The sequence below is a fragment of the Xanthomonas citri pv. mangiferaeindicae genome (genome assembly GCA_002240395.1).
Taxonomy (GTDB): Bacteria; Pseudomonadota; Gammaproteobacteria; order Xanthomonadales; family Xanthomonadaceae; genus Luteimonas; species Luteimonas citri_A.
The window spans coordinates 576716-807401 of sequence record CP016836.1 but is presented as its reverse complement, the minus strand read 5'-3'; the positions used below and the strand labels follow the sequence as shown (position 1 = coordinate 807401).

Sequence of the window (230686 nt, the reverse complement as noted above, 5' to 3'; positions counted from 1 at the left end):
GCGCGGGAACATCGCCGGCGGTGTGGTCACCGTGGTCAAGGACGGGGAGATCATCGCCAAGCGTGGTTACGGCTACGCCGATGTCGCCAAGCGCCAGCCGGTGGATCCGGACGCGACGCTGTTCCGACCAGGCTCGGTCTCCAAGCTGTTGACCTGGACGGCGGTGATGCAGCAGGTCGAGGCCGGGCGCCTGGATCTGGATACCGACATCAACGAGTACCTCGATTTCCGGGTGCCGACGCGCGGGACACCGATCACGCTGCGTCACCTGATGACCCACACCTCCGGGTTGGAGGAGCGGGTCAAGAATCTGATGACCACCGAGGCGCAGGCGCGCGCCGGCAACACGGAGCTTGGCGCCTACCTCAAGGCCTGGGTGCCCGGCCAGATCTTCGAGCCGGGCACGGTCCCGGCGTACTCGAACTACGCGACCAGCCTGGCGGGCTACATCGTCGCGCGGGTCAGTGGCGAGTCGTTCGACGACTACATCGAGCGGCATGTCCTGCAGCCGTTGCGGATGACCCGCTCAAGCTTCCGCCAGCCGCTGCCGGACGACCTGGCCGGGCTGATGGCGCGCGGCTACAAGTTGGCTTCGGACGACCCCGGCGGTTACGAAGTCGTGCCGTCTGCACCGGCCGGCGCCCTGGCGGCCACCGGCAGCGACATGGCGCGCTTCATGATCGCGCACCTGGAGACCGCGGCCGGCCGCGACTCTCCGCTGCTCAAGGCCGCAACCGCGGCGCAGATGTACACGCCGCAGACCCGCTTCGTCCCGCCGCTGCGGACCATGGCGCTGGGCTTCTACGAGATCGACCTCAACGGACAGCGGGTGCTTGGCCACGGCGGCGACACGATCTTCTTCCACTCGTATCTGTATCTGTTCCGCGATCAGGGCGTGGGTGTCTTCGTGTCGGTCAACAGCACCGGTGCCGATGGCGCGACCGGCGCGATCCGCAGCGAACTGCTCGAAGGCTTCGCCGACCGTTACTTCCCCGCGCAGCCGCCGCAGCCGGCCCAGGTCGACATCGAGACGGCGAAGGCGCAGGCCCGGCTGCTCGCCGCGGGCCATTACTTGAACTCGCGCCGCAGTGAGTCGGGCTTCATGCGTCTGATGCAGCTCCAGCAGGTGCAGCTTGTGGACTACGGCGACGGTTCGGTCGGGTTCCCGGTGTTCCCCGGCACCGACGGCCAGCCGAACCGCTTCTATCCGGTGGCGCCGTTCCTCTGGCGCACGCTCGATGGCAAGCAGCGGCTGGCTGCGGTGGTCGAAGAGGGCGAGGTCACCGCCTTCTCGGTCGATGCGATCTCGCCGTTCATGCTGTTCCAGCGCGTCGAGGGCTATCGCTCGGCCGCCTGGCTGGTGCCGCTGCTTGGCGTGTCGTTCGCGGTGCTGGTGCTCAGCGCGTTGGCCTGGCCGGTGAGTGCACTGGTGCGGCGCCGCTATCGCCTTGCGCTGCCGTGGCCGCCGCGCACTGTGCGCGCCTACCGGGCCAGCCGCGCCGCGACCTGGTTGGTGCTGCTGAGCTGGGCGGGCTGGATCGGCTTGATCGCCTGGTTCATGGCCGACTACTTCCGGATCAACGACGGTCTCAACGGTTGGGTGTTGGCGCTGAGTGCCCTGTCTGTCATCGCGATCGCCGCCGGGCTCGCGACGTCGGCCTGGAACCTGCGTGAGACCTGGCGGGGCGGACGCGGCTGGCCCGCGCGGCTGTGGGCAGCCTTGCTGCTGGTGGCGATGCTCGCGACCAGCTATGCCGCCGTGATCAGTGGCCTGGTGGCCTTCGTCACCGACTTCTGATCCCACGATGGGGCAGACGCGCGCGTCTGCCCCATCGGATTGGTCGAGTCGCGGCGATCGAGTCGCGTCGACCGGGTTGGCGTGGCTATGTGCATTGGCCCACGCGGTAGGCCGCGCGCGGCCCCCTGATCGCGTTCCTCATCGGGCACCGCGCCGGTGGCGTTGCTCGCGCCGATCCGCCTCAGTCGACGGCGATGCCCGCCAGCCGTTGCAGGGCCTCGGCGTAGCGCGCGCGGGTGCGCGCGATGACTTCGGTCGGCAGGCGCGGACCCGGCGCGGTCTTGTTCCAGTCCAGCGTTTCCAGATAGTCGCGCACGATCTGCTTGTCGTAGCTCGGCGGGCTGGTGCCGACCTGGTATTCGTCGGCCGGCCAGTAGCGCGACGAGTCCGGGGTCAGCATCTCGTCCATCACGTACAGGCGGCCGTCGGCATCGGTGCCGAACTCGAACTTGGTATCGGCCAAGATGATGCCGCGCTCGGCGGCATGCGCGGCGGCATGCGCGTACAGGCGCAGCGTGGCGTCGCGAACCTGTTCGGCGAGATCGGCGCCGATGTGGCGCACCATCGTGTCGAAGTCGATGTTCTCGTCATGGTCGCCGACTGCGGCCTTCGTCGACGGCGTGAAGATCGGCTGCGGCAACTGTTCGGCCTGGCGCAGGTCGCCTGGCAGCGCGATGCCGCTGACGCGGCCGGTGCGCTGGTAATCCTTCCAGCCGCTGCCGATCAGGTAGCCGCGGGCGATCGCCTCGACCGGCACCGGCTTGAGCTTCTTCGTCACGACCGCGCGCTGGGCGTAGAGCGCCGGATCGACCCCGGCGGGCAGCACGCTGGCCACGTCCACACCAGTCAAGTGATTGGGCATCAGCGCCGCGGTCTGCTCGAACCAGAAGTTGCTGATCTGGCAGAGCATCTCGCCTTTGCCGGGAATCGGGTCGGGCAACACGACGTCGAATGCGCTCAGGCGGTCGGTGGCGACGATCAGCAGCCGCTCCTCGCCGAGCTCGAACACGTCGCGGACCTTGCCGCGGTGGCGCAGGTGGAGGCCGGGCAGGTTCGCTTCGAGCAGGGTCGTCGACACAGGGGTGGTCCGGGTTGCGTCGCAAAACGGTCGGCAAGTGTAGTGCGAACGCGGTCGCGGTGCAGGGGGGGCTCCCGACCGCCGACGCGGGGGCGAACCGCTACACTGCCCGCCATGCAACGCTGGTACGGAAAACTGCTGGGCTTCATCGCCGGATGGCTGCTGCTGCGCCACCCGGCGGGCGGCGTGATCGGGCTGGTGATCGGACATGCGTTCGATGCCGGCTGGCTGGCGCCGCGCCAGCAGAAGGACTACGCGGTGTTCGGCCTGGCCCCGGACGCCACCCAGGTCCAGATCGACCAGGCTTATCGCCGGCTGATCTCGCAATACCATCCCGACCGCGTGGCCGGTGCGGCGCCGGAACTGCGGGCCCAGGCCGAGGCGCGCGCCGCCGAGCTCAATGCCGCCTACGACCGGCTGCGCCGCGGCCGCGACGGCCGCAAGCGTCCCCGGCGCTGAGGCGCGGCAGGCGCATCGTCGGCGCATAAGTCTCGCGGTCCCGGTGGCGCCTTCCGAGCCCGTTCGCGGCGCCCGGCGAGCACTGGGCCGCGTGCGCCGCCGCGTAGAATGACGGCCTGCGGCCCTCGCCGCGTCCTTCCGTCGCTCCCGGAGCCATTCATGCAGCCCGCCGTCATCGCGCCCTCGATCCTGTCCGCCAACTTCGCCCGACTCGGCGAGGAGGTCGACGCCGTGCTCGCCGCCGGTGCCGACTGGGTGCATTTCGACGTGATGGACAACCATTACGTGCCGAACCTGACGATCGGCCCGCTGGTGTGCGAGGCACTGCGCAAGCATGGCGTGACCGCGCCGATCGACGTGCACCTGATGGTCGAGCCGGTCGACCGCATCGTGCCGGACTTCGCCCGCGCGGGCGCGACGTTGATCAGTTTCCATCCCGAGGCCAGCCGCCACGTGCACCGCACGATCCAGTTGATCCGCGCCGAAGGCTGCCAGGCGGGCCTGGTGTTGAATCCGGCGACGCCGGTCGAGGTGCTCGACTACGTGCTCGAAGACCTGGACATGGTGCTGCTGATGTCGGTCAATCCGGGCTTCGGCGGCCAGGCCTTCATTCCCTCGACGCTCGACAAGCTGCGCCGCGTGCGCGAACGCATCGATGCCACGGGCAAGCCGATCCGGCTGGAGATCGACGGCGGCGTCAAGCCCGACAACATCGGCGCGATCGCCGCCGCGGGCGCCGACACCTTCGTCGCCGGCTCGGCGATCTTCGGCCAGCCCGACTACCGCGCGGTCGTGGAGGCGATGCGCGCGCAGATCGCCCGCGCTGGCGACCTGTCGGCCTGAAGCCAGGCGCGGCTTCACTGTACCTCCCGCTTCGGATGGGCAGCCGCCTGGCGGCCGGTCGGCCCTTTTCCCTCGGTCAGGCCATCCTGTCCTGACTCGGGCGCGAAGTGACGACTTTCGCGAACGGTCGTTCTAGGGGCAGCGCGGCTAACGGCCGCCAGGCAACTGCCCATCCAAAGAAGAATCCCCGCATGGAAGATGCCCCAAGAAGAAAAGCCGCATCCTGCGATGCGGCCTTCCGGAAGATTGGAGGCTGATCCTGCCTCCGCCCGTCGTCCCTGCTATGGCCTCCCATGGTCCGGGCGCTTGATGACAGCGTCATGACGGCGCGGGCGAGAGCGTGAGGGGCGCTTAACAGCGTAGGCCGCGCACTCCGTTACGCTGCGCCACCTTTCCCTTGTCCCGTGCCCCATGCCTGCTCCGTCCTGGTGTCTGATCCTCAACGGCAAATCGGCGGGGGTGGAGGCGGTGCGCGAGGCGGTCGCGGCGATGCGTGGCCGCGGCATCGCGCTGGCGGTCCGGGTGACCTGGGAAGCGGGCGATGCCGCGCGCTTCGTCGATGAAGCACTGGCCAGCGGCGTGGAAACGCTGATCGTGGGCGGCGGCGATGGCACGGTCAATGCGGTGGTCTCCGCACTTGCCGCACGTCCGGAAGCGGCCGACGCGCTGCCGTCACTGGGCGTATTGCCGTTGGGCACCGCCAACGACTTCGCGACCGCAGCGCAGATACCCGATGCGCCGCAGGACGCACTTGCCCTGGTGGCCGAACTGCCGCCTCGCCCGGTCGATGTACTGCGCGTGGCGGCCGACGACAGCGTGTTGTGGTGCGCGAATCTGGCCTCGGGGGCTTTGGCACCCAGGTGACGGTCGAGACGCGCGACGCGCTCAAGCGCGTGCTTGGCGGGCTGGCCTACTTCGTGACCGGCCTGTCGCGGGTGGGCCGGATCGAGCCGATCCAGGTGCGTGTGCGCGGCCCCGATTTCGCCTGGGACGGCGGCCTGGTCGCGCTGGGTATCGGCAATGGCCGGCAGGCCGGCGGCGGTCAGGCGCTGTGTCCCGATGCCTGGATCGATGACGGCATGATCGATCTGACGATCGTGCCCGAATTCGAGGGCGAGGTCGTCGCGGCGCTGCGCACCGCATTGGTCGAGGGCAAGGTCGCCGCGCTCGACCAGGTCGCGGTGCGTCGCCGGCTGCCGCGGCTCGTCGTCGAGTCGGACGCGCCGCTCACGCTCAACCTCGATGGCGAACCGCACGCCTCGCGGCGCTTCGCGGTCGAATGCGTCGCCGGCCGGATCCGCATGCACCTGCCGGTGGACTGCCCATTGCGCGGCGCCGGGACAGTCGCATCACCAGAGGCGACTCGCTAGAGTAGCGGGATGCGCGTTCCCGCTGCCCTGCACCTGTGGATCCTCGGCATCGACCGGCGATGGCGGCGTTCTGCCGCCGTGTCCGCCCGCCCGTTGCCCGAGGAAATGCCGCGTGATCTCGCAGTCCCAGTTCCAGCAGTACGCCACTGACGGCCACACCCGCATCCCCGTGGTGCGCGAGGTGCTGTCCGACCTCGACACGCCGCTGTCGGTCTATCTCAAGCTGGCTGATGGGCCACACACCTACCTGTTCGAATCGGTCGAGGGCGGCGAGCGCTTTGGTCGGCACTCGATCATCGGGCTGCCGGCCGAGCGGGTGTACACCTTCCACGGCCACATGCTGACCGTTCGCGAGCACGGCGAGACGATCGAGACGCGCGAGGTCGCCGATCCGTTCGCCGAGGTCGAGCGCCTGCGCGCCGAGCACTCGGTGCCGCGGGTCGAGGGTCTGCCGGGCTTCGCCGGCGGCCTGGTCGGCTGGTTCGGCTTCGAGTGCATCGAGTACATCGAGCCGCGGCTGCGCGACGCCGCGCGCGCCGACGTGCGCGATGAGCTGGGCACACCGGACATCCTGCTGATGCTCAGCACCGAGGTCGCGGTGTTCGACAACCTCAAGGGTCGGCTGTACTTGATTGTCCATGCCGACCCGCGCGAGCCGCAGGCCTGGGCACGCGCCAACCGCCGGCTGGACGCGCTCAGCCACCGGCTGCGCCAGGGCGGGGCGGGCTACCCCGAAACCCTGCAGCCGGCGGCACTGGACGAGTCGGACTTCGTGTCCGGCTTCACCCGCGAGGGCTTCATCGACGCCGTGGCGCAGGTGAAGGACTACATCGCCGCCGGCGACGCCTTCCAGGTCGTGCTGTCGCAGCGCATGTCGGTGCCGTTCCAGGCCCGCCCGGTCGACGTCTACCGGGCGCTGCGCGCACTCAACCCCTCGCCGTACATGTACTTCCTCGATGTCGGCGGCACTCAGGTCGTGGGTTCCTCGCCGGAAATCCTCGTGCGTCTGAAGGACGGCGAAGTCACCGTGCGGCCGATCGCCGGCACGCGCCCGCGTGGCGCAACGCCGGCGCAGGACCAGGCGCTGGAGGCGGAGCTGCTCGCCGATCCCAAGGAGCGCGCCGAGCACCTGATGCTGATCGACCTGGGCCGCAACGATGTCGGCCATGTCTCGGCGCCGGGCACGGTCGAGGTCGGCGAGCGCTTTGTGATCGAGCGTTACAGCCACGTCATGCATATCGTCAGCGAGGTCACCGGCCGGCTGAAGGCCGGCCTGAGCTACGCCGACGTGCTGCGCGCGACGTTCCCGGCCGGCACGGTCAGCGGCGCGCCGAAGGTGCGCGCGCTGGAGATCGTCCGCAGCCTCGAGCCGGTCAAGCGCAACGTGTACTCGGGCGCAGTCGGTTACATCGGTTGGCACGGCGACGCCGATACCGCGATCGCGATCCGCACCGCGGTGATCCAGGATGGCCGCCTGTATGTGCAGGCGGGCGCGGGCATCGTGTACGACTCCGACCCCGACATGGAATGGGCCGAGACGATGAACAAGGGCCGCGCGTTGTTCCGCGCGGTGGCGCAGGCGGCGAAGGGGCTGTGAGCCGCCCCGCTGGGTTCCGACACGGATCGAAGGAGACGACGATGACAAGGTCTTTGGGACGCGGATGTGCGGCCCTGCTGCTGGCACTGTGCGCGCCGTGGGCGATGGCGCAGGTCAATGCACTGCCATCGCTGCCGCACCTGCTGGTCAAGGGCGATGCGACACGCGACGTGGTGCCAGACCGCTTCACGGTCTCGATCACGCTCAGTGCGCTGGACATGCAGCCAGAACGCGCGCGCGAGCGCGTGCAGGCGAATCTGGGCGCCTTGCTGACCGCGCTGAAGTCGGGCGGGGCGATCGCCGAATCGATCGACGCCAGCACGTTCTCGGTGCAGCCCGAACACAGTTACGAATCCCAGAAGCGCGTGTACCAGGGCATCCGCGCGACACGCCGGCTGCAGGTCACCTTCCCCGATGCCGAGGCCACCCGTTCGTTTCTGGCGGGCCTCCCGGCCGGTGAGGATGTGCAACTGGCCGGCATCGAGCCGACGTTCTCCGGCGAGGCGGCCCTGCGCGGCGAACTGAAGGCCGAGGCCATGCGCCAGACCCGGGAGACTGCGGCGTTGCTGGCCCGGAGTTATGGCGCGCGTCTGGGGTCGCTCTACAGCGTGTCCGACGTGGCGCCGAGTTTCGCCTACGGCGTCCAGGCGGGCCATTGGCCGCCGTCCCGCGGGCGCGGTGTCCCGCCGCCGCCCGAGGCGCCGCCAGTGATGTTCGATGCGCCGCAATCGCTCGACAGTATCCAGGTCACCGGCAACCGCATCACGCCCGAAAGCCTCGCGGTCGGCACCGTCACGATCGCCGAACACCTCTACGCCATCTTCCTGCTCGCGGACTGACCCATGCTGTTGATGCTCGACAACTACGACAGCTTCACCTGGAATCTCGTGCAGTACCTGCAGGCGCTCGGCGCCGAGGTCCGGGTGGAGCGCAACGACGCATTGACGGTCGAGCAGATCGAGCGGCTCGCGCCGGAGCGGATCGTGATCTCGCCCGGTCCTTGCACGCCGAACGAGGCGGGCGTGTCGCTGGCGGTGATCGAGCGCCTTGGGGCGACGGTGCCGATTCTGGGCGTGTGCCTGGGCCACCAGGCGCTGGGCCAGGCCTACGGCGGCCGCGTGGTCCGCGCCGGCCGGATCATGCACGGCAAGACCTCGCCGATCCGACACGAAGGCCGCGGCGTGTTCGCCGGACTGCCCGATGGCTTCGATGCCACGCGCTACCACTCGCTGGTCGTCGAGCGCGCATCGCTGCCCGATTGCCTGGAGGTCACCGCCTGGACCGAGCACGACGACGGCACCGTGGAGGAGATCATGGGCCTGCGCCATCGCACGCATCCGGTCGAGGGCGTGCAGTTTCATCCCGAGTCGATCCTCACCGAACACGGCCATGCCCTGCTGAAGAACTTTCTGGCGCGCTGAGCGGGCGCCGGAACACACTGGATTCCAAAGGAGAAGGACACGATGGACATGCAGGTCCCAGCGCACCCGGGTGCCGTCCGGCTGTACGTTTTCGACGAGGTCTACTCGTTCCGCGCTGCGCAGGAGCAGGCCGAGAAGAAGAAGCTCGGCGCCTTCGGGGCGCTCGCCAAGTGGAATCCGCTCAACCGCCCCAAGCCCGAGACCGTGCTGCTGTCGCGGCAGGAGATGCGCCTGGAGCCGTTCTGGCACGTGGTCGCGCAGCGGACCGTCGAGTACGCCTGCCGGGTCGATTACCCGGTTCCGGTGCACAACCCGCATGCCAAGTCGGTCCAGATCGGGGCGCAGTCCTACGAGGTCGCGCGTCACGGTGGCAAGGGCCGGATCGACGTCCCGGTCGTCGAGCAGTGCTATCGCCGGGTCGACTACGCCGACTATGTCGATGGCCTGGGGCGTGAGATCAAGGCGGCGACGCTGGCGGCCTATGTGGACCGCTACAAGCACGCCGAGCTCGAAGCGCTCGACCGGCCCGAGGCGGTGCAGCCGCGGGTGCCGATGGCCTCGGCGATCCAGATCGCCAAGGCCAAGCTGGCAGCCGAGGCGATCAACGCCCACGAGATCCACGAGGACCAGGACCGGTTCGAGAAGCTGCACCTGTTCTTCCGTCCGGTGTTTGCGTTCGAGTACGTCTGGTCCAATGCCGACCGGCGCGGCGTGATCGAGGTCGATGGACTGACCGGCGAGGTTGTCGAGGCCGGGCAGTGGTTCAAGGACAAGGTGAACCGGCTGGTGACCCGCGAGACGATGTTCGAACTCGGTGCCGAGGTCGCGGGTGCGTTGGTGCCCGGCGGCGGCGTCGTGGTCAAGGTCTTCGACCGGATGACGGTGTCCAACGGCAAGCCCTGAGCGGCAGGTGCGGCGGCGTGCGCGCCATGTGATTGCGGGCACGGCGCCGGGATCGGCGACAATCGGCGGCGTCAGCCTGTGCCAGGAGTCCGCGTCGCGATGCCCATCACCCCCCACGAAGCCCTGCAACGGACCATCGAGCATCGCGAGATCTTCCGCGACGAGATGGTCGAGCTGATGCGTCAGATCATGCGCGGCGAGGTCTCGCCGCTGATGACGGCGGCGATCCTCTCGGGCCTGCGGGTCAAGAAGGAGACCGTCGACGAGATTGCGGGCGCGGCGCAGGTCATGCGCGAGTTCGCGTTGCCGGTGCCGCTGGCCGAGGACGACCGCATGCAATTGGTCGACATCGTCGGCACCGGCGGCGACGGCGCGCACACCTTCAACATCTCCACGGCGAGCATGTTCGTGGTCGCCGCGGCCGGCGCCAAGGTCGCCAAGCACGGCAACCGCAGCGTGTCGTCGAAATCGGGCAGCGCCGACGTGCTCGAGGCGCTGGGCGCGCGCATCGACCTGCAGCCCGAGGCGGTCGCCGATTGCATCGCGCGCACCGGGATCGGCTTCATGTTCGCACCGGTGCACCACCCGGCGATGCAGGTCGTCTCCCCGGTGCGACGCGAGATGGGCGTGCGCACGATCTTCAACATCCTCGGCCCGCTGACCAATCCGGCCGGCGCACCGAACATCCTGATGGGGGTGTTCCATCCCGATCTGGTCGGCATCCAGGTCCGCGTGCTGCGGGAGTTGGGTGCCGAGCGCGCGCTGGTGGTCTGGGGGCGCGATGGCATGGACGAGATCTCGCTGGGCGCCGGCACCCTGGTCGGCGAACTGCGCGACGGGCAGGTGCACGAGTACGAAATTCATCCCGAGGACTTCGGCATCGCGATGGCGGCCAGCCGCAACCTGCGGGTCGCCGACGCGGCCGAATCGAAGGCGCTGCTGCTGGCCGCACTCGACGACACGCCGGGGCTGGCACGCGACATCGTCTGCCTCAACGCCGGCGCGGCGCTGTATGTCGCCGGCGTGGCCGACTCGATCGCCGATGGCGTTACGCGCGCGCACAAGGCAATCGCCGACGGCGGCGCGCGTGCGCGGCTCGACGCGTTCGTGGCGGCGACCAACGGTCGGGCCCATTGATCGGGCCCGGCGCCCGGCGGCGGCATCACCTGCGGTATCTTGGGCGGCCCTGTCCGTCCGCCGCGGTTCTACGATCTTGAACGACGTCCTGCAGCGCATCGTCGCGCGCAAACACGAAGAAGTCGCCGCTCGTCGCGCGGCCTGCCCGCTGGCCGAGATCGCGGCGCGCGCGGCCGATGCCGGCCCGGTCCGCGGATTCGCCGCGGCGATCGAGGCCAGGATCGCGGCAGGCGATGCGGCGGTGATCGCCGAGATCAAGAAGGCCAGCCCGTCGAAGGGCGTGATCCGCCCGGACTTTCGCCCCGCCGACATTGCCCGCAGCTACGCGGCCGGCGGTGCGGCTTGCCTGTCGGTGCTGACCGACATCGACTTCTTTCAGGGCGCCGATGACTATCTGGTGCAGGCGCGCGCCGCTTGCTCATTGCCGGTGCTGCGCAAGGATTTCATTGTCGACTCCTGGCAGGTCCACGAGTCGCGTGCGCTCGGTGCCGACTGCATCCTGCTGATCGTTGCTGCGCTCGATGACCACGCGCTGGTCGAGCTGGCCGGGCTGGCGATGTCGCTGGATCTCGACGTGCTGGTCGAGGTGCATGACATCGACGAGCTCGAACGCGCGCTGCAGGTGCCGTCGCCGCTACTGGGCATCAATAACCGCAGCCTGCGCAGCTTCGAGGTCTCGCTCGACACCACGCTGTCGCTGCAGGGCGCGGTGCCGCGCGATCGGCGCCTGGTTACCGAGAGCGGCATCCATACGGCCGACGACGTTGCGCGGATGCGCGAGGCGGGCATCGACGCTTTCCTGGTCGGCGAAGCCTTCATGCGCGCGCCCGATCCCGGCGCCGCGCTCGGTGCCTTGTTCTCGCCGGCCCTGCCGCCGCCCGAGGTCATCGCGCCGCCGCCGCGGGCACCGGATGAAGCGGACGCCCCGCGTGCGCCGCTGACCGCGGTGATCGTCGAGGCCAGCGATCCGGCCCAGGCCTCGCCCGGCGAAGCGCCTGCCAACGATGCCGCGCCGACGCTGGCCGGGCTGCTGACGTCGGCTGCCGCCGCGGCCGGCGAGCCGGCCATCGATGCACGGACAGCCGCTGCGCCACGCACTGTCGTCTTCGACTTCGACCACACCCTCTACGACGGCGATTCGGGCACGCATCTGTTCGGCTGGCTGATCCGCCGCAGCCCCTGGCGCACGGCGCTGGCGCTGCTGGCTACGCCGCTGCTCGGGCCGATGATCGCCTGCCTGCCGACCCGTCGTTACGGCATCTCCGGCTATGCGTGGATCGGGACCGTGGGTCTGAACAGCCGCGGGTCCCTGGATCGCCTGATCGATCTCTACGTTGCCCGGCACGCCGACCAGATCCGCCCGCGGCTGCTGCCGGTGGCGCTCGAGGCGCTGCACGGCCACCGCGAGGCCGGCGACCGCGTGGTCGTGGCGACCGGCGCGCCACCCGAACTGGCGCGCGCGATCCTGGCCTTCGTGGCCCACGAGACCGTGCCGGTGATCGGCACTGCGGTGGGCCCCAAGCTTGGCGCGGTCGTGGCCACGCGTCACTGCCATGCCGAGGAGAAGATGCGCATGCTGCGCGAGCGCGGCTATGGCGACATCGACATCGCCTATTCCGATTCGAGCGCCGACCTGCCGCTGCTCAAGGCGGCGGCGAGCCCGGTGGTGGTCAACCCGAAGGCGGGCGCGGTGGCGATGTTCCGGCGCGTGCTGCCCTCAGGCACACCGATCCTCAACTGGGGCTGCCGCGATCGTGCCGGCACCCCGGCAGGCTCATCCGGGCAGTAGCGACCGGCCGATCTGGTAGAGGCTGATCGCCATCACCAGCACGCCCACCGCCAGCAGTACCCAGCGCTCGCGCACATGGCGCACGAACAGCGCCGCCAGCGGCGCGGCGATCATGCCGCCGACCAGCAGGCCAAGCACCACGTCCAGGTGCTGCAGGCCGATGGTCAGGAAGAACGTGACCGAGATCGACAACGTGACCAGGAATTCGGCGGCGTTGACGGTGCCGATCGTCGTGCGCGCCGCGCCGCCGCGCGCGAGCAGGGTCGAGGTCGCGACCGGGCCCCAGCCGCCACCGCCGCTGGCATCGAGCAGGCCGGCCACGAAGCCGAGCAGTGGCACTCGCTGCACCTCGCGCCGGGGCAGCATCCGGCCCGCCGCGCGCAGCAGGATCAGTACCGAGAGCACCAGCAGGTAGGCATAGATGAACGGGCGGACCACGTCGCCGGGCAATCGGGTCAGGACATAGGCGCCGAGCACACCGCCGACCATGCCGGGGATCGCCAGGCGGAAGAACAGCCGCCGGTCGACATTGCGCATCGCCAGGTGCGACACGCCCGAAGCGCCGGTGGTGAACACCTCGGCGGTGTGCACGCTGGCGCTCACCGCCGCCGGCGGCACGCCCATGCTCAGCAGCACCGAGGAGGACACCAGCCCGAACGCCATGCCCAGCGCACCATCGATCAGCTGCGCGGCCAGGCCGACCAGCACGAAGAACAGGAATTGGTCGCCGAGCGTCATGTGCGGTCCATTGCGAGGGGCGACCACAGCATACGGTGCCCAAGGGGCGCGCTGTCAGGGATCAGGCGTCGCCGAGCCGCTTGATGAAGCGTAGGGTGCCGTCGGAGAAGCCGCAGGCCCGGTAGAACGCATGCGCATCGGTGCGCTGCGAGCCGCTGGTCAGTTCCAGCCGCGCCGCGCCGGCAAAGCGCGCGCGGCGCTCGGCCTCCTTCAGCAACTGGCGGCCCAGGCCTTGGCCCTTCGCGGTATCGGTGACCACCAGCGCGGTGATCCTGCAGGTGGTGGTGCCCAGCGGCAGGTAGTACATGAAGTCCAGCGCGACCAGTCCGCAGACCCGGCCACCGCTGCGTGCGACCACCAGTGCCTGGCGGTCGTTGGCGGTGACCGCCAGGATGCGCTCGCGCGCCTCGTCCACGCCGCAGGGATAGCCCAGTTCCGAGAGCAGGGCGGCGACGTCGTCGGCGTCGATGGCCGACGCGCTGCGCAGATCGGCGTCGGGCAGATCGCCGCGCGGTGCGAAATGTCCGGTGCTCATGGCGTCTACCGCGTCCCGAACAGCACGATGGTCTTGCCTCGGGCGGTCAGCTTGCCGTCGGCCTGCAGCTTCTTGAGCACCCGGCCGGCCATCTCGCGCGAGCAGCCGACCAGCCGGGCCAGCTCTTGCCGCGAGATCCGCAACTGGGTGCCCTGCGGGTGGCTCATCGCATCCGGCTCCCGGGTCAGGTCGTGCAGCGTGCGCACGATGCGGTCGGTGACATCCAGGAACGCCAGCCGACCGGCCTTGCGGCTGGTGTCGAGCAACCGGCGCGAGAGCTGGGCGCCGATCGCATACATGATCGAGGTGGCATCGCCCGCCAGCGTGGTCTCGAACAGCTGATAGAGCCGCTCGTAGCTGATCTCGGCCAGTTCGCACTGGGTCCGGGTGCGCAGGATGACCTCGCGCACGTCCGATTCGATGAACAGGCCCATCTCGCCGACCATCTCGCCCGGGCCGAAGTACCCCAGCACCAGTTCGCGGCCGTCCTCCTCCTCGGTGATGATGCTGACCGAGCCGCTGACCACGTAGTACAGCGTGCCCGCCGGATCGCCGGGGCGGAACACTTCGCTGCGCGGCGGATAGCGTCGGCGGTGGCAGTGGGCGAGGAAGCGTTCGATGGCCGCCGCCGACGGCGACATCGGGTGCGGCGTGCGAACATGGGAATTGATCAGGGCCACGGGATCGGAGGGCATGAGGCATCGCAGCGGGGAATGCCGAAGAGTAGGCGGTCGGCCGGTCGGGGGCAAACCGCTATGCGCCGAGGTCGCGAGCGGGCCCCGGTTTGCCGCATAATCCCCGTTTCGCCCAACCCCCGAGGGTCGACCGCTGTGGTCAAACCGCTCCCGCGCCTGAAGCTCCAGGGTTTCAACAACCTGACCAAGGCCCTGTCGTTCAACATCTACGACGTGTGCTACGCCTCGTCCGAGGACGAGCGCCAGCGCTATATCGCCTACATCGACGAGGTCTACAACGCCGACCGGCTGACGCAGATCCTGACCGATGTCGCGGAGATCATCGGCGCGAACATCCTGCACGTCGCCCGTCAGGACTACGAGCCCCAGGGCGCGTCGGTGACGATCCTGATCTCCGAGGAACCGGTGATCGACCGCAAGGACGCCAAGGGCGTGATCTCCGACGCGGTGGTCGCGCATCTGGACAAGTCGCACATCACCGTCCACACCTATCCCGAGACCCACCCCGACAACGGCATCGCGACCTTCCGCGCCGACATCGATGTGGCGACGTGCGGCGTGATCTCGCCGCTCAAGGCGCTCAACTACCTGATCGAGAGCCTCGAGTCGGACATCGTGGTCATGGACTACCGTGTGCGCGGCTTCACCCGCGACGTGAAGGGCAAGAAGCACTACATCGACCACAAGATCAATTCGATCCAGGACTACCTGGCCAAGAACATCAAGTCGCGCTACGACGCGCTCGATGTGAATGTCTACCAGGAGAACATCTTCCACACGAAGATGCATCTCAAGGATTTCGACCTCGACCAGTACCTGTTCGAGGAGAAGGCGCGCAACCTGTCATTCAAGGACCGGATGAAGATCGAGGCGCGCCTCAAGCGCGAGATCGAAGAGCTCTATCACGGGCGCAACCTCGTCGACTGACGCGGGCGCCGTGATCGGCGATGCATGATTTCGAGAACGGCCTCGCGTGATGCGAGGCCGTTTTCGTTTGGAGCGCGCGGCGATCCGATGGTGGCTTGGTCGACGCCGGGCGCCTGCCGCGTCCATCGCCCGCGACCGATCGCCCGTCACGGCCCTGGCGCTACAGCCGGTACGCCACCGTCTTCATCACCGATGAGGCGGCCGACATCAGCGAGGGGATCGGCCAGGGCAGCGCGCGGGCGCCGGCCAATTCCGCGTGGTCGGCATGCCGGGCCTCGTCCTCCTTCATCTGCCGCAGGATGTCGCGGCTGCGCGCGTCGGCCGGCGGCAACGTCTCCAGGTGCTCGTCCAGATGCGCTTCGACCTGGCGCTCGGTCTCGACCACGAAGCCGAGGTTCCAGCCGTCGCCGCGCAGCCCGGCGAGCACGCCGAGCGCGTAGCTGCCGCCGTACCACAGCGGGTTGAACATGCTGGGCCGGCTGTCGAGTTCGCGCAGGCGCTGCGCACACCAGGCCAGGTGGTCGGTTTCTTCCTGCGCGGCCTCGAGCAGGTGGTGGCGGGTGTCGGGCTCGCGAGCGACCGCGGCCTGCCCGAAGTACAGCCCCTGGGCGCAGACTTCGCCGACATGGTTGATGCGCATCAGGCCGGCCGCATGGCGGCGCTCCTGCGGCTCGAGCACGACGTCGGGGGTGTCGGCTGCCGGGTTGGGCCGGGCGGCGGACGGATTGCCGAAGACCGTCTCCAGCGCGCGCTGGGTCTCGACCAGGACCTGGTCGAACGGACCGAACCTCGATCGGGGCGATGACATCGCGGTGGCTCCAAGTGTCCGGGGAGGGGTATTGTCGGCGCTGTAGGCAGCCCAGGCCAGCGCGGCCTGGGCGCTTGGTTGCGCGCGATGACCGGCCGCGCTATCATCCCGCCTCTTTGCTGCACCGTACACAACGCGAGGCGAAGTTCCGCCGGCCACCGGCGCAATCAGCCCGACCAGTCACCGACCGAGTACCAACCCGTCATGAAGACTTTCACCGCCAAGTCCGAGACCGTCCAGCGCGACTGGTATCTCGTCGACGCCACCGGCAAGACGCTGGGCCGCCTGAGCGCGGAAATCGCCCACCGCCTGCGCGGCAAGCACAAGCCCGTCTACACCCCGCACGTCGATACCGGCGACTACATCGTCGTGATCAACGCCGAGAAGATCGCGGTGACCGGCAAGAAGATGACCGACAAGCTCTACCACCGTTTCACGGGCTACATCGGCAACCTCAAGACCGAATCGCTGGGCCAGGCGCTCGAGCGCCACCCCGAACGCGTGATCGAGATCGCCGTCAAGGGCATGCTGCCGAAGAACACGCTCGGCCGTGCCATGTACCGCAAGCTCAAGGTGTACAAGGGTGCCGAGCATCCGCACGCCGCCCAGCAGCCGCAGCCCCTGGAACTCTAAGTCATGGCTATCACCCAGAATTACGGCACCGGCCGTCGCAAGTCCTCTGTCGCCCGCGTGTTCCTGCGCAAGGGCAGCGGCAAGATCACTGTCAACGACCGTCCGCTCGACGAGTTCTTCGGCCGCGAGACTGCGCGCATGATCGTGCGCCAGCCGCTCGAGCTGACCCAGAACACCGAGACCTTCGACGTCGTCGTCACCGCCACCGGCGGCGGCACCACCGGCCAGGCCGGTGCGATCCGCCTGGGCATCGCGCGCGCGCTGGTCGAATACGACGAAACGCTGAAGACCGAGCTGCGCAAGGCCGGGTTCATGACCCGCGACGCGCGCGAAGTCGAGCGCAAGAAGGTCGGTCTGCACAAGGCACGCCGCGCCACGCAGTTCTCCAAGCGCTGATCGCGCGGGTTCGGATCCACGCGCGATGCGTGGATCCGGCATCGCCGGGACTTGCGATTTTTTGCGGTTTCGGCGGTACAATAGCGTCATAGCCCCGTCGCCAAGCGGTAAGGCACCTGACTCTGACTCAGGCATTCGGTGGTTCGAATCCATCCGGGGCTGCCATCTACGAAAAAGCCCGCCGAAAGGCGGGCTTTTTTTTGCGCGGACATTCGCGCTCGTCTCAGCAAATGCGCTCGTCCGCAGGCCGGTTCCACGCCCTAGAATCCGCCGATGCACAGCCCTCTTCCTCCGTTATCCGAGGCCGCGCGTGCGGTCGCCGATCTCAAGGCCCACGGTTTCGCAGTGCTGGCCCCCGACGCGCTGTCGACGCTGTGCGATGTCGCGGTCGCCGATCTGCAGGCGCTGCGGTCCGACTGGGACACGTTACCGCCCGACGGCTACCTGCGCGATGGCGGGCGCTATCGCCGGCGCCGCCATGCCTGTTATGTCCAGCACGGCGACCAACTCGTCCCGGCGGCGCGGCGCGCGCACTGGCAGTCGGAGGACTACAACGCGCTGCACGGCGGCATGCACCGCTGGTTCGAGCCTGTCTGCGCGACGACCGCTGCCGCGCCTGCGTGGACCTCGCTGATCGCCAGGCTCGGCGCGGTGTTCGGGCAGGTGCGCGCGCATCTGCCCTGGTACGTGGAGGCGCACCAGTTCCGCATCGACACCACCGATGGCATCGGGCGACCGACGCCTGAAGGTGCGCATCGCGACGGCGTGGATTTCGTCGCCGTGCTGCTCGTCGCCCGCGAAGGCATCAAGGGCGGCGAAACCCGCGTCTTCGACGCCGACGGCCCCAGCGGCCAGCGCTTCACGCTGATCCGGCCGTGGTCGGCATTGCTGCTCGACGACCACCGCGTCATCCACGAATCGACGCCGATCCAGCCGATCGACGCCGCCGGCCATCGCGATACCCTGGTGCTGACCTACCGCAGCGGCGCGTTCCAGGGCGAGGACTGATCGCGGGCCGGCACTTGGTTACAATCGCAACGAATAGCCGACGCCAACCGGAGTTGCCATGAAGCTGGGTTCACTGAAGGAGGGCGGCCGCGATGGCACCCTGATCGTCGTCTCACGCGACCTGGCCACGGCCGTGCGTGCCACGGGCGTTGCGGCGACACTGCAGCAGGCGCTCGACGACTGGTCGAACGCCGCGCCCCGGCTCAACGCCCTCTACGAATCGCTCAACGCCGGCGACGCCGACGGTGTCTTCGACCTCGATGTCGTCCGACTCGCCGCGCCGCTGCCGCGTGCCTACGAGTTCGTCGACGGCAGCGCTTACCTGCCGCACGTCGAGCGGGTGCGTCGCGCGCGTGGCGCCGAGGTGCCCGAGAGTTTCTATACCGATCCGCTGATGTACCAGGCGACCAGCGCCGGGTTCTACGGCCCGCGTGACACGGTCAAGGTGGCCAGCGAAGACTACGGGATCGATCTGGAAGCGGAGATCGTCGTGGTCACCGACGATGTGCCGATGGCCGCGACGCCGGCCCAGGCGGCCGGCCATATCCAACTCGTCGGCCTGGTCAACGACGTCAGCCTGCGCAACCTGATCCCGGGCGAACTCGCCAAGGGCTTCGGCTTCCTGCAGGCCAAGCCGAGGTCGGCGCTGAGCCCGGTGTTCGTGACGCCGGACGAACTGGGCGAGGCCTGGCGCGAGCACAAGCTGCACCTGCCGCTGGTGACCCACGTCAACGGCGAATGGTTCGGCGCGCCGGAGGCGGGCGTGGACATGCAGTTCGACTTCGCGCAATTGGTGGCCCACGCCGCCAAGACCCGCCCGCTGGCCGCGGGCACGATCGTCGGCTCGGGCACCATCGCCAATGCCGACACCAGCAAGGGCGCCTCGTGCTTCGCCGAGCGCCGCGTCGTGGAAACCCTCGAGCAAGGCGCGCCGAAGACGCCATTCCTGTCATTCGGCGACACCGTGCGGATCGAAATGCTCACGGCGTCGGGCGCGAGCATCTTCGGTGCGATCGAGCAGGTGGTCGAGCGCTACGTGCCCGACACGGACACGGACGCGTGACCGACGCTGCGCTGACGCTGTACGGCTACTGGCGTTCGAGCGCCGCGTACCGCGTGCGCATCGCACTGCATCTCAAAGCCCTGGCGTTCGCGTCGGTGCCGGTGCATCTGCTGCGCAATGGCGGCGAGCAGCGCGCGCCCGCGCACGCGGCGCGCAATCCCCAGCGGCTGGTGCCGGTGCTGCGGCATGGCGAGCACATGCTGACCCAGTCGCTGGCGATCATCGAATACCTCGACGAAGTCTTCCCGGCGTCGCCGTTGCTGCCGTCCGATCCCTCGCGCGTCATCGCGCACGGGCGCTCGCGCAACTGGTGGCCTGCGACATCCATCCGCTCGGCAACCTGCGTGTGCTGCAGTTCCTGGAACGCGAATGGGACATCGATGCGGCGGGACGCACGCGTTGGATCGGGCGCTGGGTCAGCGATGGGCTCGCAGCGTTCGAGCGCCTGCTGGGCGAGGCGCCCGAAGCGGGCCGGTTCTGCGTCGGCGATGCGCCCGGGCTCGCCGATTGCGCTCTGGTCCCGCAGCTCTACAACGCCCGCCGTTTCGGCATCGAGCTCGCGCCGTACCCGCGCATTCTCGCGATCGAATCGGCCTGCCTGGCGCTGCCGGCCTTTGCCGCCGCGCGGCCCGAAGCCCAGCCCGACGCCGTCTGAAGGCCGCGGGTGACAGCGACTATGGGGCGAACACGTCCGCGTACGGGTCGTGGGCGTCGGTCGCACCTTCGGAGAGCCGGAATTTCAGGTCCAGGCCGTCGCGCGAGTCGGCGGCGCGCAGTGCGGTTTCGCGCTCGATGCGCCCGCTCTTGTAGAGGCGGTACAGGCACTGGTCGAAGGTCTCCATGCCTTCCTCGAGCGATTCCTCCATCGCCTGCTTGACCTCGTGGACATGGCCGCGGCGCAGCAGGTCGCGGATCGTCGGCGTGTTGAGCAGCACTTCGGTCGCCGGTAGCCGGCGGCCGTCCACGCCCTCGACCAGGCGTTGAGAGATCACCGCGCGCAGGTTCAGCGACAGATTCATCAGCACGTTCTTGTGTGCGGCCTCAGGGAAGAAGTTGAGGATGCGCTCGATCGTCTGGTCGGCGTTGTTGGAGTGCAGGGTCGCCAGGCACAGATGCCCGGTCTCGGCGAACGCGATCGCCGCCTCCATCGTGGTCGCGTCGAGGATCTCGCCGATCAGGATCACGTCGGGCGCTTCGCGCATCGCGTTCTTCAGCGCGTTGTGGAAGGTCTGGGTGTCGATCCCGACCTCGCGCTGGTTGACCAGTGAGCGCTTGTGCCGATGCAGGTACTCGATCGGGTCCTCGATCGTGAGGATGTGGCCGGCCGAACAGGTATTGCGGTGATCGATCATCGACGCCAGCGTCGTCGACTTGCCCGAGCCGGTGGAGCCGACGATCAGCACCAGCCCGCGCGGGGCGGTGATCACGTCCTTGAGCACCTGCGGCAGTTGCAACTGCGCGATGTCGGGAATCTTGCTGCTGATCGCACGCACGACCATGCCGGCCTCGCCGCGCTGCCGGAAGACGTTGACCCGGAAGCGGCCGACCTCGGGCAGCGAGTAGGCCATGTTCATCTCGAGGTCGCGCTCGAAACGCCGGATCTGCTGCTCGTCCATCATCGAGTAGGCGATCTGGCGGACGACCCCCGGCGCCAGATGTGTGCCCTCGAGTGGCTGCAGCCGGCCTTCGATCTTGATGTGGATCGGCGCGCCGGTGCTCAGGAACATGTCCGACGCGCTTTTTTCCGTCATCAGCTTCAGAAACGGGCCGATGTCCATGTATGAATTCCCCACGGGCGGCCGGGGCACATTGCGCGCCCCCGGCTTGCTGACGACAATGCCCGCAATGACGCTTTTCGGGCACGATGCTTCGATGAAGACAAGCTTCGCATACATCCGGCCACTGCTGGGCGCAGCCGTGCTCGCCTGTGCCCTGTCGCTTGCAGGCTGCGCCAGCGCACCGCCACCGACCGAGGATCTCGCAGCTGCTCGGCTGTCGGTCGCCCGGGCTGGCGATGCCGACGCCGACCAGTACGCACCGATGCAGATCGACCAAGCACGCCGCGCACTCGAGCAGGCACAGGCGGCGGCCGCCAATGGCCGCGACGCCGAAGCGCGCACGCTCGCGCTGTCGGCCTCCGCGCTCGCCGATCTGGCCCACGCCCGCGCGCGTCAGGCGGTCACCGAGGCCGAATTGGCGCAGCGACGCGCCGAGATCACCAATCTGCGCCAACGGCTGCAGGGGGAGAACTGAGCATGCGCCTGTCGATTCTGACGCTCGCCCTGACCATGGCCGTGTCCACCGCCTGGGCCCAATCGGGCAACGACACCGATGCTGCCGCGCTTCAGCAGCGGCTGCAGGCCATCGATGCCGATGCCGGCACCGCCGGCGCGGCCGCCTATGAGCGCCTGCAGGCACGCCAGGCCCTGGCCACGCTCGCCACGGTGCGGAGCAGCCAGCGCGCATCCGCGCTGCAGATCGCGCAGTGGCGGGTGGAAACGGCTGAAGTCGCCGCGCAGACCGAGGTCGCGCGCCGGGAACTGGGCGAGCTCGAGCGCGAGCGCGCCCAACTGCTGGTCGAGGCCAGTCAGCAGGACGCTGTGCGGGCACGCCAGGAGGCCGAGCGCCTGCGTATCCAGGCGCAGATCCAGGCCGAGGAGGCCGCGCGCCTGCGCCTGGCGGCCGAGGAAGAGCTAGCCGCGCGCCAGCAGGCCGAGACCGTGCTGCAGGGCGTTGCGAGCGGCGAGGCCGCCAAGCTGCGCGCTGCGCGCCAGCGTGAAGCCGAACTCAAGCGGCGCGAGGCCGAACTGCTCAAGAGCCTCGAGCCCTGAGCCATTGGCAGGCTGTCTGAGGCGGCCGGGTGACATGCTGACCCTTGTCACGGCCCGTGGGTGTGCCGAAGATGCGCCGTTCCGGTGATCGCCTCACATCCATGAATCCAAGTGAAATCAATCGCTTGGCGTTGTCTTAACCCGCCGAGCGCGCCATGACGCGATACGCGTGGGTCCCCGAGCGCCGCGCTTAACGCCTTTGACCGCGCAGCCGCGTCGTCGCATGCCGTCGGGGCCTTGCCGCCGCTGCGACCCCGGAGTAGGGTCGATTGCGCCGGGTGGTCTCCTCTTTCGCCATCCGGTCAACGAACCAGGCCGATGACCGAGACGATTCCTCATGAGGTGTTCGATGCCCGCCCCAAGCGCGGCGCCGCATGCCCGAGCGGATCGTTCGAGGCCCGTCCCCTGGAGGCCGTCCCCGCAGCGCCCCTGCCGTCGCCGGCCGGGGCGTTCGCATTCGTGTCAGGAGGATTTCATGTTCGAAGCGCACTCGCAGGTGGAACTCGAAGAAATCATGAAGGGCAATGTCGAGTTCCGACAGCTCTACTACCGGCACAAGGAATTGGACAAGAAAGTGCTCAATGCCGAGCTAGGCGTGTTGCCGGTGGATGAAGCCACGCTGTCGCAGATGAAGCGCGAGAAACTTGCCGCGAAGGACCGCCTGGCGTCGATGTACGACGCGATGCAGAAACACTAGGTTTACGTCAGTCGCGGGCGGTGGCGGTCATCCTCGTCGGCCGCCATCGCCCGCGAATGCCGGGTGCCGCGACCGGCGCGGTGGCGATGGGCGATAATCGACGGCCCGCCTGCTGTGGACCGGACTCCATGCCGATCGCCTCTTCCGTCCTCGACCTGATCGCCGAGACCCCGATCGTCAAAGCGCGCCGCCTCGACGCCGGCGTCTGCGAACTCTACTTCAAGCTCGAGAACCAGAATCCTGGCGGCTCGATCAAGGACCGGATCGGCCTGAGCATGATCGAGGCGGCCGAACAGCGCGGCGACATCGCGCCCGGCGCCACGCTGGTCGAGGGCACGGCTGGCAATACCGGCATCGGCCTGGCGCTGGTGGCCCAACAGAAGGGCTACAAGCTGATCCTGGTCGTCCCCGACAAGATGAGCCGGGAGAAGATCTTCAACCTCAAGGCGATGGGTGCCGAGGTCGTGCTGACGCGCTCGGACGTGGCCAAGGGCCATCCGGAGTACTACCAGGACCTCGCCGCGCGCATCGCCGCCGAGACCCCCGGCGCCTACTTCATCAATCAGTTCGGCAACCCCGACAATCCCGCTGCGCACGAGCACGGCACCGGCCCGGAGATCCTGCGCCAAATGGCCGAGGTCGGCGGTCTGGACGCGATCGTCTTCGGCTGCGGCAGCTCGGGCACGATGACCGGCCTGTCGCGCTGCTTCGCCGAACACGCCCCCGACGTCGAGCTGGTGCTGGCCGACCCGGTCGGCTCGATCCTGGCCGAATACATCAATGACGGCACGCTCAGCGACAAGTCCGGCAGTTGGATGGTCGAAGGCATCGGCGAGGACTTTCTGCCGAGCATCTCCGACTTCTCGCGCGTGCGGCAGGCCTACGCGATCAGCGACCGCGAGAGCTTCCTGGCGGCGCGCGAACTGCTGCAGGCCGAAGGCATCCTCGGAGGGTCTTCCACCGGCACGCTGCTGGCGGCCGCGCTCAAGTACTGTCGCGCCCAGACGCGCCCCAAGAAGGTGCTGGTGTTCGTCTGCGACACCGGCAACAAGTACCTGAGCAAGCTCTACAACGACTACTGGATGCTCGACAATGGCTTCATCGAGCGCGAGCAACACGGCGACCTGCGCGACCTGATCCTGCGCCCGTACTCGCGTCGCGATACCGTCGTGCTGGCCCCGGGCGATCTGCTGGTCACCGCCTACCAGCGCATGAAGCTCTACGAGATCTCGCAGTTGCCGGTCATGGACGGTGACCGGATCGTCGGCATCCTCGACGAGAGCGACGTCCTGCTGCACGTCTACGGCGACGAAGGCCGCTTCCGCGATCCGGTCTCGACCGCGATGGTCAGCAAGCTCGACTTCCTGGACGTCAAATCGCCGGTCGAGGCGTTGTTGCCGGTGTTCGACCGGGGTCAGGTCGCGATCGTCACCGAGGGCGAGCGCTTCCTCGGCCTGATCACCCGGATCGACCTGCTGAACTACCTGCGGCGGCGGGTGCAGTGACTGGTCGTTCGATGTAGGAGTCTTGCCGGGCGCTCAAAGCCCCGAAAGCGCACCTGGTCGGAAGCAGGTTCTCAGTTTTTTGCAGCCGCAGGCTCCAAGTGTAGCCCGCCATCATCCCCAAGGATATCCATGACTGGCCAGATTGCCGTTGTAATTCCCTGTTACAAGGTGATAGCTCACATACTTGGCGTGATCTCCAAAATCGGCCCGGAAGTGACTCGCATCTATGTTGTGGACGACTGCTGTCCGGTTGGTAGTGGCGATTATGTCGAGTCTCGCTGCAGCGACCCAAGGGTCGTAGTTCTGCGTCACGAGCAGAACCAAGGCGTAGGTGGTGCTGTTATGACTGGCTACCGAGAAGCGATTTCGGACAATATGGAAGTTATCGTGAAAATTGATGGTGACGGGCAGATGGAACCAGCGCTGATACCTGGATTCGTGCAGCCCATATTGTCAGGGGAGGCGGATTATACGAAGGGTAACCGGTTCTTCGATTTGGAGCAGATCCATCAGATGCCGTTTCCACGCTTGTTTGGAAATGCAGGGCTATCTTTTCTGACTAAACTTTCATCCGGCTATTGGGATCTATTTGACCCTACAAATGGATTCACCGCGATCCATCGAGATGTGGCAAGAAATCTGCCTTTTAATAAGATCAGCCGTCGATATTTTTTCGAGACCGACGTTCTATTTCGGCTCGGTACCCTGCGCGCTGTGGTTGTGGATATTCCCATGCATGCACGCTACGCCGATGAGGTCAGTAATCTCAGCATCGGTAAGGTGATGGGTGAGTTCCTTTACAAGAATGTGCGAAATACCGTGAAGAGGGTTTTCTATAATTACTATCTTCGGGATCTATCGCTTGCGTCGTTTGAGCTTCCTGTGGGTGTTGTGCTTTTGCTCTTCGGGGGGGGTTTGGCTTGATAAAGTGGTATGAGGTTGCAGCCGCGGGTACAACTGCATCCAGCGGGACCGTGATGCTAGCCGCAATGCCAATACTCGTCGGAGTGCAACTCGTATTAGCATTCATAGGTCACGACGTGCGGGCGACACCCGTCAAAGCAATCCATCGCAGGTATGCGTTCACCAAAACAGCAGGGAACCTTCAATGAGTCGAGTAGGAGCTTCAATTGTTAGCTCGGCGCATTCAGGAAAGCCCCTGGTTTCCTACGCAGGGACGACTTGCTTCTTACTCCTCCTGATCGGAGTCATCTGGCAAGGTCTGACGCCTTCGTTTCAGGCGCCTGACGAATTCGATCACGTCAAGCGGGCTTACATGCTGGGCAACGGGCAGGTACTACTGGACTCCTCCGGCGGTAAGCCATCCGGAGGGCTGGTAGACACGGGGCTGGTCAAGTATATGGACCACTTTAGTGCGATGGCTGGAAAGGCTGACGTCAAGCTCGATGCTGATGATCTTGCTTCAGCGCGCACCGTTCAGTGGAGTGGTGAGAATCAACGTGTGACGCAGCCGGGCACGGCTTACTATTTTCCCGCGCTCTATATTCCACAAGCGATCGGTTTGTGGGTGGGTAAGGCGACCGGCATGACCGTCGACCGCTCTTATCGGTTGGCCCGCTTGTTGGCGTTGTTTGTCAGTGTTGGGGTTCTTTACTGGGCGTTTCGTCTCTTTCCACCTCCGGCGCTAGTGCTGGCACTGCTGCTGCTGCCGATGTCGACATTCCTCCTTTCCTTTGCCGTTCTGGATGGCATGTCGGCAAGCGCTGCTGTGCTCGCATTTTCTGCGTTTTGGCGCTATGTCTCTCTCGGTGACAGACGTCTGTCGATCATGATGATCATGCTGGCCGCGCTCGGGCTTCTCACGGCTTGTAGGGCAAATTCGCTGCCGTTCCTATTGATCCCATTCGTCGCCGCTTTTTATCAGCGCGACAAACGCCTCTTGATTAGTGCCGGCGTTCTGTCGGCGGCCGTGATAGCGTGGACCTTGGTCACGATCAAGACAACCGTTTATCCTGCGGGAGCGCGAGACATCGACCATATGGCTCGATTGACCGGGTATCTGCTTAATCCATTTGATTTTCTTGGTCTCATCCACGCGACCGTGATCAGTCCGGGTGTAGCGCAGTATTATGCCCAGTCGTTCCTCGGGGTGCTCGGCTGGCTGGACGCGCCGCTTGGATCGCTACATTACGCGGTGTTCGTAATTCTTCTGTTAGGAAGTCTTATCTGCTCAATCAGCTGGAATCATTTCACCGGTACCGGGCTGGCGCGCTGGTCGCTCGTTATCGCGCTCTTCAGCACAATTCTTCTGACATTTCTCGCAATGCTTGTTCAGTGGACTATCGGCGATTCGCCGATCATCCAAGGTGTGCAGGGGCGCTACTTCTTCATTCCGGCAATCGCATTTGCTTATGCGATAGGTGCAGACCCTCGGCAGCTTGCCTCTCCAATGGGTACGGGGGGTCAGATACTCGTCTTCTTAGTGGCTCTTGCAACGGCGTTTTCGGTCACACCGGTCCTTGTAGCCCGCTATTACCTGACGCCAGAAGTTGCGTCAGCGGCGTCGTTGAAGCTGACGCCCAGCCCTGTTCTAACGCAGGGACGTGCAGTGCCTCTGCGTTTTCCCAAAGAGCAATTAAGCCAGCCAAGAGCGCTGGCGGAGATCAGGCTCTTAGTGGGCACTTACATGAGGCAGAACGCTGGGCAAGCAGAGTTAAGGCTCTGGAGTCCGGATGGCGACATATTCAGTGCGATTTTCGAGCTCGATGAGCTGGTCGATAACGGCTACAAGTCGTTTTCGCTCGATGGCAAGGCATATACAAATGGAGAGATCCGCTCGAAATCGAAGGGCGAGGGAATCAGTATCTGGGAGGTCAGGCAAAGCGATGGAGACCTTGACGAGACATGCGTAGTACTCGTTCCAACTGCCGGCGAAGCTATTAGGCCCCTTGACGCGTGCCCACTTCCCTAAGCGCAGACACCGAGTTCATCAGTACATTATGGTAGAACGGGCAGAAAAAGGCCGACACATGCTTGAGCATTTGACCCATCTTAATCAAGGATTGGCGATGACTGTGCAGCCGAAATGGTGATGCACAGACGAGTGCGGAGGGTTTTAGGGCGCGGTAGCGCCCACTGTCGTCGCCGAGCCGCGCTGTCGCCGGCTGCGCGACACGAGCTCGGAGCTTGAACTTACTCAGGACAATTCTTGCCTTGGTCGATGCTGTCGGATGACTGTTTCGAGATACTGCAGCAACTCGTCGGCCTGATCATCGAAAACGCGAATCAGAGCCGCATGGGGATTGCGATATCCGTCCAATCGACTGGGCTCATCCAGAAGTCGTTTGATGGCCGCTTTAAATAGCGGTCCTCGATCAAGTAATGGCACAACATCTCCGTTCTCGCCGGGGACAATGTCTTCAACTGCACCTCCTGCATCGGTAGCGATCACCCATGTGTCGCGCAACATGGCCTCTCGCACCGTCAACCCGAAGCTCTCTTTGCACTGGGTTGGAAAAAGCAGTACATCGACACTCGCGAAGAATTCATCAATACTTGCTTGCGTGTAGGCCGGCACGATTTTCAACGTGCCGGGAATCTGCCAAGTTTCTTCGAAGATGTGACGTTGCCCAAGATTCAGAGCGGCGTCTACAACGTGCAGCTCATAGTTGGTATGCGGTAGCTCTCGCAACACCTGTTTGATGAGTTCGCTGCCCTTAGCCGGACCTTCGCCTCCGACAAATCCGAAACGCAGCTTGCGCCCACTCGGCGCGCTGCGTTGGATCGGTGTTGTCGGGGGCACCACGCCATTCTTGTTCACCAAGATGCGCGACGTGTCGAAGCCGTTATCGGCGTACACGCCGCGAAAGAAAGCACTGGGAGCAAGCATTAGTGCAGCTCCAGCAAGAATTTCGTGGAGTCGGTGCTGCCGGTAGGGATTAAGAGCGGGATTGCTGACGCAACGGGAGCAGATCTTGAGATCGACCTTGCTTTGATGGCAGTAATTCCCCTCGGATGTGATCATGAACTGTCTTGCACAGATCCACCATGCATCGTGCATCGTTACTACGTAGGGAATTCCGGCCTCTTGGCAGGCTTCAGCGAGTTGGACACCGAATCCCTGGATCGAGTGCAGATGAACGACATCCGGTCGCCAAGAACGTAGAATTTCCCTGAACGCGATAGGTGAAAAAGGATTGTCGAAGTCGAAGGCAGGATCCGCTTCGAACGGGAGCCCCATCGCGAACACTTCAGCCGCCGAGGACCGATAACGCGTTACCTTGTAAGGAGGGACGTCTGTGCAGGGAAGCGAGGTGAGCATTGCATAATGAGCTTTACCGCTCGCATTGATGCGGCGGGCAACTTCTTCGGCGACGATTGTCGCACCACCAAAGCTGCGTGGTTCGAAGAATATATTTACCCCAAGAATACGCGGACGATCCCGCTTGAACTGATCAAGCGGTGCTAGAATTGGCATCACCTGCTCGCGCGCGATTACGTTGGGCGTGTAATGAAGTAGCACATGTTCGTAAGCCCTCTTGGCGATGCGGGCGCGGAGTGAAGCGTTCTCAATCAGCGCAGTGAGGCAGTCCTTCCATTCGGCGCTACTCTTCGCCAAAAGCCCCGTCTCGCCGTGGATAACAGTATTGCGGAACTCGGCTGTCGGCGAGCAGATCGAGGGCACCTTGACGATAGCTGCCTCTAAATACTTGATGTTGGACTTCGCGTCGTTGAAGACGCTATTTTCAAGAGGCGCAATGTTGATGTCGCATTTGGCCAGGCGCGTCAGGTAAGTCGCGTAGTCAGACGGTGGGAGGCGCTCGACCTGACTTTCAACCATCTTGAAGGTGGCTGGTAGATTGAGTGTCCCTACAATGGTAAGCCGCGCATGATAGTTTTCCTTCAACACCTGAAGGAGCGCGTCTGCGCACTCTTTGAAATCTGAGTCGTGCGAAGCGGATCCAGATCCATACACGATTCTGATCAACCCGTCATGGCGCCTGCGTCGGGTATTGATCTCTTCGGCAATGAACAGGGTTTGGTCGTCCAGCGCATTGTTGATGACGTGGACGCTGGAGACGCCGCATGCGCGCATCGCATCGGCAAGCGCCTGCGTCGAAGCGATGCAGTAGTCGCAGGCGAGCATAGCAGCGCGATAGAGAGGAACGCCGTTGAGGATCGACGTCCGGACACGATGATCCAGATCCCGGAGATTGCTATTGGTCTCGTAGAGCTCTGCGTCAAAGATGAGGTCGTCCACTTCCCAGATGGTGCGCATCCCAAGCGCCTTGGCGCGTGCGATAGATTCAAGCTGAACTTCAAAGCCCGGCACACGATAGAAGATGGCGACGGTGTGCGTGTTGAGTAGATCTCGAGCGCTGTCGAGGTCTTCCCAACGTACGATGTTGCAGTCCAGTCCCAGGTCCTGGATCATCTGTTGCTTCTGAAGGACGCGATACTTCGTGCACTGCGCCAGATTCATATCAGCGATGATCAGGACGCGCAAAGTCAGCTCTGTGAGGGCCGAGCTTGCTCTCGGTAGAACGTACTGGGGCAGATGGAGCGATGCCGACTCATGGCGGAGCAGTCGCAACAGGCGCCGAGGATTGCTTGCGACCTTGAGAATCTCCCGGAGCAGCCCGGGGATTCCTCGGTCAGCTAGTATGCGTTTCGCGGTTCCAGCGTGTCTACGTACCCTGGAAAGCAAATTCTTACCGCGACGCGCGAGAACACTGATGGCGCGCAAAGGCTCGGTAAGGCGCCAGGACCTGGATCTGAGCAACTCTTCGATACGTGCATTGGCGTGGTGCAGTGCGCCAACCGAAGACTGGGCCGTCAGGCTGGCATTGTTGAGCGAGCGGGTCAGGATGTCCTGCCGTTGCAGCAGTTGTTCGCATTCTTGCTCACTAACAGCAGCTCGCAAGCGCGTGATCATGAGCTCGTGCCAAAGAGCCCGACTGATCTGAGCGTCTGCGGTCGATGTAGGGGTGGCCTTCTGCAGCATCACGGTGAGATCAGATGGCAGATCAAGTTCGTTTGCTTCGAAGCGGGCGAGGCACTCTTCCAGGCCGATAGCCATCTCGACCGTATGGCTGCTCCTTAGTCGGAAGGTCGGCATAACCTCGCGCCACAATGGTCTTTTGATCAGATGATCGCCAGGCAGAGATTGGGGCAGAAGGATGACAAATCCCGTTAGGGGGTGTGATTCGAGGTGTCCGATGATCTCCTGCGCGGCCTGTTTGTGACTACCCTGCTGCACATGTACAAGAATCTCGCTCCGTTCCGAATCAAGCGCCTTGAGCTGCATCGTGCTGGATAGCGTGACGTCATCCTTGAAGCTGGGGTATGCAACGTGAGTCGACGCGAGCTCATGAGCGATGCGCGCAAACGCTTGTCCGTCCACGCCCTGCAGATACACGGTGCCGGGCAAAGCATCCCCCCCGCTACGAGTACAGATTCTAGAATCTCTTGCTCGATAATCTCCATGTCGGCTACGAGTGAGTCCGTCGGACGCTTTGAACCCCGATCATCCGGATACGCTCGCTTCATAGGCGCTCACCACTTCCTCGGTCGATCCAAACATCTTCACTCGCCCGTTATCCATCCAAAGAGTCTTATTGCAGACCCGGCGGATCTCCGCGTTTGAGTGCATCGCAAGTACCACAATCTCCGAGCGGCTATGAAGCTCCTGAAGGCGTCTCTGAGCCTTGTGCATGAAAGAAGCGTCGCCCACGCCCATGACTTCGTCGAGCAGCAAAATCTCAGCTTCGACAGCTGTCGAGACGGCAAAAGCTAGGCGGACACGCATTCCGCTGGAGTAAGTGCGGATCGGCAAATCGAGATAGTCACCCAGCTCGCAGAACTCGGAGATCTCAGCAGTCTTTCTGCTGATCTCTGCATCGTCCATGCCGAGCAGAAGTCCCCGTAACCGGATATTCTGCATGCCGGTCGAGTTGTCATCCATACCGAGGCTGATGTCTAGCAGGGGCACTACCCGGCCCTCATGTGAGATTGTTCCCTGGGTCGGTGCATAGATCCCGGCTAACGTGCGAAGTAGCGTCGACTTGCCAGCTCCGTTGTGACCGATCAAACCGATACGATCTCCACTGTCGAAGCGCAAGCTTACGTCGTCCAACGCCCGTACGATGATAACGCCGTCGTTGTCCTCAGCAATAGCGTTCTTGCGTCCGAGCCGCATTACCTGGCGCTTGAGTGAGCGTCCGTGGACTTCGAAGATGGGCAAGTCCAAGAAGACGTTGTCGAGTTGGATAAAAGCCATGATATCTGATTCAGATCCAGTAGGGGATACGCTTGCTGTAGCGGCCTGTCAACCAGAGCGCGAACGTCCAGCCCGCCAATGCAAGGATGATGGTGACGACGTACGTGCGCGTTGACGGTACCTGGCCGAGCAGTGGCATGCGGGCCACGTCGAGCAGATAAAGCATTGGATTGTAAGTTGTAATGAATGAGTACTTGGTCAGCAACTCGGCCTTGTACATGATCGGCGTCAGGTAGAAGGCCATTTGCACGATTGAAGCAACGATTTGGGGAAAGTCACGGAATCGTGCAGAAACAAGCGCTGTCACTATGCCGACCCACGTTGCATTCACCACAAGCAGCAGGAGGCCCGGTAGAAAGAGCGGCAGCGTATCCCAGCGCTGAACACCAAAAATTGCGAGCAACAAAACGATGATGGCGGCGTTATGGGTGAAGATCACGACGTTGCGCCAAGTGACTTGCAGAATATAGATCAACCGCGATGTCGCCACTTGCCGGATGTAAGCACTGTTCGAGATGTAAGCAGTGCTGCCTTCCGTAACGATCCCCGAAAACAGCCCCCACAGAACCAGACTTGCCGCGAGATACGGGAGGTAGTCGCTCATCGTCTGTCCAAACAGCGTTCCGTACACGATACCGATCGTGCCGATAATGACGCTCATGCTGATGGTCAACCAGAAAGGTCCCACCCGAGACCGCGCATAGCGCTGGCGGATCTCCAGCCAGCCAAGAAGGGTCCAAAGTCGCCAGGATACTAGGCTTCGCCGCAGGTCGGATAATGCTTCAAGCATTGAAGGTTCTCGTTTGAATCAGTGAGTTTCGATATCGATGGTAGCGGCTATATGCTGTTTTGAAAGGCATGCTGGCATGTTAAAATCACGTCCTTCCTAGAGCGAAATCCAGCTCATCTCTCAGGTCGGAGACATCTTCAATACCTACCGAAAGTCGGACCAAGTTATCCGTGATGCCAAGTTGCTTGCGCTGCTCAAGGGGGATCGACGCATGTGTCATCACGGATGGCAACTCGATCAGACTCTCAACTCCACCCAGTGACTCGGCGAGCGCGAACAGGCGGCATTTTTCGAGCATACGCCGCGCCTTGAGCTTGCCTCCCTTCACGCGCACAGAAATGATGCCGCCGAAACCGTCCATCTGGCGCTTTGCCAATGCGTGCTGGGGATGACTTTTGAGGCCAGGATAAATCACGCTCTCGATACGGCTGTCGCGTTCAAGCCACGTCGCTAGCTCCAATGCGCTTTCGCAGTGGGTCCGCATGCGCAAGTGAAGGGTTTTCAGGCCACGTAATGCGAGGAAAGAGTCGAAGGGCCCGGCGACAGCGCCGACCGAGTTTTGCAGGAAACCCATGCGTTCTGCCATTGCTTCGTCGCCTGCGACGACAATTCCGCCCACAATATCGGAGTGTCCGTTTAGATATTTGGTTGCAGAATGCAGAACAAGATGCGCTCCGGTTTCCAGGGGGCGCTGCACTATTGGCGAGCAGAACGTGTTGTCCACAACGAGCATGACGCCGAGCTTGCGAGCGAACGCACCAATCTTCTCGAGGTTTACCACTTGGAGCATCGGATTAGTGGGTGTTTCCGCCCAGATCATCTTAGTGTTCGGCCTAACGGCAGCACGCAATGCCGCAGTGTCATTCAGATCGACATAGCTGAAATCAAGGCCGGCTGAGCGTCGCCTAACCTGTTCGAACAGGCGATAAGTGCCGCCATACAGGTCGTTCATCGCGATGACATGGTCGCCGTGGTCGAGTACATCCAACACAGTGGAAGCTGCGGCGAGCCCGGAGGCGAAGGCGAATCCCGCCTTCCCGCCTTCTAGGTCTGCAATGCATGCTTCGTACGCATTACGAGTTGGATTTTGTGTGCGGGAGTACTCGTATCCCTTATGCTTCCCTGGGCTTTCCTGCACATATGTAGAGGTCGCGTAGATGGGCGTCATGATGGCGCCGGTGCTGGGATCCGGCTCTTGTCCGGCATGAATCGCGCGTGTACCGAGGCCACGCGCATGCGATTTCTTGGTCATTCTGGTTCGCCTGGAAATTGAGGATGACGAGAGTGGCGAGATTTCTTACTGGGGTGCTCTTAGCAGTCTCGGACTGCAGCACTCTTTGCGGGCCTCACCCCTCCATTTCGGGGCGGAACACCAGCTTCGAGAAGATCAGGTAGTTCCACGCTGCGATCATTGCCATTACAACGAATTTGGCTATCAGAGGTAGCATGCCCGCGGGCCCTACCAGCGCGCTGATTGCGACGATGCCGATCATCAGGTTCAGCACGGCCAGCACACCGTAGCGCAATAGCTCGACTCCCCAGATCCCGCTGCTGCGAAATACCCAGTGACGATTCAGCAGGAAACTCAAGATGAAGCCGCATGCAAAGCTGACGGACTGGCTGAGCAGCAACCACTCGCGACCCAGAAACAGATGCGATGCGAAGAACACCGAGTACTCGACTGCTGCGGCAGAGCCGCCGGATATCAAGAAACGCAGCAGACGACTGGTCATGTTCTGATGGGGGCGGCGTCAGAGTGATCGTTCGAGTTCGGGAAGAACTTTGAACAGATCCCCGACCAGGCCGATGTCCGCAATCTCGAAGATCGGCGAGTCGGCATCCTTGTTGATCGCGACAATGGTGCCCGCGTCCTTGATGCCGGTCAGGTGCTGGATCGCGCCGCTGATGCCGATCGCGACGTAGAGCTCGGGCGCGATGATCTTGCCGGTCTGGCCGACCTGCAGCTCGTTGGGGACGTAGCCGGCATCGACAGCCGCACGCGAAGCGCCGACGGCCGCGCCGAGCTTGTCGGCGAAGTCGAAGATGACCTTGAAGTTCTCCTCCGAGCCGACCCCGCGCCCTCCGGACACGACGCGCTTGGCGCTCTGCAGGTCGGGACGATCGGTACTGCCTGCCGCCAGGGCCACAAAACGCGTGTGGGTGGGCAGGTCGGCATCGACGGTGGTCGGCTCGATCGCCGCGCTCCCGCCGCGTGCGGCTTCCTGCCACGACGCGGTGCGCACAGTGGCGACCACCGGCTGGCCCGCAGGCGCCTCGACGGTAACGATGGCGTTGCCCGCGTAGATCGGGCGCTTGAAGGTGTGGCTGCCTTCGACCGTCATCAGATCGGAGATCTGGTTGACGCCGAGCAGGGCGGCGACCACCGGCATCAGGTCCTTGCCGAACGTCGTCGACGGTGCGAAGACATGGCTGTAGCCGACGGCGAGTTTGGCGATCTGCGGGCCGAGCACCTGGGCCAGCGGCTGCGCATTGGCCGGATTGGCGACCGTGCGCACCTTGGCGACTCCCGCGATGGTCGCCGCCTCGGCTGCGGCGCTGGCAGGGTCGGCGGCGAGCACGACGATATCGATGGTGACCGGCGACAGGGCCTGCGCCGCGGCGACGGTCTTGGCGGTCGCGCTGGCGTTGAGCTTGCCGTCGATGTGTTCGGCGATGACGAGGACGTTGGACATGGAAGTTCTCCTGGGAATCGTCGCGTCCGTGCGGGCTCGCGTCGATGCACTCCGGCTTCGGCCGGCAGTCACTGGGCTCCCGCCGTGCGGGAGCGACGGTTCAGAGCAGGCCCTTGGCCTTCAGCGCGGCAACGAGCTCGGCCGCGTCCTTGACCATGACGCCCTTGCTGCGCTTGGCCGGCGCCTCGTAGCGCGAGGTCGTGAGGGTGTCGGCGGTCTCGACGCCCAGATCGGCGAGCGGGATCGACTCGAGCGGCTTGGCCTTGGCCTTCATGATGTCCGGCAGTTTGATGAAGCGCGGCTCGTTCAGCCGCAGGTCGGTCGTCACCACCGCAGGCAGGTCCACTTCGAGGGTTTCCAGGCCGGCGTCGACCTCGCGGGTCACCGTGGCCTTGCCGTCGGCGATATCGAGCTTGCTGGCAAAGGTCGCCTGCGGGCGGCCCCACAGCGTGGCCAGCATCTGGCCGGTCTGGTTGGCGTCGTCGTCGATCGCCTGCTTGCCGAGGATGACGAGGTCGGGCTGTTCCTTCTCGACCAGCTTGAGCAGCGTACGGGCCGCAGTCAGCGGCTGGATCGGCTGGTCGCAGACCACGTGCAGCGCCCGGTTGGCGCCCATCGCCAGGCCGTTGCGCAGGTGCGCCTGGGCGTCGGCCGGCGCGATCGTGGCGACCACGACCTCGGTCGCGATGCCCTTGTCGCGCAGTCGCAGGGCCTCTTCGAGCGCGATCTCGTCGAAGGGGTTGGCCGACAGCTTGACGCCATCGGTGACGACGCCGGAGCCGTCGGGCTTGACCTGGATGCGGACGTTGTAGTCCACCACGCGCTTGTAGGCGACGAGGATCTTCATCGGGCGGGTATTCCTTACTGTCTGCGGGTCACCCGGCCGCGGCGGCAGGCACGGGACGAATCGTCCGATTCTAGCGGGCCGAGGGTTGGGCCGCGAGCCCACAGCGGCGGCCGGGGCGCATTTCCACCAAAAACGCCCGGCCGAGTCGGTATCCTGTCGTCTCCGCCATCGCAGGGCGGTCCAGCGTATTCACACAGGAGCGTGTTTCCGTGCCCACATGGCTCGTCACCGGCGGTGCCGGTTTCATCGGCGGTAACTTCGTGCTCGAGGCGGTCCGCCTGGGCGTGCGCGTGGTCAACCTTGATGCGTTGACCTACGCGGGCAACCTGCAGACCCTGGCCTCGCTGGAAGGCAACCCCGACCACGTCTTCGTGCGTGGCGACATTGGCGATCGGGCCCTGGTCTCCCGGCTGTTGGCCGAGCACCGGCCCGATGCGGTGCTCAACTTCGCGGCCGAGAGCCACGTCGACCGCTCGATCGACGGCCCGGCCGCGTTCATCGACACCAATGTCGTCGGGACCCTGGGGCTGCTCGAGGCCGTGCGCGATTACTGGAAAGGTCTCGACGGCGACGCCAAGGCAGCCTTCCGTTTCCTGCATGTGTCGACCGACGAGGTCTACGGCACACTCGGCGAGACCGGCAAGTTCACCGAGACCACGCCGTATGCGCCGAACTCGCCGTACTCGGCCTCCAAGGCGGCGTCCGACCATCTGGTGCGCGCGTTTCACCACACCTACGGCCTGCCGACGCTGACCACCAACTGCTCCAACAACTACGGGCCCTACCATTTCCCCGAGAAGCTCATCCCGCTGGTGATCGCCAAGGCACTGGCCGGCGAGCCGCTGCCGGTCTACGGCGACGGCCAGCAGGTGCGCGACTGGCTGTTTGTGACCGATCACTGCGAGGCGATCCGCACGGTGCTCGAGAAGGGCCGGGTTGGCGAGACCTACAACGTCGGTGGCGACTCGGAGCGCCGGAATCTCGAGGTCGTCGAGACCATCTGCCGACTGCTCGACGCGCGCCGTCCCCGCGAGGATGGCCAGCCGCGCAGCAGCCAGATCACGTTCGTCGCCGACCGGCCGGGCCATGACCGGCGCTACGCGATCGATGCCTCCAAATTGCAGAACGAGCTGGGCTGGACGCCGCGCCACACCTTCGAGACCGGTATCGCCGAGACCGTCGACTGGTACCTGGACAACCAGGACTGGGTGCGCGGCATCCTCGATGGCAGCTACCGGTTGGAGCGGATGGGAGCAGGGGCATGACCCAGCGCAAGGGCATCATCCTGGCCGGCGGATCGGGCACCCGCCTCTATCCGATCACCAAGGGCGTCAGCAAGCAGCTGCTGCCGGTCTACGACAAGCCGATGATCTACTACCCGCTCAGCGTGCTGATGCTGACGGGCATCCGCGAGGTGCTGATCATCAACACCCCGCACGAGCAGGCGCTGTTCCAGGCGCTGCTCGGCGACGGGTCGCAGTGGGGCATGGACATCCAGTATGCGGTGCAGCCGAGCCCCGATGGTCTGGCGCAGGCGTACCTGATCGGGCGCGAGTTCGTCGGTGGCAAGCCGAGCTGCCTGGTGCTGGGCGACAACATCTTCCATGGCCATGGCCTGACTGACACACTTCGGCGGGCGGACGCGCGCGGCGACGGCGCCACGGTCTTCGGCTACTGGGTCAACGATCCCGAGCGCTACGGCGTGGCCGCGTTCGATGCCGAGGGCAAGGTCGTCGACATCGCCGAGAAACCCGAGCAGCCGCGTTCCAACTACGCCGTGACCGGCCTGTACTTCTACGACGGCCGGGCCAGCGACTATGCCGCCGAGCTCGAGCCTTCGCCGCGCGGCGAACTGGAGATCACCGACCTCAACCGTCGCTATCTCGACGACGGCGCGCTGTATCTCGAACAGCTCGGCCGTGGATACGCCTGGCTCGACACCGGCACGCACCAGTCGCTGCACGAGGCCTCGAACTTCATCCAGACCATTCAGGACCGGCAGGGCCTGCAGGTGTGCTGTCCGGAGGAGATCGCCTTCGGCCAGGGTTGGATCGACGCCGAACAACTGCTGGCGCTGGCCAAGCCGCTGTCGAAGAACGGGTATGGCCAGTACCTGCAGACGCTGGTGACCCGAGGAGTGGTGCGTTGAAGATCATCGAAACCAAGTTGCCCGGTGCCGTCGTGCTCGAGCCTGCCGTGTTCGGCGATGCCCGTGGTTTCTTCTTCGAGGCCTGGAACGCGGCGCGCTTCGGCCAGCATGGCCTGCCGACGAGCTTCGTGCAGAGCAACGTGTCCTCGTCCGCGAAAGGCGTGCTGCGCGGCCTGCATTACCAGTGGCCGCGGCCGCAGGGCAAGCTGGTCAGCGTGCTCCAAGGCGAAGTCTTCGACGTGGCGGTCGACATTCGGCGTGGGTCGCCGACCTTCGGACAATGGGAAGGGGTGCTGCTGAGCGCGGAGAACAAGCGTCAGTTCTGGATCCCAGAAGGCTTCGCACATGGCTTCGCGGTGCTGTCGGAGACGGCGTTGTTCAGCTACCTGTGCACTGACGTCTACGTCAAGGAAGCCGACGCCGGCGTGCGCTGGGACGATCCGCAGATCGGCGTCGAATGGCCGATCGACGCACCACTGCTGTCGGACAAGGATGCGCAGGCGCCCCTGTTGGCCGACATTGCCGAGGATCGGCTGCCGGACCTGCGCGCATGACCACGCTGGTCTTCGGCGCCAACGGCCAGGTCGGCCGCGAGCTGCTGCGCTCACTCGTACCGCTTGGTGCAGTCCAGGCCACGACGCGCAGCGGCACGCTCGCCGACGGCGCGCCGTGCCTGCAGGCGGACTTTGCCGACGCGGAAGCCGTCGTAGCGCTGCTCGATATTGTCAGGCCGGATCGGGTCATTAATGCCGCGGCGTACACCGCCGTCGACAAGGCCGAAAGCGAGCAGGAGGTCGCATTCGCCGCCAACGCGAAGACGCCGGGTGCGATCGCCCGCTGGTGCGCGACACACGACGTGCCACTGGTGCACTACTCGACCGACTACGTATTCGATGGCCAAGGCACGCGCCCGTACCGGCCGGACGACACCACCGCACCGCTGGGCGTCTACGGGGCCAGTAAGTTGGCCGGCGAGGACGCAATCCGAGCAGCCGGCGGGCAGCACCTGATCCTGCGCACGGCCTGGGTCTATGCAGCGCACGGCCACAACTTCCTGCGCACGATGCTGCGCGTGGGCGCCGAGCGCGACGTGCTGCGTGTGGTCGCCGACCAGATCGGCACGCCGACGCCGGCGGCGCTGATCGCCGACGTCACCGCGCAGTTGCTGCAGGACGGCGGCAGGCGGCGCGGTACTTGGCATCTGACCGCGAACGGCGAGACGAGCTGGCATGGGTTTGCCGAGGCGATTTTCGAAGGCGCGCTCGAACGTGGCCTGATCGCACGCGCGCCGAAGGTCGAGCCGATCGCGACCGCCGACTATCCGACTCCCGCCAAGCGCCCGGCCTACTCGCGCCTGGATACCGGCACGCTGGAGCGCGACTTCGGTGTCCTGCTGCCCGAGTGGAAGCATGCGCTGGGCGGCGTCCTCGATACGCTCGCCGCGGATCGCTGACAGGGCTTCGAATACAGGACGGCGCCCGAAGGCGCCGTCCTCGAAGTTGAGCGATCAGGTGCCGACTCAAGCGCGGCCGTAGGTGTCCTCGAAGCGCACGATGTCGTCCTCGCCCAGATAGCTGCCCGACTGCACCTCGATCAGCTCCAGTGGCAGCTTGCCCGGGTTGCGCAGGCGATGGGTCACGCCGAGCGGGATGTAGGTGCTCTGGTTTTCGCTCAACAGCAGCACGTCGCCGCCGCGTGTGACCTCGGCAGTGCCGCTGACGACGATCCAGTGCTCGGCGCGGTGGTGGTGCATCTGCAGGCTCAGTGTCGCGCCGGGCTTGACGGTGATGCGCTTGACCTGGAAGCGCGCGCCGTTGTCGATCGAGTCGTAGGCGCCCCAGGGCCGGTAGACCTTGCGATGCCAGCTGGCCTGCGGCAGTTGGCGCGCCTTGAGCTCGGCGACGACGTCCTTGACCTGTTGGATCCGGTCGCTGCGCCCGACGAGGATCGCGTCGTCGGTCTCGACGACGATCGTGTCCTCCAGGCCGATCATCGCGATCAGGCGGTTGCCGTGCGCATAGGTATTGCGACAATCGATCGCGACGACATCGCCGTGGTGCGCATTGCCGTCCGCGTCCTGGGGGCTGACCTCGCGCAGGGATGCCCATGAGCCGACATCGCTCCATCCGGCGTCGAGCGGCATGACCACTGCGGCATCGGTTTTTTCCATGACCGCGTAATCGATCGAATCGGATGGGCTGGCGGCGAACGCATCGGGATCGAGCCGGGTGAAGTCCGCGTCCTTGCGTGCGCCTTCCCATGCAGCGCGTACCGCCGACAGGATGGCCGGCGCGTGTCGTCCGAGTTCTTCCAGATAGCGGTCCGCTCGGAACAGAAACATACCGCTGTTCCAGTAGTACTGGCCCGAGGCCACGTACTGCTGGGCCGTTGCCAGGTCCGGCTTTTCGACGAAGCGCTCGACCGGAAGGACTGCACCGCCGTCCGTTCCGGACTTGATGTAACCGTAGCCGGTCTCGGGGCTATGGGGCACCACGCCGAAGGTGACGAGCTTGCCGTCCGCTGCAGTCGGCAGCGCGGTGCGGACCGCCGCGAGGAATGCGTCCGGACGTTGGACCACGTGATCCGATGGCAGCACCAGCAACACAGCGTCAGGCGTGGAGTGCGCCGCCTCGAGCGCCGCTGCTGCGATGGCGGGCGCCGTATTACGGCCCGCAGGTTCGAGCAGAATCGTCTCCGGGCGGGCTCCGACCTGCTGGAGCTGTTCGGCCACGATGAAACGGTGCTCTTCGTTGGCGACGATCAGCGGCCCCTGTTCTCCCACGAGCGGGGCGACCCGTTGCCATGTCGCCTGCAGCATCGTGTGCTCGCCCACCAGCGGCAGGAACTGCTTGGGATACATCTCGCGCGACAGCGGCCACAGTCGTGTGCCGGCTCCGCCGGATAGGAGTACCGGAATGATCGCGGTCATCGTGCGTCTCAGGCTTCGGGTGCTAGCAGTTGCGAGAGTTCCCGCGTCCGCGCCTCGAGCAGCGCGCGATCGCCGCGGGTCTCGACGTTGAGCCGCAGCAGGGGTTCGGTATTGGAGCTACGCAGGTTGAAGCGCCAGTCGCCGAAGTCGGCACTGATGCCGTCGGTGTGGTCGAGCGTGGGCGATTGCGCGGCGTAGTGCGCCATCACGCGCTCGACGGCGACCTTGGCATCGGCGACGCGGAAGTTGATCTCGCCGCTGCAGGGGAACTTCGCCACGCGCGCGGCGACGAGATCGCCGAGCGTGCGCCCGCTCTTGGAGACCAGTTCGGCGATCAGCAGCCATGGGATCATGCCCGAGTCGGCATAGGCGAACTCGCGGAAGTAATGGTGAGCACTCATCTCGCCACCGTAGACCGCATCCTCGGCGCGCATCTTTTCCTTGATGAAGGCGTGCCCGCTCTTGCACAGCACCGGGACGCCGCCGGCGGCCTCGACCTGTTCGACGGTGTTCCAGACCAGGCGCGGGTCGTGCACGACCTTGCCGCCCGGCTGCTTGGCCAGGATCGCCTGCGCCAGCAATCCGACCAGGTAGTAGCCCTCGATGAACGTGCCGCTCTCGTCGAAGAAGAAGCAGCGGTCGAAGTCACCGTCCCAGGCGATGCCGAAGTCCGCGCCGTGCGCGCGCACGGCATCGGCGGTCGCCTGGCGGTTCTCGGGCAGCAGCGGATTGGGAATGCCATTGGGAAAGCGGCCGTCGGCGTCGTGGAAGACGCGTACGAACTCGAACGGCAGGTGCGGGGCGAGCAGGTCCACGATCGCGCCGGCGCCGCCATTGCCCGCATTGACCACGAGCTTGAGCGGCCGCAGCACGGCCGCATCGACGTAGCCGAGCAGATGCGCGATGTATTCGGATTTGTCCGCGTGACTCCGTTCGCTGCCCGGCTTGGTCACCGGCGGCGGCAGGTTGCCGGCCTCGACCGCGTCACTGATCGCGAACAAGCCGGTATCGGAACTGATCGGCCGCGCCTGCTGCCGGACCAATTTCATACCGTTGTAGTCCATTGGGTTATGGCTGGCGGTCACCATGACGCCACCGGCCGCGCCCAATCGATCGACCTGGAAGTAGACCTCTTCGGTCCCGCCCACGCCGATATCCACGACTTCGCGGCCCTGACTGCGCAGCCCTTCCGACAGCGCGGTCTGTAGCTCTGGGCTGGTCAGGCGCACGTCGCGGCCCAGTACCACTGCCCCCGGCTCGAGTTGGGCGGCCAGCGCAACGCCGATGTCGCGGGCCAGCGCCGGGTTGAGTTCGTCGGGCACGCGACCGCGCAGGTCGTAGGCCTTGAAGGCGGGCAGGGGCATGGCGCATCCATGTGAGAAGGGGAGCGCCGATTCTATCCCGCGCGCCGACCTGCCGGCGGCAAGGCGCGCTGCCGGCTAGAATGCGTCGAGTTGCGCCACGAGGATCGAGATGAGCGAGCAGAGTTCCGCCGCGGCCCGCCGCGGCAAGCTGTACCCCGATGCGGCGTCGGCGCTGGCCGGTGTCGTTGCTGATGGCCAGACCCTCGCGGTCGGCGGCTTCGGCCTGTGCGGCATTCCCGAGGCGCTGATCGCCGCGCTGCGTGACTCGGGCGTGACCGGGCTGACGGCGATTTCCAACAACGCCGGCGTCGATGGCTTTGGCTTGGGGCAACTGTTGGAAACCCGGCAGATCCGCAAGATGATTTCCTCCTACGTCGGCGAGAACAAGGAGTTCGAGCGCCAGTACCTGGGCGGCGAACTGGAGCTGGAGTTCAACCCACAGGGCACATTGGCCGAGCGCCTGCGTGCCGGCGGCGCCGGTATTCCGGCGTTCTTCACCGCCACCGGTTACGGCACGGTCGTTGCCGAGGGCAAGGAAACGCGCGAGTTCGAAGGCCGCCATTACGTGCTCGAGACCGCATTGGTCGCCGACGTGGCGCTGGTCAAGGCGTGGAAGGCCGACAAGGCCGGCAACCTCGTGTTCCGCAAGACCGCGCGCAACTTCAATCCGGCCTGTGCGATGGCCGGCAAGGTTTGCGTGGCCGAGGTCGAGGAGCTGGTCGAGATCGGCGACATCGATCCCGACCAGGTGCATCTGCCGGGGATCTACGTCGACCGCATCGTCGTCAACGCGACCCCGGAAAAGCGCATCGAGCAACGCACCGTACGGCAGGAGGGGAACTGAGATGGCCTGGACCCGTGACCAGATGGCGGCGCGCGCCGCCCGTGAACTCACCGACGGCGCCTACGTCAATCTCGGTATCGGCCTGCCGACGCTGGTGGCCAACCACATTCCAGACGGCGTCGATGTCTGGCTGCAGTCCGAGAACGGGCTGCTGGGCATCGGCCCGTTCCCGACCGAGGATGAGTTAGACGCCGACCTGATCAACGCCGGCAAGCAGACCGTGACCGCGCGGCCGGGTGCCAGCTACTTCGGCAGTCACGACTCGTTCGCGATGATCCGTGGCGGTCATATCGACCTGGCGATCCTCGGCGCGATGCAGGTCACCGATCGCGGCGACCTCGCCAACTGGATGGTGCCCGGCAAGATGGTCAAGGGCATGGGCGGGGCGATGGACCTTGTCGCCGGCGTCAAGCGCGTGGTCGTGCTGATGGAGCACGTCGCCAAGGACGGTGGCCACAAGATCCTGCCCGAATGCACGCTCCCGCTGACCGGTGTCGGCGTGGTCGATCGCATCATCACCGACTTGGCGGTGTTCGACGTTACGCCCGATGGCTTGGTGCTGGTCGAGATGGCCGACGGCGTGGACGCGCAGTCGCTCGAGGACAAGACCGGTGTCGCGTTCCGCGTTAACGCAGAGTAGTCCAACTCGCTGCTAGGTGGATTGATAAGGCAGCGTAATCGAGTTGGCTGGCGCCAGGCCAGCCAACTCTGAGCGCTCCATGACCTGGTATCCGGAATCGAGAACTACGTGGGCAAAAACCCGCTCGACGGCATGGGCAAGGGTGCCATCGATCTGACTGGCCTCGGTTTCAAAATCTTCGATTGCCAAGCCGGCATCTAGCAGCGGACGAAGTGCGGGCAAGCGGAGCCAGAACATGCTTCCGGCGACAAACAACATGCTTTCTGGATCGAGTCGGCTGGCCAACGACCGTCCTAAGTAGCGCAGCCCATCTGCATTGCCGCCTAGATGATCTTGAACCCGACACAGATGGCCATCAGGTGCTACGAGTCCTAGACGGGCGTCTTCACGAAATCGGCGCGCGATCTCCGGCGCAGCGTTTAGGAGGTTGGCGACGAGATCGCGGCCCCAGTCTTGGCCGCTTGGGAGGTGTGTGGATTGCTTTGTGTGGAGTTTCAGTACGGCGTCCACGCCGTCGTCGAGCAGACGATCAGCGACCTGAAGGAAAGGCAGAATGTCCCGTCCTCTGTTTTCGAGTACGTGTATATCAGCATCGAATGGGGCTGATCTGAGTCGTGTGCGTACCTGTGATTCAAGCTGGGGCGATGTGGTGACGATCAGCTTCCAGTCAACGCCACTGGCGTGAAGTGAGGCGAGGATCTCGTCGAAGGTATCCAGGTGCCATGCATGTACGATGGCATGGAAGCGTGACGATCTGCTTACGGGGGGGCGAAGTGCCCGTCTTGTGGCGTCGAGCCAGGCATGGCCCAAACGCTGATCAGGCTCAAGTACTGCGCCTTCAGCCCATTCGTTCCACGCGTTGATAAAGACCAGGTGCTGATCCGGTGCGATGTTGGATGAACGTCCTTCTATGATCGCGCGTAGCCAATCGCGATAGCCGCGCGGCGATGCATGCGTATAAACGCGACCGCGGCCTGGCCGTCGCGGCTCATTGTCCCAGCCGGGGTTGACACATCGATAGAGTGGATAGCTGGGCAATGGGCGCGAGGCCATGCTTTTTGCCATCTCCCGCCAATCAAGCACGTCGCCCGCATAATTGGGGTTGATCAGCATCTGCTGCTGGGCAATCGATGGCGGCGCGCTCATGTTCGGCGGGAATTCCACCGCGACATCGAAGCCGATGTCTTGCGGTATGGGCCGCTCGAATCCTTGAACGTAGCCGAGCCGAATTTCGCCGATGCCATGATCGAGACACCAGGCCCGCCAGCGCCGCGCAGTTTCTCGTGCATCTGGAAGCAAGCTCGGCCGATACACCAAAAGCAGTGGTCGGCCGGAAACGCGGAGATAGCGCGGATCGCGAAGATACTTCGCGACATAAGCGATGAAGGCTAGGTCGTCTTCCGGGCCGTGCTTCTGCTCGATCAAGACATCCTGATCTCGCCCATCCCAGCGGCGCGACCAGGTCTCATTCGCCCAGCACAAGCACAGCGGCATGTCGATCGAAGGGTCTTCCAGCCAATTGTGGAGAGGGGCCTCGAGCAAGGTCTTGCCGCCGAACCAATAGAAGTAGCTACAGAACGCACCAATTCCATATTGTCGCGCCAGAGCGGCCTGCGCGCGCATCACATCTGGGTTGCGTAGATCGTAGAACCCCAGGTCGGCCGGTAGGCGCGGCTGCGCATGCCCTTCGAACTGCGGCAGTGCACGTGTCACGTTTCGCCATTCGGTGAAGCCAGGGCCCCACCATCGATCGTTCTCAGGGATGGGGTGGAATTGGGGAAGGTAAAAGGCGACCAAAGTCGCTGGCATTGGCGAGGGGAGCGTGGCCGATGCGAACTCCCGAAAGCCGATCGCCCGTCCGTCAGCACGGATGCGTGGGCGACGCTCGCTTCCGAAGGCGGTTTGGCGGCCGCGCGGTGGCAACGGCACCAAATCTGCATGCCGCGCCATGAATCGTGCGCGGAGTCGGTCACGTGCCGCCTGGGTCATCGGAACAGCGCGAAACCCGAATCGTAGACAGCGGAAGACAAGCATTTGGAAGTAGGACGGCATAGCAACATGATCCCAGATTCAACGGGAGGCGGTAGCAGACGTGTTAGCGTGGCGCATGTCGATCTCGTCACCCGTGCCATTGCTCCCCGGCGCCGACCTCGCTTTCGACCCAGGCTGGCTGCCTGCCGCCGAGGCCGATGCGCTGTTCGCGGCGCTGCAGGCCGGACTGTCGTGGACGACGCATCGCCTGCGGATCTTCGGACGCCAGGTCGATGCGCCGCGGCTGAGCTGCTGGATCGGCGATCCCGGCGCGAGCTACCGCTACTCCGGAGTGCGGTTCGAGCCGTTGCCTTGGCCGGCCGCGCTTGGCGCGGTGCGCGAGCGCGTGGCGAAGGCCGCCGGGGTGCCGTTCGACAGCGTGCTGGCCAATCTCTATCGCAACGGCCGCGATGCGATGGGTTGGCACAGCGACGACGAGCCCGAACTCGGGCCACAGCCGGTGATTGCGTCGCTGAGTCTGGGGGCGACCCGGCGCTTCGTGCTCAAGGGGCGCGATGTGCCGCCCGGGCAACAACCGGCGCGACTTGCGCTGGATCTGGCACACGGCAGTCTGCTGGTAATGCGGGGCGAGACGCAGGCCCACTATCGGCATGCGTTGCCCAGAACCGCGCGGCCGGTCGGGCCACGCATCAACCTCACGTTCCGGCGGGTGCTGCGCTGATCGACCGTCGTCGGCCCGGGCGGTCGGCGACGATCAACGCGGTGGGGTGACAGTGCCGTGGTGGTGGCTGGTCTCGTGGGCATTGCCCGAGGTCAGGATCCAGCCGACCATCTCGCCGCCGATGCTCTGCAACGCGGTGCCGAATGCGTCGACGACCTGTGCGACCTCGGTGCCGCTGGCGGGGATCGCGGCCAGGAACGTGCGCGAGCCGACCACGGTCTGGTCGATGTTGTGGATCAATTTGGCGTTGGCTTCGATCGTCGCCGACGGCATCACGTTGCCCGCGTAGTCGGCCTCGAAGCGCCGCAGGTCGATGACCAGTTTGTAGTCGGCGGTGATCCCTGCGCCCTGGCGTGCGACCGCGGGAATCCGGCCCGAGTCCTCGAGCGTGCGCAGCACCACGTCCTGCAGCATGTCGGTCGGGGTCTTGGCCCAGCTCGCGCTGCGGTAGACCTGCAGTTCGCTGGGCGTCGGCCGGACCGCGATGCGGAAGCTGTCGATCATGCGTGCGGCCGTCGGCGGGCTCAGGGTCAGCTGCCAGTCGGCATGCGGCCACTGCGCCGCGGTCTGCACGCGCGGGTCCGGGGCGTAGATCGTCGAGCGCTCGCGGTCGCCGGCCCCGCCGCCGAGCAGTGACGAACAGGCGCCGAGCAGGGCGACCAGCACCAGGCCGGCCGATGCGCGTGCGACATCCCGGGTCGCGATGGAGGAGAGGTTCATTCCGGGTCGAACTCCTTCGGGGCGTCGCGGCCGAGCAGGTAGCGCGCGGGGTTGGCGTCGAGACGGTCGCTGATGCGGCGCAGGTCGCGGACCAGCGAGCGCAGTTCGCCCAGCGTCGGCCCCAGCTGGGACAGGCCGTCGTTGGCGAAGCTGCTGATCGCGGCGCGATTCTCGTTGAGGATCGTGTCGGCGCCGCCGGCCGCAGAGTCGAGCCGGGTCAGGGTGCTGTCGAGGCGGGCGACGAGGTCGGGCAGCTTCTGTACCAGTTCTCGGTCGAAGCTGGTCATCGCGCGGTTGGTCGTGGTCAGGGTCTGCTCGAGCTGCTCGCTGGCACGGCGGGCGTTGACGATCATCGCGCCCAGGTCCTCGCGCTGGCCGGCGACGGCGCCGGTCATGCCTTCGATGTTCGCCAGCGTCTGCGAGATGCGTGCGACGTTCTCTTCGCTGAGCACCTGGTCGAGCCGTTCGACCAACCGGTTGGCGGTGTCGGAAATGTTCTGCAGCGCCGAGGCCTCGGTCTGGATCACCGGTACGTCGTCGCCCTCGGACACCGTGAGCAGCGCCGCCTCGGGCGAGCCGCCGGTGAGCTGGATGATCGGCGAGCCGGTCAGGCTGGTCATCGACATCCGGGCGCGGGTGTCGGTCTTGACCGGGGCGTTGGCCTGGATCCGCAGGCGCGCGATGACCTGCCTCGGGTCCTCCGGCGCCAGCTGCAGGTTGTCGACCGTGCCCACCGCGATGCCGTTGTACTGCACGCTGCTGCCTTCGGTCAGGCCGGTCACCGGCTCGCGGAAGACGACGTCGAATTCGTTCCAGCTGCGGTCGGACGAGTACTTGGCGGCCCACAGCGCGAAGCCGAGCAAGGCGATCGTCGCCACGAGCGTGAACGCACCGATCAGGACGTAGTTGGCTCTGGTTTCCATGGTCGTCTACTGGGCTCCCGGCCCGTTGGCCCTGGCATCGCGTGCGGCGCGGCCGCGGGGGCCGTGGAAGTAATCCTGAATCCACGGGTGGTCGACCCGTTCGATCTCCTCGACCGGCGCGACCGCGATGACCCGCTTGTCTGCCAGGACGGCGATCCGGTCACAGATAGCGTAGAGGGTGTCGAGGTCGTGTGTGATGAGAAAGACGGTCAGCCCGAGGGCTTCTTGCAGCGTGCGGATCAGGCGGTCGAATGCGGCCGCGCCGATCGGGTCCAGGCCCGCGGTGGGTTCATCGAGGAACAGCAGCGGTGGGTCGAGTGCCAGTGCGCGCGCCAGACCGGCCCGCTTGCGCATGCCGCCGGAGAGCTGCGAGGGCAGCTTGCCGACGGCGTCTGCCGGCAGGCCGGCGAGCTTGACCTTCAGCAGCGCCAGCTCATAACGCAGCTTGTCGGGCAGGCTGCCGTGGTGCTCCTTCAGCGGCACCTCCACGTTCTCGCCGACGGTCAACGACGAGAACAGGGCGCCGTCCTGGAACAGCACGCCGGTATGGCGCTCGATATGGCTGCGGCTATCGGGGTCGCGCGACAGCGCGTCGGCGCCCAGGACCTCGATGCTGCCCGCCTGCGGCGCGCGCAGGCCCAGGATCGCGCGCATCAGCACCGACTTGCCGGTGCCCGAACCGCCGACCACGCCGAGGATCTCGCCGCGACGCACATCCAGGTCCAGGTTCTCGTGCACGACCTGCTCGCCGAAGCGGTTGACCAGCCCGCGTACGCGGATCGCAATGTCACCATCGTCGTTGCCGTGATCGGCGGCCTGCGCCGGGCGATCGGGCGCGACGCCGTCGTTCCGCGCGTCGGGCGGGCTCGTTTGCGCCTGCTCTGGCGAATCACCGATCACGTCGTCACCACCCCATGTGCATGAACCAGATCGCGGCGAATGCATCGAGCACGATGACCAGCGAAATGGACTGGACGACGCTGGAGGTCGTGCGCTCGCCCACCGACTGGGCGGTCCCTTCGACCTGCAGCCCTTCCAGGCAGCCGATCAGGCCGATGACGATGGCAAACAGCGGGGCCTTGGACATGCCGACCAGGAAATGCCGCAGTTCCATCTGTTCGTGCATGCGCGACAGGTAGGCCTGCGGCGGAATGTCGAGACTGAAGGCGCCGACCGACAGGCCGCCGATCAGGCCCGCGACCATCGCAATGAAAGTCAGCAGCGGCAGCATCGCCATCAACGCGAGCACCCGCGGAATGACCAGCAGGTCGACCGGGTCCAGCCCCAGGGTCCGGATCGCATCGACCTCCTCACGGCCGACCATCGCACCGATCTGCGCGGTGAACGCGCTCGCAGTCCGGCCGGCGAGCAGGATCGCGGTCAACAGCACGCCGAACTCGCGCAAGAAGGCGATCGACACCAGCTCGACGACGAAGATCGTCATGCCGAAATCGGCCAGCACCGATGCGCCCAGGAACGCGATCACCGCGCCGACCATGAACGACAGCAAGGCCACCAGCGGGACCGCATCCAGCCCGACCTGCTCCATGTGGTGGACGGTGGAGGTGATCCGCAGCCTGCGCGGCGAGGCGACCAGACGGACGAGCTTGACCAGCAGCTCGCCCAGGAAGCTCACCAGCGACACGATCCCGCGCCAGTTGCCGTGCATCGTGTAACCGAGCCGGCCGAGCGCTGCGGCAAAGCCGTACTCGCGCTTGCGCGGCGGGCGATCGTCGGCGACTTCGTCGATCGCCTCGACCAACGCGCGATGATCCTGGCGAAAGTCGAATGCAGCAAAATCGAGCTGTCGTTTGTTGGCGTAATGCCGCAGTTGCAGCACCCCGACCGAGTCGAGTCGGTCCACGCCGGTTGCATCGATGTCCGCGGCGTCCTTGGCCTCTCGCAGCACCCGCTCGATCGCGCCCGCATGGTCGAGCGTCCAATCGCCGCGCAGCCGCAGCCGACCGGCATCGTCGGCGTCTGCGCTGGGCGTGGCGTGTCGGGAAGCGGTCATTTGGAGCGTGCGGCCGGGCAGGGGCAAACAGTGACGAGAATACCGAAAAACCATGTGACGCCGAGCATCACGCATCGCCGTGTCAGCGCGCCCATGCCATGCTGTGTCGATGTCCACGACGACCGCCTCGCTGACCTCCGCTAGCTACGCCGCCCGCATCGCCTTCGTGGTCGAGCTTGCCGAGCATTTGCATGCCTACGGCACGACCGCTCAGCGCCTGGAAGGGGCCGTGATCGCGGTGACCCAGCGGCTGGGCATCGAATGCGAGCCTTGGGTCAACCCCACCGGCATGATCCTGACGTTCAGCGATCCGCTGCGTCCGCCCGGCGATAGTGACACCACCCGGGTGATCCGGATGCCGCCCGGCGAGGTGGATCTGTACAAGCTGTGCGAGACCGACCGGATCGCCGAGCAGGTGATGGCCGGCGGTATGGACCTGGCCGAGGGGCATGCCGCGCTGCGTGCGCTCGACCAGCGTCAGCCGGGCCGGGCTGGCAAAGCACTGCACGTGCTCGGCTTCGCGCTGGTGGCCACCGGCGTGGCCGGGCTGTGGCGGCTGCCCTGGCCCGACATCGCCACCGCCGGCACGATCGGTCTACTGATCGGCCTGCTCGATCTGGTGACCCGCAACGGAACCCGGCTCAAGGAGGCCGGGGAGGCGTTGGCGGGCATGCTCGCCGGCTTCGTCGCCATTGTCGTGTCGGCATTCCTTACCCCGCTCAATCTCAACACGGTCATTATTGCTTCGCTGATCGTGATGCTGCCGGGCATGGCGCTGACCAATGCGATCAATGAGCTCACCAGCCAGCATCTTGTCTCGGGCACAGCGCGGTTCGCGGGCGCCATTACCACGGTGCTCAAGCTGACCATCGGCACGGTCATCGCGTTGGCGCTGGCGCAGTTACTCGGTGTCTCGCCGAATGTGCGCGCGCTGCGGCCGCAGCCCGACTGGGTGGAATGGGGAGCGCTGGTGGTGGCCGCATGTGCATTCGCCATTCTGTTCCGCGCAGGCAAGCGCGACGTGCTGGTGGTCATGGCCGCGGCGGCCTCGGGTTACCTGATCTCGCGCTGGGTCGGGGCGGCGCTGGGGCCGGAGATCGGTCTGTTCGTCGCCGCACTGGTGATCACGGCGGCCGGCAACGGTTATGCACGCTGGGCCGACCGCCCGGGTGCGGTGATCCGGGTGCCCGGCATCATCATGCTGGTGCCCGGCAGCAACAGCCTGCGCGGCCTGATGAACCTGATACAGCAGCAGAACGTCGCCGCTGGCCAAGAGGCCGCGCTGCTGGTGATGAATATCGTGATGGCGCTGATCGCCGGTCTGATCTTCGGCAACGTGCTGCTGCCCGCGCGCAAGAACCTGTGAGCTCAGGCGAAGAGCGCCGGTCCACGCGTCCTGTGATATTCGCGGCGGGGCCGTCGGCCGTCGCCGCTTGGCGTGTCGAGGGCCCTGGTATTGGGAGGTGCGTAAGGTGAATGGGCACAGTTGCAGGACCTGCGCCAGGTGAAACACAAGGAAAAGGCGCCGACGGCGCCTTTTCTTCCTGCGAGCGCCTGATTACTTGATCAGGAACTCTTCGAGCTTCTTGCCCTTCTTGATCTGGGCGGCCAGCCACAAGGGCTGCTTGCCACGACCGGTCCAGGTTTCGGCCTTGTTGGCGGGGTTGCGATACTTCGGCGGCACCTTGCCGAGCTTGCGGCCCTTGGCAGGCCCGGTACGGCCAGCCCTGGCAGGTGCTCCGGCACCGCCGGCCCCGAACAGCTCGGCGACGCTGTAGCCCTCTGCGGCGGCCAGGTCGGTGAGCTTCTTGCGGACGGTGGCCAGCGGCTTGCGCTTCTTGAGCGTGGTCTTGCGCTCCTTGGCCTGGGCAATCAGCGCATCGAGTTGCTGCGGGGAAAATGCATTGAGATCAAACGCCATGTGTACGGCTCCGGCTGGTTAATGGGGGTGACCAGTCCTTTGGCATGGCGGGCATCATAATCGGGATTATCCCAGGAAACAAATCACCGCCGCGCCTGGCATGGTTGCCGGGCGCGGTGCGGGTGGATCGAGGGATTAACCGGCCCCGTGAAGGCGCGAGGAAACTTCAGTCGCGAAGCCTGGAGAACAGCGATTCGCGATCGAGATTCTCTGCATCCGCTGCCGTACGTTTACGATATTCGTAGGTGCCCGACGCCAGTCCACGGCCCGAGACCACAACGCGATGGGGCACGCCGATCAATTCGATATCGGCGAACATCGCGCCGGGCCGCAGGCCGCGGTCGTCGAGCACGGTCTCGATGCCGGCCGCCAACAACTCCCGGTACAGCGCCTCGGCCGCCTCGGCGACATGGGTTTCGTTCTTGGGATTGATCACGCAGACCGCGACCTGCCATGGTGCCATCGCCGCCGGCCAGATGATGCCGTTGTCGTCGTGATTCTGTTCGATCGCCGCGGCCACCACGCGCGACACGCCGATGCCGTAGCAGCCCATGCACGGCACCACGGCCTTGCCGGCGGCATCGAGCACCTTGAAATTCATCGCTTCGGCGTATTTGCGGCCCAACTGGAAGACGTGGCCCACCTCGATGCCACGCGCCATCCGCAACTCGCCCCCATCCTCGGCGCGGTCGCCGGCGACCACGTCGCGAATGTCGGCGACGACGTCCGGCTCGGGCAGGTCGCGACCCCAGTTGACGCCCGCCAGATGCCAGCCTGCCTCATTGGCGCCGAACACGATGTCGGCCATGGCGGCGACCTCCAGGTCGGCCACGACCCGGATCGGTCGACGCGGCGCGACCGGTCCCAGGAAGCCCGGTTCGCTGCCCAGGTAATCGGCGATCTCCGCCTCGCTCGCCAACCGGTAATCGGCCAGGCCCTCGACCTTGGCGAGCTTGATCTCGTTGACGGCGTGGTCGCCGCGCACTAGCGCGAGCACGAACTGCTCGCCGGCCATCAGGGCGATCGATTTGGCGGTGCGGGCCAACGCGATGCCGAGCAGCGCGGCGACGTCCTCGCAGGTTTTCTGGGTGGGCGTCTCCACTCGGCGCAGGGCCTCGCTGGGCGCCGGCCGCTCGCCCGGCGCGGCAGCGCGGGCGGCCTCGACGTTGGCGGCATAATCGGAAGATGTGGAAAACACCAGCGCGTCTTCGCCCGATTCGGCCAGCACGTGGAATTCCTGCGAGGCGTCGCCGCCGATCGCACCCGAGTCGGCCTGCACCGCGCGAAAGTCCAGGCCCAGCCGGGTGAATATCCGGGTATAGGCGGCGTGCATCTTCTGGTAGGAGACGGCCATGCCCGCCTCGTCGATGTCGAACGAATAGGCGTCCTTCATGAGGAATTCGCGCGAGCGCATCACGCCGAAACGCGGGCGAATCTCGTCGCGGAATTTCGTCTGGATCTGGTAGAAGTTCAGCGGCAGTTGCTTGTAGCTGGCCAACTCGCCGCGGGCAAAATCGGTGATCACTTCCTCGGCAGTCGGCGCATAGCAGAACTCCTGCTCCTTGCGGTCTTTCACCTTCAGCAATTGCGGGCCGAATTTCTGCCAGCGGTCGCTTTCCTCCCACAACTCGCGTGGCTGGATCGTCGGCATCAGCAGCTCGATCGCGCCGGCGGCGTCCATCTCCTCGCGCACGATCGCTTCGACCTTGCGCAGCACGCGCAGGCCCAGCGGCGACCAGAGATAGATTCCCGCGCCCAGCTTGCGCAGCATGCCGGCCTTGAGCATCAGCTTGTGGCTGACGAGCTCGGCGTCGGCGGGCGTTTCCTTTTCGGTACGGAGGTGGAACTGCGACAGGCGCATTGGCGGCATCTGGGTCAGGATCGGACCCGATATTGTGCCACGCAGGCCTGCGGCCCCGCGGCGATCAGCGGCAGTATGCGCGCACTGCGGCGCGGGCCAGTTCCAACTGGTCGACGCGCTGGGCAGGCGAGAGCTCGCGCAATTGGCCGTCGTCGCCGGCCTGTCGGACCGGCGCATCGGTTTCAAGCGCGGCGACGCTGTCCTTCGCCAGGGCACACTGCGTCTGAAGGCCGCCGGCATCGCCGGGCGTGGTGGTCGGGGTTGGCACCACGGGGGCCTCGCCGGACCGGTCGCGCGTCCCGGCCTCGGCCTCCTGGCGGACGGTCCGCAACTGGTAGCGCACGCCCGACGGGGCGGGGTCTGGGAATAGTGGGTGACGCCCGCCGCGTCCTTCCAGGTGTAGACGTCCCCGGCCGTGGCAGCACAGGCCAGCAGCACAAGGCAGAGCAGGGCAAGGGCACGGCGCATGGCGGGCTCCAGGAGCCGGGTGGGGGACGGGCGCGATTCCAGCACCCGGGGGCCTGGCATGCAACCGTTGGGCCGACGGCCGCGGCCGTCCAGGCGCTACACTCGTGCGATGAGCGAGACCGACCCCACACCGCGCCGCGGCCGCGGCATCTACCTGCTGCCGAACCTGTTCACCACCGGCGGACTGTTCGCCGGCTTCTTCGCGATCATCGCCGCGTCCCAGGGCCGGTTCACGGCCGCGTGCCTGGCGATCTTCGTGGCCGCGATCCTCGACGGCATCGATGGGCGCGTCGCGCGGCTCACCAACACCCAGAGCGAGTTCGGCGTCCAGTACGACTCGCTGGCCGATCTGATCAGTTTCGGTATGGCGCCGGCGATGGTGATGTACCACTGGGCGCTGTTGTCGCTGCGGCTCGATGGGCCAACGCTGGGCAAGATCGGCTGGCTGGGCGCGTTCCTCTATGCCGCCTGCGCCGCGCTGCGGCTGGCGCGATTCAACAGCCAGGTTGCAACGGTCGACAAGCGCTACTTCGTCGGACTGGCGAGCCCGGCCGCGGCCGGTTTGATGGCCAGTTTCGTCTGGACTTGCCACGAGTTGGAGTTCAGCGGCGACGACCTGCGCTTCGTCGCGCTCGGGGTGACCGTCGTGGCGGCGCTGCTGATGGTCAGCCGGATCCGCTACACCAGCTTCAAGGGCAGCGGCCGTGGTCCGCGCTCGGACCGGGTGCCGTTCGTGGCGCTGGTGGTCGCGGTCGGCATCCTGATCGCGCTGTGGGTGGATCCGCCCAAGACCTTGCTCGCCGCGTCGCTGCTGTACGCGTTGTCGGGTCCGGTGCTGTGGTGCCTGCGGCGGCGGGGCGGCGCAGGCGTGACGCCATGATCTGGGATGCGCTGCAGTGCGCCGCGCTCGATGCGCTCGGGCATGTGCGCTATCGGGCGCAACTGCCCGGGCAGACGCTGCCCGACGATGCGCTGCTCGACGCCTTGCTGCGTGCGGCTGGCCGCAGCCGCGACGCCGAGGACGCGTTCGCGATCTATCGCAGTCTGGGCGAACTGCGGGCGCTGCGCGATGCGCAGGCCAAGCGCGCGCTGTGGCCGACCCTGCGGCGGTTGCGCGCACGCGCGGGCTGACGATGGACGCGCCGATCGACATGCCCAACTCGCGCGCCGCCGCAGCGACGCTGCGGCCGATGCGGGACGACGATCTGGATGCGGTGATGGCGGTCGAACTGCGCGCCTACCCGTTTCCGTGGACCCGCGGCATTTTCGAAGATTGTCTGCGCGCGGGCTATCCGGCCTGGGTGCTGCACACCGACGGGGACATCCTGGGCTATGGCGTGCTCAGCATCGCGGCCGGCGAGGCGCACGTGCTCAATGTCTGCGTCGATCTCCATGCCCAGGGCCGCGGGCTGGGGCGGCGGCTGTTCCGTGCGCTGGTGGACACCGCGCGCCGGCACGGCGCCCAGCGGGTGTTCCTGGAAGTGCGCCCGTCCAATCCGCATGCGATCGCGCTCTATCACGACGAGGGCTTCAACGAGATCGGCCGCCGCCCGCGCTACTACCCGGCGCATTACGGGCGCGAAGACGCAATTGTGATGGCACGCGAGCTGCTCGACCCCTGACGGCGCGGCGTCGGCCGGATCGGGCAGACTGGTCGCCCGCGCACCGCACCACAGGAGCCAGGCCATGCACGGCCCCCGGATCGACGATGAAAAACGCATCGCGCTGCTGATCGATGCCGACAACGCCCCCGCCTCCAAGATCGATGTGATCCTGGCCGAGATCGCCCGGCACGGCGTGGCCAATGTCCGCCGCGCCTACGGCAACTGGAAGAGCCAGCATCTGTCGGGATGGGAAAAGGTGCTGCACGAGTACGCGATCCGTCCGATCCAGCAGTTCGCTTACAGCACCGGCAAGAACGCCTCGGACATGGCGATGGTCATCGATGCGATGGACCTGATGTACGCGCGCAACCTCGACGGTTTTGCGATCGTGTCGAGCGATGCCGACTTCACGCCGCTGGTGATGCGTCTGCGCAATGACGGCTACGGGGTCTACGGCTTCGGCCAGGAAAAGACGCCGGCGCCGTTCGTCAAAGCCTGTTCGACGTTCCTGTACCTGGAGCAGTTGCGCGCCCTCGACGAGCCCGACCATGCCGGCACCGGCAAGCCGCGGACGTCGGCCGAGCTGCAGGCCGATCGCGAACTCGTGCAGTTGCTGCGCAATGCGGTCGCTGCCGCCGCTGACGATGCTGGCTGGTCGCATCTGGGCGCGGTCGGCAGCCATGTGCGCAACCAGGGCTCGTTCGACGCGCGCAACTACGGCTACCGCAACCTCAGCGCATTGATCGACGCCGTCGGCCTGTTCGAGGTCCGTCGCGACGGCCAGGCCGTGGAGATTCGCGAGGCGCCGAAGCCGACGCCGAAAAACCGCAGCCCTCGAGGCGCCTCAAAGAACTGAGCGAGGGCATCGGCGCGTCGCGCAGCCGATGCCGAGCTCAGTACAGATCCACCGGGTCGATATCCAGCGACCAACGCGTCCGCCGCGCCTCGGGGAGCGCGTGGATCGCCGGCAACGTTGCCTCGAGTACGCCGTGCAGGCGCGCCCGGTGGTCGGCGGCCAGCAGCAATTGCGCGCGATAGGTGCCTGCGCGTCTGGGCATGGGGCGGCGACTGGGCCGTCGAGCGACAGCGTCGGTGCGCCGTTCGCGTCGCGCCCGCTGTGGGCGGCGAGCAACGCGCGGGCCGCGTGCAGGAACGCCATCGGCGGTTGGGCATGCGGCGATTCGGCACGCAGCAGCGCCAACGGCACGAACGGCGGAAAGCCAGCCGCCTGGCGCTGGTCGAGCTCTTGGGCGGCGAAGGCGTGATAGCCGCCGTGCACCAGCGTCTGCAGCAGTGCATGGTCTGGGTGGTGAGTCTGCAGCAGCACCTGCCCGGCCTTGTCGGCGCGGCCGGCGCGGCCGGCGACCTGGATCAACAGTTGCGCCAGTTTTTCGCCGGCACGGAAATCGGCCGAGAACAGGCCTTCGTCGACCCCAACTACGCAGACCAGGGTCAGGTTCGGCAGGTCGTGCCCCTTGGCGAGCATCTGCGTGCCGATCAGGATGCCCGGACGCGCGCCCAGTTCTGCAAACAGGCGTTCGAGCGCATCGCGTCGCCGCGTGCTGCCGCGGTCGATGCGCAGTACCGGCACGTCCGCGAAACGCGCGGCCAGCAGTTCCTCCAGCCGTTCGGTGCCGATGCCCTGCGGCTGCAGGCCCAGGCTGGCGCAGTCGGGACAGGCCGGCGGTGCGCTCTGCCGGTGGCCGCAATGGTGGCACTGCAGCCGGCGGCCGCCGGCGTGCACGGTCATCGGATGGCCGCGTTCGGGCGTGCTGCAGCGCGGGCAGTGTGCGCTCCAGCCGCAGTCGTGGCACAGCAGCACCGGGGCGTAGCCGCGACGGTTCTTGAACACCAGGACCTGGCCACCGGCATCGAGCGCGCCGCGGATCGCGACGAGCAGCTCGGGCGACAGCCCGGCGTCGAGCGGGCGCTTGCGAACATCCAGCACGCGGACCGTCGGGGACGCGCGCCACCCGCGCGTTGTGCCAGCCGCAGGTGCCGGTAGCGCCCGGCCACAGCGTTCTGCAGCGATTCGAGCGACGGCGTGGCGCTGCCCAGCAGCACTGGCACGCCGAGCGCCTTGCCGCGCACCAGGGCGAAATCGCGGGCGTGATAGCGGATGCCGTCCTGCTGCTTGTAGCTGCCGTCGTGTTCTTCGTCGACGACAATCAGGCCGGCATCGGGCAGGGGCACGAACACCGCCGAGCGGGTGCCTACGATCACGCGTGCTTCGCCGCGCCAGGCGGCGGCCCAGACCCGGGCGCGCTCGCCGTCGCCCAGCCCCGAATGCAGCGCATGCACCGGCACGCCCAGACGGGCGCGGAAGCGGGCCAGCGTCTGCGGGGTCAGGCCGATCTCCGGCACCAGCACCAGGGCCTGGCGTCCGCGTGCCAGGCAATGCGCGATGGCCTGCAGGTAGACCTCGGTCTTGCCGCTGCCGGTTACGCCATCGAGCAGCAGCGCGGCGAAACCGTCGGTGGCGGTCACCGCGTCGATCGCGGCGCATTGCTCGGGGTTCGGGCTGGGCCCGGCCTGCGGGGCCGGTGCAAGACAGGACGCGGCAATCGCGATGCGTTCGACCAGGCCCCGCTGCGCGAGTGTGCGGGCCGCGCTGCGCCAGTCGGGCAGCAACAGGTCCAGCGCGTCCTCGTCGCGCGGCGCGGCCTGCAGCAGTTCGGCCAATCGACGCGGGCGGGCGCCTGGCTTCAGGCTTGGGGCCGCCGTCTGGCCGGCTTCGGTCAATTGCCAGGCCCAGGCGTGGGTCTCAGGCAGCGGGTCGCCGCGCCGCAGCGACGCCGGCAGCGCGGTGGTCAGCACCTCGCCCAGTGGGGCGTGGGTGTAGCGCGAGAGCCAGCGCAGCGATGCGTCGAGCTCGCCCGCGAGCAGCGGCGCGTCATCGAGCAGCGCGAGCGCCTCGCGCAGTTGCGGGGCATCGCCGGCCGGTGGCCCCACCTCGGCCACCACGCCGACGAGCTCGCGCGGCCCGAACGGCACCCGCACGCGTCGGCCGACGTGCGCGGGCGTGGCGGGATCGTCCCCGGCCGGCGGCCGATAGTCGAACAAGCGCGGCAGCGGCACCGGCAGCGCGACGCGCAATACCGTGGGCAGGGAGGCAGAGGTGGACACCGGCGCAGTCTAGGCGCTGCGCGATGCCCAGGGCAGGTCCGGCGAGCGGCGTGACGTTGGGTCGGTGCGGATTTGCCGATGTCATCCCCAGCAGTGCCGCCGTGCAGAGGCGTCGCACCGTTTGCAGGCTGAAGTTGCGGACAGATTCACGTTTCCACTGCAAGTGACGGATTGGTAAAGAAATCCGGCTTATCCACACATCCTGTGGATAAGGCTGTGCATGAACGGATTGAACCTCCCTCGTAGTCGGCATTCAGTGCGGTCGAAGTTCGGTTGGACAAAAAAGTGCCAAATCTTACTTCTTATTTATAATCAAAGACTTGGCCGTGAAACATTCCGGTCATGAGGCGCGCGATGCGGCTTGACTTCAGCCAAATGACAGCTTCGTGAGTCCTGTGCACAACATCGACATGCATCCGACGCCTGTGGAAAGCGCAATCGCGCTTGTCAAGACTCGCCTGCATCGACGCGGCCGCTATGATGCCCGGCCCGAACCGTCCTTCCCGATGCGTCCGTCTCCGTCGTCCGTCCCCGGCAACCCGCCTGCCGCTGCCGCATTCCTGCGTGGCGTGGAGCGACGCGCGGCGATGTTCGCGCAGTGGCAATGCGGTGACCTCGACAGCGGAGACGCCGCCGTCGCCGCAGCGATGGCCGAGTTCGTCCGAGGGGCGACCACGGTGCCGTTCGCCGACTGGCCGCGCCGCTTCTGGTCGTTATTGCTCGCGGCCCCGGCGTTGCGCGCCCCCCGGGCCGGCAGCGCGGCCGATGGATTGCCGGCGCTGGACCGCCTGCCCGGCGGGCCGCGCGTCGTTGTCCTGTTGCGGCTGGCGGCTGGCTTGCCCGAGCACGAGGCGGCCGCGGTGCTCGGTGTGTCGCGTGCGACCTATCGGCTCGGCCTGCAGCGCGCCTTGCCGCGGGGCGAAGACGGCAGTCCCGATGTCGCGGCCTGGCGCGCGCTGGCCGGGGCCGTCCAGTCCGGCATCCGAACCTTGCCACCCGACCGCCTCGCACGCTTGGCCGCCCTGCGCGAGGCGGCGCTGCGTGGCCGCGCACCGACGCTGCGGCGCTATCCGGTGGCGCGTGGTGAGGTCGAGGCGGCACCGCCCGAAACGCGAGCGGTGGGGCGGCGCCCGGGTTGGCTGTGGCCAGCGATGGGCGCAGTCGCGCTGGCGACGGTGCTGGCGCTGGCCGCCACCTGGAGCGGGTCGTGGCGTGGCGGGCTGGCCGAGGAGGAGATCCGGATCGAGGCGCTGGCCGACAGCGCCCCGGCGGCACGCTACGACGCGCAGGCCGCCCTGGTGACCGAGCGCGACTTCGAACTGCTGCTGGCGCAGGACGAGGGCACTGGCTGGCAAGCAGACCCGGCGTTCTTTGCCTGGTTGGCGGCGCAGCGCGAGCTTCCGCAGGACAGCACGGCGGACACCCATCTGCAGCCCGCCCAGACCGACGACGATGGCGAACCGGAGACCAGCGATGTGGAGCTGTGAACGCACGTTGCGCCTGCTCGGTGCGTCATTGCTGTTGCTGGCCGGCAGCGTGCGGGCGTTGCCGCCGGCCTTGCCGCTCGAGCGGCTACCCGACCTGGACCGGGCACGCCTGACCGAGCGGGCGGCGCGGCTGGCCACGATGTCGGCCGCCGAGCGCGAGGCGCTGGCGGCACGGCAGGCGGCCTGGGCTGCGTTGCCGGCGGCCGAGCGCGCACGTCGGCGCCTGGCATTCGAGGCGGCGTCCGATCTGCCCGAGGCCGAGCGTGCGCGGCTGCAGCAGGCCGCCGCCTATTTCGACAGCCTGCCCGAGGACGAGCGGCAGGCGCTGCGCCTGCGCTTCGAGCAGTTGGACCTTGGGATGCGCCGCGGCTGGCTGCTCGGCCCGACGCTGGGAGCGATGTGGCCGCAGTTGCATCCGCTGTTTGCGGCGATGCCCGATGCCCAGCGTGCGCCTGCGATCGCGGCGTTGCGGGCGGCGTCGCCCCAAGGGCTGGCGGACCTGGCGTTGCTGGCCCAGCGCACGCCGCCACAGGATCGCGATGCGCTGCGCCGCCAGTGGCTCGCGGTGCCGGCGCCCGAACGCGACGCGTGGCTGCGTGCACGCGTCGCGCCATAACCCTTCCGGGCTCAGGCCGCGTACAGCGCGTAGCCGGCCATCGGGATCGCGACGCTCAGAAACAGCACGACGTACAACGGGCCGATCGCCGCGAACTTGACCAGCGTCCAGGGCCAGGACTGGCCGTAGACGCGCTTCTGCATCGCCAGCAGGTACAGCGGCAGCGCGCACAGCAGCAGCGTCTGTCCCCAGCTCAGCGCACGTGCCGCCCAGCCGGCATGGGGAGCGAGCCAGCCGCCGGCGAGCGCGCAGCAAAACACCAGCAGCAGGCCGAGCATCAGCGCCGCGTGGCTGTAGAGCGCGATGACGACGTGCTCGAGGTAGAGCCGGCGCTGGAACAGATAGGCCAGCTTGAGCAGCAGCGCGAACAACGGGACCAGGATGAACAGCGCCGTCGGTGCGGCCCCCAGCAGCGCACGGCTGAAGGCGCCGGGGTCGTCGCGCATGCGCATGAGGTTACGTTCGATGCGTTCGGCCAGCGGTCCACCGATCGTCGGCGGTGTCGGACTGTCGGCGGTGGCCGTGGCGTCACGGGCCGCGGCTTCGCCCTGCGCCGCACCGTCTTCGTGTGCGCCTGCGCCCGCGTTCCCGCCCAGCGCGTGGATCCGTGCCTGCGCCTGCTGTCGGAGCAGCGCCTCGGCGCTGTCGAGCTGTGTCCGCACGCCGGGGAGCGCGCCGGTGACGTGGCGGGTCTCCTCCAGATCGCGGAGCACGTCGTCGCGGACCTGCACCACTTCGGCGACCGTCGTGGCCGCAGCGATGCGTCCGTGCGTCTCGCGGTCGAGACTGTCGGCCGCGATGGCGAACGTCGCGCCATCGACGAGAAACTTGGCAACGAAGAACGTCAGCAGCGTGAGGATCACGAACAGCCGCATCGGCGCGACGTAGCGCACGCGTTGTCCGGCCAGGTAGCGCGCCGCGACGCGACCGGGCACCACCAGATCACGCAGGGTCCGGAAAATGCGTCCATCGAGATGCCAGAAGGACTCGAACACCTCCTCGATCGCATGGCTGGCGTGGCGGACCGGGCTGTGGGTGGACTGGCCGCAGCGATGGCAGAACGCGCCCTGCAGCGGGGTCTCGCAGTTCTCGCAGGCGGCGGGCGCCGGATCGTGGGCATGAGGCATGGGCAAGTATCGGTTCGTGTCGCGGTAGACGATGCGCGCGACTGGGAGGCCCGCGGTTGCGATTGCGCCTTCGCCCGCCGGCCGATGGCCGTTCCCCCGGGATCCGCGCGATGCCCGTAAAATAACGGGCTTGCGCGCCCCGGCGCCAGCGCACGCATCGGTTTCGTACGCGCGGCCGCAGTCGCCAGAGTGGTCCCCATGTCTTCCCCGCCCGCCATCCCGCGCTTCGGCCATGAAGTGCGCAGCACCGCCTTCCTTGCCGCCCCACTGGTCGCCGGCCATGTCGCCACCGGCCTGATCGGCTTCGTCGATTCGGTCATTGCCGGCCACCACGGCACCAACACGCTGGCTGCGGTCGCGGTCGGCACGGCGATCTTCTGGCTGCCGCTGATGGTCCCCATGGGCACCTTGATGGCGGTGCCACCATCGGTGTCGCAGCTCGACGGTGAAGGCCGCCATGCCGAGGTTGGGCCGCTGTTCCGGCAGGCCCTGTGGCTGGCCGCCGGGTTGGGTGCACTGCTGCTGGTACTGCTGACGCTGCTGGCCAACGCGCTGGGGCCGCTCGGCATCGCGCCGGACATCGTGCCGGGGGCCACGGCATTCCTGCACGGCATCCGCTGGGGCGTGCCGGCGCTGACGTTGTACTTCTGCATGCGCTATCTGAGCGACGGCATCCACTGGACGCTGCCGACGATGCTGTTCGGCTTCGGTGGGCTGCTGGTGCTGGTGCCCACGGGCTACGCGCTTGCGTTCGGCTGGGGGCCGTTCCCCGAACGCGGCGCCGGTGGCCTGGGCCTGGCCTCGGCGATCATGATGTGGCTGCAGGCACTGGGCTTTGCGACCTATCTTGCGATGTCCAAGCGCTTCGCCCGCTACGCGCTGTTCTCGCGATTCGATCCGCCGCGTTGGTCGACGATCGGTCCGTTGCTGCGGACCGGATTGCCGATCGGCGTCACGGTGACGATGGAAGGCAGCCTGTTCGTGGTGACCGCGCTGCTGATCGGCCGGCTCGGCGAGATCGAGGCAGCTGCGCACCAGATCGCCATCAATGTCGCCGCTCTGTGCTTCATGGTGCCGTTCGGGCTGGCCGAGGCAACCACGGTGCGCGTGGGCAATGCCGTCGGCCGTGGGCTCGGCAGCGCCGGCGTGCGACGCGCCGGGTTCGCAGGGCTGGCCCTGGTGCTGGCGACCCAGACCCTGTCCGGCATTGCGCTGCTGCTGGGCCACGACCACGTGGTCCGCGCCTATACCCAGGATGCCGCGGTCGCGTCGCTGGCCGGCGCGCTATTGCTCTACGCCGCGGCGTTCCAGTTTCCCGACGGCATCCAGGCGCTGTCGGCGGGTGCGCTGCGCGGGCTCAAGGACACCCGGGTGCCGATGTTCCTGGCCGCCGCGGCCTATTGGGGCGTGGGCATGGCGCTGGGCGCGGGCCTGGGCTTGGGCCTGGGCTGGGGGCCGAAGGGCATGTGGATCGGCCTGATCGCTGGCCTGTCGGTGGCCGCGGTGCTGCTGGGCGGCCGGTTTCTGCGCACCAGCCGGCGCGTGACGACGCCGTTGCCGGATCAGCTGTCACAGTGACCACCGGCGCATGCATTCGGCCGGTCGCCCGGGTAGTCTGCCGCGGTGGACCGGACCGTCGGTGGCAGCGCCGATACTGGCAGCCGACCCGGGCCCTTTTCTAATGGAGTCGTATCGAGCATGAGTACCGTTGTGCAGCCCCCGCGCGCGCCGTTGACGCGCTTCATCGTCGGTCTATGGGACGGCATGAACTTCATCCGCAGGCTGATCCTGAACCTGCTGTTCTTCGGTCTGTTGTTCCTGTTCGCGCTGCTGGTGTTGCTGGCGATCGTCGGCGGCGGCTCGCGGCAGGCGCCGCTGCTCGACCGCACGACGCTGGTGATCGCACCCGAAGGCGCGCTCGTGGAGCAGTACCGCAGCGATCCGCTGACGCGCGCGCTGGCCGAAAGTGGCGGCGGTGGCACCGGCGAAGTGCAGCTACGTGATGTGCTGCGCGCGCTCGAGGCCGCCAAGCAGGACGACCGGATCGAGCGCGTGCTGCTGCGGACCGACCGACTGACGTTCTCGGGGTATGCGTCGATGCGCGAAATCGCCGACGCACTGGCCGAGTTGCGCGCGGCCGGCAAGCAGGTGGTCGCCTTCGGCGAGTACTTCGGCCAGCAGCAGTACCTGCTCGCCGCGCAGGCGGACGAGGTCTACCTCGACCCCGAGGGCGGCATGATCCTCGAAGGTCTGAGCGGCTATCGCCAGTACTACCGCGAGGCGCTGGCCGACAAGCTGTCGGTGGACATGCATTTGTTCAAGGTGGGCGAGTACAAGTCCGCGGCCGAGCCGTTCATCCTCGACAGCGCCTCGCCCGAGTCGAAGGAAGCCGACCTGTACTGGATGAACGACATCTGGCAGCGGCACGTGGCCGACATCGCCAAGGCACGTGGACTGACGCCCGAGGCGATCAACGCCGAGATCGATTCGCTGCCCGCCGGCATCGAGGCGGCGCAGGGCGATCTGGCGCAGTACGCGCTCGATCACGGCTACGTGGATGGACTCAAATCCTTCGAGGAAGTCGAGCAGTTGCTGGTCGAGCGCGGCGTCGCCGACGACGATGCTGACGGCGGCTTCCGCCAGATCGCGATGCGCGACTTTCTGGCCCACGTCGAGCCGCGGCCCACCGACCGCCGCGCCCAGGTCGCGGTGGTCGTCGCCGAGGGCGGCATCACCGGCGGCGACCAGCCGCCGGGCACGATCGGTGGCGAGTCGACTTCGGCGCTGCTGCGCGAGGCGCGCGAAGACGAGCACGTCAAGGCTGTGGTGCTGCGCGTGGACTCGGGCGGCGGCGAGGTGTTCGCCTCTGAGCAGATCCGCCGCGAAGTCGATGCGCTCAAGGCCGAGGGCAAGCCGGTGGTCGTGTCGATGGGCGACGTCGCCGCATCGGGCGGCTACTGGATCAGCATGAACGCCGACCGCATCTATGCCGATGCTTCGACGATCACCGGCTCGATCGGCATCTTCGCGCTGGTGCCGACGTTCCCGCGGACGCTCGAGAAGATCGGCGTGCGTACCGACGGCGTGGGCACGACCCGTTTCGCCGGCGCCTTCGATCTGTCGCGCGAGCTGCAGCCCGAGGCCGGGCAGGCGATCCAGGCGATCATCGATCGCGGCTACCGCAACTTCATCGGCAAGGTCGGCGATGCGCGTGGTCGCAGCAGCGAGGAGATCGACACGGTCGCGCGTGGCCGCGTTTGGAGTGGCACCCAGGCGCTCGACCGTGGCCTGGTCGACGAACTTGGCGGTCTGCGCACCGCGATCGCCAAGGCGGCCGAACTCGCCGAACTCGGCACCGACCGCTGGCGCGTGCGCTACATCGAGAAGACCGCGACGCCGTTCGGGCGCTTCCTGACCGGCCTGGTCAGCGGCCGCGCCGGTAGCCTGCTGCTGGGCCACAGCGACTTGGCACGCGGGCTGCTGTCGCGCGCCGCGCCGCGGGCAGAACAGGACCTGCGCCTGCTCGAGAGCGTGATGACGCCCGTGCCCGGCAAGCCGGTCAAGGCCGTCGCCTACTGCTTCTGCGAGCTCTAGTCCCTCCCGCGCAAAGCCAAACCGGGGTCAGAGCGCAATTCTTTTTGAATTTGCACTCTGACCCCGTTTCTTTCTGACCCCGATTCCTTTTAGCGACGGACGTCCAGGCGGCCGCTGTCGACGAGGGCGGCGACGTCGTCCGCGCCGACGAGGTTGAAGTCGCCGGGGACGCTGTGCTTGAGCCGGGCCGCGCCCAGGCCGAATGCCAGGGCCTGCGCGTCGGTCATGCCCGACAGCACGCCGTGCAGCACGCCGGCGGCGAAGGCATCGCCGCCGCCGATGCGATCGACGATGCCGTCGACCGGTAATGGATCGAGCCGATGGACCGCGCCGTCGCGATGCACGAGCAGGGCGCCGAGCAAGTGGCTGTCCACACTGCGCACGTCGCGCTGGGTGCAGGCGATTCGTTGCAGATGCGGGAAACGCGCGAATGCGCGTGCAGCGGCGGCGATCGTGCGCTCGGCGGGCGGCAGGTCCGCCTCGCCGGGCTCGGGCCCCAGAATCAGATCGACGTCGCGATAGTCGATGAACGCGAGGTCCGCCTCGGCCAGCAAGGCCTGCAGCAGCGGTGCGGGCCGGTCGTTCCACGTTGCCCACAGCTTCGGCCGGAAGTTGCCGTCGAACGACACCAGCGCGCCATGTGCGTGCGCGGCACGGACCGCGTCGGCGGCGGCCTGCGCACTGGCCGGGCCGACCGCAGCGGTCACTCCGGACACGTGCAGGCAATCGATGCCGTCCAGCAGCGACGGCCAAGCGTAGGTCTCGGCCGCGGCGCGTGCGAACGCCGAGTCGGCGCGGTCGTAGACGACATCGCTGGGGCGCAGCCCGGCGCCGGTCGCCAGGAAGTACAGGCCCATGCGCCCGGGAACGCGGTGGACCCGCGACACGTCGACGCCGTGGCGGCGCAGTTCGCCGAGCGCGGCCTCGCCAAGCGCGTTGTCGGCGACGGTACCCGCGAAGGTGCTGTCGTGGCCGAACCGGGCGAGCGAGACCGCGACATTGGCTTCCGCGCCGCCGACGTGGACCTGCAATTGCCGGCTCTGCAACAGGAGCTCGCGCCCTGGCGCGCCCAAGCGCAGCAGCAGTTCGCCGAAACAGAGGATGCGCTTGCTCATGAACGATGACCTGTGGGGTGGGCCGGCGACGCGCGCAGGCCGGGATGTGAGTCTGTCGCGCCGCAGCATGCGTCGCCGGCGGCGTTCTGATAGCGTTTGGCCCGCGGTGTCATTTCGGGCGCCGTCACCACATTAGCAAGCGCGACGATGCAGTCAAGCCGCGCCACACCATGCACCGGCCACCCTGGGAGGGGACGTATGAGGCAGTGGGTCGATTCAAAAAAGACACCGGTTACCTTGTTGGCAACTGGCATCGCGCTGGCGCTGCAGGCGGCCGCTTTCCCGGTGCTCGCGCAGCAGCCCGCCGGTGCTGACGACCAGGCCGCCGAGCTCGATACAGTGCGGGTGGTCGGCTACCGCGCGAGCGTGGAAAAGGCGCTCGACATCAAGCGCGGCGAGGCCGGCGTGGTCGATGCGATCGTGGCCGAGGACATCGGCAAATTCCCCGATCTCAATCTCGCCGAATCGCTGCAGCGCATTCCCGGCGTGGTGATTGCGCGGGACGCGGGCGAAGGCAGGCAGATCACCGTGCGCGGGCTGGGCCCTGATTTCACACGCGTGCGCATCAATGGCATGGAAGCGCTGACGACCGTCGGTGGATCCGACCAGAGTGGCGGCTCCAACCGCGGGCGTGGCTTCGACTTCAACGTGTTCGCCTCCGACTTGTTCTCGCAGTTGATCGTGCGCAAGACCGCGTCAGCGGACGTGGAAGAAGGCTCGCTCGGCGCCACGGTCGACCTGCGGACCGCGCGGCCGTTCGATTATGACGGCCTCACCGTCGTCGCCAGCGGTCAGGCGAGCTACAGCGACATGGCGGCGAAGGCCGACCCGCGGGTCGCCGGTTTGATCGCCAATACCTGGGCTGATGGTCGCTTCGGCGCACTGCTGTCGGCCGCCTACAGCGAACGGCAGACGCTGGAGGAGGGCAGTGGCACCGGACGCTGGGCCAACGGGCTGAGCAATGGCGGCTTCAACGGATGTCCCACGTCGACGAGTCCGACCAACACCTCGCCGTTCCCGGACGCGTGCCGCAGCGACGTCTATCATCCGCGCTTCCCGCGTTACACCTTGATGGAGCACGACCAGAAGCGCACCGGGGTGACGGCCTCGCTGCAGTTCAAGCCCAACGACCGTATGGAGTTCGCACTCGACGGCCTGTACTCGAAGATCGACGCGGTTCGCGATGAGAAGTACATCGAGGCGATCTCGTTCAGTCGCGGCAATGCGAACCCGAACCCTGCGACGAACCCGTTGACCGGTAAGCCGCACACCATCGTCCGCGACGGTGTGATCGACGGCAACGGCGCATTGGTCTACGGCCTGTTCGACGATGTCGACATCCGCTCGGAGAACCGCCACGACGAGTGGAACACAGTCTTCAAGCAGTTGACGCTGGACGGCAAGTTCGACGTCACCGACGACTTCACCCTGTCCGGAAAGATCGGTACCTCAAGCTCCGTGCACGAGAACCCGATCCAGACCACGATCATCATGGACAAGTACAACGTCGACGGCTACAGCTATGACTACCGGGGCGATCCCTATAAGCCGGTGTTGAACTACGGCATCGATCCGCTCGATCCGACCGGCTGGACACTGGCAGAAATTCGCTTGCGGCCCCAGTACGTGGAAAACGAGTTCGACACCGCACAACTCGATTTCAACTGGAACATCAGCCCGGGCTTTCGACTCAAAGGCGGTATCCAGGCCAAGGATTACACGTTCTCGACGCGTGAGCTACGCCGGAGCTCGGAACTCGCTGTACCCGTATTCGCCGACGGCAGCCTCGTTGTCCCACCCGACTTGACCAGTCAGGGCAACTTGAGCGGAATCGACGGCAGCCCGGGCAGCTGGGTGATCCCGAGCTATGAGCGCATCGCCGACTATTTCGACATCTATAGTGGCGAAGGCACATTTACCTTACTCGATCGTCCGGTGAACAGCCGCAGCGTCGAGGAGCAGGATCGCGGCATCTACCTGCAGGGCGAGTTCTCGACCGATCTGGGCAGTATTCCGTTCTCGGGCAATTTCGGCGTGCGCTATGTGCGCACCAAACAGTCCTCGACCGGTATCGCGACTGCCAGCGGCACGCCGGTCGTCTCGACCGTGTCGCGCGAGTACAGCGACACGCTGCCGTCGATGAATCTTGTCGCGGAGATCGCGCCGGACTTCCTGATCCGCTTCGGTGCCGCGCGTGTGATGTCGAGGCCGGGACTGGGCTCGTTGACGCCGGGTGTCACCGTCAACGTCAGTGGCGGTGCGCGCACTGTCAGCGGTGGCAACCCGACACTCGATCCGATCCGCGCCGACACCGCCGATCTGGGCTTCGAATGGTATTTCGACGAAGGCGCGATGCTCGGGCTGGGGCTGTTCTACAAGGACCTCAAGACGACCATTCAACCGTTCCGAGAAGTGCGCAGTTACGCGTCGAGCGGACTGCCGGCCAGCCTGCTCGAAGGGACGGGGGCGACTGTCAACGACGACTTCGTCTTCAGCGTGCCGCTCAACACACCTGGTGGTCCGCTCAAGGGATTCGAGGCGAACTATATTCAGCCCTTCACTTTCCTGCCCGGTGCATGGCGCAACTTCGGCGTGCAGCTCAACTACACCTACGTCGACACCGACATCCAGTACGTGACGTCGAGCGGCGCGACCTCGCTGCGCGAGCGCCTGCTCGGCTCGTCGAAGACGTCTTGGAACGCGACGCTGTTCTACGAGGGCGAGAGCTTCTCCGGACGCGTGTCGGCCACCAATCGCGATGATTACCTGATCCTGGTACCCGGCCAGGAGGCGGGCTTCACCGATGACGTGCATGGACAGAATGGGACCACGATGATCGATGCGTCACTACGCTACCGGATCAGCGATCAGATTGAACTTAGCCTGGAAGGGATCAATCTCACCAACGAGCCCTCGGAAACCTGGATCGGTGCGGCCTCTCGCCTGCCGCTCGACTACAGCGAGACCGGCCGCCAGTATCTGCTGGGCCTGCGCTACAAGTTCTGAGCGATCTGTGTGTGGCAAAACGGGGCGGCCTGCGGGCCGCCCCGTTTTCGTATGTGCGGATCAGCGACGCGCAGACGTGTGGCGGCATCGTGCTCGGTGCCCATCGCATGTGCAATCCACGCATCCGATGTCGCGCTTGTTGCGCTGCAAGATGCACCGCGCGTGTCGCCGCTGTTACCGTTTCGGCCCGAATGACCATCGGTGTCATTTCGGGGCGCGGTGCTGATGCCACCGCTCGATGCGCGACACAGGGGAGGAGCCCGACCATGCAAGACACGACCGATCGCCGGAAGACACCGGTTTCCCTGCTCGCGGCCGGCATCGCTGTCGTGCTGGCGTCGCCGGCTTTTGCCCAGCAGGCCGCCGAGGGCCCTGCTCACGTTTCCGACATGGCCGCGGTCACGGTCACCGGCTATCGCGAAAGCCTGCAGAAGTCGCTCGACGAGAAGCGCTACAGTGTCGAGCAGGTCGATGCGATCTTCGCCGAGGACATCGGCAAGTTCCCCGACCAGAACCTCGCCGAGTCGCTGCAACGCGTGGCCGGTATCTCGATCGACCGCGAGGGGGGCGAGGGCCAGCGGATCTCCGTGCGCGGCCTGGGCTCGGACTTCACCCGCGTTCGCCTCAACGGCCTGGAGGCGCTGGCGACGGCCGGCAGCGGCAGCGCCGGCGTCAACCGCTCGCGCGGCTTCGACTTCAACACCTTCGCCTCCGAGCTCTTCAGTCAGGTCAAGGTCAACAAGACCCAGTCGGCGCAGATGGACGAAGGTTCGCTGGGCTCGACGGTCGACCTGCGCGGCTCGCGCCCGTTCGATTTCGACGGGTTCCGCGCCTCGGCCAGCGGCCAGTTGGGCTACAACCAGCTGTCGGAGGAAAGCGACCCGCGCGTGTCGGGCCTGATCAGCAACACCTGGGCCGATGGCCGGGTCGGCGCGTTGCTGTCGGCGTCCTATAGCGAGCGTTCGATCTACGAGGAAGGCTACAACCCGGTGCGCTGGGAGCATGGCAACCACCGCAACTCCAACCAGTCCAATGCCAACAACAACGGCACCTATGGCTTCTGCTCGCCTGCGGGCTATGACCCGCAGACCCCGCGCAATCCCACGTCGGGCGAATTGGGCAACCCGAGCAGCAACAACGGCTACGGCACCTGGGGCGTCGACGCGGCCCACTGCGGCACCGGGCTGCCGCGGCCGGAAGGGTCGCAAGCGAACATCGACGCCTACGAGACCGCGACCAATGCCTGGATCCCGCGCTACCCGCGCTACATCCGCACCAAACACGAGATCGAACGCCTGGGTGTGACCGGCGCGTTGCAGTTTCGGATCAGCGACGACACCCTGCTGAGCTTCGATGCGATGTACTCCAAGCTCGACAAGGATCAGCGCGAGGATTCGCTCGGGGCCAATCTGCACCGCGCGGCCAATCTCGGCGGCAAGACCCAGATCATCGTGCGCGAGGCCGAGGTCGACGAGCGCAATCGCCTGGTCTATGGCGTGTTCGACAATGTTGACTTCCGCACCGAGTCGAGCCAGATCGAGGAGTCGACCGAGTTCAAGCAGTTCAGCCTGCACCTCGAGCACCGGTTCAACGACGCCGTCCGCCTGGACGCCACGCTCGGCCATTCGGTGTCCGACTATGCGCGGCCGGTGTTCTCGATGGTCAGCTTCGACAATGCCAACCTCGATGGTTTCGTGCTGGACATGCGCGGCGATCCACAGATGCCGAGCATGACGTTCCCGTTCGACACCAGCAGCGCCGATGCCTGGTCTTGGCTGGGTTACGGTGCGGTGCCGGTCAACAGCAACGGCACTGCGCGCGGCGCCAACATCAGCGAGGTGCGGCTCAATCCGAGCTACGTGAAGAACGCCTTCGATACCGCCAAGGTGGACCTGGCCGTCGACTTCACCCCGAGCCTGACCTTCCGCACCGGCCTGGCGTGGAAAGACTACGAGATGCGCAGCCAGGAATATCGCCACATCAGCTACGGACGTCTGCCGCAGGCGCTGCCGGCCGGAGTGACCCTGGGCGATCTGAGCACCACGCTCGACGGCTTCGGCAAGAATCTTTCCGGCAGCATGCCGGCCTCGTGGCTGATCCCAGACTTCGATCGCATCGCCGATCTGCTCGATATCTACAGCAACGCCGACAACGGGATGCCCGGTGGCGACTATCGGCTTGCCGGCATCGGCCACTTCGGGTCCTCGAACAACAACTTCGAGGTGACCGAGCGCAGCATGGCGGTCTACGGCCAGCTCGACTTCAACACCGACCTGCTCGAGCGCGCTTTGCGCGGCAACGTCGGCGTGCGCGTGGTCAAGACTCAGATCGACGCGTCGGGCTGGGCGCCGTGCCCGACCGGCGGCGAAGCCAACTGCGAACGCTTCTTCGGCGTTGCCAGCGCGACCGCCGATGCCGGCGAGCGTCTGCTGGTGGGGACGACGGTCGGTCACAGCTACACCGACGTGCTGCCATCGCTGAACCTGTCGTGGGACGTGGCCGAGAACGTCGTGCTGCGCTTCGGCGCCGCCAAGACCATGGCCCGGCCGACCTTGACCTACATGTCGCCCAGCGTCAGCGGCGGGCCGACGAACTTCTTCGACGACGGGCGGGTGTTCTCGATCAACCTCGGCAATCCCAAGCTCGACCCGTTCCGCTCGACCAACTACGACCTCAGCGCCGAGTGGTACTTCGCCGAGGGCGGACTGCTGTCGGCGGCAGTGTTCTACAAGGACATCGACAGCTACGTGCAGCGCACCCGTCTGCTGAGCACGTGGTCGGATCTGGGCTACGCCCTCGAGCTGCTGCCGCCGGGTTTCACGCCCGAGACGATCTTCAACGTGCAGAGCTACTACAACACCCCGGGTGGTCCGCTGAAAGGCTGGGAACTGACCTACCAGCAACCGTTCTCGTTCCTGCCCGGGTTCTGGCGCAACTTCGGCGTGCAGATGAACTACACCCACGTCGATTCGGACATCGAGTACATGTTCAGCACCGCGGCCAACAGCAATGCCTCGGTGGTGACCCAGGTGACCGAGAACCAGTTGGTCAACCTCTCACCCAACTCGTACAACGCCACGCTGTACTACGACGACGGCCGCTTCAGTGCGCGCGCGTCCACCAGCTACCGCGACGGCTACATCGGTGAGGTGCTCAGCCGCGAGAACGTCTGGGACCTGGACGGCAACCAGCTCGCCACGGCCGATGTGACCGGCAAGCACAGCGTGCGCAACGTCGACTTCAACATGTCCTATCGCGTCAACGACAAGCTCAGCCTGACGTTCGAGGCGATCAATCTGCTCGACACCGCCGACCGGCGTTATGTCGACTCGGACCTGATGTTGCCCGACCGTTACACGGTGACCGGGCGGCAGTACTACGTTGGTGCCCGTTATCGCTTCTGAGCCGCCCCTGCGCCGGGCGCGAGGTCGCGTTCGCCGCTGGCCCCGCGCACCGCTGCGGCGCGAGGCACTGCCTGCCTGGTGCGGGCGTGCGGCCGGGTCGGCATCGTCCGACAATCCGTACCCGTGCCGGCTGCGGCCGGTGCATCCGTCGAGGGAGGCAACCGTTTGAATCCGATGTCGATCCGAGTCCTGGCCGCCGCCTGCGCGTTGAGCCTGTCCGCCGCCGGCCATGCGCAGGCCCCCCGGCTGCTGTTCCATGTCTCGGCCGACACGGGGCTGGTGGCCGACGTCGCCGCTGGCGATCCGGTCCCCAACTTCCAGGACAAGGTGCGCCTGGTCGAGGACGGCGTGCGCGGCAGTGCGATCACCTGGGACGACGATGGCGTGCTGTCGTGGGACGCGCCGGGCAACATCGACGCGCAGCGCGGCACGTTGAGCTTCTTCTGGCGCGCGCGCGATCCGGTCGGTGAGGCGCCGTTCGTGATCTTCCGCGTCGGCTATGCCGACCATTCGAGCTGGGACATGGCGTGGCTGCGGATCGACTGGAACGGGCACGGCTTCGATGCGTTCGTGACCGATGCCAATCTTGCGCGCTCTCGGGTGTCGTTCCGCATGGACACGCCGCCTGCGGCCGACGCCTGGACCCACATCGCCTTCGGCTGGGACGAGACGCTCGGCGTGCGCCTGTATGTGGACGGCCGTGAGGTCGCACGCGAGGACCGGCCGGCGAACGCCCAGGCCAGCTTCGATTACGACGCCGGCCTCGACCAGTTCGGGCTGGCCGCGCGCGTGCTTGCGCCGCACCAGGTGCAGAGCCGCTACAACTTTCTGCGCGGCAGCGATTTCGACGACATCCGCATCCACGACCGCATGCTCGATGCGGCCGCGGTCCAGGCCGTGCGCGCGTTCGCCACGCCGACCTCGTCGGTCGCGCCCGCCCAGCGCCAGGCCGCCTGGCTGTTCCGCCACGGCTGGCAGAATGGCGCGGCGCCGCCGCTGCTCGATGCGCCGACCACGTCGATCCGCAAGGTCGAGTTCGCTGATACGCGCGACCTCAAGCAATGGATGTGGAAGGCCACCGACGGCATTGCCGAGACCACCTGGCCCGGTGTCTACAACCGCTCGCGGCTGCGCGGGCGCGACGACTACTTCCAACTGCCGGACTGGAACACCTATGTCGAGGGTGGCCGGGCGCTCGACTTGACCTTGCCCGACGAGCCGGTCAACCGGGTCGAGATCCGCGGCGCCGCCTACGGCCGTGTGCTGGCCGGCGACGACGTGGGCAGCCTGCAGCCGCTGTTCGAACGGCCGCAGGGCATCGTGCGCAGCGTCGACGACTTTCCGCTGCGCCGCGGCGGGCACCTGCGGTTCGCGAACGTCGCCCAGGAAACCCCGATCCAGGAAATCTGGGCGTATCGCGTCGAGGACGCCGACGAGCCGGCAGGCTCGGTCCGGCAGGTCTACACGGTGCGTAGCGACGCCGAGGTCGACTACACCAATCTTGCCGAACTGCGCGGCTACATCGAGGGCCGGTTCGCGCCGGAGGAACGCAGCACCGTCATCGCGCTGCCCGGCCGGGCGGCGTACCGCAAGCGCGCGCCGGCTTCGGCCGATGCGCCGCGGCAACCGGTGGTGCATGTGCTGATTCCCTCGGGCATCGGCGATGCGCCGGCCGCGCAGCCCTTGATCCGCAGCTGGGCACACAGCTGGGAGAACATGTACGACGGGCTCGACGGCATCGCGATCGACCTGCCCGCGCTCGACCTGCCGGCCACGCATACCGTCGACGGCACGGCGGCGATTCCGCTCAACATCCGCATCAAGGACCCGATCTGGCCGGCGCGCGACATGATCGATGTCTCGGTCTCGGTGCGCCCGGGCCAGGCGCGCACGCTGTTTCTGGACATGCGCGACCGCATCCTCACCGACGACAGTCTGTGGATCAGCATCGCCTCGGCGGCGCCGGGCTTCGATGGGGCCGCGCTGGACGGGGCGCAGATCCGGATGGTCTACAAACCGCGCGCCGAGGCGCTGGTCGAACACGTCGCCGACCGCTTCAACCAAGTGCGCGACAACTGGGGCTTCCTGGTCGAGGAGCACACCACGTCCAAGCGCCAGCGGCTCTACGCGCGCGCCTACGCCGACATCAGCGACCTGCTGCGGGTCGATCCCGACCACGCGCTGGGCCGGTTGTACTGGAACTACATGAGCTACAACAGCCAGGGCCGGCCGCCGTTCGTGCAGCCCGAGCCGCCGACCGGTGTGCCGCTGTGGGCGTTCCGCCAGCTTGAGGATCTCAAGGCGGTCCGTCGCTTCGTCGAATGGTGGATCGACGAGCGTCAGGTCCCGTTCGGCGACTTCGGGGGCGGGATCTCCGATGACAGCGACCTGCTGCAACAGTGGCCGGGGCTGGCACTGATGGGTGTGTTGCCTGACAAGCTCAACGCCTCGCTGACCGCGCTGGCCGACGCGGCCTATGCCAATGGCATGTTCACCGGCGGTTTGTCGACGATCGAGACCGACGAACTGCATGCCTACGAGGAAGGCATCAACACCAACAGTGCGATGGCGCTGCTCAACTGGGGCGATCCGCTGACGATGACCCGGTTGATGGACACGGTGCACGACCTCGACGAGAAGATCGTGTTGCGCAATCCGCAGGGGCATCGGCTGTTCTCGAGCAACTGGTTCGGCGGGCGCAAGGTCTACCGGGAACCGCGCTGGCAGTGGCAGAAGCCGTACTCGTTCCCGGTACTGCATCCGGCGTTCGTGCTCGGCGTGTTCAATGCCGACCCGACCAGCCGATCGATGATCACCGAGCTGGCCGACGGCTATCTGGCGCACGCCTACACCGACGAGGCGGGCGCTTGGCAGCTGCCCAACGAGATCCACTGGGCGACCGGCGAGCGGCGCGGCGGCGACCTGTTCGACGGCTCGGGCGGCGCCGACACGATGCACCTGTACTGGGCGGCGTGGCGGTGGACCGGCGATGCGAAGTACCTGCGCCCGCTGCAGTACCGGGTGGACCGCAGCGGCCCGGCCGGTCTGTCGAACCTGGCGGAGAACTATGTCGACGCGCTCGACCGGCGCGAGGACTGGGGGAAGCGCCTGCAGCAATCGGCCGACAGCGGCGAGACCGGCGTGCAGAGCGTGTTCGCCTGGCAGCAGACCGGCGACAAGCGCTATCTCGAGGCGCTGCATGCCGACGGTATCCAGGCCAAGGCGCAGCGCGAATACATGAACACCGAGGGCCACTGGTGGTCGGATCGGGTCGAGGCGCCGAGCGAGTTCCTGCAACGCGCGCGGCTGGGCGGACTCGCGCTCAAGCGCAATACGACCTACCCCGGGCACACGGTGAGCTGGCGCTTCGCCGACGACGCCCAGGCGGAAACTGTCGCGTTGCTGGTGTCGGCACCCTCGCGCGAACGCTTCAAGGTCATCGCGTACAACGCCGGCACGCGCACCGCGCACGCGACGATGACCGGCTGGAACGTCGCCCCTGGGCGCTGGCGGATGGTCAGCGGCGTAGACCGCACCGGTGACGAGACCATCGACGGCCGCGCACAGACGCGCGAGGTGCGGCTCGAATCGAGTGCGTCGGTCGACCTGGCGTTCGCGGCCGGGCAGACCCAGGTGTTCGAGTTCGAGCGCATCGAGGCCGGCACCCCGGTGGAAACGCGTCCGGACATCGGCATCGGCCGCGGCGATGTGCGCGTGGTCGACGGTGCAGTCGAGGCGACTGTGCACAGTCTCGGCCACGCCGATGCGCCGGGCGGCGTGGCGATCCTCGAGACTGCGGACGGGCGCGAACTTGCGCGTGCAGACCTGCCGCCGCTTGCGGCGCCGCGAGACCTGCGTCCGCGCACCGTGACCGTGCGCCTGCAGCCGGCGGGCCACCTGCCCGAAGGCACACGCGTGCGGATCGCGCTGCCGGGCGAGGCCGAAGAAGTCACGCGCCTGAACAACACCGTGCCGGTGCGCTGAGGCGTGCGGGCGTCCGGCCAGCGGCCGGACGCCCGGCCCGGCTACTGCGTGCCGCGCTGCACGAAAGGCGCCTGCCGGTAGAGCCGGCGTTCGCCGCCGCGCGGGTCGTCTTCGAGCCGTGAGGGGGTGTCGAAGACCATCGTCTCCCGGCGCGCCAGGCCGTAGGGCGCCCAGTGCGTCAGGCCGGCGTGATTCGGGTCCCCGAGCGTGCGAACGCCAGCAGGGCGCCCTGCATCGCCGCGGCCATGTCGCGCGCGCGCGCATCGTCGCCGGTGCGACTGCCGGCACGGTCGATGGTGCCGAACACCAACGGAATGTCGAGCGTGTGGAAGGCGCGCATCCGTTCGCCGCCGTGCGGATACCAGTCGAGCTGATAGGCCCAGGTGTTTCGGCCCTGAGCGGCGCGCACCTCCAGTTCCTCGACCGCGCCGCGCCACGAGCGGCCGGCGGTGGTGGCGGCGAAGAACACCTCCGACGGTGTGTAGTCGGGATACATGCGGCGGTACTCGGCGATCACGACCGCCGGGTCGAGGTCGACGAACTGCTGCGTGCGCAACCGCGCCGGCAGCGCGTCCCAGTCCAGGCTGAAGTTGTCCGGATCATGCCCGAGGAAGGCGCGGGTTTCGTCGCGCGTGTTGCCGATCACCATCGGGATCTGCGCCGATTGCTGGGGCGCGTCCGGCCAGAATGGATGACGCGGCAACGTCACGGTGTCCACGACCGGGCCGAAGTACAGGCTGCTGTCCTCGACCCGCGAGGGATCGCGGATGCGCTGCGCGTCGAGCAGGGCCTGCATCGGCATTGTGCGCAGCCGTTCGACGTCCGTTGGCGCCACGCCCAGGGCATCCAGATACAGTCGCGCGCGCTGGTCGGCGGCGCGCGGACCGGCCGCGGTGACCTGCTGCCCGCTCATCGTCCAGGCGCGGTGGAACAGACCGCGCGCGGCCGGCATCGCCATCAGCGTGGCGATCTTCGCGCCGCCGCCGGACTGGCCGAACAGCGTCACGTTGCCCGCGTCGCCGCCGAACTCTTCGGCATGTACCGCGATCCAGTGCAGTGCCTGTACCAGATCGAGCTGGCCGACATTGCCCGACTGCGCCAGCGCCGGGCCGCCGAGGTCGCGCAGCGCCAGGTAGCCGAACGCGTTCAAGCGATGGTTCACGGTGACGACCACGACATCGCCGCGGCGGCACAAGGGGCCGCCGTCGTAGAGCGGATCGCTGCCCGATCCGGTCGAGAACGCGCCGCCGTGGATGTAGACCAGGATCGGCCGGCGCGCACCGTCGCGCAGGCCGGGTGTCCAGACGTTGAGGAACAGGCAGTCCTCGCTGCCCGGGCCTTCGCCGCCGCGCTGCGGTGCGGACGCGCCATAGGCCAACGCGTCGTGCACGCCGCGCCAGGCCGGCGTGGGCGCGGCGGGCATGAACCGCCGCGGCGCGGTGTCGGCGCCGTAGCGCACGCCGCGGAAGACGTGTACGCCGTCCTCGATCGCGCCGCCGATGCGGCCGCCGGCCACGCGCGCGACGGTGGTGCGGGGCGCGGCTGCAAAAGCAGCGGGCAGGGCGGCGAAGGCGCCGGCGAAGGCGCCGGCCTGGAGCAGGCGGCGGCGGTGGGGGTTGGTGGGCGTGTCGGTCATGGGCGAGGAGGCAGGCTGTCGATCCAGTCGAGGGCGAGGTGCGGCCAATGTGCCAACGGGCCGTGCGCGTCGCGCACGCCGAAGCCGTGGCCGCCGGTGGGGAAGACATGCAGCGATGTGGGCACGCCGGCGGCGAGGGCGGCGGCGTGCATCGCCAGCGCGTTGCCGACCGGCACCGCGGGATCGTCCTGTGCGTGCAGCAGGAACAGCGGCGGCGTGCGCGCGTCGACATGGCGCTCGGGCGACAGGCGCGCCAATGCGAGCTCGGCCGGCACGTCACTTGCGGCCAGCAGGCGGTCGCGCGACCCGGCGTGCGCGAGGCCGTCGCGCATCGAAATCACCGGGTAGATCAGCAGTGCGAAGTCCGGGCGCGGGTCCACGAGGTCGATCGCGTCGACCGGCGCGTAGGCCGGCGCCGGATGGGTCGCCAGCCGGGCGGCGACATGGCCCCGGCCGAGAATCCCATCACCCCGATGCGTGCCGGGTCGATGCCGTCATCTCGGGCGCGTGCGCGAATGATTCGCAGCGCGCGCTGGGCATCGGCAAGCGGCGCGTCGGCCCCTTCGGCATGTCGTCGGTCGGGCAGGCGATAGCGCAGCACGAACAGCGTGATGCCGGCCGCGTCGACGAAGGTGGGAATCAATGCAGTGCCCTCCTTGTCGAGCACCACACGCGCATAGCCGCCGCCGGGCACGACCAGCAGCGCCTTGCCATTGGGACGTGCCGGCGCGTACATCGCGAGGTAGGGCGTGCGGACATCCTCGATGATCCGGTCCGGACGTGCCGGGTTTTGGCTGCGCTCGGTGACCCGGTCGCCGCCGTTCGATGCCTCAGCCGCTGGCCACAGCTCGATGCGCGCCTTCTCTGCGATCGGGGCGGCCTGCACTGCGCCGAGGCCGGCGGCGACGAGTAGCAACAGCACACAACACAGCGGGCGGATGGATCTGCGCAGCATGGCGAGCATTCCGACGAGACGTGGTGGCGTGCGACGACTTTTGCCGCACTGCACATTGAAGATGACACCGGTTTACCATACAAGACATTTCCAGCGCCCGCGATCTGCGGCGCAGCAACGACCAGGTCAGGAGATCGAGTTTGAATAACGGCACCGCGCATCCGAACGCGCAGGACGATCCTGCGGACCCGACCCGGGGCATCGTCGACGCCTTCGGGCACGCGCGCCGCAATGGCGCCGCGCTTGCCGACTTCCCAGGGGTCATTCCCGACACGCTGGTCGACGCCTATGCCGTGCAGGACGCCGCGATCGCGGCATGGCCCGACACCGTCGTCGGCTGGAAAGTCGGCTACATCGCCGCCGAGCGGCGCGACGCCTCGGGCGACGACCGTCTGCTCGGCCCGATCTTCCGGCGCAACCTGCAGCAGGCAGGGGCGGCCACGCGCATCGCGGTGTTCGCCGGTGGCTTCGGTGCCATCGAGGCCGAGTACGTGCTGCGCCTGGACGCCGACGCGCCTGCCGACAAGCTCGATTGGAGCCCGGACGAGGCGGCTGCGCACCCGGCCACGCTGTTCATCGGGCTGGAGGTGGCCAGCAGCCCACTGGCGACCATCAATGTGCTCGGCCCGCGCGTGGTGATCTCCGATTTCGGCAACAACAACGGCCTGGTCGTTGGCGGCGAAATCGCCGACTGGACGGGTCTGGACGAAGCGCGCCTGCGGGTGGAGAGTCGGATCGACGGCGAGGTCGTGGGCAGTGGCGGGGCGACTACGCTGCCCGGCGGTCTGCGTGCGGCTTTCGCGTTCGCGCTGGCGCGTTCGGCGCGGCGCGGCCGCCCGCTGCGCCGCGGTGAGCTGATCGCGACCGGCAATGCCACCGGTATCCACGACATCGCGCCTGGCCAGCGCGCCGACGTGATCTTCGACGGTCATGGCACGATCACCGTGGAGGTGGAGGCCGCTGCGCCCCAGACGCCGGGGACGGTCGCATGACCTCGCGTCGGCGCTTTCTGGCCGGGCTCGGCGCGGTGTGCGCCGCGCCGTTGCTGCCCGCCGCCTTGCGTGCCGACGACGGCGCGACCGTGCTGACCGCCACCGACGTGCACGTCGCTGGCTATCCGACGGTCGAGGCGGTGAAGTGGATCGGCGAGACGCTCGAACGCGAGACCGGGGGCCGCGTACGCCTGCGCCAGTACCACTCCGGGCAACTGGGGCGTGAGGCCGAGGCGATCGACATGGCGCGCTTCGGCGCGATCGACATGACTCGCGTTTACGCCGGTGCGCTCAACAACGCTTTTCCGCTGACCACTGCGCTGTGCCTGCCGTATGCATTCGACTCCGTCGCGCATCTGCGTCATGCGCTCGATGCAGGTGTCGCGCAAACCGTGCTCGACGGCTTCGGCAGCCGCGATCTGGTCGGGCTGGCGGTCTACGACAGCGGCGCACGCTGTTTCTACAACACCCGCCACGCGATCCGCACGCCGGGCGATCTGCATGGCCTGAAGCTGCGCGTGGCCTCGTCGGACATGTTCATCGACCTAATGCGGCTGCTCGGTGCCAACCCCACGCCGATGTCGCTCGGCGACACGTTCTCGGGCATGGAGACGCACATGATCGACGGCGCCGAGAACAACATGCGCAGCTTCCATTCCAGCCGCCATTTCGAAGCAGCGCGGTTCTGGTCGCAGAGCGAGCACTCCTATGCGCCGGACATCCTGCTGATCTCGCGCCGCTCGCTCGATGCACTGGCGCCAGCCGACCGCGATCTGCTGATCGACACCGCGCGCGCCTCGGTGCCGGTGATGCGCCGGCTGTGGGACGCGTCGGAGGAAGCGGCGCGCCAGGCCGTGCGCGATTACGGGATCGCGTTCAACGAGGTCGACATGGACGCGTTCCGTGCGGCAGCTGCACCGTTGCGCGAGCGCTACCTGCGCCAGCCCGAACTCCAGACCCTCTACCGTCGCATCCGCGACTTCGCCTGACACACGGGGACCCCGCGATGTCCGAAGCCTCGACTCTCCCGCCGCTGGGCGCCGCCGGGCGCCTGCTCGAGCGGATCGCCCATCTCGCCATCGCCATCGCCGCCACGGCCCTGTTCGGGCTGGTCGTCGTGCAGGGCTGGCAGGTGTTCGCCCGCTATGTGATCAACGATTCGCCCAGTTGGACCGAGCCGGTCACGCTGCTGCTGCTGAGCACGGCGATGAGCCTGGGCGCGGCCGCCGGCGTGCACACCAACCGGCACTTCGGCTTCTACCTGCTGCACGACCACGTACGCCCGGCGGTCCGGCGCGGGATCGATCTGCTGGTGCCGCTGGTGATCGCCGCGATCGGCGCGGTCATCGCCTGGTGGGGCGCGCTGCTGCTGCTCGACGGGCTGCATATCAAGGCCGCGGGCGCGGCGATGCCGCAGAGCATCAACTACCTGCCGCTGTCGATCGGCGGCGCACTGATGGTGGTCTTCGCACTCAACCGTTTCGCATTGGCGCTGCGTCCGCGCGTCGAAGAGGAGGTCTGCTGACATGGCGATCGCGATCCTGTTCATCGTCTTCGCCGCGCTGCTGGTGCTCGGCGTCCCGGTCGCGTTCGCGCTGGCGGCCGCTGCGCTGGCGACACTGCTGTATCTGGACCTGCCGTCGATCGTGCTCGTGCAGCAGATTTCGGCGGGCACCGGCTCGGCCTCGCTGATCGCCATTCCGTTGTTCATCTTCGCCGGCGAAATCATGATGCGTGGCGGCATCTCCGAGCGCTTGATCGCCCTGGCCTCGTCGCTGGTGGGACGCATGCGCGGCGGCCTGGGCCAGGTGTCGATCCTGTCGTCGCTGTTCTTCGGCGGCGTCTCGGGCTCGGCGATCGCCGACGTCTCGGCAGTGGGCGGCACAATGATCCCGCAGATGGTCAAGCGCGGCTACGATCGCGATTTCGCGGTCAACGTCAGCATCACCGCCGCGCTGGTCGCGTTGCTGGTGCCGCCCTCGCACAACCTGATCCTGTTCTCGGCCGCTGCCGGTGGCGGGCTGTCGATCGCCGATCTGTTCGCCGCCGGCATCGTGCCGGCGCTGCTGATGACGCTGGCCTTGATGATCACCGGCTACCTGGTCGCGCGCCGCCGCGGTTACGGCGTGGAGATCTTCCCCGGCTGGCGCGCGGTGCTGCTGCGCACGGTCTCGGCGCTGCCGGGCCTGGGCCTGGTCGCGCTGATCTTCGTCGGCATCCGCGCCGGCATCTTCACCGCGGTCGAGAGTGCGGCGATCGCGGTGGTCTACGCGTTGCTGGTGACGATCGTGCTGTATCGCCAGTTGCGCGTGCGCGAGTTCATCGACACGATCACCCATGCTGCGCGCAGCACCGGCGTGATCCTGTTCGTGATCGCGACCGCATCGGTGTTCGGCTGGCTGCTGGCCTATCTCCAGGTGCCCAGCGCCGCCGTGGAGTTCCTGCAATCGTTCGCGCACAGCAAGCTCGCGGTGCTGCTGATGATCGTGCTGATGCTGCTGCTGCTCGGCACGTTCATGGACCTGGCCCCGTTGATCCTGATCTGCACGCCGATCTTCCTGCCGGTGGCGCGTGCCTACGGCATCGACCCGATCCACTTCGGCCTGGTGCTGGTGCTCACCGGCGGCCTGGGCCTGGTCACGCCGCCGGTCGGCTCGGTGCTGTTCATCGGCACCGCGATCGGCAAGATCACCGTCGGCGAGAGCATGCGTACGATCTGGCCGTTCTGGTTCGCGGGCCTGGGCGTGCTGTTGATCGTGACCCTGTTCCCGAGCCTGTCGCTGTGGCTGCCGGCGGTGCTGCGCGCCGGCTGAAGGCGCGTCGCGGCGTCCGCCATCGCACACGGGCGTTGGCGGACGGGAAAAATTCGACGCTGACCCCGGTTTAACGGGGGGCGCGTTTTTCGGCGGCCTGGGCCCAACGCTCGGCGACCTGGGGCGAGGTCAGGCAGGCGACGTCGTCGGTAACGGTGGTCACCGCGCGTTCGAGCAACTGGATGTCGGCCTCGTGCTGGCGTGCGACGTGCGGGTCCTCGAAGAAGATCGCGCGCCGGCACTGCCGGTCGAGCACCAGGTCGGCGATCTGCGCGTCGCCGCCGAGCGGGCCGCTGTTGAAGCGCTGCGCCCAGGCCTCGCCGACCGGCCAGCCGCGGCGCCAGGCCAGTTCGTTGAGGCGCTGGCCGGTGGTGCCGGTGGCCACGCGGGTGCGAAAGCGCGACAGCAGTTCGAAATGGCGGTCGGCGAAGTCGAGCATCTGCGGCTTCATCGCGTCGTGGGCAATCAGTGCGACGGTCTGGGTCTCGAAGGCATGCAGGTCGTCAGCGCCGGGATCGGGCGGCAGGCCGGCGTGCAGGCGTTCGCACTCGATCCAGTCGCGTGCCGAGGCCACCGTCGACAGGAAGGGCTTGCCCTGGATCACGCACTGGCGCTTGAGCGCGACCGCCTCGGGGAAGATCGACGAGGGGTCCACCGGGTCGATCAGGTAGACCACACCGTCGAGCGTGCGGCCGTCGCCCAGCCCGACGACTTCGGCGACCAGCTTCATCAGACCGCCCTCGCGGCCGTAGGGATAACGCTGCATGCGGCTATGGCCATCGAGCGCGCCGTGACGGGCGATCGCATCGAAGGTGCGGCCGACGACGTGCAGTGCGATGTCCAGTTCGCGGATGCCCGCGCCACTGGCCTGGAGCCAGCGGAACAGGGCGGCGTCGCGGTCGGCATGGTGGCGTCGATTGGCGGCGAGTCCGAGTCGCATGGCAGGTGTGGGGCAGTGGCAGGAGGTGTGCACGCTAGCACGCGCTGCGCGCTGTGCCGCATTGCGGAATGCGTGCGCGCGCCTGCTCTGCTACGGTCGGATGACCATCGGTGTCATCGTGTCGGCGCGTTGGTGCCTCGCCCCTTCTGTTCAAGGAGATGCGCATGCGTTCGCGCTGTTCCCCGCTGCTGGTCTTCGCCTGCGCTGGACTTCTGCTGGCCGTCGCCGCTGCCGCCGCACCGCCTGTTCCGTCCGCTGCACCCGCCAGCCAGGCCTGGGCGCGCGGTATCGAACACCAGCGCAAGGCCGACCTCGGCGACGGAACATTTCTCAATCCGGTGTTCGCGGGCGACCGGCCCGATCCGTCGGTGCTCAAGGATGGCGAGGACTACTACCTCACGCTGTCCTCGTTCGACGCCTATCCCGGCCTGCCGCTCTGGCATTCGCGCGATCTGGTGAACTGGCAGCCGCTGGGCCACGCGATCACGCGCAATGTCGGCTCGATCTGGGCGCCGGACATCGTCAAGCATGACGGGCGCTATTACATCTACTTCCCCGCCCGCACGGGCGGCACCGAGGGCGCGGAACGCAGCAACTATGTGGTCTGGGCCGACGACATCCGCGGGCCGTGGAGCGAGCCGGTCGAGATCGGCCTGGGCCGCTACATCGATCCCGGGCACGCGGTCGGCGAGGACGGCAAGCGCTACCTGTTCCTGAGCGGCGGCGACTACGTGCAGCTGGCCGACGACGGCCTGTCGGTCGTCGGTGCGCCGCGGCACGTCTACGACGGTTGGCAGTATCCGCAGGACTGGGATGTCGAGGCCTACGCGCAGGAAGGCCCGAAGATCCACAAGCGCGGCGACTGGTACTACATGACCACCGCGGTCGGCGGCACCGCCGGCCCGCCGACCGGGCATATGGTGATCACTGCGCGCGCGCGCTCGATCCACGGACCGTGGGAGAACTCGCCGTACAACCCGATCGTGCGCACGGTCGATCGCAGCGAGCCGTGGTGGTCGCGCGGCCATGCGACGGTGATCGAGGGCACCGATGACCGCTGGTGGATGATCTACCACGGCTACGAGAACGGGTACTGGACCCTCGGCCGGCAGGCGCTGCTCGAGCCGATCGAATGGACCGACGATGGCTGGTTTGTGGCCCGCGGCGGCGACCTGGGCCAACCCTTGGCCAAGCCGGCCGGCAGCGCGGTCGGCGCGCACGGCATGGCGCTGTCGGACGACTTCAGCAGCGGCCGCCTGGGCCACCAGTGGGCGTTCTTCGATCCGGCGCCCGACGAGTACGCGCGGCTGGCCTTCGGCGACGGCACGCTGACCGTGCAGGGCAAGGGCCGCACCCCACGCGATGCGTCGCCGCTGACGCTGATCGCCGGCGACAAGGCCTACCAATTCGAGGTCGAGATGGAGATCGAGCCCGGCGCGATCGGCGGCGCGCTGCTGTTCTACAGCGACCGACTGTATGTGGGAGTGGGCAGCAACGGCGAGCGCATGGTCATGCATCGCTACGGGCTGGAGCGTCCCAGCGGCGGGCTGCCGGCGGGCCAGGGCGGCCGGTTGTGGCTGCGGGTGACCAACGACCGCCACATCGTCACCATCCATACCAGCGCCGATGGCCGGACCTGGGAGAAATACCCGGTGCAGATGGAGGTCTCGGGCTATCACCACAATGTCGCTGGCGGCTTTCTGGCACTCAAGCCTGCGCTCTATGCCGCCGGGGAGGGCAAGGTCCATTTCCGCGACTTCCGCTTCCGGGCCCTGGACTGAACATGGCCGGGGCGTGGAGGGCGGGGGCGCACAACTGTCGCTAGAATGGAAACCGCACGACAACCGGCCCCTGGGGGACCACGGATGCCCACAGAGAACAAGACGATCCGGGGCGGCGGTACGATGCCGCGCGCGGCCACGATCAACGACATCGCCCGCCTGGCGGGGGTCTCGAAGAAGACCGTCTCGCGCATCATCAACCACTCGCCGCTGGTGCGGCAGGACACGCGCGAGAAAGTCGAGGCGCTGATGCGCGAGGTCGGCTATGTGCCCGACCCACTGGCGCGCGGTCTGGCGTTCCGTCGCTCGTTCCTGATCGGCATGGTCTACGACAATCCGACCGCGCAGTTCATCGTCAACATGCAGTACGGCGCGCTCGACACGCTGCGCGACTCGGGCTACGAACTGGTCGTCCATCCCTGCGACAGCCGCAGTCCGAACTACATCGACGGCGTGCGCCGGTTCGTGCAGCAGCAGAAGCTGCACGGGGTGATGTTGGTGCCGCGCGTGTCCGAGGACCAGGCGCTGGCCGATATGCTGGCCGAGATCGGCTGCCGCTACGTGCGCATCGCCGCGGTGTCGATGGACACGCCCGAGCGCATGGTCGTGACCCACGACCATGACGGCGCGGCCGAGGTCGCCGACTACCTGCAGTCGCTGGGGCATCGCGACATCGCGATGATCACAGGGCCCCGCGACTACCGCTCCTCGATCGAGCGTTCGACCGGCTTTGTGTCCGCGCTTGAGCGGCGCGGCGTGGCGATGCCCAAATCGCGGATCGTCGAGGCCGGCTATACCTTCGAATCGGGCGTGGCCGCAGCCGAGAAGCTGCTCGGCGCGAAGAAGCGGCCGACGGCGATCTTCTGCGGCAACGACGAGATGGCCGCCGGCGTCTACCGCGTGGCGATGCGCGCAGGCATCAGCATTCCCCGGCAACTGTCGGTGGTCGGCTACGACGACAGCCCGCTGGCCTCCCGGCTGTGGCCACCGCTGACCTCGGTCCGCCGCGACACCCGCGACACCGGCCGGATCTCGGCCGCGATGCTGCTCCAGCCCGAGGGCGCACCACGCCCGTTGGCGAGCGTCCGGCCGCATCTGGTGGTCCGCGACTCCTGCCAGCCGCCGGACTGAAGGCGCCGGCCGATCCCGCCAGGGCCGCGACGCCGCGCGCGCGGCCACCCACCGCGCGTGGCGCGATCGCGCGCCTGCCGCACACTGCACGCTGAGGTCGTCCAGCCGCGTCGACCACGCCGCAACACAGACCGGCCCGTTTGCCGCGCCGCGGTATGACACCGGTTACCGAAAGACCTAGAATGCTCGTTCCCGACGTTCCGCCGCTCGGAGCCGCCATGTACCAGAAGACCTACCACGCGACCCATCCGGGTGCGATGCAGGGCATCGACAACGACGCGCTGCGCGATCTGTACCTGCTCGACGGTCTGTTCGCCGACGATGCGATCCGCCTGAGCTACACGCACTACGAGCGCTTCGTCATCGGCGGGGCGTCGCCGGTCGCAGGCCCGCTGTCGCTGCCCGTGCAGACCGAACCCGCTTCCGCGGCGGGTCGGCCGTTCCTGGAGCGGCGCGAACTCGGCGTGGTCAATGTCGGCGGTGGGCCGGGCACCGTGACCGTCGACGGCACCGCATACGCGCTCGCGCCCAAGGACGGGCTGTACGTACCGATGGGCAGCGCCGAGGTGGTGTTCGCGTCCGACGATGCGGCCGCGCCGGCGAAGTTCTATCTGGCGTCCACGCCGGCACACGCGCGTTTCGAGACCAAGAAGATCTCGATCGCCGAGGCGGTGCCGCTCGAGCGCGGATCGCTTGCGACCAGCAACGAGCGCACGATCTACCAGTACATCGTGCCGGCCACATGCGCGTCCTCGCAGTTGCTGCTGGGGTTGACGATCCTCAAGCCGGGCAGCGTCTGGAACACGATGCCGCCGCACCTGCACGACCGGCGCAGCGAGGTCTACTTCTACTTCGATCTGGGCGCCGACGACCGCGTCTACCACTTCATGGGAGAGCCGCACGCGCAGCGCCACATCGTGGTCGCCGACGGCGAGGCCGTGGTGTCGCCGCCGTGGTCGATCCACATGGGCGCCGGGACCTCGAACTATTGCTTCATCTGGGCCATGGGCGGCGAGAACCTCGACTACACCGATATGCACGTGCTCGACATCTGCCAGCTCAAGTGACGTTTCCCGCCGCGCCGCGCGCGGCATTTTCGCCATCGCTCCATAGGAGAGTTCCACCATGACGAATCCGTTCAGCCTCGAAGGCAAGGTCGCGCTGGTCACCGGCGCCAATACCGGTCTGGGGCAGGGCATCGCACTGGCGCTCGCGCAGGCCGGTGCCGACATCGCCGCCGCCGGCATCCAGCCGCCGAGCGAGACGCAGGCCAAAGTCGAGGCGCTGGGCCGGCGCTTCGTCGCCATCGAGGCGAACCTGATCAGCATCGAGCCGATCGATCGCATCGTGCGCGAAACGCTCGACGGCCTGGGCCGCCTCGATGTGCTGGTCAACAACGCCGGGCTCATCCGCCGCGCCGATGCGGTCGATTTCAGCGAGCAAGACTGGGACGACGTGATGAACGTCAATATCAAGTCCGCGTTCTTCCTGTCGCAGGCCGTCGGCCGCCACTTCATCGCCAATGGCGGTGGCAAGATCATCAACATCGCTTCGATGCTGTCGTTCCAAGGCGGCATCCGGGTGCCGTCCTACACCGCCAGCAAGTCCGGCATCGCCGGCATCACGCGCCTGTTGGCCAACGAGTGGGCCGGCAAGCACATCAACATCAACGCCATCGCGCCCGGCTACATGGCGACCGACAACACCGCGCAGCTGCGCGCCGACCAGGCCCGCAACCAGGCCATTCTTGAGCGCATTCCCGCCGGACGCTGGGGCGAGCCCTCGGACCTGGGCGGGGCCGCGGTGTTCCTGGCCAGCCGCGCCTCGGACTACGTCAACGGCGCGGTGATCCCGGTCGACGGCGGCTGGCTGGCGCGCTGATCCGCTTCGCTTTCTTTTCGCGGGTCGCCGCCCGGGCGGCCCGCGTTCCCCTTCGAACACGCAAGAGAGACACGCAATGAAGATCGCATTGATGCAGGAATTCAGCCAGGCCGCGAAGAACCCGGTTGTGCTGGAACAACTGACGACGGTGGCCGGCGAGCAAGGCCACACCGTCTTCAACGTCGGCATGGACGGCGACAACGACCACCGCCTGACCTACATTCACTTGGGCATCTGCGCCGCGCTGCTGCTCAACGCCAAGGCGGTCGATTTCGTCGTCGCCGGCTGCGGCACCGGTCAGGGCGCGATGATGTCGCTCAATGCCTGGCCGGGCGTCTACTGCGGCTACTGCATCGAGCCGACCGACGCCTTCCTGTTCGCGCAGGTCAACAACGGCAACGCGCTGGCGCTGCCGTTCGCCAAGGGCTACGGCTGGGGCGCGGAGATCAACATCCGCTACATCTTCGAGAAGGCCTTCGCCGGCGAGCGCGGCCAGGGCTACCCGGCCGAGCGCAAGGAATCGCAGATGACCAACGCCGGCATCCTGGCGCAGGTCAAGCAGGGCGCGTCGAAGGACTTCGTCGAGGGCCTGAAGGCGATCGACCAGGACCTGGTCAAGCAGGCCGTGGGCGGCGCGCGCTTCCAGAAGGCGTTCTTCGACAACGCGCAGGACGCGACCATCGTCGCCTACGTTAAGGGCGTGCTGGGCCAGTAAGCCCCGTCGCTGTACGACGCAGGCCGCCGCCCATGTGCGGCGGCCTGCGGGTCGATCCGGAATGCCACGCGGAGCATCGCCACGATGAAACGTCTGCTGTCGCTGCTGTGCCTGGGAGTCGTCGGTACCGCGTTCGCCGCTTCGCCCGCCCCGCATCGCATCTTCATCGCCGGCGATTCGACCGCGGCGAGCTACGGCCCGGAGCGGCGGCCGCAGGCCGGCTGGGGGCAGGCGCTGCCGCGCTGGACCACCGGCGGCTGGGAGGTGCGCAATCACGCGATGGGCGGGCGTAGCACCCGCAGCTTCATCGACGAAGGCCGGTTGGATGCGATCGCCAGCGAGATCGGCGCGGGCGATGTGTTGCTGATCCAGTTCGGCCACAACGATGCCAAGCGCGAGGACCCGACGCGCTACACCGATCCGGCGACCGACTACCCGCGCTTGCTCCAGCGCTATATCGACGTGGCGCGCGAGCAGGGCGCCACGCCCATCCTGATCACCCCGGTCGCGCGGTTGCTCTACGACTTCCGTTCGCTGATCGACACGCATGGCCGCTACACGCTGGCGATGCAGGCTCTGGCGACCCGCGAGAACGTGGCGCTGATCGATCTCAATGCCGCGTCCAGCGACTGGATCCGTGCGCATGGCGAAGACGGCGCCAAGCCCTACTTCATGCACGTGCCGGCGCAGGGCAAGGCCGACGGCACCCATTTCAGCGAGGCCGGTGCCGATGCGGTCGCCTGTCTGGTCGCAGCGGGCTGGCGCGGCCTCGATGCCGACGCGCCGGTCAAGCACGTCACCGCGGCCGACTGCAACGCATTGCCGGCACTGCCGTCCGCTTCGGTGTCGCCGTCGGTCGTCGTGCAGGAGCGCGACATCGCGATCGAACAGCCCGGGCCGCACGAAGGTGCCGGCACGACCACGGCCTATCCGTTCTTCAGTGATGCCACCGGCCTGGACCTCGTGTTTCGCAAGCGCGCCCTGCATCCGGGCGCGACCATCGGCGACCATGTCAACGACAAGGACGAGATCTACTACGTGCTGTCCGGGCGGGGGCGATTGCTGCTCGGCGACACGGTGCGCGAGGTCGGCCCGGGCGATGCGATCCTGACCCGTGACGGCGACCGCCACGCGCTCGACCAGGTCGGCGACGAGGACCTGGTGATCTTCATCGTCTACCGGCCGGTGCGACGCTGAGGGAATACTGCGGCGGGCTCGTGCCCCCGGACACGCGTGACGTGTCGACCTCCCCCGCAGGCGGGGAGGTGAGCCGATGCGCACGGTGGGGCGCACGTGCTTGCCGACCTCCGCCGCGCGTGGGGGAGGTGAGATCGCGGCGCACCCAATCGCCGCGCTGCACCGCGCCTTCCCCGCAAAACGGGGGAAGGCTGGGATGGGGGCGCCCTTCGCGTCAGCGCGTTGGCGCTGCGCGTGGCTCGGTGGGTTTCTCGGTGGGTTCGTCGGGCGGCGGTGTGCAGGCGGCGAGGCCGAGCAGCAGCGCTGCCGTCCAGAGTGTCCAACGCAGACGGCGTACGCCGTGGCGCGCACACGCGGTAGAACGACGAAGCGTGGGCATCGTGGCAGGCTCCCCGATGGCAGGCTCGACGGTATCCTACGCGCAGTCGAATCGAGGACATGTCGATGGATCCGCAGCGCTGGCGCCTGGACGGCCAACTTGCCCTGGTGACTGGCGGCAGCGCCGGCATCGGACGGGCGATCACCCGCGAGCTCGCCGGATTTGGTGCCACGGTGCTGATCGTGGGCCGCAACGGCGACACGCTCGAGGCTGCGCGCGAGGAATTGCTGGAGGAACTCCCGCAGGCCGATATCCGCGCGCTGATCGCCGATGTCGTCGACGAGGAGCAGCGCGGCGAAATCCTTGACTGGGTCGAGGACCAGGGCGAAGGCCTGAACATCCTGGTCAACAACGCCGGCGGCAACCTGCCGCGCGCGGCGACCGAGTACGGCGAGGACGAGTGGCGCGAGATCTTCGAGATCAACGTGTTCAGTGCATTCGAGCTCACCCGCCTGGCGCATCCGCTGCTCACCCGCCATGCCAGTTCCAGCGTCGTCAACGTCGGCAGCGTGTCGGGCATCACCCACGTGCGCACCGGCGCGGTCTACGGCATGAGCAAGGCCGCGCTGCACCAGATGACACGCAACCTCGCGGCCGAATGGGCCGAGGACGGGGTACGCGTCAATGCGGTGGCGCCCTGGTACATCCGCACCCGGCGGACCTCCGGACCGCTGGCCGATCCCGACTATCTCGACGAAGTGCTGCTGCGTACGCCGATGGGGCGCATCGGCGAGCCGGAGGAAGTGGCGGCGGCGGTCGCCTTTCTGTGCCTGCCGGCGGCGGGCTACATCACCGGCGAATGCATCGCCGTCGACGGTGGGTTCCTGCGCTACGGGTTCTGAGGGCGGAGGCGACCCGCTCGCATCAGGGCGCGTCCGCCACGCACGCGCTCCCATCCCAGGTCGCACGCATCCGCTCATAGGCCTGCCGCAGCACCGGGCTGTTCGCGCTGTCGGCGTAGCGCCAGCGGAACTCCGCTTCGTGCAGTCGGGCCTCCCAGGCAGCGCACAGCGCATCGGCGGCGACTGCCTCGCAGCTGTCCTCGACCCGCTCGCAGGCCTGGCCGGCACCGAGGCCCGGCAGCCCGCCGATGCCGACGGTCTGCATCGGCCGGCAGCGCGTGGGTGGTGTGCCGTCCTCGCGCCAGTCGATGGTGCCGTCGTAGCTGCGACAGGCGTACAGCGCTGGTGGCGGGGCGCGCAGGGCCGGCGGATCGGCGGCGGCGTCCGGGGGCGTGCGCGGCGTCGATGCGGGTGTCGCTGCCGGTGCCGGGCGTGCGGGCGGGACATAGGCGGGCAGGGGCGCCGCGATCTCGACCACGCGCCGCTGTTGCTGTTGCCCAGGCGCGCAGGGGCGGCCGTTCTGGAATGTCACCGCGCCATCGGCATCGGTGCAGCGGTAGATGACGGTGTCGGCGGCGGCCGTGCCGGCGGCCACGGCCCACAGCAGGAGCGCCACGGCCGCGCGCAGGCCGCGCGTCATCGGCCGCAGTCCTGGCCGAGGCGGGCGTTGATCGCAGTCTCCTCGCCGCGCAGGCGCGCGCGTTCACTGGGCTGGGCGTTGAAGAACCGGCGCCGAATCTCTTCGCGGCGCTCGGCCAGCAGGCTGCAAACCTCGGCCTGCGGCAGCGGGCTGCAGTCGTCGCGCACCCAGGTGCCGGCCCCGCCGGTGCCACCGCGCCATCCGCGCCGTGTGCCCGCGTCGATGTCCACGTCCACTCGGCCGCCGCCTTGGCCGGCCTCGACACCGATCCGGGTCGAGGGACCGCGCCGCGGCGGCCCGTATCCCAGTGTCCACAGCGGCACCCACCGCGGATTGCCTGCCGACGAATCGCTGGTGTACGTGCTGCCGTCTGGACGTACACAGCGGTACATCGGTTGCGCTGGGCGGACGACGACGATCTGCGGCGCCGCCGGGGCGGTGGCCGGCTCGACCGAAGGCGCCGGCCGCGGCGGTCGCGGCGCGGGTGCGGCATCGACCGGGCGGATCATCGTGCGGACCTCCTGGCGATGGCCGCCGGCGCACGGCGAGTCGCGCAGCGCGACCTGTCCGCGCGCATCCGTGCACCGGTACACGACGACGTCGTCGCGGGCCGCTGCCGGGGGGCAGGTGGCGGTCAGGCATGCGGTCAGGACGAGGAGGCTCGGGACGCGGCGCATGCCGCCATGATGCGACGACACAGGCCCGGGCGAAACCGTCGGGCGGGCGACCCGACGGCATCGAGGGGCCGCCCGATGCTGCCCTTGGCGACCTGCGGCGTCGGGAAGCGGACAGGCCGACGTCACGGCCGCCGCGACAGCGGGTCGCAGGCCGGGGCCGGGGCGTGATTCGCGGCGCTGCCGGCCCATGGACGCGGTTCGACGGCAGGATTACGATGCGCGCCGGATCGTGACCTCCATTCGCTCTGCGCAAAGCCGGGGCGGGCGATGCACGGTCCCCGGCGTTCGTCGCGACGCGCCCCAGCGCGCCACGGCCTGTGCGATCGGTGGAGACCGGTCCGGCCTGGAGCGACTGCAGCGATGCATCGCGCTCTGTCCCGCGATGTTCTTGGCGTCTGGCACGCCGGCAGGTACAGGTCCGCCACGCGCGCTGGCAGGCGCAGCACGCGTGGCGCGCTGGCCGCCGGCCCGCCGATGGTCCGGCTGTTCGTGTTCCGACATGTGCCGTTCTTGGATCGGCGCATGCCCGCGTATGGATGCGCTGTTGTGCGGTGCCGTTCCACGTTGTCCCGAGCTTTTTCCACTCATCAAAAAGCCCCCTGGAGGGGATGTCATGAACGCAACCCGTTCGCCCCGTGTGCCCCAACCCGCTCTGCTGGCCTGTGCGCTGGCGGCCTGTCTGGCGTTCGCCGCGCCCGCCTTCGCGCAATCCACCAGCGCCACGCTGCGTGGCCAGGTGCGTTCGGCCGAAGCCGGCACCACGGTGACCGCGACCAACGTCGCCACCGGTGCGGTGCGCCGTGTACAGACCAACGCCGGCGGCGCCTATACGCTGGTCGGCCTGCCGCCGGGTACCTATCGCGTCGACGCCGGTGGCCAGCCGCAGACGGTGACGCTGTCGGTGGCCTCGACCGCAACGCTCGATATCCAGGGGGCGGCCGCCGAAGGCGCGCCGGCCGACGGCCCGGTCACCGACATCAACGGCGTCACCGTGACCGCCCCGCTGCTGCGCGACGTGCGCACGTCCGAGGTCGGCAACACGATCTCGCTGCGCCAGATCCAGCAGCTGCCGCAGGCCACGCGCAACTTCCTCGAGTTCGCCGACACCGTGCCGGGCATGCAGTTCAAGATCGACGCCCAGGGCCGCGCCACGCTGCGCGCCGGCGCGACCAACACCAGCTCGTCCAACCTCTACATCGATGGTGTGAGCCAGAAGAGCTACGTCCAGCAGGGCGGTGTGGCCGGCCAGAACGAGAGCCCGGGCAACCCGTTCCCGCAGTTGGCGATCGGCGAGTACAAGGTCATCACCTCCAACTACAAGGCCGAGTACGGTCAGGTCAGTGGTGCGGCGATCACCGCCGCTACGCGCTCGGGTACCAACGAGTTCGAAGGCGAGATGTTCTATCGCTACACCAACGAGCGCATGCGCGCCAAGCGGCCCGACGAGACCGACAAGGACGACTCGCAGGTCAAGGAATACGGCTTCGCATTCGGCGGTCCGATCATCGAGGACCGCATGCACTTCTTCGTCGCCTACGAGGGCAAGGAGAACATCTACGCGCGTTCGGTGCAGCCCGACGCGGCCTCCGGCGACGCTTACCTGCGCCTGCCCGAGAACCTGCGCAGCTACTACGGCGCGACCACGCTGCCGTTCGAGGAAGACCTGTACTTCGCCAAGCTCAGCTGGGACATCGGCGACAACGACCGCCTGGAACTGAGCGGCCAGTACCGCGACGAGGACGTGGTCGGCGGCGTCGGCGGCGTCAGCACGCCCGAGCACGGCGAAGCGCGCATCAACGAAGACAAGCGCGTCAACCTCAAGTGGATGCACTACGGCCAGCGCTTCTACAACGAGTTGATCGTCAGCACCCAGGACTCGCAGAACTCCAAGACCCCGGTCTCGTTCGGCAACGGCGCCATCTACACCGTGATCGACCGCCGCGAGCCGCTGACCGAGGCCACGCTGCTGCAGGTCGGTCCGGCCAGCGGCTTCAGCCTGCAGTCGCAGCGGCAGAAGGGCTGGTCGTTGCAGAACGACCTGACCTTCAACAGCTTCGAGTTCAAGGGCGACCACACCGTCAAGGTTGGCGTGAACTACCGTGACATCGAGCTGGCGTCGAGCGACGGCGAGCCGCTGAACCCGCAGTTCTCGTGGGAGTTCGACCCGGCCACCGGCCAGGTCGCCGCGCAGCCTTACCGCGTGGAGTTCATCGCGCCGTTCGCGACCCCGGGCCTGACCCCGCGCGTGGAGACCGCCGCCAAGCAGTACGGCTTCTACATCCAGGACGACTGGCAGGTGAACCCGCACCTGATGCTGAACTTCGGCGTGCGCTGGGATTACGAGGACGTGCCGGCCTACACCGACCACGTCACCCCGAAGGCCTTCGTCGACGCGCTCTACGCGGCCGATCCGCAGAACCCGGGCCAGCGCTGGGTCGACCGCTGGCTCAACGGCGGCATCGATGCGATCAACCCGCTCGATTACATCAGCACCGGCAGCAACCGCAAGAACTTCAAGGACGCCTGGGCACCGCGCTTCGGCTTCTCTTACGACCTGGGCGCTGACGAGCGCCACGTGATCCACGGCGGTGCCGGCCGGTCCTACGACCGCAACCTGTTCCGCGACCTCGCGTTCGAGCGCCACAAGGGCTCGATCTCGCTGGTGCGCCTGGAGTTCGCCGATCCCACGACCGGCGAGTGCGTGGCGATCACCGGGTCGCGCTGTGTTGCCTGGGACCCGGCCTACCTGGGCGGCGCGGACGTGCTCGCCGGCATCACCGGCTCGCGCGATGCCGCCGAGGCGTTCATGCTCAACAACCGGCTCAAGACACCCTACAGCGACCAGTTCAGCCTGGGCATGAGCAACCAGGTCGGCCAGTGGCTGACCGACGTCACCGTGCAGCGCATCCTCGCCCGTGACGGCTTCGGCTACACGCTCGGCAACCGCTATCCCGATGGGGCGTTCTTCAGCCCCGGTGGCAGCCCGCCGTGGGGCGCGTCCGACCGCGTGCCGCCGGGCTTCGGCGGTGTGATCCTGGGCGACAACGGCGTCGAGCAGCGCAGCACGCAGATCCTGCTGGCGGCCGACAAGCCCTACACCCGGGAATCGGGCTGGGGCGCCAACATCGCCTACACCCACACCCAGGCGCGCCAGAACAGCCGCAACAACGACAGCCAGTTCGACTACTTCGACAAGGCGCGATTGCAGTACTTCCCGTTCGTGAAATCCAGCAATCAGCCCAAGCATCGCTTCACCGCCTCGGCCTCGGTCGATGGGCCGTGGGGCGTGACCTACGGCGCCAAGCTGGTGCTCGAAACCGCCAACCCGATCAACACTGTGGCCTGCTACGGCGTCGACGGCTGGGACGGCTCGACCTGCCAGCTCGTCGGCTTCGTGCCGCCGGGCAACGGCAAGTTCCTGGTCGGCGGTGACATCTGGAGCTACCGCACCGTGGATCTGCAGGCGACCAAGGAGTTCGTGCTGGGTGGCGATACGCGGTTGACCGCGCGCGTGAACCTGCTCAACGCGTTCAACTTCAAGAACTACGACAGCTACGTCTACGGCGGCCCCGACGGCGGCCGCGACTACTTCGGCCAGGACGGCCAGCTCGATACCGGCTACGTGTCGGTGAACCGCAATGGCGGGATCTTCTACTTCCCGCGCACGCTGACGGTGGAAGTGGGCCTGAAGTTCTGAGCCCACCCTGCATCGATGAGGAAACAGAACGGGGCCTTCGGGCCCCGTTCTGCCTTGCAGCGTGTCCCGGGGCCACCTGCGCGGCAGCGCCCCGGCTTGCTCAGATCGCGTCGAGCGCGGCGCGGGTCGTGTCGCCGGCCTGCCGGCGCAGCATGCGGGCGATGCTCGCGGCTGCGTCGCGGCCTTCCTGGACCGCGGTCACCACCAGGTCGGCGCCGCGCACCGCGTCGCCACCGGCGAACACCCGGTCGTGCGCGGTCTGGTAGGGCAGCCGCCGCTCGCCGCCGACGCGGATGCGGCCGCTGCCCGGCGCCTGGGCCCCGACGCCATGCGGGTCGAGCCAGGCCGGCACGGCCGGCGAAAAACCGAAGGCGATGATCACCACGTCCGCCGCCAGCGTCGATTCGCTGCCCACGACCGGGACGGCGGCGCGGCGGCCATTCGCGTCCGGCTCGCCGAGCCTGGTCTCGACCATGCGGACGCCGGCCGCGTTGCCGGCAGCGTCGGCTTCGATCGCCAGCGGCTGGCGGTTGAACAGGAAACGCACGCCTTCCTCGCGGGCGTTGGCGACTTCGCGCGCCGAGCCCGGCATGTTGGCCTCGTCGCGGCGGTAGGCGCAGGTGACGCTGGAAGCCCCCAGCCGGACCGCCGATCGTACGCAGTCCATGCCGGTGTCGCCGCCGCCGAGCACAACCACGCGCTTGCCGGTCAGCTTCGGCAGCGTGAGCGTGTCCTCCCAACCGGCGATCGGCCGGCCCCAGGTGTCGCCGCCAGTGACCAGGCGGCCGTTGTGCACCAGGAACGGCAGCGCCGGCAGCACGCCCGGCAGATCCTGGCCGGCCAGACCGCCGTCGGTGTAACGATAGGCGCCGGTGCCCAGGAACACCGCATCGAAGTCTTCCAGCAGCGTGTCGAGTGCGACGTCGCGCCCGATCTCGACGCCGAGCCGGAACGTCACGCCCATGCCTTCAAGCACCGCGCGCCGGGTGGCGATGACGGTTTTGTCGAGCTTGAAGCTGGGGATGCCGAACTGCAGCAGGCCGCCGATCTGCTCGTAGCGGTCGAACACCACCGCCTCGATGCCCGCGCACACCAATCTGTCCGCGCAGGCCAGTCCCGCGGGGCCGGCCCCGATCACCGCGACCCGCCGGCCCGTGGCCACGACCTTCGACAGATCCGGTCGCCAGCCTTGGGCGAATGCGGTGTCGACGATGTACTTCTCGACCGCACCGATGGTCACCGCGCCGAAGCCGTCGTTGAGCGTACACGCGCCCTCGCACAGCCGGTCCTGCGGGCAGACGCGGCCGCACATCTCCGGCAGCGGATTGGTCTCGTGGCACAGCGCCGCGGCCTCGTGCACACGGCCTTCCTGCACTAGCTTCAGCCAGTTGGGGATGTAGTTGTGCACCGGGCACTTGGCTTCGCAGTACGGATTGCCGCAATCGAGACAGCGATCGGCCTGGTGCGCAGCCTCGCTCGGCCCGAAGCCGCCGTAGAGCTCGTTCCAGTCGCCGGCCGTGCGCAGCGCCAGCGGCACCTTGCCCGGCATCTCGCGCGGCTCCTTGAGAAACCGGAACACATCGCGCTTGGTCATGGGGTGGACTCCGTTGCGCGAGGGGCGAAGCAGAGCGTGGAGACGAAGGTGCGCAGCACAGGCCTCATGCCGCCCGCCTCAGGTCTTCGGCCAGCGCCGCCAGGCTCGCGGCCTTGGGCTTGACCAGCCAGAACTTGCCGACGAAGTCGCGGAACTCGTCGAGGATCCGCGCGCTCCAGGCGCTGCCGGTCAGGCGGGCATGGGTCTCGATCAGATCGCGCAGGTGCGAGCGGTAATTGTCGAAAGCTTCCGGGGTGACGCGCAGGATGTCGATCAGTTCGTGGTTGTAGCGGTCGACGAAGTCGCGATCGAGATCGAGCACGTAGGCGATGCCGCCAGTGAAGCCGGCGCCGAAGTTCAGGCCGGTGCGGCCCAGCACCGCGACTGCGCCGCCGGTCATGTACTCGCAGCAGTGGTCGCCGGCGCCTTCGATCACCGCGACCGCGCCGGAGTTGCGCACACCAAAGCGCTCGCCTGCACGGCCCGCGGCATACAGCTCACCCCCGGTCGCGCCATACAGGCAGGTGTTGCCGAGGATCGGCGTGAGCCGCGACTCGAACGCGCTGCCGGCCGGTGGGCGCAACACGATCCGGCCGCCCGCCATGCCCTTGCCGACATAGTCGTTGGCTTCGCCCTCGAGCTCGAGGTGCAGGCCGCCCGCATTGAACGCGCCCAGGCTCTGGCCGGCGGTGCCGCGCAGGCGCAGCGTCAGCGGCCGGTCGGCCATGCCGGTGTTGCCGTGCACGCGCGCGATCGCGCCCGACAGGCGCGTGCCGATGCTCCGGTCGGTGTTGCGGATCTCGAAGTCGTAGCTGCCGCCGTCGCCGCGCGCGATCGCCTTGGACACGCGCGCGTCCAGCGCGGCCGCCAGGCCGTCGGGCGGCGCCTGCAGCGCCGGCGCGCCGCAGTAGCCCAGCGGCTTGTCGGGATCGCGGCGCAGCAGCATCGACAGGTCGATGTCGACGTGGTCGCGGGTGCGGCGCAGGTGCTGCTCAAGCAGGTCGGTGCGGCCGACGATCTCGTCGAGCGAGCGCGCACCCAGCGCTGCCAGATGCTCGCGCACGTCCTCGGCGACATTGCGGAAGAACGCTTCCACGCGCTCGGGCAGGCCCTTGTAGTGGTGCTCGCGCAGCCGTGGATCCTGGGTCGCCACGCCGGTGGCGCAGTTGTTGAGGTGGCAGATGCGTAGGTACTTGCAGCCCAGCGCGATCATCGGCGCGGTGCCGAAGCCGAAAGTGTCGGCGCCGAGCAACGCGGCCTTGATCACGTCCAGGCCGGTCTTGAGGCCGCCGTCGGTCTGCAGCAGCACGCGGTCGCGCATGTCATTGAACTGCAGCGCCTGGCGCGCCTCCGACAGGCCCAGTTCCCATGGCGCGCCGGCGTAGCGGATCGAGCCCAGCGGGCTGGCGCCGGTGCCGCCGTCGTGGCCGGAGATCGTGATCAGATCGGCGCCGGCCTTGACCACGCCGGCGGCGATCGTGCCAACCCCGGCATGGCTGACCAGCTTGACCGAGATCAGCGCCTGCGGGTTGACCTGGCGCAGATCGAAGATCAGCTGCGCCAGGTCCTCGATCGAGTAGATGTCGTGATGCGGCGGCGGCGAGATCAGGCCGATGCCCGGTTTGGCGTAGCGCAGGCGCGCGATCAGCGCGTCGACCTTGCTGCCCGGCAACTGGCCGCCTTCGCCGGGCTTGGCGCCCTGCGCGACCTTGATCTGCAGCACCTCGGCGTTGATCAGGTACTCGGGGGTCACGCCGAAGCGGCCCGAGGCGATCTGCTTGATCTTGCTGCGCCGCTCAGTGCCGTAGCGCGCCGGGTCCTCGCCGCCCTCGCCGGAGTTGCTGCGCCCGCCCAGCCGGTTCATCGCGATCGCCAGCGCTTCGTGCGCCTCGGGCGACAGCGCGCCCAGACTCATCGCGGCCGAGTCGAACCGGCGCACGATCGACGACACCGGCTCGACCTCTTCGAGCGGCACCGGCGTGGCGGCCGCGCGCGGGCGCAGCAGGTCGCGCAGCGCGGCCGGTGGCCGGGTGTCGACGAAGCCCGAGTAGCGGCGCCAGTCCTCGCGCGCGCCGGTGGCGACCGCGCGCTGCAGGGCCTGCACCACGTCGGGATTGAACTGGTGGTACTCGCCGCCGTGCACGTAGTGCAGCAGGCCGCCGGGTTCGGGCAATGCGGTGTCGTCCCAACCCTGGGCGGCGAGCGCCCACGCATCGGCTTCCAGGCGCGCGAAGCCGGCGCCACCGATGCGCGACGGCGTGCCCTCGAAGCACAGTGCGACGACCTCGGCATCGAGCCCGACGATCTCGAACAGCTGTGCACCGCGATAGCTGGCGATGCTGCCGATGCCCATCTTCGACAGGATCTTCAGCAAGCCCTTGCGCACGCCGCGGCGGTAGCTGCGACCCAGTTGCAACATTTCGTCGCCGCTCTGGGTCGGGAGCACACCGCGTCGCGCCAGCCCGTGCAGGGTCTGGTAGGCGAGATAGGGATAGACCGCGGTCGCGCCGAAGCCGATCAGGCAGGCAAAATGGTGGGGGTCACGCGCAGTGCCGGTTTCCACCAGCAGGTTGGCATCGCAGCGCAGTCCCGCCCGCACCAGATGCAGGTGGATTGCGCCGGTCGCCAACAGCGCATGCACCGGTGCGGTGCCGCGCTTGGGATAACGATCGCTCAGCAGCAGGATCTCCACGCCTTCGCGGACCGCGGCTTCGGCCTCGGCACACAGCCGGTGCAAGGCGGCCTCGAGCGTCTCGTCCTGCCCGAAGTACAGATGCAGCAGCCGGTTGGCATGCTCGAAGCGCGGCAATGCAAGCAACTGGCGCAACTTGCGCTGCGAGAGCACCGGCGAATTCAGCAGCACGTGGTGCACGTTCTCGGCGCGGTCGAGAAACAGGTTGCCCTCGCGTCCGATCTGCGTGGCCAGGGTCATGACCCCGCCCTCGCGCAGCGGATCGATCGGCGGGTTGGTGACCTGCGCGAACGCCTGGCGGAAGCCGTCGTAGAGCGGACGTACGCGCTGGCTGATCGCGGCCATCGGCACGTCGTCGCCCATCGACCCGATGCCTTCCTGTTCGGTCTGAGCCAGCGGCCGCAGCACCGATTCCTGTTCCTCGCGGGTGAGCTGGAACAGCTTCTGGAACGCCAGCAAGGTGTCGGCCGGGAAGGGCTCTGCGGCCAGCGCGGGATCGATCAGTTCGGTGTGCAGATAGCTCATGCCGCGCTTGAGCCATTGCTTGTACGGCGCGCGCGCGCGGTTGACCGCATCGATCGCGTCGTTGTCGAGCAGCGTGCCGGCTTCCAGATCGATCGCGATCATCTCGCCGGGCCCGAGCTTGCCCTTGGCCTTGACCCGTTCGGGCGCGACGTCCCACACGCCGGTCTCGGAGGCGATCACGAAGATGCCGTCGTGCGACAGCGTCCAGCGCGCCGGGCGCAGGCCGTTGCGGTCGAGTGTGCAGGCTGCGTACCGGCCGTCGCACATCACCACGCCGGCCGGGCCGTCCCATGGTTCGGAGTTGATCGCGTAGTACTCGTAGAACGCGGCGAGGTCGGCGTCCTTGTATTCCAGCGACTGGGTCGCCGGCGGCATCAGGATGCGCATCGCCTGCAGCAGGTCCATGCCGCCGAGCAGCAGCCACTCGAGCATGTTGTCGAGGGTCTGGGAATCGGAGCCGTGCATCGTGACCGGCGCGTCGAACTCGCCGATGTCGAGCAGCGGCGAGGCCCAGACTCCGCGGCGCGCCTGGGCCCAGCGCCGGTTGCCTTCGATGCTGTTGATCTCGCCGTTGTGCGCCAGCCGCCGGAACGGATGCGCCAGCGGCCAGCGCGGCAGCGTGTTGGTCGAAAAGCGCTGGTGGAACACCACCGTGACCGCGGCCAGGTCGGGCCGCGCCAGGTCCGGGAACAACTGGGTCAGATGGCGCGGCAGCACCATGCCCTTGTAGCCGAGCAGCCCCGGCGTCAGGCCGACGACGTAGAAATCGGCGACCTCGCGCAGCGCCTGCTCGGCGCGACGCCGCGCCAGGTACAGCACGCGCTCGAATGCCGGCGCATCGTCGCCATCGGCCTCGACGAACACCTGCGCCACGCGCGGCAGCGACGACAACGCCAGTCGGCCGAGCGCGGCGGTGTCGAGTGGCACGTCGCGCCAGCCGAGCGTGCGCACGTCCAGCGCCGCCAACTGCGCGGACAGCGTCTCGCGGCACTGCGCCGCGGCCGTCGCGTCGTGCGGCAGGAACACCATGCCGGCAGCGATTCGAGGACCGGTGATGACGAAGCCGCTTTCGGCGGCGAGCGTGCGCACAAAGGCCTCGACGCCGACCAGCAGTACGCCGCAGCCGTCGCCCGAGAGTCCATCGGCGGCGATGCCGCCGCGATGCGCCATCCGCGACAGCGCCTGCAGCGCGCCGTCGACGATCTCGCGCGAGGCCTCGCCGCCAATCGTGGAGATCAGGCCGAAGCCACAGGCGTCGCGTTCGTCAGCGGGGTCGTACAGCCCGCGCACCGGGGATTCCCGCATCGTCGTCATTGCCATCCGGTCAGGGGAGCAGAGCCGGCGTGGGGATCGGAGCGTGTGGCGGTCTCGCAACGCGTCCACGTCGGGCCATCGACTAGAGCACAGTTTGTGCAGTGCGGCAATACGCGATTTGCGGCGCTTCGGACGTTTCTGATGCAACCATTGCGACGCAGCACCGGCACTGGTGCAAGCGCGTCCTGGACGCAGCGGTCAGCCGCGGAGCACGCGTCCGGTGGCCGCGTCTCGGATCGTCGACGGCTCGCGTCGACCGCCGGTCTCGCCGGCCGCCACGCCGTCGATCTGCGCCAGCAGTCGCGGGTCGAGCGCGGACGCTTCGTGCACGGCCGGTTCGCCCGAGAGATTGGCGCTGGTCGATACCAGCGGCCCGCCGAAGGCAGCGCACAGCGCGACGACGCCGGGATGGGCGCTGACGCGCACCGCGATGCCGGCATGCGCCCCGGTCAGCCAGGCTGGAACGCCGGACAGCGCCGGCACGATCCAGGTGTTGGGGCCCGGCCAGGTGGCGTGCACCGCGTCCTGGCGCTCGACCTCAAGCGCGGACCAGTCGACGATGCCCGCCAGCTGCGCGGTGGTGCCGGCGATCAGGATGACGCCTTTGTCGACGGGCCGGCGCTTGATCTCGAGCAGACGATGCACGGCGGCCGCGTCGAACGGGTCGCAGCCCAGCCCCCACACGCCTTCGGTGGGGTAGGCGATCACACCGCCGCGCGCGAGCACGGCGGCCGCGGCGGCGATGTCCAGGCGCGCGAGGGCGGACATGCGCGAGACCGGTCGCGGGTCAGAACGGCGCGGCGTCGTCGGGCGCGGCCTTGACCACGCGCTTCTTACCCAGCGCGACCTTGGCCGGCGTCAGCAACGACTTCGCCGGCTCGGGCGCTGCGACCGCCTGCTTGGCGACCTTTTTCGCAGTCTTCTTCGCTGTCTTCTTGGCGGCTTTCTTGGCAGGTGCCTTCTTGGTCGCTGTCTTCTTCGCAGCTGGACTCTTGTCGGGCGCGGCCTTCTTCGCCGCGACCTTCTTGGCGGCGACCTTCTTCGCGCCGAAGCCCTTGCGCACCGGCTTGCCGGTTTCCTCGAGCAGGCGGGTGACCTCCTCGAACGTCAGCGACGCAGGCTCGCGGTCCTTGGGGATCTTGCCGTTGAGCTTGCCGTCGCTGATGTACGGCCCGAAACGGCCGTTGAGCACCTGGATGTCGCTGCCGTCGAAGGACTTGATGATCCGGTTGCGCGCGATCTCCTCTTTCTCTTCGATCAGGAACACCGCGCGCGCCAGGTCGATCTTGTACGGATCGTCCTCCTTCTTGAGCGAGGCGTAGGTGCTGCCGCGCTTGGCGAAGGGGCCGAAGCGGCCGATGCCCACACTGACCTGCTCGCCCTTGTCCTCGCCGAGGATGCGCGGCATCAGGAACAGCTCAAGCGCCTGCTCGAGCGTGATCGTGTGCATGCTCTGGCCAGGGCGCAGCGAGGCGAACTTGGGCTTGTCCTCGGCGTCCTCGGCAGTGCTGCCGATCGCCGCATAGGGCCCGAAGCGGCCCAGCCGCACGCTGACCGGCTTGCCGGTCTTCGGATCGGTGCCCAGTTCGCGCGCGCCGGTGGCCTCGGTGCGGTCGACCGATTCGGTCTTCTCGGCGACCAGCTCCTTGAACGGGCCCCAGAACTTCTCCATCAGCGGGATCCAGTCCTCCTCGCCGCGGCTGACCGCATCGAGCTCGTCCTCGAGCTTGGCGGTGAAGTCGTAGTCCACGTAGCGGGTGAAGTGGCTGGACAGGAACTTCGACACTGCGCGGCCGACATCGCTGGGACGGAAGCTGCGGCCCTCCATCTCGACGTACTTGCGGAACAGCAGGGTTTGGATGATCGAGGCGTAGGTCGATGGCCGGCCGATGCCGTACTCCTCGAGCGCCTTGACCAGCGCCGCTTCGGTGAAGCGCGGCGGCGGCTGGGTGAAATGCTGCTCGGCGATGATGCGGTCGAGCGGCACACGGTCGCCCGGCTTCATCTGCGGCAGTTTGCGGCCCTCGTCCTCGTCGTCCTTGCCCTTGGTGTCCTTGCCTTCCTCGTAGACAGCCAGAAAGCCCGGCACGACGACGGTCGTGCCGCTGGCGCGGAAGCTGTGCTCGCTGCCGGCGGCCAGGTCCACCGACACAGTGTTGAGCGTGGCCGGGATCATCTGCGAGGCGACTGCGCGCTTCCAGATCAGCTCATACAGGCGGCGCTCGTCGTCGGAAAGGAAGCGCGCGACCTGTGCGGGCGTGCGCAGCGCCGACGTCGGACGCACCGCTTCGTGCGCTTCCTGCGCATTCTTGGACTTGGTGGTGTAGATGTTGGGCTTGTCCGGCAGCGAGGACGTGCCGTAGTCCCGCGCGATGACGTCGCGGATCTCGCCCAGCGCATCCTGCGACAGGCTCACCGAGTCGGTACGCATGTAGGTGATCAGGCCGACCGTGCCTTCGTCGCCGATCGCCACACCCTCGTAGAGCTTCTGCGCGACCTGCATGGTCTTGCGCGTGGTGAAGCCGAGCTTGCGCGCGCCTTCCTGCTGGAGCGTGGATGTGGTGAACGGCGCGGCGGGGCGGCGCTTGCGCTCCTTGGCGCCGACGTCGGTGACATGCAGTGCGCCCTGGGCTGCAGCCTGGATGCGCGCGCGCGCGGCCTCGGCGGTGTCGCCATCGGTCACGGTGAACTGTTCGAACTTCTGGCCGTCGAGCTTGGTCAGACGCGCATTGAACGGCTGCGAGGGGTGGGCGAGGGCGGCCTCGATGGACCAGTACTCGCGGGCGATGAAGGCTTCGATCTCCTCCTCGCGCTCGACGATCATGCGCAGCGCCGGTGATTGCACGCGGCCGGCCGACAGTCCGCGCTGCACCTTGCGCCACAGTACCGGCGAGAGGTTGAAGCCGACCAGGTAGTCGAGCGCGCGACGTGCCTGCTGTGCATCGACCAGATCGCCGGCGATCGAACGCGGCTTCTGCATGGCCTCCTTGATCGCTCGCGGCGTGATCTCGGTGAACACCACGCGCTGCAGCGACCGGTCCTCGAGCAGCCCGCGCTCTTTCAGGATCTCGGCGATGTGCCAGCTGATCGCCTCACCCTCGCGGTCCGGGTCGGTCGCCAGAAAGATGTCCTGCGCGCCCCGCGCGGCCTTGGCGATCGCCTCGACGTGCTTTTCGTTTTTCTCGATCAGGTCGTAGCGCATCGCGAAGCCGTGGTCGGGGTCGACCGCACCTTCCTTTGGAATCAGATCGCGCACATGACCATAGGACGCCAAGACCTGGAAGTCGTTGCCGAGGTACTTGTTGATCGTCTTGGCCTTGGCGGGCGACTCGACGATGAGGAGGTGTTTGGCCATGGTGGGCGACATCCGTGGGTGCGCCGTTGGCCCGGCGCCCCGAAAGGTGTGAAGACGCCGCCGCCCGAGGAGGCCCCGGGCGGTCGGTTGCTTTTATAGTGGAATCACGGGCGGGCAGGGCTGTCAAGCGCAGGCCCTGCCGGGGTTCACATCGCAGCGAACCCGATGGCGATGATCATGCCCACCAGCACCAGTCCGAACAGCGCGCCGAAGATCGCCAGCACGACGACCGTCACCGTGCCGAGCTCGCGCCGCTGCAGCTCGGGACGCTCGGTGAAGGCCCACTTGTCGACCACCAACGTGTCGCACACGATGTCGTGCAGCGCCTGTTTGCGCTGGGTGAAAGCGGCCATCAGGAAGCCGATCATCAGGATCAGCGCGCTGAGGATGGTCGAAAAATAACGGCCGATGCCGCGCAGCAGCGAGATGCGCTCGCCGGTGGTGCGGACCACCTTGATGCCCACCGCCATCTTGCCCGGCGTGGCCATCGAGGCGGACGCGTGGAACCAGGCGTAGTAGAGCGCGCCGGCGGCGATCGACAGCAGGTTGGACAGGAGCTGGACCAGCACGATCGCGATGCCCGTAGCCGAATCCGAGCCGACCGCGATGATGCCGCCGAGCACGGCGATAGCGAGCCCGCCGATCACCATGCCGATGACGCCGACGATCAGGCCGTCGATCAGATAGGCCGCCACTCGCTTCCAGAAGCCGGCGTAGACCACCTCACCACCGTGTACGACGGTATCGACGCGGGCGACCGGGGCGGTCGGGGGCGCGTACGGAGAGCCACTGGCTGCCGGGCCGGCCGCCGTGATCGCGGCGGCATGGGCGCTCTCGGTGACCGGCCGCCAGGCATCGCCGGGCGCCGGTGCGCTGTCGACGTCGCTTTGTGTCGGCGCCAGCGCCTCGAGGGTCCATTCCGATGCCGCCGGGGCCGGGGAGCCCGCGCTGGCAAACTCGCCGCGCACTGCATCCAGCGGCACCCACTCGGCCAGGCCGTCGCGCCAGACTAGGGTCCGGTCGTCGATCTGGCGGGCCTGGTACAGGCGCAGCAGTTCGGTGGCCGGGACCGGCCCCGGCGGACATGTGTGGCGTCGGCGTAGAACCAGTCGGTCATCGGGGCGGATCCTGTGCTGGGAGCGGTGCCGCAGCTGCGGCAAAACGAGGGGGCGACGCTGCATCCGCACACGCAGGCAGGCCATCGGCCATATCGCGTTGCGGGCGGTGAGCATCGGCAGCACGCGTGGCATGCATCGCCCAACGTCGGAGGCCATGGATACGATATGGCTGACCCGCCGGACGTCCTGCCCCTGCAACGCGATGGCCGCTGGCCTGGCCGGCCGTGCGGGCGTCGTGGGCGGCATGCTAACCCGTGCGGCGCGATTTTGCCCCGTTCCGCGGCGGCGGGACGGGGGCGGGTCATCGTCGGCAGTCAGGCCCGCAGCTGGCCCGATCAGTGCACCGGCTCGGGCTCGTCGATGAACATCTGGGTTTCCATCCAGGCGTAGGCCGCCTCGCTGCCGGGCTGGTTGAACAGCACCATCAGCACGACCCACTTCAGGTCGTCGAGGTCGAGCTCGTCCTGGTCGAGCGCCATCACGCGGTCGAGCACCAGCTCGCGCTGGTCGGCATCGAGCACGCCGTGCTGCTCAAGAAACATCAGAAAGCCGCGGCCCTCGACATCCAGCCGGTCGATCTCGGGTGCCGAGTACACGCGGGTGGGCCCGTTCGCACGGATTTCCGACACGGCCGGGCGCTGCTCGGCCAGGGCATCGAGCCAGTCGAAGGCCTTGCTGGTCTCCGCCGGGCTGAATCCGGCCTGCAGCAGACCGCTCTGCAGCGAGTCGCGGTCGCGGACCAGGTCCGCGTCCTCGGTGAAGTAGTGCTCGAACAGATAGAGCAGGACATCCAGGATGCTTTCTTTCATGTTCCCCGGCCTGCGCCCGAAGGGGCGCGTCATTCAGGACTTTCGGCAATAGCGACCGTGCGCGACGTCGATGCGTCCATCCAGCTCCATGGCCAGGAGCATGGCCGACGCACGGGCGACCGTCAATCCGGTGCGGGCGATCAGTTCATCCATACCGCTTGGGTCGTGGCCCAGGGCCTGCCACAAGCAGTTGTAGTCAGGATCCAGGATCGGGCCGGTGGGTGTCGGGGCTGCCGCCCTGTCTTCGATGGGGACGGCCAGGCGCCCGCGCAAGGCATCGGCGAGGTCGGCGGCGACCGGGCCGAGCGCGGCGCTCACCTCGTCCGGCGATTCGACCAGCATCGCCCCATCGCGTAGCAGGCGGTGGCAGCCGCGGGCCTTGGGGTTACGGATCGATCCGGGGATCGCGAACACCTCACGGCCCGCTTCGCCGGCCAGACGCGCGGTGATCAAGGCGCCCGAGCGGTATGCCGCCTCGACGACCAGGGTGCCAAGCGCGAGGCCGGCGACGATGCGGTTGCGGCTGGGGAACTGCGCGCGCCGCGCCGGGGTGCCGGGCGGGTACTCGCTGATCACCGCGCCTTCGGCCGCGATTCGCGCGTGCAGACCGGCGTTGCAGCGCGGGTAGGGCACGTCGATGCCGCTGCCGAGCACCGCCACCGTGACGCCGCCGGCCTGGAGCGCGGCCAGGTGGGCCGCGGCGTCGATGCCGCCGGCCAGGCCACTGATCACCGCCAGCCCCTGCGCAGCGAACCGCCGGGCGAACGCGGCGGCGGTGTCCAGCCCGGCCGCGGTCGGCGCGCGGCTGCCCACCACGGCGACACCCGGATGCCAGAGCAGCGCGGGATCGCCGTTGACGAACAGCCCCAGCGGCGGACCGGGCGCGCGCCGTAGTAGGGCCGGATAGTCGGGGTCGTGGCAGCCCACGAGGTAGCGCCCGGGGGCGGCTTGCAGCCAGGCGCGCGAGCGGCGCCATGCTGGCTCGGGCGTGCGCAGCGCACGGCATTGCGCCGGGGTGAGGCCGGCTTCGCGCCAGGCGTCGGCGCCGGCGGCAAGGGCGGCGGCAGGCCCGCCGTGGCGGTCGAGCAAGGCGCGGCGCGGCGCCAGCGGACCGGCGGCGTGGATCAGCTGCAGCAGCGCGTCGGCATCGGTGTGGGCAGTGTCGGGCATGCGCCCAGGCTAGGCGCGCCCGGGCGCGCCGGCAGTCGGCGCAAACCGCGCGTGCGGGTCGGAAATGCCCGCGCGCGACGATGCGGAGCGCGTGGCCCCGCAGCGCGGGTCAGTGGGTCGCGTCGGGGTGCTTGAGGCGGTCGCCGATCTGGACCGGCTTGGTGCCTTCCATGACCAGCGCATAGCTGACGTGGTCGAAGGTCCGGAACACCATCGCGTGCGCGGCGTACTCGTCGGGCAGCCGGTCGCGGCGCGAGCCGCGGTCGGGCGCGGCGTCGATGCGCGAAGTGTTGGGATGGCGCACACGGTCGACGACGTAGTCGCCGCTGTTCCAGATCGAGAACACCGTGCCGTTGTCGATCCCCGACGCGCGACCGGCCGAAATCGCGATCACGTCGCGCGGACCGCCGGTGATCAGCGTGTCGGCGACCGCGAGCACCTGCACATCGGCGGCGATCGCATCGGCGGCCGGCGCATGCGGGAAGAACTGCAGGTCGTAAGGCTGCGGGTCGACCGGCACCACGCGGTCGCCCGGGCGGGCCTCGAAACCGCCGCCATCGAGCGCGATCGTGGTGGTGTCGGTGTCCTCGGTGGGGCCCGAGACCACGGTGCCCACGCCCAGTTGGACCATCTCCACGCCCAGGAACGCGTCCTGGCCGCGCAGGCGCGGCAGCGTCTGTCGCCACAGGTGGCTTTCGCCGGCAACGCGCTTGCCGCGGTAGTTGAGGTCGCGTGCGCGCCGCGCGCCGTAGAACTCGGTCGCCGGTCGTTGCACCGCGTAGCGCTGGCCCGGCAGCGCGTTCTCCAGGCCCTTGACGTAGATGTCGCGGTCGATGCTGCCGCGCAGGCGGGTGCCCTCGCTGCCGAGCACGTAGGGCAGGTGGTCGAACTTGAAGACGATGCTGCGGTTCTTCAGGAACGGCTCGATGTCCGACAGCGAGACCGCATCGATCGGCGCCTGCGCGGTCGTGCGCGGCCCCGGGCGCACGGTCGCGGTGACCCGGTCGAGGTACGCCAGGCTGATGACGTCGCCCGGATAGATCAAATGCGGGTTGGCGATCTGCGGGTTGGCCTGCCAGATCTCCGGCCACAGCCACGGGCGGTCGAGGAAGCGGCCCGCGATGTCCCAGAGCGTGTCGCCACGCACCACGACGTAGGTGTCGGGATGGTCGCCGCGCAGTTGCTGGGCCGCGGCATACGTGGTCACGGTCAGCAGCGCGACGGCACACACCGTGCGGAGCGTTCCGGAAAGGCGTTCAAGCGTGCCGGCCATCTACAGCTCCCCTTGGGTTTCTCCCCTTGCAGCGCCGCAATATAGCCTGAAACCGCGAAACGGAAGCAACTGCGCGCCGCGTTACAATGCCCGGCTCCCGCCTGCGCTTGCCACCTACGCCGTCCAATCCATGGCCCTGCTCCCGATCCTCGAATACCCCGACACCGGCCTGCGCAAGGTCGCAGCGCCCGTGCCCGTCGACCGTTTCGCCGACCCGGCGTTCCAGCGCCTGCTCGACGACATGTTCCAGACCATGTACGAGGCGCCGGGCATCGGGCTGGCCTCGACCCAGGTCGACACCTACGAGCGTTTCATGGTCATCGACGTCACCGAGACGCGCGACCAGCCGCTGGTGTTCGTCAATCCGACGATCCGCGACCGCTCGGCCGACCTGCGCGTGCATACCGAGGGCTGCCTGTCGATCCCCGGCGTGTTTGCCGATGTGACCCGCGCCGACGGCATCGTCGTCGAGGCCTTCGACCGTCATGGCAAGGCGTTCGAGCTGACTGTCGACGGCCTGCTGGCGACCTGCGTGCAGCACGAGATCGACCATCTCGACGGCAAGCTGTTCATCGACTATCTGTCACCGCTCAAGCGCGACCGCGCGCTCAAGAAGCTCGAGAAGCTGCGCAAGGGCCGCGACTAGGCCGGCAGGATCAGGCGCCACGGCGCCGAACCCGTTTCCCGTTCCTACGAGTCCGCCGGTTTCGACTCGCGTTCCCGCCCCTCCGTTCCCGGATCTCCACGCCGTCCCATGAGAATCGTCTTCGCCGGCACCCCGGACTTCGCCGTGCCCTCGCTGCTCGCCGCCGATGCGCGGCGCGAGGTCGTGGCCGTCTACACCCAGCCCGACCGGCCGGCCGGGCGCGGACGCACGCTGACGGCCTCGCCGGTCAAGCAGGCGGCGCTCGACCGCGGACTGATCGTGCGCCAGCCCGAGCGCTTGCGCGGCGCCGAGGTCCTCGATGCGCTGCGCGCGCTCGAACCCGACCTGATGGTCGTTGTCGCCTACGGTCTGTTGTTGCCGCAGGCGGTGCTCGACATCCCGCGCCTGGGCTGCTGGAACGTCCATGCCTCTTTGCTGCCGCGCTGGCGCGGCGCGGCGCCGATCCAGCGTGCGATCCAGGCCGGCGATGCGCAGACGGGCGTCTGCCTGATGCAGATGGAGAAGGGCCTGGACACCGGGCCGGTGCTGCTGCGGCAATCGACGCCGATCGCGCCCGACGACACCGGCGGCCGGCTGCACGACCGCCTGGCCGAGCTCGGTGCGCAGGTGCTTGCCGACGGGCTGGGCCTGCTGCGTGCCGGCATCCGGCCGGTGCCCGAGGTGCAGTCCGAGGCCGGAGCGACCTACGCTCACAAGCTCGACAAGGCCGAGGCCCGGCTCGACTGGACGCGTCCGTCGCGCGCACTGGCCGATACGGTGCGTGCGTTCGACCCCTGGCCGATCGCCGAGGCCGACATCGCCGGTGAGCGCGTGCGCGTGCATGCGGCGCAGGCGTTGCCGCTCGCCCATGACCGCGCGCCGGGCACGTTGCTGGCAGCCGGTCGCGACGGGCTCGATATCGCCTGCGGTGACGGTGCGCTGCGCGTGCTGCGGCTGCAGCGCGCCGGCGGCAAGGTCGTCGCCGCGGCCGACTATCTCAACGCCCGCCAGGATCTCAAGGCACTGGTCGCCGCCCCGGCGGGACAGGACTGACATGAGCGCGCCCGGCGCCACGGTCCGTGTGCAGGCCGCCCAGGTGCTCGATGCAGTCGCGCACCGCGGTACCTCGCTCAAGGCCGCGCTCGCCACGGCGCTGCCCACGCTCACCGATCCGCGCGACCGCGCCTTGCTCGAGGCGATCTGTTTCGGCGCGCTGCGAGGCGCCGCCCGCTATGACCGCGCGCTCGCGGCCTGGATCCCGCGGCCGCTGCCGCGTCGCGACGCCTCGCTGCGTGCGCTGCTGCATGTCGGCTTCGCCCAGCTCGACCCGCTCGGCCTGCCGGCGCACGCCGCGCTGTCGGCGACGGTCGAGGCCGCGCGTGCGATGGGCCGCAGCCACCAGGCCGGGCTCGTCAATGCGCTGCTGCGCCGGGCCCAGCGCGACGGCCTGCCGCCGCCGGCGCCCGGCGACGGCTGGCCGGCCTGGCTGCTGGCGCAGGTGCGCGAGGACTGGCCGGACGCCTGGGAGGCGATCCTGGCGGCCAGCGCATCGCAGGCACCGACCTGGTTGCGGGTCAACCGCCGGCGCAGCACGCCTGCGGCCTGCATCGCCGCGCTCGCCGAGGCGGGCGTCGAGGCGGTCGCGGCTCCGGGGCTGCCGGATGCGCTGCGGGTCGATGCGCCGTTCGCGGTGGCCGCGTTGCCCGGCTTCACCGAGGGTCTGTTTTCGGTGCAGGACGGCTCGGCCCAGCAGGTCGCCGCCGCGCTGGCGCCGGCCCCGGGCGCGCGCGTGCTCGATGCCTGCGCCGCGCCTGGCGGCAAGAGTGCCCACTTGCTGGAGCGCGACCCGGCGCTGCGGCTGACCGCGCTCGATGTCGCCGCATCACGCGTGGCGCGGATCGCCGCGACCTTTGCCCGGCTCGGCGTGGGCGAGCAGGCGTCGCTGCGCACGGTCGACGCGCTCGAGGTCGGACGCTGGTGGGACGGCACGCCGTTCGATGCGGTGCTGCTCGATGCGCCGTGTTCGGCGACCGGCGTCGTGCGTCGCCAGCCCGACGTGCTGTTGCACCGGCGCGCGTCCGATCTTCAGGCGCTGGTCGCGCTGCAGGCGCGCCTGCTCGACGCCCTGGCGCCGACGGTCGCACCCGGCGGCGTGCTGCTGTACGCGACCTGCTCGATCCTGCGGCGCGAGAACGCCGCGCAGGTCGAGGCGTTCCTGGCCCGGCATCCGGACTTCGCAGTGCAGCCGCTGGACGCGGGCTTCGGCCGCGATACCGGTGCCGGCCACCAGCGCCTGCCTGGCGAGAACGGCATGGACGGCTTCTTCTACGCGCGGCTGCGCCGCGGGCGCTGAGCACCGCGGCCGCGCAGGCGCTCGCTTAGAATCACCGGCATGACGACGCCTGCCGCCAGCCTGATCATCAGCACCTACAACAACACCGACTGGCTGCAGCGCTGTCTGTGGGGCTATGCCCAGCAAGATCGTCTGGATTTCGAGTTGGTCGTCGCCGACGACGGCTCCGGCCCGGCGACGCGCGAGATGCTCGAGGCGATGGCGCCGACGCTGCCGTATCCACTGCGGCATGTCTGGCACGAGGACGCGGGCTTCCGGAAGTGCACCATCCTCAACCGCGGGATCGAGGACGCGCGGTCCGACTATCTGATCTTCTCCGACGGCGATTGCGTGCCGCGAGCCGATTTCGTCTCCCAGCACCTGCGCCTGCGTGAGCCGGGCCGTTACCTGGGCGGTGGCTACTGCAAGCTGCCGATGGATCTGAGCCTGAAAATCGACCGCGACGTCATCGCGCGCGGTCTGCATACCGATCCGGGCTGGCTCAAGGCCAATGGTCTGCCGCGCAACAAGCGCTCGCTCAAGCTGTGGGCGCGGCCGGGCTGGCGCGAGCGGTTGCTCAACGCCGTCACCCCGACGCCGCCGCGCTGGGCCGGCAACAACGCCTCGGGCTGGAAGGCCGACCTGGTCCGCGTCAACGGCTTCGACGAGCGCATGACCTACGGCGGTGAGGACCTGGAACTGGGCGAGCGCCTGGCCAACGCCGGCGTGACCGGCAAGCAGATCCGCTTCTCGGCGGTGTGCGTGCACCTCGACCACGCCCGCGGCTACGTCAAGCCGGAGATGAAGGCCGCCAACCAGGCGATCCGCGATGCCGTCAAAGCCGGCCGCCGCACCTGGACCGACTACGGCCTCGTCCCCGGCCCGCCGCCCTGAAACCGGGGTCAGAGTCGTATTTCCTCTTGGGAAGTCTGAGGCTGCCGCGCAACTCTGCCCTGGAAATACGACTCTGACCCCGGTTTTGCTCCGGAAAAGGCACTCTGACCCCGGTTTTTAAGGGGCGAGTGCGCGCAGACGGCGGTACTTCTCGAGCACGTAGCCGGCCTGGGCGCGGTGGAAGCGCCAGCCGGCGGCGCCGTCGAGCCAGGCGCCGCGCAGCAGGTATTGCTTGAGCAGGTAGGCGGCGGCGTGCAGGGGACCGTCGAGTGCGCCGGCACGCTTGCCGGCGTCGAAGCGCTGCCGGGCCCAGAGCTGGGCGTAGCGCGAGAGCTTGGCGACGTGCTCGGCGTGGCTGCGCGAGGTGTCGTGTTCGAAATCGGCAGCGAGCGCCCGCACCGTCTTGCCGGCGAGGTCCGGTCGTTCGTGCACCTGCGAGGGCAGGTAGCGCCAGCCGGCGCGCACCAGACGTTCCATCGGTTCGCCGCCGCGCAGGCGGTGGCCGAGGAACCAGTTGCGGCGGGTCAGCAGCCAGGCATCGGCCTGCTCGACTCGGCCATCGGCGAACAACGCGCGGATCGTGTCGGCAGTGCCGGGCGAGAGCCATTCGTCGGCGTCGAGCAGCAGCAGCCAGTCGTGCGTGGCCAGCGTGTTGGCAAAGGTCTTCTGCGCCGCGTAGCCCAGCCAGTCCTGGTGCACGACGCGTGCGCCGTGTGCCGTGGCAACCGCGACCGTGTCGTCGGTCGAGCCCGAGTCGACGACCAGCAGTTCTGCGCACAGCCCACGCATCGAATCGAGGCAGCGGCCGATGCGGTCGGCTTCGTTGCGGGTGATGACGACGCCAGAGAGGGGAAGGGGGCGGACATAGGGCAGGCACGTCGGGGTAAGCGCGATTGCCTAGAATCGCATTGCCGGGACACATCATGCATCCTGTGTCGCTTCGATTCTCAGTAAACCGGCAGGGCATGGCGAACATCCGCATCATTTCCCGCGACAACGGGGTCGGACTCAGCCGGGATATGGCGCTGGTCGCGGCCCTGTTCCGTGACGCGGGGCATGCGGTGGAGGTCGTTGCCTATGGCGGCAACCGGACCTTGGATCGCTGCATGGAGATCGGACACCGTGCGCGACATGCATTGGGCCGGCGCGTGGACATGCAGATCTTCCTCGAGCGTGTGTATCACCGGCTCCTGTCGTTGGCGGACTGCAACCTGCTGATCCCCAATCCTGAGTGGTTCCAGCCTGCCTGGCAGAAGTTTCTACCGCGATTCGATGCGGTGCTGTGCAAGACCCAGCATGGCGCACACGCCTTCGCGGCCTTGGGCTGCGAGGTGCGCGAGATCGGATTCACCAGCGACGATGTCTTCGACCCCGGCATCGCCCGCATGCGTCAGTTCTTCCACCTGGCCGGCAGAAGCAGCGCGAAAGGTACTCAGGCCGTGCTCGACGCCTGGGAGCGGCACCCCGAATGGCCGCAGCTGGTGGTCGTGCAGAACCCCAAGACCGCAGTCAGGCGGATGACGGGTGCGAATATCTCGCACCGACTCGAGTACTTGGGGGCAGACGAACTGCGCCAGTTGCAGAACGCGAGTCTCTTCCACCTGTGCCCGTCCGAGATGGAAGGCTTCGGGCATTACCTCAACGAGGCGATGTCCGTCGGTGCAATCGTGTTGACGACAGATGGCGCACCGATGAACGAGTTGGTGTCGGCCGATGATGGTGTATTGCTCACGCCGCGCACGTGCATTCCCGAAGGGCTGGTCGAACGGTTCGTCGTCGACGTGGCTGCGATCGAAGCAGGGGTTGCCCGCGCCCTGGCATTCGATGAGGCTGAACTGACACGCGGGCGGGCGCGCGCGCGCCAGCGTTTCCTGGAACGCGACGCGCGCTTTCGCAGCACCTTGGTACCGCAATGCCTGGCGATTGCCGACGCCGTGCGTCGATGAGGTGAGATCGGCGTCGGCCAGGACGGGTTACCAACCGCGTCGACGAGACTCGATGGGCCGCAGCGACGAGATCTGATCGTTCATGCGCATGCGCTCGAAATTGCGCACATCACGATCGATGATTTCGCAGCGGCCACGGAAATCTGCGTGCTCGCAGACTTCCCATGCGCCGCGCACCTCGACCGAGCTGATCATGTCGTTCATGCCGACACTTCGCATATCGCGAATGCCTTGGCTGAACGACTGCATGCGACCTTTGAAGTCGGCGTGTTCGTACACCGTGATCGACGGGCCGTAGCGGTCGGAACGCCGGTCGCGTCGTTCGCGGCCCCAGCGCTCGTCTCGATCATCACGCTCGCGGCGAGCCCACCGCTCGTCTCGATCGTCGTACGCGTGGCGATGGTCGTATCCGTACCGATCGTCATCATGAAACGCCTGCGCGGTGCCCGTACCGACAAGGGACAGCGCTGCAAGTACAAGTGCGGTGCGAAGACTTGCTGACATGATGGGTCCTTCGAATGTGGTGTCGGGCGAGCACACCGTAGCCACGCCCAGCTGAAGAATGGCTGGCCGAATCCGACACGAGCGCCCGCCTGGTGGGCCGCGGTCGGCGTCTGTTTAGCGGCTACACCGTCCGCAAGGCGTCCGCCAGCAATACGGCCCACAGCGCCAACAGCGCCAGCCACAGCCAGCGCCAGCGTCCGATGCCGCGCCAGGCGGTCCGCCAGGGGCCGGGTGACTTCACGTCGGCCTCCGGCGCTGCGCCGAGCGCAGGGCATCGCCCACGCGCAGGCCGTAGAGGTAGACACCGGTCGCGCACAAGGCGGTCAGCAGCGCGCCGAACGCACACCACAGCCAGCGCACCGGCCAGCCACCGAAGGTGCCGAAGTGCAAGGGGTCGGCCAGTTCGGCGATGCGCTGGTGCAGGCCCATGTCCCGGCCGTCGCGCAGGCCAGCGACGGTGCCATCGCGCAGATCGAACCCAATTGCGTTCGCACGATCGCGCACCAGCCAGGCCTGCGCCTGGCCGTCGACCAGCAGCGATGCGGACGAAATCTCGTGCACGCCGCGAATCTGCAACTGCGGCCAGCGTCGCGCCGCCTCGGCGATCGCGCGGTCGATTGCGGCTGGATCGGCGGGCGTCGCGGTGGGCGCCTCGGGCAGGGCGATCTTCGCTGCCGGCCCGGCATCGCCGCCGAGCGATTCGACCAGGTACCAGCCTCCGGTCAGCCCGATCAGCGCGATGAACCAGAGGCTCCAGACACCGGCCAGCCGATGCACATCGCCCCATAGCCGGCGGGGCCGGTCGCCGCGCGGCCAGGCGCCGAATCCGCGCCACCAGCGTTTGTAGATGACCAGGCTGGTGGCCAGCGACAGCAGCAGCGGCAGCGACAGCGCCGTCACCAGCGGCACGCCGATCTTGAGCGGCAGCATCAGATGGCGATGGGTGTTGCGCAGGATCCGCTGGGCATTGAACCAGGGCGTGTCGCCGGTCACCCGGCCGCTGCCCGGGTCGACCCAGACGAAGCGGCGCTCGCCGTCGGGCAAGCGCATCACCGCGCGCGCGGCGAAGCGCGATGCGTGCGGAGCGGCCAGCGATTCCAGCGTCCACGTCGGATAGGCGCGCTGCACCGCAGCCACCCACGTGCCCCAGCTCGCGTGCTGGCTGGACGGCGCCACCCGCGCCTCTGGGAAGACCAGCCAGTCGATCTCCTGCGACACCGTCGCCAAGGTGCCGGTCAGGCACACGAAGCCCATCAGCAGCGACAGCTTGAGTCCGACCCAACTGTGCAGGTCGAACCACAGCCGGCGGCCGCTGGCCTTCTTCGCGGTGGCGGGCGGGCGCTGGCGGTGGGCGGACGCGTCGGTGGGCATCGGCTCAGAACGTGTACGCGGCCTGCAGGTAAAGCCGCCGCGGCTCGCCGGGGAAATGGCCGGTGCGTTCGGTGAAGCCGCTGGCCGCATAGACCTTGTCGAAGAGATTCTTGACGTTGGCTTGGAACTTCCAGCGCTGCCAGTGCGTCTGCCAGCTCAGGTCGAAGACGGTGTAGGGCTTGACCCGCTGGCCATCCAGGCTCAGGCGCTCGCCGGTGTGATCCAGGCCGAAACCGATCGCCGAGGCCAGCGCCGGCAGGTCGTAGCGCGTCCACACGCCGAGCTTGTTGCGCGGTGCATTGGCGAAGCGGTCGCCGGCGGCATTGACGATGCCGTTGCTGCCGGCATCGATCACCCGGGCGTCGTTGTAGGCATAGGCGATGTTGAGCACCCACTGTGGGGTCAGGTCGGCGAGCAGATCGACCTCCAGGCCTTCGCTGCGCACCAGGCCCAGCGGGGCGAGTTGATTGACGCCGTCGACGATCGCGCCCGTGGCCTGCACGATGTTGCTGCGCTCGATGCGGTAGAGCGCGGTGCCGAGCGTCAGGCGGCCGTCGGCGAGGGCGGCCTTGAGCCCGGCCTCCCACTGCCGGCTGCGCTCGGCGTCGAACGGGCCGCCGGCTGCCGGGTCCTGGTTGGACGTGGCCTGCGGCAGGAAGCCGCTGGCGACGTTGGCATAGGCGTTGATGCCTTCGCGCAGCGTCACCGTGCTGCCCAGACGCCAGCTCAGGTCGCGCCCCTCGATCCGGCTGCCACCGATGCGGTCTTCGTCCTCGAAGCCGTCCCAGCGCAGCCCGGCAAGCACCTGCCAGCGCGGCGTGAGCGCGATCTCGTCCTGGACGTAGCCGCCGTAACGCAAGCCGCGTGTGCGGGTGCTGCGCCAGGGCAGGGCGTCGAGCCCATAGTCGAAGTACCCACTGCGGCCGTAGACCGGTGCGTGCAGATCGAGGCCCGGCACCGGGCCGGCGCCACGGGCGAGGTCGGCGCTGTTGGCGGTCTGCGCACTGAAGTCGGCATCCAGCCGATAGCCATCGGCCCCGAACAGCAGCGTGTGGCCAAGCGCGCCGGTCGAGAAGCGCCAGACCGCGTTGCCGGCGACCGTCAGTCCCTCGTTGTCGCGCAACTGGTTGCGCAATTGCCGGGTCATCCATTCGGCGCGGCCGTCGCCGTCGCGGTCGATCAGCCCCATCGGCTCGTGGTAGATCTGGTGCTCACCGTTCTCGAACCAGCGTGCCGACAGGTCCACGTCCCAGTCTGCCGAGGGCGAGGCGCGGTATTGCACCAGCGCCACCCGTGCGTCCATGTCGAGGAAGTCGGTGGCCTCGTTGTGGTTCCAGCGGCGATCGGTCAGGAAGACGCCGTTGTCGTCGACCGGTACGCCGCGCAGCCGGTTGCCGCCCAGGTTCTGCTCGATGTCGGTCAGCTGCAGCGTCAGCTCGCCGGTGTCGCCGAGGTCGAAGGCCAGCGACGCATCGCCGATCCGGCTCTCGCTGTCGGCGTTCCAGCGTACGCCCTCGTCGCCGTCGGCGTGCACGCCGACCCGGTAGCGCACACGCTCGGACAGCGGGCCGGTCGCTTCGAACGAGCCGGCCGCGAATGCGGCGTTGCCGGCTGCCAGCTCGACCCGGCGCAACGCCCGGCGCTGCGGCTTGCGGGTGACGTAGTTGATGATGCCGCCGGGCTCGCCGCCGCCGTAGAGCGCGCCGGCCGGCCCCTTGAGCACTTCCAGCCGTTCGATATTGAACAACTGCGGCACCGAGAAGCCTGCGTAGGGGTCGCCGCGCAGACCGTCGTAGAGCACGTTCTCCTGGCGGAAGCCGCGCAGGGTGACCCCGGCGTAGCTGAAGAAGCTCACGCCGCTGATGCTGCGGTACAGATCGGTGACCTCGTACGCGGCCTGGTCGTCAATCAGCTCGCGCGGCAGGACCTGGACCGAGACCGGGACCTGCGACAACGGCGTGCCGGTGCGGGTCGCGACCGCGGCATCGTCGCTGCGGTAAAGCGCCTGCGCGCGGCCGACGACGTGCACCGCGTCGAGGTCAGTGGCCTGCGGTGGCTCGGCCGCAGTGGCAAGGGCGGGGACGGCAAGGGCGGCGATCAGCCACTTGGTGAGCGGGCGGAAGCGAGGGATCGAAGGCACGCGGGGCCTGGGGCGTCGGGATGCAGTCGCCCAGTATAAATGACATCCATTCTCATTTTGAATGAGATGCGGCCCCGCCTACCAGCGCAGCGGTCGCCGGGCGATCTCGCGCGACAGCGCCGCATGCAGGCGTTCGGCCTCGGCGAGCGGGACGAAGCGCAAACGCAATGGCGGTGCCAGGGGCTGCGCGCCGGCGGTGTCGAGCCACAGCGCGGCCATGCCGGTCCAACGGTCGAGCGGTGACTGGCGCAGTTCCACCGCTTGCAGTTTGCCGATCTCGGCAAAGCGCCAGTGCCGGCGCCACCAGCCCTCGCGCACCGCGACCATGGTGGCGTCGATCGCATAGCCGGCGCGGGCCGCATGGCGATGCGCGGCGAACGCCGACCACGGCAGCCACAGCAGTCCGAGCAGGCCCCAGCGGCCGAAGAACCAGCCCAGCACCAGGCACAGCACGGTGGTCGGCAACCAGGCGCCAAGCGCCAGCCGCAGCCAGGCCCGGCGGTGCAGGGGCCGCCATTGCGTCGGCGGCCAACTCGCGACGGCGGCGATATCGCGGACGATCGCATCGCAGGTCGCGACGGTCGCGATCGGCGCCAGCGCATCGAGCCCGCGGCCATCCTGCTGCCCCTGGCCGTCGCTGCCGCGCGCGCTGGCGGTGTCGATCTCCAGCGTGCGCCGCGCGAACAGCCGATGCAGCACGCCTTCGCGCAGCGTCCAGGCCTGGATGCGCCGGCGCGGCACCGAGCTGCGCGACCGACTCAGCAGACCGCGCTCGACGGTCAGTCGCCGCCCCTGCCGCTGCAGCCGGAAGCCGTGGTAGCGCACCAGCGCCAGTGCCACCGAGAACGCGCGGATCGCCAGCAGCGCCAGCGCGACCGCGCCGGCCAGCACCAGCGTCTTCGCCATCCAGGTCGCGGCGAAGGCGTTGGCGTAGCCGAACGCCTCGCGCCCGCCCTCAACCAGCCAGCGTCCCGCGGTGCGGTCGGGCAGCGCCTGGAACGCGAGCGCCAGCGCGCCGGCGACGACGATCATGCCGCGATTGGAGATCAACCCGAGCTTGACGACCTCGGCCGTCGATAGCGCCAGCAGGGTGTCGCCGGGCGCGGTCGCCGACGCCGGCTGCGGCGACCGCGCATCATCGGTCCGACCGCGGTCGCGGATCACTTGCTCCAGCGCCAGCGCCTCGGGCAGACGCAACACCCGCATCTGCGCCTCGGGGCGGGTACCGCCGGCCGACTCGAGCCGGACCTCGGCCACGCCGACCAGGCGATGCAGCAGCGACTGATGGATCGCGACGTTGTGGATGCGCGAGTAGGGGATCTGGCGCACGCTGCGCTCGAGCAGGCCGCTGCGCACCACCAGGCGGTCGTCGGCGATGCGATAGCGGAACGTCAGGTACTGCCACACCGACACCGCGACCAGCGCGCCGATGCCGATCAGCGGCAACCACGCCGGCCCGTCGTCGGCGCGCCGGCCGGCGACCAGCAGCACGATCAGCGGCACGATGAACTGGCGCAGGTTCTGCAGCAGCACGAACAGCCACGAGGCCGGGTGCAGCCGGCGCTCGGCATCGCCGGGCCCAGCGGCAGGGGGCAGGGGCGGCAGCGGCGGCGGCTCAGGCGTCGTCATGGTCATCGTCGCGCGCCGCGCGCGCGGCCAGCGCATCGCGCAGCCGCTCGGCCTGGGCGTGTGCCAGGCCCGACAACGCCACCGCGCTGTTGCGGGTGCCGGCCGTGTGCACGGTCAGCGTCGACAGGCCGAACGCGCGTTCCAGCGGCCCGCGCCGGATGTCCAGATGCTGCACACGGTTGCCCGGCACGCGCACATCGCTGCGCCACAGGTGCCCGCGGCGGATGCCCAGGCCGTCGTCGTCGAGCCGCCAGCGCGTGCGCAGCCAACGCCGCCGTGCGATCCACACGGTCCAGGCCGGCAGCAGCACCAGCGCGCCGGCGTGTGCAGCCAGCGAGAGCGGCGAGCGGCCGAATGTGAGCAACCCGGGTACCAACAGGACCGCCAGCGGCAGCAGCGTGCCGATCAGCGCGGTGATCGTCGACAGCGTACGCGCGGCGACCGGCAGTGGCTGCCAGGCGCCGGTGTCGACCGGGGCCGCGGCATTGGTCACCAACGTTTGTGGTGATGGATCGGCCGGCGTGTCGTCGCGACCCTCGGTCGGCAGGGTCATCGGCGGCGCTCCAGGTCGAGATAGGGGTTGTCGTCGTGCGAACCGGACGGCCGCGCCTTGTAGCGCTTGTAGGTCCACTGGTACTGCGCCGGATCGCGGCGGGCGATGTGCTCGACGCCGGCGTTGAGCGCGGCGGTCGCGCGCGGCACGTCGGCATCGGCGATGCCCTCGGGCGCCGGCTCGATGTGCAGTGCGAACCCGGGGCCGTCGTCGATGCGCTCGCAGTAGGCGTAGAGCACGGTCGCGCCGGTGCGTTCGGCCAGCCGCGGCACCAGGGTCATCGTCAGGGCCGGCAGACCGAAGAACGGCACGAATTCGCCGTCGCCGGCCTTGGGCTGCTGGTCGGGCAGGATGCCGGCCACGCCGCCGTCGCGCAGGGTCTTCCACAACTGGCGCACGGCCGGGCCTTCGGCGCGCACCTGGGTCACGCGGCTGTCGTCGCCGGCGCGTGCGCGCACCAGCCGCAGAAAGGCCTCGCCGACGGCCGATTCCGGGGCGCGGTAGAGGATCGAGATGGGCGTGCGTGCAGCCAGCCACTGGTTGAGCAGTTCCCAGTTGCCGTAGTGCGGTGCGACGACGATCAGGCCACGGCCCGACGCGAGCGCCGCATCGAACAGTCCGACACCGTGCTGCTCGCGGATCGTGCGCAGGTTGTGCGCCGGGCGGTGGGTCCACAGCCGCAGCGTCTCGAGCATCTGCAGCGCAGTGGTGCGCAGCACCGCACGCCGCAAGGCCTCACGCTCGTCGGGCGAAAGCTCGGGATAGGCGAGTTCGAGATTGCGCAGCGCGACGCGGCTTTCGCGGCTGCCAGCAAGGCGACCGAGGGTGGCGACGGCGGTTGCGATCGCGCGTTGCACGACAGGCGGCAACAGGCCGACCAGCGTGGCGAGCAGGTACAGCAGGCGGGCGAGCAAGGCGGACATCCGGGGAGTTTAAGCGCCCGGGCCCCGAACGAAGAACGCCGCCCCGGAGGGCGGCGTTGCGTGTCGTCAGTCGCGGTCGCTGTCGATCGCGGTGCGCTCGGTCGCGAACGGGTTGAGGCGGCGGATACGCCAAGGCTCGTTCGGCCAGGAGCCGGTCAGATACGGGTGATCGGGTTCGTTGCGCTCCAGCACCCGGCGCGCGTCGGCAGACAGCGTGTCGTTGCCGAGGCGGTCGTAGGCGAGTGCGAGCACGGCGACGGCATCGTTCTGATACTCGCTCTGCGGATAGGTCTCCAGCAGATAGGTCGCCCGCTCGGTCGCAGCGACGTATGCACCGCGGCGCAGATAGTAGAGCGCGGTCTCGATTTCGTGGCGCGCGAACATATTGCGCAGCGCGACCATGCGCTGGCGCGCGTCGGCGGCGTAGCGGCTGTTGGGGAAGCGCTCGGTGACGGTGTTGAAGTCGGCGTAGGCCTGATTGGGCGAGGCCAGGTCGCGGCGACTGCTGTCCAGACTCCACACGCGCTGCAGGAACACCGTGTCGCGGTTGGAGTTCACCAGCCCGCGCAGGTAGTACATGTAGGCGATGTTGCGGTGCGTGGGATAGGTCCGGATGAAGCGGTCGATGCTGGAGATCGCTTCCTCGTTGTTGCCCATCTTGTACTGCGCGTAGGCGATCTCGATCAGCGCCTGCTCGGTGTGCGGCCCGTAAGGGTACTGGGCGACCAGGCGGCGGAAGGTCGTCGCCGCGTTGCTCCAGTTGCCCATGCGCATCGACGCGTGGCCCTTGTCGTAGAGCTCGGTGACCGGCACGCCCTCGTTCTCGTCGTCCTTGGTCTTGCCGCGGGAACAGCCGGTGGCAACCAGCACGGCCAGCAGCAGGCACACCAGGGCGCGGGTCGTCGATGCAAGGCGTGGGGTCATGGAGGCGATGGGCGGTCGGGGCACGAACCGCGGATAATACCAGTCCGGGCCCTGTGCCCGTCGCCCACGCCTGAATCCGAGCCGTCCAATGCAGCCAGTCCCCAGCGACCTTCCCGACCAGCGCACCGCCACGGTGCCCGACGCCGCCGCGGGACGCCGATTCGACGCGGTCCTGGCCGAACTGTTCCCGCAGTTCTCGCGCTCCCGTCTCACCGCCTGGATCAAGGCCGGCGACGTCCTGCTCGACGGGGCCGTGCCGCGCCCCGTGACCCGGTGGTCGGGGTGAGACCGTCCGCCTGAACGTGGTCCTCGACACCCAGACCGAGGCGCTGCCGCAGGACATCCCGTTGTCGGTGCTGTACGAGGACGACCAGGTCTTCGTGATCGACAAGCCGGCCGGCCTGGTCGTGCACCCGGGTGCCGGCAACCCCGACGGCACCCTGGTCAACGCGCTGCTGTTTCGCGATCCGTCGCTGACCGCACTGCCGCGCGCAGGCATCGTCCACCGGCTCGACAAGGACACCTCGGGCGTGATGGTCGTCGCGCGCACGCTCGAGGCGCACAACGCGCTGGTCGAGCAGCTCTCGGCGCGCGACGTGCATCGCCAGTACCTCGCGATCGTCGTCGGGGCCCTGGTCTCGGGCGGCACCGCGGACGCGCCGATCGACCGGCACCCGCGCGATCGCCTGCGCATGGCTGTGCGCGAGGACGGCCGCGAGGCGGTCACCCACTACCGCCTGCGCGAGCGGTTCCGCGCGCACACCGCGCTCGAGTGCCGGCTCGAGACCGGCCGCACCCACCAGATCCGCGTGCACATGGCGCATCTGCGCCATCCGATCCTCGGCGACCCGCTATACGGCGGTGCGCTGAAGCTGCCCAAGGGCGCGTCGGAGGAGACCGCGGCGATGCTGCGCGGCTTCCGTCGCCAGGCGCTGCATGCCGAGACGCTGGAATTCCGCCATCCCACGACCGGCGAGGCCGTGCGCTGCAGCGCACCGCTGCCGGCCGACATGCAGGCCCTGCTCAAAGTGTTGCGCGCCGACGCTGCGGAGCACGGCGACCTGGCGCGCCGATGAGCGCCTGGCTGCCCGCCGACTGGCCCGCGCCGCCGGGCGTGCGCGCCGGGACCACGCTGCGTCATGGTGCGGGCGCGTCGGCGCCGCCGTTCGATCACTTCAATCTCGGCAACCGCTATTCGCCCGAGGGCGACGACCCGGTGGTCGTCGACCGCAACCGCGCCGCATTGGCGCAACTGCTTGCGCTGCCATCTCCGCCGCACTGGCTGCGCCAAGTGCATGGCACGACGGTGCTGCGTTTCGACGCGCCGGCCACTGGCGCCGAGTCGATCGATGCCGAGCCCGAAGCCGATGCGGCGGTGACGTCGGTGCCCGGGACCGTGCTGGCGATCCTGACCGCCGACTGCCTGCCGGTGGTGTTCGCCGCCGACGACGGCCGCGAGGTCGCCGCGGCGCATGCGGGCTGGCGCGGCCTGGCCGCCGGTGTGCTCGAACGTACGCTCGGCGCGATGCGCACGCCGCCCGGCGATGTGCGCGCTTGGTTGGGCCCGGCGGCGGGGCCGCGGGCCTATGAAGTGGGCGCCGAGGTGCACGATGCCTTCGTCGGGCCCGACGCGGGCGCGGCGGCGGCCTTCGTCGCTACCCGGCCCGGCCACTGGCGGGTCGACCTGTTCGCGCTGGCACGCCGCCGGCTGGTCGCTGCGGGCCTGTGCCCCGGTGCGCTGCACGGCGGCGGGCGCTGCACGATCTGCGAGCCGACTGCGTTCTTCTCGCACCGACGCGACGGCCGCAGCGGCCGGATCGCCACGCTCGCCTGGATCGGCGACTAGCGCCGCCAAACCGGTTCAGGCGCCCAGCCGGAGATCGCAATACAGTGTGGCGGCGCGCCCCGGCTCCGGGACGCGCCCCGCCTTGCCGACGATCGTCCTGCCGTATCCGTTGTGCGTCTGCTGTCCGAGCCGCCCGGTGCCGGCTGCGCGTGCGTCGCGCCTGGCCGCGCGTCGCCCCATCGTTTCTCGCCGATCTTTCCCTCCTTGCTCGAGATCCCTGCCATGTCGCTCAAGCCCTTCCGCCAGGCGTGCCGTCCGTCCCGTTCGCAGCTCGCCGCGGCGCTTGCCGCTGCACTGCCGCTGGCCGCCTTCGCCCAGGTCACCGACGCGCCGCCGACGACGGCCGCGACGCTCGATGCGGTCGAAGTGACCGCGCAGCGGCGTGTGGAAAACATCCAGGACGTGCCGGTCTCGATCACCACCCTCGATGCCGAGAAGCTCGGCGTGCTGGGCAGCGGTGGCACTGACATCCGGTTCCTGTCGGGCCGCGTGCCCAGCCTCAACATCGAGTCGAGCTACGGCCGCGCATTTCCGCGCTTCTACATCCGCGGCCTGGGCAACACCGACTTCGATCTCAACGCCTCGCAGCCGGTGTCGCTGATCTATGACGATGTGGTGCTGGAGAACCCGCTGCTGAAGGGCTTCCCGGTGTTCGACATCGCCGGCGTGGAGGTGCTGCGCGGCCCGCAGGGCACGCTGTTCGGACGCAACACGCCGGCCGGCGTGGTGAAGTTCGATTCGGTGCGCCCGAGCCAGGACTTCGAGGGCTACGGCAAGCTCGCCTACGGCAGCGACAACATGTGGAACTTCGAGGGCGCGGTCGGCGGCGCGTTGGCCGAGCGCTGGTCGGCGCGCGTGTCGGCGCTCTACCAGCGCCGCGACGACTCGGTGCGCAACACCCTGGCCGGTGCGCCCAACGACGGCTTCGAGGGCTACGACGAATCGGCCGCGCGCGTGCAGTTCCTGTACGAGGGCGACGGCTTCGAGGGGCTGTTCAACCTGCATCGGCGCGATCTCAATGGCACCGCGCGACTGTTCCGCGCCAACCTCGTCTCGCCGGGCGGCAACCGGTTCCGCCCCGGCTTCGACCGCGACCGGGTCGCGCTCGACGGCGTCAACTTTTCCGATCTCAAGACCTGGGGCGCCAGCGCCCGGCTGCGCTGGGACTTCGGCCAGTACAGTCTGTACTCGGTTACCGGCTACGAGACGCTGGAATCGTTGAACCGCGGCGACATCGACGGCGGCTACGGCGCCGTCTTCCTGCCCGACTCGGGGCCCGGGCTGATTCCCTTCTCCTCCGAATCGGCCGACGGTATTCCCGATCACAAGCAGATCAGCCAGGAAGTGCGCCTGGAGTCGAATCTCGACGGCCCCTTCGATTGGCAGGCAGGCGCGTTCTGGTTCCGCGAGGAACTGACCGTCGACAGCCTCAACTACGATTCGCTCAGCCCCGGCAATCCGCAGATCGGCCACGCGGTGCAGCAGCAACGCAATACCGCCTGGGCGCTGTTCGCGTCGGGCGAATACGCCGCGACCGATCGTCTGAAGTTACGCGGCGGCCTGCGTTACACCCAGGACAAGAAGGATTTCAGCGCCAGCGTGTTGCAGGCGGTGCCGTTAGGGACGCCGGTCGGCGGCCCGTACTTCGCCGATACCGATGTCGACGACATCAGCTGGGATGCGAGCGCGGTCTACGAGCTCAATGAGGACGTCAACGTCTACGGCCGCGTCGCCAAGGGCTTCCGCGCGCCCTCGATCCAGGGCCGGCTGGCCTTCGGCGGCATCTCGGTCGCGGATTCGGAAGAAGTGATTTCGTACGAGCTCGGCATCAAGGCGGACCTGTGGGACCGCCGTGGCCGGATCGGCTTCAACCTGTTCCGCTACAACGTCGACGGCCAGCAGCTGATCGCCGTGGGCGGCGCGACCAATCAGGCGATCCTGCTCAACGCCGACAAGTCGATCGGCCAGGGCGTCGAGCTCGACCTGCAGGCCTGGCTCACCGACACCCTGCTGGTGACCTGGGGCACGAGTTACAACGACACCGAGATCCGCGATCCGAACCTTGCGGTCGCGATCTGCGGCGGCGGCTGCACGGTCAACGATCCCACGGTGGTCATCGACGGGCAGACCTCCGCGCGCGTGGACGGCAATGCGCTGCCGCAGGCGCCCAAGTGGATCCACAACCTCACCGCGCGCTGGGGCGTGCCGGTCGGCGACGACGCGGAGTTCTACGTCTATACCGACTGGGCGTATCGCGGACAGGTCAACTTCTTCCTCTACGAGTCGCCGGAGTTCCGCGGCCGCTCGACCTTGGAAGGCGGCCTGCGCGTGGGCACGAACTGGAACCAGGGCCGCTACGATCTCGCCGTGTTCGGTCGCAACATCACCGACAGCACGCGCATCGTCGGTGGCATCGACTTCAACAACCTGACCGGATTCGTCAACGAGCCCCGGACCTGGGGCGTGGAGTTCATGGCGAAGTTCTAAAAGGCCGACCCGGCCCGCCGCCGATGGCGCGGCGGGCGCCGGCGTGGGGCGCACGCTATGGGTTCCGCCCGCCCGTTGCCGTCTCCCGGCAGGCGCCGCAAGATCGCGATGTCGGCGCACGCGCAGCCTGTCGACATGGGTCTGCTGACGACGGATGCGTCGGCATCTGTCGCGGTGACCGTGCGCTCGATCCCCCGTTTTTCCGGAATGCCGATGTCCACCGCTGCCGCTCCCCGCTCTCGTCTTCGCTGGTTCGTCGTCGGCGATATCAACGGCGTTTTCGGCCTCGTCGTCGACAACCTCTCGATCCTCGGCTTCATCGCCGCCGCGCTGGTCGGAATCTTCGGGGTGCCCGCTGACATCGTGTTCGGTCGCATGTTTCCGGGCACCGCGCTCGGCGTGCTGATCGGCAATCTGCTGTACACGGCGATGGCGCGTCGTCTTGCACGGCGCAGCGGCCGCGATGACGTCACCGCGATGCCGCTCGGCCTGGATGCCCCGACCAGCATCGGCATGGCCTTGCTGGTGCTGGGTCCCGCGTTCCTCGCGTTCGGCCGGCAGGGGATGGACGCCGAAGCCGCCGGCATCGCGACCTGGCAGCTGGGCATGGCCTCGCTGATCGTCATGGGCGTGCTGAAGCTCGCGCTGTCTTTCGCCGGCGACTGGATCACGCGCGTTGTGCCGCGCGCAGCACTGCTGGGTTCGATCGGGGCGCGGCGCTGATGCTGCTCGGTTTTCTGCCGCTGATCGAAACGCTGCGCTCACCGGTTGCGGGGATCGCGACGCTGGGCCTGCTGCTCTACGTGCTGGTCGCGCGCGGCCCCGTGCCGTTCCGTCTACCGGGCGTGCCGTTCGCGCTACTGGTCGGTCTCGCGTTGTACTACGGCCTCGGTCTCGCCGGCCTCTCGCCGGGCTTCGCGTTGCCGGACGCGAATTGGCCGGCGCCTGCACTGCCATGGCCGAACCTCGGGTTTCTCGCCGGGCTGCCTGCCACGCTGCCGTATCTGTCGCTGCTGCTGCCGTTCGGCCTGCTGATGGTCGTGGGCGGCATCAACGTCAGCGAAAGCGCACGCGCGGCCGGCGACGACTACCGCACGCGCGATGTGCTGCTGGTCGAGGCGATCGCGACGTTGGTCGCGGGCGTCTGCGGCGGCGTCGCCCAGACCACGCCATACATCGGCCAGCCGGCCTACAAACAGATGGGTGCGCGCAGTGGCTACACGCTGCTGACCGGGCTGTTTGTCGGCCTGGGCGGCATGCTGGGCCTGGTCTCGGGTCTGGTGCAGTGGCTGCCGGTCGCGGTCCTGGCACCGATCATCGTGTTTGTCGGGATCGACATCACCGTGCAGGCCTTTCACAGCACGCGACGCGAGCATGCGATCGCGGTGGCGCTCGCATTCCTGCCGGCCATTGCCTACCTGCTCAACATCAAGTTCGGCAATCCGGCCTGGATCGATCCTGCGCGGATGGCCGCGCTGTATGCACAGGTCGATGCCGGCCATGGCCTGCCCGAGATGGCGACGATCGTCGTGCTCGGCAACGGCTTCATTATCACCGCGATGCTGTGGGCGACGGCGCTGGTCGCGCTGGTCGATCGGCGCCTGGGCACGGCCGTGGCGACGCTGCTGGTGGCGGCGGTCGCGACCCTGTTCGGGGTGATCCATTCGGTGCACCCGGCCGGTGCGCTGGTGCTGCCGTGGCAACTGGAAGGGTTGCGCCAGGCGATCGCGTTCCAGTTCGCGGCCGCGTACGCGGTGCTGGCGGTGGCGATCGGCCTGCTCGGCCTGCAGCGACGACCGCCTGCGGTGATCGATCCGGGCTGAACGCAAGGCGCGCAAGCGCTATCCTGCGCGCCCGATCCGTTCCAGGCCGCGCGATGGCGCCGACGCTGTTCCAGACCCTGCTCGGCGCCGCGTTCTTCCGGATGCCCGATGCGCTGCGCACGCTGCACGGCGTGCGCGGGCAGGCGCGCCATGCCGGCGCGATGACGATCGAGCGCAGTCGGGGCTCTTGGCGCGGCTGTGTGCGCGTCTGGCCGGCGTGCCCGGCGCCACCACGGATGCGGCATTGACCCTGGATTGCACGACCGGGCCACGCGGGGAAATCTGGCTGCGCGATCTCGCCACGACGCCGAGACGGGCCCAGGCGCGCTGGCGGCTGTGGCACCGCAACGGCCAGCTGCGTTTGCGTCGGGGCGCGCTGCAACTACGCTGCGTCCTCCACCATCATAGCGGGACGCTGTACTGGAATGTGGTCGGCGCACGCGCGCTCGGCGTGCTGCCGCTGCCGGCGCGGCTGCTGGCGGACGTGCGTGGCAACGAGCGCGAGGTCGACGGGCGCTGCGTGTTCGAGATCGAGGCGGTGCTGCCGCTGGTCGGTCCAGTATTCCGGGCGCGCGGCTGGCTGCAACCGCAGACCGGCGAGGGCTGACGGGAGGCGCGGGCGGGTGGGCCCGCGACGCAGCGTTGCGCGGGGTCGCCGCAGGCCGTCGGCCGATCGCCGATAATGGCGCATCCCCCGCCTTTTGGATGCCGTGCCATGACCGCACAGACCCGTGCCGCGCTCGCCCAGGTCCCCGGCGTCGCCGCCGAACGCGACACCGCCACGCGCGAATTCGTCTTCAACCACACGATGCTGCGGGTCAAGGATCCGGTCGCATCGCTGGATTTCTACACCCGCGTGCTCGGGTTCACCCTTGCGCGCAAGGTGGATTTCCCCGACGCGAAGTTCTCGCTGTACTTCCTGGTCCTGATCGACGACGCCGGCGTCCTGCCCGACGACGACGAAGCGCGCCGCCAGTGGCTGGCCTCGCAACGCGGCGTGCTCGAGTTGACCCACAACCACGGCACCGAACATCAGGACGGCCCCGTCTACCACGACGGCAACCGCGAACCGCGCGGCTTCGGCCACATCTGCGTCAGCGTGCCCGACATCCGCGCCGCCTGCGCCCGCTTCGAAGCGCTGGAGGTCCCGTTCCAGAAGCGGCTCAGCGACGGCAGCATGCGCTCGATCGCCTTCATCAAGGATCCCGACGGCTATTGGGTCGAAATCATCCAGCCCGCGCCGCTTTGAGCTCAACCGGGGTTGCGTGGGGACGCTGAGGGTATCGACCGACTCGGAAGAAAAGCGACTCTGACCCCGGTGTTAGCCCCGTCAGCGGGTCTGTTGGAGGCGGTCGAGGAAGTCGCGTCGCCAGGCGTGGATGTCGTAGCTGGAGATGCGCTGCATCATCGACTGCCAACGCTCGCGGCGTTCGTCCAGCGGCATCTTCAGGGCCGCGGCGATCGCGTCGGCGACGCCGTCGCTGTCGAAGGGATTGATCAGCAGGGCGCCGTCGAGTTCGCGGGCGGCGCCGGCGAAGATCGACAGCACCAATGCGCCGGGATCTTCGGGATCCTGGGAGGCGACGTACTCCTTGGCGACCAGGTTCATGCCGTCGCGCAGCGGGGTGACCAGGCCGATGCGCGCCAGCCGGTAGAAGCCGGCCAGCGTCGCGTGCGGGTAGGTGCGGTTGACGTAGCGCACCGGCGTCCAGTCCGGGTCGGCGTGGGCGCCGTTGATGTGGCCGGCGTACTGCTCGAGTTCGCGGCGCAATGCGCGATAGCTGGCGACGCCGCCGCGCGAGACCGGGGCGATCTGCAGGTAGGTCAGCTGGCCACGCAGGTCGGTGTGCTTGTCGAGCACGCGCTCGAAGGCGCGGAAGCGCTCGGGCAGGCCCTTGGAGTAGTCCAGGCGGTCGACGCCGATCGCCAGCGCGCGACCGGTGAGGCTGGCCTGCATCCGCCGCACCGCGGGATTGCGTGCGGCATTTGCCGCCAGCTTCGCGATCGCCGAGGCGTCGATGCCGATCGGGAAGGCATCGGCCTGGAAGCTGCGCCCGTCGTGGTCGCGCAGCGTTCCGCGCGTGGCCACGCTGCCGCCGCGGAACAGCCGGATGTAGTCCTGGAACCGCTCCAGGTCGCGTTCGGTCTGGAAACCGACCAGGTCGTAGGCAGCCAGCGCGCCGAAGGTCTTTTCGTGGTGCGGCAGCCCGGCCACGATGTCGGCCGAGGGGAACGGCACGTGCAGAAAGAAACCGATGCGCGCGCGCACGCCGCGTCGGCGCAGCTCCTGTGCGAGCGGCAGCAGGTGATAGTCGTGGACCCAGACGATGTCATCGTCGCGGATCTCCTTGGCCAGTTTCTCGGCGAACAGCGCATTGACGCCGCGGTAGGCGGCCTGGGTCAACGCGTTGTAGTCGACCAGATCCAGCCTGAAATGCAGCAGCGGCCACAGCGTGCGGTTGGAGAAGCCGTTGTAGTAGCCCTCGTAGTCCTCCCGCGACAGGTCGATGGTCAGGTAGTCGATGTTCTCGTGCGTGGCGCGATGCACCTCGCCCGAATGCGCGCGGGCAACCTTGCCGCTCCAGCCGAACCACAGGCCGCCGGCCTCCTTGAGCGCGGCATCGAGCGCGGTCGCCAGGCCGCCGTTCTGGTCCGAGTCCGGCAGCGCCACCCGGTTGGAGACGACGACCAGGCGACTCATGCCGCCTCCTGCCACGACCGCGACAGCCGCATCGCGGCCATGATCAGGCCGACATGCGAGTAGGTCTGCGGGAAGTTGCCCCATGCCTCGCCGTCCTCGAACGACATGTCCTCCGACAGCAGGCCGAGGTGGTTGCGTCGCGCGAGCATGGTCTCGAACAGACTGCGTGCTTCGTGGTGGCGCCCGATCGAGGCCAGCGCGTCGATGTACCAGAACGTGCAGATCGTGAAGCTCGTTTCCGGCGCGCCGAAATCGTCGGGGACGACGTAGCGGAACAGGCCGTCGCCATGGCGCAACGTGCGTCCGATCGCATCGACGGTGGCGATGAAGCGCGGGTCCTCAGGCGTCACGAAGCCGAGATCGGCAAGCAGCAGCAGCGAGGCGTCGAGGCGGTCGCCGCCGAAGGCATCGGCGAAATGACCGAGTTCGGCGTTCCAGGCCTCGGCCAGGATCCGCGTGCGCATCGTATCGGCGCGCTCGCGCCAGTGGGTAGCGCGCGCGTCCAGGCCGAGCTGCACCGCAATCCGCGCCAGCCGGTCGCACGCCGCCCAGCACATCGCGCTTGAATAGGTGTGCACGTGGGCCTTGCCGCGGAATTCCCACAGCCCCGCATCGGGCTGGTCGTAGAGCTTCCAGGCCAGATCGCCGAGTGGTTCGAGCTTGGCGAATGTCGCTGCATCGCCCGGGTGTTCCAGGCGGCGGTCGAAGAACAGCTGGGCCGAGGCCAATACCACGCTGCCGTAGGTGTCGTGCTGACGCTGCACATAGGCCAGGTTGCCACGACGCACGGGACCCATGCCGCGGTAGCCGGCCAGGGCGGGCATCTCCTCCTCGGTCAACTCGTGCGCGTAGTCGATGCCGTAGACCGGCTGCATGTCGCCGTCGTCGCTGACCGCCAGGTTGAAGATGTAGCGAATGTATTCCTCCATCGTCCGGGTCGCCCCCAGGCGATTGAGCGTGCGCACGACGAACGCCGCGTCGCGCAGCCAGCAGTAGCGATAGTCCCAGTTGCGTGCGGTGCCCGGTGCCTCGGGGATCGAGGTGGTCATCGCGGCGATGATGCCGCCGCTGTCCTCGTACTGGCACAGCTTCAGGGTGATCGCGCTGCGGATCACCGCCTCCTGGAAGTCGAGCGGGATCGACAGGTAGCGCACCCACTCGCGCCAGTAGTCGGTCGTGCGGTGCAGGGCGTCGCGCACGAACTCGTCGATCGGCTGGGTCAGCGTTTCGTCCGGGCCGAGCACGAAATGCAGATCGCGATCGAGCACAAATGCCAGGCCTTCGCGCAGCAGCCGGATCGGCATGTCGGTGGTCGCGCGCAGCGCGAAGTCCTGCAGCAGGAAACGGATGTGGTTGCTGCCCCAAGTGCTTTCCGGCGTGCGCGCGCCCCAGTCGGCGAGCGGGCGCAGCAGCACGCGGATGCGCGGGCTGCCCGAGAGCAGGCGGACCCGGCGCGTCAGCATGACAGGGCGGTAGAACCGCCCGTGCTGGCGCCAGCGCGGCGCGAAGTCGAGGATCTCGATCGAGGCGCCGTGGCGGTCGTGCAACACCGTGCGCAGGATCGCGGTGTTCTCGATGTAGGTCTGCTCGCTGCGCGCGAAATCGTCGAGTTCGATCGACCAGTCGCCATGGCCGGCCTTGGGCGAGAGCAGGGCGCAGAATGTCGGATCGCCGTCGAAGGCCGGCAAGCACGACCAGACCAACCGGGCCTTCGCGTCGAACAGCGCGCCGAAGCTGCCGTTGCCGACGAGGCCCAGGTTGAGGGTGGAGGTGTCGGCTGGCGTCATCGGGAGATCTCCGGGGCGGGGCGGAAAGGGGGGCGGGCACGCCGAGCCAGCGGTGCACTTGGGCCGGGTCGGCCAGCGCGAACTGGGCGGCCGAGGCAGCGCGGTCGCCGACCAGCACGCTGATACCGCCACGGGCATTGACCGCGGCAAAGCCGGTCTCGTCGGTCAGATCGTCGCCTGCGAACACCGGACGGCGGCCGGCGAACGGCGACTCCTCCAGGAACGCGAGGATCGCACTGCCCTTGTCGGCATGCTCGGGGCGCAGTTCGACGACATGGTCGCCGGGCTGGAGCTGGTAGCCGGGCAGCCGCGGCAGCATGGCTTGGGCGAACGTGCGCAGTGCGACCTCGGCCTGCGGCGCGCCGCGCCAGTGCAGGCCGAGCGCCGCGCCCTTGTCTTCGACCACGGCCCCGGGATACCGACGTGCGACCACCACGGCCTCGTCGCGGATCGCGGCCAATGCGGCCGGCGACGGCGCGCCGTGGCCGATGCCATCGGCACGGCGCCGCTCGACGCCGTGCAGGCCGGCGGCGGTGAACCGTTCGGGTGCGAACAGCCGGTCGAGCGTCGTCAGGCTGCGTCCGCTGACCAGCGCCAGTGCACCGCCCAGTGAAGCGCGCAGTGCGACCAGCCGCGCGAGCAGCGCGGCGGGCACGGACACCGCATCAGGACGTTCGGCGAATGGCAGCAGGCAGCCGTCGACATCGAGAAACAAGGCCCAGTCGTCGGCTGGAGGCGGGGGCGGCCCGCGGTGCGGGGCGGGGGTGGAGGGCGAGGGCGCGGTGGCTTCCAGTGATTGGCGCATCGCAACATGATTGCCTGCGCGGCGATAAACCGATGTGAATCCGCGCAGCGTGTCACAGGCTCGAGCGTGCAATCGCGCCATCGAGTTCGGGGTAGTGGCGGAAGATGCCCTGCTCGTTGAACGGCAGCCGACGCGTCGAGGCCAAGTAGGCCGCGAGGTTCGGGCGCTCGGCGATCCGCGCCTCGAGCGCGCGCAGCCGCGGCAGTGTCGGCGACAGCGACGCCATCGCCTCGGGGTAGGCGTAGTCGAGGCCGCGCAGCAGTTGGAACAGCGACAGGTCGACGTAGGAGTGGCGCCCGAGGATGTACGCGCCGCCGGCCTGGCCGAGCACGGCTTCGAAGTAGCCGAGGAATTTCGGCAGGCGGTGTTGGCGCAGATCGGCCGCCCGGCGCGCCGCGGCATCCTTCTGGTCCTCGTAGTACGCGGCACTGGCGATCGGATGGTGGCTGTCGTGGACCTCGGTCACCAGGTCGGCGATCGTGAGCTGCAGTTGCAGCGCCTGCAGCCGGCCCGCCGCATCGTCGGGCACCAGGTCCAGCCGCGGGCCGAGGAAGTGCAGGATCGCCGCAACCTGAGCGATGACTTGGCCGCCGGCTTCCAGGAACGGGGCGGCGAAGGGGCGCAGGCCGATCGCCCGGCCAGCGAGAAACGAGTCCATTGCCGTGTCGCCCTGCTCGCGCACCACGTCGATATAGTCGGCGCCTGCGTCCTCGAGCGCCAGGCGAACGAACTCGCCGCGCCCCTGGAGGCCGTTCCAGTAATACAGGCGGTACTGCATGGACATGCCTCCAGGCGGGATCGCCCCGCATCCTGCCGGGCGCGGTGCCTGCGCCGGGTGAGGACACGGCGGCCGTTCGCCGGCCCGGGGCCAACGGAGCACGGGCTGACGCTTGCAACCGGCCGCTTCGGCCGCATGTGGTGGACATCGCCGGCAGGCGCCGGCCTCTTTCTTCGAGGACACCCGTCATGCGGATGGACAAGCTCACGTCGCGTTTCCAGCAGGCGCTGGCCGACGCGCAGTCGCTGGCCGTGGGCCGCGACCACAATTTCATCGAGCCGGTGCACCTGCTGTTGGCGCTGCTCGATCAGCAGGGCGGCGGCACCCGGCCGCTGTTGGGCCAGGCCGGCGTCAACGTGCCGGTGCTGCGCGAGCGGCTGACCGAGGCGCTCGAGCGCATGCCCAAGGTGACTGGGCAGGCCGGGCAGTTGTCGGTCGGCAACGACCTGTCGCGCCTGCTCAATGTCACTGACAAGCTTGCCCAGCAGCGCGGCGATGCCTTCATCGCCTCCGAACTGTTCGTGTTGGCCGCGCTCGACGACGGCGGCGACGCAGGCAAGGCGCTAAAGGCGGCCGGCGCGGACAAGGCCCGGCTCGAGGCCGCGATCGCGAAGATCCGCGGCGGGGAGAGCGTGCAGGACGAAAACGCCGAGGACGCGCGCCAGGCACTGGAGAAGTACACGATCGATCTGACCGCGCGCGCCGAGAGCGGCAAGCTCGACCCGGTCGTCGGGCGCGATGAGGAGATCCGCCGCACGGTACAGGTGCTGCAGCGGCGCACCAAGAACAACCCGGTGCTGATCGGCGAGCCCGGCGTGGGCAAGACCGCGATCGTCGAGGGTCTGGCCCAGCGCATCGTCAACGGCGAGGTGCCCGAAGGCCTGCGCGGCAAGCGGGTGCTCTCGCTGGACATGGGCGCGCTGATCGCCGGCGCCAAGTATCGCGGTGAATTCGAGGAGCGCCTCAAGGGCGTGCTGAACGATCTGGCCAAGAACGAGGGCCAGATCATCCTGTTCATCGACGAACTGCACACGATGGTCGGCGCCGGCAAGGCCGACGGTGCGATGGACGCGGGCAACATGCTCAAGCCCGCGCTCGCCCGTGGCGAGCTGCACTGCATTGGCGCGACCACGCTCGACGAGTACCGCAAGTACGTCGAGAAAGACGCCGCGCTCGAGCGCCGCTTCCAGAAGGTGTTCGTCGGCGAGCCCAGCGTCGAGGACACGATCGCGATCCTGCGCGGTCTGAAAGAGCGCTATGCGGTGCACCACGGCGTGGAGATCACCGATCCGGCGATCGTCGCCGCGGCCACGCTGTCCAACCGCTACATCGCCGACCGCCAGTTGCCCGACAAGGCCATCGACCTGATGGACGAGGCGGCCAGCCGCATCCGCATGGAGATCGACTCCAAGCCCGAGGAGCTCGACCGCAAGGAGCGCCGGCTGATCCAGCTCAAGATCCAGCGCGAGGCGCTGAAGAAGGAAAAGGACGCCGAGTCGAAGCAGCGTCTGTCGGACCTCGAGGCCGAGATCGGCACTCTGGAACGCGAGTACAACGACCTGGAGGAAGTCTGGAAGGCCGAGAAGGCCACGGTGCAGGGCGCGACCAAGATCAAGGAGCAGATCGAAGCGGCCAAGCTCGATCTCGAATCGGCGCAACGTACGCAGGACTATGCGCGCATGAGCGAGATCCAGTACGGGCGCATCCCGGAACTGGAGAAGCAGCTCAAGGCGGCGCAGGAGGCCGAGACCCAGGGCTTCCAACTGCTGCAGGACAAGGTCACCGCCGAGGAGATCGCGCAGGTCGTCGCGCGCTGGACCGGTATTCCGGTCAGCAAGATGCTCGAGGGCGAGCGCGAGAAGCTGCTGGCGATGGAGTCGCAGCTGCATGCGCGCGTGGTCGGCCAGGAGGAGGCGATCAAGGTTGTCTCCGATTCGGTGCGCCGCTCGCGCGCCGGCCTGTCCGATCCCGATCGGCCGACCGGTTCGTTCCTGTTCCTGGGGCCGACCGGCGTCGGCAAGACCGAGCTGTGCAAGGCACTCGCCGAGTTCCTGTTCGACAGCCAGGACGCGATGGTGCGCATCGACATGAGCGAGTTCATGGAGAAGCACTCGGTCGCCCGGCTGATCGGCGCACCTCCGGGCTACGTCGGCTACGAGGAAGGCGGCTACCTGACCGAGGCGGTGCGCCGTCGGCCCTACAGCGTGATCCTGCTCGACGAGGTCGAGAAGGCGCATCCCGACGTGTTCAACATCCTGCTGCAGGTGCTCGACGATGGCCGTCTGACCGATGGCCAGGGGCGCACGGTCGATTTCCGCAATGCGGTGATCGTGATGACCTCCAACCTCGGCTCGCACCAGATCCAGGAGTTGGCCGGCGACGATTCGGCCGAGGCCTACACGCAGATGAAGGCCGCGGTGATGGGCGTGGTGCAGGCGCATTTCCGGCCCGAGTTCATCAACCGGCTCGACGACATCGTCGTGTTCCACCCCCTGCGCAAGGCGCAGATCCGCGAGATCGCGAAGATCCAGATGCGCGGGCTGGAAAAGCGCCTGGCCGAGCGCGGGCTGCGCATCGAGGTCTCGGACGCTGCGTTCGATCTGCTGGGCAACGTCGGCTTCGACCCGGTCTATGGCGCACGCCCACTCAAGCGCGCGATCCAGCAGCAACTCGAGAACCCGCTGGCCTCACGCATCCTCGCCGGCGAGTTCGCCAGCGGAGACACGATCATGGTCGACGCGGCCGGCGGCGAACTGGGCTTCGCAAAGGCCTGACCCCCGCTGGCGAGCCCGCAGCCTGCACCTCTCCACCTGTCGCGTGGTCTCGGCGCGAGCGAGTACGGACACCTCCCCCGCCCGAGGGGGAGGTCGGCGCGCGCAAGCGTGCCGGGTGGGGGCACGGGCCTTCCCGATACACGTCCTTCGACCAGCCAAAGCGCGGTTCGCCATGACCTTGACGCTCGCTTCCCTACCGCCGCGCGAGCATCCCCGCAACGCGACAGGGCCTTCGGCATGCACATCCTGATCACCGGCGGCAGCGGTTTTCTCGGCAGCGCATTGACCCGCGCGCTGCAGCGCGATGGCGCGCGTGTGACCTGGCTGTCGCGCCGGGCCTCGACCCCGGCTCCCGACGGCGTCGAGGTCCGCGACTACGCCGCGTTGTGGTCGGACGACCGTTTCGATGCGGTGGTCAATCTGGCCGGCGCCGGCATTGCCGAACGCCGCTGGAGCGCCGCGCGCAAGCAGGTGCTGCGCGACAGCCGCTTGATCCCGACGCGTGTCCTCGTCGACTGGATTCGCTCGGCGCATGTCCCGCCGAAGGTACTGTTGAGCGGCTCGGCGGTCGGCTGGTATGGCGCCCAGGGCGACCTGCCGCTGGACGAGGAGGGCGCGCCGCATGACGAGTTCCAGCATCGTCTGTGCGAGGAATGGGAGGCCGCCGCCCGCGTTGCCGAGGACCGCGTGCCGGTGGTGCGGCTGCGGACCGGTGTGGTGCTGCATCCCGACGGCGGCATGCTGCAGCGGCTGCTGCCGCCGTTCCGGCTCGGCCTTGGCGCCCGGCTCGGAGACGGCCGCCAGATGCTGAGCTGGATCGCACGTGAGGACTGGGTGGCGGCCGTCCTTGCGTTACTGCATGCGCATCTGCGCGGCGAGCCGCAGGCGCCGGTCGGCGCGTGCAATCTCACGGCGCCCGAGCCGGTGGACAACACCGATTTCACCCGCGCGCTGGCCGATGCCCTGCGGCGTCCGGTGGTGCTGGCGGTGCCGGCGCGCGCGCTGGCGCTGGGCCTGGGCGAGATGGCCACGCTGCTGGTGGACGGGCAGCGCGTGTTGCCGGCGCGCTTGCTGGCCTCGGGCTTTGAATTCGCGTGGTCGCGCCTGGCGCCTTATCTCGACGCCGAACTGCGCTGACCCAGGTCTGCGCTCAGCCCGGCTGCGGCGCCGGCGGTGTGGCCGCGTCGCTGCCCGGACGTACCGGTCGGAACGGCGGCGTCGACATGACCATCTCGGCCAGCGAATAGGCCAGTTCGCGCTCGGCCAGCACCGCGCCGTCTGCGCCGTGCTCGAGCAGATGGCGGACTTCGCCGTCGCTGTGCGCGCGTGCCAGCACCGTGATGCCCGGATTGATGGCTTTCATGCGCTCGATCGCCTCGCCGGCTTCCAGTGCCTGTGGGATGGCAAAGATCGCAAGCGCCGCGCGCTCGGGAGCGGCGTCACGCATCACCGGTTCGGAGGCGACGTTGCCGCGCACCACCAGCAGGCCGCGATCGCGGGCCTTGCGTACCAGGTCCGGATCGTCCTCGACGATCACCAGCGGCACTTCACGCTGTTGCAGCAGTTCGGCCAGCTGCCGGCCGACGCGACCGTAGCCGACGAGGATGGCATGGCCGCGCAGGTCGGCCGGAATCGCCTGGATCGGCTGGGCTGGCTCGGGTGCCGACGCCGCCGTGGCGGCCGCGCGACGCGCCTGCCAGCTGTCGAGCAGGCCGAAGATCAGCGGGTTGGCCATGATCGAGATCAGCGCGCCGGCGAGCACCAGCGAGCGGCCATCGGGCGGCAGGATGTCCAGCGCCACGCCGAGCCCGGCGATGATGAAGGCGAACTCGCCGATCTGCGCCAGGCTGGCGGAGATCGTCAGTGCGGTGCTGGTCGGGTGCTTGAACGCGCGCACGATCAGGAACGCGGCCGCCGACTTGCCGAAGATGATGATCAGCGCCGTCGCCAGCACCTGCCAGGGGTGCAGCAGCAGGATGCGGGGATCGAACAGCATGCCAACCGAGACGAAGAACAGCACCGCGAATGCGTCGCGCAGGGGGAGCGAATCGTTCGCGGCCTTGTGGCTGAGCTCCGACTCGTTGAGCAGCATGCCGGCGAAGAACGCGCCGAGCGCGAACGACACACTGAAGATCGCCGCCGAGCCGAACGCCACGCCCAGCGCGATCGCGAGTACGGACAGCGTGAACAGTTCGCGCGAGCCGGTGCCGGCGATCCGCTCGAGCACCCACGGGATCACGCGCCGCCCGACCAGCAGCATCACCGCGACGAACATCGCGACTTTGAGCAGCGTCCAGCCGACGCTCAGCAGCACCGAGCCGACCGTGGTCTCCTCGCCGCCGGTGCTGTGCATCACATCGGCCAGCACCGGCATCAGCACCAGGGCGATCACGCAGGCCAGGTCCTCGACGATCAGCCAGCCGACCGCGATCTTGCCGCGCGTGGTGTCGAGCAACCGGCGCTCCTCCATCGCCCGCAGCAGCACGACCGTACTGGCGGTCGCCAGTGCGAAGCCGAACACGATGCCCTGGACGGTCGGCCATCCCATCAGCGCCGCCAGTCCCCAGCCCAGAAGGGTGGCCACGGTGATCTGGGTCAACGCGCCCGGGATCGCGATCGACTTCACGTCGAGCAGGTCCTTGAGCGAGAAGTGCAGGCCGACGCCGAACATCAGCAGCATCACGCCGATCTCGGCCAACTGGTCGGCCAGCGCCTGGTCGGCGACGAAGCCGGGCGTGAACGGTCCGACGAGGATGCCTGCGACCAGATAGCCCACCAGCGGCGAGAGCCGGAGTCGGTTGGCGAGCGCGCCGAACACGAAGGCCATGCCCAGGCCGACGGCGACGATGTTGATCAGGTCGGTGTTGTGCGGCATCGGCGAAGTGTGGGGGACAAGTATTGCAGTGTCGCCGACGCGTCCGTATCCAGGCAACCCGCGCCCGCAAGCCGACAGGCGCGGCGATGCGCGCCATCACGGCTGCGAGCGCAGACATTGGCGCGCCGTCGCCTGCACGACGACGGCGCATTGGATGTCCGGCGCCATGCAGGCGCCGGACCGTGGATCACCAGGTGTAGGCGATCTTGGCGTAGCCGAATGCGCCGCCGAAACCGAATGGCGACAGATTGCTGTACGGGAACTGCCCGTTGGTCGAGTTGCCGAAGATGTTTTCGTCCGGGTATTCGTTGAGCACGTTGTCGGCGCCCAGCGTCAATGCCCAGTTCTCGCCCGGCTTGTAGGTCGCCGACACGTCGACCAGCCACTTGGCCCCGTACTTCTGGTCCAGCGCCGGGTTGTTGGGCGTGGTGCGCACGCTGCCGTAGCGGGTGGTCGACAGCGAGAAGCCCCAGTCGGCGGCATTCCAGGTGCCGGCCAGCAGCAGCTTATTGCGCGGGAAACCCTGCTCGATGCGGCCGGCCTCGACGCGATCGATGCGCTCCAGATCCACGCCGATCGCCTCGAGCGCGGCCGGGTTGTCGGCGATGCGGGTGATCTCGGTCTTGGAATGGTTGTAGCCGGCGGTCAGATCGAGGCTGCCGGCGGCCAGGTCCCAACGGTAGGTACCGACGACGTCCACGCCGCGGGTGCGGGTGTCGATGGCGTTGGTGAAGTAGCGGCCACCGTTGACGCCGAAGATCCCCTGCGACTCGAGCAGCGCGCGCACCGCGTCGCCCGTCAGGTTCGACGACAGCGCGATACGGTCGTCGACGTCGATCTGATAGGCATCGACGGTGACGTAGAGGTTGTCGACCGGCTGCAGCACCAGACCCAGGCTGTAGGACAGCGATTCCTCGGGCTTGAGCGGCTCGGCGCCGAAGGCCCGTGCGACCGCGCTGCTGGCCGGGAACGTGCGGATCTCGAACGGTGTGGTGATGCCCGGCAGGAACACCGTGCTCACGGTCTGGAAGTACTGCTGGGCCAGCGACGGCGCGCGGAAGCCGCTCGACACCGTGCCGCGCAGCGCGACCGCATCGGTGAACGCATAGCGCGCCGACAGCTTGCCCGACAGCTGGCTGCCGAAGTCGTCGTAGTCCTCCCAGCGTGCGGCCACGCCGCTGGAGAACTTCTCGGTCAGATCGGCTTCCAGGTTGGCGTAGACCGCGTGGCTGTCGCGGTCGTAGGCGCCGGCGATGCCCGGTGCGAAGCCGCCGAAGCCCTGCGCGCCGGCGGCCGCACCGGGCACGCCCGCGCCCGCGTCGATGTACGAGCCCGGCTCGCCCGGCGACTGGTTCCACTTCTCGTTACGGCCCTCGGCACCGAAGGCCAGCGTCACCGGATAGGCCAGACCCCAGTCGAACTGCCGGCTGACATCGAAGTTGATGATGTTCTGCGTGGTCTCCAACGCGCCGTCATAGAACGAAGTCGGCGAATCCGGCCCCAGGCTCGCGTTGAGCGAATTGCGGGTATAGAACTCCAGCCGGTTGTAGCCGTAGTTGTAGCTCAGGTCCCAGTTCCATTCGCTGGCGGTATGGCCCTTGAGGCCGGCGACGATCGAACGATCCTTGGAGATATTGTTGATTTCGGGCAGGAAACCATCGGGATGGATGCTGCGGATGTTCTGGGTCGGGTTGGCCGGGGCGCGGAAGAACGCGAACGAGGTGACATCGCGGTTGCTGGCGGTACCGAAGCCATAGACGCTGATCGCATCGGTCAGCGCGATGTCGGTGTTGAAGCCGACGGCGCCGAAGTCGACCTCCGGCTCGCCGATCACGAACGCCTTCTGCCCGAGCGCGGGCTGGGTCGGGCCGGGCGTGCCGGCGAACGGCCGCGCGCGGTTGGTCGCCTCCTGCTGGCCGACTTGGGCGGACAGGTGCAGGAAGCCGCGCTCGCCCAGGGCCAGGCCGGTGTCGCCGGCAATCTGGTGCTGGGTGCCGTCGCCGGCCGAGTACTGGCCCAGATTCACCGCCAGGCTGCCGCCCTGCGAGGCGCCCTTGAGCACGATGTTGACCACGCCGGCGATTGCGTCCGAGCCGTACTGCGCCGAAGCGCCGTCGCGCAATACCTCGACGCGCTCGATCGCCGAGACCGGGATCGTGTTGAGATCGACCGGGGCCGAGCCGCGACCGATCGTGCCGTTGAGATTGAGCAGAGAAGAGGCGTGGCGGCGTTTGCCGTTGACCAGCACCAGCACCTGGTCGGGCGACAGACCGCGCAACTGCGCCGGACGGATCGCCGAGGAGCCGTCCACCAGCGCCGGGCGCGGGAAATTCAGCGACGGCAGCGCGCGCGCCAGTGCGGTCGCCAGTTCGGTCGTACCGGTGGCCTGCAGCGATTCGGCGGTGATGATATCGATCGGCGACTGCGATTCGGCCACCGTGCGGTCGCTGACCCGGGTGCCGGTGACGATCAGTGTGTCGAGGGTGGAGGTGCGGGTCTGCGGCTGGGCGTCCTGCGCGAGCGCGGCGGGAGCGACGGGCAGCAGGGCCGCGAGTACGGCGAGGGTGAGGCGATGGCGGGACATGGCAGACCTCGAGCTTTGGGGGAAGGGGAGGCGGTGTTAATGGCGATTTAACAGGCGCGTTTCAAAGGCGTCAATGCAGCCAGCAATAGGTTTCGATTGTTCCGTTTATGAAACGACGGCGCGGGTCGGCGGGTTCCGGGTCGCGCTCCTGTAAAATCAACCGATGATCTCCTTCAAGAATTTCGCCCTGCGGCGCGGCGAACGCCTGCTGCTGTCCGACGTCGACCTCACCCTGCACTCGGGCTGGCGCGCCGGCGTGGTCGGCCGCAACGGCGCCGGCAAGTCGTCGCTGTTCGCGGCCGTGCGCGGCGAAGTCGAAGCCGACCGCGGCGACCTCGACCTGCCCAACCGGCTGCGCGTGGCGAGCATTGCCCAGGAACTGCCGTCGTTGCCTGACCCGGCGATCGAGTTCGTGCTCGGCGGCGATGCTGCGGTCGCCGGCGTGCTCAAGGCCGAGGCCGATGCGATGGCCGCCGAGGACTGGGAGGCCGTGGCCGAGGCCCATGTGCGCATGGCCGAGCTCGGCGCCTACGACGCCTCGGCGCGCGCCGGCAAGCTGTTGCACGGCCTGGGCTTTCCGGCCGAGACTCACCAGCGCGCGGTCGCCACGTTCTCCGGCGGCTGGCGCGTGCGCCTGAATCTGGCGCGCGCGCTGATGACGCCCAGCGACCTGCTGCTGCTCGACGAACCGACCAACCACCTCGACCTCGATGCGGTGCTGTGGCTGGAGCAGTGGCTGCTCAAATACCCCGGCACGTTGCTGCTGATCAGCCACGACCGCGAGTTCCTCGACAACGTCTGCACCCACACCCTGCATCTGCACGGCGGCGGCGCGAAGCTCTACACCGGTAACTTCACCGCGTTCGAGCGTCAGCGCGCCGAGCAGTTGCGCCTGCAGCAGATCACCCACGAAAAGACCCAGGCCGAGCGCGCGCACCTGCAGAAGTTCATCGATCGCTTCAAGGCCAGCGCGGCGAAAGCCAAGCAGGCGCAGTCGCGAGTCAAGCGTCTGGCCAAGCTCGCCGATACCGAAGCGGTGCGCGCCGAGCGCGAGGTGCGGATCGACTTCCCGCAGCCGCTGAAGCTGCCGCACGCGTTGCTGCGCATCAACGACGGCGTCTGCGGGTATCCCTCGGCCGATGGACAGGTGGTGATTCTGGACAAGGTGGGCTTTGGTTTGGAGGCCGGTGACCGCATCGGCCTGCTGGGCCCCAACGGCGCCGGTAAATCCACCTTGGTCAAGTCGCTGGTCGGCGACCTGCCGCTGCTGGCCGGCGAGCGCTACGCGCATCCGGACCTGCGGATCGGCTACTTCGCCCAGCATACGGTCGAGTCGCTGGTTGCCGGCACGTCGCCGATCGACCACCTGCGCGAACTCTCGCCCAACGTCGCCACCCAGGCCTTCCGCGACTTCCTGGGCAAGTGGAGTTTTCCCGGGGATCGTGCGTTCGAGAGCATCGATGGCTTCTCCGGTGGCGAGCGCGCGCGCCTGGCGCTGGCGCTGATCGCCTGGCTGCAGCCCAATGTGCTGCTGCTCGACGAGCCGACCAACCATCTCGACCTGGAGATGCGCGAAGCGCTGGCCGAGGCGCTGAGCGACTTTCCCGGCGCGATCGTGCTGGTCTCGCACGACCGTCACCTCATCGGCCTGGTCAGCGACCTCTATTGGCGCGTCGCCGATGGCAAGGTCGTGCCCTTCGACGGCGACCTCGACGAGTACGCGGCGTGGCTGCGCGCGCGCGGCAATGCCGGCGAGTTGCGCACGCCGGCCGCCACGCCCGTCGCCGAGGCGTCGCCGGCCCCGCCGCCGACGCGCACCAAGGTCAATCCGCATCGGCTGCAGAAGGTCGAGACGCGGGTCTCCGAACTTGCGGCTGAACTGGCCCGAATCGAGGCGATGCTGACCGACCCGGCGACCTATGCCGATGGCCCGCGCGTGGCCGAGCTGGGCCAGCAGCAGGCGGCGCTGCGCGACGAGCTGGAGACGGCCGAGGCCGAACTGCTGGCCCTCTACGACGCCTGATCGGCAACCCGGGCGGACCCGGGTTGCCGTTGCGCGGTATGGGCGGGTAGGGTGGCGCGATGAACCGACTCCTGATCCCGACCGCCCTGGCCGCCGCCCTCGTGCTCGCCGCCTGCGGCAACACCGAACCGGCCGCCGACACCCGTCCGCCACCGGCCAATCCGACCGCTGATGCTGCCGCGGCTGCGGCCGCCGAGGCCGCCGCGCGTGAGCATGTGCCCGCCGACGCATTCCTGGCGGCAATCGCGCGCCACTGCGGCGAGGCCTTTGCCGGCCGCATCGTCGCCAACGAGCCCGCGCCGGCCGCCGATGCCGCGCCCGATCCCTTCGAGGGCAAGGAACTGGTGATGCACGTGCGCGGCTGCAGCGACAAGACGCGCGAACTGCGGATCCCCTTCCATGTCGGCGACGACCATTCGCGCACCTGGATCCTGACCCGTACCGAACACGGCCTGCAGCTCAAGCACGACCACCGCAAGCCCGACGGCAGCGAGAACCCGGTGACGATGTACGGCGGCGAGACCCAGAACGCCGGCACCGATCAGCGCCAGGAATTCCCGGTCGATGCCGAATCGATCGCGCTGTTCGAAAAGGAAGGCCTGAACGACTCGGTGACCAACACCTGGGCGATGGAGATCCATCCCGGCGAGCGTTTTGTCTACGAACTCACCCGTCCCGGCGGGCGCAAGTTCCAGGTCGAGTTCGACCTGACCAAGACCGTCGCGGCCCCGCCGACGCCCTGGGGCTACTGACCGCCGGCAACGGCGGACAGGTCAGGCACACGTTCGGGCGCGAGCGCCCGCTGCGCCTGCAGCCAGGTCCGGAACTGGCGCAGCGGCGCCGGTTCCGGCCGTGAGCGTAACTGGGTCAGCCAGTAGCGGCCCAGCGCGATGCCGGTGTCGAAGGGTTGCACCAGGCGGCCCTCGCGCAGTTCGCGTTCGAACATCGTCAGCGGCAGCAGCGCCACGCCGGCGCCGGCTGCTGCGGCAGTGGCGAGCGCCAGCGACGAATCGAAAACCGGCCCGCGCGCTTCGATCGCGTCGGCGCCGGCTGCCTGCAGCCAGCGCGGCCACTCGTCGCCGCGGTAGGAGCGCAGCAGCGTCGCGCGGTCGAGGTCGCGCGGACTGGCCAGGCGGCGCGCCAGCGCGGGCGCACAGACTGGGGCGAACAGTGTGTCGACGATCGGTGTGCAGGCCTGGCCCTGCCAGTCGCCGTCGCCGAAGCGCACGGCGGCATCCAGCCCTTCGCTGGCGAGGTCGATGCGGTTGTTGTGGGTCTGCAGGCGCAACTCGACATCCGGATGCGCGGCCTCGAACGCCGGCAAGCGCGGCAGCAGCCAGCCGGTGGCGAAGGTGCCGACCACACCCAGACTCAGAACCTGGCGCTCGGCGGTGCCGGCGGCGCGCTGGACTGCAGTGGCGATGCGGTCGAAGGCATCGTGGAGCACCGGATACAGCGCGCTGGCCTCATCGGTCAGTGCGACGCCGCGCGGCAGGCGGTGGAACAGGCGCACGCCCAGCCGGTCCTCCAGGCTGCGGATCTGGTGGCTGAGGGCCGCTTGGCTCACGCACAGTTCGAGCGCGGCGCGGGTGAAGTTCTGGTGGCGCGCAGCGGCCTCGAAGGCGCGCAATGCGTTGAGCGGCAGCGGCGGACGCGACATGGGCAGCAGGGGTGAGCGGGATCGATCGATGATCGCATTTCGGGCATGGGAACGCGCCAATCACTATCCAGCCATCGATACGGCTCATGGCTGCCCCTGATTCTTCGCGCTGGTGACCGCCGTCGTGCGGGCGCCAGAATCGGCACTTCCCCAGCTTCGGAGACCGTTTGATGGCATCGCGACGCGCGCTGTTGAAACTCGCCGGCCTGTCCGCCCTGTCGCTGCCGATGGCCGCATTGCCGGACGCGCGTGCCGCGGCGCCGGAGGCCAGCCCGGACGCGATCGCCGGGGCGCCGGACCTGGCTGCGCTCGAGGCAGCGAGCGGTGGCCGGCTCGGCGTGGCGCTGCTGCGCGATGGAGATCCGGCTGTGCGTGCCGGACACCGGGTCGACGCGCCCTTCCCGATGGCCAGCACCTTCAAGTTCCTGCTGGCCTCGGCAGTGCTCGCCCGCGCCGATCGCGGCGTGCTGTCGCTGGACCGGCGGCTCGCGGTGCGCGAGGCTGACATGCTCGAGCATGCGCCGGTGACCAGCCGGCATGTCGGACGCGACCTCACCGTGCGCGACCTGTGCCAGGCCACGATGGTCTGGAGCGACAACCCGGCGGCGAACCTGCTGCTGCCGCTGGTCGACGGCCCGGCCGGACTCACCGCCTTCCTGCGCGCCGCCGGCGATGCGGTGACGGTCTGCGCCCGCAATGAGCCGGAGGTCAACCTGTTCGCGGACGGCGATCCGCGCGACACCACCACGCCGCTGGCGATGGCCGGCAATCTGCAACGGTTCGTACTTGGCGACGCGCTGCTGCCAGCCTCGCGCCTGCAGTTGACCGACTGGCTGATCGGCAACCGCACCGGCGATGCGCGCATCCGCGCCGGTGCGCCTGCCGGTTGGCGGGTCGGCGACAAGACCGGCGGCGCGAGCGGCATCAGCAACGACATCGCGGTGCTATGGCCTGCCGATGGCGGCCGGCCGTGGTTGCTGGCCTGCTATCTACAGGGCTCGGCGCTCGCTGGCGCGGCGCGCGATGCCGTGCTGTGTCGCGCCAGCGAGCTGGCGCTCGCCCAGGTGCGCAGCGCGTAGCGTCCAAGGCGAGCGGAGGCCCGTGGACGGGAACCGACAAGTGGTCGGGTGGGATCGTGCGAGCGCGCCGTGACGGTGTGCGGCGGGCTTGATCCGGTCGCCGGCGCCCCCATGTCCACGCCCAGTCAAGGTTCCTTCTTTCCCACCATGCCGATCTACGCCTTCCGCTGCGCCGACTGCGGCCACGATTTCGACCGTCTGCAGAAGCTCTCCGATCCCGATCCCGAGACCTGTCCGGCCTGCGGCGCGGCGGCCGTCAAGCGCCAGCTCACCGCGCCTGCGTTCCGTCTGGCCGGCAGCGGCTGGTACGAGACCGACTTCAAGAAGGACGGCGACAAGAAGCGCAACCTGGCCGAAGGCGGCGAATCCGCCAAGCCTGCCGGCGACGCCGCCGCGAGCCCGGCGCCGGCGGCCAAGTCGGACGTGCCCGCACCCAAGGTCGAGACCAAGCCGGCCGCCAAGCCCGCCGCCGCGGCCGACTGAGGCCACGCGGCCGACGCCGCTCCCAACGCAGGCGCGCGCGGACCGCCGCGCACGCCTTACACTATCGGGTTCCGCCCGCCGGGCGGTCGGTATCCCGTGTCTTTTCCGCGTTCGGAGTGTCCATGCGTACCCATTTCTGCGGCCTCGTCGACGAGGCGCTGATCGACCAGACCGTCACCCTGTGCGGCTGGGCCGATGTCGCCCGCAACCTCGGCGGCGTCTGCTTCATCGATCTGCGCGACCACGAGGGCATCGTCCAGGTCGTCGCCGAGCCGTCGGCCGAGCCGGGCAACGCGGAGGTGCTGTCCCTGGCCGAGCAGGTGGGCTACGAGGACTGCCTGCGCATCACCGGCGTCGTCCGTCGCCGGCATTCGGTCAACCCGAAGATCCGGACCGGCCAGGTCGAGGTCGTCGCGCAGACCATCGAGGTCTTGAACAAGGCCGAGCCGCTGCCGTTCCATCACCACGAGAACCCGGGCGAGGAGACGCGCCTCAAGTACCGCTATCTCGACCTGCGCCATCCGCAGATGCAGCGCCGCATGCGCACGCGCACCAAGCTGGTCAGCGCGCTGCGCCACTGGCTCGATGCGCGCGGCTTCCAGGACATCGAGACCCCGATCCTGACCAAGGCGACGCCGGAAGGTGCGCGCGACTTCCTGGTGCCTGCACGCATGCATCCGGGCGAGTTTTACGCGTTGCCGCAGTCGCCGCAGCTGTTCAAGCAGATCCTGATGATGTCCGGCTTCGACCGCTACTACCAGGTGGCGCGTTGCTTCCGCGACGAGGCGCTGCGCGCCGATCGCCAGCTGGAATTCACCCAGCTCGACATGGAATTCGCCTGGGTGTCCGAGCGCGACGTGCAGGACACGGTCGAAGCGATGATCCGTGATGTGTTCCGCGAGGTCGCCGGCGTCGAACTCGACGCGCAGTTCCCGCGCATGACCTATGCCGAAGCCATGCGCCGTTACGGCTCCGACAAGCCGGACCTGCGCATCGCGCTGGAACTGGTCGATGTCGCCGAGCTGGTCAAGGATTGCGGCTTTGCGGTGTTCGCGGGTCCCGCGAACGAGGCGAATGGCCGCGTCTGCGCGCTGCGCATTCCTGGCGGCGCGTCGCTGAGCCGCAAGCAGATCGACGAGTACGCCGCCCACGCGGCCAAGTACGGCGCCAAGGGCCTGGCGTACATCAAGATCGCCGAGTCCGGCGAGGTCAGTTCGCCGATCCAGAAGTTCTTCGACGAGGCGGCCTTCGCCGCGCTGGTGTCGCACGTGGGTGCGGGCAACGGCGACCTGGTGTTCTTCGGCGCGGGCAAGTACGCGACGGTCAGCGACTTCATGGGCGCGATCCGTCTGAAGGCCGGTAAGGACTTCGGCCTGGTGGCCGAGGGGTGGAAGCCGCTGTGGGTGACCGATTTTCCGATGTTCGAATGGGACGACGAGGCGCAGCGCTACGTCGCCTTGCACCATCCCTTCACCGCGCCGGCGGTCGATGACGAGGCCGACCTGCGAGCCAATGCGGCGACTGCGGTCTCGCGCGGCTACGACATGGTGCTCAACGGCAACGAGATCGGCGGCGGCTCGATCCGTATCCACCGGTCCTCGATGCAGTCGGCGGTATTCGATCTGCTCGGCATCGGCGCCGAGGAGGCCCAGGCCAAGTTCGGCTTCCTGCTCGATGCCTTGAAGTACGGCGCGCCGCCGCACGGCGGGATCGCGTTCGGCATCGATCGCCTCGCGGCACTGATGGCCGGCACCGAATCGATCCGCGATGTCATCGCGTTCCCCAAGACCACCGGCGCGCAGTGCCTGATGACCGATGCGCCGTCGCCGATCGCCGACGCGCAGCTGGCCGAAGTCCACATCCAGGTGCGCGCCCGCGCTGAATGACCGCGCGGCCCCATCGCTGCGCGGCCGGTATCGCGCAGTGGCCCATTGTTGATCGCGATCAACACATCTGTCGCGCCGGTTGGGTATCCTCCGAGCGCGACTTCTTCTTCGACAGGACCGCCCATGAAGCCCGAAGCGCAGGAGGCTGCCCTCTTGACCGCCCCCGCCGAACCGGCCGAGCCGGTCGATCCGCGCCGGGCCAAGCGCAAGGAACTGCTGCTGTTCCTGTTCATCACGGTGGTGATGTTCCCGATACTGTCGGTGCTGATCGTCGCCAGCTACGGGTTCTCCGTGTGGTTCTGGCAGATGTTCACTGGCCCACCCACGCACTAGGCCGCCTTCGTCATGGTAGCCGCCGCCACCAGACCGCCCGATCCGCGCCGACGCGCGCTGCTGCGCGGTCGTCTGCACGCCCCGCATCCCTTGCGCCCGCCCTGGGCGCTGGACGAGCGCGCGTTCGTCGATGCCTGCACGGGCTGCGGTGCCTGCGTTGCGGCCTGTCCCGAGCGTGTGCTGGTGATCGGCGAGGGGCGCTTGCCGGTGTTCGATCCGGCGCTGGGCGAATGTACGTTCTGCACCGATTGCGCGTCCGCCTGTGAGGCCCCCGCGTTCCGTTCGGTCACAGACATCGCCTGGGCGCTGCAGGCGCGCGTCGCCGAGACCTGCCTGACGCTGCACGGCATCGTGTGTTCGAGCTGCCGCGATGCCTGCGGCGAATCGGCGATCCATTTTCCGGTGACCTCGCGCGTGCCCACGCCGGTCGTGGCCGCGGACCGCTGCACCGGCTGCGGCGCCTGCGTTGCTGGCTGCCCATCGGCCGCGATCTCGCTGCGGCCCGTCACCTCTGAGGACGCTGCCCATGTCTGACCCCCGTCCCGAATGGCATGTCGCCAGCCTGGTCGTCCGCCACCGTCCCGAGGCGCGCGATGCATTGGCGGCTGCGGTCGCGACCACCGACGGCCTGGAGCTCGCGATGCAGGAGGACACCTGCAGCGTGCTGCTGCAGGAGAGCGACGGCACGCGCGGCCTGATGGCGAGCATCGATGTCCTGCAGGCCGTGGCCGGGGTGATGGCCGTCAACCTCGTCTACCACCATGCCGAGCCGACATCCGCGATCGATCGCGACCTCGCGCCGGCCGACACCCGTACACAAGACACGACAGGAGCAACGGCATGACCAGCCGCCGCGAGTTCATCCGCAACACCGCCATCGCCAGCGCCGCGGCCGCCGCCGGCATGCCGGTGCCCGCCCATTTGGCCGAGGCGATGACCGAGGGCGACGGGCAGCTCAAATGGAGCAAGGCGCCGTGCCGCTACTGCGGCACCGGTTGCGGCATCAACGTCGCGGTGCGCGATGGGCGGGTCGTCGCCACCCACGGCGACGTGCATGCCGAGGTCAATCGCGGCCTGAACTGCGTCAAAGGCTACTTCCTGTCGAAAGTGCTCTACGGCGCCGACCGCCTGACCACGCCGATGCTGCGCAAGCGCAACGGCGTGTTCGCGAAGGACGGCGATTTCACTCCGGTCAGCTGGGACGAGGCCTTCGATGTCATGGCCGAGAAGTTCCGCGCCGTGCTCAAGGCCAAGGGCGGCGACGGCATCGGCATGTTCGGCTCCGGGCAGTGGACCGTGTGGGAAGGCTACGCGGCCAACAAGCTGATGAAGGCCGGCTTCCGCAGCAACCACATCGACCCGAACGCGCGCCATTGCATGGCCTCGGCGGTGACCGGCTTCATGCGTACCTTCGGCATGGACGAGCCGATGGGCTGCTACGACGACATCGAGGCGGCCGATGCGTTCGTGCTGTGGGGCTCGAACATGGCCGAGATGCATCCGATCCTGTGGACGCGCGTGACCGATCGCCGGCTCACCCATCCGCACGTCAAGGTCGCCGTGCTGTCGACCTACGAGCACCGTAGCTTCGAGCTGGCTGACATCCCGATGGTGTTCAAGCCGCAGACCGACCTGGTCATCCTGAACTTCATCGCCAACCACATCATCAAGACCGGCCGGGTCAACCGCGATTTCGTCGACAAGCACACGACCTTCAAGCGCGGCAACGACGACATCGGCTACGGCCTGCGGCCGGAGCACCCGCTGGAGGTCGCGGCCAAGAACGCGCAGGACCCCAACGGCGGCACGCCGATCGACTTCCAGGCGTTCGCCGATTTCGTCGCCCCGTACACGCTCGAGCGCGCCATCGAGATGACCGGCGTGGAGCGCGCGTGGCTCGAGCAACTGGCCGAGCTGTACGCCGATCCGAAGATCAAGGTCATGTCGTTCTGGACCATGGGCTTCAACCAGCACACGCGCGGCACGTGGGCCAACAACATGGTCTACAACATCCACCTGTTGACCGGGAAGATCGCGACCCCGGGCAACAGCCCGTTCTCGCTGACCGGCCAGCCCTCGGCCTGCGGCACCGCGCGCGAGGTCGGCACGTTCAGCCACCGCCTGCCGGCCGACATGGTGGTCACCAACCCTGAGCACCGCCACCATGCCGAGGAGATCTGGAAGATCCCGCACGGGATCATCAAGGACAAGATTGGCTATCACGCGGTCGAACAGAACCGCGCGCTGCGCGACGGCAAGCTCAACGCGTACTGGGTGCAGGTCAACAACAACATGCAGGCCGGCGCGAACATGCTCGAAGAGGGCTACCCCGGCTACCGCAATCCCGACAATTTCATTGTCGTCTCCGACGCCTACCCGACGGTGACCTGCCAGGCCGCCGACCTGATCCTGCCCTCGGCGATGTGGGTGGAGAAGGAGGGCGCCTACGGCAACGCCGAGCGTCGCACCCACTTCTGGCATCAACTGGTGCATGCGCCGGGCGAGGCGCGTTCGGACCTGTGGCAGTTGATGGAGTTCTCCAAGCGTTTCACCACCGACGAATGCTGGCCCGAAGAGATCCTCGCGGCGAACCCGCAGTTCCGCGGCAAGACGCTGTTCGACGTGCTCTATCGCAACGGCAAGGTCGATGCGTTCGGGGTCGAGCAGATCGAGGAAGGCTACGCCAACGCCGAGGCCGATGCGTTCGGCTTCTACGTGCAGAAGGGTCTGTTCGAGGAGTACGCCGAGTTCGGCCGCGGCCACGCGCACGACCTGGCGCCGTTCGACATGTACCACCGCGAGCGCGGCCTGCGCTGGCCGGTGGTCGACGGCAAGGAGACGCGCTGGCGCTACCGCGAGGGCGCCGATCCGTACGTCAAGCCGGGCACGGGCTTCCAGTTCTACGGCAACAAGGACGGCCGCGCGGTGATCTGGGCGCTGCCCTACGAGCCGCCTGCCGAATCGCCCGATGACGAATACGACCTGTGGCTGGTGACCGGCCGGGTGCTCGAGCACTGGCACTCGGGCTCGATGACCATGCGCATTCCCGAGCTGTATCGCGCATTCCCGTCGGCGGTGGTGTTCATGCATCCCGACGACGCCCGCGCGCGTGGCCTCAAGCGCGGCGATGAGGTCTCGGTATCGTCGCGCCGCGGTGCGATGCGCACGCGCGTGGAGACCCGCGGCCGCAACCGGATGCCGCGTGGGGTGATCTTCGTGCCGTGGTTCGACGCCGCCCAGCTGATCAACAAGGTCACGCTCGATGCGACCGACCCGATCTCCAAGCAGACCGATTTCAAGAAATGCGCGGCCAAGGTCGCCGCGGTGGGAGTGGCCTGACATGCGCAAGATCCTCGCCATCGTGTTGACGCTCGTGCTGGCCGCGTGCGGCGACCGCGACCCCAAGCCCGAAATCGTGCCGCCGGCCCCTGAAGTCGGTGCGCGCGGCAATCCCGCCCAGGACATCGACAACCTGCGCCGCAACGTGCCGATCACCGCCGAGATCACGCCGCTGCCGATGGCGCGGGTCGAGAACTTCGACCGTCGCCGCGGCCGTGCCTACCCGATGCAGCCGCCGACCGTGCCGCACAGCATCGAGGGCTACCAGGTCGACAAGAACTCCAACCGCTGCATGCTGTGCCACGCGCGCAGCAACGCTGCGCAGTTCCAGGCGCCGGAGATCAGCGTGACCCATTACATGGATCGCGACGACCAGTTCCTGGCGGAGGTGTCCTCGCGGCGCTACTTCTGCCTGCAGTGCCACGTCGTGCAGACCGACGCGCAGCCGCTGGTCGCCAACGGCTTCCGCGACATCGACAGCGTGCTGCGGTCCGAGCGCGCGGAGCCGTCGGAATGAAGGCGTTCGGGCGGGTCGCAACCACGGTTCGGTCATTCTGGAAGACGCTGCGCTCGCCGGCAGTCCACCTGAGCCTGGGCTTTCTGACGCTGGGCGGGTTCATTGCCGGGGTGATCTTCTGGGGCGGCTTCAACACCGCGCTCGAGGTCACCAACACCGAGGAGTTCTGCACCGGCTGCCACGAGATGCGCGACAACGTCTTCGAGGAGCTCAAGACCACCATCCACTACAACAACCGTTCTGGCGTGCGCGCGACCTGTCCCGACTGCCATGTCCCGCACAATTGGACCAACAAGATCGGCCGCAAGATGCAGGCGTCCAAGGAGGTCTGGGGCAAGATCTTCGGCACGATCAATACGCGCGAGAAGTTCCTGGACATGCGCCTGACGCTGGCCGAGCACGAGTGGGCGCGGCTGAAGGCCAACGATTCGCTCGAGTGCCGCAACTGCCACGACTACGACTCGATGGACCTGACCCGCCAGGCGAGCCGGGCGGCGCAGATCCACCGCACGTACTTGGCGACGGGGCAGGCGACCTGCATCGACTGCCACAAGGGCATCGCGCACCGGCTGCCCGACATGACCGGTGTGCAGCAGGGCGTGCAGGCGGTGCCGGCGGCCCATACCGCGCACTGACGCCTGACGGGGCGACGCGGTGGCCGGGATGGCGCCACCGGTCGTTGCGCTGGAGGCCGGCGGGGCATCGCGCGACAATGACGCGATGACCGTCTCCCCATCTTCCGACGCGGCGCTGCCGCCGGGTTTCGTATTGCGCCGCGGCGTCGAGGCCGACGCCGCGCGGCTGTCCACGCTCGCCGCCCGCACGTTCACCGAGACCTTTGGGCACCTGTATCCGCACGCCGATCTGGACGCGTTCCTCGACGAGGCCTATGCCGTCGAGCGCCAGCGCATCGTGCTGAGCCATCCCGACTATGCGGTCTGGCTGCTCGAGCGCGATGGCGAGGCCGTCGGCCATGCGGCCGCCGGTCCTTGCGGCCTGCCGCATGCCGAGGTGGCGCCGGGCGATGGCGAGCTCAAGCGGCTGTATCTCGTCCGTGGCCTGCAGGGGGCCGCGCTCGGCACCCGGATGATGCAGACCGCGATGGACTGGCTGCTGCGCGACGGGCCGCGCACGCTGTGGGTCGGCGTGTGGTCGGAGAACCACGGCGCGCAGCGGTTCTATGGACGCTACGGTTTCGGCAAGGTCGGCGAGTATCTGTTTCCGGTCGGCGCAACGCAGGATCTGGAGTTCATCCTGCGTCGGCCCGCCCAGCGCTGAGCCGGGCGCCTGCGACGGCGCCCGGCCGCTGCGCTCAGGCCACGACCAGGGTCACATCGATGTTGCCGCGGGTCGCATTCGAGTAAGGGCAGACCGCGTGCGCGGCGTCGACCAGCGGCTGCAACTGCTCGCGCGGCACGCCAGGGGCGCGGATCGTCAACGTGGCCTGGATCCCGAAGCCGGCCGGAATCGGGCCGATGCCGACCTCGCCGGTGATCGTGGTGTCGGCGGGCAGCGTCACCTTCTGCTTGCCGGCGACCAGCTTGAGCGCACCCAGGAAGCACGCCGCATAGCCGGCGGCGAACAACTGCTCGGGGTTGGTGCCAGGGCCACCGGCGCCGCCCAGTTCGCGCGGCGTGGACAGAGCGATATCGAGCGCACCGTCGTTGGAGGCGGCGCGGCCTTCGCGTCCGCCGGTGGCGGTCGCGGTTGCGGTGTAGAGCACGGTGTCGAGGGACATGCGAAAGATCTCCGTGAGTGGCAGGCGGCGGGATGCCGGTGCGGTATCGACACTGTGCGCCGTTCGCTGATACGTTTGGGCATGCCAAGTCCAGGAAACTTGGCCTGGAGTCCTGATATGGTCGATCGTCTCGCCGTGCTGCTGGATCGGTTCCGGATCACCGCCGATGTCGATGCCGGCCCTGGCGAGGTCGGCACGCACGACGACGGCGCGTTGTGGCTGGTCGCCGCCGGATCGCTGCACATGGCCGCGCCGTCGCCGCCGATGGCCGGGCCGGGCCTGTTGCTCGCGCCGCAGCGCGCCCTGGCCGACGGGGTCATCGCCGGGCCGGGGGCGCGCGTGCTCGCGGCCCGGCTGCGCTTCGAGGGTGGCGCCGACAACCCGCTGGTGCGGGCCCTGCCCACGGTGTTGTGGCTGCCCGCCGATGCGGTGCCAGGGTCGGCCGGGCTGTTCGCGCTGTTGTTCGAGGAGGCCTTCGACGGCCGCTGTGGACGCACGGTGCTGCTCGATCGGCTGATCGAGGCCTTGCTGGTCCAGGTGCTGCGCCAGCAGATGGAGTCGGGCGACCTGCGAGGCGGCCTGCTGGCGGGCATGGCCCACCTGCGGCTGCGACGCGCGCTGGTCGCGTTGCACGAAGCGCCGGCACGCGACTGGACGCTGGCGTCGCTGGCGCAGGCTGCGGGGATGTCGCGCAGCGCCTTCGCGCAGAGCTTTCGCGAGGCGCTCGGGCAGACGCCGGGCCAGTACCTGCAGGACTGGCGAATCGCGCTCGCGCAGCGGGCACTGCGGCGCGGCCGGCCACTGAAGGTGATCGCCGACGAAGTTGGCTACGGCAGCGAGGCGGCCCTGTCGCGGGCGTTCAAGGCCCGCAGTGGACTCTCGCCCAGGGCCTGGCGGCAGACGATGGGTCTGCGGGACGCGGCCGCATGAGCGGCGGGCCGCAGCGTGTCGTGCTGCTGCATGGCATCTGGATGGTCGGCCTGACGATGCGGCGCTTCGCGCGGCATTTGGAGGCGGAAGGGTTCGCCCCGGAGATCTTCGGCTATCCCAGCATCACCGGCGGACCGCAGGCGGCGATGGACGGCCTGCTCGCGCAGCTGCGTCGCGGCGGGCCGGCGCATCTGGTCGGACACAGCCTCGGGGGCCTGGTGGCGCTGCAGGCGCTGGCGCAGGCACCGGAGGTGCCGGTCGGGCGCGTGGTCTGCCTGGGCTCGCCGGTGTGCGGCAGTGGCGCGGCCGCCGCGCTGTCGCGGTGGCCGATCTCGCGGCTGTACTTCGGACGCAGCGCCGACATCCTGCTCACCGGCTGCGCGCAGTGGCCGCCGCAGGTGGCGGTCGGGATGGTCGCTGGCCGGGTGCCACGCGGGCTGGGGGCGCTGTTCGCGCGCTTCGACGGTCCCCATGACGGCACCGTGGCGGTGGCCGAGACGCACGCGCCGGGGTTGGCCGACCACGTGGTCGTCGAGGCCAGCCACAGCGGGCTGCTGTTCTCCTCGCAGGCGGTGATCCAGACCGCCGCGTTCCTGCGCGCAGGGCGCTTCGCGCGCTAAAATCGCGCCTTCGACGCCTGAAAAGAACGACCATGGGACGAGGACCTTCGATCGAGGCCCGCAAGAACGCGACCGACGCCAAGCGCGGCAAGATCTTCACCAAGATCATCCGCGAGATCGGCGTCGCCGCCCGTGCCGGCGGCGGCGATCCTGCCAACAATCCGCGCCTGCGCGCCGCCATCGACAAGGGCATGGCGCAGAACATGTCCAAGGACGTGGTCGAGCGCGCGATCAAGAAGGCGACCGGCGAGCTGGAAGGGGTCGAGTACGAGGAGATCCGCTACGAGGGCTACGCGCCGGGCGGGGTGGCGGTCATCGTCGATGCATTGACCGACAACAAGGTCCGCACTGTGGCCGACGTGCGCCATGCGTTCGGCAAGTGCGGCGGCAACCTCGGCACCGATGGCTCGGTGGCCTTCATGTTCAAGCGCCTGGGCGTGCTGAGCTACGACGCCGGCGCCGATGAAGAACGGATCACCGAGGTCGCGATCGAGGCCGGGGCCGACGACGTGATCGTCTATCCCGAGGACGGCGCGATCGACGTGGTCACCGCGCCCGAGGACTTCGCCGCGGTGCGCGAGGCGATGGCCGCCGCGGGCCTGGCGCCCGAGCACGCCGAGCTGACGTTCCGCGCCGACAACGATGTCGCGGTGGATGCCGAGACCGCGCAGCAGGTCCGCAAGCTGCTGGACCTGCTCGAGGATCTCGACGACGTGCAGGACGTGTACTCGAACGTGGACCAGGCCTCGCTGGACGGCGCCTGACGGCGCCGGTGATCCGTCGCCCAATGACCCGCATCCTCGGTATCGATCCCGGCTCGCAGCGCACGGGCGTGGGCATCATCGACGTCGATGCGGCCGGCCGCGTCACGCATGTGCATCACGCGCCGCTGTCGTTGCTGTCGGCCGGCGATTTTCCGGCGCGGCTGCGTCGGTTGCTGGTGGGGCTGGGCGAGCTGGTCGAGCTGCATCGGCCCGACGAGGTCGCGATCGAACGGGTGTTCATGTCGCGCAATCCCGACTCGGCGCTCAAGCTCGGCCAGGCGCGCGGGGCTGCGATCGGTGCGGTGGTGCTGCGCGACCTGCCGGTGCATGAGTACGCGGCCAGCGAGATCAAGCTCGCGGTCGTGGGCCGCGGCAGTGCCGAGAAGGGCCAGGTCCAGCACATGGTCGGCCTGATGCTCGGGCTGACCGGCAAGTTGCAGGCCGACGCCGCCGACGCGCTGGCGGTGGCGATCACCCATGCCCACGTGCGGGCGACGGCTGGCCGGTTGGGGCTCGACGCGCGCCAGGCCTGGAGCAGGAAATGAGTGACATCGCGACCCCGTCCCTCCCCCTCCCCAAGTTCCACGACCGGCCCGCGGCCGGAGGCGCCCGATGATTGGAAGATTGCGCGGCAAGCTCGTGCACAAGGCCCCCCCCTGGCTGGTCGTCGACGTGGGCGGGGTGGGGTATGAGCTCGAAGCCCCGATGAGCACGTTCTACGATCTGCCCGAGGTCGGGCGCGAGGTCGCGCTGTTCACGCACTACGCCCACAAGGAAGACACCGTCTCGCTGTACGGCTTCCTGCACGAGTCCGAGCGTCGGCTGTTCCGCGACGTGCAGAAGGTCAGCGGGATCGGCGCCAAGATCGCGCTCGCTGTGCTGTCGGGGGTCAGTGTCGATGCGTTCGCGCAACTGGTGCAGGCCGGCGACGTCACCGCACTGACCCGGATCCCGGGCATCGGCAAGAAGACCGCCGAGCGGATCGTGGTCGAACTGCGTGATCGTGTCGCCGACCTCGGCGGCGCGGGTGGCGCGGTGGGCGGACGCACCGGGCCCGCCGATCCGCTGTCGGAGGCGACCGTCGCCCTGCAGCAACTGGGCTACAAGCCGGCCGAGGCGGCCAAGATGGCGAAGGCCGCGGCGCGTGATGGCGATGCGGCCGAAATCATCATCCGCAAAGCGCTACAGTCCGCGCTTCGCTGACCCTTCGCCCGTCAGGGGCCCCACGTCATGACCCAGTCCACGCGCCAGGCGGCGCCCGATCCGCGCAGCCCGCCCGGGCACGGCCAGACCCATGGCCAGATCGGCCTGGCGGGGCTGGTCGCCGGCGCGATCGGCGTCGTCTTCGGCGACATCGGCACCAGTCCGCTGTACACCCTGCGCGAGGCGTTCTCGTCGCATTACGGGCTCATCGCTGACCACGACACCGTGCTCGGGGTGCTGTCGATGATCTTCTGGTCGTTGACGATCGTGGTGACCTACAAGTACGTCACCATCATCCTGCGTGCCGACAACGATGGCGAGGGCGGCATCATGGCGTTGATGGCGCTTGCCCAGCGCTGTCTCGCCAAGGGCGGGAAGTCTGCGTATCTGATCGGCATCCTCGGCGTCTTCGGCGCCTCGCTGTTCTTCAGCGACGGCGTCATCACCCCGGCGATCTCGGTGCTGTCGGCAGTCGAGGGCCTCGAAGTGGTGGCGCCGGGCCTGCACGCGTGGATCATTCCGATCACCGTGCTCGTGCTCGGCATCCTGTTCGCGACCCAGCGCTTCGGCACCACCAAGGTGGGGCGGGTGTTCGGCCCGATCATGATGCTGTGGTTCGCTTCGCTGGCGATGCTGGGCGTGCTCAACATCCTGCACGCGCCCGAGGTGCTGCACGCGCTCAATCCGTGGTGGGCGGGGCGCTTCTTCGTCGAGCACAGTTGGGGCGGGGTGTTCATCCTCGGCGCGGTGGTGCTGGCGGTGACCGGTGGCGAGGCGATCTACACCGACATGGGTCACTTCGGTGCGCGGCCGATCCGCTACGCCTGGTACTTCTTCGTGCTGCCGGCGCTGATGCTCAACTATCTGGGGCAGGGCGCGTTGGTGCTTGAGGACCCGGCGGCGATCCGTAACCCGTTCTATGTCGGCGTGCCCGAATGGGCGCGCTGGCCGATGATCGTGATGGCGACCGCGGCGACGGTGATCGCGTCCCAGGCGGTGATCACTGGTGGCTTTTCGGTTGCGCGGCAGGCGATGCAGCTGGGCTACATCCCTCGGATGCACGTGCGCCACACCTCCAGCGACACCATCGGCCAGATCTACATCCCGGGCGTGAACTGGGCGATGGCGGTGGTGGTGATCGCGCTGGTGCTCACGTTCCGAACCTCTTCGGCGCTCGCGGCCGCTTACGGCATCTCGGTATCGCTGACGATGCTCATCGACACGCTGCTGCTGATCGTGGTGGCGCGCGCGCTGTGGCCGCGCTGGCGGCGCTGGGTGTTGCCGTCGTGCGCGGTCTTCATCCTGATCGACATCGCCTTCGTGATCGCCAACGGCGCCAAGGTGCTGCAGGGCGCCTGGTTCCCGCTGGTGCTGGGCATCACGCTGTTCACGCTGCTCAGGACCTGGCGGCGCGGCCGCCAGTTGCTGCGCGACGAGATCCAGAAGGAGGGCATTCGCCTGGATACCTTCCTGCCGGGTCTGATGCTCGCTCCGCCGGTGCGGGTGCCAGGCACCGCGGTGTTCCTGACCGCCGATCGCGGCGTGGTGCCGCAGGCGTTGATGCACAACCTCAAGCACAACAAGGTGCTGCACGAGCGCAACGTGTTCCTGACGGTCGAAACGCTCACCGTGCCCTATGCGGCGCCATCGCGGCGAATGCGGATCGAACACGTCGGCGACGACTTCCATCGCATCACCTTGCGCTTCGGTTTCATGGAGACGCCGGACGTGCCGATGGCGCTGATGCGCTGCGGCGATGTCGAGGGCGGCATCGTGATCGACCCGATGGACACCACCTACTTCACCAGCCGCGAGACCGTGGTCGCCACGCCGCGGCGCGGCATGCCGGTCTGGCGCGACAAGCTGTTCGCGCTGATGCACCGCAACGCGGCGCCGGCCACGGGCTTCTTCCGCATCCCCGGCAATCGCCTGGTCGAGCTCGGATCGCAGGTGCATATCTAGGCGGGGCATGCCCCGTCGGGCGGGTGCGACGCTGCGTCGCAGTCAAGTCGGCCCGCCGGCGGTCGATAACGTCGGCGAGTACCGCCGGACGCCGAACCGCATGCACGCGCTCCTGCCCAGGATCCCGACCTCGCCCCTGCCACAGCGTGTGCTGCTGGTGGAGAACTCGCGTGCCTACACCCAGGCCGTGGCCGGCACCATCGAGAGCCGGCTCGAGTTGCCGGTGACGGTCGCCGGATCGCTGGCCGAGGCCAAGCGGGCGCTCGACGCGCACGACGACTGGTTCCTGGTGTTGACCGGACTGGTGCTGGCCGACGGGGACCGCGATTCGGTCGTCGATTTCTTCCTGGCGCGCGGCCTGGCAACGGTGGTCGTGAGCGGCGTCTACGACCGCGAACTGCGCGACCGCCTGCTGCGTCGGCAGGTGATCGACTTCGTACTCAAGAGCACGCCCGGCAGCCTGGACTACATTGTCTGGCTGGTGCAGCGCCTGGAGCGCAACCGGCGGATCTCCGCACTGGTGGTCGACGATTCGGCCTCCGCGCGCGAGCGCACCGCCTGGTTGCTGGAGATGTTCGGCTACCGGGTGGTGCAGGCCGCCGAAGGCGATGCCGCGCTGCGCGCGCTCGAAGCCGACCCGACGATCCGCCTGGCCTTGATCGACGAGGAAATGCCGGGCATGCAGGGCGTGGAGGTAACACGGCGCCTGCGCGCGCTGCGCGCCCGCGACCGGGTCGCGGTGATCGGCGTGTCGGGCTGCGAGGATGCCGACCTGGTCGCGCGTTTCCTCAAGAACGGCGCCAACGATTTCCTGCGCAAGCCCTACTCGCGCGAGGAGTTCTTCTGCCGCGTCTCTCAGAACGTCGACCAGCTGGAGCTCATCGGCAGCCTGCAGGACCTGGCGACGCGCGATTTCCTCACCGGCCTGCCCAACCGGCGCTGCTTCCTCGAGCGTGCCGAGCAGCAACTGCCGGCACTGCAGGACGGCGGCACGCCGGTGGCGATGGCGATCCTCGATGTCGACCACTTCAAGCACATCAACGACAGCTGGGGGCACGAGACCGGCGACCACGCGCTGCGTGCGCTGGCGACCGCGCTGTCGGCGCACGCGCGCCCACAGGACCTGATCGCGCGCTTCGGTGGCGAGGAGTTCTGCCTGCTGGTGCCCGGGCTCGATGCCGACGCGCTGGCCGCGTACTTCGAGCGCCTGCGCGCCAGCGTCGAGGATCTGCGGGTGCCGGTGCGCGGCGGCGATCTGCGGATGACGGTCAGCATCGGCGTGTGCGCGGCCTCCACCAGCGACGACCTGCACCGGCTGCTGGCCGAGGCCGACCGTCGTCTCTATCTGGCCAAGGCCGGCGGCCGCAACCGAGTGGTGGTGGCCGGCTGATTGCGCGGCGCGCCATGCAGGCGCGCCAATGCTGCATTCGATGCGCTTGACCTGCGTCATCGCAGCCGCTGCGGCCGCTGCCTAGCCTTGCCGGCATCGTCTCCCGGCCGGGAGCGTCCGCGCCGGAGCCCCCGTTTGCACGATCTGCGCCAGTTCCTCGACCGCCTGACCCGGCACGACCAGCTGTGGGAGGTCGGCGCGCCGGTCGATCCTGAGCTCGAGAGCACGGCGTTGTCGCTCCATGCGCTTCGCGAACAGGGGCCGGCGCTGCTGATGCGCCGGTCGGTCGGATCGGCACACCCGATGCTCGGCAACCTGTTCGGGCATCGTCGACGCATCGAACTGGCGCTCGGTGAGCGGCCACTGGCTTCGCTGCGCGAACTGGGCGAACTGCTCGCCGAGCTCAAGGAGCCGCGCTGGCCGTCGTCACTGCGGGGCGCGCTCGAGGCCTGGCCGGGGCTGGCGCAACTGGCGCATGTCGCGCCGCGCCGCGTGGAGGAGGCGGCGTTCTGCGAGGAGGTCGTCCACGGTGGCGACATCGATCTGGCGCGGTTGCCGATCCAGCGCTGCTGGCCCGGCGACGTCGACCGCCTGATCACCTTCGGCCTGGTCGTCACTCGCGGCACCGAACAGGCGCGGCAGAACGTGGCGATCTACCGTCAGCAGCCGATCGGGCACAACCGCGTGATCATGCGCTGGCTGCCGCATCGCGGCGGTGCGCAGGATCATGCAGCCTGGCAGCGCATGCATCCCGACCGTCCGTTTCCGGTCGTGGTCGCGATCGGCGCCGATCCGGCGACGCTGCTTGCCGCGGTCGCGCCGGTGCCCGACACGCTGTCGGAGTACGAGTTCGCCGGTCTGCTGCGTGGTGCGCGTACGCGGGTGTGGCGCAGCGCGATGACCGGACTCGACGCGCCGGCGGGTGCGGAGATCGTGCTCGAAGGCTTCATCCATCCCGGCGACACCGCGCCCGAGGGCCCATTCGGTGACCACACCGGCTACTACAACGCGCGCGATGCGTTCCCGGTGCTTACGATCGAGTGCATGCGTCTGCGTCGCGGTGCGATCTATCACGGCAGCTACATGGGGCGCGCGCCGCATGACGAACCTTCGGTGCTGGCGATGGCACTCAACGAGGTCTTCGTGCCGATCCTGCGCAAGGTGTTCCCGGAGATCGTCGACTTCCACCTGCCGGCGCAGGCGTGCTCGTACCGGGTCGCGGTGGTCTCGATCCGCAAGCAGTACGCCGGCCATGCGCGGCGGGTGATGATGGGCATCTGGTCGTACCTGCGCCAGTTCACCTACACCAAGTTCGTGATCGTGGTCGACGACGACATCGACGCGCGCGATTGGGGCCAGGTGCTGTGGGCGATCTCGACCCGGGTCGATCCTGCGCGCGATGCGATGCTGGTCGACAACACGCCGATCGACTACCTCGACTTCGCATCCCCGGTCGCTGGGCTCGGCTCCAAGCTCGGGCTCGATGCGACCAACAAGTGGCCCGGCGAGACCGCACGCGACTGGGGCCGACCGATCGTGCCCGACCCGCAGGTCGCCGCACGTATGGGGCGGCTGTGGGAGGCATTGCGCGATGCACGCAGCGCCTGACCTGGGTCAATGAGCCGTGCAAGGGCGGCGCCTAGCATGCAAGCCCCTGCGCAATGACGAGGACGAGCGATGCAACTGGTGTGTCCAGCGGGCAACCTGCCCGCGCTGCAGGCGGCGATCGATGCCGGCGCCGACGCGGTCTACGCCGGCCTGCGCGACCAGACCAACGCGCGCGCGTTTCCGGGGCTGAACTTCGACGAGGCCGAATTGCGCCAAGGCATCGCCTATGCGCACGCGCGCGGTCGTCAGGTCTACCTTGCACTCAACACCTATCCAGACAGCGTTCGGCTGCCGCAGTGGCTGCGCGCGGTGGACCGCGCGGCGGCGCTCGGCGCAGACGCCATCATCGCGGCCGAGATGGCGGTGCTCGACTACGCCGCGCGCCGCTATCCGCAGCTTGCCCGGCATCTGTCGGTGCAGGGATCGGCGACCACTGCGGCCGCGTTGCGTTACGCCCACGAGCGCTTCGGCATCGCGCGCGCGGTACTGCCGCGCGTGTTGTCGGTGCAGCAGGTCGAGCGCCTGTGCGCGGCGTCGCCGGTGCCGCTGGAGGTCTTCGCGTTCGGCAGCCTGTGCATCATGGTCGAGGGCCGCTGCCAGCTCTCGAGCTATGTGACCGGGCAATCGCCCAATCGCCACGGTGTGTGCTCGCCCGCGGCCTTCGTGCGCTGGGACGAACACGCGGACCGCAGCCGCAGCGTGCGGGTGAACGGCATGCTGATCGACCGCTTCGCAGACGGCGAACCGGCCGGCTATCCGACCGTGTGCAAGGGCCGCTATAACGTCGGCGGCGAGATCTTCCACGCGCTCGAGGAGCCGACCAGTCTCAACACGTTGGAACTGCTGCCGCGGCTGGCGCAGGCCGGCGTCGCGGCGCTGAAGATCGAGGGGCGCCAGCGTGGTGTGGCGTATGTGCGCGCAGTGGCGCAGACCTGGCGTCGGGCGTTGGACCGTCACCGCGACGATCCGCAGCGCTGGCGTACCGAGCCCGACTGGCAACGTGCGCTGTCAGCGCATGCCGAAGGCCAGCAGACCACGTTGGGGCCTTATCACCGTGCCTGGCATTGATTCGATGAAGCTCAGCCTTGGACCGTTGCAGTACTACTGGCCGCGCGCGACCACACTCGCGTTCTATCGAGATGTCACTGCCTGGCCGGTCGACATCGTCTACCTGGGCGAAACTGTATGCAGCAAGCGCCGCGAGTTGCGCGGCGCCGACTGGCTGGCGCTGGCCGACACGCTGGCCGAGGCGGGCAAGGCGGTCGTGCTGTCGACGCTGGCGTTGCTGGAGGCCGAGTCCGAGCTCGGTGCGATGCAGCGCCTGGTCGAGAACGGCCGTTTCATGATCGAGGCCAACGATCTGTCGGCCGTGCAACTGTGCCGCGAGCGTGGACTGCCGTTCGTCGGTGGCCCGACGCTCAACGTCTACAACCATCGTGCGCTGGCGATGCTGGTCGAGGACGGTCTGCAGCGCTGGGTACCGGGCGTCGAGCAGGGGCGCACGCTGCTGACCGAATTGCGTGCCGCGCTCCAGGCCGACGGCGGCACAATGCCGGAACTCGAGGTGCTGGCCTGGGGCCGGCTGCCGCTGTCGTACTCGGCGCGCTGCTTCACCGCCCGCGCGCTCGACCTGCCCAAGGACCGCTGCGGCCTGCGTTGCATCGAGCATCCCGACGGGCTGCCGTTGCACACGCGCGAGGGCGACCCGTTCCTGACGATCAACGGCGTGCAGATCCAGGGCACCGATGTGATCGACATGGCGCCCGAGCGTGACGCGCTGCACGCCTGTGGTGTCGATGTACTGCGCCTGTCACCGCAGGTCGGCGATATGGCCGCCATCGTCGAGCGTTTCCGCACGATGCTCGACGCACCGGAGCCACCCGCGCCCATGGGCGCCCGTAACGGCTACTGGCACGGCACGCCAGGCCTGGGGACGCTGCCCGCACAGCCGGCCTGATGCCGATTCTTGTCAACGCGCGATCGCGCCGCTGCCGTGCGGCGCATCTCGTTGCGGGGTGCGCATGCGCGCAGCGTCTGCAACATGCCGCAGGACAGCCGTTTGGCCCGTCGCGCGGGGCGGATCGCTCACCCGACTTGTATTTGCGTGGCGGCGCGCTGTCGCCTCAGGCCGAGCGATGCGCCTTGCGGGCGGCGCGTGCGATTCGGGCGCTGCGTTGCAGCGCGATGCGCAGGGCCAGTGGCAGCGTGTCCCAAGGCATGCGGTCGAGCAGATTGCGCACGGTCAGCCCGAGCTCGACATCGCCGATGAGCACCAGTCGGCGCTGGAAGAACAGCGTGTCGGCATCTTCCAGGCGGCTGGCGAGCAACATCAGGTCGGTTGCGCTGCCGCGGACGCTGGCCTCGGCCGGACCGGGTACGGCCCGCAGTCGGCCTTGCGTCCAGCTCAGAACCACGGAGATGCCGAGATCCTCGACCTCGATGCCCAGCCGCCGACCGGCGACCAGGTCGAGCGCAGGCCCGATCTGCGCGGTCTGCAACACCTGAGATAACGCGCGTTCGAGCGGGGCCTCGACAACCGGTTGTGGCAGGCGCCGCAGCACCGGCTTCCAGCGCGCGGGCGGAGGGAGCAGGCGCAGCAGCGCGGCGGCCGGGTAGGGATCGGTTGGATCGAAGGCAGAAGCGGTCGCGGTCATGGCGGGGGCCGGTGGGGAAGGAGGGAAGGCGGAGCGGGACTGCCGGTCGCAGGCGTCGGCGATCAGCAGCGTGGCCAGCCGGTCCACCGTGTCGCCGGGCACGTGCAGGCGCGCGGCCATCCGATGTACGTGCGCCCGGACCTGGGCCTCGCGGCCGGCATCGCGCAATGGGCGGTCCAGCGCGCGCTTCATGCCGCCGACCAGTGCCGCAGCGCCGCGGCGCGCGGCCAGCAATGCGATCAGGACTGCATCGATGCGGTCGATGCCGTGGCGCGCCGCCTCCAATGCGATCGCGGCCAGTGGCGGAGCAGGGCGGCCATGGCTGTTGGGCATGGCGATGTCGCCACTCATGCGCCCGGCACCGGTGGCGGCGCAACCCGCTGCAACGACACGGACATCGCAAGGCTCCTCGATCCGACGGGGCGGTCAGGGGCCGCCAGGCGAGCCACGGTGCCACCGCCACGCGGTCGCCGCCTTGATCCGCGTCAGGTGCGTGTCCGATCCGAGCCCCGTCATGCGGGAACCAGGCGATCTGTGCGGTGCTTGATCCAGGTCAATCCAATATGTGGTGATAAAAATCAGAATGCGCACCACATATTGTGGTCGAGGAAGAAAGCAATGCCGATGGCACGCACCCGGGCGCCCGCCCTGATCGATCCGGTCGCTTCGATCGACGAGTACCTGAGCCGGGCCGATTGGCGGGTCAATGCCAATGCCAACCAGGGCTACTCGCTGGGCGGACTGATCCTCAATGTGGCCGGCAAGGTCACCGCGAACTACTGGCTCGAGCAGGTCTACCCGCCCGAGGTCGGCCGCGCCCATCGCGAGGGCGACCTGCACATCCATGACCTCGACATGCTGTCGGGCTATTGCGCCGGCTGGTCGCTGCGCACGCTGTTGCATGAAGGCCTCAACGGCGTGCCCAATCGGGTCGAAGCCGGCCCGCCCCGGCACCTGTCCTCGGCGGTCGGGCAGATCGTCAATTTCCTGGGTACGTTGCAGAACGAATGGGCCGGCGCGCAGGCGTTCTCATCGTTCGACACCTACATGGCCCCGTTCGTGCGCAAGGACGCGCTGTCCTACGACGACGTGCGCCAGTGCATCCAGGAACTGATCTACAACCTCAACGTGCCCTCACGCTGGGGCACGCAGACGCCCTTCACCAACCTCACCTTCGACTGGGTGTGCCCCGAGGATCTGCGCACGCAGGTGCCGGTGATCGCCGGCGAGCCGATGCCGTTCGCCTACGGCGAGCTGCAGGTCGAGATGGACATGATCAACCGTGCCTACATCGAGGTCATGAGCGCGGGCGATGCCAAGGGCCGGGTGTTCACCTTCCCGATCCCGACCTACAACATCACGGCCGATTTCCCGTGGGAGTCGGAGAACGCGCAGCGGCTGTTCGACATGACCGCCAAGTACGGCCTGCCGTACTTCCAGAACTTCATCAACTCCGAGCTCGATCCGGGAATGATCCGCTCGATGTGCTGCCGCTTGCAGCTCGACCTGCGCGAACTGCTCAAGCGCGGCAACGGCCTGTTCGGCAGCGCCGAGCAGACCGGCAGTCTGGGCGTGGTCACGGTCAACTGTGCGCGACTGGGCTACCTGCATCGCGGCGACGAGACAGCGCTGTTTGAGCGGCTCGACGCCCTGCTCGAGCTGGGCCGGCGCAGCCTGGAGATCAAGCGCGAGGTGATCCAGCGGCTGATCGACGACGGTCTGTTCCCGTACACCAAGCGCTATCTGGGCACGCTGCGCAACCACTTTTCGACGTTGGGCGTGAACGGCATCAACGAGATGATCCGCAACTTCACCGGCGATGCGCACGACCTGACCAGCGACTGGGGCCACGCGTTCGCCGTGCGCCTGCTCGATCATGTGCGCGCACGGATGGTGGAGTTCCAGGAACAGACGGGCCACCTCTACAACCTCGAGGCCACGCCGGCCGAGGGCACGACCTACCGCTTCGCCAAGGAGGACCGCCGCCGCTGGCCGGACATCCTGCAGGCCGGCACCGATGCCCAGCCGTACTACACCAATTCGTCGCAGTTGCCGGTCGGCTTCACCGACGACCCGTTCGAGGCGCTGGAGCGCCAGGAGGCGTTGCAGTCGCGCTACACCGGCGGCACCGTGCTGCACCTGTACATGGGCGAGCGACTGTCGAGCGGCGATGCCTGCCGGGACCTGGTGCGGCGCGCGCTGAGCCGCTTCCGGCTGCCCTACGTCACCGTGACCCCGACCTTCTCGATCTGCCCGACCCACGGCTACCTCGCCGGCGAGCATCCGTTCTGCCCGCGCTGCGACGACGAACGCCTGGCCGAGAAGGGCCGCGCCACCGCCTGACCCCAAAACCGGGTCAGAGTCGAATTTCAAATACCAGAACCGGGTCAGCGGGATGTCCGGGCATCGAAAAATCGACTCTGACCCCGCTTCCTAACCTCGTTGCACCACTGCCTACCCATGACCTCCAAGGAGTGTTTTGTATGTCCCATGTCGCCCCTGCTGCCACCACCTCCCTGCGCGACGACGAGCGCCAGCGCTGCGAGGTCTGGACCCGCGTGATGGGCTATCACCGGCCCGTGTCCAGCTTCAACATCGGCAAGCGCGGCGAGCACGCCGAGCGCCGCTTCTTCGCCGAGCCTGGACGCCCGGCGCGCGCCGCGTGATCCGCATCGGCGGCATGACCGCCATGACCGGGATCGACTTTCCCGGTCGGCTGGCGGCTGTGCTGTTCCTGCAGGGCTGCCCGTGGCGCTGCGGGTACTGCCACAACCCGGATCTGCTGCCGGCGCGTGGCGATGTCGAGATCCCCTGGTCGACGGTCGAGGCCTTCCTCCATCGCCGCCGGGGGTTGCTCGACGGCGTGGTCTTCTCCGGCGGTGAACCGACGCTGCAGCCGGCACTCGGGGACGCGGTCGCCGCGGTCCGCGGTCTGGGGTTCCAGACCGCGTTGCATACCGGTGGCATGTATCCGGCGCGGTTGGCTGCGTTGCTGCCGGCGCTGGACTGGATCGGTCTGGACATCAAGGCCCTGCCAGCGCGCAATGCCGAGGTCACAACGGCTGCCGGCAGCGGCGAGCGCGTCTGGCGGTCGCTGGATCATGTCCTCGACAGCGGCATCGCCTACGAGTGCCGCACGACCTGGCACCCACGGCTGTATCCGGAAGACGAACTGCTGCGGCTGGCAGATGCGCTCGCTGCGCGCGGCGTGCGCCACTGGTCGCTGCAGCAATGCCGTGGTCCGGGCTACCCGGCCGAGGAATGGCAGCTCCATGCCGCCGATGCGCTCGCGGCGCGGTTCGCGCATTTCGTCCTGCGTCGGGCCTGAGAAAAGGGCCCGCGATGCGGCCGGATGCAGCACGCGGTACCCAGCCGACAGCCGTTACGGCAACCGCACGGCAGCGTTCCACCTGCCTTCCATGGAGTTCGCCGACCCTGGCCCCATGTCTCTGGGCATGCCCCCTCCAGGCCCACCGATGATTCCGTATTCCGTTCTCGACCTCGCGCCTGTCACCGAGGGCTCGACGCCCGCCGACTCGTTCGCCCGCTCGCTCGATCTCGCCCGTCACGCCGAGGCGCTGGGCTACCGACGCTACTGGCTGGCCGAGCATCACAACATGCCCGGCATCGCCAGCGCCGCGACCGCCGTGCTGATCGGCCATATTGCCGGGGGGACTTCGACGATCCGGGTCGGCGCTGGCGGCGTGATGCTGCCCAACCACGCGCCGCTGCAGGTCGCCGAGCAGTTCGGCACGCTCGCCTCGCTGTATCCAGGGCGTATCGACCTGGGGCTGGGGCGCGCACCGGGCACCGATCAGGCGACCACCCAGGCGCTGCGGCGCTATTACGCGGGCGCCGACGCGTTCCCGTCCGACGTCATGGAGCTGCTGCGCTACTTCGAGCCCGCCAAGCCGGGTCAACCGGTGCAGGCCGTGCCCGGTGCCGGGCTGGACGTACCGGTCTGGATCCTCGGCTCGAGCCTGTTCGGCGCGCAGTTGGCCGCCTCGCTCGGCCTGCCGTATGCGTTCGCCTCGCACTTCGCACCGGCCGCGATGACCGAGGCGCTCGCGCTCTATCACCGGGACTTCCGCCCGTCCAAGCGGCTGCAGCAGCCGCATGCGATGCTCGCGCTCAACGTCGTTGCCGCCGATACGCGCGCCGAGGCCCAGCGGCTGTTCACCACGCAGCAGCAGAGCTTCGTGCGCCTGCGCCGTGGCATGCCGGGCCTGATCCCGCCGCCGATCGACGACATCGAGGCGTTCTGGAACCCGGCGGAAAAAGCCATGGTGGCCCAGGCTCTGGCCTGCTCGGTGGTCGGCGATCCGGCCGACGTGCGCGAGGGCATCGCCGACTTCGTCGCCCGGCATCGGCCCGACGAACTGATGCTCACCGCCAACATCTTCGACCACGACGCCCGTCGCCACAGCTTCGCCCTGGCCGCCGAGGCCATGCACCGCTGACCTCAAGAACCGGGGTCAGCGTGCATTTTTTTGAAGAAACGCGCTCCAACCCCGGTTTGGGCCTGGGCTGATCGAGGCCCGAGGAAAAATGCACACTGACCCCGGTTCTGGTTCGGGGCGGCGGCGTGCGATCATGCCGGGATGACCCAGGATCGCATCATCGCCGCCGACGCCACCCGCGAGGACGACGCCGTCGAGGCGAGCATCCGGCCGCAGCGGCTCGACGACTATCTCGGCCAGCAACCGGTCCGCGAGCAGTTGGCGATCTACATCGAAGCCGCCCGGCAGCGCCGTGAGGCGTTGGACCATGTGCTGGTGTTCGGGCCGCCCGGTCTGGGCAAGACCACGCTCAGCCATGTGATCGCCAACGAGCTGGGTGTGGCGCTGCGCGTGACCTCGGGCCCGGTGATCGAGAAGGCCGGCGACCTGGCCGCGTTGCTGACCAACCTGCAGCCGCACGATGTGCTCTTCATCGACGAGATCCACCGCCTGTCGCCGGTCGTGGAGGAAGTCCTGTATCCGGCGATGGAGGACTTCCAGCTCGACATCATGATCGGCGAGGGGCCGGCTGCGCGCTCGATCAAGATCGACCTGCCGCCGTTCACGCTGATCGGCGCGACGACCCGCGCCGGCCTGCTGACCGCCCCGCTGCGCGATCGCTTCGGCATCGTCCAGCGCCTGGAGTTCTACAGCACCGAGGAACTGACCCGCATCGTCCGTCGTTCGGCGCAGATCCTGGGCATGGCCTGCGAGCCGGAAGGCGCGGCCGAGATCGCGCGGCGCGCGCGCGGCACCCCGCGCATCGCCAACCGCCTGCTGCGGCGGGTGCGCGACTACGCCCAGGTCCGGGCCGGCGGCCGCATCGATCATGCCGTCGCGCATGCCGCGATGCAGATGCTCAAGGTCGATCCGGAGGGCTTCGACGAGCTCGACCGGCGCCTGCTGCAGTTGATCATCGAGAATTTCGACGGCGGCCCGGTCGGCGTCGAGTCGATGGCCGCCGCGCTCAGCGAAGAACGCGGCACGCTCGAGGACGTGATCGAACCCTATCTGATCCAGCAGGGCTTTCTGGTGCGCACTGCGCGTGGCCGCATGGCCACCCGTAAGGCCTACCTGCATCTGGGGCTCAAGCCCAAGGAACCTGCATTGGGCAGTGGGGAATCCGGGGCCTTGTTCTGAGTGCCCGCGCGCCCTCCGCACGCCACCAACCATCAGCCAACCCAATGAGCGCCCCATCACCAATGCCAGATTCCGGTTCGCCTGCATTCAGTTGGCCGACACGCGTCTACTGGGAAGATACCGACGCCGGCGGTGTCGTCTATCACGCGCAGTACGTCGCCTTCATGGAGCGCGCACGCAGCGAATGGTTACGTGCCCACGGCCATGGCCAGAGCACGTTGCAGGAGGCGCACGGCACGTTGTTCGCGGTGCGCGCGATGCGGATCGATTTCCGCAGCCCCGCACGCCTCGACGATGCGCTGGAGGTCGAGGTGGTGCTGCGTGAGTGCCGACGCGCGAGCGCGGTGTTCGTCCAGCGGATCCGCCGGGACGGCGTGCTGCTGGTCGATGCCGAGGTGCGCGTGGCGGCGCTGGGCACGGCCGATTTCCGTCCGCGCGCGCTGCCCGATGCGCTGTACACCCAACTCAAGTCACTCGAAACGTCAGCGGAGTAATCCTGGATGAGCCCCATGCCCGTGCTGTTGCAGTCCGCCACCCAGGTGCAGGCGCTGCCCGAGGAGGCGGCCGCCAGCGCCGCCGATCTGGCGAACACCGGTGCGGCTGCCGCCGCGACCGCGCCGCTGCCCAACGACCTGAGCATCCTCGACCTGATCGTGCATGCCTCGATCCCGGTCCAGTTGGTGATGCTGCTGCTGTTGCTGGCGTCGATCTCCTCGTGGGTCATCATCTTCCGCAAGAAGCGCATGCTCGACCGCGCCGAGAAGGAGGCCGACCGCTTCGAGGAACGCTTCTGGTCGGGCGCCGAGATCGGCAAGCTCTACAGTTCGGCGACCGAACGCAGCCGTGAGATCGAAGGTCTGGAGGCGATCTTCGAGGCCGGCTACCGCGAGTATTCGCGCCAGCGCCAGCGGCGCGGCATCGACAGCCGCACCCAGCTCGAAGGCGCGCAGCGCGGCATGCGCGTGGCCGGTGCCCGCGAACTCGACGGCCTGGAGCGCAACCTGGAATTCCTCGCCAACGTCGGCTCGATCGCGCCATATGTCGGCCTGCTGGGCACGGTGTGGGGCATCATGATCTCGTTCCACGGCCTGGCCAGCGTCAAAGAAGCCACCATCGCCACCGTCGCGCCGGGTATCTCCGAGGCGCTGATCGCGACCGCGATGGGCCTGTTCGCGGCGATCCCGGCGGTGTGGGCCTACAACCGCTTCGCGACCAAGGTCGAGCGCATCGCCACGCGCTATGAGGCCTTCTCCGACGAGTTCTCCTCGATCCTCGAACGTCAGACCGGCGCCGACTGATCCCAGCCGCGCCGGGCGGTCGCTGGACCGTCCACGAACCCGGACCCCACCATGTCGTCGATCTCCCTTCGCCGTGCCAAGCGGCGCAAGCTCAAGAACGAAATCAACGTCGTGCCCTATATCGACGTGATGCTGGTGCTGCTGATCATCTTCATGGTCACCACGCCGCTGATGAACCTGGGCACCGACATCAACCTGCCCGATTCGCGCGCCAAGTCGCTCGGCACGCCGAAGGACCCGGTGGTCGTCAGCGTCTATCCCGACGGCCAGCTGGCGCTGATGGTCGAGCAGCAGAACACCTCGGTCACGCGCGAGGATCTGGTCGCGCGCCTGCGCGGCATCCACACGCAGAACCCGGAGGCCACGATTCTGGTCAACGGCGACGGCGCCGCCAGCTACCAGCGGATCATGAACGCCATCGACCTCATCAACGAGGCCGGGATCTCCAAGGTCAGCCTGATCAGCCGCCCGCAGGAGGGCGCGAACTGAATGCGTGAATCGCGCTCCGACGACGCGATCGCAGTCGGACTGGCGATCCTGGTCCACGTGCTGCTGTTCGGGCTGATCCTGCTCGGCGCGCTGTGGAGCGCGTCGTCGCGCCCGACCTCGGCCGCTGGCTCGCCGGTCTCTGCGGACGTCATCGACCCCAACGCGCTGAGCGCGGCCGACCGGCGCGCGCTTGCCAGTCGCCCCGAGCCGGTCGCCGAGCCCGTGCCCGAACCGGAGCCGGCGCAAGAGCCCACGCCCGAACCTGTGGTCGAGCCGCTGCCCGAACCGGAGCCCGAACCGGTCGCCGCGCCGCCGCAGCCGCTGCCCGAACCGCGTCCGGAGGATGCGGTCGAGCCCCGCCAGCCGGCCCCGCAGGAAGTCGTGCCCAAGCCCGACACCGTGTCCCAGGATGCCGTGCGTCGCGAAGCGCAGGCTGCCGAGGCGCGTGAACGAGAGCAGGAAGAGAAGCGCCGGCAGGCGCAGATCGAGCTGGCCGAACAGCAGAAGCAGCAGGAAGCCGAAGAGAAGCGCCGGCTTGCCCGTCAGGAACTGGAGAAGCTGCGCGCCGAGCGCGAAAAGGCCCAGCGCGAGGCGCGCCTGGCCGAACAGCGGCTCAAGCAGATCGCCGACCGGGAGGCGCGTCAGGCGGCCGAGCGTGCGGCCGCGTCCGCAGCGTCGTCGGCGGCGAGCCCGCCGCCCGGCCGTCCCGACGGCGACAGCGGCCTGGCCGCCAAGTACGCGGCGGCGATCCAGGAAGCCGTGCGTCGCAACTGGCGCCGGCCCGACAATGTCCAGTTGGGCCAGCGCTGTCGCCTGTACATCACCCAGTTGCCGGGCGGCGAGGTGATCAGCGTCGAGTTCGATCCATCGTGCCCGTACGACGCCCAGGGGCGGCGCTCGGTCGAAGCTGCCGTGCGTGCCGCCGAACCGCTGCCGTACGCCGGCTTCGAATCGGTCTTCAACCGCCGGCTCAACTTCAACTTCACCGCGCAGGACTGACCGATGCCGGCTGCGGTTTCGACGGCCAGGGCGGCCTTCGTAGCGGGCGTGCTGGCGCTGTGCGGCTTGGTGACACCGGGCGCCGGCCGCGCTGACGACGCGCTCGAGACTCGCTATCGGATGGCGCTGCATCAGGCCGTGCAGAGCCAGTGGCGCAAGCCCGACATCGCCGAGGATGTGCGCTGCCGGGTACTGGTCCGGCAGTTGCCCGGCGGTGACGTGGTGTCGGTCGAGCCCGTGCTCGAGTGCGGATTCGATGCAACCGCCCGGCAATCCTTGCTCGAGGCGGTGTACCGGGCCTCCCCATTGCCGTACGCGGGGTTCGAGCGGGTGTTCGAGCGCCAGCTCGTCATCACCTTCACCAGCGGCGCGCCATGATTGCGCCCGGATTCATCCTGTTGCGCCGTGCAGCGGCCAAGCTGCGCGGGTCTCTCTCCATTTCCATGTCCGGTAGGCCGATGAAACCCATCCTGATCCGTTGTCTGATCGCCCTGTTCGCGCTTGCGCTGCCGATGATGGCCAGTGCGCAGCAGCAGGGGCTGGAGATCGATATCACCGGCGGCAGCGCGCAGGCGATGCCGATCGCGGTCGTCCCCATGCCCTACCAGGGCAGTGGCACCGCGCCCGACACCGACGTGGCCGCGGTGATCCGCGCCGACCTCGACCGCTCCGGGCAGTTCCGCACGCTGCCCGACCGCGACATCGTCGAGCGTCCGACCCGCGGCAGTGAAGTCCAGTACCCGACGTGGCGTGCGCTGCGCCAGGACTTCCTGGTCGTGGGCCGGGTCGTCGACGCCGGCGGCGGTGGCTACCGGGTCGAGTACGAGCTGTTCGACGTCGCCAAGCAAGAGCGCATGCTCGGCCTGGCGATGACCGCCCGCGCCAATGCGATGCGCGACGTCGCCCACCAGATGGCCGATGCGATCTACGAGAAGATCACCGGGGTGCGCGGCGCGTTCTGGACCCGGATCGCCTACGTGACCCAGACCGGCTTGGGGCAGAACGCCCGCTATGCGCTGGTCGTTGCCGATTCCGACGGTCACAACCCGCAGACGGTCGTGCGCTCCAACGAGCCGCTGCTCTCGCCGGCCTGGAGCCCGGACGGCCGCCGCATCGCCTATGTGAGCTTCGAGCGCGGCAATTCTGCGATCTATATCCAGGACATTTCGACCGGCGGCCGGGAGCTGGTCTCCAGCTTCCGGGGTATCAACGGCGCCCCGGCGTTCTCGCCCGATGGCCGGCGTCTGGCGCTGTCGCTCTCGCGCAGCGGCAACCCCGAGATCTACGTGATGGACCTGGGCAGCAAGGCGCTGACCCAGGTGACCAACCACTTCGCGATCGACACTTCGCCGGTCTGGGCGCCCGATGGTGCCAGCCTGTACTTCATCTCCGACCGGGGCGGCCGGCCGCAGGTCTATCAGGCGCCGGCGAGCGGCGGCAACGCCACCCGGGTGACCTTCGAGGGCAGCTACAACGCCGACCCGTCGGTTTCTTTCGATGGCAAGAAAATCGTCGTGGCGCAAGGGTCGGGCAACGTGTACCGTATTGCACTGCTGGATCGCAGCCTGGGGTCGCCCCGCTGGTCCACGCTGTCGCCCGGATCGCTCGACGAATCGCCGAGTTTCGCTCCGAACGCCGGCATGGTCCTGTACGCGGCGCGCGAGGGGCGTAGGGGTGTGCTGTACGCGGTCTCTTCGGATGGCCGGGTACGCCAGCGCCTCGTCCTCGCCGATGGTGATGTGCGCGAACCGGCATGGGGTCCGTTCCGGGAACAGCGCTGACGCTGCCTGCACGTCCTTAACAACAATACTCACTGCCCTGATTCGACATAACCAAGGATCGACGAGATGAAGACGACCACCCGTGTGATGCTGGCCGCGCTGCTTTGCACCGCCGCCGTCGCGTGTTCCAAGAAGGTGAAGGAAGAAGCGCCGGTCGACACCGGTCCGTCCACCGGCACGGTCGCGCCGACCCCGTCGACCGCGGGTGCCTACACGCCGGCCGACCTGGACACCGATGCCTGCCTGCGCCAGCGCGTGGTCTACTTCGATCTGGATCAGGACTCGCTGCGTCCGGAGTTCCAGGCCATCGTCAGCTGCCACGCGAAGTACCTGCGCGACCGCAGCTCGGCACGCATCTCGCTCGAAGGTCACGCCGACGAGCGCGGTAGCCGCGAGTACAACCAGGGCCTGGGCGAGCGCCGCGGCAATGGCGTGTCCTCGGCGCTGCAGGCCAACGGTGGTTCGGCCGCCCAGCTGGCCGTCGTGAGCTACGGCGAAGAGCGTCCGGTGTGCACTGAGTCGAACGAGGATTGCTGGGCCCGCAATCGTCGCGTCGAGATCATCTACACCGCCCGCTGATGCCTTCGATGCGTCAATGGCTGGTGCTCCCAGTTGCGTTCGCGGCGACCCTCGTGGTCGCCGCGCCCGCGTCCGCGCAGCGCGCGAGCCTGGCCGACCGTGTCGCCGCGCTCGAGGCCCGCTCGGGAGATACCAGCGCGAACATGGACCTGCTCAACCAGGTCAACCAGCTGCGGCAGGAACTCGTCGCCCTGCGTTCGCAGGTCGAGGAGCTGCAGCAGCAGAACGAACAGCTCAAGAACAGCAACCGTAGCCAGTACCTGGATATCGACGGCCGGCTCAACCGGCTCGAGGGCGCTGGAGGCGGTGCAGCTGGCACCGGTGGTGCCGGCGGCATGGAGCTACCCGAGCTCGGACGCGGGGCCGTCGGGTCCGCACCCGCGCCGGCGCCACAAGGTGCGGTCACGCCGCCGCCCGCCGCCACGCCGACAACGGCGCAGGCGCCGGCCGACGAGCGCGGCGCTTACGAGCAGGCGTTCGCCGCGCTGCGCAATGGCGACTACGCCGAATCGGCGACCTTGTTCCAGGCTTTCCTGGCCCAGCACCCGCAGGGCAGCTATGCGCCCAATGCGCTGTACTGGCTGGGCGAGAGCTATTACGTCACCCAGAACTACGCCTTGGCCGAGGAGCAGTTCCGCGCGCTGCTGCAGCGCTATCCGACCAGCGACAAGGCGCCCGGCGCCCTGCTCAAGGTCGGCCTGTCGCAGTACGGGCTGAAGAATCTGGACGCCGCCGAGGCCACGCTGGCCGAGGTCGGCGCACAGTATCCGGGCACCGATGCGGCCCGCACGGCAGCCGACCGGCTGCGCGCGATCCAGCTCTCGCGCCTGCGTTGACCCGATGACCGCCGTCGCGCACGATGCGGTCGCCGCATCCGCGGCCGACCGGCTCAAGCTCACCGAGATCTTCCTGTCGCTGCAGGGCGAGGCCCGTGACGCGGGCTGGCCCACGGTGTTCGTCCGTCTGACCGGCTGCCCGCTGCGCTGCGGCTACTGCGACACCGCCTACGCCTTCCACGGCGGTGAGTGGTGGACGATCGACGCGATCCTCGCCGAGGTCGCGCGCCAGGGCGTGCGGCATGTCTGCGTGACCGGCGGCGAGCCGCTGGCGCAGAAGCGCTGTATCGGCCTGCTCGAGCGGCTGTGCGATGCCGGCTACCAGGTCTCGCTCGAAACCTCGGGCGCGCTCGATGTCTCCGACGTCGACCCGCGCGTGAGCCGTGTCGTCGACATCAAGACGCCGGGCTCGGGCGAGGCGCACCGCAATCTGTGGGACAACCTCGCGCTGCTGACTGCGCACGATCAGATCAAGTGCGTGATCTGCTCGCGCGCCGACTACGAATGGGCCCGCGATCTTGTCCTCGAGCGGGGCCTGCACCAGCGCTGCGATGTGCTGTTCTCACCGAGCAAGGGCGAAATCTCAGCACGCGATCTCGCCGACTGGATCGTCGCTGATCGCCTGCCGGTCAAGTTCCAGATGCAACTGCACAAGCTGCTGTGGAATGACGAGCCCGGGCGGTAAGCCAAAGCCGCACAGCACAACGGGCATTGACGATTCGCAGCCGCGGCGGTTGCCCGATGCGCTAGCCTTCGATCAACACGAAACACGAAATCCGAACATGAAAAACGCCGTCGTCCTGTTGTCCGGGGGCATGGATTCCGCCGCCGTCGTCGCCATTGCCCGCGAGCAGGGCTTCGCCGTGCATGCGTTGAGCGTGCGCTACGGGCAGCGGCATACCTCCGAGCTCGACGCCGCCGCGCGCGTGGCCGCGGCTCTGGGCGCGGTCGCGCACAAGACGGTCGACGTCGACTTGCGCGCATTCGGTGGCTCGGCACTGACCGACGATATCGAGGTGCCCGAAGCCGGCAGTGCCGGCATCCCGGTGACCTACGTGCCGGCCCGCAACACGATCATGCTGTCGCTGGCCCTGGGCTGGGCAGAGGTGATCGGCGCGGCCGACCTGTTCTGCGGCGTCAATGCGGTCGACTACTCGGGCTATCCGGACTGCCGGCCGGAGTTCGTCGCTGCGTTCGAGCGGCTGGCGAACCTGGCGACCAAGGCTGGCGTCGAGGGCGCTGGCATCCGCGTCCACGCACCGCTGCAGCACATGAGCAAGGCCGACATTGTCCGCGAGGGCCTGCGCCTGGGCGTGGATTTCGGGCTGACCGTGTCGTGCTACCGCGCCGACGCGCAGGGCCGCGCCTGCGGTCATTGCGATGCCTGCCGCCTGCGCGCCGATGGCTTCGCCGCCGCGGGCGCGCCTGATCCGACGCACTACGTGCCGACCGTCGACGGCTGAGCCGACGCTCTCTCACGGCCGCCAGCGGGACTGTCGGCGGCGCCTATCCCGTCCCCGATCGCATGCGGGCATCGCCGATACGCGCGTATCGCGCCCCTCTTAGCGACATCGCGGGCACATCTGCGCGATCGCGCGCTCCAGGCGGCGCCGCGACGTGCCTGTCACGGCGCGTGCGTACCGTGGGCATGAACTCCACACGCGGACACCCCCGATGCCCCTGACTGACGATCAGTTGCGGATCCTGCGCGATATCGACGCCACCACGCCGATCACCGAGGCCGAGACCGACTGGGCCGTGCGTGCCGGCTATGCGGTGCTGGCCGAAGACGGCGACATCGACTTGACCGATCAGGGGCGCGAGCTCGTCGGCGGTCCGCACACCTAGAGTGCGTCTGGTGGCGCACCGCTGCAGACGGCGGCTCCTGTCCGGTACAATGCGCCTCCGGCCTGGTGCCGGTGCCGCCACAGGGCGGCAAGCATCCTCCGCCACCCTGGTGGCCAGGAGGCGCTGACCGGGTGGTACGCCGCCCGTCGATGGGTCGTTAGCTCAGTCGGTAGAGCATCGGACTTTTAATCCGCTGGTCGATGGTTCGAATCCATCACGACCCACCATTCCGTCGATGAGATCTCCGGCGCTCTGGAAACGTTCTGGCCGTCTGTACGCAACGCGATGCGTGCTGTCGACGCCGCATAGATCGGACAACGACCGAGGGCCGAATCAGTTCGAGTCCGATCGTATCCGCTGTCGCCTGCGCTCAGGCTGTTTCCACCTGCCATGGAGATGCCCAAGATGCCCAGCCGACAAGACACCCCCGATTCCCGTCAGCCCGCCGTCGATGCGCTGGCCGCCTACGTGCGTTACCAGGGAGGCGTGGTCGGCGAGGCCGCGTTGGACGATATCGTCCACTACTTTCGCGAGACGCTCTGCGACGACACGCTAACGATCGACGACATCGTCGACGACTATCTGCCCATCGCGCAGGCAGTGGTCGGGTCGCAGCATGTGGTCGACCGATGGCAAGACGACCTGCGTGTGATCTGCTCGGCGATCGACGGGTTGTCGGTATTCGCTGCCGTGTCGCCTGAGGATCGCGCTGCGCTGGGTGACGTGCTGACCACGCTGTCCGAACGCCTGGTGGTGGAAATCGGTGGTAGCACTCGAATCGAGAACGGGCGGATCAACATCGCCCGGGACGTGATCGAGCAAGGGCCGACGACGACGCGGTTCGCGATTCTTCACGAGCTCGGGCACGCGATCGATCACGAGGCGATGGTCCCACCTGCAATCAAGCAAGCGATCCGACGTTCGGACCATGCGGACATGCGCGCTGCGGAACTGTTCGCCGATGCATTCGCCGCCGTGGCGCTGTGCGTACTGGGCCTGTCGCGCGAGACGATCCTGGATGGCGCAATGCAGGCGCTGGCGGGTCACGAGAGCGATGGCGATCACCCTGACTGGGAGACACGCAGTGACAGCATCCAGCGAGCGATCGCCGGCGTGGTGCGTGGGACGCGATGAGCGGACCCACTGCGCAGCAGTCCTTGGGCATCCTGCGGCACTGCTGAACACGCATTGCAGCGCCCGTTGAAGCAGGCGCGCGGTGGGCGCATATCGTGGATCTTGTAGCCGCCGACCCGTTCGCCCGGTCGCCACCGCGATCATGTGCGCCATGCCCCTCGACACCCTCCATCCCGCCGTCGCGCAGTGGTTCGGCGACACCTTCGCGGCGCCGACACCGGCGCAGGTCGCGGCGTGGCCAGCGATCGCGGCCGGGCGGGATGTGCTGGTGTCGGCGCCGACGGGCTCGGGCAAGACACTGACCGCGTTCCTGGTCGCGATCGACGGGTTGGTGCGCGAGGGGCTCGAGGCCGGCGGCACGCTGCCGGACGCGACGCGGGTGGTCTATGTGTCGCCGCTCAAGGCGTTGTCGAACGACGTGCGCATCAACCTCGAAGCACCGTTGGCGGGCATCGGTACGGCGCTGGCAGCGATGGGGCTGCCGCAGGTGGCGATCCGCACGGCGGTGCGGACTGGCGATACGCCGCAGGCCGAGCGCGCGCGGATGCGCCGGCGGCCGCCGCACATCCTGGTGACCACACCCGAGTCGTTGTACGTGCTGCTGGGCTCGGTGTCGGGGCGGGCGATGCTCGGGGACGTGCGGAGTGTGATCGTCGACGAGATCCATGCGGTCGCCGGCGACAAGCGCGGCAGCCATCTGACATTGACGCTGGAACGTCTGCAGGCGCTGTGTGGACGGCGATTGCAGCGGGTCGGGCTGTCGGCGACGCAAAAGCCGATCGACACAGTAGCGCGGTTTCTGGTCGGTGAGCGCGGTGGGGATTGCGCACCGTTTGCGCAGGCCCAGCCCAACTCGGCTCCCCATGCGGGGGCGGGCGGGGGCGGGGGCACTGCCGACGCAGCGAAGACCGACAGTCACGGCTGCACCATCGTCGAGGTCGGACTGGAGCGGTCGCGCGACCTGGCGCTCGAGTTGCCGCCCACGCCGCTGTCGGCGGTGCTGTCCAACGACCAGGCGATGCAGCTCTATCGGCGCATCGGCGACCTGGCGCAGGCGCACCGGACCACGCTGGTGTTCGTCAATACGCGGCGTATGGCCGAGCGGGCGGCGCGTCATCTCGGCGAACTGCTGGGCCGCGAACGCGTCGCGGCGCACCACGGCAGCCTCGCGCGCGAGGCCCGGCTCGACGCCGAGCAACGGCTCAAGCGCGGCGAGCTGACCGTGCTGGTGGCGACTGCGTCACTGGAGCTGGGTATCGACATCGGCGATGTCGACCTGGTGTGCCAGATCGGTTCGCCGCGTTCGATCGCCGCGTTCCTGCAGCGGGCGGGCCGTTCGCGGCATCAGGTCGGGGGTGTGCCGAAGGCCAGGCTGCTGGCGACGACGCGCGACGAACTGGTCGAGTGCGTAGCCTTGCTCGACTGTGTGCGCCGCGGCGAGCTGGACACATTGCGCATCCCGCCGGCGCCGCTCGACGTGCTGGCGCAGCAGATCGTCGCCGAAACCGCGATGCAGGATTGGGGCGAAGACGCGCTGTTTGCACTGGTGCGCCGAGCGTGGCCGTATCGCGAGTTGGCGCGCGCGGACTTCGATGCGGTCGTGCGCATGCTCGCCGAGGGCTTTGTCGGGCGCCACGGACCGCGCGCCGGCCATGTGCATCGCGACGCGGTGCATCGCCGACTGCGTGGGCGCAAGGGCGCGCGCATGGTCGCGACGATGTCCGGCGGCACGATCCCCGACACCGGCGACTACACCGTGCTGCTCGAGCCCGAGTCGCAGTCGATCGGCACCGTCAACGAAGACTTCGCAGTCGAAAGCCTGAGCGGCGATGTCTTCCAACTGGGCAATGCCAGCTACCGGATTCTACGGGTGGAGGCGGGGCGGCTGCGCGTGGAAGATGCCCAGGGTCTGCCACCGAATATCCCGTTCTGGATCGGTGAGGCGCCCGGGCGCACGGACGCGTTGTCGGCGGGCGTGGCGCGGCTGCGTGCGCAGATCGAGGCCTTGCTCGATGCACCGGGCGAGGCGACGGGGCATCCGCGTGCCCACGCCTGGCTGCAGGACGAGGCGGGCGTGTCGGCCGAGGCGGCCACGCAGCTGGTCGATTATCTGGGTCGTGCGCGCGATGCGCTCGGGGCGCTGCCGACGCAGTCGTGCCTGGTGCTCGAGCGTTTCTTCGACGCCACTGGAGGCACCCAACTGGTGCTGCATGCGCCGTTCGGCAGCCGCATCAATCGCGCCTGGGGCCTGGCGCTGCGCAAGCGCTTTTGCCGCAAGTTCAATTTCGAACTGCAGGCGGCAGCGACCGAGGACGCGATCGTGCTGTCGCTCTCGACCAGCCACAGCTTCCCGCTGGCCGAAGTCATGGACTATCTGCGCGCGGCGACTGCGCGTGACGTGCTGGTACAGGCGCTGCTCGATGCGCCGTTGTTCGGCGTGCGCTGGCGCTGGAATGCGACCACTGCGCTCGCGCTGCCGCGCTTTGCCGGGGGCCGCAAGGTCGCGCCGCAGTTGCAGCGGATGAAGAGCGAGGACCTGCTCGCGGCGGTGTTCCCCGACCAGGTCGCGTGCCTGGAGAACATCGTCGGCGAGCGCGAGATTCCCGAACACCCACTGGTCGCGCAGACGCTGTACGACTGCCTGGAGGTCGCGATGGACGCGTCGGGCTGGCTGGCGGTGCTGCGCGGTATCGAGGCCGGCCGGATCGAGGTGCGCGCGCGCGAACTGACTGCGCCGTCGCCGCTGGCCGCCGAAGCGATCAACGCGCGCCCTTATGCCTTTCTCGACGATGCGCCATTGGAGGAACGTCGGACCCAGGCGGTGCAGCAGCGTCGCTGGGACGATCCGGCAACGGCGGACGATTTAGGGCGGCTCGACCCGGCGGCGATCGCGCGGGTACGCGAGGAGGCGTGGCCGGAGGCGGCGACGCCCGACGAGATGCACGATGCGCTGATGATGCTGGGCGCCATCGCCGAGGCCGAGGCGGCGGCCGTCGCGCATTGGCCCACGCTGCTGGCGGCGCTGGCCGACGATGCGCGCGCGACGCGCATGCCCGTGGGCGGCGAGGCCGCGGTCTGGGTAGCGGTCGAGCGGCTGCCGCTGCTGCGCGCGTTGCACCCTGACGCGGCGGTCCAGCCCGAGGTTGCGGTGCCGAACGAGTACGCGGTGGCGTGGACGCGTGAGGCTGCGCTGCTGGAACTGGTCCGTGCGCGCCTGGGCGGGGTCGGACCGGTGACGGCCGAGGCCTTGGCTGCGCCGCTCGGCCTGGCCGCGTATGCGCTGCTGCCGGCGCTTCACACGCTCGAGCACGAGGGCACCGCGATGCGAGGGTGGTTCTGCGGCGACACGGCGGGGCCGGTCGAGTGGTGCGAGCGTGGGCTCTTGGCTCGCATTCATCGCGAGACGCTGGGGCGCTTGCGTCGCGAGATCGAGCCGGTGCCTGTGACCGACTACGTGCGCTTCCTGTGCGACTGGCAACACGTGTCGCAGGGCGCTCGCGTGCACGGTGCCGAGGCCTTGGCCGGCGTGTTGGCGCAGCTTGAAGGCTACGAGGCGCCTGCGGCGGCATGGGAGGCGGATCTGCTGCCGGCGCGGATGGCGGACTTCTCGCCCGGTTGGCTCGATGCGTTGTGTACCACCGGACGCCTGGCCTGGCTGCGGCTGCGGCCGCGCGCCGGCGAAGGGAGCGGCGGCCATTTGCGTCAGATCCCGATCGCACTGCTGCCGAGGCCGGGTGCGCCGCGCTGGATGCGCCTAGCGCCGGCGCCGGCAGATGCGGAGGTGCTGTCCTCGCGCGCGCGTCGGGTCGACGAGGCGCTGGCACGAGACGGCGCGTCGTTCTTCGACGACCTGCAGGCGCACACCCGCCTGCTGCAGACCGAACTGGAAGACGGGCTGTCGGAACTAGTCGCTGCCGGGCGCGCCCACTGCGACAGCTTCGCGGGCCTGCGCGCATTGCTGGTGCCGCCCTCGCGCCGGCCGGCGACCGGTGGGCGCCGGCGCGGGAGGCCGCTGGTCGGCATCGCCGATGCCGGGCGCTGGAGCCAGCCCCGGCGCGGAGAAGGCGGCCCCGATGCCGAGGACATGGAGCATGTCGCGCGCGTGCTGCTGCGGCGTTACGGCGTGGTCTGCTGGCGGATCCTCGATCGCGAACCCGACTGGCTACCGCCGTGGCGAGAGCTGATGCGGGTCTATCGCCGACTCGAGGCCCGCGGCGAGATCCGCGGCGGCCGCTTCGTGGCCGGGCTGTCGGGCGAGCAGTACGCGCTGCCCGAGGCTGTGGGCCTGTTGCGCGCGGTCCGCGCGCGACAGGCGGACGGCGAATTGATCTGCGTGGGCGCGTCCGATCCGTTGAACCTCGCCGGGACGCTGTTACCCGGCGAGCGCGTGCCCCGGCAGCCGGGCGCACGGCTGGTTCTGCGCGATGGTCATGTGGTCGCTAGCCGGGTGGCGGATCGCTGCAGTGTCGACGAAGCGCTCTCGGCCGAAGAGGCAGCCGCGGCACGGGTGCTGCTCCAGCAGCCCGGCGCAATGTCTCGTCCCGGACACGGCCGGCACGGCGCGGCTGCGCCTGGCGATCGCGCCGGGTGACGGCGGCCGGGTCAGCGCTCACCGGGGTTTTGCTATCGTTGTCGAATGACCCGCGGGGAGAGGCGCCCGCTTCGGAATGGGATACATGGCGTGAACGGGGCGGCGGTTGAGCGTGTCAGAGTCGCGGTGGTCGAGGATGACGACGAGCTGCGTGACGAGATCCTGGTGCCCTTGCTGCGTGCGGCTGGGTTCGAGGCGACCGGCATGCCCGGCGCGCTGGCGTTGTATCGCGATCTGGTGGCCAGCCGCTACGACCTGGTGCTGCTCGATGTCGGCCTGCCGGACGAGGACGGCTTCGCGATCGCCCGCCATCTGCGCGAGGCCGCGCCGACGATCGGGCTGGTGATGTTGACTGGGTACGTGTCCAACGGTGACCGGCTGCGTGGACTCGAGGCCGGCGTCGATGCGTATCTGACCAAGCCGGTCGAGGCCAGCGCGTTGGTCGCCACGCTGCGCAACCTCTCGCGCCGGGTCGTCCCCTCGGACGGCAGCGAAGGTGGCGAGCCGGGCGAGGAGGGCAGCGGCGAGACCGGCTGGCGGCTCGACGAGCGCGGCTGGAATATTCTGCTACCCGACGGTCGCGCGGTCGAACTCACGCTCGCCGAGCAGCAAGTCATGCGCCGGCTTGCCGGCTCACCGGGACAGCCGGTCCGACGCGAGGACCTGATCGCCGGCCTTGCCGACGACGTCCACGAGTTCGATCCGCACCGACTCGAAATGCTGGTCTATCGACTGCGGCGCAAGTGCCAAGAAAGCACCGGGATGGCGCTGCCCCTGCGCTCGGTTCGCGGCGTGGGTTATGTGCTGACCTGGTGAGGGGGCCGGCGCTGGCGGTTGACGCGATAGGGCGTCCTCGGACCGAGCGAGGTCGGCACGGGCCGGCCGCGGGATGCTGGATCGTCCGGGGCGTCTGACTCGGGCAGGAGGCCGGGCTTGGCAAGCCCAATGCGATCAAGCATGGGGCAGCCTCGATGCGCAGAAATTGCAGGGGACACACAAACGACAGGCAGCGCCGGGCCAGCCAAATGCTGCCCGTTGCGGCTGTCTTATCTGCGTGCAGCCGGGGCGTGACATCCAGCGCGAGGGCTTGTGCGGGAAGGCGACACCCCCGTAAAGCCGGATAAGGCAACAGCCGAACGCGATTTCAGTGGCCCTCAAGCCATCGTCGTGTTGTGAGCGGCGGGTCTCGAGTCCGATGTGGGCGAGGCCGAAAGTGCGTTTGTAGAGCTCGGAGCGTCGTTTGGCTGAGACCTAAATCGCAGATCGCACGGACGCCGGTGCAGCCGCTGTGGCGGCAAAGCGGACAGATTCGTCGCGCCTTGTGTTGCTTCGGCAGTGCCATCGGGCCGTCAATATGCGTGCTTTCCGCGTCGCGCGGACGTGGCAGGAAAATGCTGAATGGGGGTTATTTATCTCACCAATTCTCTCATTCGCTAACACAAGGCGATGTCGGAAATCTGTGATTGACGTCCAAATATTGCGTGCATAAAATGCCGTCCCGCCCGCCATGGGTGTTTTTTGGCGCGGGCGGCTCACTACGCGGGGAAGGTTCTTTCTGAACGGCGAGCTCAATCGAGCTCGTTGTCGCGCGGCCGGATCGTCATTCAAGGAAATGCGGGTCCGTCGATCTCGGGCCATGGCAGGTTTTTCGGGGGATTGCGGGATGCTGTTGAACAACATCCGGGTGGCCGCAGCGGCCGCCGGCGGTACGGTATTGGCGTGTCTTCTGGGATTGGCGGGAGCGTCTCCGGCGTTCGCCCAGTCGACGTCCGTGACCAATGTCGCGACCGTCTCCGCGCCGCCGGGCACGAACGACATCGAGCTTGCCAACAACACCGCAAGCGCAACTGTCACCGCGGCGCGCCCTGTCGTTGAGGTCCTCAAGAGCGCCGATCCCGCCGCCGGTTCGACCGTGGTCGTGGGGCAGGTCATCACCTACACGCTGAACGTGAGTGTGACCGAAGCCGCCACCCAGTCCGATGTCGTGTTGAACGACACGCTCAGCGCCGGCCTGATCTTCGGCGCGGTGACCAGCGCCGGTAACTTCGTCGAGGGCGGTAGCGGCAACGCCCGTACCTTCACCCTGCCGGCCGGGACGGCGCCGGGCGACTACAGCGTCGTCTACACCGCCACAGTCGGCCCGGATGCGCTGACGTCGGTCGGGAATGCGGTGGTCGCCACGGGCGGTGGCGATCCAGACGATCCGGATGCTCCGTCGCCGACTTGTACGAGTTGCGCCACCGAGCATCCGTTGGCTTCGGTCGTGACGGTGACGAAAGCATCCGACCCGGCATCGGGCAGCGAGGTATCGCCCGGCGACACGTTGACTTACACGGTGACCGCAACGGTCGCCGGTGCCGCGACCATCGAAGTACTGACCCTGAGCGATACGCTCGGCACCGGCCTGACCTTCGGTGCGGTGACGGATGCCGGCGCATTCGCTTGCACCGGTGCACTGACCTGCACGTTGCCTGCCGGCACGCTGCCGGGCACCTACACGCTGACCTACACCGCCACCGTCAATGCGGACGCGACCGGTAGCGTCGGCAACGTCGTCGTGGCCAGTAACCCGGCTGGTGGCAACGATCCCGATCCGGTGTGCACGACCTGCGAGACCGAGCATCCGGTCGTCGCGACGTCGATCACCGTGGCCAAGACCTCGAACCCGGCCTCGGGCAGCGAGGTGTCGCCTGGCGACACGCTGACCTACACGCTGACGGCGACGGTTGCGAACTCGGCGACGACCGAAGTGCTGATGTTGAGCGATACGCTGGGCGCGGGTCTGACCTTCGGTGCCGTCACGGACGCGGGTGCCTTCGCTTGCACCGGTGCACTGACCTGCACGTTGCCTGCCGGCACGCTGCCGGGCACTTACACGCTGACCTACACCGCAACCGTCAATGCGGATGCGACGGGCAGCGTCGGCAACGTCGTCGTGGCCAGTAACCCGGCTGGCGGCAACGATCCCGATCCGGTGTGCACCACCTGCGAGACCGAACATCCGGTCGTCGCCACGTCGGTCACGGTGAGCAAGAGCTCCAACCCGGCGTCGGGTAGCGAGGTGTCGCCCGGCGACACGCTGACCTACACGCTGACGGCGACAGTTGCTAACTCGGCGACGACCGAAGTGCTGACGCTGGCCGATACGCTCGGTGCGGGTTTGACCTTCGGCGCGGTGACCGATGCGGGCGCGTTTGCCTGCACGGGCGCGCTGACCTGCACGCTGCCGGCTGGCACGCTGCCGGGCACTTACACGCTGACCTACACCGCAACCGTCAATGCGGATGCGACGGGCAGCGTCGGCAACGTCGTCGTGGCCAGTAACCCGGCTGGCGGCAACGATCCCGATCCGGTGTGCACCACCTGCGAGACCGAACATCCGGTCGTTGCGACGTCGATCACGGTGACGAAGAGCTCCAACCCGGCCTCGGGCAGCGAGGTTTCGCCTGGCGACACGCTGACCTACACGCTGACGGTGACGGTCGCCAACTCGGCCACCACTGAAGTGCTGACCCTGGCCGATACGCTGGGTGCGGGTCTGACCTTCGGTGCCGTCACGGACGCGGGCGCGTTTGCCTGCACGGGCGCGCTGACCTGCACGCTGCCGGCTGGCACGCTGCCGGGCACTTACACGCTGACCTACACCGCAACCGTCAATGCGGATGCGACGGGCAGCGTCGGCAACGTCGTCGTGGCCAGTAACCCGGCTGGCGGCAACGATCCCGATCCGGTGTGCACCACCTGCGAGACCGAACATCCGGTCGTTGCGACGTCGATCACGGTGACGAAGAGCTCCAACCCGGCCTCGGGCAGCGAGGTTTCGCCTGGCGACACGCTGACCTACACGCTGACGGCGACGGTCGCCAACTCGGCCACCACTGAAGTGCTGACCCTGGCCGATACGCTGGGTGCGGGTCTGACCTTCGGTGCCGTCACGGACGCGGGTGCATTCGCCTGCACCGGCGCGCTGACGTGCACGCTGCCGGCTGGCACGCTGCCGGGCACCTACACGCTGACCTACACCGCGACCGTCAATGCGGATGCGACGGGGACGGTGGGTAACGTCGTGGTGGCGACCACGCCGCCGGGCGGCAACGATCCGGAGCCGGTCTGCACCACCTGCGAGACCGAGCATCCGGTTGTCGCCACGTCGATCACGGTGAGCAAGAGCTCGAACCCGACGTCGGGTAGCGAAGTGTCGCCCGGCGACACGCTGACCTACACGCTGACGGCGACAATTGCGAACTCGGCGACGACTGAAGTGCTGACGCTCGCCGACACGCTGGGGACCGGTCTGACGTTTGGTGCGGTGACCGATGCCGGCGCGTTTGCTTGCACGGGCGCGCTGAGCTGCACGCTGCCGGCTGGCACGCTGCCGGGCACCTACACGCTGACCTATACGGCCACGGTGGACGCCGCGGCAACGGGTAGCGTCGGTAACGTCGTCGTGGCGACCACGCCGCCGGGCGGCAACGATCCGGAGCCGGTCTGCACGAGCTGCGAGACCGAACACCCGGTCGTTGCGACCTCGATCACAGTGAGCAAGGCCTCCAACCCGGCCTCGGGTAGCGAGGTGTCGCCTGGCGACACGCTGACCTACACGCTGACCGCGACGGTCGCCAATTCGGCGACGACCGAAGTGCTGACGCTGAGCGATACGCTCGGCAGCGGTCTGACCTTCGGTGCCGTCACGGACGCGGGTGCGTTTGCTTGCACGGGCGCGCTGACGTGCACGCTGCCGGCTGGCACGCTGCCGGGCACTTACACGCTGACCTACACCGCGACTGTCAATGCGGATGCGACGGGTAGCGTCGGCAACGTCGTCGTGGCCAGTAATCCGGCTGGCGGTAACGATCCCGATCCGGTGTGCACCACCTGCGAGACCGAGCATCCGGTTGTCGCCACGTCGATCACGGTGGCGAAGACCTCGAACCCGGCCTCGGGCAGCGAAGTGTCGCCCGGCGACACGCTGACCTACACGCTGACCGCGACGGTCGCCAATTCGGCGACGACTGAAGTGCTGACGCTGAGCGATACGCTCGGTGCGGGTCTGACGTTCGGTTCGGTGACCGATGCGGGTGCGTTCGCTTGCACGGGCGCGCTGACGTGCACGCTGCCGGCCGGCACGCTGCCGGGTACCTACACGCTGACCTACACCGCAACCGTCGATGCGGATGCGACGGGCAGCGTCGGCAACGTTGTCGTGGCCAGTAACCCGGCTGGTGGCAACGATCCCGATCCGGTGTGCACGACCTGCGAGACCGAGCATCCGGTTGTCGCCACGTCGATCACGGTGAGCAAGAGCTCGAACCCGACGTCGGGTAGCGAAGTGTCGCCCGGCGACACGCTGACCTACACGCTGACGGCAACGGTCGCGAACTCGGCCACGACCGAAGTGCTGACCCTGGCCGACACGCTCGGGACCGGTCTCACGTTCGGTGCCGTCACCAATGCGGGCGCGTTTGCCTGCACCGGCGCGCTGACCTGCACGTTGCCTGCGGGCACCTTGCCGGGTGTCTACACGCTGACCTACACCGCGACCGTCAATGCGGATGCGACGGGGACGGTGGGTAACGTCGTGGTGGCGACCACGCCGCCGGGCGGCAACGATCCGGAGCCGGTCTGCACGACCTGCGAGACCGAGCATCCGGTCGTTGCGACGTCGATCACGGTGAGCAAGGCCTCGAGCCCAGCGTCGGGCAGCGAGGTGTCGCCCGGCGACACGCTGACCTACACGCTGACGGCGACAATTGCGAACTCGGCCACCACTGAAGTGCTGACGCTGAGCGATACGCTCGGTGCGGGTCTGACGTTCGGTTCGGTGACCGATGCGGGTGCGTTCGCTTGCACGGGCGCGCTGACCTGCACGCTGCCGGCTGGCACGCTGCCGGGCACTTACACGCTGACCTACACCGCAACCGTCAATGCGGATGCGACCGGTGCGGTGGGCAACGTCGTGGTGGCCAGTAACCCGGCTGGCGGCAACGATCCCGATCCGGTGTGCACCACCTGCGAGACCGAGCATCCGGTCGTTGCGACCTCGATCACGGTGACGAAGAGCTCCAACCCGGCCTCGGGGAGCGAGGTGTCGCCTGGCGACACGTTGACCTACACGCTGACGGCGACGGTTGCGAATTCGGCGACGACTGAAGTGCTGACGCTGTCCGACACGCTTGGCACGGGTCTGACCTTCGGTGCCGTCACCGATGCGGGCGCGTTTGCTTGCACGGGCGCGCTGACCTGCACGCTGCCGGCTGGCACGCTGCCGGGTGTCTACACGCTGACCTACACCGCGACCGTCAATGCGGATGCGACTGGGACCGTGGGTAACGTTGTTGTGGCGACCACGCCGTCGGGCGGCAACGATCCGGAGCCGGTCTGCACGACCTGCGAGACCGAACATCCGGTCGTCGCCACGTCGATCACTGTGAGCAAGGCCTCGAACCCAGCGTCGGGCAGCGAGGTGTCGCCTGGCGACACATTGACCTACACGCTGACCGCGACGGTCGCCAATTCGGCGACGACCGAAGTGCTGACGCTGAGCGATACGCTCGGCAGCGGCCTGACCTTCGGTGCCGTCACGGACGCGGGTGCCTTCGCTTGCACGGGCGCGCTCACCTGCACGCTGCCGGCCGGCACTTTGCCCGGCACCTACACGCTGACCTACACCGCGACCGTCAATGCGGATGCGACGGGCAGCGTCGGCAACGTCGTCGTGGCCAGTAACCCGGCTGGCGGCAACGATCCCGATCCGGTGTGCACCACCTGCGAGACCGAACATCCGGTCGTCGCCACGTCGGTCACGGTGAGCAAGAGCTCCAACCCGGCGTCGGGTAGCGAGGTGTCGCCCGGCGACACGCTGACCTACACGCTGACGGCGACAGTTGCTAACTCGGCGACGACCGAAGTGCTGACGCTGGCCGATACGCTCGGTGCGGGTTTGACCTTCGGCGCGGTGACCGATGCGGGCGCGTTTGCCTGCACCGGCGCGCTGACCTGCACGCTGCCGGCCGGTACCTTGCCGGGCACCTACACGCTGACCTATACGGCCACGGTGGACGCCGCCGCGACGGGCAGCGTCGGCAACGTCGTCGTGGCCAGTAATCCGGCTGGCGGCAACGATCCCGATCCGGTGTGCACCACCTGCGAGACCGAACATCCGGTCGTCGCCACGTCGATCACGGTGAGCAAGGCCTCGAACCCGGCCTCGGGCAGCGAGGTGTCGCCTGGCGACTCCCTGACCTACACGCTAACGGCGACGGTTGCGAATTCGGCCACCACTGAAGTGCTGACCCTGGCCGACACGCTGGGGAGCGGTCTGACCTTCGGTACCGTCACGGACGCGGGCGCGTTTGCCTGTACCGGCGCGCTGGCCTGCACGCTGCCGGCCGGTACCTTGCCGGGCACCTACACGCTGACCTACACGGCCACGGTGGACGCCGCCGCGACGGGCAGCGTCGGCAACGTCGTCGTGGCCAGTAATCCGGCTGGCGGCAACGATCCCGATCCGGTGTGCACCACCTGCGAGACCGAGCATCCGGTCGTTGCGACGTCGATCACCGTGGCCAAGGCCTCGAACCCGGCCTCGGGCAGCGAGGTGTCGCCCGGCGACACGCTGACCTATACGCTGACCGCGACGGTGGCGAACTCGGCGACGACCGAAGTGCTGACCCTGGTCGACACGCTCGGGACCGGTCTGACGTTTGGTGCGGTGACCGATTCAGGCGCGTTTGCTTGCACGGGCGCGCTGACCTGCACGCTGCCCGCCGGCACGCTGCCGGGCACCTACACGCTGATCTACACCGCGACCGTCGATGCGGATGCGACCGGCAGCGTCGGCAACGTCGTCGTGGCCAGTAACCCGGCTGGTGGCAACGATCCCGATCCGGTGTGCACCACCTGCGAGACTGAACATCCGGTCGTCGCGACCTCGATCACCGTGACCAAGAGCTCCAACCCGGCTTCTGGTAGCGAAGTGTCGCCCGGCGACACGCTGACCTACACGCTGACCGCGACGGTCGCCAATTCGGCGACGACTGAAGTGCTGACGCTGTCCGACACGCTTGGCACGGGTCTGACCTTCGGCGCGGTGACCGATGCTGGCGCGTTTGCCTGCACCGGCGCGCTGACCTGCACGCTACCCGCCGGCACGCTGCCGGGCACTTACACGCTGACCTACACGGCCACGGTGGACGCCGCCGCGACGGGCAGCGTTGGCAACGTCGTGGTGGCCAGTAACCCAGCTGGCGGCAACGATCCGGAGCCCGTCTGCACGACCTGCGAGACCGAACATCCGGTCGTTGCGACCTCGGTTACCGTGACCAAGACCTCGAACCCGGCGTCGGGCAGCGAGGTGTCGCCCGGCGACACGCTGACCTACACGCTGACGGCGACGGTTGCGAACTCGGCTACCACTGAAGTGCTGACCCTGTCCGACACGCTTGGCACGGGTCTGACCTTCGGCGCGGTGACCGATGCGGGTGCGTTTGCCTGCACCGGCGCGCTGACCTGCACGCTACCCGCCGGCACGCTGCCGGGTACTTATACGCTGACCTACACGGCCACGGTGGACGCCGCCGCGACGGGCAGCGTTGGCAACGTCGTCGTGGCAAGTAACCCGGCTGGTGGCAACGATCCCGATCCGGTCTGCACCACCTGTGAGACCGAGCATCCGGTCGTCGCGACCTCGATCACGGTGACGAAGAGCTCCAACCCGGCCTCGGGCAGCGAGGTGTCGCCTGGCGACACATTGACCTACACGCTGACGGCAACGGTCGCGAACTCGGCGACGACCGAAGTGCTGACGCTGTCCGACGCGCTCGGGACCGGTTTGGCGTTTGGTGCGGTCACCGATGCTGGCGCGTTCGCTTGCACGGGCGCGCTGACCTGCACGCTGCCCGCCGGCACGCTGCCGGGTGTCTACACGCTGACCTACACCGCGACCGTCAATGCGGATGCGACGGGCACCCTGAGCAACGTCGTCGTGGCGAGCATCCCGCCGGGCGGCAACGACCCTGAGCCGGTGTGCACCACCTGCCAGACCGAGCATAAGGTCGAGCAGCCGACGATCGAGGTCGCCAAGACCTCTGAGCCAGGGAGCGGTGCGGAAGTGCGCGCAGGCGATGTGCTCGTCTACACGCTGACCGCGGTCGTCGCCAACTCGGCCACCCTCGACACGCTCACGCTGACCGATACGCTTGGCGCGGGTCTGAGCTTCGGCGAAGTGACCGATGCCGGTGCGTTCACCTGCACGGGCGCGCTGACCTGCACCTTGCCGGCCGGCACGCTGCCGGGCCGCTATGCACTGACGTACACGGCCACCGTGGACAGCACCGCCACTGGAACTGTCGGTAACGTCGTGACCGCCAGCGGCGGCACCGGCGAGAACGGTCCTCCCCCAGTGTGCGGCGCATGCAGCACCGAGCATCCGCTGGCAGAGCCGCGCGTGCGCATCGCCAAGCACGCCACGCCCGGCGAGGCGCAGGAAGTAAAGGTCGGTGACGTCATCGAGTACACGCTGACTGTCGACGTCGCGAACTCGGCGACGCTCGCGGATATGCGGCTGTCCGATACGCCCGGGCCGGGTCTGGCCGTGGGTATGCTGCCGACGGGTTGCGTTGCCGAGGGCGGCAACGTGGTCTGCATGCTGCCCGCCGGCACCGTGCCGGGCACCTACACCTTTGTGTATCCGGCAACTGTGACCGCCGATGCGATCGGGGCTGTGGAGAACCGGGTGTCGGGTGGTTATGTGAACGAGGGCGGTGGTTCTGAGCCCGAGTGCACCACCTGCCAGACCCGCCACGAGGTTTCGGACAAGGCGCAGTTGCGCATCAGCAAGGCGGTCGGCAGCCGGAATGTGAAGGTCGGCGATCTGGTGCGCTACACCGTGACCGTGGAGAACGTGGGCGTGGTGAACGTGACCGACGGCATCGTCGTGGACACACCGCCCGCAGGCTTCAGCTACGTCGAAGGGTCGATGGCGGTCGCCGATCGCGATGGTGCTTTCACCCTGACCGGCCAGCACCCGCTGCGTATCGGCGGCGTCGACATCGCCGTCGGTGACCGCGCCACCATCGTGTATCTGCTGCGCGTCGGGCCTGGCGTCCGGCAGGGCGTGCACGTCAACGAAGCAGTTGCGGTTGATGTGAACGGGACGCCGGTGTCTAACGTGGCCACCGCCCAGGTGTCGCTGGATTCAGATCCCTTGCTCGACGACAGCCTGGTCTTCGGCACCGTGTTCGATGATCGCGACGGTGACGGATGGCAGGACCGCGCGGATCTGTCCGGTGTGCGGGTGCAGGGCGGCTTCCCGTCCCACCTGTACGTGCCTGGCTCCACGACGATCGACCGCGGCGATGGCCCGCAGCCGCTCGCCGATGCCAGCGCACCGCTGCTTCACGGCATCGAGATCGGTGCGATCTCGGCCCGGCAGTCCGTGGGCGATCCGGCCGAGGCCCATCGCGTGATCATCCGCCAGCGCCTGACCGCGCCGGAGTTCAGCGATGACTTTGTCCTGGTCAACGGGCAGGGCGTCACCGTGCGGATGGCGGCCGATGGGTCGACCCGGGTGGAGCGCGAGGGCGAAGCGGCGAAGGGGCTCAATGCTGCCGAGCCGGTGGTGACGCGTCGCGTGTCGGCGGTCGAGAACGGCTACGAAGTGGCCTACATCGTCGAGAACCACGGCATCGATGAGCGCGGCATCCCGGGCGTGCGGATCGCGTCGGTGGAGGGGCTGCTGATCGAAACGGATCAGTACGGCCGCTATCACCTGGCCGATGTGCAGGGTGGGGACTGGCGCCACGGTCGCAACTTCATCCTGAAGGTCGATCCGGCCACGTTGCCGCCGGGTACCGAGTTCACCACCGCGAACCCGTTGGTGCGGCGTGTCACGCCCGGCCTGCCGGTCCGGTTCGATTTCGGCGTGCGTCTGCCGGTCGAGCAACTGCCGGGCGGAGAGCGGCGGATCGATCTGGAACTGGGCGAAGTCATCTTCGCGCCGGGCAGCGCGGAGGTCGGCGCGATGTGGTTGCCGGCGATCGAGCGCATGGCCGAGCAGGTCGAGCGCTATCACGGTGGCGATGTCTCGATCGTCGCAGAAGGCGGCGACGAAGCACTGGCATTCGCCCGGGCGGCGGCGGTGCGCGATGCACTGCAGGCGCGGGTCGGTCCGGAAGCGCAGGCGTGCCTGTCGGTCGCGCTGCGCACCGTGGTGGACGACCAGCACGCGCTGGTCGCCGGTGTCGATGCCAGGGGCGCATTGCTCGGGACTGTGTTGTTCGACACCGATCGCGCCGAGATCCGGCCGGAGTTCGGAGCGCTGCTCGATGAGGTCGCGCGGCGTCTGGATGCGCTCGGTGGTGGCGTCGTGGTGCTCGTCGGCCACACGGACGTCCGCGGATCGCACGCCTACAACACGGCACTGGGACTGCGCCGCGCGACTGCGGTGCAACAGGCGCTGGCAGCGCGATTGCGTGCGGAGACCAGACAGAAGGTCCGCGTGGAAGCCAGCGCCGACCCGACGGCTCCGATCGATGCAGAGCGCGAGTGAGGAATAGCTGGATCATGAAGATGAAACTGCTCGATACCGCCCTGATCGGCATCCTGGCCGGCATGAGCTCCGCCGTGCTGGGGCAGCCCCGGCCGGCGGCGCCTGCGACCGATCCTGCGATGGACTGCGACGACGGCGCCTGCACCACCGAATCCGGCGACCTGGTGTTCCGGGTGCGCACACGCAGCTTCGACCAGCCGGTGAGCGTCGGCACCGATGCGCGCTCGTCGTCCGAGGCGTTGCAGCCCGACCGCCGGGTGTCCATCGCTTTGGACGAACCCGGTCGCGCGACTGTGCGCGGCGCGTTCTCCGCACAACTGCCCGGTGGCGGCGTGGTCTGGGCCACCGAGGACCCGAGCCTGGGGGCGCCCGAGCTGACGGTGTCGGCCCCGGCGATGGTGGCCTTCGATGCCGGGCGGATCGTCGAGCCGGTCAAATTCTTCGTCCGCAGCAACTATGTGTCGTTCGTCGAGCGATACGAGTTGACGCTCTATCGGGGCAACGATGCCGACCTGGTCGAGCCGGTTGCCCGCTTCGGGTTGCCGGTCGAAGCGGTCTCGCAGAGCGAGTGGGATGGCGCGCTGCCGGCGGGCCTGGTGCTCCGGACGGGCGATGAACTGGTGTACGTCCTGCGTGCCTACGACGCCGCGGGCAACTTCGACGAGACCTCGCCTCGCAAGCTGCAATTGGTGCGCCCCGACGAGGCCGAGCGCGGCATCCAGCGACTGCGCGACGGGGTCGAGCGTTCGCTCGGCACTGCGTTGGGCATCGAGCAGGCGCGCAACCAGGCGTTGATCGACGACGTCTTCGCCGACAACGGGCTGCGCCAGCAGAACATCCCGATCTACGGATCCCGGGTGCGCGTGCAGGGCCGCAACCTGCCCGACGGCTATGGCCTGCGTATCAACGGCGAGAACTACCCCGTCGATCTCGAACGCAAGTTCGTCGCCGAGTACCTGATGCCGATCGGCCACCACCGTTTCGACATCACTCTCGAGGCGCCGGAGGGCGAGTCGCCGCTGCAGCGTGCGCTGGAGGTCGACGTCAGCGGTCGCTACTTCTTCGGCGTGGGTCTGGCCGACGTCACGGTGTATCAGAACAAGGCCAGCGGGCCCGGACGTTCGCTGGCCATGGCGGGCCGCGAGGACGACATCCTCAGCGACGGCCGCCTGGCCTTCTATCTGAAGGCGAAGGCCCAGGGCAAGTACCTGATCACCGCGCAGGCCGATACCCAGAATCGCCCGCTGGAGGATCTGTTCGACGGCTTCACGTCTGCCGACCCGCAGGACGTCTTCCGTCGTCTCGATCCGGATCTCTATTACCCGACCTATGGCGACGACTCGAGCGTCTGGCGCGATGTCGACACCATGGGCCGCTTCTACTTGCGTGCCGAGTGGGACAAGAACGAGGCGCTGTGGGGCAACTTCAGCACCGGTCTGACCGGTACCGAGTACGGCCAGTACGTGCGCTCGCTTTACGGCGCGGCGCTGAACTGGCGGTCGCGCGGTGCCAATGCCTGGGGCGATCCGGTCACCCAGTTCCGGACGTTCGCATCCGAAGCGCAGACCGCCCCCGGCCACAGCGAGTTCATCGGCACAGGCGGTAGCCTCTATTACCTGCGTCACACCGATGTGCTGCCCGGTTCCGACCAGGTGGTGCTGGAGGTGCGCGATCGGACCACCGGCCGCGTCGAGCAGCGCGTGGTGCTGCTGCGCGGTGCCGACTACGAGATCGACGAGCTTCAGGGCCGCGTCTTGCTGACCCGGGCGCTGGCCCAGATCACGCGGCAGAACATGCCCACGCTGACGCGCGATGCGCCGCTCGACGGCCTCGAGCAGCGATTGATCGTGGACTACGAGTGGGTGCCCAACGATTTCAATGCTGACGAGATCGCCGCCGGCGTGCGCGGCAAGCATTGGTTCGGCGATCACCTCGGCATCGGTCTGACCTATGTCGACGAGAATCGGGCCGGCGAGGACTATTCGCTGATGTCGGCCGACGTCACGCTTCAGGCCGGCAAGGGCACTTACCTCAAGCTCGAGCACAGCCGGACCGAATCGACCAGCGCACCGGTGTTCTTCTCCGATAACGGCGGCCTGAGCTTCAGCCGGCTCAACCCCAGCGGGTCCCGCGAGGGCGAGGCGACTGCGGTGGAGGCCCGTGCGAACTTCCAGGAGCTGGGCTGGAGCGAACAACCGTGGAGCGCGGGTGCGTGGTGGCGTCAGGTGGACGCGGGTTACTCGATCTCGCGCTTCGATACCGGCGCGCAGATCGAGGAGTACGGCGCCGAGGTGTTGGGCCAGTTCGGCGCCAACGTGGGCGTCTACGCGCGCTACAGCCGGGCCGAGCGCAACGCGGATAGCCTCACCCAGGCCCAGGCCAATGCCGAGTGGCGGATCGGCGAGGCCGACGCGCTCGCATTCGAGTTGCGGCGGGTCGAGGAGGCGCGCGCCTCCTTTGACGCTGCAGGTCTGCTCGGTGCGTTGCGCTACACCCGTCGTTTCGGCACCGCGCTGGATGTCTACGGCACCGCGCAGCTGACCTTGGACGACGACAGCGGCCGCTACGCGGACAACGATGCGTTCACGCTGGGGGGCGCTACAACTTCGCCAACCTGTCCACCGTGGGCGCGGAACTGACCACGGGCGATCGCGGCGACGCCGCACGCGTGGATGCCGAGTATCGACTCTCGCCGCAGCACAGCTTCTACGGTGCGTATACCTATTCCACCGATCGCAGCGACTACGATCCGCTGTTCAACCCCAATGCGCAGAACGGCTGGACGCTGGGCCAGCGTTGGCGTCTGTCCAACCAGGTCAATCTCTTCAACGAGAGCCAGTTCCTCAAGAGCCGGCGCGAGAGCGGCCTGGCCCATACCTATGGCATGGATTTCTTCCCGGCCTACGGCTGGAACCTCGGCTTCACTTTGAGCGACGGCGAACTGACCAACAGCGATGGCGGCCAGGTCGATCGGCGTGCGGTGAGCCTGAGTGGCGGGCGGACCTCTGGCGACACCAGCTGGCAGAGCAAACTGGAGTGGCGTGAGGACACCGGTGCCGAGCGGATCACGCAGTGGGTGACCACCCATCGCCTGACCCACAAGCTCAACGAGAGTTGGCGGATTGCCGCGCGCGTCAACTACGCCGACACCCAGGACGACCTGAATCCGCTCGCAAGCGCCAAGTTCATCGAGAGCAATCTCGGCTTTGCGTACCGCCCGTGGAACAGCACGCGCTGGGGCCTGTTCGGGCGCTACACCTATCTCTACGATCTGGCGACGCTGGGCCAGCTCGGCGGCGCGCAGTACGATCAGCGCACGCAGGTGCTGTCGCTGGAGGGCGTGTACCGGCTCGATCATCACTGGGAGTTCGCCGGCAAGCTGGCGCGGCGCGAGGGCGACGTGCGCTTCGGTCGCGGCACCGGCGCCTGGTTCGATTCGGCCACCACGTTCGCCGCGGGCCAGGTCCGCTACGAACTGATCGAGCGCTGGCACGCGATGGCGGAGTACCGCTGGCTGGACGTCAAGGACGGGGGGACGCGCAAGGGCTGGATGGCCGGCCTCGATCGCGACATCGGTCGGAACTTCCGCATCGGCGCCGGCTACAACTTCACCGACTTCACCGACGACCTCACCGATTTCGATTACGACCACCGGGGCTGGTTCGTCAACTTCGTGGGCAGCTACTAAAAGATGCAGCGCAAGCTGACCGCACCGATGAGCAAGGGTTCGACTATGAAAGATCGCCACGCCACAGTTTCCACCCCGCGCCGCGCCTCCCTGCTGGGTGCCGCCCTGGCCGCGGCGATCGCCGCGTTCGCCATGCCGCAAGCCTCCGCCCAGGTCGGGGTGAACTCAGTGCAACGCAGCTTCATCAATCTGAGCTTTGAGGAGCCGAACCTGCAGACTGTGGGCTGCCGTGTGTACATCGGCGAGCAGTTCGTGCCGGGCTGGACAACGAGTCATGGGCTGTACGGCCAGGAGAATTCCGGCGGTTGCGTACCGCCGGCCGGTTTCGTCGTCGGCCAGCAGGCGCGCATCCTCGAACTGTGGCGCGCTCCTCGAACCAACGGCGGGGTGACGGTGAATGCACGCAGTGGCTCGCAGCTGGCCGAGCTCAATGCCGAGCAGCTGTCGCGTATCTCGCAAAACGTCTGCCTGGTCCCTGGCGACGTGGTGCGCTGGCAATTCAGTCATCGCGGGCGCAGCAGTGCGGTCAATGAGGACCGCATGGCGTTTCTGCTCGGCACCGCACCGATCGTGCAGGTGGGCACTACCAACGACGGCACCGGCCGGGTTATCTCTGTATCGCAAGGCACCGCGACGTCCGTACCTGGGCCTAACGGGTGGCGCGACTACAATGGCAGCTTCCCCTACAACGGGGCAGGCGGCGTCACCAACATCGGCTTCGAGGCGCTGTCGGGCGCGGCGACGACCGGCAACTTCCTCGACGACATCCAGGTCTACCTCAAGCCCTTCATCGAGCTGACGGGCACTGGGTTCCAGACCGTGGAGGGCACCAGCGCCGGCCTGCCGGAGCTGCGGGTCGTCGGCACGCTCGACGAAAATCTGAATATCCTGGTCTCGGTCACGGGCGGCACCGCCGTGCTGGGGACAGATTTCACCACGCCCAGCGGTACCAACACGTTCAGCGTCTTCATCCCGGCCGGCACCTACGAGGGCAACGTCGCGCGGCCGCTCGGCCTCACGGCGCTGGGCAATGCGATCATCGACGGCAACCGGACCGTGCAACTGACCCTGCAGCCGAGCCCGAACGACTATCTGCTCAGCTCCACCCAGGCCTGTGGTGCCGCCGCGATCGCCCAGGCGACCTGGACTTTGCTTGACGACGATCTCGATCTGTCGATCGAGAAGACCGCCTCGGCGACGAATGTGCCGGTGGGCGGGGACGTCGCCTTCACCCTGACGGTGAACCACCTGGCCGGCGTGGATGGCAGCGGCGCGGTGATCCGCGACCCTGCGGTGGCAGGCCTGGACTGCAGCGCGGCCGTGGTGTCGTGCAGCGCGAGCGGTGGTGCCGTCTGTCCGGCATCGCCGACGATCGGGGCGTTGCAGAACGCTGGTCTGGTCGTCCCGACGTTGCCGGTGGGCGGACAGCTCGAAATCGGCTTCAGTTGTGTCGTGACCGCGACGCCGTAGAGCAGCGCGCGACAGGGCGGCGTCGCGACGGGCGCGCCGCATCGGCGGCGACCCGTGGCCCGGTGGTCGCGGGACCCTGCGGTCACGGAGCCGCGGGCGTCAGCCGGCTTCGTGCACGGTTTCGAGCACGGCGTCGCCGTAGCGCTCGAGCTTGCCCGCGCCGACCCCGCCGATGCCGCCAAGCTGGCCCAGCGTCAGCGGCCGCTGGCGCGCGATTTCGCGCAAGGTGGCGTCGTGGAAGATCACGTACGCCGGCACGTTCTGCTCGCGGGCGAGCGTGGCGCGTAGCGCGCGGAGGGCTTCGTACAGCGGGCGGTCGACGGGGGCCAGTTCGATGCCGGCTGTCGCCACTGCGCGCGCGGTGCGCCCGCGCTCGCGGGCGGCCGTGGGCTTGCGCAGCATGACCCGCTCCTCGCCCTTGAGCACCGCGCGGCTGGCCTCGGTCAGGCGCAGGCCGCCGTAACCCTCGGCATCGACCTCGAGCAGGCCGTGGGCGACGAGTTGGCGCAGCACCGCCTTCCAGGCGCGGGCGTCGAGGTCGCTGCCCACGCCGTAGGTACTGAGTTGCGCGTGGCCGAACTGGCGGATGCGCTCGTTGTCGCTGCCGCGCAGGATGTCGACGATGTGCGCGGCGCCGAAGCGCTGGCCGCTGCGGTACACGCAGCTCAGCGCCTTCTGCGCGGCGACCGTTGCGTCCCAGGCTGCCGGCGGATCGAGGCAGTTGTCGCAGTTGCCGCAGGCCCGGCCTTCGCCGGTGCCGGCGTAGTCCTCGCCGAAGTTCGCCAGCAGCACCTGGCGCCGGCAGCGCATGGTTTCGCAATAGCCGACCAGTGCATCGAGCTTGCGGTGTTCCAGGCGCTTGCGCTCGTCGCCCGCGTCGGACTGCTCGATCATCTGCCGCAGCAGCACCAGGTCGCCCAGGCCGTAGCACATCCAGGCTTCGGCCGGCTCGCCGTCGCGCCCGGCGCGGCCGGTCTCCTGGTAGTAGCCCTCGATCGACTTGGGCAGGTCGGTATGCGCGACGAAACGCACGTCGGGTTTGTCGATGCCCATGCCGAAGGCGATCGTCGCCACGACCACCACGCCCTCGCTGCGCAGGAAGCGGCGCTGGTTGGCTGCGCGCAGCGACGCGTCCATGCCGGCGTGGTAGGGCACCGCGTCGATGCCCTGACCGGCCAGGTACTCGGCGGTCTCCTCGACTTTGCGCCGCGACAGACAGTAGACGATGCCGGCCTGGCCACGATGGGCCTGCAGGAAGTCGAGCAGCTGGCGCTTGGCATTGTCCTTCTGGACAACGGTGTAGCGGATATTCGGGCGGTCGAACGAACTGACGAACCGGCGCGCGTCTTCGAGCTGCAGGCGCTCGGCGATCTCGCGCTGGGTCGGCGGATCGGCCGTCGCGGTCAGCGCGATCCGCGGCACCTGCGGCCAGCGCTCATGCAGGATCGTCAGCTCGCGGTACTCGCGGCGGAAATCGTGGCCCCACTGCGAGACGCAATGCGCCTCGTCGATCGCAAACAGCGCCAGCGGGGCGCGGTCGAGCAGCGACAGGAAGCGCGGGGTCAACAGGCGCTCGGGGGCGACGTAGAGCAGGTCGAGCTCACCGGCCAGCAGTTCGCGTTCGACCCGCTGCGCGGTCTCGGCGTCGAGGGTGGAGTTGAGGTAGGCCGCACGCACGCCCGACTGCAGCAGCGCATCGACCTGGTCCTGCATCAGCGCGATCAGCGGCGAGACGACGATGCCCACGCCGTCGCGCAGCAGGGCGGGGACCTGGTAGCACATCGACTTGCCGCCGCCGGTGGGCATCAGCACCAGGGCATCATGACCGGCGGCGACGTGTTCGACGATCGCCGCCTGCTCACCGCGGAATGCGGCATGGCCGAACACGCGCTGGAGTACGCCGAGCGCGTCGTGGGCCGGCGTGCGCGCGGGAGGCGCGCCGGAGTCGGGGAGCGGAAGCATGCGTCTAGGATACCGGCTCGCAGGCCGGGGGCCATCGAGACGCTTTGCTAAGCTCCCCTGTTTTGCACGGGACGGGCGGATGACCTCATCGAACGGGCGCGGCATGGCGCTGCACACCAAGATGCTGATCGGGTTCGCGATCGGCGCGATCGCCGGTCTGTCGATCAACCTGCTGAGCAGTTACGCGGTCGCCAACGAGTTGTGGCTGGTGCCAGGCGGCAACGGCCAGGCCATCCCGGCATTCCAGCCGTGGGTCGAGGGAGTGATCGTCAATCTCACCGAGCCCGTCGGCCAGCTGTTCCTGCGGCTGTTGTTCATGCTGGTCGTGCCGCTGGTGTTCTCGGCACTGATCCTGGGCGTGGTCGAGATCGGTGATCCGCGCGCCTTGGGGCGCTTGGGTGGGAAGACCTTAATCTGGGTGTTTGGTACCACCTGCATCGCGGTGCTGATCGGCCTGGCGATGACCCATCTGCTGCAGCCGGGGGCCGGGATCGATCGGGCCTTGCTGGAGGCGGCGCTCTCCGATTCGTCGGCTGCCGGGGTCGTGTCGGGCGACCATAAGCCGGTCGGCGTGATCGAGATGCTGCTCAATATGGTGCCGCGCAACCCAGTCGCGGCTGCGGCCAACACCGACCTGATCGCGGTGATGTGCTTCTCGCTGCTGTTCGGCATCGCGGCCGCCGTGGTCGATTCCCCGGGCACACGCAGCTTCGTCTCGACGGTCCAGGGCGTGTACGACATCAGCCTGAAGCTGATCGACTGGGTGATCCGCCTGGCGCCCTATGCCGTCGCGGCCCTGCTGTTCACGCTGACCGCGCGGATGGGGCTGGGCCTGATGGTGCAGTTGGGTTGGTTTGTGCTGACCGCTGCCCTGGCCCTCGGGCTGCACTTCTTTGGCGTGTACGGATTGCTGATCGCGTTGCTGGCCCGACGCTCCCCGCTTGGCGTGCTCCGGGGCGCACAGCCGGCGCTGCTGACCGCATTCTCGACCTCTTCGAGTGCGGCGACGCTGCCCACTTCGCTCAAGACCGCCGAAGAGAACCTCGGCGTGCCGCGGCGGGTGGCACGCTTCGTATGTACGCTGGGCGCAACGGTCAACGCGAATGGCACCGCGCTCTACGAGGGCGTGACCGTGCTGTTCCTGGCGCAGTTGTTCGGCGTGGAGCTCACCCTGGTGCAGCAGTTGATGATCCTGGTGATGTGCATCATGGGCGGCATCGGCGCGGCCAGCGTGCCGGGCGGCTCGCTGCCGGTGATCGCGACGATCCTGGTGACGTTCGGCATTCCGGCCGAAGGCATCGCTTTGATCCTGGGCGTCGACCGGTTCCTGGACATGTGCCGGACCACGGTCAACATCGGTGGCGACATGGTGGCCTCGGTCGTGATCGGGCGCAGCGAGGCCGCGCACGACCACGACGATCTCGAGGCCGGTGCCGACGGCCAACTGCACGTGCACCACGTGCACGGCGACGGCAAAGCACCGCAGCGGCCGGGTTGAGTCCCGGCCGGTCGCCGGCAGCCGCGCGATCTGCGCGCGGGCCGGCAGCGGAGCGGCTGGCGTGGGACAATGGGCGCTTCCGTCCGCCGCTCCCGAGCCCATGACCACGCCGACCCGTCGCGAACTCGCCAACGCCATCCGCTTCCTTGCCATCGACGCGGTCGATGCCGCCAAGTCGGGCCACCCCGGCATGCCGATGGGCATGGCCGACATCGCCGAGGTGCTGTGGAACGACCACCTCAGCCACAACCCGGGCAATCCGAACTGGATCGACCGCGACCGCTTCGTGCTGTCCAACGGCCACGGTTCGATGCTGCAGTACGCGCTGCTGCACCTGTCGGGCTACGACCTGCCGATCGAGGAACTGAAGAACTTCCGGCAGCTGCACAGCCGCACCGCCGGCCACCCCGAGCGCTACGAGACGCCGGGCGTGGAGACGACCACCGGGCCGCTGGGGCAGGGGTTTGCCAATGCGGTCGGCTTTGCGCTCGCCGAGCGGCTGCTCGCCCAGCAGTTCAACCGCGATGGCTTCGCCATCGTCGACCACCGCACCTGGGTGTTCCTGGGCGACGGCTGCTTGATGGAAGGCATCTCGCACGAGGCCGCGTCCCTGGCCGGCACCCTCGGCCTGGGCAAGCTGGTCGCGTTCTGGGATGACAACCGCATCTCGATCGACGGCAACACCGCCGGCTGGTTCACCGACGACACCCCGGCACGCTTCGAAGCCTACGGCTGGCGCGTGATCCGCGACGTCGACGGCCACGACGCCGAGGCGATCTCGCGCGCGATCGGCGAGGCCGTCTCGCAGGACGACCGGCCGGTGCTGGTGTGCTGCCGCACGACGATCGGTTTCGGCTCGCCGAACCGCGGCGGCAAGGAATCCTCGCATGGCGCGCCGCTCGGCAAGGAAGAGTCGGATGCCACGCGCGCCGCGCTCGGCTGGACCCACGGCCCGTTCGAGATCCCCGAGGCGATCCGCGACGCCTGGCGCGCGAATGCGGCCGGTCAGGCACGCGAGGACGCCTGGAATCGCCGCTTCGAGGCCTACCAGGCCGCGCATCCCGAACTGGCGGCTGAGCTGCTGCGCCGCACCCGCGGTGAGCTGCCTGCCGATTTCGCCAAGGCCGCGGACGCATTCGTCGCCAAGCTGCAGGCCGATGGCCCGACGATCGCCTCGCGCAAGGCCTCGCAGATGACGATCGAGGCATTCGCGCCGCTGCTGCCCGAACTCGTCGGCGGCTCGGCCGACCTCGCGCACTCGAACCTGACGCTGTGGAAAGGCTGCAAGACTGCGGCCAGCCACGACGCCGATGCGAACTACGTCTACTACGGCGTGCGCGAGTTCGGCATGAGCGCGATCGCCAACGGCCTGGCGCTGCACGGCGGCTTCGTGCCGTTCGACGCGACCTTCCTGGTGTTCAGCGATTACGCCCGCAACGCGGTGCGCATGAGCGCGCTGATCCCGGCGCATGCGATCCACGTCTACACCCACGATTCGATCGGCCTGGGTGAGGACGGCCCGACGCACCAGCCGGTCGAGCACCTGGCGAGCCTGCGCTACATCCCCAACAACGATGTCTGGCGCCCCTGCGATGCGGTCGAGTCGGCGGTGGCCTGGAAGTCGGCGGTGCTGCGCAGCGACGGCCCCAGCTGTCTGGTGTTCTCGCGCCAGAACCTGCCGCATCAGGCGCGCGAGGCGGCGCAGGTCGCCGATATCGCGCGTGGCGGCTACGTGCTCAAGGACGCCGCCGGCACGCCGGAGCTGATCCTGATCGCGACCGGCTCGGAGGTCGGGCTGGCGATGGAGGCAGCCGCGCAGCTCGGCGACGGCGTGCGCGTGGTGTCGATGCCCTCGACCGATGTGTTCGAGCGCCAGGACGCGGCCTACCGTGAATCGGTGCTGCCCAATGCGGTGCGCCGCCGTGTCGCGATCGAGGCCGGCGTCACCGGCTTCTGGCGGGCGTATGTCGGTCTGGACGGCGCGGTCATCGGCATCGACCGCTTCGGCGCCTCGGCCCCGGCCGACAAGCTCTATCCGTACTTCGGCATCACTGTCGAGAAGATCGTCGAGGCGGCCAAGGCGCTCTGAGCGCCGCGGCCAGCCCGATACCCAAAGGCCCGCGCAAGCGGGCCTTTTTTGCCCCAGTTTTTGGCGTGCGCCGTGCGTCAGGAGGATTTGTGTGCGGCCGCGTTCTTCAGGTCGTGCTTGCTACCGCCGCGGCAGGTCGGCGAGTCGGGCACTCGCGCCTCGGCCGCCCACTCCTCGGGCGTGAAGGTGTGCAGCGCGAGTGCGTGGATGCGTTGCATCTGCTCGCCCAGCGTGCGGTAGACGAGTTGGTGGCGCTGGATCGCGCGCTTGCCCGTGAACGTCTCGCTGACGATCACCGCCTTGTAGTGCGTTTCGAGCCCGCGGCTGTGCATATGGCTCTCGTCGTGCACCTCCAGGTGGCTCGGCTGCAGGGCGGCAAGGGCATCGCGCAGGTGGTCGGCTCGCGTGGTCATGGCATCGGTAGGGCAGGAGGGCAAGGGTCATGATGGTGGCGATGCGCGGCATTGCAATCCTTGGCGGCTGCACGAAGGGGCATGGCCCGTGCCCATCTTGGCCGGAGCGGCGGGCCGTCGGCGTTTCGGTGCCGGCAGGCCTGCACGGCGACTGTCCGCGTCGAAGGCTCGCCGGGCCGGTCAGCCGTCCGATGAAGGGGGCGCAGGATCGGCCGCCACCGTCCTGCGCAGCCCTAGTGCCAGCAGACGCGCAAGCAGTCGCTCCTGCAGGCCGCGGGGCGCGTCGAGGGCCATGCGTTGCAGCGCGGCGGTGTCGTCGCTGCGACCCTCGCGCAGCGCGGCGAGCACGGTGCGCAGCTTGCCCGTCCGGGTCGCGGAGGCCGATTTGAGCCAGGACAAGGCCTGCAACAGGCGCTGTTCGACGGCGTCGAAGTCGCTACCCAGCGGGTAGGCCGGCAGGGTGCCATCGCGGCGCAGCGGTGCCAGGGCATCGCGAAGACGCGTCGCGGTGTTGCGGCCCCAGGCCGACGGCCGGACGAAGCGGGGATCGAGTTTGCCGGCCGCACGGGCGTGTTCGAGCAGCGCGCTCTGGTGGTCGGCATCGGCCAAGCGCACCATGGTCCGTACGCAGTCCTCGTCGGTCGCACCGCGTACATCGGCGATGCCGTACTCGGTGATGTAGAGGTCGCGCAGGTGACGCGGGATCGTCGTGTGCCCGTACTGCCAGCGGATATTCGATTCACAGCGGCCGCCGGCCTCGCGCGTGGCGCGCAACAGCAGCGCCGAGCGCGCGTCGGGCAATGCGTGCGCCATCGCGACGAAGTTGTACTGCCCGCCCACACCCGAGACCACGCGGCCGTCGCCGAGGGCATCGGAGACCGCGGCGCCGAGCGCGGTCGCCATCATGCAGCTGTTGAAGAAGCGCGCGTCGCGGCGCTGCAGACGCTCGAGCCCTTCGTCGAGCCCGTAGAGTTCGTTGACCTCGCCCACACGCTTCATGCCGATGCCGCGCCGGGTGTCGTCGTCGAGCCCGCGCAGCCAAGCGTAGAAGTCCGGCGAGCCAAGGTAGAACGCGCCGTGCAGGAACTCGCCGTCGCGCTCGATCAGTTCCCGGTCCAGGGCGCTGGCGGTGCCGTCGTTGGCCCGCCGCATCAACGCGGCCTTGTCGACCACCTTGCGACGGATCACGCCGACCTCGACCAGGCGCTTGAACCCCTCGTTGATCATCTCGCTGCAGCCGTACAGGCCGGTCTCGAACGGGTCGAGTCCGCCGCAGGCCACGACGGTCGGATGCGTGATCAGGTCGGGATCGAGTGCGTGCAGCACCCGGCGGTAGGCCGCATTGTCGATGTGCCGCAACGCCAGCGCGTGGCAAAGCGCGTCGGCCAGCGCGCCGATGCCGATCTGCAGCGTGCCGCCGTCGCGGACCAGCGCGCTGGCGTAGAACCCGATCGCGTAGTCGGCATCGGAGACCGGCTGCCGCGGCAGGCCGAACAGGCGCGGGTAAGGGGGCGGTGGCGTCACGACGAGGTCGAAGAATCCGGCGTCGACCGCGGCGGTGCCGCCGAGCCACGGCAGTTCGGGATCGATCTCGGCCACCAGCAGCGGCCGCGGGTGGCCGGCGTGGACGAGGGCGTCGATGGTGTCGAAAGTCAGATCGGTGTTCGACGACAGCGACAGCCGGCTGCCGTCCTCGTTGGCCGCGACCTTCTGCACCAGCACGTTGACGCCGCGGTCGACGAGCGCGCGGGCGACATGGGTGTAGTTGAGGCTGGCGTACCGGCGCTGGGCCTGGGTGGAGCCCAGCATCGCGCCGGACTGCATGTAGAACTCCTCGACGCTGATGTGCGGCGGCAGCGCGTCGCGGCGTAGCGCCTGCACGTAGTCGAGCCGGACGAAGTCCTCGCCGAAGTGACGCTGCGCGAAGGGACCGAGGAAGCGCCCCTGCAGGTCGGCGCCGCCCGACGGCGGATCGAGTGACAGGGCGGTGTACAGGGTCAGCGGGCGCGACGGGTCCGCCACCGCAGCGGCGTACAGGGCGTTGAGCAGGCGGTGCGGCTTGCCGATGCCCAGCGGGGCGCCGATGTGCAGCGGGCCATCGACATGGGCGCGGATGCGGGCGACGGCGGCGTCGAGATCGTGGAGATGGGACGTCATGCCGGCAAGCCTACCGGACGCGCGGGTGGACGCGCAGCGCGGGGTGCCTCGCGATTACGCGTCCGAAAACCGGGACTGAGTGCCTGGTTCCTTCATCCAGCGTGATGGGCTGAGGGATGGCGCTCGAAATGGCACTCTGACCCCGGTTTTGGGGGGGGGGCCATCAGACGGACGGCGTGCGCGGCGGCTGCGCGGCAGTCGCAGTGACGTCGTCGATCCGCCAGTGGACGGCGCGGGCGGTCTCGCGCACTGCTTGTGCCATCGCCGTATCGAGGGTGCCATCCTCGGTCTCCACGAACACCACACCCGACAGCCGCAGGCCTTCCTCGTGGAAGCGCACGCGGCAGGCGCGCACGCCGTCGAGTGCGCAGACCGCTTCGCCGATCCGCGCGGGCAGCGGATCGTCGTCGCTGCGGTCGGCGTGCTGCGGACGGGCGTCGTGCATGTCGCGCACAGCGTTACGCAGGTTGCGCACGCCATCGCGCAGCACTTCAACGGCGATAAAGATGGCAGCTGCGGCGTCCGCCCACCACAGGCCGAAGCCGATGCCGAGCACGCCGGCGATGCCCGCGAGCGCGGTCATCCAGTCGGCCTTGTTCATGTCGGCGTCGGTGTAGAGCGGCTTGGATGACAGCGCGAGCGCGACCTTGAGCTTCATGCGGCCCAGGACCACCGGCGGGATCGCCGAGACCGCGAGCGCGGCGATCATCAGCCAGCCCTGCCAGACCACGGTGTCGCCGACGAGCACGGTCCCGACGACCGGATGCGCCCGCGTGATCAGCACATGCAGGCCGTCGAGCACCAGCAGGGCGCCCATGCCGGTCAACGCGACCGAGGACGCGAGGAAGGTGATGTCGAACGCGCGTTCGCGGCCGTTGATATAGGTGCGGTCGACGCCGCGGGCGCGAAAGCGCAGCGCGATCAGGAACGCGGCTGGCGGCAACAGGCTCAGCAGGTCCTCGGCCAGCGCGGTCTGCATCGCTTTCGAGCCGCCCATCGCGACGTACATCATCACTGACACCGCGCCAAGCAGACCGAGGGACCACCAGCACAGGCGGGCGGCGCGCTGGAGCTCGCGCTGCTGCGCCGGTCCGAGCGGGTCGGGCGCGCGTTCGACGGGCGGCGGGTGGGGACGGTTGGCGCCGGCGCTCATCGCAGTGTCCGTTCGCGGGCGTGGAGATAGCGGTCGACCGACAGCTGCCAGGCGTTCTCGGCGGGCGGCAATGCGAGTCGGCGTCGGGCGAAGCCGCCCTCTGGGCCGCGCAGCACGAACGCGCGCGACCAGCCGACATCCGTCCAAGGCGAGTCCTCGTCATGTCCGCCGGCGACCAGATGCAAACGATTGTCGAGCAGGGCGGTCATCAGTTGGTCGTGCCCGCCCTCGACCCACTCGATCGTGTAGCCGTGTTCCTGCGCGAAGGCCTGGACAAGTTCGACTTCGGTCCCGCTCGGCGCCTGGCCGGCCCGCACTTCGACGAATGGCGGGTCGTGACTGACGCCGACGCGCATGGTCTGGCGCGCACGCTCGGTGCTGCCCTCGGTATCGCGCGGATAGCCATCGCAGGCGGTCAGCGACAAGAGCAGGAGGGCGAGCCAGAGACGGATGAACATGGGCGGCGTTATCGGCCAGCCGATGTGCAGGCACCGTCGTGGACACGCCATCCAGAACCGGGGTCAGAGTGCAATTTCGAGCGAACGGCATCGGAAATTGCACTCTGACCCCGGCTTCGGGTGGCGGGATTGAGTGAGAATCGTTAGCATTCTCGTACTGGCGCGATGCGGGTGTGTCGCGCGGCCCCCTCTCCGCCACCACCAGAAGATCCCCCATGCGCCGTCGTTCCCTGCGTCTTGCCTCTGCCCGGCGGGCACCGCTCGCCTGTGCGACCCTGGTCGCGCTGTCCTCCCTGGGGTTCGCGTCGGGCGCAATCGCCGATGACGCCGCGGACCGGGTCACCACGCTCGATGGCCTGCAGGTCAAGGGCGAGCGCGCCGAGGGCTATTCGGTCCGCCGGACGTCCGCCGGTACCCGCTTCGATCTGACCGCGCGCGAGATTCCGCAGTCGGTCAGCATCATCAGCCACGAGCGCATTGCCGACCAGAATCTCGACGACATCATCGACGTGCTGGCCAATACGACCGGCGTCAGCAGCACTCAGTCCGACAGCGAGCGCACCGAGTTCTATGCGCGCGGGTTCTACATCGACAGCTACCAGTTCGACGGGCTGCCGACGCAGATGGTGCAGAACTGGAGCTACGGCGACTCGGGGCTCGACCTGGCGCTGTACGACCGCGTCGAGATCGTGCGTGGGGCGACCGGCCTGCTCAGCGGCGCGGGCAATCCATCGGCCTCGGTCAACCTGGTCCGCAAGCATGCCGACAGCGCCGAGCTGACGGGCAGCGTGTCGCTCAACATCGGCGAGTGGGGCCGTAACCGCACGACCGTCGACGTGACGACACCGCTCAATGCCAGCGGCACCGTGCGCGCTCGCGCGATCGGCAGTTATCTCGAGACCGATGCGCAGATGGAGCGCTACAGCCAGCGCAAGCAGCTGGGCTATGTGGTGATCGATGCCGATCTCACGCCCGACACCCAGCTCAGCGTGGGCTACGACTACCAGCACAAGCGCGCCAACGGCGCGACCTGGGGCGGGTTCCCGATGCTGTATTCGGACGGCACTCGAACCCCGTACGGCCCATCGTTCAACGCCAACCCCGAGTGGACCTACTGGGACACCACCAGCAAGCGCGCGTTCGCGACCCTCACGCACGCCTTCGCCAGTGGCTGGAACCTGCGCGTCGGCGCCACCCACGACCGCACCAAGGCCAACGACAAGCTGTTCTACCCGGCCTACAACGACTGGGTCACCGGCGGCTCGCTGCTCGACCGCGACACCGGTGCGGGCGTGACGCCGTCAGCGGGCCTGTACAACACCGAGCGCCAGGTCGATGCGGTGGACGGCTATGTCGAAGGCCCCTTCCAACTGTTCGGCCGCGAGCATCAGGTGATGGGCGGCTTGAGCTACAACAAGCGCGACTTCGCCAACTATGGCGATTACCAGGGCGGCTGGGCACCGATCGTCTATCCGGACGAGCTCCGGAACTTCCCGCAGCCGATCTGGAACCCGCTGAGCCTCGCCAGCGAGGGCACCATCACCCAGAAGGCGGCCTACGCGGCCACGCGCCTGTCGCTGGCCGATCCGTTGAAGCTGATCGTCGGCGCGCGCTACACCGAGTGGGAGAGCGAGGGCGAACTGGCCGATCGCAGCCACACCTCGACCACGCCGTATGCCGGCCTGGTGTTCGAGATCAACGACACCTACTCGACCTACGCCAGCTACACCGAAATCTTCCAGCCGCAGGTCGCGCGCGACATCAACTACAACTATCTGGATCCGGTCGACGGCAAGAGTTACGAGCTCGGTGTCAAGGGCGCATGGTTCGACAACCGCTTGAATGCATCGTTCGCTGTATTCCGGATCGAGCAGGACAACGTGGCCCAGGTCACCACCACACCGATTCCGGGCCATCCGAACGAGTTCGCCTCCATCGCCGCGCGCGGCACCGTCAGCCGTGGCTTCGAGTTCGAGGTGAACGGCCAGTTGGCACCGGGCTGGAACGCGACGTTCGGTGCATCGCGCTACGTGGCCAAGGATATCAATGGCGCCGACATCAATACGCGCCTGCCGCAGTCCACGCTCAAGGCCTTCACCAGCTACACCCCGCGCAGCCTGCCGGCGCTGACCGTCGGCGGTGGTGTGAACTGGCAGAACCGCATCTACTACCCGGTGCCGGCCTACGACCTGCAGCTCGAGCAGAGCGGCTATGCGCTGGTCAACGCCTTCGTGCGGTACCAGTTGGGTCCGGAGTGGAGCGTGCAGGCCAACCTCAACAATCTGTTGGACAAGGAATACCTGGCGCAGGTCAACGGTTACGGCGCCTACGGCGAGAAACGCAATGGGCAGCTGACCTTCACCTACAGCTTCTGAGCCTGCCCGCAGGCACGCTGCCAGCGGTTGTGCGCACGGGCTGTCGCGACGACCGCGCCGCCCCGTGCGGCTACTTCACTGGTCGAGCATCTCCGGCCGGAACAGCACGCGCCGCGAGCGCGTCGGGCCGGCGATCATGAAGCGGCCATCGCCCCGGTAGTGCACGGTCCGCGGCCATACGGGCCGCGGCGCAACATGGGCGCGGACCACGCGCCAGACGAACAGCGGATAGTCGGCGGTGATCCGCGTCTCGTGCAGCCGGCACTCGAAGTTGGCATGGCACTCGGCGATCAACGGCGCCTCGACGTCGGTGGCCCCGTGCGCGGTCAGGCCGAAACGTTCGAACTTGTCGCCCTCGCGGCCGCTGCAGTTGCCGATGCCCACGACGGTGTCGAGCAGGGCATCGGTGGGGAGGTTGATCACGCATTCGCGGCTGCGCTTGGCCAGCGCGTGGCTGCGATTGGCCTGCCAGAGATAGGTGCCGACCAGGTCGTAGCCCAGCATCATGTGCCAGCCCAGCGTCATGATCCCACGCTCGCCGCCGTGGGCGGTCGACAGCAGCACGACCGGTCCCGGTTCCAGGTAGCGTCGGGTATGTTCGACCGGGACCGATTGCTTGCGTGGAGGACGCATCGGCGATGTCTTGGGGCGGGGCGCTCAGTGTGTGCGGCGCGCCGTCGGGGAGGCGTGACCGCGGCGCCATGTCGCCAGCACCAACGTCAGGGTCGCGAGCAGGCAGAGCAGGCCGAACACGTCGCCGACCCGCGTGTAGGGCGTCATGCCAGGTGAGCTGCGCGGCAACTCGGCCAGGAGCCGGGCGCCGGGCAGCGGCGCACTCGGCGCTTCGGCGACGAGCCGGCCCCAGCCATCGCTGACGCTCATCAGGCCTTCGCGCGCGGGACGAACAACCGCGTAGCCATTCTCCACCCCGCGTACCAGGGTCATGCGCGCGCCCATCCAGGCATCGACATAGTCGAAGTCCCAGGCCGGCACCAGCATCAGCCCCACGGCATCGCGACCGTAGCGGCGGCCGACGCTGGCGAAGTGCATGTCCTTGCAGATCGCAAGGCCGGTCCGCAGGCCGTCGATCTCCTGCACCGCGATTTCGCTGCCGTGGCGGTAGCCCTGGCGGCGTTCGGGCGGCGCCAGCCGCAACTTCTCGTAGTCCTGGCGCAGTTGTCCTTCGGGGTCGAACAGCCAGGCCTGGTTGCGTGGCGCGCGGCCGTCGTCGATCCCGACGCCCACTTCGAGCCACACGCCGTGCTGCCGCGCGAGCGCGGCGAAGTCGCGTTGCCAGACCGTCGCGGCTGCGGGCGCCAGGATGGCGGCCTTCTCCGGCAGCACGATCAACTCGGCACCGTCGTCGGCCAATTGCGTCACCAGGCGGGCGTAGCCCTCGCGGACTTCGGTCGCGACGGCCTCGGGCATGCGCGGCAGCACGAGGTCGTCGATCGATGCCAGGCCGATGCGCAGGTGGTCGCTGGCCTCCGGGGCAGCTTGCAGTCGTGCATTGCCGTAGCCGAACGCCGCCAGCGGCACGATTGCGGCCACGGCGAGCGCGAGGACGCGCTGCCGGGTAGGCCAGGAGGTCGCGAGCCACAAGGCGAGCCCGGACGCGGGCAGGCAGAGCACGAACAGCAGGGCCGGGGTGCCTCCCAGCGCGGTGGTCTGCAGCATCGGCAGCCACTCGCTCTGGCTGTAGGCGGCGCTGCCCCACTGGCCGTCGGGCAGCTGTCGGCCCATGACCAGGTCGATGGAGGCCCAGGTCAGTGGATAGGCCAACACGGTCCACCAGCGGGCGAAGCGCAGCACGATCCGCCGCGCCAGCATGATCGCCAGCCACCAGCCCGCTGCGAACCCGCACACGGCGAGCGCCGCGAACGGGGCCGGCATCAGCATGCGCAGATAGCTGGCATAGGTCGTGGCCGCGACTAACGTGGCGATCACGACCGCCAGGTGCGCCAGCCCGCGGCGGCGCAGCGACAGCGCGAGCCACAGTGTCGGCACGGGGGCGAACCAGATCAGCCAGGCATTGGGCTCCGGCCCGATGGCCGAGCGCAGCAGCAGGCCGGCCGCCACCGCAAGCAGAACGACAACGATGGGACGATGAAGCAACGACGGAGTGCGCGACTGGAGCATGGATGCCGACACGAGATGCGGGAGCGGCAGAATGGCGATCCCGGGCGACAGCACGCAGTGCCGAAGGTCATCGATGCACGAACGCTTCGCCCACGCTGCGCGTTGTCGATGCGACCGGTCCGTCGAGCACATGCACGGTATCGGCCAGCCGCCTGACTTCGTCGGGGTGGTGACTGACGTAGAGCATCGGCAGTCGGACCTCGTCGCGGACGCGCTGCAGCCAGGGAATCAACTCCTCCCGGCGTGCCTGGTCGAGCGCCGACAGCGGCTCGTCGAACAGCAGCATCGCCGGCTGCGAGAGCAGGGCGCGGCCGATCGCGACGCGCTGCGCCTCACCGCCCGACAGATGTGCAGGGCGGCGCGCGAGCAGATGGCCGATGCCGAGGAGCTCGACCACGTCATCCAGCGCAATAGTCTGCGGACCCGTGTGGCGTCCGTAGCGCAGGTTGCGCTGGACATCCAGGTGCGGGAACAACCGGGCGTCCTGGAACACGTAGCCGACGCGTCGCCGATGCACCGGCAGGTCGATCCGGCGTGCGCTGTCGAACAGCACGCGACCATCGATCTCGATGCGTCCGGCGTAAGGGCGTACCAGGCCGGCAATCGCATTGAGCACACTGGTCTTGCCTGCGCCGGATGGCCCGGTCAGCGCGATCACGCGCTGATCGGCGTCGATGCGCACCTCGCGCGCGAAGTGGCCCAGGCGCAGCTGGATGTCGATCGCCAGGCTCATGCGTCGCGGTCTCCACGCTGGCGGCGGACCAGCCATTCAGAGGCCAGCAGCGCCGCGAGCGAGATCGCGATCGCGACCAGGGCCAAGCGCCAGATGCCGGCTTCGCCACCAGGCACCTGCAGCAGACCGTAGATCGCCGAGGACATGGTCTGCGTCTCGCCGGGGATGTTGGAGACGAAGGTGATCGTCGCGCCGAACTCGCCCAGCGCCTTGGCGAATGCGAGGACGGCGCCAGCCACCACGCCGGGCCAAGCCAGCGGCAACGTGATCGTCAGGAACACGCGCCACGGGCCGGCGCCGAGGGTTGCCGCGGCCTGCTCGAGCCGGCGGTCGACGTTATCGATCGACAAGCGGATCGTGCGCACCATTAGCGGAAAGCCCATCAGCGCGCTGGCGAGCGCGGCACCGGTCCAGCGGAACGCGACACTGACGCCAAACGTGCGTTCGAGCCACAGCCCGACCGGGCCATTGCCGCCTAGCACCACCAGCAGCGTGTAGCCGACCACGACCGGTGGCAGCACCAGCGGCAGATGCACCAGGGCGTCGAGCAATGCCTTGCCCGGAAAGCGCCGACGCGCCAGCAGCCAGGCGATCGCGATGCCGAGCGGCAGGCTGCCGAGCGCAGCCGCAGTGGCGACCTTGAGGCTCAGGCCGATCGCGACCAGTTCGTCGGGCGAGAAGGCATACCAGGCGGTGGGCGCCATCGTGCGGCTCAGCGGATCGTGAAACCGTGGCGGCGGAAGATCTCCGCCGCGGCGTCGCCGTCGAGCCAGCGCACGAACGCGTCGGCCTGGCGCGGTTGCGCACTGCCCGCCACCCGCGCGATCGGATAAATGATCTGTGGATGGCTGTCGGCCGGGAACGTCGCCAGCACCTTGACCCGCGGCTCGGCGCGCGCATCGCTCGCGTAGACCACGCCCAGCGGCGCCTCGCCGCGGGCAACCAGGGCGAGTGCTGCGCGCACGCTGTCGGACTCGGCGACGCGCGGGCGCAGCGCGTCCCAGGTGCCCAAGGACGCGAACGCGGCCTTGGCGTACTTGCCGGCCGGCACGCTGGCAGTGAGCGCCAGCGACAGGCGCCCGCGCGCGCCCAGCAGCGGCAGCAGGTCGCTGCCTGCATCCAGCGCGAACGGCTGCGCGGCGCTGCCGGCGGGTGCGATCAGCACCAGCCGGTTGCCCAGCAGGTCGCGCCGCGAGCCGGGGGCGATCAGTCCGCGCTCGGCTAGCCAGTCCATCCAGTCCAGATCGGCGGAGACGAACACGTCGGCCGGCGCGCGCTGCGCGATCTGGCGCGCCAGTGCCGAACTGGCCGCGTACGACACCCGCACCGGCTGGCCGGTCTGGCGCGCGTACTGGGCAGCGGCGGCATCGAGCGATTCCTTGAGGCTGGCGGCTGCGAACACGGTCAGCGGTGTCTGTGCGAACGCGGGCACGGCCGCGAACAGGAGCAGGGCGGGCAGCAGCCAGGCGCGGAGGCGGCGGGACAAGGCAGGCGTCATCGCAAGGCGTCCGATTCGGGATCAGGGGGCGGCGACCACGACGATGCGCTCGACCTGGCGCACGCTGCGCGCCGCGCGCGTGTCGCCAGCGATCACCAGCCGCAGCGGGCCGTGGGCCGCATCCAGCGGCCGGCCATCGCAGCGGTCGGCCAGCAGGAGGGTACGGCCACCGAGCGTGGGGTCGAGCTCGGCCAGCGAGATCAGCGCACGGTAGCCGTCGCGCGCGCTCACCAACACGTAGCGCGTCAGGTCTCCGCCACGCAGCGGAGCGACCGGCATCGCGCCGCTGGCCTGCAGCAATGCCGCCAGCGATACGCCTTCGCAACGGCGCGTGGTGCCATGGTCGTCGAACGCGACGTCATGGCGTTCCAGCGTCGCACGCGCCGCCTCGTCGAGCGGCACCACCTGGGGCGAGGCGACCGCGCTGGGCGGGGACGCCCGTCCGGCCCCTGCCTCCGTGGGGATCGCCTGAGCGCCGGCGCACAGGGGCAGCATCGACAGCAAGGTCGGCAGCACGCGATGTGGCAGGGGCATCATCGTGTCCATTCGTTATGTCCGAACGAGAATAACGAGGCTGCGGTGGTCGGTAAAGCGCAGCCCGGCCTTGGCTACAGCGTGTCGATCGGCAGCTTGAGATAGCGCACGCCGTTGGCTTCGGGTTCGGGCAGCGCTCCAGCGCGCAGATTGGTCTGCACTGCCGGCAGCAGCAGCGCCGGCATCGCCAGCGTCGCATCGCGCGCGGTACGCATCGCGACGAACGTGGCCTCGTCGATGCCGTCGCGGACGTGGATGTTCTCGCGCCGCTGGTGGCCGATCGTCGTCTCGCAGGCCACCGGGCGACCGCCGGGCCCGTAGTCGTGACAGACGAAGACGCGGGTGGTGTCGGGCAGGGTGAACAAGCGTTGGATCGAGCGGTACAGCGTCGCCGCATCGCCGCCCGGGAAATCGCAGCGGGCGGTGCCGCCGTCGGGCATGAACAGCGAGTCGCCGGTGAACAGCGCATCGCCGATCAGATACGCATTGCTGTCGCTGGTGTGCCCGGGCACGGGGATGGCCTGCGCGGTCATTTCGCCGATGGCGAACACGGTCTCAGGCGCGAACAGCCGGTCGAACTGCGACCCGTCCACCGGGAAGTGCTCGCCGAGATTGAAGATCGGGCGAAAGGTCTTCTGCACGTTGCGGATGCCCTCGCCGATCGCCAGGCACGCGTTGGGCAGTTGCCGGCGTAGCCAGTCCCCTGCCGACAGATGATCGGCGTGGGCATGGGTCTCCAGGATCCACTGCACGTCGAGGTCATGGCGGCGCACATGGTCGAGCAGATGGCCGGCCGACACCGTGGCGGTCCTCGCCGAGGCGGCGTCGAAGTCGAGCACCGGGTCGATGATCGCAGCCGCGCGCGAGCGCCGATCGCGGACGATATAGCTCCACGTGCTGCTGGCGGCGTGGAAGAACGGGGTGACCTCGGGCGGCATGAACGGCTCCTGCGGGCGGGCCAGACCACTGTAGGACCCCGCCGTGACGGGAAGGTTCGTGTAGCGATTCAGGGCGCTGTGGGCGCCAGGGCGGCATTGAGCAGCGTGCCCAGCCGGGCGCCGGCATCGCGCAGTTGCTGCTCGACGGTCGGCAGGTGGGTGCTCACGTAATCCTGGCCAAGCCGGCCACGCGCGGGATACACACCGGGTGCGACCGCGATGCGGCAGGCGGTCTCGGCCCAGTCCTGGGCGGGCGGTGGCAACACGCGTGCCGCGGGTGTAGGCGGCGGCAGCGTCGCTAGGTGCGTCAGCCAGTCGGCATCGCGGCGCCCGGCGCTGTTGAGCATGCCGCTGTCCCAGAACGCGTGCAGGTTGGTGCCGCGTCCGCGGTGGTTGATCTGGTGGGTGTTGCCGCCCTTGTCATGGGCGTAGCCGGCGTGCATCGGCTGATGCGCATCACCGACGAAGTGCACGACGAATTTCAGCGCGGTGATGCGCTCCGCGCGCGGGCGCGTGGTATCGGCCAGGATCGCGGTCTGGGCGACGATCGCCTCGACCACGCAATCGCCGTTTGGGCAGTCGCGTGTGGCCTGGTAGCGACAGCCCGACTCACCGATGTTGACGTAGTGCCATTTCGCCGAGCGGCGGCCCAGGTCCGGGTCGTGCTCACGCAGGGCATCGGCCCAGGAGGCAATGCCACCCAGGGTCGGGTCGGGTTCATCTGCGAGCAGCGCGTCGACTTGTGCCCGCGCCTGCGGAGTGAGGTCGCGCTCGGCGAGCTGGGCGACCAGCCGGTGGCCGAGTTGACCCCAGGCAAGTGCGGACGGGGAGGCCGCCGCGAGGGCGAGCAGACAGGACGACAGAACGAAACGGCGCATCCGATCCATTGTATCGGATGCGCCGCCTGTCGACCTCGATGGATCAGAACTTCAGCACGTACGCCGCGCCGTAGACCAGCGGGTCGATGTTCGCGGTGCCGAGCTTGGCGCCGTCCACGCGGACGTCGCTGTCGATGTCCATCCAGCGTGCGTCGACGCGGATGGCACCGTTGCCGACCTTGAAGTCGACGCCGACGTGCGCGGCCAGACCCCAGGAGTTGCTCAGCGCCAGGCGCGAACCGGCCAGTGCGCCGCGGGTTTCTTCATCGAAGAACGTGGTGTAGTTGACGCCGACGCCGACCAGCGGCGAGACGGTGCCGGCACCGTTGAAGTGGTACTGCAGGCTCACCGTCGGCGGCAGGTGCTTGGTGCTGCCGACCTGGCCGAGGCCTTCGATGTTGATGTCGTGGCGGAACGGGGTGGCGGCCAGCACTTCGACACCGAGGTTGTCGCGCACGAAGTACTCGACGGCGATCGTCGGACGGGTGCTGCTGCCGATCGACAGCGGCAAGGTGCCGTTGGCCAGCGTGCCGTTATCGGACTTGGGATTGACGTTGTGGGCACCGATCGCGACGGTCCACTCGCCAGCCGACTGGGCGGCGGCGGGGAGGGCGGGAACAGCGCAGGCGAGGGCAAGCAGGGCAATGGACAGCGGACGCATCGTGGCGGTCTCTTCGTGGGAACTGGCGCCAGTGTCCGCCGCTTAATAGGCGTGCGCCTTGATCCCGATCAACGCCATCGCAATCGTTCTGCGCTTGGGGCGCAGGGCAACGCGTGATCCGGCCTCGCGGTAGAATCGGCGGTGCTGTCTCCGATGCCGGCATCGCCGGCATGGCGTTCCTTCCCTTTCACGTGCCGCACCCGCGCGGCTGCAGGAGTCCGGATTCATGGCGATCAAGGTAGGCATCAACGGCTTCGGCCGCATCGGCCGCAACGTGCTGCGCTCTGCGGTGCAGAATTTCGACGGCGAGATCGAGATCGTCGCGATCAACGATCTGCTCGAGCCCGACTACCTGGCCTACATGCTGCAGTACGACTCGGTGCATGGCCGGTTCCAGGGCGAGGTGTCGGTCGACGGCGACACGCTGGTCGTCAACGGCCGGAAGATCCGTCTGACCCAGGAGCGCGATCCGGCAAACCTGAAGTGGGATGCGGTGGGCGCCGAGGTCGTGATCGAGTCGACCGGCCTGTTCCTCACCAAGGACACCGCGCAGAAGCACATCGATGCCGGTGCGAAGAAGGTCATCCTGTCGGCGCCGTCCAAGGACGACACGCCGATGTTCGTCTTCGGCGTCAACCATGAAAGCTACGCGGGCGAGGCGATCGTCTCCAATGCCTCGTGCACGACCAACTGTCTGGCGCCGCTGGCCAAGGTCATCCACGACAAGTGGGGCATCAAGCGCGGCCTGATGACCACGGTGCACGCGGCGACCGCGACCCAGAAGACCGTCGACGGCCCGTCCAACAAGGACTGGCGCGGCGGACGCGGCATCCTGGAGAACATCATCCCGTCCTCGACCGGCGCGGCCAAGGCGGTTGGCGTGGTGATCCCATCGCTCAACAAGAAGCTCACCGGCATGAGCTTCCGTGTGCCGACCTCGGACGTGTCGGTGGTCGACCTGACCGCCGAACTGGAAAAGCCGGCGACCTACGACGAGATCAAGGCCGAGATCAAGGCGCAGAGCGAAGGCGCGCTCAAGGGCGTGCTGGGCTACACCGAGGACAAGGTGGTGGCGACCGATTTCCGCGGCGATGCGCGCACGTCGATCTTCGATGCCGAGGCCGGCATCGCGCTCGACGCAACGTTCGTCAAGCTCGTGGCCTGGTACGACAACGAGTGGGGCTACTCCAACAAGTGCCTGGAACTGGCCCGGGTGGTTGCCGGCAAGTAAGCCGTCGCACGCCCATGCTCGACCCGAAGCCCCGCCTTGTGCGGGGCTTCTCGTTTTCGCGCCCGGCCGGGTAAGGTGCGCCCAGACGCGCCGTCGGCGCGGACGGATAGGCGCCATGGAAGCATTGCTCTTTCTGGGGGTCGCGCTGCTGGTCGCTGTGCCGATCATGTCGATCGTCGCGGTGGTGACGGTCTTCGACCTGCGTCGCCGGGTGACCGGGCTCGAGTCCCAGCTCGAAGTGCTGCAGGCGCGCGCGAGCGCAACGCCGGACGCGGCGTTCGATGCTGCCGAGCCCGAAGCGGGTTGGCAGGGCGATGTCTTTGACACCGCCGCTGGCCCCTGGGTCGATGACGGCCCGATCGCCGATCGAGGCGAGGCGTCGTCGTTGGCCGACCCCTGGCCGCCGCGGCCTGGCTCGGTGCCACCGCCGTTGCCGCCGGCGCCGCCGCGCGCGGCCTGGCGCGATGCCGACCCGGCGCCTGCTGCGTCCGAGACGGCGCCCGACCCCGTGCCGCGCTCGGCCGGGCCCGATCCGCTGGCGCGCGCGGCGCGCTGGGTGCGCGGCTGGTTCACCACCGGCAACGTGCCGGTGAAGATCGGCATGCTGGTGCTGTTTGCCGGCGTCGCCGCGCTGCTCAAGTACGCCAGCGATCAGGGCTGGGTGTCGGTGCCGGTGGAACTGCGGCTGGCCGCGGTTGCGGCCGCGGCGATCGGCGGTCTGGCGTTCGGCTGGCGCCGCCGCGACAGCCATCGCACGTTCGCGCTGAGCCTGCAAGGCGGCATGATCGGCATCCTGCTGCTCGTCGTGTTCGCCGCCTATCGGCTGTTCGGCATGCTGCCCGGTGGCGCTGCATTCGCCGCCAGCGTGGCGTTGGTCGCTGGTGCCGGCGTGCTGGCGGTACTGCAGAACGCCCGCGCGCTGGCGGTGTTCGCGGTGTTGGCCGGGTTCCTGGCGCCGATCTGGCTGTCGAGCGGCGGTGGCAGCCATGTCGCGCTGTTCGCGTATTACGCGGTGCTCAATGCTGCGATCCTGGGAATTGCCTGGTTCCGGGCATGGCGGGTGCTCAACCTGCTGGGCTTCGCCTTCACCTTCGGCATCGGCACGCTCTGGGGCGTGCTGCGCTACAGCCCCGGCGATTTCGCCACGACCCAGCCGTTCCTGGCGCTGTTCTTCGCCTTCTACCTGGCGATCCCGCTGCTTTATGCGCGGCGCCGGCCGCCGTCGCGGCGCGATGTCGTCGACGGCTGCCTGGTGTTCGGCACTCCGATGGTCGCGTTCTCGCTGCAGGCCGGCCTGTTGCAGGGGCGCACGTTTGCGCTCGCGTTGTGTGCGCTCGGCGTGGGCGCGGTCTATGCCGCACTGGCCTGGGCGCTGCTGCGGCGCCGCCGCGAAGCGGTACTCGGCCAGGCCTATGCGCTGCTCGCGGTCGGTTTCGCCACGCTGGCGGTGCCGCTGGCGCTGTCGGCGCGTGCGACCGCCTGCGTGTTCGCGCTCGAAGGCGCCGGGCTGGTCTGGCTGGGCCTGCGCCAGCACCGCCTGCTGCCGCAACTGTCCGGCGTGGGCCTGCAGTTGGCCGCAGCGGTGGCCTATGCGCTGGGGGCCACGGCCTGGCCGCGGCCGGTCGATCCGGTGTTCGCCAATGACGGTTTCGTCGGCGCGCTGCTGATCGCGCTGTCGGGCCTGGCGATCGCGGCCGCCTATCGGCAGGCTGGGCGCGTGCCGGTCGCCCGCATCGCCTATGTCTGGGCGTTGGCCTGGTGGCTGGGCGCCTGGATTCAGGAACTGACCCGCGCAGTGCCGTCGGCCTCGCTGCCCGACGCGCTGTTGGTGCTGGCCGTGGTCACCGGCTGGCTCGCCGCCGAGGTGCATCACCGCCGGCCCGACCCGGCACTGGGCGCGACGCTGTTCGCCGCGTTGCTGGTCGCCGCGCCGTTGGCGTTCTGGCAGATGCAGGCGCATGTGCAGCCGTTCGCCGGTTACGGCGCATCGGCCTGGGCGGCGTTCGCCGCGCTCGGCTTCCGCGGCCTGGTGTGCCTGCGCGCAGGCGAGGATCGCCTGGCGTGGGCCGCGCAACTGCTGTGGTGGCTGCTGTGGCCGCTGGTGCTGTCGCTGCTGCTGGGGCATGTCGCACACACGGCCGGGCTGGCCGGCGGCTGGTTGGCGGTCGCCATCGCCTTGCCGTGGTTGCTCGTCTCGGCGCTGTCGTTGTGGCGCTGGCCGTGGCTGGCGCAGCCGCTGGGCGAGCGCTTCGATCCGATCCGCACGGCGTTGCGCGGCGCGCTGCTGGGCGTGCTCGCGTTGTGGTGGCTGGTCGCGCTGGGCAACCCCGGCGACAGTGCGCCGTTGCCGTGGATCGTGCTGCTCAACCCGCTCGATCTCGCGCAACTCGGTGTGGTGCTGCTGCTCGCCCGCTGGCTGTGGTCGCCGGACGGCACCGGGCCGCAGCGCGCGCCGCGTGTTCCGCTGCTGTCGTTGCTGGCCTTCGTGCTGGTCACCGCGATCACCCTGCGCGCCGCGCATTACTGGGGCGGTGCGCCGTGGACTGCGCGTCTGGCCGGCAGCAGCCTGGCCCAGACCAGCCTGACGGTGGTCTGGAGCATCCTCGGCGTGCTGGGCTGGATCATCGGTTCGCGCCGCGGCCAGCGCGCGCTGTGGCTCGCCGGTGCGGTGTTGATGGCGGTGGTGCTGGCCAAGCTGGTGCTGATCGATCGCGGCCATCTCGGCAATCTGTGGGGCATCGGCTCGTTCATCGCTTACGGCCTGCTGTGCACGGTCGTGGGCTTCTTCGCGCCGGCGCCGCCGCGCGCCGTCGTGGCCCGCGAGGAGGTGTCCGCATGATCCGATTCCGTTCCGCCGTCGCTGTCTGTCTGTTCGGCGCATCCGCGATCGCCGCGGCGCACGCGGACTTCGCCGTGCAGTGGCCGCTGACGCTCGAGGACCCATCGGCGAGTGCCTATCGCGTCACGCTCACGCCCGAGGTCTACGCCCAGGTCTGGTCACCGTCGCTGCGCGACGTGGTCGTGGTCGATGGCGACGGCCGCCCGGTGCCGGCGGCCTTCGTCGACCCCGCGATGGCGCCGGCGACGCCGGCACCGCGCGAACTGCCGTGGTTTCCGCTGCCCGCCGACACCGGCCGCCGTGACGGCGACATTGCCGCGATCAGCGAGATCGCCGCCGACGGCAGCCTGCGACGCGTGCAGATGCGCACGTCGGGCGGTGAGGCCGCCGGTGCGTTCCTGGTCGATGCCAGTGCGATCGATGGGCCGTTGGCCGCGCTCGCGCTGCGCTGGGACGACACCCAGCCGCCGTTCGAGCAGGCCTACCGGGTGGAGGCGTCCGACGATCTGCGCCAGTGGCGCAGCGTGCAGGGCGAAGCCCGTGTGCTCGATCTGCGCCGCGACGCGCGACGGCTGGTCGAACGACGCATCGCGCTGCCCACGCCGGTCCATGCGCGCTATCTGCGGCTGACGCCGCTGCATGCAGCCGCGGAGCCGCTCCGCTTGCAGGCGGTCGAGGCCGAGTTGGTGCCGGTGCAGGCGCCGGCGGCCTGGCACTGGCAGGTGCCGGCACCGCAGCCCGCCGACGAGCGCGGCGCGATCGTGTATCGCAGCGATGGCCGTTTCCCGGTCGAGCGCATCGAGATCGCGCTGGCCGGCAACGGCACCGGGCGCTGGACGCTCGAGCGACGCGATGCCGACGATGCGCCCTGGCATACCGTCGCGCGCGATCACGTGGTGTTCCAGGCGGGCCGCGGTGCGGACCTGCGGCGATCGCCGCCGTTGGCGCTGTCGGCACAAGTCCGCGATCGCCAGTGGCGGTTGACGCAGGCCACCGCGGCGCCAGGCGCACCGCCGGCGCTGCGTCTGGGCTACCGCCCCGAGACCCTGGTGTTCGTTGCCGAGGGGCGTGCGCCTTATGCGCTGCAGGCCGGCAGCGCCCGCGCGGCGCGCACCGACGCGCCGGTGGCGCCGCTGCTCGATGCGCTGCGCGCCCAGCACGGCCCCGACTGGCGTCCGGCGAA

General features: G+C 68.4%; 175 protein-coding genes, 2 tRNA genes and 10 pseudogenes (2 of these 187 cut by a window edge). 120 read left to right on the top strand and 67 right to left on the bottom strand.

Translation table 11 applies throughout. The features are described from left to right. A protein-coding gene (locus BEN78_03480; GenBank protein ASR42590.1) for a hypothetical protein crosses the window boundary here: on the top strand, nt 1-1798 show its 3' portion. 209 nt of this gene lie to the left of the window's left edge; 1798 of the gene's 2007 nt are visible here — the last part of the coding sequence; its start codon lies beyond the left edge, outside the window; it ends in the stop codon at nt 1796-1798. Nucleotides 1799-1979: 181 nt separating this feature from the next. Here BEN78_03480 and BEN78_03475 read toward each other — a convergent pair whose 3' ends face one another. Further along, a complete protein-coding gene (locus tag BEN78_03475; protein ASR42589.1) occupies nt 1980-2876 on the bottom strand; it encodes a phosphoribosylaminoimidazolesuccinocarboxamide synthase in 897 nt (298 codons plus the stop codon). A 114-nt stretch (nt 2877-2990) separates the two neighbouring features. Between BEN78_03475 and BEN78_03470 the strand changes: the two genes are divergently transcribed. From BEN78_03470 to trpC, 9 genes and pseudogenes are all read left to right on the top strand, one after another. Continuing rightward, a complete protein-coding gene (locus BEN78_03470; GenBank protein ID ASR42588.1) occupies nt 2991-3335 on the top strand; it encodes a hypothetical protein in 345 nt (114 codons plus the stop codon). Nucleotides 3336-3494: 159 nt separating this feature from the next. Next, a complete protein-coding gene (locus BEN78_03465; protein ASR42587.1) occupies nt 3495-4178 on the top strand; it encodes a ribulose-phosphate 3-epimerase in 684 nt (227 codons plus the stop codon). Nucleotides 4179-4589: 411 nt separating this feature from the next. Further along, nucleotides 4590-5548 (top strand): annotated as a pseudogene (locus tag BEN78_03460) (lipid kinase YegS). Nucleotides 5549-5660: 112 nt separating this feature from the next. Then, nucleotides 5661-7145: an anthranilate synthase component I gene (locus BEN78_03455; protein ASR42586.1), complete on the top strand. Its 1485-nt coding sequence runs from the start codon at nt 5661-5663 to the stop codon at nt 7143-7145. Nucleotides 7146-7186: 41 nt separating this feature from the next. Beyond that, a complete protein-coding gene (locus BEN78_03450) occupies nt 7187-7984 on the top strand; it encodes a hypothetical protein (GenBank protein ID ASR42585.1) in 798 nt (265 codons plus the stop codon). A gap of 3 nt (nt 7985-7987) precedes the next feature. Next, a complete protein-coding gene (locus BEN78_03445; protein ID ASR42584.1) occupies nt 7988-8566 on the top strand; it encodes an anthranilate/aminodeoxychorismate synthase component II in 579 nt (192 codons plus the stop codon). Nucleotides 8567-8608: 42 nt separating this feature from the next. Further along, entirely contained in the window at nt 8609-9469 is an 861-nt protein-coding gene (locus BEN78_03440; protein ID ASR42583.1) for a hypothetical protein, read from the top strand. A 99-nt stretch (nt 9470-9568) separates the two neighbouring features. Then, the gene (locus tag BEN78_03435; protein ASR42582.1) at nt 9569-10606 is read left to right on the top strand and encodes an anthranilate phosphoribosyltransferase; all 1038 of its coding nucleotides are present in this window, start codon (nt 9569-9571) and stop codon (nt 10604-10606) included. Nucleotides 10607-10682: 76 nt separating this feature from the next. Further along, nucleotides 10683-11465 (top strand): annotated as a pseudogene (trpC, locus tag BEN78_03430) (indole-3-glycerol-phosphate synthase). 915 nt (nt 11466-12380) lie between these two features. Here the strand turns inward: trpC and BEN78_03425 are convergent. From BEN78_03425 to BEN78_03415, 3 genes are all read right to left on the bottom strand, one after another. After that, nucleotides 12381-13133 (bottom strand): hypothetical protein, encoded by a 753-nt coding sequence (locus tag BEN78_03425; GenBank protein ASR42581.1) that lies wholly within the window; start codon nt 13131-13133, stop codon nt 12381-12383. Nucleotides 13134-13194: 61 nt separating this feature from the next. Then, nucleotides 13195-13668 carry a hypothetical protein gene (locus BEN78_03420; protein ASR42580.1) on the bottom strand — a complete coding sequence of 158 codons (474 nt, stop codon included), beginning with the start codon at nt 13666-13668 and terminating at the stop codon, nt 13195-13197. Nucleotides 13669-13673: 5 nt separating this feature from the next. Next, complete coding sequence (locus BEN78_03415; protein ASR42579.1) at nt 13674-14363, bottom strand: transcriptional regulator Crp; 690 nt, start codon at nt 14361-14363, stop codon at nt 13674-13676. Nucleotides 14364-14498: 135 nt separating this feature from the next. Here BEN78_03415 and BEN78_03410 point away from each other — a divergent pair, with 135 nt between their 5' ends. Then, nucleotides 14499-15290 carry an S-adenosylmethionine decarboxylase gene (locus BEN78_03410; GenBank protein ID ASR42578.1) on the top strand — a complete coding sequence of 264 codons (792 nt, stop codon included), beginning with the start codon at nt 14499-14501 and terminating at the stop codon, nt 15288-15290. Between the two features lie 160 nt (nt 15291-15450). Here BEN78_03410 and BEN78_03405 read toward each other — a convergent pair whose 3' ends face one another. Continuing rightward, a complete protein-coding gene (locus tag BEN78_03405; GenBank protein ID ASR42577.1) occupies nt 15451-16098 on the bottom strand; it encodes a 2-octaprenyl-3-methyl-6-methoxy-1,4-benzoquinol hydroxylase in 648 nt (215 codons plus the stop codon). A gap of 204 nt (nt 16099-16302) precedes the next feature. Between BEN78_03405 and BEN78_03400 the strand changes: the two genes are divergently transcribed. The 6 genes and pseudogenes from BEN78_03400 to BEN78_03375 all read left to right on the top strand — a co-directional run bounded on the left by BEN78_03400 (nt 16303) and on the right by BEN78_03375 (nt 19853). Further along, on the top strand, nt 16303-16731 hold the full coding sequence (locus BEN78_03400) for a 50S ribosomal protein L13 (GenBank protein ID ASR42576.1): 429 nt from the start codon (nt 16303-16305) through the stop codon (nt 16729-16731). 3 nt (nt 16732-16734) lie between these two features. Beyond that, nucleotides 16735-17127: a 30S ribosomal protein S9 gene (locus BEN78_03395; protein ASR42575.1), complete on the top strand. Its 393-nt coding sequence runs from the start codon at nt 16735-16737 to the stop codon at nt 17125-17127. A gap of 90 nt (nt 17128-17217) precedes the next feature. After that, nucleotides 17218-17292 (top strand) — tRNA-Gln (locus BEN78_03390). A 108-nt stretch (nt 17293-17400) separates the two neighbouring features. Continuing rightward, complete coding sequence (locus tag BEN78_03385; GenBank protein ASR42574.1) at nt 17401-18135, top strand: hypothetical protein; 735 nt, start codon at nt 17401-17403, stop codon at nt 18133-18135. Between the two features lie 58 nt (nt 18136-18193). After that, nucleotides 18194-19198 carry a 2-keto-4-pentenoate hydratase gene (locus tag BEN78_03380; GenBank protein ASR42573.1) on the top strand — a complete coding sequence of 335 codons (1005 nt, stop codon included), beginning with the start codon at nt 18194-18196 and terminating at the stop codon, nt 19196-19198. After that, nucleotides 19195-19853 (top strand): annotated as a pseudogene (locus tag BEN78_03375) (maleylacetoacetate isomerase). The gene BEN78_03380 and the pseudogene BEN78_03375 overlap by 4 nt, the downstream one beginning before the upstream one ends. 19 nt (nt 19854-19872) lie before the next feature. Here BEN78_03375 and BEN78_03370 read toward each other — a convergent pair. Next, complete coding sequence (locus BEN78_03370) at nt 19873-20976, bottom strand: type IV pili twitching motility protein PilT (GenBank protein ASR42572.1); 1104 nt, start codon at nt 20974-20976, stop codon at nt 19873-19875. 94 nt (nt 20977-21070) lie between these two features. Between BEN78_03370 and BEN78_03365 the strand changes: the two genes are divergently transcribed. The 6 genes from BEN78_03365 to BEN78_03340 all read left to right on the top strand — a co-directional run bounded on the left by BEN78_03365 (nt 21071) and on the right by BEN78_03340 (nt 28985). After that, complete coding sequence (locus tag BEN78_03365; protein ASR42571.1) at nt 21071-21451, top strand: hypothetical protein; 381 nt, start codon at nt 21071-21073, stop codon at nt 21449-21451. A gap of 2 nt (nt 21452-21453) precedes the next feature. After that, entirely contained in the window at nt 21454-22029 is a 576-nt protein-coding gene (locus tag BEN78_03360; protein ASR42570.1) for a hypothetical protein, read from the top strand. A 475-nt stretch (nt 22030-22504) separates the two neighbouring features. Then, nucleotides 22505-22726 (top strand): hypothetical protein, encoded by a 222-nt coding sequence (locus tag BEN78_03355; protein ASR42569.1) that lies wholly within the window; start codon nt 22505-22507, stop codon nt 22724-22726. A gap of 128 nt (nt 22727-22854) precedes the next feature. Further along, the gene (locus BEN78_03350; protein ASR42568.1) at nt 22855-24231 is read left to right on the top strand and encodes a cystathionine beta-synthase; all 1377 of its coding nucleotides are present in this window, start codon (nt 22855-22857) and stop codon (nt 24229-24231) included. Between the two features lie 1276 nt (nt 24232-25507). Then, nucleotides 25508-27163, top strand: coding sequence for a hypothetical protein (locus tag BEN78_03345; GenBank protein ASR42567.1), 1656 nt, complete (start codon nt 25508-25510; stop codon nt 27161-27163). Nucleotides 27164-28736: 1573 nt separating this feature from the next. Beyond that, nucleotides 28737-28985 carry a hypothetical protein gene (locus BEN78_03340; protein ASR42566.1) on the top strand — a complete coding sequence of 83 codons (249 nt, stop codon included), beginning with the start codon at nt 28737-28739 and terminating at the stop codon, nt 28983-28985. A gap of 1733 nt (nt 28986-30718) precedes the next feature. Here BEN78_03340 and BEN78_03335 read toward each other — a convergent pair. The 6 genes from BEN78_03335 to BEN78_03310 form a co-directional block, all read right to left on the bottom strand. Beyond that, nucleotides 30719-31471: an ABC transporter ATP-binding protein gene (locus BEN78_03335; GenBank protein ID ASR42565.1), complete on the bottom strand. Its 753-nt coding sequence runs from the start codon at nt 31469-31471 to the stop codon at nt 30719-30721. Nucleotides 31472-31481: 10 nt separating this feature from the next. Then, the gene (locus BEN78_03330) at nt 31482-32261 is read right to left on the bottom strand and encodes an ABC transporter permease (protein ID ASR42564.1); all 780 of its coding nucleotides are present in this window, start codon (nt 32259-32261) and stop codon (nt 31482-31484) included. An 85-nt stretch (nt 32262-32346) separates the two neighbouring features. After that, the gene (locus BEN78_03325; GenBank protein ID ASR42563.1) at nt 32347-33513 is read right to left on the bottom strand and encodes a cystathionine beta-lyase; all 1167 of its coding nucleotides are present in this window, start codon (nt 33511-33513) and stop codon (nt 32347-32349) included. Nucleotides 33514-33607: 94 nt separating this feature from the next. Continuing rightward, entirely contained in the window at nt 33608-33994 is a 387-nt protein-coding gene (locus BEN78_03320) for a hypothetical protein (GenBank protein ID ASR42562.1), read from the bottom strand. A gap of 18 nt (nt 33995-34012) precedes the next feature. Continuing rightward, the gene (locus BEN78_03315; protein ID ASR42561.1) at nt 34013-34954 is read right to left on the bottom strand and encodes an electron transfer flavoprotein subunit beta; all 942 of its coding nucleotides are present in this window, start codon (nt 34952-34954) and stop codon (nt 34013-34015) included. Nucleotides 34955-35054: 100 nt separating this feature from the next. Further along, nucleotides 35055-35801, bottom strand: coding sequence for an EtfB protein (locus tag BEN78_03310; GenBank protein ID ASR42560.1), 747 nt, complete (start codon nt 35799-35801; stop codon nt 35055-35057). 209 nt (nt 35802-36010) lie between these two features. Between BEN78_03310 and BEN78_03305 the strand changes: the two genes are divergently transcribed. Genes BEN78_03305 through BEN78_03290 form a run of 4 tightly spaced genes read left to right on the top strand, consistent with a single transcriptional unit; the run spans nt 36011 to nt 39403 of the window. Then, nucleotides 36011-37066 (top strand): dTDP-glucose 4,6-dehydratase, encoded by a 1056-nt coding sequence (locus BEN78_03305; protein ID ASR42559.1) that lies wholly within the window; start codon nt 36011-36013, stop codon nt 37064-37066. Beyond that, nucleotides 37063-37950, top strand: coding sequence for a glucose-1-phosphate thymidylyltransferase (locus tag BEN78_03300; GenBank protein ASR42558.1), 888 nt, complete (start codon nt 37063-37065; stop codon nt 37948-37950). The genes BEN78_03305 and BEN78_03300 overlap by 4 nt, the downstream gene beginning before the upstream one ends. Continuing rightward, nucleotides 37947-38504 (top strand): dTDP-4-dehydrorhamnose 3,5-epimerase, encoded by a 558-nt coding sequence (locus tag BEN78_03295; GenBank protein ASR42557.1) that lies wholly within the window; start codon nt 37947-37949, stop codon nt 38502-38504. The genes BEN78_03300 and BEN78_03295 overlap by 4 nt, the downstream gene beginning before the upstream one ends. Further along, nucleotides 38501-39403 (top strand): dTDP-4-dehydrorhamnose reductase, encoded by a 903-nt coding sequence (locus BEN78_03290; GenBank protein ASR42556.1) that lies wholly within the window; start codon nt 38501-38503, stop codon nt 39401-39403. Before BEN78_03295 ends, BEN78_03290 begins: the two co-directional genes overlap by 4 nt. Nucleotides 39404-39469: 66 nt before the next feature. Here the strand turns inward: BEN78_03290 and BEN78_03285 are convergent, their stop codons facing one another. Both BEN78_03285 and BEN78_03280 read right to left on the bottom strand, forming a co-directional pair. Beyond that, nucleotides 39470-40879, bottom strand: coding sequence for a mannose-1-phosphate guanylyltransferase/mannose-6-phosphate isomerase (locus BEN78_03285; GenBank protein ID ASR42555.1), 1410 nt, complete (start codon nt 40877-40879; stop codon nt 39470-39472). 8 nt (nt 40880-40887) lie between these two features. Next, on the bottom strand, nt 40888-42243 hold the full coding sequence (locus BEN78_03280) for a phosphomannomutase (GenBank protein ID ASR42554.1): 1356 nt from the start codon (nt 42241-42243) through the stop codon (nt 40888-40890). Nucleotides 42244-42352: 109 nt separating this feature from the next. Here BEN78_03280 and BEN78_03275 point away from each other — a divergent pair, with 109 nt between their 5' ends. The 3 genes from BEN78_03275 (at nt 42353) to BEN78_03265 (ending at nt 46440) form a co-directional block, all read left to right on the top strand. After that, nucleotides 42353-43087 (top strand): succinyl-CoA--3-ketoacid-CoA transferase, encoded by a 735-nt coding sequence (locus BEN78_03275; GenBank protein ID ASR42553.1) that lies wholly within the window; start codon nt 42353-42355, stop codon nt 43085-43087. A 1-nt stretch (nt 43088) separates the two neighbouring features. Further along, nucleotides 43089-43727, top strand: a complete 639-nt coding sequence (locus tag BEN78_03270; protein ID ASR42552.1) for a succinyl-CoA--3-ketoacid-CoA transferase — start codon at nt 43089-43091, stop codon at nt 43725-43727. Between the two features lie 2125 nt (nt 43728-45852). After that, on the top strand, nt 45853-46440 hold the full coding sequence (locus tag BEN78_03265; GenBank protein ID ASR44884.1) for a DNA methylase: 588 nt from the start codon (nt 45853-45855) through the stop codon (nt 46438-46440). A 33-nt stretch (nt 46441-46473) separates the two neighbouring features. On the opposite strand, the gene BEN78_03260 is transcribed toward BEN78_03265, so the two are convergent. From BEN78_03260 to BEN78_03245, 4 genes are all read right to left on the bottom strand, one after another. After that, on the bottom strand, nt 46474-47160 hold the full coding sequence (locus BEN78_03260; protein ID ASR42551.1) for an ABC transporter: 687 nt from the start codon (nt 47158-47160) through the stop codon (nt 46474-46476). Continuing rightward, nucleotides 47157-48083: an ABC transporter substrate-binding protein gene (locus BEN78_03255; protein ID ASR42550.1), complete on the bottom strand. Its 927-nt coding sequence runs from the start codon at nt 48081-48083 to the stop codon at nt 47157-47159. Before BEN78_03255 ends, BEN78_03260 begins: the two co-directional genes overlap by 4 nt. Before the next feature lie 6 nt (nt 48084-48089). Next, nucleotides 48090-48869 carry an ABC transporter ATP-binding protein gene (locus BEN78_03250; protein ASR44883.1) on the bottom strand — a complete coding sequence of 260 codons (780 nt, stop codon included), beginning with the start codon at nt 48867-48869 and terminating at the stop codon, nt 48090-48092. A 118-nt stretch (nt 48870-48987) separates the two neighbouring features. Continuing rightward, a complete protein-coding gene (locus tag BEN78_03245) occupies nt 48988-50097 on the bottom strand; it encodes an ABC transporter permease (protein ID ASR42549.1) in 1110 nt (369 codons plus the stop codon). Between the two features lie 109 nt (nt 50098-50206). Here BEN78_03245 and BEN78_03240 point away from each other — a divergent pair, with 109 nt between their 5' ends. Beyond that, the gene (locus tag BEN78_03240; protein ID ASR42548.1) at nt 50207-51463 is read left to right on the top strand and encodes a hypothetical protein; all 1257 of its coding nucleotides are present in this window, start codon (nt 50207-50209) and stop codon (nt 51461-51463) included. Between the two features lie 192 nt (nt 51464-51655). Here BEN78_03240 and BEN78_03235 read toward each other — a convergent pair whose 3' ends face one another. From BEN78_03235 to BEN78_03225, 3 genes are all read right to left on the bottom strand, one after another. Further along, nucleotides 51656-52018, bottom strand: coding sequence for a DNA-binding protein (locus BEN78_03235; protein ID ASR42547.1), 363 nt, complete (start codon nt 52016-52018; stop codon nt 51656-51658). A gap of 166 nt (nt 52019-52184) precedes the next feature. Further along, nucleotides 52185-53879: a proline--tRNA ligase gene (locus BEN78_03230; protein ASR42546.1), complete on the bottom strand. Its 1695-nt coding sequence runs from the start codon at nt 53877-53879 to the stop codon at nt 52185-52187. A gap of 64 nt (nt 53880-53943) precedes the next feature. After that, nucleotides 53944-54222 carry a hypothetical protein gene (locus tag BEN78_03225; GenBank protein ID ASR42545.1) on the bottom strand — a complete coding sequence of 93 codons (279 nt, stop codon included), beginning with the start codon at nt 54220-54222 and terminating at the stop codon, nt 53944-53946. Nucleotides 54223-54456: 234 nt separating this feature from the next. Here BEN78_03225 and BEN78_03220 point away from each other — a divergent pair, with 234 nt between their 5' ends. The 4 genes from BEN78_03220 to BEN78_03205 all read left to right on the top strand — a co-directional run bounded on the left by BEN78_03220 (nt 54457) and on the right by BEN78_03205 (nt 56807). After that, entirely contained in the window at nt 54457-55227 is a 771-nt protein-coding gene (locus BEN78_03220) for a CDP-diacylglycerol--serine O-phosphatidyltransferase (protein ASR42544.1), read from the top strand. Further along, nucleotides 55224-55478, top strand: a complete 255-nt coding sequence (locus tag BEN78_03215) for a hypothetical protein (GenBank protein ID ASR42543.1) — start codon at nt 55224-55226, stop codon at nt 55476-55478. The genes BEN78_03220 and BEN78_03215 overlap by 4 nt, the downstream gene beginning before the upstream one ends. A 2-nt stretch (nt 55479-55480) precedes the next feature. Next, entirely contained in the window at nt 55481-55969 is a 489-nt protein-coding gene (locus BEN78_03210; GenBank protein ASR44882.1) for a ribosomal-protein-alanine N-acetyltransferase, read from the top strand. Between the two features lie 64 nt (nt 55970-56033). Beyond that, the gene (locus BEN78_03205; protein ID ASR42542.1) at nt 56034-56807 is read left to right on the top strand and encodes a hypothetical protein; all 774 of its coding nucleotides are present in this window, start codon (nt 56034-56036) and stop codon (nt 56805-56807) included. A gap of 37 nt (nt 56808-56844) precedes the next feature. On the opposite strand, the pseudogene BEN78_03200 reads toward BEN78_03205, so the two are convergent. Next, nucleotides 56845-59059: pseudogene (locus BEN78_03200) on the bottom strand (primosomal protein N'). A gap of 413 nt (nt 59060-59472) precedes the next feature. Between BEN78_03200 and BEN78_03195 the strand changes: the two are divergent. Further along, complete coding sequence (locus tag BEN78_03195; GenBank protein ASR42541.1) at nt 59473-60564, top strand: hypothetical protein; 1092 nt, start codon at nt 59473-59475, stop codon at nt 60562-60564. Beyond that, nucleotides 60551-61180 (top strand): hypothetical protein, encoded by a 630-nt coding sequence (locus BEN78_03190; GenBank protein ASR42540.1) that lies wholly within the window; start codon nt 60551-60553, stop codon nt 61178-61180. The genes BEN78_03195 and BEN78_03190 overlap by 14 nt, the downstream gene beginning before the upstream one ends. 11 nt (nt 61181-61191) lie before the next feature. Here BEN78_03190 and BEN78_03185 read toward each other — a convergent pair whose 3' ends face one another. Next, nucleotides 61192-62370 carry a hypothetical protein gene (locus BEN78_03185; GenBank protein ASR44881.1) on the bottom strand — a complete coding sequence of 393 codons (1179 nt, stop codon included), beginning with the start codon at nt 62368-62370 and terminating at the stop codon, nt 61192-61194. A gap of 135 nt (nt 62371-62505) precedes the next feature. Here BEN78_03185 and BEN78_03180 point away from each other — a divergent pair, with 135 nt between their 5' ends. Both BEN78_03180 and BEN78_03175 read left to right on the top strand, forming a co-directional pair. Further along, complete coding sequence (locus BEN78_03180) at nt 62506-63885, top strand: MATE family efflux transporter (GenBank protein ASR42539.1); 1380 nt, start codon at nt 62506-62508, stop codon at nt 63883-63885. A 120-nt stretch (nt 63886-64005) separates the two neighbouring features. Then, the gene (locus BEN78_03175) at nt 64006-65901 is read left to right on the top strand and encodes a signal peptide peptidase SppA (protein ID ASR42538.1); all 1896 of its coding nucleotides are present in this window, start codon (nt 64006-64008) and stop codon (nt 65899-65901) included. Nucleotides 65902-65990: 89 nt separating this feature from the next. On the opposite strand, the gene BEN78_03170 is transcribed toward BEN78_03175, so the two are convergent. Continuing rightward, nucleotides 65991-67016, bottom strand: a complete 1026-nt coding sequence (locus tag BEN78_03170; protein ID ASR42537.1) for a 2-keto-3-deoxygluconate kinase — start codon at nt 67014-67016, stop codon at nt 65991-65993. Between the two features lie 198 nt (nt 67017-67214). Between BEN78_03170 and BEN78_03165 the strand changes: the two genes are divergently transcribed. The 3 genes from BEN78_03165 (at nt 67215) to BEN78_03155 (ending at nt 77410) form a co-directional block, all read left to right on the top strand. Further along, nucleotides 67215-70022, top strand: coding sequence for a TonB-dependent receptor (locus tag BEN78_03165; protein ID ASR42536.1), 2808 nt, complete (start codon nt 67215-67217; stop codon nt 70020-70022). 320 nt (nt 70023-70342) lie between these two features. After that, complete coding sequence (locus tag BEN78_03160; protein ID ASR44880.1) at nt 70343-73426, top strand: TonB-dependent receptor; 3084 nt, start codon at nt 70343-70345, stop codon at nt 73424-73426. Nucleotides 73427-73600: 174 nt separating this feature from the next. Further along, nucleotides 73601-77410 (top strand): hypothetical protein, encoded by a 3810-nt coding sequence (locus BEN78_03155; protein ID ASR42535.1) that lies wholly within the window; start codon nt 73601-73603, stop codon nt 77408-77410. A 41-nt stretch (nt 77411-77451) separates the two neighbouring features. On the opposite strand, the pseudogene BEN78_03150 reads toward BEN78_03155, so the two are convergent. Both BEN78_03150 and BEN78_03145 read right to left on the bottom strand, forming a co-directional pair. Continuing rightward, a pseudogene (locus BEN78_03150) lies at nt 77452-79046 on the bottom strand (carboxylesterase). After that, nucleotides 79043-80010, bottom strand: a pseudogene (locus BEN78_03145) (hypothetical protein). The pseudogenes BEN78_03150 and BEN78_03145 overlap by 4 nt, the downstream one beginning before the upstream one ends. Nucleotides 80011-80201: 191 nt before the next feature. Between BEN78_03145 and BEN78_03140 the strand changes: the two are divergent. Genes BEN78_03140 through BEN78_03125 form a run of 4 tightly spaced genes read left to right on the top strand, consistent with a single transcriptional unit; the run spans nt 80202 to nt 83806 of the window. Beyond that, on the top strand, nt 80202-80993 hold the full coding sequence (locus BEN78_03140; protein ASR44879.1) for a 2-keto-4-pentenoate hydratase: 792 nt from the start codon (nt 80202-80204) through the stop codon (nt 80991-80993). Further along, nucleotides 80990-81982 (top strand): C4-dicarboxylate ABC transporter, encoded by a 993-nt coding sequence (locus tag BEN78_03135; protein ID ASR42534.1) that lies wholly within the window; start codon nt 80990-80992, stop codon nt 81980-81982. The genes BEN78_03140 and BEN78_03135 overlap by 4 nt, the downstream gene beginning before the upstream one ends. A 17-nt stretch (nt 81983-81999) precedes the next feature. Beyond that, nucleotides 82000-82518 (top strand): C4-dicarboxylate ABC transporter, encoded by a 519-nt coding sequence (locus BEN78_03130; GenBank protein ID ASR42533.1) that lies wholly within the window; start codon nt 82000-82002, stop codon nt 82516-82518. A 1-nt stretch (nt 82519) separates the two neighbouring features. Beyond that, entirely contained in the window at nt 82520-83806 is a 1287-nt protein-coding gene (locus BEN78_03125; GenBank protein ID ASR42532.1) for a hypothetical protein, read from the top strand. A gap of 70 nt (nt 83807-83876) precedes the next feature. On the opposite strand, the gene BEN78_03120 is transcribed toward BEN78_03125, so the two are convergent. Next, complete coding sequence (locus tag BEN78_03120) at nt 83877-84746, bottom strand: methylglyoxal synthase (protein ID ASR42531.1); 870 nt, start codon at nt 84744-84746, stop codon at nt 83877-83879. 158 nt (nt 84747-84904) lie between these two features. Between BEN78_03120 and BEN78_03115 the strand changes: the two genes are divergently transcribed. The 7 genes from BEN78_03115 (at nt 84905) to BEN78_03085 (ending at nt 92672) form a co-directional block, all read left to right on the top strand. After that, entirely contained in the window at nt 84905-86527 is a 1623-nt protein-coding gene (locus tag BEN78_03115) for a xylosidase (protein ID ASR42530.1), read from the top strand. 84 nt (nt 86528-86611) lie between these two features. Further along, the gene (locus tag BEN78_03110) at nt 86612-87658 is read left to right on the top strand and encodes a LacI family transcriptional regulator (GenBank protein ID ASR42529.1); all 1047 of its coding nucleotides are present in this window, start codon (nt 86612-86614) and stop codon (nt 87656-87658) included. Nucleotides 87659-87876: 218 nt separating this feature from the next. Beyond that, the gene (locus BEN78_03105) at nt 87877-88725 is read left to right on the top strand and encodes a 5-dehydro-4-deoxy-D-glucuronate isomerase (protein ID ASR42528.1); all 849 of its coding nucleotides are present in this window, start codon (nt 87877-87879) and stop codon (nt 88723-88725) included. Nucleotides 88726-88783: 58 nt separating this feature from the next. Beyond that, nucleotides 88784-89539 carry a 2-deoxy-D-gluconate 3-dehydrogenase gene (locus BEN78_03100; protein ID ASR42527.1) on the top strand — a complete coding sequence of 252 codons (756 nt, stop codon included), beginning with the start codon at nt 88784-88786 and terminating at the stop codon, nt 89537-89539. Between the two features lie 76 nt (nt 89540-89615). Next, nucleotides 89616-90254: a hypothetical protein gene (locus BEN78_03095; protein ASR42526.1), complete on the top strand. Its 639-nt coding sequence runs from the start codon at nt 89616-89618 to the stop codon at nt 90252-90254. Between the two features lie 84 nt (nt 90255-90338). Continuing rightward, nucleotides 90339-91451 carry a rhamnogalacturonan acetylesterase gene (locus BEN78_03090; protein ASR42525.1) on the top strand — a complete coding sequence of 371 codons (1113 nt, stop codon included), beginning with the start codon at nt 90339-90341 and terminating at the stop codon, nt 91449-91451. Nucleotides 91452-91895: 444 nt separating this feature from the next. Further along, complete coding sequence (locus BEN78_03085; GenBank protein ID ASR44878.1) at nt 91896-92672, top strand: tropinone reductase; 777 nt, start codon at nt 91896-91898, stop codon at nt 92670-92672. Nucleotides 92673-92694: 22 nt separating this feature from the next. Here the strand turns inward: BEN78_03085 and BEN78_03080 are convergent, their stop codons facing one another. Together BEN78_03080 and BEN78_03075 are read right to left on the bottom strand one after the other, a co-directional pair. Then, complete coding sequence (locus BEN78_03080) at nt 92695-93312, bottom strand: hypothetical protein (protein ASR42524.1); 618 nt, start codon at nt 93310-93312, stop codon at nt 92695-92697. Further along, a complete protein-coding gene (locus BEN78_03075) occupies nt 93309-93989 on the bottom strand; it encodes a hypothetical protein (protein ASR42523.1) in 681 nt (226 codons plus the stop codon). Before BEN78_03075 ends, BEN78_03080 begins: the two co-directional genes overlap by 4 nt. A 613-nt stretch (nt 93990-94602) precedes the next feature. On the opposite strand from BEN78_03075, the gene BEN78_03070 reads away from it, so the two are divergent. Next, nucleotides 94603-97686 carry a hypothetical protein gene (locus BEN78_03070; GenBank protein ID ASR42522.1) on the top strand — a complete coding sequence of 1028 codons (3084 nt, stop codon included), beginning with the start codon at nt 94603-94605 and terminating at the stop codon, nt 97684-97686. Between the two features lie 100 nt (nt 97687-97786). Here BEN78_03070 and BEN78_03065 read toward each other — a convergent pair whose 3' ends face one another. The 8 genes and pseudogenes from BEN78_03065 to BEN78_03030 form a co-directional block, all read right to left on the bottom strand. Continuing rightward, nucleotides 97787-99280 carry a glutamate synthase gene (locus BEN78_03065; protein ASR42521.1) on the bottom strand — a complete coding sequence of 498 codons (1494 nt, stop codon included), beginning with the start codon at nt 99278-99280 and terminating at the stop codon, nt 97787-97789. A gap of 64 nt (nt 99281-99344) precedes the next feature. After that, nucleotides 99345-103817 (bottom strand): glutamate synthase large subunit, encoded by a 4473-nt coding sequence (locus tag BEN78_03060; GenBank protein ASR42520.1) that lies wholly within the window; start codon nt 103815-103817, stop codon nt 99345-99347. 192 nt (nt 103818-104009) lie between these two features. After that, nucleotides 104010-104579 carry a tRNA threonylcarbamoyladenosine biosynthesis protein RimN gene (locus BEN78_03055; protein ASR42519.1) on the bottom strand — a complete coding sequence of 190 codons (570 nt, stop codon included), beginning with the start codon at nt 104577-104579 and terminating at the stop codon, nt 104010-104012. 19 nt (nt 104580-104598) lie between these two features. Then, nucleotides 104599-107166 carry a DNA topoisomerase I gene (locus BEN78_03050; GenBank protein ASR44877.1) on the bottom strand — a complete coding sequence of 856 codons (2568 nt, stop codon included), beginning with the start codon at nt 107164-107166 and terminating at the stop codon, nt 104599-104601. Nucleotides 107167-107312: 146 nt separating this feature from the next. Beyond that, nucleotides 107313-108283: pseudogene (locus tag BEN78_03045) on the bottom strand (hypothetical protein). A gap of 336 nt (nt 108284-108619) precedes the next feature. Beyond that, on the bottom strand, nt 108620-109093 hold the full coding sequence (locus BEN78_03040; GenBank protein ID ASR42518.1) for a hypothetical protein: 474 nt from the start codon (nt 109091-109093) through the stop codon (nt 108620-108622). 33 nt (nt 109094-109126) lie between these two features. Further along, nucleotides 109127-110263 carry a DNA protecting protein DprA gene (locus BEN78_03035; protein ID ASR42517.1) on the bottom strand — a complete coding sequence of 379 codons (1137 nt, stop codon included), beginning with the start codon at nt 110261-110263 and terminating at the stop codon, nt 109127-109129. 109 nt (nt 110264-110372) lie between these two features. After that, nucleotides 110373-111536 (bottom strand): peptidoglycan-binding protein LysM, encoded by a 1164-nt coding sequence (locus BEN78_03030; protein ASR42516.1) that lies wholly within the window; start codon nt 111534-111536, stop codon nt 110373-110375. A gap of 130 nt (nt 111537-111666) precedes the next feature. On the opposite strand from BEN78_03030, the gene BEN78_03025 reads away from it, so the two are divergent. The 4 genes from BEN78_03025 (at nt 111667) to BEN78_03010 (ending at nt 115408) form a co-directional block, all read left to right on the top strand. Next, entirely contained in the window at nt 111667-112182 is a 516-nt protein-coding gene (locus BEN78_03025; protein ID ASR42515.1) for a peptide deformylase, read from the top strand. 108 nt (nt 112183-112290) lie between these two features. Beyond that, nucleotides 112291-113235 (top strand): methionyl-tRNA formyltransferase, encoded by a 945-nt coding sequence (locus BEN78_03020; GenBank protein ID ASR42514.1) that lies wholly within the window; start codon nt 112291-112293, stop codon nt 113233-113235. Between the two features lies 1 nt (nt 113236). Beyond that, nucleotides 113237-114535 (top strand): 16S rRNA (cytosine(967)-C(5))-methyltransferase, encoded by a 1299-nt coding sequence (locus tag BEN78_03015; protein ASR42513.1) that lies wholly within the window; start codon nt 113237-113239, stop codon nt 114533-114535. 39 nt (nt 114536-114574) lie between these two features. After that, nucleotides 114575-115408, top strand: a complete 834-nt coding sequence (locus BEN78_03010; protein ASR42512.1) for a glycosyl transferase family 2 — start codon at nt 114575-114577, stop codon at nt 115406-115408. Nucleotides 115409-115525: 117 nt separating this feature from the next. Here the strand turns inward: BEN78_03010 and BEN78_03005 are convergent, their stop codons facing one another. Further along, nucleotides 115526-116197: a hypothetical protein gene (locus BEN78_03005; GenBank protein ASR42511.1), complete on the bottom strand. Its 672-nt coding sequence runs from the start codon at nt 116195-116197 to the stop codon at nt 115526-115528. Nucleotides 116198-116373: 176 nt separating this feature from the next. Here BEN78_03005 and BEN78_03000 point away from each other — a divergent pair, with 176 nt between their 5' ends. Beyond that, nucleotides 116374-117354 carry a hypothetical protein gene (locus tag BEN78_03000; protein ID ASR42510.1) on the top strand — a complete coding sequence of 327 codons (981 nt, stop codon included), beginning with the start codon at nt 116374-116376 and terminating at the stop codon, nt 117352-117354. A gap of 27 nt (nt 117355-117381) precedes the next feature. Here the strand turns inward: BEN78_03000 and BEN78_02995 are convergent, their stop codons facing one another. From BEN78_02995 to BEN78_02965, 7 genes and pseudogenes are all read right to left on the bottom strand, one after another. Beyond that, nucleotides 117382-117858 (bottom strand): hypothetical protein, encoded by a 477-nt coding sequence (locus BEN78_02995; GenBank protein ID ASR42509.1) that lies wholly within the window; start codon nt 117856-117858, stop codon nt 117382-117384. A gap of 121 nt (nt 117859-117979) precedes the next feature. After that, a pseudogene (locus BEN78_02990) lies at nt 117980-119229 on the bottom strand (peptidase). A gap of 4 nt (nt 119230-119233) precedes the next feature. Continuing rightward, a complete protein-coding gene (locus tag BEN78_02985; protein ASR44876.1) occupies nt 119234-121360 on the bottom strand; it encodes a ligand-gated channel in 2127 nt (708 codons plus the stop codon). A gap of 87 nt (nt 121361-121447) precedes the next feature. Then, nucleotides 121448-122998: a hypothetical protein gene (locus BEN78_02980; protein ID ASR42508.1), complete on the bottom strand. Its 1551-nt coding sequence runs from the start codon at nt 122996-122998 to the stop codon at nt 121448-121450. Further along, nucleotides 122985-123494, bottom strand: coding sequence for a hypothetical protein (locus tag BEN78_02975; GenBank protein ASR44875.1), 510 nt, complete (start codon nt 123492-123494; stop codon nt 122985-122987). Before BEN78_02975 ends, BEN78_02980 begins: the two co-directional genes overlap by 14 nt. A 53-nt stretch (nt 123495-123547) precedes the next feature. Beyond that, entirely contained in the window at nt 123548-124474 is a 927-nt protein-coding gene (locus BEN78_02970) for a lipid A biosynthesis lauroyl acyltransferase (GenBank protein ID ASR42507.1), read from the bottom strand. A 66-nt stretch (nt 124475-124540) separates the two neighbouring features. Next, the gene (locus tag BEN78_02965) at nt 124541-125398 is read right to left on the bottom strand and encodes a competence protein (protein ASR42506.1); all 858 of its coding nucleotides are present in this window, start codon (nt 125396-125398) and stop codon (nt 124541-124543) included. Nucleotides 125399-125486: 88 nt separating this feature from the next. On the opposite strand from BEN78_02965, the pseudogene BEN78_02960 reads away from it, so the two are divergent. The 7 genes and pseudogenes from BEN78_02960 (at nt 125487) to BEN78_02930 (ending at nt 132803) form a co-directional block, all read left to right on the top strand. Further along, a pseudogene (locus BEN78_02960) lies at nt 125487-126474 on the top strand (RNA pseudouridine synthase). Beyond that, complete coding sequence (locus tag BEN78_02955) at nt 126471-127244, top strand: multi-copper polyphenol oxidoreductase (GenBank protein ID ASR42505.1); 774 nt, start codon at nt 126471-126473, stop codon at nt 127242-127244. The pseudogene BEN78_02960 and the gene BEN78_02955 overlap by 4 nt, the downstream one beginning before the upstream one ends. 222 nt (nt 127245-127466) lie before the next feature. Next, on the top strand, nt 127467-129731 hold the full coding sequence (locus BEN78_02950; GenBank protein ASR44874.1) for a TonB-dependent receptor: 2265 nt from the start codon (nt 127467-127469) through the stop codon (nt 129729-129731). Between the two features lie 207 nt (nt 129732-129938). Further along, nucleotides 129939-131554: pseudogene (locus tag BEN78_02945) on the top strand (hypothetical protein). Between the two features lie 53 nt (nt 131555-131607). Beyond that, on the top strand, nt 131608-131802 hold the full coding sequence (locus BEN78_02940; protein ASR42504.1) for a hypothetical protein: 195 nt from the start codon (nt 131608-131610) through the stop codon (nt 131800-131802). Beyond that, complete coding sequence (locus BEN78_02935; protein ASR42503.1) at nt 131799-132161, top strand: hypothetical protein; 363 nt, start codon at nt 131799-131801, stop codon at nt 132159-132161. The genes BEN78_02940 and BEN78_02935 overlap by 4 nt, the downstream gene beginning before the upstream one ends. A 108-nt stretch (nt 132162-132269) precedes the next feature. Then, nucleotides 132270-132803 carry a lactoylglutathione lyase gene (locus BEN78_02930; GenBank protein ID ASR42502.1) on the top strand — a complete coding sequence of 178 codons (534 nt, stop codon included), beginning with the start codon at nt 132270-132272 and terminating at the stop codon, nt 132801-132803. An 81-nt stretch (nt 132804-132884) separates the two neighbouring features. Here BEN78_02930 and BEN78_02925 read toward each other — a convergent pair whose 3' ends face one another. Together BEN78_02925 and BEN78_02920 are read right to left on the bottom strand one after the other, a co-directional pair. Next, the gene (locus tag BEN78_02925; GenBank protein ASR42501.1) at nt 132885-134255 is read right to left on the bottom strand and encodes an alpha,alpha-trehalose-phosphate synthase (UDP-forming); all 1371 of its coding nucleotides are present in this window, start codon (nt 134253-134255) and stop codon (nt 132885-132887) included. Then, a complete protein-coding gene (locus BEN78_02920) occupies nt 134252-136042 on the bottom strand; it encodes a glucoamylase (GenBank protein ASR42500.1) in 1791 nt (596 codons plus the stop codon). The genes BEN78_02925 and BEN78_02920 overlap by 4 nt, the downstream gene beginning before the upstream one ends. A 58-nt stretch (nt 136043-136100) precedes the next feature. Here BEN78_02920 and BEN78_02915 point away from each other — a divergent pair, with 58 nt between their 5' ends. Continuing rightward, the gene (locus BEN78_02915) at nt 136101-136655 is read left to right on the top strand and encodes a hypothetical protein (GenBank protein ASR42499.1); all 555 of its coding nucleotides are present in this window, start codon (nt 136101-136103) and stop codon (nt 136653-136655) included. 244 nt (nt 136656-136899) lie between these two features. On the opposite strand, the gene BEN78_02910 is transcribed toward BEN78_02915, so the two are convergent. Further along, nucleotides 136900-137625, bottom strand: a complete 726-nt coding sequence (locus tag BEN78_02910) for a glutathione S-transferase (protein ID ASR44873.1) — start codon at nt 137623-137625, stop codon at nt 136900-136902. A gap of 188 nt (nt 137626-137813) precedes the next feature. Between BEN78_02910 and BEN78_02905 the strand changes: the two genes are divergently transcribed. Both BEN78_02905 and BEN78_02900 read left to right on the top strand, forming a co-directional pair. Continuing rightward, complete coding sequence (locus BEN78_02905; GenBank protein ID ASR42498.1) at nt 137814-140399, top strand: ATP-dependent chaperone ClpB; 2586 nt, start codon at nt 137814-137816, stop codon at nt 140397-140399. Nucleotides 140400-140636: 237 nt separating this feature from the next. Next, nucleotides 140637-141536, top strand: coding sequence for a TIGR01777 family protein (locus BEN78_02900; GenBank protein ASR42497.1), 900 nt, complete (start codon nt 140637-140639; stop codon nt 141534-141536). Nucleotides 141537-141549: 13 nt separating this feature from the next. Here the strand turns inward: BEN78_02900 and BEN78_02895 are convergent, their stop codons facing one another. Both BEN78_02895 and BEN78_02890 read right to left on the bottom strand, forming a co-directional pair. Beyond that, nucleotides 141550-143274 carry a cation:proton antiport protein gene (locus BEN78_02895; GenBank protein ID ASR42496.1) on the bottom strand — a complete coding sequence of 575 codons (1725 nt, stop codon included), beginning with the start codon at nt 143272-143274 and terminating at the stop codon, nt 141550-141552. 187 nt (nt 143275-143461) lie between these two features. After that, nucleotides 143462-145858: a ligand-gated channel gene (locus tag BEN78_02890; GenBank protein ASR42495.1), complete on the bottom strand. Its 2397-nt coding sequence runs from the start codon at nt 145856-145858 to the stop codon at nt 143462-143464. A gap of 163 nt (nt 145859-146021) precedes the next feature. Between BEN78_02890 and BEN78_02885 the strand changes: the two genes are divergently transcribed. Together BEN78_02885 and BEN78_02880 are read left to right on the top strand one after the other, a co-directional pair. After that, nucleotides 146022-147881: an ABC transporter ATP-binding protein gene (locus BEN78_02885; protein ASR42494.1), complete on the top strand. Its 1860-nt coding sequence runs from the start codon at nt 146022-146024 to the stop codon at nt 147879-147881. A 59-nt stretch (nt 147882-147940) separates the two neighbouring features. Then, nucleotides 147941-148633, top strand: a complete 693-nt coding sequence (locus tag BEN78_02880; GenBank protein ID ASR42493.1) for a hypothetical protein — start codon at nt 147941-147943, stop codon at nt 148631-148633. Here BEN78_02880 and BEN78_02875 read toward each other — a convergent pair. Continuing rightward, a complete protein-coding gene (locus BEN78_02875) occupies nt 148627-149541 on the bottom strand; it encodes a LysR family transcriptional regulator (GenBank protein ASR42492.1) in 915 nt (304 codons plus the stop codon). The genes BEN78_02880 and BEN78_02875 overlap by 7 nt on opposite strands. Before the next feature lie 170 nt (nt 149542-149711). On the opposite strand from BEN78_02875, the gene BEN78_02870 reads away from it, so the two are divergent. The 10 genes from BEN78_02870 (at nt 149712) to BEN78_02825 (ending at nt 158456) form a co-directional block, all read left to right on the top strand. Then, a complete protein-coding gene (locus BEN78_02870; GenBank protein ASR42491.1) occupies nt 149712-150620 on the top strand; it encodes a class A beta-lactamase in 909 nt (302 codons plus the stop codon). Between the two features lie 147 nt (nt 150621-150767). After that, nucleotides 150768-151103, top strand: coding sequence for a transcriptional regulator (locus BEN78_02865; protein ID ASR42490.1), 336 nt, complete (start codon nt 150768-150770; stop codon nt 151101-151103). Between the two features lie 122 nt (nt 151104-151225). After that, on the top strand, nt 151226-152989 hold the full coding sequence (locus BEN78_02860) for an aspartate--tRNA ligase (GenBank protein ASR42489.1): 1764 nt from the start codon (nt 151226-151228) through the stop codon (nt 152987-152989). A 123-nt stretch (nt 152990-153112) separates the two neighbouring features. Further along, nucleotides 153113-153322 carry a periplasmic nitrate reductase, NapE protein gene (locus BEN78_02855; GenBank protein ID ASR42488.1) on the top strand — a complete coding sequence of 70 codons (210 nt, stop codon included), beginning with the start codon at nt 153113-153115 and terminating at the stop codon, nt 153320-153322. Between the two features lie 12 nt (nt 153323-153334). Further along, the gene (locus BEN78_02850; protein ASR42487.1) at nt 153335-153856 is read left to right on the top strand and encodes a ferredoxin-type protein NapF; all 522 of its coding nucleotides are present in this window, start codon (nt 153335-153337) and stop codon (nt 153854-153856) included. Continuing rightward, entirely contained in the window at nt 153849-154166 is a 318-nt protein-coding gene (locus tag BEN78_02845; protein ASR42486.1) for a hypothetical protein, read from the top strand. The genes BEN78_02850 and BEN78_02845 overlap by 8 nt, the downstream gene beginning before the upstream one ends. After that, entirely contained in the window at nt 154163-156661 is a 2499-nt protein-coding gene (locus tag BEN78_02840; protein ASR42485.1) for a nitrate reductase catalytic subunit, read from the top strand. The genes BEN78_02845 and BEN78_02840 overlap by 4 nt, the downstream gene beginning before the upstream one ends. Nucleotides 156662-156737: 76 nt before the next feature. Then, nucleotides 156738-157178 (top strand): nitrate reductase, encoded by a 441-nt coding sequence (locus BEN78_02835; protein ASR44872.1) that lies wholly within the window; start codon nt 156738-156740, stop codon nt 157176-157178. Further along, a complete protein-coding gene (locus BEN78_02830) occupies nt 157175-157813 on the top strand; it encodes a cytochrome C (protein ID ASR42484.1) in 639 nt (212 codons plus the stop codon). Before BEN78_02835 ends, BEN78_02830 begins: the two co-directional genes overlap by 4 nt. An 85-nt stretch (nt 157814-157898) precedes the next feature. After that, nucleotides 157899-158456, top strand: coding sequence for a GNAT family N-acetyltransferase (locus BEN78_02825; GenBank protein ASR44871.1), 558 nt, complete (start codon nt 157899-157901; stop codon nt 158454-158456). Nucleotides 158457-158490: 34 nt separating this feature from the next. On the opposite strand, the gene BEN78_02820 is transcribed toward BEN78_02825, so the two are convergent. Beyond that, complete coding sequence (locus tag BEN78_02820) at nt 158491-158916, bottom strand: organic hydroperoxide resistance protein (protein ID ASR42483.1); 426 nt, start codon at nt 158914-158916, stop codon at nt 158491-158493. 117 nt (nt 158917-159033) lie between these two features. Between BEN78_02820 and BEN78_02815 the strand changes: the two genes are divergently transcribed. The 10 genes from BEN78_02815 to BEN78_02770 all read left to right on the top strand — a co-directional run bounded on the left by BEN78_02815 (nt 159034) and on the right by BEN78_02770 (nt 169350). Then, nucleotides 159034-159846 (top strand): AraC family transcriptional regulator, encoded by an 813-nt coding sequence (locus BEN78_02815; GenBank protein ASR42482.1) that lies wholly within the window; start codon nt 159034-159036, stop codon nt 159844-159846. Further along, a complete protein-coding gene (locus tag BEN78_02810) occupies nt 159843-160466 on the top strand; it encodes a hypothetical protein (GenBank protein ID ASR42481.1) in 624 nt (207 codons plus the stop codon). The genes BEN78_02815 and BEN78_02810 overlap by 4 nt, the downstream gene beginning before the upstream one ends. A 32-nt stretch (nt 160467-160498) precedes the next feature. Continuing rightward, on the top strand, nt 160499-161230 hold the full coding sequence (locus BEN78_02805) for a transcriptional regulator (GenBank protein ASR42480.1): 732 nt from the start codon (nt 160499-160501) through the stop codon (nt 161228-161230). A gap of 23 nt (nt 161231-161253) precedes the next feature. Continuing rightward, complete coding sequence (locus tag BEN78_02800; protein ASR42479.1) at nt 161254-161775, top strand: crossover junction endodeoxyribonuclease RuvC; 522 nt, start codon at nt 161254-161256, stop codon at nt 161773-161775. A gap of 67 nt (nt 161776-161842) precedes the next feature. Next, complete coding sequence (locus BEN78_02795; GenBank protein ID ASR42478.1) at nt 161843-162433, top strand: Holliday junction DNA helicase RuvA; 591 nt, start codon at nt 161843-161845, stop codon at nt 162431-162433. A gap of 105 nt (nt 162434-162538) precedes the next feature. After that, complete coding sequence (locus BEN78_02790) at nt 162539-164395, top strand: potassium transporter Kup (protein ASR44870.1); 1857 nt, start codon at nt 162539-162541, stop codon at nt 164393-164395. A gap of 100 nt (nt 164396-164495) precedes the next feature. Further along, nucleotides 164496-165785 carry a diguanylate cyclase response regulator gene (locus BEN78_02785; protein ID ASR44869.1) on the top strand — a complete coding sequence of 430 codons (1290 nt, stop codon included), beginning with the start codon at nt 164496-164498 and terminating at the stop codon, nt 165783-165785. Nucleotides 165786-165920: 135 nt separating this feature from the next. After that, nucleotides 165921-167393: a 3-octaprenyl-4-hydroxybenzoate decarboxylase gene (locus tag BEN78_02780; protein ASR42477.1), complete on the top strand. Its 1473-nt coding sequence runs from the start codon at nt 165921-165923 to the stop codon at nt 167391-167393. A gap of 69 nt (nt 167394-167462) precedes the next feature. Continuing rightward, a complete protein-coding gene (locus tag BEN78_02775) occupies nt 167463-168461 on the top strand; it encodes a protease (protein ID ASR42476.1) in 999 nt (332 codons plus the stop codon). Nucleotides 168462-168465: 4 nt separating this feature from the next. Next, nucleotides 168466-169350: a U32 family peptidase gene (locus BEN78_02770; GenBank protein ID ASR42475.1), complete on the top strand. Its 885-nt coding sequence runs from the start codon at nt 168466-168468 to the stop codon at nt 169348-169350. A 166-nt stretch (nt 169351-169516) separates the two neighbouring features. Here BEN78_02770 and BEN78_02765 read toward each other — a convergent pair whose 3' ends face one another. Further along, entirely contained in the window at nt 169517-170047 is a 531-nt protein-coding gene (locus BEN78_02765; protein ASR44868.1) for a hypothetical protein, read from the bottom strand. Nucleotides 170048-170665: 618 nt separating this feature from the next. Here BEN78_02765 and BEN78_02760 point away from each other — a divergent pair. The 23 genes from BEN78_02760 to BEN78_02650 all read left to right on the top strand — a co-directional run bounded on the left by BEN78_02760 (nt 170666) and on the right by BEN78_02650 (nt 205947). Then, on the top strand, nt 170666-172390 hold the full coding sequence (locus tag BEN78_02760) for a ribonucleoside triphosphate reductase (protein ASR42474.1): 1725 nt from the start codon (nt 170666-170668) through the stop codon (nt 172388-172390). A 140-nt stretch (nt 172391-172530) separates the two neighbouring features. Further along, nucleotides 172531-172713, top strand: coding sequence for a hypothetical protein (locus BEN78_02755; protein ID ASR42473.1), 183 nt, complete (start codon nt 172531-172533; stop codon nt 172711-172713). A 14-nt stretch (nt 172714-172727) separates the two neighbouring features. Continuing rightward, nucleotides 172728-173375, top strand: a complete 648-nt coding sequence (locus BEN78_02750) for an anaerobic ribonucleoside-triphosphate reductase activating protein (protein ASR44867.1) — start codon at nt 172728-172730, stop codon at nt 173373-173375. A gap of 148 nt (nt 173376-173523) precedes the next feature. Then, on the top strand, nt 173524-174507 hold the full coding sequence (locus tag BEN78_02745; protein ID ASR42472.1) for a hypothetical protein: 984 nt from the start codon (nt 173524-173526) through the stop codon (nt 174505-174507). Nucleotides 174508-174648: 141 nt separating this feature from the next. After that, entirely contained in the window at nt 174649-175686 is a 1038-nt protein-coding gene (locus BEN78_02740) for a Holliday junction DNA helicase RuvB (GenBank protein ASR42471.1), read from the top strand. Between the two features lie 44 nt (nt 175687-175730). Beyond that, a complete protein-coding gene (locus BEN78_02735) occupies nt 175731-176180 on the top strand; it encodes a tol-pal system-associated acyl-CoA thioesterase (protein ASR42470.1) in 450 nt (149 codons plus the stop codon). 6 nt (nt 176181-176186) lie between these two features. Next, nucleotides 176187-176984: a protein TolQ gene (locus tag BEN78_02730; protein ID ASR42469.1), complete on the top strand. Its 798-nt coding sequence runs from the start codon at nt 176187-176189 to the stop codon at nt 176982-176984. Nucleotides 176985-177035: 51 nt separating this feature from the next. Further along, nucleotides 177036-177473 carry a protein TolR gene (locus BEN78_02725; protein ID ASR42468.1) on the top strand — a complete coding sequence of 146 codons (438 nt, stop codon included), beginning with the start codon at nt 177036-177038 and terminating at the stop codon, nt 177471-177473. Beyond that, entirely contained in the window at nt 177474-178472 is a 999-nt protein-coding gene (locus BEN78_02720; GenBank protein ID ASR42467.1) for a protein TolA, read from the top strand. Nucleotides 178473-178520: 48 nt separating this feature from the next. Continuing rightward, nucleotides 178521-178850, top strand: coding sequence for a hypothetical protein (locus BEN78_02715; GenBank protein ID ASR42466.1), 330 nt, complete (start codon nt 178521-178523; stop codon nt 178848-178850). A gap of 80 nt (nt 178851-178930) precedes the next feature. Further along, on the top strand, nt 178931-180253 hold the full coding sequence (locus BEN78_02710; protein ID ASR42465.1) for a Tol-Pal system beta propeller repeat protein TolB: 1323 nt from the start codon (nt 178931-178933) through the stop codon (nt 180251-180253). Nucleotides 180254-180319: 66 nt separating this feature from the next. Continuing rightward, complete coding sequence (locus BEN78_02705; GenBank protein ID ASR42464.1) at nt 180320-180832, top strand: peptidoglycan-associated lipoprotein; 513 nt, start codon at nt 180320-180322, stop codon at nt 180830-180832. An 8-nt stretch (nt 180833-180840) separates the two neighbouring features. Further along, entirely contained in the window at nt 180841-181668 is an 828-nt protein-coding gene (locus tag BEN78_02700) for a tol-pal system protein YbgF (GenBank protein ID ASR44866.1), read from the top strand. 4 nt (nt 181669-181672) lie between these two features. Next, nucleotides 181673-182353 carry a 7-carboxy-7-deazaguanine synthase QueE gene (locus tag BEN78_02695; GenBank protein ASR42463.1) on the top strand — a complete coding sequence of 227 codons (681 nt, stop codon included), beginning with the start codon at nt 181673-181675 and terminating at the stop codon, nt 182351-182353. A 97-nt stretch (nt 182354-182450) separates the two neighbouring features. Next, nucleotides 182451-183131 carry a 7-cyano-7-deazaguanine synthase QueC gene (locus BEN78_02690; GenBank protein ASR42462.1) on the top strand — a complete coding sequence of 227 codons (681 nt, stop codon included), beginning with the start codon at nt 182451-182453 and terminating at the stop codon, nt 183129-183131. Nucleotides 183132-183667: 536 nt separating this feature from the next. Next, nucleotides 183668-183743: transfer RNA gene (locus BEN78_02685), tRNA-Lys, on the top strand. Between the two features lie 163 nt (nt 183744-183906). Continuing rightward, on the top strand, nt 183907-184650 hold the full coding sequence (locus BEN78_02680) for a hypothetical protein (protein ASR42461.1): 744 nt from the start codon (nt 183907-183909) through the stop codon (nt 184648-184650). Between the two features lie 151 nt (nt 184651-184801). Beyond that, nucleotides 184802-189241 (top strand): ATP-dependent DNA helicase, encoded by a 4440-nt coding sequence (locus BEN78_02675; GenBank protein ASR44865.1) that lies wholly within the window; start codon nt 184802-184804, stop codon nt 189239-189241. A 90-nt stretch (nt 189242-189331) separates the two neighbouring features. After that, a complete protein-coding gene (locus BEN78_02670) occupies nt 189332-190057 on the top strand; it encodes a hypothetical protein (protein ID ASR42460.1) in 726 nt (241 codons plus the stop codon). Nucleotides 190058-191012: 955 nt separating this feature from the next. After that, nucleotides 191013-200789 (top strand): hypothetical protein, encoded by a 9777-nt coding sequence (locus tag BEN78_02665; GenBank protein ID ASR42459.1) that lies wholly within the window; start codon nt 191013-191015, stop codon nt 200787-200789. A 14-nt stretch (nt 200790-200803) separates the two neighbouring features. Beyond that, the gene (locus BEN78_02660; protein ID ASR42458.1) at nt 200804-203428 is read left to right on the top strand and encodes a hypothetical protein; all 2625 of its coding nucleotides are present in this window, start codon (nt 200804-200806) and stop codon (nt 203426-203428) included. Next, a complete protein-coding gene (locus tag BEN78_02655; protein ASR42457.1) occupies nt 203413-204477 on the top strand; it encodes a hypothetical protein in 1065 nt (354 codons plus the stop codon). Before BEN78_02660 ends, BEN78_02655 begins: the two co-directional genes overlap by 16 nt. A gap of 3 nt (nt 204478-204480) precedes the next feature. After that, on the top strand, nt 204481-205947 hold the full coding sequence (locus tag BEN78_02650) for a hypothetical protein (protein ASR42456.1): 1467 nt from the start codon (nt 204481-204483) through the stop codon (nt 205945-205947). Between the two features lie 99 nt (nt 205948-206046). Here BEN78_02650 and BEN78_02645 read toward each other — a convergent pair whose 3' ends face one another. Next, nucleotides 206047-207909 carry an ATP-dependent DNA helicase RecQ gene (locus BEN78_02645; protein ASR42455.1) on the bottom strand — a complete coding sequence of 621 codons (1863 nt, stop codon included), beginning with the start codon at nt 207907-207909 and terminating at the stop codon, nt 206047-206049. A gap of 103 nt (nt 207910-208012) precedes the next feature. Between BEN78_02645 and BEN78_02640 the strand changes: the two genes are divergently transcribed. Beyond that, the gene (locus BEN78_02640) at nt 208013-209407 is read left to right on the top strand and encodes a hypothetical protein (GenBank protein ASR42454.1); all 1395 of its coding nucleotides are present in this window, start codon (nt 208013-208015) and stop codon (nt 209405-209407) included. Nucleotides 209408-209507: 100 nt separating this feature from the next. Beyond that, a complete protein-coding gene (locus BEN78_02635; GenBank protein ASR42453.1) occupies nt 209508-211496 on the top strand; it encodes a transketolase in 1989 nt (662 codons plus the stop codon). Nucleotides 211497-211573: 77 nt separating this feature from the next. Here BEN78_02635 and BEN78_02630 read toward each other — a convergent pair whose 3' ends face one another. The 4 genes from BEN78_02630 to BEN78_02615 form a co-directional block, all read right to left on the bottom strand. Then, nucleotides 211574-211909 (bottom strand): BolA family transcriptional regulator, encoded by a 336-nt coding sequence (locus BEN78_02630; GenBank protein ID ASR42452.1) that lies wholly within the window; start codon nt 211907-211909, stop codon nt 211574-211576. Between the two features lie 180 nt (nt 211910-212089). Next, nucleotides 212090-214066, bottom strand: coding sequence for an acetyl-CoA hydrolase (locus BEN78_02625; GenBank protein ASR42451.1), 1977 nt, complete (start codon nt 214064-214066; stop codon nt 212090-212092). Between the two features lie 163 nt (nt 214067-214229). After that, complete coding sequence (locus BEN78_02620; GenBank protein ID ASR42450.1) at nt 214230-215219, bottom strand: cation diffusion facilitator family transporter; 990 nt, start codon at nt 215217-215219, stop codon at nt 214230-214232. Next, nucleotides 215216-215677, bottom strand: coding sequence for a hypothetical protein (locus BEN78_02615; protein ASR42449.1), 462 nt, complete (start codon nt 215675-215677; stop codon nt 215216-215218). The genes BEN78_02620 and BEN78_02615 overlap by 4 nt, the downstream gene beginning before the upstream one ends. Nucleotides 215678-215892: 215 nt before the next feature. Between BEN78_02615 and BEN78_02610 the strand changes: the two genes are divergently transcribed. Then, nucleotides 215893-218052, top strand: a complete 2160-nt coding sequence (locus tag BEN78_02610; protein ID ASR42448.1) for a ferric-rhodotorulic acid/ferric-coprogen receptor FhuE — start codon at nt 215893-215895, stop codon at nt 218050-218052. Between the two features lie 75 nt (nt 218053-218127). On the opposite strand, the gene BEN78_02605 is transcribed toward BEN78_02610, so the two are convergent. The 9 genes from BEN78_02605 to BEN78_02565 form a co-directional block, all read right to left on the bottom strand. Next, nucleotides 218128-218685: a flavin reductase gene (locus tag BEN78_02605; protein ASR42447.1), complete on the bottom strand. Its 558-nt coding sequence runs from the start codon at nt 218683-218685 to the stop codon at nt 218128-218130. Nucleotides 218686-218709: 24 nt separating this feature from the next. After that, on the bottom strand, nt 218710-220245 hold the full coding sequence (locus BEN78_02600; protein ID ASR42446.1) for a hypothetical protein: 1536 nt from the start codon (nt 220243-220245) through the stop codon (nt 218710-218712). 13 nt (nt 220246-220258) lie between these two features. Beyond that, on the bottom strand, nt 220259-220924 hold the full coding sequence (locus tag BEN78_02595; protein ID ASR42445.1) for a molybdenum ABC transporter ATP-binding protein: 666 nt from the start codon (nt 220922-220924) through the stop codon (nt 220259-220261). Beyond that, on the bottom strand, nt 220921-221628 hold the full coding sequence (locus BEN78_02590) for a molybdate ABC transporter permease (protein ID ASR42444.1): 708 nt from the start codon (nt 221626-221628) through the stop codon (nt 220921-220923). The genes BEN78_02595 and BEN78_02590 overlap by 4 nt, the downstream gene beginning before the upstream one ends. A gap of 8 nt (nt 221629-221636) precedes the next feature. After that, a complete protein-coding gene (locus BEN78_02585) occupies nt 221637-222410 on the bottom strand; it encodes a molybdate ABC transporter substrate-binding protein (GenBank protein ASR44864.1) in 774 nt (257 codons plus the stop codon). Between the two features lie 33 nt (nt 222411-222443). Continuing rightward, nucleotides 222444-222968 (bottom strand): hypothetical protein, encoded by a 525-nt coding sequence (locus BEN78_02580; protein ASR42443.1) that lies wholly within the window; start codon nt 222966-222968, stop codon nt 222444-222446. A gap of 62 nt (nt 222969-223030) precedes the next feature. Then, nucleotides 223031-223894 carry an MBL fold metallo-hydrolase gene (locus BEN78_02575; protein ID ASR42442.1) on the bottom strand — a complete coding sequence of 288 codons (864 nt, stop codon included), beginning with the start codon at nt 223892-223894 and terminating at the stop codon, nt 223031-223033. 68 nt (nt 223895-223962) lie between these two features. Then, nucleotides 223963-224772, bottom strand: a complete 810-nt coding sequence (locus BEN78_02570) for an endonuclease (protein ASR44863.1) — start codon at nt 224770-224772, stop codon at nt 223963-223965. A gap of 43 nt (nt 224773-224815) precedes the next feature. Then, entirely contained in the window at nt 224816-225433 is a 618-nt protein-coding gene (locus BEN78_02565) for a hypothetical protein (GenBank protein ASR42441.1), read from the bottom strand. A 226-nt stretch (nt 225434-225659) separates the two neighbouring features. Here BEN78_02565 and BEN78_02560 point away from each other — a divergent pair, with 226 nt between their 5' ends. From BEN78_02560 to BEN78_02550, 3 genes are all read left to right on the top strand, one after another. Next, on the top strand, nt 225660-226664 hold the full coding sequence (locus BEN78_02560) for a type I glyceraldehyde-3-phosphate dehydrogenase (protein ID ASR42440.1): 1005 nt from the start codon (nt 225660-225662) through the stop codon (nt 226662-226664). A 115-nt stretch (nt 226665-226779) separates the two neighbouring features. Beyond that, entirely contained in the window at nt 226780-229503 is a 2724-nt protein-coding gene (locus tag BEN78_02555) for a hypothetical protein (GenBank protein ID ASR42439.1), read from the top strand. Then, on the top strand, nt 229500-230686 hold the 5' portion of the coding sequence (locus BEN78_02550; GenBank protein ID ASR42438.1) for a hypothetical protein. 166 nt of this gene lie beyond the right edge of the window; the window shows 1187 of its 1353 coding nt (coding positions 1-1187); it begins with the start codon at nt 229500-229502; its stop codon lies off the right edge, out of view. Before BEN78_02555 ends, BEN78_02550 begins: the two co-directional genes overlap by 4 nt.

What these genes read in the sequence shown, in the direction of transcription:
- BEN78_03470 (ASR42588.1), top strand. Translation starts at nt 2,991, where the DNA reads ATGCAACGCTGGTACGGAAAACTGCTGGGCTTCATCGCCGGATGGCTG.
- BEN78_03465 (ASR42587.1), top strand. Translation starts at nt 3,495, where the DNA reads ATGCAGCCCGCCGTCATCGCGCCCTCGATCCTGTCCGCCAACTTCGCC.
- BEN78_03450 (ASR42585.1), top strand. Translation starts at nt 7,187, where the DNA reads ATGACAAGGTCTTTGGGACGCGGATGTGCGGCCCTGCTGCTGGCACTG.
- BEN78_03445 (ASR42584.1), top strand. Translation starts at nt 7,988, where the DNA reads ATGCTGTTGATGCTCGACAACTACGACAGCTTCACCTGGAATCTCGTG.
- BEN78_03440 (ASR42583.1), top strand. Translation starts at nt 8,609, where the DNA reads ATGGACATGCAGGTCCCAGCGCACCCGGGTGCCGTCCGGCTGTACGTT.
- BEN78_03435 (ASR42582.1), top strand. Translation starts at nt 9,569, where the DNA reads ATGCCCATCACCCCCCACGAAGCCCTGCAACGGACCATCGAGCATCGC.
- BEN78_03425 (ASR42581.1), bottom strand. Translation starts at nt 13,133, where the DNA reads ATGACGCTCGGCGACCAATTCCTGTTCTTCGTGCTGGTCGGCCTGGCC.
- BEN78_03420 (ASR42580.1), bottom strand. Translation starts at nt 13,668, where the DNA reads ATGAGCACCGGACATTTCGCACCGCGCGGCGATCTGCCCGACGCCGAT.
- BEN78_03415 (ASR42579.1), bottom strand. Translation starts at nt 14,363, where the DNA reads ATGCCCTCCGATCCCGTGGCCCTGATCAATTCCCATGTTCGCACGCCG.
- BEN78_03405 (ASR42577.1), bottom strand. Translation starts at nt 16,098, where the DNA reads ATGTCATCGCCCCGATCGAGGTTCGGTCCGTTCGACCAGGTCCTGGTC.
- BEN78_03400 (ASR42576.1), top strand. Translation starts at nt 16,303, where the DNA reads ATGAAGACTTTCACCGCCAAGTCCGAGACCGTCCAGCGCGACTGGTAT.
- BEN78_03395 (ASR42575.1), top strand. Translation starts at nt 16,735, where the DNA reads ATGGCTATCACCCAGAATTACGGCACCGGCCGTCGCAAGTCCTCTGTC.
- BEN78_03385 (ASR42574.1), top strand. Translation starts at nt 17,401, where the DNA reads ATGCACAGCCCTCTTCCTCCGTTATCCGAGGCCGCGCGTGCGGTCGCC.
- BEN78_03380 (ASR42573.1), top strand. Translation starts at nt 18,194, where the DNA reads ATGAAGCTGGGTTCACTGAAGGAGGGCGGCCGCGATGGCACCCTGATC.
- BEN78_03370 (ASR42572.1), bottom strand. Translation starts at nt 20,976, where the DNA reads ATGGACATCGGCCCGTTTCTGAAGCTGATGACGGAAAAAAGCGCGTCG.
- BEN78_03365 (ASR42571.1), top strand. Translation starts at nt 21,071, where the DNA reads ATGAAGACAAGCTTCGCATACATCCGGCCACTGCTGGGCGCAGCCGTG.
- BEN78_03360 (ASR42570.1), top strand. Translation starts at nt 21,454, where the DNA reads ATGCGCCTGTCGATTCTGACGCTCGCCCTGACCATGGCCGTGTCCACC.
- BEN78_03355 (ASR42569.1), top strand. Translation starts at nt 22,505, where the DNA reads ATGTTCGAAGCGCACTCGCAGGTGGAACTCGAAGAAATCATGAAGGGC.
- BEN78_03350 (ASR42568.1), top strand. Translation starts at nt 22,855, where the DNA reads ATGCCGATCGCCTCTTCCGTCCTCGACCTGATCGCCGAGACCCCGATC.
- BEN78_03345 (ASR42567.1), top strand. Translation starts at nt 25,508, where the DNA reads ATGCTGGGCAACGGGCAGGTACTACTGGACTCCTCCGGCGGTAAGCCA.
- BEN78_03340 (ASR42566.1), top strand. Translation starts at nt 28,737, where the DNA reads ATGCGGGCGCGGAGTGAAGCGTTCTCAATCAGCGCAGTGAGGCAGTCC.
- BEN78_03335 (ASR42565.1), bottom strand. Translation starts at nt 31,471, where the DNA reads ATGGCTTTTATCCAACTCGACAACGTCTTCTTGGACTTGCCCATCTTC.
- BEN78_03330 (ASR42564.1), bottom strand. Translation starts at nt 32,261, where the DNA reads ATGCTTGAAGCATTATCCGACCTGCGGCGAAGCCTAGTATCCTGGCGA.
- BEN78_03325 (ASR42563.1), bottom strand. Translation starts at nt 33,513, where the DNA reads ATGACCAAGAAATCGCATGCGCGTGGCCTCGGTACACGCGCGATTCAT.
- BEN78_03320 (ASR42562.1), bottom strand. Translation starts at nt 33,994, where the DNA reads ATGACCAGTCGTCTGCTGCGTTTCTTGATATCCGGCGGCTCTGCCGCA.
- BEN78_03315 (ASR42561.1), bottom strand. Translation starts at nt 34,954, where the DNA reads ATGTCCAACGTCCTCGTCATCGCCGAACACATCGACGGCAAGCTCAAC.
- BEN78_03310 (ASR42560.1), bottom strand. Translation starts at nt 35,801, where the DNA reads ATGAAGATCCTCGTCGCCTACAAGCGCGTGGTGGACTACAACGTCCGC.
- BEN78_03300 (ASR42558.1), top strand. Translation starts at nt 37,063, where the DNA reads ATGACCCAGCGCAAGGGCATCATCCTGGCCGGCGGATCGGGCACCCGC.
- BEN78_03290 (ASR42556.1), top strand. Translation starts at nt 38,501, where the DNA reads ATGACCACGCTGGTCTTCGGCGCCAACGGCCAGGTCGGCCGCGAGCTG.
- BEN78_03285 (ASR42555.1), bottom strand. Translation starts at nt 40,879, where the DNA reads ATGACCGCGATCATTCCGGTACTCCTATCCGGCGGAGCCGGCACACGA.
- BEN78_03280 (ASR42554.1), bottom strand. Translation starts at nt 42,243, where the DNA reads ATGCCCCTGCCCGCCTTCAAGGCCTACGACCTGCGCGGTCGCGTGCCC.
- BEN78_03275 (ASR42553.1), top strand. Translation starts at nt 42,353, where the DNA reads ATGAGCGAGCAGAGTTCCGCCGCGGCCCGCCGCGGCAAGCTGTACCCC.
- BEN78_03270 (ASR42552.1), top strand. Translation starts at nt 43,089, where the DNA reads ATGGCCTGGACCCGTGACCAGATGGCGGCGCGCGCCGCCCGTGAACTC.
- BEN78_03260 (ASR42551.1), bottom strand. Translation starts at nt 47,160, where the DNA reads ATGAACCTCTCCTCCATCGCGACCCGGGATGTCGCACGCGCATCGGCC.
- BEN78_03255 (ASR42550.1), bottom strand. Translation starts at nt 48,083, where the DNA reads ATGGAAACCAGAGCCAACTACGTCCTGATCGGTGCGTTCACGCTCGTG.
- BEN78_03245 (ASR42549.1), bottom strand. Translation starts at nt 50,097, where the DNA reads ATGACCGCTTCCCGACACGCCACGCCCAGCGCAGACGCCGACGATGCC.
- BEN78_03240 (ASR42548.1), top strand. Translation starts at nt 50,207, where the DNA reads ATGTCCACGACGACCGCCTCGCTGACCTCCGCTAGCTACGCCGCCCGC.
- BEN78_03235 (ASR42547.1), bottom strand. Translation starts at nt 52,018, where the DNA reads ATGGCGTTTGATCTCAATGCATTTTCCCCGCAGCAACTCGATGCGCTG.
- BEN78_03230 (ASR42546.1), bottom strand. Translation starts at nt 53,879, where the DNA reads ATGCGCCTGTCGCAGTTCCACCTCCGTACCGAAAAGGAAACGCCCGCC.
- BEN78_03220 (ASR42544.1), top strand. Translation starts at nt 54,457, where the DNA reads ATGAGCGAGACCGACCCCACACCGCGCCGCGGCCGCGGCATCTACCTG.
- BEN78_03215 (ASR42543.1), top strand. Translation starts at nt 55,224, where the DNA reads ATGATCTGGGATGCGCTGCAGTGCGCCGCGCTCGATGCGCTCGGGCAT.
- BEN78_03210 (ASR44882.1), top strand. Translation starts at nt 55,481, where the DNA reads ATGGACGCGCCGATCGACATGCCCAACTCGCGCGCCGCCGCAGCGACG.
- BEN78_03205 (ASR42542.1), top strand. Translation starts at nt 56,034, where the DNA reads ATGCACGGCCCCCGGATCGACGATGAAAAACGCATCGCGCTGCTGATC.
- BEN78_03190 (ASR42540.1), top strand. Translation starts at nt 60,551, where the DNA reads ATGTGGAGCTGTGAACGCACGTTGCGCCTGCTCGGTGCGTCATTGCTG.
- BEN78_03180 (ASR42539.1), top strand. Translation starts at nt 62,506, where the DNA reads ATGTCTTCCCCGCCCGCCATCCCGCGCTTCGGCCATGAAGTGCGCAGC.
- BEN78_03175 (ASR42538.1), top strand. Translation starts at nt 64,006, where the DNA reads ATGAGTACCGTTGTGCAGCCCCCGCGCGCGCCGTTGACGCGCTTCATC.
- BEN78_03170 (ASR42537.1), bottom strand. Translation starts at nt 67,016, where the DNA reads ATGAGCAAGCGCATCCTCTGTTTCGGCGAACTGCTGCTGCGCTTGGGC.
- BEN78_03165 (ASR42536.1), top strand. Translation starts at nt 67,215, where the DNA reads ATGAGGCAGTGGGTCGATTCAAAAAAGACACCGGTTACCTTGTTGGCA.
- BEN78_03155 (ASR42535.1), top strand. Translation starts at nt 73,601, where the DNA reads ATGTCGATCCGAGTCCTGGCCGCCGCCTGCGCGTTGAGCCTGTCCGCC.
- BEN78_03135 (ASR42534.1), top strand. Translation starts at nt 80,990, where the DNA reads ATGACCTCGCGTCGGCGCTTTCTGGCCGGGCTCGGCGCGGTGTGCGCC.
- BEN78_03130 (ASR42533.1), top strand. Translation starts at nt 82,000, where the DNA reads ATGTCCGAAGCCTCGACTCTCCCGCCGCTGGGCGCCGCCGGGCGCCTG.
- BEN78_03125 (ASR42532.1), top strand. Translation starts at nt 82,520, where the DNA reads ATGGCGATCGCGATCCTGTTCATCGTCTTCGCCGCGCTGCTGGTGCTC.
- BEN78_03120 (ASR42531.1), bottom strand. Translation starts at nt 84,746, where the DNA reads ATGCGACTCGGACTCGCCGCCAATCGACGCCACCATGCCGACCGCGAC.
- BEN78_03115 (ASR42530.1), top strand. Translation starts at nt 84,905, where the DNA reads ATGCGCATGCGTTCGCGCTGTTCCCCGCTGCTGGTCTTCGCCTGCGCT.
- BEN78_03110 (ASR42529.1), top strand. Translation starts at nt 86,612, where the DNA reads ATGCCCACAGAGAACAAGACGATCCGGGGCGGCGGTACGATGCCGCGC.
- BEN78_03105 (ASR42528.1), top strand. Translation starts at nt 87,877, where the DNA reads ATGTACCAGAAGACCTACCACGCGACCCATCCGGGTGCGATGCAGGGC.
- BEN78_03100 (ASR42527.1), top strand. Translation starts at nt 88,784, where the DNA reads ATGACGAATCCGTTCAGCCTCGAAGGCAAGGTCGCGCTGGTCACCGGC.
- BEN78_03095 (ASR42526.1), top strand. Translation starts at nt 89,616, where the DNA reads ATGAAGATCGCATTGATGCAGGAATTCAGCCAGGCCGCGAAGAACCCG.
- BEN78_03090 (ASR42525.1), top strand. Translation starts at nt 90,339, where the DNA reads ATGAAACGTCTGCTGTCGCTGCTGTGCCTGGGAGTCGTCGGTACCGCG.
- BEN78_03085 (ASR44878.1), top strand. Translation starts at nt 91,896, where the DNA reads ATGGATCCGCAGCGCTGGCGCCTGGACGGCCAACTTGCCCTGGTGACT.
- BEN78_03080 (ASR42524.1), bottom strand. Translation starts at nt 93,312, where the DNA reads ATGACGCGCGGCCTGCGCGCGGCCGTGGCGCTCCTGCTGTGGGCCGTG.
- BEN78_03075 (ASR42523.1), bottom strand. Translation starts at nt 93,989, where the DNA reads ATGCGCCGCGTCCCGAGCCTCCTCGTCCTGACCGCATGCCTGACCGCC.
- BEN78_03070 (ASR42522.1), top strand. Translation starts at nt 94,603, where the DNA reads ATGAACGCAACCCGTTCGCCCCGTGTGCCCCAACCCGCTCTGCTGGCC.
- BEN78_03065 (ASR42521.1), bottom strand. Translation starts at nt 99,280, where the DNA reads ATGACCAAGCGCGATGTGTTCCGGTTTCTCAAGGAGCCGCGCGAGATG.
- BEN78_03060 (ASR42520.1), bottom strand. Translation starts at nt 103,817, where the DNA reads ATGGCAATGACGACGATGCGGGAATCCCCGGTGCGCGGGCTGTACGAC.
- BEN78_03055 (ASR42519.1), bottom strand. Translation starts at nt 104,579, where the DNA reads ATGTCCGCCCTCGCGCGCCTGGACATCGCCGCCGCGGCCGCCGTGCTC.
- BEN78_03050 (ASR44877.1), bottom strand. Translation starts at nt 107,166, where the DNA reads ATGGCCAAACACCTCCTCATCGTCGAGTCGCCCGCCAAGGCCAAGACG.
- BEN78_03040 (ASR42518.1), bottom strand. Translation starts at nt 109,093, where the DNA reads ATGAAAGAAAGCATCCTGGATGTCCTGCTCTATCTGTTCGAGCACTAC.
- BEN78_03035 (ASR42517.1), bottom strand. Translation starts at nt 110,263, where the DNA reads ATGCCCGACACTGCCCACACCGATGCCGACGCGCTGCTGCAGCTGATC.
- BEN78_03030 (ASR42516.1), bottom strand. Translation starts at nt 111,536, where the DNA reads ATGGCCGGCACGCTTGAACGCCTTTCCGGAACGCTCCGCACGGTGTGT.
- BEN78_03025 (ASR42515.1), top strand. Translation starts at nt 111,667, where the DNA reads ATGGCCCTGCTCCCGATCCTCGAATACCCCGACACCGGCCTGCGCAAG.
- BEN78_03020 (ASR42514.1), top strand. Translation starts at nt 112,291, where the DNA reads ATGAGAATCGTCTTCGCCGGCACCCCGGACTTCGCCGTGCCCTCGCTG.
- BEN78_03015 (ASR42513.1), top strand. Translation starts at nt 113,237, where the DNA reads ATGAGCGCGCCCGGCGCCACGGTCCGTGTGCAGGCCGCCCAGGTGCTC.
- BEN78_03010 (ASR42512.1), top strand. Translation starts at nt 114,575, where the DNA reads ATGACGACGCCTGCCGCCAGCCTGATCATCAGCACCTACAACAACACC.
- BEN78_03005 (ASR42511.1), bottom strand. Translation starts at nt 116,197, where the DNA reads ATGCGTGGGCTGTGCGCAGAACTGCTGGTCGTCGACTCGGGCTCGACC.
- BEN78_03000 (ASR42510.1), top strand. Translation starts at nt 116,374, where the DNA reads ATGGCGAACATCCGCATCATTTCCCGCGACAACGGGGTCGGACTCAGC.
- BEN78_02995 (ASR42509.1), bottom strand. Translation starts at nt 117,858, where the DNA reads ATGTCAGCAAGTCTTCGCACCGCACTTGTACTTGCAGCGCTGTCCCTT.
- BEN78_02980 (ASR42508.1), bottom strand. Translation starts at nt 122,998, where the DNA reads ATGACGACGCCTGAGCCGCCGCCGCTGCCGCCCCTGCCCCCTGCCGCT.
- BEN78_02970 (ASR42507.1), bottom strand. Translation starts at nt 124,474, where the DNA reads ATGTCCGCCTTGCTCGCCCGCCTGCTGTACCTGCTCGCCACGCTGGTC.
- BEN78_02965 (ASR42506.1), bottom strand. Translation starts at nt 125,398, where the DNA reads ATGACCCCACGCCTTGCATCGACGACCCGCGCCCTGGTGTGCCTGCTG.
- BEN78_02955 (ASR42505.1), top strand. Translation starts at nt 126,471, where the DNA reads ATGAGCGCCTGGCTGCCCGCCGACTGGCCCGCGCCGCCGGGCGTGCGC.
- BEN78_02950 (ASR44874.1), top strand. Translation starts at nt 127,467, where the DNA reads ATGTCGCTCAAGCCCTTCCGCCAGGCGTGCCGTCCGTCCCGTTCGCAG.
- BEN78_02940 (ASR42504.1), top strand. Translation starts at nt 131,608, where the DNA reads ATGGCGCCGACGCTGTTCCAGACCCTGCTCGGCGCCGCGTTCTTCCGG.
- BEN78_02930 (ASR42502.1), top strand. Translation starts at nt 132,270, where the DNA reads ATGACCGCACAGACCCGTGCCGCGCTCGCCCAGGTCCCCGGCGTCGCC.
- BEN78_02925 (ASR42501.1), bottom strand. Translation starts at nt 134,255, where the DNA reads ATGAGTCGCCTGGTCGTCGTCTCCAACCGGGTGGCGCTGCCGGACTCG.
- BEN78_02920 (ASR42500.1), bottom strand. Translation starts at nt 136,042, where the DNA reads ATGACGCCAGCCGACACCTCCACCCTCAACCTGGGCCTCGTCGGCAAC.
- BEN78_02910 (ASR44873.1), bottom strand. Translation starts at nt 137,625, where the DNA reads ATGCAGTACCGCCTGTATTACTGGAACGGCCTCCAGGGGCGCGGCGAG.
- BEN78_02905 (ASR42498.1), top strand. Translation starts at nt 137,814, where the DNA reads ATGCGGATGGACAAGCTCACGTCGCGTTTCCAGCAGGCGCTGGCCGAC.
- BEN78_02900 (ASR42497.1), top strand. Translation starts at nt 140,637, where the DNA reads ATGCACATCCTGATCACCGGCGGCAGCGGTTTTCTCGGCAGCGCATTG.
- BEN78_02895 (ASR42496.1), bottom strand. Translation starts at nt 143,274, where the DNA reads ATGCCGCACAACACCGACCTGATCAACATCGTCGCCGTCGGCCTGGGC.
- BEN78_02890 (ASR42495.1), bottom strand. Translation starts at nt 145,858, where the DNA reads ATGTCCCGCCATCGCCTCACCCTCGCCGTACTCGCGGCCCTGCTGCCC.
- BEN78_02885 (ASR42494.1), top strand. Translation starts at nt 146,022, where the DNA reads ATGATCTCCTTCAAGAATTTCGCCCTGCGGCGCGGCGAACGCCTGCTG.
- BEN78_02880 (ASR42493.1), top strand. Translation starts at nt 147,941, where the DNA reads ATGAACCGACTCCTGATCCCGACCGCCCTGGCCGCCGCCCTCGTGCTC.
- BEN78_02875 (ASR42492.1), bottom strand. Translation starts at nt 149,541, where the DNA reads ATGTCGCGTCCGCCGCTGCCGCTCAACGCATTGCGCGCCTTCGAGGCC.
- BEN78_02870 (ASR42491.1), top strand. Translation starts at nt 149,712, where the DNA reads ATGGCATCGCGACGCGCGCTGTTGAAACTCGCCGGCCTGTCCGCCCTG.
- BEN78_02865 (ASR42490.1), top strand. Translation starts at nt 150,768, where the DNA reads ATGCCGATCTACGCCTTCCGCTGCGCCGACTGCGGCCACGATTTCGAC.
- BEN78_02860 (ASR42489.1), top strand. Translation starts at nt 151,226, where the DNA reads ATGCGTACCCATTTCTGCGGCCTCGTCGACGAGGCGCTGATCGACCAG.
- BEN78_02855 (ASR42488.1), top strand. Translation starts at nt 153,113, where the DNA reads ATGAAGCCCGAAGCGCAGGAGGCTGCCCTCTTGACCGCCCCCGCCGAA.
- BEN78_02850 (ASR42487.1), top strand. Translation starts at nt 153,335, where the DNA reads ATGGTAGCCGCCGCCACCAGACCGCCCGATCCGCGCCGACGCGCGCTG.
- BEN78_02845 (ASR42486.1), top strand. Translation starts at nt 153,849, where the DNA reads ATGTCTGACCCCCGTCCCGAATGGCATGTCGCCAGCCTGGTCGTCCGC.
- BEN78_02840 (ASR42485.1), top strand. Translation starts at nt 154,163, where the DNA reads ATGACCAGCCGCCGCGAGTTCATCCGCAACACCGCCATCGCCAGCGCC.
- BEN78_02830 (ASR42484.1), top strand. Translation starts at nt 157,175, where the DNA reads ATGAAGGCGTTCGGGCGGGTCGCAACCACGGTTCGGTCATTCTGGAAG.
- BEN78_02825 (ASR44871.1), top strand. Translation starts at nt 157,899, where the DNA reads ATGACCGTCTCCCCATCTTCCGACGCGGCGCTGCCGCCGGGTTTCGTA.
- BEN78_02820 (ASR42483.1), bottom strand. Translation starts at nt 158,916, where the DNA reads ATGTCCCTCGACACCGTGCTCTACACCGCAACCGCGACCGCCACCGGC.
- BEN78_02815 (ASR42482.1), top strand. Translation starts at nt 159,034, where the DNA reads ATGGTCGATCGTCTCGCCGTGCTGCTGGATCGGTTCCGGATCACCGCC.
- BEN78_02810 (ASR42481.1), top strand. Translation starts at nt 159,843, where the DNA reads ATGAGCGGCGGGCCGCAGCGTGTCGTGCTGCTGCATGGCATCTGGATG.
- BEN78_02805 (ASR42480.1), top strand. Translation starts at nt 160,499, where the DNA reads ATGGGACGAGGACCTTCGATCGAGGCCCGCAAGAACGCGACCGACGCC.
- BEN78_02800 (ASR42479.1), top strand. Translation starts at nt 161,254, where the DNA reads ATGACCCGCATCCTCGGTATCGATCCCGGCTCGCAGCGCACGGGCGTG.
- BEN78_02795 (ASR42478.1), top strand. Translation starts at nt 161,843, where the DNA reads ATGATTGGAAGATTGCGCGGCAAGCTCGTGCACAAGGCCCCCCCCTGG.
- BEN78_02785 (ASR44869.1), top strand. Translation starts at nt 164,496, where the DNA reads ATGCACGCGCTCCTGCCCAGGATCCCGACCTCGCCCCTGCCACAGCGT.
- BEN78_02775 (ASR42476.1), top strand. Translation starts at nt 167,463, where the DNA reads ATGCAACTGGTGTGTCCAGCGGGCAACCTGCCCGCGCTGCAGGCGGCG.
- BEN78_02770 (ASR42475.1), top strand. Translation starts at nt 168,466, where the DNA reads ATGAAGCTCAGCCTTGGACCGTTGCAGTACTACTGGCCGCGCGCGACC.
- BEN78_02765 (ASR44868.1), bottom strand. Translation starts at nt 170,047, where the DNA reads ATGACCGCGACCGCTTCTGCCTTCGATCCAACCGATCCCTACCCGGCC.
- BEN78_02760 (ASR42474.1), top strand. Translation starts at nt 170,666, where the DNA reads ATGCCGATGGCACGCACCCGGGCGCCCGCCCTGATCGATCCGGTCGCT.
- BEN78_02755 (ASR42473.1), top strand. Translation starts at nt 172,531, where the DNA reads ATGTCCCATGTCGCCCCTGCTGCCACCACCTCCCTGCGCGACGACGAG.
- BEN78_02750 (ASR44867.1), top strand. Translation starts at nt 172,728, where the DNA reads ATGACCGCCATGACCGGGATCGACTTTCCCGGTCGGCTGGCGGCTGTG.
- BEN78_02745 (ASR42472.1), top strand. Translation starts at nt 173,524, where the DNA reads ATGATTCCGTATTCCGTTCTCGACCTCGCGCCTGTCACCGAGGGCTCG.
- BEN78_02740 (ASR42471.1), top strand. Translation starts at nt 174,649, where the DNA reads ATGACCCAGGATCGCATCATCGCCGCCGACGCCACCCGCGAGGACGAC.
- BEN78_02735 (ASR42470.1), top strand. Translation starts at nt 175,731, where the DNA reads ATGAGCGCCCCATCACCAATGCCAGATTCCGGTTCGCCTGCATTCAGT.
- BEN78_02730 (ASR42469.1), top strand. Translation starts at nt 176,187, where the DNA reads ATGAGCCCCATGCCCGTGCTGTTGCAGTCCGCCACCCAGGTGCAGGCG.
- BEN78_02725 (ASR42468.1), top strand. Translation starts at nt 177,036, where the DNA reads ATGTCGTCGATCTCCCTTCGCCGTGCCAAGCGGCGCAAGCTCAAGAAC.
- BEN78_02720 (ASR42467.1), top strand. Translation starts at nt 177,474, where the DNA reads ATGCGTGAATCGCGCTCCGACGACGCGATCGCAGTCGGACTGGCGATC.
- BEN78_02710 (ASR42465.1), top strand. Translation starts at nt 178,931, where the DNA reads ATGAAACCCATCCTGATCCGTTGTCTGATCGCCCTGTTCGCGCTTGCG.
- BEN78_02705 (ASR42464.1), top strand. Translation starts at nt 180,320, where the DNA reads ATGAAGACGACCACCCGTGTGATGCTGGCCGCGCTGCTTTGCACCGCC.
- BEN78_02700 (ASR44866.1), top strand. Translation starts at nt 180,841, where the DNA reads ATGCGTCAATGGCTGGTGCTCCCAGTTGCGTTCGCGGCGACCCTCGTG.
- BEN78_02695 (ASR42463.1), top strand. Translation starts at nt 181,673, where the DNA reads ATGACCGCCGTCGCGCACGATGCGGTCGCCGCATCCGCGGCCGACCGG.
- BEN78_02690 (ASR42462.1), top strand. Translation starts at nt 182,451, where the DNA reads ATGAAAAACGCCGTCGTCCTGTTGTCCGGGGGCATGGATTCCGCCGCC.
- BEN78_02680 (ASR42461.1), top strand. Translation starts at nt 183,907, where the DNA reads ATGGAGATGCCCAAGATGCCCAGCCGACAAGACACCCCCGATTCCCGT.
- BEN78_02675 (ASR44865.1), top strand. Translation starts at nt 184,802, where the DNA reads ATGCCCCTCGACACCCTCCATCCCGCCGTCGCGCAGTGGTTCGGCGAC.
- BEN78_02660 (ASR42458.1), top strand. Translation starts at nt 200,804, where the DNA reads ATGAAGATGAAACTGCTCGATACCGCCCTGATCGGCATCCTGGCCGGC.
- BEN78_02650 (ASR42456.1), top strand. Translation starts at nt 204,481, where the DNA reads ATGCAGCGCAAGCTGACCGCACCGATGAGCAAGGGTTCGACTATGAAA.
- BEN78_02645 (ASR42455.1), bottom strand. Translation starts at nt 207,909, where the DNA reads ATGCTTCCGCTCCCCGACTCCGGCGCGCCTCCCGCGCGCACGCCGGCC.
- BEN78_02640 (ASR42454.1), top strand. Translation starts at nt 208,013, where the DNA reads ATGGCGCTGCACACCAAGATGCTGATCGGGTTCGCGATCGGCGCGATC.
- BEN78_02635 (ASR42453.1), top strand. Translation starts at nt 209,508, where the DNA reads ATGACCACGCCGACCCGTCGCGAACTCGCCAACGCCATCCGCTTCCTT.
- BEN78_02630 (ASR42452.1), bottom strand. Translation starts at nt 211,909, where the DNA reads ATGACCACGCGAGCCGACCACCTGCGCGATGCCCTTGCCGCCCTGCAG.
- BEN78_02625 (ASR42451.1), bottom strand. Translation starts at nt 214,066, where the DNA reads ATGACGTCCCATCTCCACGATCTCGACGCCGCCGTCGCCCGCATCCGC.
- BEN78_02620 (ASR42450.1), bottom strand. Translation starts at nt 215,219, where the DNA reads ATGAGCGCCGGCGCCAACCGTCCCCACCCGCCGCCCGTCGAACGCGCG.
- BEN78_02615 (ASR42449.1), bottom strand. Translation starts at nt 215,677, where the DNA reads ATGTTCATCCGTCTCTGGCTCGCCCTCCTGCTCTTGTCGCTGACCGCC.
- BEN78_02610 (ASR42448.1), top strand. Translation starts at nt 215,893, where the DNA reads ATGCGCCGTCGTTCCCTGCGTCTTGCCTCTGCCCGGCGGGCACCGCTC.
- BEN78_02605 (ASR42447.1), bottom strand. Translation starts at nt 218,685, where the DNA reads ATGCGTCCTCCACGCAAGCAATCGGTCCCGGTCGAACATACCCGACGC.
- BEN78_02595 (ASR42445.1), bottom strand. Translation starts at nt 220,924, where the DNA reads ATGAGCCTGGCGATCGACATCCAGCTGCGCCTGGGCCACTTCGCGCGC.
- BEN78_02590 (ASR42444.1), bottom strand. Translation starts at nt 221,628, where the DNA reads ATGGCGCCCACCGCCTGGTATGCCTTCTCGCCCGACGAACTGGTCGCG.
- BEN78_02580 (ASR42443.1), bottom strand. Translation starts at nt 222,968, where the DNA reads ATGGACACGATGATGCCCCTGCCACATCGCGTGCTGCCGACCTTGCTG.
- BEN78_02575 (ASR42442.1), bottom strand. Translation starts at nt 223,894, where the DNA reads ATGCCGCCCGAGGTCACCCCGTTCTTCCACGCCGCCAGCAGCACGTGG.
- BEN78_02570 (ASR44863.1), bottom strand. Translation starts at nt 224,772, where the DNA reads ATGCGCCGTTTCGTTCTGTCGTCCTGTCTGCTCGCCCTCGCGGCGGCC.
- BEN78_02565 (ASR42441.1), bottom strand. Translation starts at nt 225,433, where the DNA reads ATGCGTCCGCTGTCCATTGCCCTGCTTGCCCTCGCCTGCGCTGTTCCC.
- BEN78_02560 (ASR42440.1), top strand. Translation starts at nt 225,660, where the DNA reads ATGGCGATCAAGGTAGGCATCAACGGCTTCGGCCGCATCGGCCGCAAC.
- BEN78_02555 (ASR42439.1), top strand. Translation starts at nt 226,780, where the DNA reads ATGGAAGCATTGCTCTTTCTGGGGGTCGCGCTGCTGGTCGCTGTGCCG.